General features: G+C 41.5%; 229 protein-coding genes, 5 pseudogenes, 2 riboswitches and 1 other annotated feature (1 of these 237 only partly in view). Of the genes and pseudogenes, 175 read left to right on the top strand and 59 right to left on the bottom strand.

What is annotated here, in order from left to right; all coding sequences use genetic code 11:
• A protein-coding gene (locus MKX49_RS20840; RefSeq protein WP_340877618.1) for a cupredoxin domain-containing protein crosses the window boundary here: on the top strand, positions 1-190 show its end. The gene continues 194 nt to the left of window position 1, outside the view; only the last 190 of its 384 coding nucleotides appear in the window; the start codon falls outside the window, past its left edge; it ends in the stop codon at positions 188-190.
• A gap of 158 nt (positions 191-348) precedes the next feature.
• A complete protein-coding gene (locus MKX49_RS20835; protein ID WP_340877617.1) occupies positions 349-906 on the top strand; it encodes a hypothetical protein in 558 nt (185 codons plus the stop codon).
• A gap of 47 nt (positions 907-953) precedes the next feature.
• Here the strand turns inward: MKX49_RS20835 and MKX49_RS20830 are convergent, their stop codons facing one another.
• Positions 954-2369: a PQQ-dependent sugar dehydrogenase gene (locus MKX49_RS20830; RefSeq protein ID WP_340877616.1), complete on the bottom strand. Its 1416-nt coding sequence runs from the start codon at positions 2367-2369 to the stop codon at positions 954-956.
• A gap of 369 nt (positions 2370-2738) precedes the next feature.
• Here MKX49_RS20830 and MKX49_RS20825 point away from each other — a divergent pair, with 369 nt between their 5' ends.
• The 4 genes from MKX49_RS20825 (at position 2739) to catA (ending at position 5301) form a co-directional block, all read left to right on the top strand.
• Positions 2739-3014 (top strand): ArsR/SmtB family transcription factor, encoded by a 276-nt coding sequence (locus MKX49_RS20825; RefSeq protein WP_340877615.1) that lies wholly within the window; start codon positions 2739-2741, stop codon positions 3012-3014.
• 107 nt (positions 3015-3121) lie between these two features.
• On the top strand, positions 3122-3505 hold the full coding sequence (locus MKX49_RS20820) for a VOC family protein (protein WP_340877614.1): 384 nt from the start codon (positions 3122-3124) through the stop codon (positions 3503-3505).
• Between the two features lie 585 nt (positions 3506-4090).
• A complete protein-coding gene (locus MKX49_RS20815; RefSeq protein ID WP_082162802.1) occupies positions 4091-4258 on the top strand; it encodes a glycosyltransferase in 168 nt (55 codons plus the stop codon).
• Positions 4259-4653: 395 nt separating this feature from the next.
• Entirely contained in the window at positions 4654-5301 is a 648-nt protein-coding gene (gene catA, locus MKX49_RS20810) for a type A chloramphenicol O-acetyltransferase (protein WP_340877612.1), read from the top strand.
• 825 nt (positions 5302-6126) lie between these two features.
• On the opposite strand, the gene MKX49_RS20805 is transcribed toward catA, so the two are convergent.
• Positions 6127-7584 carry a S8 family serine peptidase gene (locus MKX49_RS20805; protein WP_340877611.1) on the bottom strand — a complete coding sequence of 486 codons (1458 nt, stop codon included), beginning with the start codon at positions 7582-7584 and terminating at the stop codon, positions 6127-6129.
• Positions 7585-7855: 271 nt separating this feature from the next.
• Between MKX49_RS20805 and MKX49_RS20800 the strand changes: the two genes are divergently transcribed.
• Both MKX49_RS20800 and MKX49_RS20795 read left to right on the top strand, forming a co-directional pair.
• On the top strand, positions 7856-8089 hold the full coding sequence (locus MKX49_RS20800; RefSeq protein WP_034304346.1) for a hypothetical protein: 234 nt from the start codon (positions 7856-7858) through the stop codon (positions 8087-8089).
• A 198-nt stretch (positions 8090-8287) separates the two neighbouring features.
• On the top strand, positions 8288-8623 hold the full coding sequence (locus MKX49_RS20795) for an isochorismatase family protein (protein ID WP_323598354.1): 336 nt from the start codon (positions 8288-8290) through the stop codon (positions 8621-8623).
• 32 nt (positions 8624-8655) lie between these two features.
• Here the strand turns inward: MKX49_RS20795 and uraD are convergent, their stop codons facing one another.
• The 3 genes from uraD to MKX49_RS20780 form a co-directional block, all read right to left on the bottom strand.
• Entirely contained in the window at positions 8656-9015 is a 360-nt protein-coding gene (uraD, locus tag MKX49_RS20790) for a 2-oxo-4-hydroxy-4-carboxy-5-ureidoimidazoline decarboxylase (protein WP_340877609.1), read from the bottom strand.
• A 171-nt stretch (positions 9016-9186) separates the two neighbouring features.
• Positions 9187-10452: a nucleobase:cation symporter-2 family protein gene (locus MKX49_RS20785; protein ID WP_340878586.1), complete on the bottom strand. Its 1266-nt coding sequence runs from the start codon at positions 10450-10452 to the stop codon at positions 9187-9189.
• Between the two features lie 209 nt (positions 10453-10661).
• Positions 10662-11003 carry a Na-translocating system protein MpsC family protein gene (locus MKX49_RS20780; protein ID WP_249599193.1) on the bottom strand — a complete coding sequence of 114 codons (342 nt, stop codon included), beginning with the start codon at positions 11001-11003 and terminating at the stop codon, positions 10662-10664.
• A 310-nt stretch (positions 11004-11313) separates the two neighbouring features.
• Between MKX49_RS20780 and MKX49_RS20775 the strand changes: the two genes are divergently transcribed.
• Positions 11314-11595 carry a potassium transporter TrkG gene (locus MKX49_RS20775; protein WP_340877607.1) on the top strand — a complete coding sequence of 94 codons (282 nt, stop codon included), beginning with the start codon at positions 11314-11316 and terminating at the stop codon, positions 11593-11595.
• A gap of 169 nt (positions 11596-11764) precedes the next feature.
• Positions 11765-12505, top strand: a complete 741-nt coding sequence (gene map / locus MKX49_RS20770) for a type I methionyl aminopeptidase (RefSeq protein WP_048687639.1) — start codon at positions 11765-11767, stop codon at positions 12503-12505.
• Between the two features lie 345 nt (positions 12506-12850).
• Here map and MKX49_RS20765 read toward each other — a convergent pair whose 3' ends face one another.
• A complete protein-coding gene (locus MKX49_RS20765) occupies positions 12851-13480 on the bottom strand; it encodes a DUF2306 domain-containing protein (protein WP_340877606.1) in 630 nt (209 codons plus the stop codon).
• Between the two features lie 44 nt (positions 13481-13524).
• A complete protein-coding gene (locus MKX49_RS20760) occupies positions 13525-14100 on the bottom strand; it encodes a pyridoxamine 5'-phosphate oxidase family protein (RefSeq protein ID WP_323598352.1) in 576 nt (191 codons plus the stop codon).
• A 288-nt stretch (positions 14101-14388) separates the two neighbouring features.
• On the opposite strand from MKX49_RS20760, the gene MKX49_RS20755 reads away from it, so the two are divergent.
• The 7 genes from MKX49_RS20755 (at position 14389) to MKX49_RS20725 (ending at position 19200) form a co-directional block, all read left to right on the top strand.
• On the top strand, positions 14389-15591 hold the full coding sequence (locus tag MKX49_RS20755) for a macrolide family glycosyltransferase (protein WP_340877605.1): 1203 nt from the start codon (positions 14389-14391) through the stop codon (positions 15589-15591).
• A gap of 132 nt (positions 15592-15723) precedes the next feature.
• The gene (locus MKX49_RS20750) at positions 15724-16368 is read left to right on the top strand and encodes a Type 1 glutamine amidotransferase-like domain-containing protein (RefSeq protein WP_340877604.1); all 645 of its coding nucleotides are present in this window, start codon (positions 15724-15726) and stop codon (positions 16366-16368) included.
• Between the two features lie 96 nt (positions 16369-16464).
• Positions 16465-16776, top strand: a complete 312-nt coding sequence (locus MKX49_RS20745; protein ID WP_340877602.1) for a hypothetical protein — start codon at positions 16465-16467, stop codon at positions 16774-16776.
• A 26-nt stretch (positions 16777-16802) separates the two neighbouring features.
• A complete protein-coding gene (locus tag MKX49_RS20740; RefSeq protein ID WP_340877600.1) occupies positions 16803-17300 on the top strand; it encodes an SRPBCC family protein in 498 nt (165 codons plus the stop codon).
• Between the two features lie 6 nt (positions 17301-17306).
• Positions 17307-17516 carry a hypothetical protein gene (locus tag MKX49_RS20735; RefSeq protein ID WP_340877599.1) on the top strand — a complete coding sequence of 70 codons (210 nt, stop codon included), beginning with the start codon at positions 17307-17309 and terminating at the stop codon, positions 17514-17516.
• A gap of 338 nt (positions 17517-17854) precedes the next feature.
• Positions 17855-18754 carry a DMT family transporter gene (locus tag MKX49_RS20730; protein WP_340877598.1) on the top strand — a complete coding sequence of 300 codons (900 nt, stop codon included), beginning with the start codon at positions 17855-17857 and terminating at the stop codon, positions 18752-18754.
• A gap of 26 nt (positions 18755-18780) precedes the next feature.
• Positions 18781-19200: a VOC family protein gene (locus MKX49_RS20725; RefSeq protein WP_251544027.1), complete on the top strand. Its 420-nt coding sequence runs from the start codon at positions 18781-18783 to the stop codon at positions 19198-19200.
• A gap of 52 nt (positions 19201-19252) precedes the next feature.
• Here the strand turns inward: MKX49_RS20725 and MKX49_RS20720 are convergent.
• Positions 19253-19441 (bottom strand): annotated as a pseudogene (locus tag MKX49_RS20720) (SDR family oxidoreductase); the annotation flags it as partial.
• Positions 19442-19945: 504 nt separating this feature from the next.
• Here MKX49_RS20720 and MKX49_RS20715 point away from each other — a divergent pair.
• The 4 genes from MKX49_RS20715 (at position 19946) to MKX49_RS20700 (ending at position 22441) form a co-directional block, all read left to right on the top strand.
• On the top strand, positions 19946-20209 hold the full coding sequence (locus tag MKX49_RS20715; protein ID WP_340877596.1) for a hypothetical protein: 264 nt from the start codon (positions 19946-19948) through the stop codon (positions 20207-20209).
• Between the two features lie 63 nt (positions 20210-20272).
• Positions 20273-20470 carry a hypothetical protein gene (locus MKX49_RS20710; protein ID WP_340877595.1) on the top strand — a complete coding sequence of 66 codons (198 nt, stop codon included), beginning with the start codon at positions 20273-20275 and terminating at the stop codon, positions 20468-20470.
• A 421-nt stretch (positions 20471-20891) separates the two neighbouring features.
• Positions 20892-21896, top strand: coding sequence for a phosphotransferase enzyme family protein (locus MKX49_RS20705; RefSeq protein WP_340877594.1), 1005 nt, complete (start codon positions 20892-20894; stop codon positions 21894-21896).
• 11 nt (positions 21897-21907) lie between these two features.
• Positions 21908-22441, top strand: a complete 534-nt coding sequence (locus tag MKX49_RS20700) for a GNAT family N-acetyltransferase (protein ID WP_340877593.1) — start codon at positions 21908-21910, stop codon at positions 22439-22441.
• 93 nt (positions 22442-22534) lie between these two features.
• Here MKX49_RS20700 and MKX49_RS20695 read toward each other — a convergent pair whose 3' ends face one another.
• On the bottom strand, positions 22535-23332 hold the full coding sequence (locus MKX49_RS20695; protein WP_323598342.1) for a peptidoglycan-binding protein: 798 nt from the start codon (positions 23330-23332) through the stop codon (positions 22535-22537).
• Between the two features lie 290 nt (positions 23333-23622).
• Here MKX49_RS20695 and MKX49_RS20690 point away from each other — a divergent pair, with 290 nt between their 5' ends.
• From MKX49_RS20690 to MKX49_RS20655, 8 genes are all read left to right on the top strand, one after another.
• Positions 23623-24276 (top strand): HAD family hydrolase, encoded by a 654-nt coding sequence (locus MKX49_RS20690; RefSeq protein ID WP_340877590.1) that lies wholly within the window; start codon positions 23623-23625, stop codon positions 24274-24276.
• A 113-nt stretch (positions 24277-24389) separates the two neighbouring features.
• A complete protein-coding gene (locus MKX49_RS20685; RefSeq protein ID WP_340877589.1) occupies positions 24390-24884 on the top strand; it encodes a GNAT family N-acetyltransferase in 495 nt (164 codons plus the stop codon).
• A gap of 49 nt (positions 24885-24933) precedes the next feature.
• Positions 24934-25176 (top strand): hypothetical protein, encoded by a 243-nt coding sequence (locus tag MKX49_RS20680; protein WP_323598339.1) that lies wholly within the window; start codon positions 24934-24936, stop codon positions 25174-25176.
• A gap of 262 nt (positions 25177-25438) precedes the next feature.
• On the top strand, positions 25439-26371 hold the full coding sequence (locus tag MKX49_RS20675) for an ABC transporter ATP-binding protein (protein ID WP_340877588.1): 933 nt from the start codon (positions 25439-25441) through the stop codon (positions 26369-26371).
• Positions 26371-27324 (top strand): ABC transporter permease, encoded by a 954-nt coding sequence (locus tag MKX49_RS20670; protein ID WP_340877587.1) that lies wholly within the window; start codon positions 26371-26373, stop codon positions 27322-27324. The genes MKX49_RS20675 and MKX49_RS20670 overlap by 1 nt, the downstream gene beginning before the upstream one ends.
• Positions 27325-27476: 152 nt before the next feature.
• Positions 27477-27647, top strand: a complete 171-nt coding sequence (locus tag MKX49_RS20665; protein ID WP_340877586.1) for a hypothetical protein — start codon at positions 27477-27479, stop codon at positions 27645-27647.
• 64 nt (positions 27648-27711) lie between these two features.
• A complete protein-coding gene (locus MKX49_RS20660) occupies positions 27712-28254 on the top strand; it encodes a hypothetical protein (protein ID WP_240660817.1) in 543 nt (180 codons plus the stop codon).
• A 429-nt stretch (positions 28255-28683) separates the two neighbouring features.
• Positions 28684-28887: a zinc ribbon domain-containing protein gene (locus MKX49_RS20655; RefSeq protein ID WP_034304303.1), complete on the top strand. Its 204-nt coding sequence runs from the start codon at positions 28684-28686 to the stop codon at positions 28885-28887.
• Between the two features lie 65 nt (positions 28888-28952).
• Here MKX49_RS20655 and MKX49_RS20650 read toward each other — a convergent pair whose 3' ends face one another.
• Positions 28953-29819, bottom strand: a complete 867-nt coding sequence (locus MKX49_RS20650; RefSeq protein ID WP_340877585.1) for a LysR family transcriptional regulator — start codon at positions 29817-29819, stop codon at positions 28953-28955.
• 133 nt (positions 29820-29952) lie between these two features.
• On the opposite strand from MKX49_RS20650, the gene MKX49_RS20645 reads away from it, so the two are divergent.
• Complete coding sequence (locus MKX49_RS20645) at positions 29953-31086, top strand: NADH-dependent flavin oxidoreductase (RefSeq protein WP_340877583.1); 1134 nt, start codon at positions 29953-29955, stop codon at positions 31084-31086.
• A gap of 43 nt (positions 31087-31129) precedes the next feature.
• Positions 31130-32026 (top strand): DMT family transporter, encoded by an 897-nt coding sequence (locus tag MKX49_RS20640; RefSeq protein WP_340877582.1) that lies wholly within the window; start codon positions 31130-31132, stop codon positions 32024-32026.
• Between the two features lie 24 nt (positions 32027-32050).
• On the opposite strand, the gene MKX49_RS20635 is transcribed toward MKX49_RS20640, so the two are convergent.
• Positions 32051-33460 (bottom strand): LysM peptidoglycan-binding domain-containing protein, encoded by a 1410-nt coding sequence (locus MKX49_RS20635; protein WP_340877581.1) that lies wholly within the window; start codon positions 33458-33460, stop codon positions 32051-32053.
• A gap of 270 nt (positions 33461-33730) precedes the next feature.
• On the opposite strand from MKX49_RS20635, the gene MKX49_RS20630 reads away from it, so the two are divergent.
• The 4 genes from MKX49_RS20630 to argS all read left to right on the top strand — a co-directional run bounded on the left by MKX49_RS20630 (position 33731) and on the right by argS (position 38176).
• Entirely contained in the window at positions 33731-34240 is a 510-nt protein-coding gene (locus MKX49_RS20630; protein WP_323598329.1) for a DinB family protein, read from the top strand.
• A gap of 268 nt (positions 34241-34508) precedes the next feature.
• Complete coding sequence (locus MKX49_RS20625; protein ID WP_340877580.1) at positions 34509-35540, top strand: fatty acid desaturase; 1032 nt, start codon at positions 34509-34511, stop codon at positions 35538-35540.
• A 93-nt stretch (positions 35541-35633) separates the two neighbouring features.
• The gene (locus MKX49_RS20620) at positions 35634-36176 is read left to right on the top strand and encodes a response regulator transcription factor (RefSeq protein WP_340877579.1); all 543 of its coding nucleotides are present in this window, start codon (positions 35634-35636) and stop codon (positions 36174-36176) included.
• 67 nt (positions 36177-36243) lie between these two features.
• Positions 36244-36462: a binding site (T-box leader), on the top strand.
• Positions 36463-36502: 40 nt separating this feature from the next.
• On the top strand, positions 36503-38176 hold the full coding sequence (argS, locus tag MKX49_RS20615) for an arginine--tRNA ligase (protein ID WP_340877578.1): 1674 nt from the start codon (positions 36503-36505) through the stop codon (positions 38174-38176).
• A gap of 86 nt (positions 38177-38262) precedes the next feature.
• Here argS and MKX49_RS20610 read toward each other — a convergent pair whose 3' ends face one another.
• The gene (locus MKX49_RS20610) at positions 38263-38685 is read right to left on the bottom strand and encodes a hypothetical protein (RefSeq protein WP_340877577.1); all 423 of its coding nucleotides are present in this window, start codon (positions 38683-38685) and stop codon (positions 38263-38265) included.
• Between the two features lie 239 nt (positions 38686-38924).
• On the opposite strand from MKX49_RS20610, the gene MKX49_RS20605 reads away from it, so the two are divergent.
• From MKX49_RS20605 to hxlB, 6 genes are all read left to right on the top strand, one after another.
• Complete coding sequence (locus MKX49_RS20605) at positions 38925-39962, top strand: LacI family DNA-binding transcriptional regulator (RefSeq protein WP_340877575.1); 1038 nt, start codon at positions 38925-38927, stop codon at positions 39960-39962.
• A 72-nt stretch (positions 39963-40034) separates the two neighbouring features.
• A complete protein-coding gene (locus MKX49_RS20600; protein WP_340877574.1) occupies positions 40035-40805 on the top strand; it encodes a sugar phosphate isomerase/epimerase family protein in 771 nt (256 codons plus the stop codon).
• Complete coding sequence (locus tag MKX49_RS20595; protein ID WP_340877571.1) at positions 40792-41763, top strand: sugar kinase; 972 nt, start codon at positions 40792-40794, stop codon at positions 41761-41763. The genes MKX49_RS20600 and MKX49_RS20595 overlap by 14 nt, the downstream gene beginning before the upstream one ends.
• The gene (locus tag MKX49_RS20590; RefSeq protein ID WP_340877570.1) at positions 41745-43028 is read left to right on the top strand and encodes an MFS transporter; all 1284 of its coding nucleotides are present in this window, start codon (positions 41745-41747) and stop codon (positions 43026-43028) included. Before MKX49_RS20595 ends, MKX49_RS20590 begins: the two co-directional genes overlap by 19 nt.
• A complete protein-coding gene (gene hxlA, locus MKX49_RS20585; protein WP_340877569.1) occupies positions 43025-43657 on the top strand; it encodes a 3-hexulose-6-phosphate synthase in 633 nt (210 codons plus the stop codon). Before MKX49_RS20590 ends, hxlA begins: the two co-directional genes overlap by 4 nt.
• Positions 43654-44205 (top strand): 6-phospho-3-hexuloisomerase, encoded by a 552-nt coding sequence (gene hxlB, locus MKX49_RS20580; RefSeq protein WP_340877567.1) that lies wholly within the window; start codon positions 43654-43656, stop codon positions 44203-44205. The genes hxlA and hxlB overlap by 4 nt, the downstream gene beginning before the upstream one ends.
• A 112-nt stretch (positions 44206-44317) precedes the next feature.
• Here hxlB and MKX49_RS20575 read toward each other — a convergent pair whose 3' ends face one another.
• Together MKX49_RS20575 and MKX49_RS20570 are read right to left on the bottom strand one after the other, a co-directional pair.
• A complete protein-coding gene (locus MKX49_RS20575; protein WP_063594794.1) occupies positions 44318-45499 on the bottom strand; it encodes an NAD(P)/FAD-dependent oxidoreductase in 1182 nt (393 codons plus the stop codon).
• Between the two features lie 39 nt (positions 45500-45538).
• Entirely contained in the window at positions 45539-45970 is a 432-nt protein-coding gene (locus tag MKX49_RS20570; protein ID WP_268589899.1) for a DUF1641 domain-containing protein, read from the bottom strand.
• A gap of 321 nt (positions 45971-46291) precedes the next feature.
• Here MKX49_RS20570 and MKX49_RS20565 point away from each other — a divergent pair, with 321 nt between their 5' ends.
• The 3 genes from MKX49_RS20565 (at position 46292) to MKX49_RS20555 (ending at position 50937) form a co-directional block, all read left to right on the top strand.
• Positions 46292-46462, top strand: a complete 171-nt coding sequence (locus tag MKX49_RS20565; protein ID WP_153246157.1) for a hypothetical protein — start codon at positions 46292-46294, stop codon at positions 46460-46462.
• Between the two features lie 436 nt (positions 46463-46898).
• The gene (locus MKX49_RS20560; protein ID WP_340877566.1) at positions 46899-48938 is read left to right on the top strand and encodes a hydantoinase/oxoprolinase family protein; all 2040 of its coding nucleotides are present in this window, start codon (positions 46899-46901) and stop codon (positions 48936-48938) included.
• 16 nt (positions 48939-48954) lie between these two features.
• Positions 48955-50937, top strand: a complete 1983-nt coding sequence (locus MKX49_RS20555; protein ID WP_340877565.1) for a hydantoinase B/oxoprolinase family protein — start codon at positions 48955-48957, stop codon at positions 50935-50937.
• Between the two features lie 218 nt (positions 50938-51155).
• Here the strand turns inward: MKX49_RS20555 and MKX49_RS20550 are convergent, their stop codons facing one another.
• Positions 51156-51740 (bottom strand): DJ-1/PfpI family protein, encoded by a 585-nt coding sequence (locus tag MKX49_RS20550; protein ID WP_340877564.1) that lies wholly within the window; start codon positions 51738-51740, stop codon positions 51156-51158.
• Positions 51741-51890: 150 nt separating this feature from the next.
• Between MKX49_RS20550 and MKX49_RS20545 the strand changes: the two genes are divergently transcribed.
• Together MKX49_RS20545 and MKX49_RS20540 are read left to right on the top strand one after the other, a co-directional pair.
• Positions 51891-52322: an Lrp/AsnC family transcriptional regulator gene (locus MKX49_RS20545; protein WP_323598319.1), complete on the top strand. Its 432-nt coding sequence runs from the start codon at positions 51891-51893 to the stop codon at positions 52320-52322.
• Positions 52323-52440: 118 nt separating this feature from the next.
• Positions 52441-53271, top strand: coding sequence for an STAS domain-containing protein (locus tag MKX49_RS20540; protein ID WP_340877563.1), 831 nt, complete (start codon positions 52441-52443; stop codon positions 53269-53271).
• A gap of 204 nt (positions 53272-53475) precedes the next feature.
• Here MKX49_RS20540 and MKX49_RS20535 read toward each other — a convergent pair whose 3' ends face one another.
• On the bottom strand, positions 53476-54000 hold the full coding sequence (locus tag MKX49_RS20535) for a GNAT family N-acetyltransferase (RefSeq protein ID WP_340877562.1): 525 nt from the start codon (positions 53998-54000) through the stop codon (positions 53476-53478).
• Positions 54001-54158: 158 nt separating this feature from the next.
• Here MKX49_RS20535 and MKX49_RS20530 point away from each other — a divergent pair, with 158 nt between their 5' ends.
• Complete coding sequence (locus MKX49_RS20530) at positions 54159-54305, top strand: hypothetical protein (protein ID WP_100298038.1); 147 nt, start codon at positions 54159-54161, stop codon at positions 54303-54305.
• Between the two features lie 117 nt (positions 54306-54422).
• On the top strand, positions 54423-55388 hold the full coding sequence (locus MKX49_RS20525; protein WP_340878585.1) for a quinone oxidoreductase family protein: 966 nt from the start codon (positions 54423-54425) through the stop codon (positions 55386-55388).
• Positions 55389-55762: 374 nt separating this feature from the next.
• On the opposite strand, the gene MKX49_RS20520 is transcribed toward MKX49_RS20525, so the two are convergent.
• On the bottom strand, positions 55763-57151 hold the full coding sequence (locus tag MKX49_RS20520; RefSeq protein WP_340877561.1) for a hypothetical protein: 1389 nt from the start codon (positions 57149-57151) through the stop codon (positions 55763-55765).
• 233 nt (positions 57152-57384) lie between these two features.
• Here MKX49_RS20520 and MKX49_RS20515 point away from each other — a divergent pair, with 233 nt between their 5' ends.
• Complete coding sequence (locus MKX49_RS20515; RefSeq protein ID WP_340877559.1) at positions 57385-59145, top strand: hypothetical protein; 1761 nt, start codon at positions 57385-57387, stop codon at positions 59143-59145.
• Between the two features lie 97 nt (positions 59146-59242).
• Here the strand turns inward: MKX49_RS20515 and MKX49_RS20510 are convergent, their stop codons facing one another.
• The gene (locus MKX49_RS20510; protein ID WP_144528787.1) at positions 59243-59938 is read right to left on the bottom strand and encodes an FHA domain-containing protein; all 696 of its coding nucleotides are present in this window, start codon (positions 59936-59938) and stop codon (positions 59243-59245) included.
• 718 nt (positions 59939-60656) lie between these two features.
• Here MKX49_RS20510 and MKX49_RS20505 point away from each other — a divergent pair.
• Entirely contained in the window at positions 60657-61076 is a 420-nt protein-coding gene (locus MKX49_RS20505; RefSeq protein WP_340877557.1) for a hypothetical protein, read from the top strand.
• Positions 61077-61420: 344 nt separating this feature from the next.
• The gene (locus MKX49_RS20500) at positions 61421-62878 is read left to right on the top strand and encodes a protein adenylyltransferase SelO (RefSeq protein ID WP_340877556.1); all 1458 of its coding nucleotides are present in this window, start codon (positions 61421-61423) and stop codon (positions 62876-62878) included.
• Between the two features lie 91 nt (positions 62879-62969).
• Here MKX49_RS20500 and MKX49_RS20495 read toward each other — a convergent pair whose 3' ends face one another.
• Positions 62970-63398 (bottom strand): MarR family winged helix-turn-helix transcriptional regulator, encoded by a 429-nt coding sequence (locus MKX49_RS20495; protein WP_340877555.1) that lies wholly within the window; start codon positions 63396-63398, stop codon positions 62970-62972.
• Between the two features lie 120 nt (positions 63399-63518).
• Between MKX49_RS20495 and MKX49_RS20490 the strand changes: the two genes are divergently transcribed.
• Positions 63519-64106 (top strand): NAD(P)H-dependent oxidoreductase, encoded by a 588-nt coding sequence (locus MKX49_RS20490; RefSeq protein ID WP_340877554.1) that lies wholly within the window; start codon positions 63519-63521, stop codon positions 64104-64106.
• Positions 64107-64164: 58 nt separating this feature from the next.
• Here MKX49_RS20490 and MKX49_RS20485 read toward each other — a convergent pair whose 3' ends face one another.
• The 7 genes from MKX49_RS20485 to nikC all read right to left on the bottom strand — a co-directional run bounded on the left by MKX49_RS20485 (position 64165) and on the right by nikC (position 70900).
• Complete coding sequence (locus tag MKX49_RS20485) at positions 64165-65490, bottom strand: transporter (RefSeq protein ID WP_340877553.1); 1326 nt, start codon at positions 65488-65490, stop codon at positions 64165-64167.
• A gap of 3 nt (positions 65491-65493) precedes the next feature.
• On the bottom strand, positions 65494-66192 hold the full coding sequence (locus tag MKX49_RS20480) for a response regulator transcription factor (RefSeq protein ID WP_318292913.1): 699 nt from the start codon (positions 66190-66192) through the stop codon (positions 65494-65496).
• Complete coding sequence (locus MKX49_RS20475) at positions 66189-66953, bottom strand: sensor histidine kinase (protein WP_340877552.1); 765 nt, start codon at positions 66951-66953, stop codon at positions 66189-66191. The genes MKX49_RS20480 and MKX49_RS20475 overlap by 4 nt, the downstream gene beginning before the upstream one ends.
• A gap of 87 nt (positions 66954-67040) precedes the next feature.
• On the bottom strand, positions 67041-68030 hold the full coding sequence (locus tag MKX49_RS20470) for an ABC transporter ATP-binding protein (RefSeq protein WP_289350924.1): 990 nt from the start codon (positions 68028-68030) through the stop codon (positions 67041-67043).
• The gene (locus tag MKX49_RS20465; RefSeq protein WP_439126781.1) at positions 68030-69052 is read right to left on the bottom strand and encodes an ABC transporter ATP-binding protein; all 1023 of its coding nucleotides are present in this window, start codon (positions 69050-69052) and stop codon (positions 68030-68032) included. The genes MKX49_RS20470 and MKX49_RS20465 overlap by 1 nt, the downstream gene beginning before the upstream one ends.
• 12 nt (positions 69053-69064) lie before the next feature.
• Positions 69065-69985, bottom strand: coding sequence for a nickel ABC transporter permease (gene nikB, locus MKX49_RS20460; protein ID WP_241591365.1), 921 nt, complete (start codon positions 69983-69985; stop codon positions 69065-69067).
• 12 nt (positions 69986-69997) lie between these two features.
• Positions 69998-70900 (bottom strand): nickel transporter permease, encoded by a 903-nt coding sequence (gene nikC, locus MKX49_RS20455; protein ID WP_053536318.1) that lies wholly within the window; start codon positions 70898-70900, stop codon positions 69998-70000.
• 210 nt (positions 70901-71110) lie between these two features.
• On the opposite strand from nikC, the gene MKX49_RS20450 reads away from it, so the two are divergent.
• The 15 genes and pseudogenes from MKX49_RS20450 (at position 71111) to MKX49_RS20380 (ending at position 93109) form a co-directional block, all read left to right on the top strand.
• Positions 71111-72667, top strand: a complete 1557-nt coding sequence (locus MKX49_RS20450; RefSeq protein WP_323598306.1) for a glutathione ABC transporter substrate-binding protein — start codon at positions 71111-71113, stop codon at positions 72665-72667.
• A 66-nt stretch (positions 72668-72733) separates the two neighbouring features.
• Positions 72734-74242: an amidohydrolase family protein gene (locus MKX49_RS20445; protein WP_098936392.1), complete on the top strand. Its 1509-nt coding sequence runs from the start codon at positions 72734-72736 to the stop codon at positions 74240-74242.
• Between the two features lies 1 nt (position 74243).
• A complete protein-coding gene (locus MKX49_RS20440; RefSeq protein WP_340877551.1) occupies positions 74244-75743 on the top strand; it encodes a chlorohydrolase family protein in 1500 nt (499 codons plus the stop codon).
• A 100-nt stretch (positions 75744-75843) separates the two neighbouring features.
• Positions 75844-77409, top strand: a complete 1566-nt coding sequence (locus MKX49_RS20435; RefSeq protein ID WP_340877550.1) for a glutathione ABC transporter substrate-binding protein — start codon at positions 75844-75846, stop codon at positions 77407-77409.
• 541 nt (positions 77410-77950) lie between these two features.
• Positions 77951-79199 (top strand): annotated as a pseudogene (locus tag MKX49_RS20430) (amidohydrolase family protein).
• A 24-nt stretch (positions 79200-79223) separates the two neighbouring features.
• A complete protein-coding gene (locus MKX49_RS20425; protein ID WP_340877549.1) occupies positions 79224-80474 on the top strand; it encodes an amidohydrolase in 1251 nt (416 codons plus the stop codon).
• A 28-nt stretch (positions 80475-80502) separates the two neighbouring features.
• Positions 80503-81750, top strand: coding sequence for an amidohydrolase (locus MKX49_RS20420; protein WP_340877548.1), 1248 nt, complete (start codon positions 80503-80505; stop codon positions 81748-81750).
• 419 nt (positions 81751-82169) lie between these two features.
• Positions 82170-83465: a uracil/xanthine transporter gene (locus MKX49_RS20415; RefSeq protein WP_340877547.1), complete on the top strand. Its 1296-nt coding sequence runs from the start codon at positions 82170-82172 to the stop codon at positions 83463-83465.
• A gap of 277 nt (positions 83466-83742) precedes the next feature.
• Positions 83743-84006, top strand: a complete 264-nt coding sequence (locus MKX49_RS20410) for a heterocycloanthracin/sonorensin family bacteriocin (protein WP_082196509.1) — start codon at positions 83743-83745, stop codon at positions 84004-84006.
• A gap of 146 nt (positions 84007-84152) precedes the next feature.
• Positions 84153-86096 carry a putative thiazole-containing bacteriocin maturation protein gene (locus tag MKX49_RS20405; protein WP_340877546.1) on the top strand — a complete coding sequence of 648 codons (1944 nt, stop codon included), beginning with the start codon at positions 84153-84155 and terminating at the stop codon, positions 86094-86096.
• Positions 86093-88036 carry a TOMM precursor leader peptide-binding protein gene (locus tag MKX49_RS20400; RefSeq protein WP_340877545.1) on the top strand — a complete coding sequence of 648 codons (1944 nt, stop codon included), beginning with the start codon at positions 86093-86095 and terminating at the stop codon, positions 88034-88036. The genes MKX49_RS20405 and MKX49_RS20400 overlap by 4 nt, the downstream gene beginning before the upstream one ends.
• Before the next feature lie 23 nt (positions 88037-88059).
• Positions 88060-89628 (top strand): SagB family peptide dehydrogenase, encoded by a 1569-nt coding sequence (locus MKX49_RS20395; protein WP_340877544.1) that lies wholly within the window; start codon positions 88060-88062, stop codon positions 89626-89628.
• Between the two features lie 168 nt (positions 89629-89796).
• Positions 89797-91227 (top strand): MocR-like pyridoxine biosynthesis transcription factor PdxR, encoded by a 1431-nt coding sequence (gene pdxR / locus MKX49_RS20390; protein ID WP_340877543.1) that lies wholly within the window; start codon positions 89797-89799, stop codon positions 91225-91227.
• A gap of 985 nt (positions 91228-92212) precedes the next feature.
• The gene (locus tag MKX49_RS20385; protein WP_048687505.1) at positions 92213-92407 is read left to right on the top strand and encodes a hypothetical protein; all 195 of its coding nucleotides are present in this window, start codon (positions 92213-92215) and stop codon (positions 92405-92407) included.
• Positions 92408-92659: 252 nt separating this feature from the next.
• Entirely contained in the window at positions 92660-93109 is a 450-nt protein-coding gene (locus MKX49_RS20380) for a YfmQ family protein (RefSeq protein WP_340877542.1), read from the top strand.
• Positions 93110-93230: 121 nt separating this feature from the next.
• Here MKX49_RS20380 and MKX49_RS20375 read toward each other — a convergent pair whose 3' ends face one another.
• The 3 genes and pseudogenes from MKX49_RS20375 to MKX49_RS20365 all read right to left on the bottom strand — a co-directional run.
• Positions 93231-94073, bottom strand: a complete 843-nt coding sequence (locus tag MKX49_RS20375) for a MurR/RpiR family transcriptional regulator (protein WP_106026321.1) — start codon at positions 94071-94073, stop codon at positions 93231-93233.
• A gap of 149 nt (positions 94074-94222) precedes the next feature.
• Positions 94223-94915: an N-acetylmannosamine-6-phosphate 2-epimerase gene (locus MKX49_RS20370; protein ID WP_098186299.1), complete on the bottom strand. Its 693-nt coding sequence runs from the start codon at positions 94913-94915 to the stop codon at positions 94223-94225.
• A 62-nt stretch (positions 94916-94977) separates the two neighbouring features.
• Positions 94978-95916 (bottom strand): annotated as a pseudogene (locus MKX49_RS20365) (PTS transporter subunit EIIC); the annotation flags it as partial.
• A 360-nt stretch (positions 95917-96276) separates the two neighbouring features.
• Between MKX49_RS20365 and MKX49_RS20360 the strand changes: the two are divergent.
• From MKX49_RS20360 to MKX49_RS20320, 9 genes and pseudogenes are all read left to right on the top strand, one after another.
• Positions 96277-96627 (top strand): DUF2294 domain-containing protein, encoded by a 351-nt coding sequence (locus MKX49_RS20360; protein WP_105718871.1) that lies wholly within the window; start codon positions 96277-96279, stop codon positions 96625-96627.
• Positions 96628-96819: 192 nt separating this feature from the next.
• Positions 96820-97857, top strand: coding sequence for an ABC transporter substrate-binding protein (locus MKX49_RS20355; protein WP_340878583.1), 1038 nt, complete (start codon positions 96820-96822; stop codon positions 97855-97857).
• 21 nt (positions 97858-97878) lie between these two features.
• Positions 97879-98809, top strand: a pseudogene (locus tag MKX49_RS20350) (nucleoside hydrolase).
• A gap of 24 nt (positions 98810-98833) precedes the next feature.
• Positions 98834-99658: an ABC transporter permease gene (locus MKX49_RS20345; RefSeq protein ID WP_096340021.1), complete on the top strand. Its 825-nt coding sequence runs from the start codon at positions 98834-98836 to the stop codon at positions 99656-99658.
• A gap of 6 nt (positions 99659-99664) precedes the next feature.
• Positions 99665-100453 carry an ABC transporter permease gene (locus MKX49_RS20340; RefSeq protein WP_048687496.1) on the top strand — a complete coding sequence of 263 codons (789 nt, stop codon included), beginning with the start codon at positions 99665-99667 and terminating at the stop codon, positions 100451-100453.
• A 15-nt stretch (positions 100454-100468) separates the two neighbouring features.
• Positions 100469-101533: an ABC transporter ATP-binding protein gene (locus MKX49_RS20335; RefSeq protein ID WP_063575186.1), complete on the top strand. Its 1065-nt coding sequence runs from the start codon at positions 100469-100471 to the stop codon at positions 101531-101533.
• 16 nt (positions 101534-101549) lie between these two features.
• A complete protein-coding gene (locus MKX49_RS20330; RefSeq protein WP_340877541.1) occupies positions 101550-103268 on the top strand; it encodes an adenine deaminase in 1719 nt (572 codons plus the stop codon).
• Between the two features lie 993 nt (positions 103269-104261).
• Positions 104262-106166 (top strand): endonuclease MutS2, encoded by a 1905-nt coding sequence (locus MKX49_RS20325; protein ID WP_340877540.1) that lies wholly within the window; start codon positions 104262-104264, stop codon positions 106164-106166.
• Between the two features lie 635 nt (positions 106167-106801).
• Positions 106802-107101, top strand: a complete 300-nt coding sequence (locus tag MKX49_RS20320) for a hypothetical protein (protein WP_340877539.1) — start codon at positions 106802-106804, stop codon at positions 107099-107101.
• A 30-nt stretch (positions 107102-107131) separates the two neighbouring features.
• On the opposite strand, the gene MKX49_RS20315 is transcribed toward MKX49_RS20320, so the two are convergent.
• Positions 107132-107275, bottom strand: a complete 144-nt coding sequence (locus tag MKX49_RS20315) for a YrzO family protein (protein ID WP_264639427.1) — start codon at positions 107273-107275, stop codon at positions 107132-107134.
• A gap of 10 nt (positions 107276-107285) precedes the next feature.
• The gene (locus tag MKX49_RS20310) at positions 107286-108269 is read right to left on the bottom strand and encodes a DMT family transporter (RefSeq protein ID WP_340877538.1); all 984 of its coding nucleotides are present in this window, start codon (positions 108267-108269) and stop codon (positions 107286-107288) included.
• Between the two features lie 134 nt (positions 108270-108403).
• Between MKX49_RS20310 and MKX49_RS20305 the strand changes: the two genes are divergently transcribed.
• The 5 genes from MKX49_RS20305 to MKX49_RS20285 all read left to right on the top strand — a co-directional run bounded on the left by MKX49_RS20305 (position 108404) and on the right by MKX49_RS20285 (position 112483).
• The gene (locus tag MKX49_RS20305; protein WP_340877536.1) at positions 108404-109300 is read left to right on the top strand and encodes a LysR family transcriptional regulator; all 897 of its coding nucleotides are present in this window, start codon (positions 108404-108406) and stop codon (positions 109298-109300) included.
• Between the two features lie 372 nt (positions 109301-109672).
• The gene (locus tag MKX49_RS20300) at positions 109673-109849 is read left to right on the top strand and encodes a hypothetical protein (RefSeq protein ID WP_164855090.1); all 177 of its coding nucleotides are present in this window, start codon (positions 109673-109675) and stop codon (positions 109847-109849) included.
• Positions 109850-110167: 318 nt separating this feature from the next.
• Positions 110168-110869: a hypothetical protein gene (locus MKX49_RS20295; protein WP_340877535.1), complete on the top strand. Its 702-nt coding sequence runs from the start codon at positions 110168-110170 to the stop codon at positions 110867-110869.
• Positions 110870-111065: 196 nt separating this feature from the next.
• A complete protein-coding gene (locus MKX49_RS20290) occupies positions 111066-111935 on the top strand; it encodes an RNA polymerase sigma-70 factor (protein WP_340877533.1) in 870 nt (289 codons plus the stop codon).
• An 86-nt stretch (positions 111936-112021) separates the two neighbouring features.
• Positions 112022-112483: a carboxymuconolactone decarboxylase family protein gene (locus MKX49_RS20285; RefSeq protein ID WP_054399644.1), complete on the top strand. Its 462-nt coding sequence runs from the start codon at positions 112022-112024 to the stop codon at positions 112481-112483.
• 64 nt (positions 112484-112547) lie between these two features.
• Here the strand turns inward: MKX49_RS20285 and MKX49_RS20280 are convergent, their stop codons facing one another.
• The 3 genes from MKX49_RS20280 to MKX49_RS20270 all read right to left on the bottom strand — a co-directional run bounded on the left by MKX49_RS20280 (position 112548) and on the right by MKX49_RS20270 (position 114080).
• Entirely contained in the window at positions 112548-112775 is a 228-nt protein-coding gene (locus MKX49_RS20280) for a hypothetical protein (protein ID WP_048683493.1), read from the bottom strand.
• Positions 112775-113095: a YbjQ family protein gene (locus tag MKX49_RS20275; protein WP_034304199.1), complete on the bottom strand. Its 321-nt coding sequence runs from the start codon at positions 113093-113095 to the stop codon at positions 112775-112777. The genes MKX49_RS20280 and MKX49_RS20275 overlap by 1 nt, the downstream gene beginning before the upstream one ends.
• Positions 113096-113390: 295 nt before the next feature.
• Positions 113391-114080, bottom strand: a complete 690-nt coding sequence (locus tag MKX49_RS20270) for a response regulator transcription factor (protein WP_340877532.1) — start codon at positions 114078-114080, stop codon at positions 113391-113393.
• 662 nt (positions 114081-114742) lie between these two features.
• Between MKX49_RS20270 and MKX49_RS20265 the strand changes: the two genes are divergently transcribed.
• The 6 genes from MKX49_RS20265 to MKX49_RS20240 all read left to right on the top strand — a co-directional run bounded on the left by MKX49_RS20265 (position 114743) and on the right by MKX49_RS20240 (position 121289).
• Positions 114743-115834: a GerAB/ArcD/ProY family transporter gene (locus tag MKX49_RS20265; protein ID WP_340878582.1), complete on the top strand. Its 1092-nt coding sequence runs from the start codon at positions 114743-114745 to the stop codon at positions 115832-115834.
• A 271-nt stretch (positions 115835-116105) separates the two neighbouring features.
• On the top strand, positions 116106-117863 hold the full coding sequence (locus MKX49_RS20260; protein ID WP_340877531.1) for a sensor histidine kinase: 1758 nt from the start codon (positions 116106-116108) through the stop codon (positions 117861-117863).
• Positions 117860-118606 carry a LytR/AlgR family response regulator transcription factor gene (locus MKX49_RS20255; protein WP_340877530.1) on the top strand — a complete coding sequence of 249 codons (747 nt, stop codon included), beginning with the start codon at positions 117860-117862 and terminating at the stop codon, positions 118604-118606. The genes MKX49_RS20260 and MKX49_RS20255 overlap by 4 nt, the downstream gene beginning before the upstream one ends.
• Before the next feature lie 141 nt (positions 118607-118747).
• Positions 118748-120541 (top strand): carbon starvation protein CstA, encoded by a 1794-nt coding sequence (gene cstA, locus MKX49_RS20250; protein WP_048679266.1) that lies wholly within the window; start codon positions 118748-118750, stop codon positions 120539-120541.
• Between the two features lie 143 nt (positions 120542-120684).
• Positions 120685-120840, top strand: coding sequence for a DUF1540 domain-containing protein (locus MKX49_RS20245; RefSeq protein WP_065421101.1), 156 nt, complete (start codon positions 120685-120687; stop codon positions 120838-120840).
• A 257-nt stretch (positions 120841-121097) separates the two neighbouring features.
• Entirely contained in the window at positions 121098-121289 is a 192-nt protein-coding gene (locus MKX49_RS20240; protein ID WP_340877529.1) for a hypothetical protein, read from the top strand.
• A 257-nt stretch (positions 121290-121546) separates the two neighbouring features.
• On the opposite strand, the gene MKX49_RS20235 is transcribed toward MKX49_RS20240, so the two are convergent.
• Both MKX49_RS20235 and MKX49_RS20230 read right to left on the bottom strand, forming a co-directional pair.
• Positions 121547-122197 (bottom strand): O-methyltransferase, encoded by a 651-nt coding sequence (locus MKX49_RS20235; protein ID WP_340877528.1) that lies wholly within the window; start codon positions 122195-122197, stop codon positions 121547-121549.
• Positions 122184-122516 (bottom strand): hypothetical protein, encoded by a 333-nt coding sequence (locus MKX49_RS20230; RefSeq protein WP_048681517.1) that lies wholly within the window; start codon positions 122514-122516, stop codon positions 122184-122186. The genes MKX49_RS20235 and MKX49_RS20230 overlap by 14 nt, the downstream gene beginning before the upstream one ends.
• Before the next feature lie 231 nt (positions 122517-122747).
• Here MKX49_RS20230 and MKX49_RS20225 point away from each other — a divergent pair, with 231 nt between their 5' ends.
• Together MKX49_RS20225 and MKX49_RS20220 are read left to right on the top strand one after the other, a co-directional pair.
• The gene (locus MKX49_RS20225; RefSeq protein ID WP_340877527.1) at positions 122748-123308 is read left to right on the top strand and encodes a TetR/AcrR family transcriptional regulator; all 561 of its coding nucleotides are present in this window, start codon (positions 122748-122750) and stop codon (positions 123306-123308) included.
• A gap of 35 nt (positions 123309-123343) precedes the next feature.
• Positions 123344-124699: a DHA2 family efflux MFS transporter permease subunit gene (locus MKX49_RS20220; protein WP_340878581.1), complete on the top strand. Its 1356-nt coding sequence runs from the start codon at positions 123344-123346 to the stop codon at positions 124697-124699.
• Positions 124700-124746: 47 nt separating this feature from the next.
• Here MKX49_RS20220 and MKX49_RS20215 read toward each other — a convergent pair whose 3' ends face one another.
• Positions 124747-125175 (bottom strand): MarR family winged helix-turn-helix transcriptional regulator, encoded by a 429-nt coding sequence (locus MKX49_RS20215; protein WP_202312082.1) that lies wholly within the window; start codon positions 125173-125175, stop codon positions 124747-124749.
• Between the two features lie 133 nt (positions 125176-125308).
• Positions 125309-126400 carry a low temperature requirement protein A gene (locus tag MKX49_RS20210; RefSeq protein ID WP_340877526.1) on the bottom strand — a complete coding sequence of 364 codons (1092 nt, stop codon included), beginning with the start codon at positions 126398-126400 and terminating at the stop codon, positions 125309-125311.
• Between the two features lie 226 nt (positions 126401-126626).
• Here MKX49_RS20210 and MKX49_RS20205 point away from each other — a divergent pair, with 226 nt between their 5' ends.
• The 21 genes from MKX49_RS20205 (at position 126627) to MKX49_RS20105 (ending at position 149714) form a co-directional block, all read left to right on the top strand.
• Positions 126627-127187, top strand: a complete 561-nt coding sequence (locus MKX49_RS20205; protein ID WP_053536265.1) for an NADPH-dependent FMN reductase — start codon at positions 126627-126629, stop codon at positions 127185-127187.
• Between the two features lie 173 nt (positions 127188-127360).
• Positions 127361-128002 (top strand): isochorismate family cysteine hydrolase YcaC, encoded by a 642-nt coding sequence (gene ycaC / locus MKX49_RS20200; protein WP_048681500.1) that lies wholly within the window; start codon positions 127361-127363, stop codon positions 128000-128002.
• 698 nt (positions 128003-128700) lie between these two features.
• Positions 128701-130767, top strand: coding sequence for a BglG family transcription antiterminator (locus MKX49_RS20195; RefSeq protein ID WP_340877525.1), 2067 nt, complete (start codon positions 128701-128703; stop codon positions 130765-130767).
• The gene (locus tag MKX49_RS20190; protein ID WP_048883162.1) at positions 130764-131030 is read left to right on the top strand and encodes a PTS sugar transporter subunit IIB; all 267 of its coding nucleotides are present in this window, start codon (positions 130764-130766) and stop codon (positions 131028-131030) included. Before MKX49_RS20195 ends, MKX49_RS20190 begins: the two co-directional genes overlap by 4 nt.
• 17 nt (positions 131031-131047) lie before the next feature.
• A complete protein-coding gene (locus tag MKX49_RS20185; RefSeq protein ID WP_048883161.1) occupies positions 131048-131314 on the top strand; it encodes a PTS sugar transporter subunit IIB in 267 nt (88 codons plus the stop codon).
• 31 nt (positions 131315-131345) lie between these two features.
• A complete protein-coding gene (locus MKX49_RS20180; protein WP_048689424.1) occupies positions 131346-132614 on the top strand; it encodes a PTS ascorbate transporter subunit IIC in 1269 nt (422 codons plus the stop codon).
• Positions 132615-132733: 119 nt separating this feature from the next.
• Positions 132734-133579 carry an HAD family hydrolase gene (locus MKX49_RS20175; protein ID WP_340877524.1) on the top strand — a complete coding sequence of 282 codons (846 nt, stop codon included), beginning with the start codon at positions 132734-132736 and terminating at the stop codon, positions 133577-133579.
• Positions 133580-134373: 794 nt separating this feature from the next.
• Positions 134374-135399 (top strand): LacI family DNA-binding transcriptional regulator, encoded by a 1026-nt coding sequence (locus MKX49_RS20170; RefSeq protein WP_048689428.1) that lies wholly within the window; start codon positions 134374-134376, stop codon positions 135397-135399.
• A gap of 210 nt (positions 135400-135609) precedes the next feature.
• Positions 135610-136377, top strand: coding sequence for an SDR family NAD(P)-dependent oxidoreductase (locus tag MKX49_RS20165; protein WP_340877523.1), 768 nt, complete (start codon positions 135610-135612; stop codon positions 136375-136377).
• A gap of 35 nt (positions 136378-136412) precedes the next feature.
• A complete protein-coding gene (locus tag MKX49_RS20160; protein ID WP_340877522.1) occupies positions 136413-137600 on the top strand; it encodes an iron-containing alcohol dehydrogenase in 1188 nt (395 codons plus the stop codon).
• A 4-nt stretch (positions 137601-137604) separates the two neighbouring features.
• Positions 137605-139038: an aldehyde dehydrogenase family protein gene (locus tag MKX49_RS20155; protein ID WP_340878580.1), complete on the top strand. Its 1434-nt coding sequence runs from the start codon at positions 137605-137607 to the stop codon at positions 139036-139038.
• Between the two features lie 53 nt (positions 139039-139091).
• The gene (locus tag MKX49_RS20150) at positions 139092-139715 is read left to right on the top strand and encodes a hypothetical protein (protein ID WP_063594732.1); all 624 of its coding nucleotides are present in this window, start codon (positions 139092-139094) and stop codon (positions 139713-139715) included.
• A 2-nt stretch (positions 139716-139717) separates the two neighbouring features.
• Positions 139718-140416 carry an alpha/beta fold hydrolase gene (locus MKX49_RS20145; protein WP_340877521.1) on the top strand — a complete coding sequence of 233 codons (699 nt, stop codon included), beginning with the start codon at positions 139718-139720 and terminating at the stop codon, positions 140414-140416.
• Between the two features lie 69 nt (positions 140417-140485).
• Positions 140486-141262, top strand: coding sequence for an HpcH/HpaI aldolase family protein (locus MKX49_RS20140; protein WP_340877520.1), 777 nt, complete (start codon positions 140486-140488; stop codon positions 141260-141262).
• A gap of 57 nt (positions 141263-141319) precedes the next feature.
• Positions 141320-142558 (top strand): ester cyclase, encoded by a 1239-nt coding sequence (locus MKX49_RS20135; RefSeq protein WP_053536252.1) that lies wholly within the window; start codon positions 141320-141322, stop codon positions 142556-142558.
• Between the two features lie 63 nt (positions 142559-142621).
• The gene (gene hisD / locus MKX49_RS20130) at positions 142622-143890 is read left to right on the top strand and encodes a histidinol dehydrogenase (protein ID WP_340877519.1); all 1269 of its coding nucleotides are present in this window, start codon (positions 142622-142624) and stop codon (positions 143888-143890) included.
• A 215-nt stretch (positions 143891-144105) separates the two neighbouring features.
• Positions 144106-145332: an MFS transporter gene (locus tag MKX49_RS20125; protein WP_072273850.1), complete on the top strand. Its 1227-nt coding sequence runs from the start codon at positions 144106-144108 to the stop codon at positions 145330-145332.
• 509 nt (positions 145333-145841) lie between these two features.
• A complete protein-coding gene (locus MKX49_RS20120) occupies positions 145842-146810 on the top strand; it encodes an ABC transporter substrate-binding protein (RefSeq protein ID WP_340877517.1) in 969 nt (322 codons plus the stop codon).
• 85 nt (positions 146811-146895) lie between these two features.
• Entirely contained in the window at positions 146896-147900 is a 1005-nt protein-coding gene (locus MKX49_RS20115; RefSeq protein WP_340877516.1) for a FecCD family ABC transporter permease, read from the top strand.
• Complete coding sequence (locus MKX49_RS20110; protein ID WP_340877515.1) at positions 147897-148910, top strand: FecCD family ABC transporter permease; 1014 nt, start codon at positions 147897-147899, stop codon at positions 148908-148910. The genes MKX49_RS20115 and MKX49_RS20110 overlap by 4 nt, the downstream gene beginning before the upstream one ends.
• Before the next feature lie 15 nt (positions 148911-148925).
• Complete coding sequence (locus MKX49_RS20105) at positions 148926-149714, top strand: ABC transporter ATP-binding protein (RefSeq protein WP_095393428.1); 789 nt, start codon at positions 148926-148928, stop codon at positions 149712-149714.
• Between the two features lie 96 nt (positions 149715-149810).
• On the opposite strand, the gene MKX49_RS20100 is transcribed toward MKX49_RS20105, so the two are convergent.
• Positions 149811-150149 carry a YmaF family protein gene (locus tag MKX49_RS20100; protein WP_053537360.1) on the bottom strand — a complete coding sequence of 113 codons (339 nt, stop codon included), beginning with the start codon at positions 150147-150149 and terminating at the stop codon, positions 149811-149813.
• A gap of 185 nt (positions 150150-150334) precedes the next feature.
• Here MKX49_RS20100 and MKX49_RS20095 point away from each other — a divergent pair, with 185 nt between their 5' ends.
• The 11 genes from MKX49_RS20095 to MKX49_RS20045 all read left to right on the top strand — a co-directional run bounded on the left by MKX49_RS20095 (position 150335) and on the right by MKX49_RS20045 (position 160183).
• On the top strand, positions 150335-151312 hold the full coding sequence (locus MKX49_RS20095) for a zinc-dependent alcohol dehydrogenase family protein (RefSeq protein WP_340877514.1): 978 nt from the start codon (positions 150335-150337) through the stop codon (positions 151310-151312).
• Positions 151313-151492: 180 nt separating this feature from the next.
• Entirely contained in the window at positions 151493-152803 is a 1311-nt protein-coding gene (locus MKX49_RS20090) for an amidohydrolase family protein (protein ID WP_133350417.1), read from the top strand.
• Positions 152804-153188: 385 nt separating this feature from the next.
• Positions 153189-153557: a nuclear transport factor 2 family protein gene (locus MKX49_RS20085; RefSeq protein WP_340877513.1), complete on the top strand. Its 369-nt coding sequence runs from the start codon at positions 153189-153191 to the stop codon at positions 153555-153557.
• Between the two features lie 93 nt (positions 153558-153650).
• Positions 153651-154127 (top strand): GNAT family N-acetyltransferase, encoded by a 477-nt coding sequence (locus tag MKX49_RS20080; protein ID WP_340877512.1) that lies wholly within the window; start codon positions 153651-153653, stop codon positions 154125-154127.
• A 117-nt stretch (positions 154128-154244) separates the two neighbouring features.
• Positions 154245-154356: riboswitch (SAM riboswitch) on the top strand.
• Between the two features lie 239 nt (positions 154357-154595).
• The gene (locus MKX49_RS20075; protein WP_072273526.1) at positions 154596-155612 is read left to right on the top strand and encodes a methionine ABC transporter ATP-binding protein; all 1017 of its coding nucleotides are present in this window, start codon (positions 154596-154598) and stop codon (positions 155610-155612) included.
• Between the two features lie 21 nt (positions 155613-155633).
• Positions 155634-156284: a methionine ABC transporter permease gene (locus MKX49_RS20070; RefSeq protein WP_048687362.1), complete on the top strand. Its 651-nt coding sequence runs from the start codon at positions 155634-155636 to the stop codon at positions 156282-156284.
• A gap of 21 nt (positions 156285-156305) precedes the next feature.
• Positions 156306-157178 (top strand): MetQ/NlpA family ABC transporter substrate-binding protein, encoded by an 873-nt coding sequence (locus tag MKX49_RS20065; RefSeq protein ID WP_340877511.1) that lies wholly within the window; start codon positions 156306-156308, stop codon positions 157176-157178.
• Between the two features lie 33 nt (positions 157179-157211).
• Positions 157212-158423 carry a M20 family metallopeptidase gene (locus MKX49_RS20060; protein ID WP_340877510.1) on the top strand — a complete coding sequence of 404 codons (1212 nt, stop codon included), beginning with the start codon at positions 157212-157214 and terminating at the stop codon, positions 158421-158423.
• A 323-nt stretch (positions 158424-158746) separates the two neighbouring features.
• The gene (locus MKX49_RS20055) at positions 158747-159322 is read left to right on the top strand and encodes a TetR/AcrR family transcriptional regulator (RefSeq protein ID WP_340877509.1); all 576 of its coding nucleotides are present in this window, start codon (positions 158747-158749) and stop codon (positions 159320-159322) included.
• A gap of 434 nt (positions 159323-159756) precedes the next feature.
• A complete protein-coding gene (locus MKX49_RS20050) occupies positions 159757-159987 on the top strand; it encodes a Fur-regulated basic protein FbpA (protein WP_063594715.1) in 231 nt (76 codons plus the stop codon).
• 1 nt (position 159988) lies between these two features.
• Positions 159989-160183, top strand: a complete 195-nt coding sequence (locus MKX49_RS20045) for a hypothetical protein (protein WP_081088710.1) — start codon at positions 159989-159991, stop codon at positions 160181-160183.
• A 15-nt stretch (positions 160184-160198) separates the two neighbouring features.
• On the opposite strand, the gene MKX49_RS20040 is transcribed toward MKX49_RS20045, so the two are convergent.
• Together MKX49_RS20040 and MKX49_RS20035 are read right to left on the bottom strand one after the other, a co-directional pair.
• A complete protein-coding gene (locus MKX49_RS20040) occupies positions 160199-160792 on the bottom strand; it encodes a dienelactone hydrolase family protein (protein ID WP_340877507.1) in 594 nt (197 codons plus the stop codon).
• A gap of 114 nt (positions 160793-160906) precedes the next feature.
• A complete protein-coding gene (locus MKX49_RS20035; protein WP_340877506.1) occupies positions 160907-161302 on the bottom strand; it encodes an SRPBCC family protein in 396 nt (131 codons plus the stop codon).
• Positions 161303-161485: 183 nt separating this feature from the next.
• Between MKX49_RS20035 and MKX49_RS20030 the strand changes: the two genes are divergently transcribed.
• From MKX49_RS20030 to MKX49_RS20020, 3 genes are all read left to right on the top strand, one after another.
• Positions 161486-162100 (top strand): undecaprenyl-diphosphatase, encoded by a 615-nt coding sequence (locus tag MKX49_RS20030; RefSeq protein ID WP_340877505.1) that lies wholly within the window; start codon positions 161486-161488, stop codon positions 162098-162100.
• Between the two features lie 114 nt (positions 162101-162214).
• Entirely contained in the window at positions 162215-162640 is a 426-nt protein-coding gene (gene fabZ, locus MKX49_RS20025) for a 3-hydroxyacyl-ACP dehydratase FabZ (protein ID WP_063575217.1), read from the top strand.
• A gap of 1 nt (position 162641) precedes the next feature.
• Complete coding sequence (locus MKX49_RS20020) at positions 162642-163061, top strand: NUDIX hydrolase (RefSeq protein ID WP_340877504.1); 420 nt, start codon at positions 162642-162644, stop codon at positions 163059-163061.
• Positions 163062-163122: 61 nt separating this feature from the next.
• Here the strand turns inward: MKX49_RS20020 and MKX49_RS20015 are convergent, their stop codons facing one another.
• The gene (locus MKX49_RS20015; RefSeq protein ID WP_340877502.1) at positions 163123-163704 is read right to left on the bottom strand and encodes an LOG family protein; all 582 of its coding nucleotides are present in this window, start codon (positions 163702-163704) and stop codon (positions 163123-163125) included.
• Positions 163705-163801: 97 nt separating this feature from the next.
• Between MKX49_RS20015 and MKX49_RS20010 the strand changes: the two genes are divergently transcribed.
• The 5 genes from MKX49_RS20010 (at position 163802) to MKX49_RS19990 (ending at position 170373) form a co-directional block, all read left to right on the top strand.
• Entirely contained in the window at positions 163802-164122 is a 321-nt protein-coding gene (locus tag MKX49_RS20010) for a MazG-like family protein (protein WP_340878579.1), read from the top strand.
• A 277-nt stretch (positions 164123-164399) separates the two neighbouring features.
• Entirely contained in the window at positions 164400-164975 is a 576-nt protein-coding gene (locus MKX49_RS20005; protein ID WP_340877501.1) for a TetR/AcrR family transcriptional regulator, read from the top strand.
• A 69-nt stretch (positions 164976-165044) separates the two neighbouring features.
• Positions 165045-168215 carry a bifunctional cytochrome P450/NADPH--P450 reductase gene (locus MKX49_RS20000; protein ID WP_340877500.1) on the top strand — a complete coding sequence of 1057 codons (3171 nt, stop codon included), beginning with the start codon at positions 165045-165047 and terminating at the stop codon, positions 168213-168215.
• A 691-nt stretch (positions 168216-168906) separates the two neighbouring features.
• The gene (locus MKX49_RS19995) at positions 168907-169356 is read left to right on the top strand and encodes an NUDIX hydrolase (RefSeq protein WP_445670138.1); all 450 of its coding nucleotides are present in this window, start codon (positions 168907-168909) and stop codon (positions 169354-169356) included.
• Positions 169357-169686: 330 nt separating this feature from the next.
• Positions 169687-170373: an MBL fold metallo-hydrolase gene (locus tag MKX49_RS19990; RefSeq protein WP_340877498.1), complete on the top strand. Its 687-nt coding sequence runs from the start codon at positions 169687-169689 to the stop codon at positions 170371-170373.
• Positions 170374-170551: 178 nt separating this feature from the next.
• Here MKX49_RS19990 and MKX49_RS19985 read toward each other — a convergent pair whose 3' ends face one another.
• A complete protein-coding gene (locus tag MKX49_RS19985) occupies positions 170552-171022 on the bottom strand; it encodes a hypothetical protein (RefSeq protein ID WP_283906023.1) in 471 nt (156 codons plus the stop codon).
• A gap of 266 nt (positions 171023-171288) precedes the next feature.
• On the opposite strand from MKX49_RS19985, the gene MKX49_RS19980 reads away from it, so the two are divergent.
• Positions 171289-171399 carry a YjcZ family sporulation protein gene (locus MKX49_RS19980; RefSeq protein ID WP_084786067.1) on the top strand — a complete coding sequence of 37 codons (111 nt, stop codon included), beginning with the start codon at positions 171289-171291 and terminating at the stop codon, positions 171397-171399.
• Between the two features lie 263 nt (positions 171400-171662).
• On the opposite strand, the gene MKX49_RS19975 is transcribed toward MKX49_RS19980, so the two are convergent.
• Positions 171663-173051 (bottom strand): aminotransferase-like domain-containing protein, encoded by a 1389-nt coding sequence (locus MKX49_RS19975; protein WP_340877497.1) that lies wholly within the window; start codon positions 173049-173051, stop codon positions 171663-171665.
• 187 nt (positions 173052-173238) lie between these two features.
• Between MKX49_RS19975 and azlC the strand changes: the two genes are divergently transcribed.
• The 4 genes from azlC (at position 173239) to MKX49_RS19955 (ending at position 176158) form a co-directional block, all read left to right on the top strand.
• The gene (gene azlC / locus MKX49_RS19970; protein ID WP_249595633.1) at positions 173239-173994 is read left to right on the top strand and encodes an azaleucine resistance protein AzlC; all 756 of its coding nucleotides are present in this window, start codon (positions 173239-173241) and stop codon (positions 173992-173994) included.
• Entirely contained in the window at positions 173991-174323 is a 333-nt protein-coding gene (locus tag MKX49_RS19965; protein ID WP_034304141.1) for a branched-chain amino acid transporter permease, read from the top strand. Before azlC ends, MKX49_RS19965 begins: the two co-directional genes overlap by 4 nt.
• 327 nt (positions 174324-174650) lie before the next feature.
• Positions 174651-175352, top strand: coding sequence for a cytochrome P460 family protein (locus MKX49_RS19960; protein ID WP_340877496.1), 702 nt, complete (start codon positions 174651-174653; stop codon positions 175350-175352).
• Between the two features lie 62 nt (positions 175353-175414).
• Positions 175415-176158: a DUF4405 domain-containing protein gene (locus MKX49_RS19955; protein ID WP_340877494.1), complete on the top strand. Its 744-nt coding sequence runs from the start codon at positions 175415-175417 to the stop codon at positions 176156-176158.
• A 24-nt stretch (positions 176159-176182) separates the two neighbouring features.
• Here MKX49_RS19955 and MKX49_RS19950 read toward each other — a convergent pair whose 3' ends face one another.
• Positions 176183-177085, bottom strand: coding sequence for an AraC family transcriptional regulator (locus tag MKX49_RS19950; RefSeq protein WP_340877493.1), 903 nt, complete (start codon positions 177083-177085; stop codon positions 176183-176185).
• A 407-nt stretch (positions 177086-177492) separates the two neighbouring features.
• Here MKX49_RS19950 and MKX49_RS19945 point away from each other — a divergent pair, with 407 nt between their 5' ends.
• Together MKX49_RS19945 and MKX49_RS19940 are read left to right on the top strand one after the other, a co-directional pair.
• Positions 177493-178476, top strand: coding sequence for an aldo/keto reductase (locus tag MKX49_RS19945; protein WP_340877491.1), 984 nt, complete (start codon positions 177493-177495; stop codon positions 178474-178476).
• Between the two features lie 31 nt (positions 178477-178507).
• Positions 178508-179359, top strand: a complete 852-nt coding sequence (locus MKX49_RS19940) for an aldo/keto reductase (RefSeq protein WP_340877489.1) — start codon at positions 178508-178510, stop codon at positions 179357-179359.
• A gap of 152 nt (positions 179360-179511) precedes the next feature.
• Here the strand turns inward: MKX49_RS19940 and MKX49_RS19935 are convergent, their stop codons facing one another.
• A complete protein-coding gene (locus MKX49_RS19935) occupies positions 179512-179727 on the bottom strand; it encodes a hypothetical protein (protein ID WP_445670137.1) in 216 nt (71 codons plus the stop codon).
• A gap of 211 nt (positions 179728-179938) precedes the next feature.
• Between MKX49_RS19935 and MKX49_RS19930 the strand changes: the two genes are divergently transcribed.
• The 3 genes from MKX49_RS19930 (at position 179939) to MKX49_RS19920 (ending at position 181837) form a co-directional block, all read left to right on the top strand.
• Entirely contained in the window at positions 179939-180583 is a 645-nt protein-coding gene (locus tag MKX49_RS19930; RefSeq protein ID WP_340877488.1) for an MBL fold metallo-hydrolase, read from the top strand.
• 179 nt (positions 180584-180762) lie between these two features.
• Entirely contained in the window at positions 180763-181167 is a 405-nt protein-coding gene (locus MKX49_RS19925) for a YbaN family protein (protein ID WP_048687144.1), read from the top strand.
• A gap of 451 nt (positions 181168-181618) precedes the next feature.
• The gene (locus MKX49_RS19920; RefSeq protein ID WP_323598236.1) at positions 181619-181837 is read left to right on the top strand and encodes a hypothetical protein; all 219 of its coding nucleotides are present in this window, start codon (positions 181619-181621) and stop codon (positions 181835-181837) included.
• Between the two features lie 461 nt (positions 181838-182298).
• Here MKX49_RS19920 and MKX49_RS19915 read toward each other — a convergent pair whose 3' ends face one another.
• A complete protein-coding gene (locus MKX49_RS19915; RefSeq protein WP_340877487.1) occupies positions 182299-182916 on the bottom strand; it encodes a cell wall hydrolase in 618 nt (205 codons plus the stop codon).
• Positions 182917-183372: 456 nt separating this feature from the next.
• Between MKX49_RS19915 and MKX49_RS19910 the strand changes: the two genes are divergently transcribed.
• The 6 genes and pseudogenes from MKX49_RS19910 (at position 183373) to MKX49_RS19885 (ending at position 190142) form a co-directional block, all read left to right on the top strand.
• Entirely contained in the window at positions 183373-184080 is a 708-nt protein-coding gene (locus MKX49_RS19910) for a DNA alkylation repair protein (RefSeq protein ID WP_340877485.1), read from the top strand.
• A 552-nt stretch (positions 184081-184632) separates the two neighbouring features.
• Positions 184633-185333, top strand: a pseudogene (locus MKX49_RS19905) (response regulator transcription factor).
• Positions 185330-186673: a sensor histidine kinase gene (locus MKX49_RS19900; RefSeq protein ID WP_340877484.1), complete on the top strand. Its 1344-nt coding sequence runs from the start codon at positions 185330-185332 to the stop codon at positions 186671-186673. Before MKX49_RS19905 ends, MKX49_RS19900 begins: the two are co-directional and overlap by 4 nt.
• Positions 186674-186701: 28 nt before the next feature.
• A complete protein-coding gene (locus MKX49_RS19895; RefSeq protein ID WP_251542261.1) occupies positions 186702-187436 on the top strand; it encodes a PepSY domain-containing protein in 735 nt (244 codons plus the stop codon).
• Between the two features lie 338 nt (positions 187437-187774).
• Positions 187775-188368, top strand: coding sequence for a beta-class carbonic anhydrase (locus tag MKX49_RS19890; protein WP_340877483.1), 594 nt, complete (start codon positions 187775-187777; stop codon positions 188366-188368).
• A 16-nt stretch (positions 188369-188384) separates the two neighbouring features.
• Positions 188385-190142, top strand: a complete 1758-nt coding sequence (locus MKX49_RS19885; protein WP_323598224.1) for a SulP family inorganic anion transporter — start codon at positions 188385-188387, stop codon at positions 190140-190142.
• Positions 190143-190293: 151 nt separating this feature from the next.
• Here the strand turns inward: MKX49_RS19885 and blaOXA are convergent, their stop codons facing one another.
• On the bottom strand, positions 190294-191085 hold the full coding sequence (gene blaOXA, locus MKX49_RS19880; RefSeq protein ID WP_340877482.1) for a class D beta-lactamase: 792 nt from the start codon (positions 191083-191085) through the stop codon (positions 190294-190296).
• 199 nt (positions 191086-191284) lie between these two features.
• Between blaOXA and MKX49_RS19875 the strand changes: the two genes are divergently transcribed.
• The 3 genes from MKX49_RS19875 (at position 191285) to MKX49_RS19865 (ending at position 192998) form a co-directional block, all read left to right on the top strand.
• A complete protein-coding gene (locus MKX49_RS19875; RefSeq protein ID WP_340877481.1) occupies positions 191285-191935 on the top strand; it encodes an alpha/beta hydrolase in 651 nt (216 codons plus the stop codon).
• Between the two features lie 90 nt (positions 191936-192025).
• The gene (locus tag MKX49_RS19870; RefSeq protein ID WP_412762710.1) at positions 192026-192415 is read left to right on the top strand and encodes an iron chaperone; all 390 of its coding nucleotides are present in this window, start codon (positions 192026-192028) and stop codon (positions 192413-192415) included.
• Positions 192416-192506: 91 nt separating this feature from the next.
• Positions 192507-192998, top strand: a complete 492-nt coding sequence (locus MKX49_RS19865) for a PTS sugar transporter subunit IIA (RefSeq protein ID WP_323598221.1) — start codon at positions 192507-192509, stop codon at positions 192996-192998.
• A 182-nt stretch (positions 192999-193180) separates the two neighbouring features.
• On the opposite strand, the gene MKX49_RS19860 is transcribed toward MKX49_RS19865, so the two are convergent.
• Positions 193181-193732 (bottom strand): hypothetical protein, encoded by a 552-nt coding sequence (locus tag MKX49_RS19860; RefSeq protein WP_340877479.1) that lies wholly within the window; start codon positions 193730-193732, stop codon positions 193181-193183.
• A 536-nt stretch (positions 193733-194268) separates the two neighbouring features.
• On the opposite strand from MKX49_RS19860, the gene MKX49_RS19855 reads away from it, so the two are divergent.
• Entirely contained in the window at positions 194269-194685 is a 417-nt protein-coding gene (locus MKX49_RS19855) for a VOC family protein (protein ID WP_340877477.1), read from the top strand.
• 62 nt (positions 194686-194747) lie between these two features.
• Here MKX49_RS19855 and MKX49_RS19850 read toward each other — a convergent pair whose 3' ends face one another.
• Complete coding sequence (locus tag MKX49_RS19850; protein WP_340877475.1) at positions 194748-195263, bottom strand: GNAT family N-acetyltransferase; 516 nt, start codon at positions 195261-195263, stop codon at positions 194748-194750.
• Between the two features lie 146 nt (positions 195264-195409).
• On the opposite strand from MKX49_RS19850, the gene MKX49_RS19845 reads away from it, so the two are divergent.
• Positions 195410-195838, top strand: coding sequence for an ATP-dependent metallopeptidase FtsH/Yme1/Tma family protein (locus tag MKX49_RS19845; RefSeq protein ID WP_340877474.1), 429 nt, complete (start codon positions 195410-195412; stop codon positions 195836-195838).
• Positions 195839-196007: 169 nt separating this feature from the next.
• A riboswitch (ZMP/ZTP riboswitch) is annotated at positions 196008-196086 on the top strand.
• A 106-nt stretch (positions 196087-196192) separates the two neighbouring features.
• Positions 196193-197392: a phosphoglycerate dehydrogenase gene (locus tag MKX49_RS19840; RefSeq protein WP_048687182.1), complete on the top strand. Its 1200-nt coding sequence runs from the start codon at positions 196193-196195 to the stop codon at positions 197390-197392.
• A 211-nt stretch (positions 197393-197603) separates the two neighbouring features.
• Here the strand turns inward: MKX49_RS19840 and MKX49_RS19835 are convergent, their stop codons facing one another.
• The 3 genes from MKX49_RS19835 to MKX49_RS19825 all read right to left on the bottom strand — a co-directional run bounded on the left by MKX49_RS19835 (position 197604) and on the right by MKX49_RS19825 (position 198683).
• Positions 197604-197780 (bottom strand): hypothetical protein, encoded by a 177-nt coding sequence (locus MKX49_RS19835; RefSeq protein WP_153246150.1) that lies wholly within the window; start codon positions 197778-197780, stop codon positions 197604-197606.
• A 200-nt stretch (positions 197781-197980) separates the two neighbouring features.
• Positions 197981-198103, bottom strand: a complete 123-nt coding sequence (locus MKX49_RS19830) for a hypothetical protein (protein WP_340877473.1) — start codon at positions 198101-198103, stop codon at positions 197981-197983.
• Positions 198104-198215: 112 nt separating this feature from the next.
• A complete protein-coding gene (locus MKX49_RS19825) occupies positions 198216-198683 on the bottom strand; it encodes a hypothetical protein (RefSeq protein ID WP_340877472.1) in 468 nt (155 codons plus the stop codon).
• Positions 198684-198842: 159 nt separating this feature from the next.
• Here MKX49_RS19825 and MKX49_RS19820 point away from each other — a divergent pair, with 159 nt between their 5' ends.
• The 7 genes from MKX49_RS19820 (at position 198843) to MKX49_RS19790 (ending at position 204002) form a co-directional block, all read left to right on the top strand.
• Positions 198843-199016: a hypothetical protein gene (locus MKX49_RS19820; protein WP_323598216.1), complete on the top strand. Its 174-nt coding sequence runs from the start codon at positions 198843-198845 to the stop codon at positions 199014-199016.
• A 13-nt stretch (positions 199017-199029) separates the two neighbouring features.
• Complete coding sequence (locus MKX49_RS19815) at positions 199030-200091, top strand: M4 family metallopeptidase (protein ID WP_289350837.1); 1062 nt, start codon at positions 199030-199032, stop codon at positions 200089-200091.
• A gap of 32 nt (positions 200092-200123) precedes the next feature.
• Positions 200124-200435, top strand: a complete 312-nt coding sequence (locus tag MKX49_RS19810) for a protealysin inhibitor emfourin (RefSeq protein WP_340877470.1) — start codon at positions 200124-200126, stop codon at positions 200433-200435.
• 312 nt (positions 200436-200747) lie between these two features.
• A complete protein-coding gene (locus MKX49_RS19805; RefSeq protein WP_340877469.1) occupies positions 200748-201854 on the top strand; it encodes a DNA sulfur modification protein DndB in 1107 nt (368 codons plus the stop codon).
• Positions 201841-202872, top strand: a complete 1032-nt coding sequence (locus MKX49_RS19800) for a DNA sulfur modification protein DndB (protein ID WP_340877468.1) — start codon at positions 201841-201843, stop codon at positions 202870-202872. Before MKX49_RS19805 ends, MKX49_RS19800 begins: the two co-directional genes overlap by 14 nt.
• Positions 202873-203027: 155 nt before the next feature.
• Positions 203028-203585 (top strand): competence protein ComK, encoded by a 558-nt coding sequence (locus tag MKX49_RS19795; protein WP_249595665.1) that lies wholly within the window; start codon positions 203028-203030, stop codon positions 203583-203585.
• Between the two features lie 147 nt (positions 203586-203732).
• Positions 203733-204002, top strand: a complete 270-nt coding sequence (locus tag MKX49_RS19790; protein ID WP_340877466.1) for an excalibur calcium-binding domain-containing protein — start codon at positions 203733-203735, stop codon at positions 204000-204002.
• Positions 204003-204185: 183 nt separating this feature from the next.
• On the opposite strand, the gene MKX49_RS19785 is transcribed toward MKX49_RS19790, so the two are convergent.
• Positions 204186-204449, bottom strand: coding sequence for a hypothetical protein (locus MKX49_RS19785; RefSeq protein WP_048687195.1), 264 nt, complete (start codon positions 204447-204449; stop codon positions 204186-204188).
• A gap of 416 nt (positions 204450-204865) precedes the next feature.
• Between MKX49_RS19785 and MKX49_RS19780 the strand changes: the two genes are divergently transcribed.
• Positions 204866-206179: an Nramp family divalent metal transporter gene (locus MKX49_RS19780; protein ID WP_340877464.1), complete on the top strand. Its 1314-nt coding sequence runs from the start codon at positions 204866-204868 to the stop codon at positions 206177-206179.
• A gap of 97 nt (positions 206180-206276) precedes the next feature.
• Positions 206277-207254 (top strand): 2-hydroxyacid dehydrogenase, encoded by a 978-nt coding sequence (locus MKX49_RS19775; RefSeq protein WP_048687212.1) that lies wholly within the window; start codon positions 206277-206279, stop codon positions 207252-207254.
• 178 nt (positions 207255-207432) lie between these two features.
• Here MKX49_RS19775 and MKX49_RS19770 read toward each other — a convergent pair whose 3' ends face one another.
• Positions 207433-207612 (bottom strand): hypothetical protein, encoded by a 180-nt coding sequence (locus tag MKX49_RS19770; protein ID WP_340877463.1) that lies wholly within the window; start codon positions 207610-207612, stop codon positions 207433-207435.
• Between the two features lie 21 nt (positions 207613-207633).
• Entirely contained in the window at positions 207634-208905 is a 1272-nt protein-coding gene (locus MKX49_RS19765; RefSeq protein ID WP_202186910.1) for a cation:dicarboxylate symporter family transporter, read from the bottom strand.
• 206 nt (positions 208906-209111) lie between these two features.
• Here MKX49_RS19765 and MKX49_RS19760 point away from each other — a divergent pair, with 206 nt between their 5' ends.
• The 6 genes from MKX49_RS19760 to MKX49_RS19735 all read left to right on the top strand — a co-directional run bounded on the left by MKX49_RS19760 (position 209112) and on the right by MKX49_RS19735 (position 218027).
• A complete protein-coding gene (locus tag MKX49_RS19760) occupies positions 209112-210383 on the top strand; it encodes an ATP-binding protein (protein ID WP_340877462.1) in 1272 nt (423 codons plus the stop codon).
• Positions 210380-211300 carry a response regulator gene (locus MKX49_RS19755; protein ID WP_340877461.1) on the top strand — a complete coding sequence of 307 codons (921 nt, stop codon included), beginning with the start codon at positions 210380-210382 and terminating at the stop codon, positions 211298-211300. Before MKX49_RS19760 ends, MKX49_RS19755 begins: the two co-directional genes overlap by 4 nt.
• 448 nt (positions 211301-211748) lie before the next feature.
• Positions 211749-214088: an RNA polymerase recycling motor HelD gene (gene helD / locus MKX49_RS19750; protein ID WP_340877460.1), complete on the top strand. Its 2340-nt coding sequence runs from the start codon at positions 211749-211751 to the stop codon at positions 214086-214088.
• Positions 214089-214192: 104 nt separating this feature from the next.
• Entirely contained in the window at positions 214193-214408 is a 216-nt protein-coding gene (locus tag MKX49_RS19745) for a hypothetical protein (RefSeq protein WP_063575260.1), read from the top strand.
• Between the two features lie 35 nt (positions 214409-214443).
• Positions 214444-214575: a small, acid-soluble spore protein L gene (gene sspL, locus MKX49_RS19740; protein WP_034304091.1), complete on the top strand. Its 132-nt coding sequence runs from the start codon at positions 214444-214446 to the stop codon at positions 214573-214575.
• Between the two features lie 275 nt (positions 214576-214850).
• Positions 214851-218027: an ATP-binding cassette domain-containing protein gene (locus MKX49_RS19735; RefSeq protein WP_340877459.1), complete on the top strand. Its 3177-nt coding sequence runs from the start codon at positions 214851-214853 to the stop codon at positions 218025-218027.
• 269 nt (positions 218028-218296) lie between these two features.
• Here MKX49_RS19735 and MKX49_RS19730 read toward each other — a convergent pair whose 3' ends face one another.
• On the bottom strand, positions 218297-219565 hold the full coding sequence (locus tag MKX49_RS19730; RefSeq protein ID WP_340877457.1) for an ATP-binding protein: 1269 nt from the start codon (positions 219563-219565) through the stop codon (positions 218297-218299).
• 212 nt (positions 219566-219777) lie between these two features.
• Here MKX49_RS19730 and MKX49_RS19725 point away from each other — a divergent pair, with 212 nt between their 5' ends.
• The 3 genes from MKX49_RS19725 (at position 219778) to MKX49_RS19715 (ending at position 222140) form a co-directional block, all read left to right on the top strand.
• Entirely contained in the window at positions 219778-220239 is a 462-nt protein-coding gene (locus MKX49_RS19725) for an SRPBCC family protein (protein WP_340877455.1), read from the top strand.
• 301 nt (positions 220240-220540) lie between these two features.
• Entirely contained in the window at positions 220541-221218 is a 678-nt protein-coding gene (locus MKX49_RS19720; protein WP_340877454.1) for a cell surface protein, read from the top strand.
• The gene (locus MKX49_RS19715; RefSeq protein WP_340877453.1) at positions 221145-222140 is read left to right on the top strand and encodes a hypothetical protein; all 996 of its coding nucleotides are present in this window, start codon (positions 221145-221147) and stop codon (positions 222138-222140) included. Before MKX49_RS19720 ends, MKX49_RS19715 begins: the two co-directional genes overlap by 74 nt.
• A gap of 210 nt (positions 222141-222350) precedes the next feature.
• On the opposite strand, the gene MKX49_RS19710 is transcribed toward MKX49_RS19715, so the two are convergent.
• Positions 222351-223334, bottom strand: a complete 984-nt coding sequence (locus MKX49_RS19710) for an ornithine cyclodeaminase family protein (RefSeq protein ID WP_340877452.1) — start codon at positions 223332-223334, stop codon at positions 222351-222353.
• Positions 223335-223368: 34 nt separating this feature from the next.
• A complete protein-coding gene (locus MKX49_RS19705; protein ID WP_340877451.1) occupies positions 223369-224667 on the bottom strand; it encodes an MFS transporter in 1299 nt (432 codons plus the stop codon).
• A gap of 163 nt (positions 224668-224830) precedes the next feature.
• Between MKX49_RS19705 and MKX49_RS19700 the strand changes: the two genes are divergently transcribed.
• The 6 genes from MKX49_RS19700 (at position 224831) to MKX49_RS19675 (ending at position 230349) form a co-directional block, all read left to right on the top strand.
• Positions 224831-225343, top strand: coding sequence for a helix-turn-helix domain-containing protein (locus MKX49_RS19700; RefSeq protein WP_340877449.1), 513 nt, complete (start codon positions 224831-224833; stop codon positions 225341-225343).
• A 223-nt stretch (positions 225344-225566) separates the two neighbouring features.
• Positions 225567-226316 (top strand): methionine ABC transporter ATP-binding protein, encoded by a 750-nt coding sequence (locus tag MKX49_RS19695; RefSeq protein WP_340877448.1) that lies wholly within the window; start codon positions 225567-225569, stop codon positions 226314-226316.
• Positions 226309-226971, top strand: coding sequence for a methionine ABC transporter permease (locus MKX49_RS19690; RefSeq protein WP_340877447.1), 663 nt, complete (start codon positions 226309-226311; stop codon positions 226969-226971). Before MKX49_RS19695 ends, MKX49_RS19690 begins: the two co-directional genes overlap by 8 nt.
• A gap of 18 nt (positions 226972-226989) precedes the next feature.
• The gene (locus MKX49_RS19685; protein ID WP_063594653.1) at positions 226990-227817 is read left to right on the top strand and encodes a MetQ/NlpA family ABC transporter substrate-binding protein; all 828 of its coding nucleotides are present in this window, start codon (positions 226990-226992) and stop codon (positions 227815-227817) included.
• Between the two features lie 279 nt (positions 227818-228096).
• Complete coding sequence (locus MKX49_RS19680) at positions 228097-229893, top strand: T7SS effector LXG polymorphic toxin (protein ID WP_340877446.1); 1797 nt, start codon at positions 228097-228099, stop codon at positions 229891-229893.
• An 18-nt stretch (positions 229894-229911) separates the two neighbouring features.
• Positions 229912-230349, top strand: coding sequence for an SMI1/KNR4 family protein (locus MKX49_RS19675; RefSeq protein WP_048687740.1), 438 nt, complete (start codon positions 229912-229914; stop codon positions 230347-230349).
• The last annotated feature ends 337 nt before the right edge of the window (positions 230350-230686 follow it).

Raw genomic sequence — 230686 nt, 5'->3', positions numbered from 1 at the left:
AACATTGATTTTGAAAAATAAAGGTAAGAAAGAGCACACCTTCACAGTGGAAAAGCTCGGAATTGACGCAGAGGTCCAGGCAGGTAAAGAAAAAACCATTACCGTGCAACCGAAACAGCCGGGTACATATGAACTGATATGCCGGTACCATTTCCAGGAAGGAATGGTTGGGAAAGTGATCGTCGAATAAAAGGCAGGGCCAAATATGGCCTTGTTTTTTTTTAGGCAAAGGAGAATGATTTTTCATTTCAGGATATGGGTGTTGGATCATTAATAATGGTTCCACCTCTAATGAATGGCAAATATAATGTATGGTAACGTATAAACCATTTAGAATGAGGTGGAAAGGTGTATTTTTTAAAACCTATTTCTGAAGAGGTCCGTTTATCTCAAATCATTTTCAATAAACATAAAAAAACGATGAAGCTCATTTTAGTGTCCATTTTTGCTTGTGTTTCTGCCATTCTACAGGCTGCTCCAGGCTTTTTACCAGGTATCGGATATTTTATAAGTCCGCTAGCCACTGCACCTATTCTGTTAGGTTCCATGTTTTCCATTCCATTTGGAGTGATGACCTACCTTTTGACAATTATGTTGTTATTCATCCTACAGCCAACTGAACTCATTGTATTTCCTTTTACAACTGGATTATTGGGTCTTGGCATAGGGACCTCTTTTTCCTTTTTTAGGAAGAGATTAAGTGTTATTGCTGTTGGTGCCATTCTTTTAATGTCAGGCATTATGAGTCTACTATTTATTTTTCACTTTCCGGTTTTAGGTCCAGCCGTGTCTGTTTCCTTTTCAGTTCTTATAACTGGCTTTTTATTAGCTTTGATTTATAGCTGGTTTTGGGTTGAAATGGCTTTAATCATTTTTAAACGATTAAAAGTGATTAAAGTTCAGTGAGTCCCCATCACTAAATCTAATTATCAAGATTAAGTAGAATTTGAAAGTTAGGGTTCAACGATTTCAAAAATCGTACCTTGGTTAAAATCAGTCACTTTCATAGAGCCATAAACCCCTAAATATAGTCTGGTTTGATCCAGGTTCGTTCCCAAATTAACATAATAAGCTGATTGAGACCCAAAATCATAATCGGTTTGTATTACACTAAAATCATTTTGTTGACCATTTGGTCTTATGGTGGTATAAGCTAAAGCCCCTCTTACCTTAGGTTGAGTTTCTTTCCGGGCAAGATCGGTAAACACAACGCTTCCTGTCAAAGCAGGGATTCTTTCCCCCATATAGGCTTGCACTCCTGTAATTGCAGTTCCACTAAACTTATCGGGTCTGGTATCTTCATGAAAATAACTAGTCAAAGGCTGAAGACGGATACCTGAAAGCGCAGCTGCTTCATTGTAATATGCAGTTGTTTTCTCATTCAAATCCGGATTTTCCGTGCACTTTCTTATAATCGAAGCAGGAAAAGCACCTTCCCAACCTCGCCAGCCAAAGTTAATAAATCCTTCTTTGTCAGAATCGGAATTCATGGAATAAGCTTGAATAAGCTGAGTAACCGGTATTGGTTTATACTGAACGAATGAATAAATCGACTCGACCAAACGCTGTCCGACATTTCCCGCATACTTAATATACTGATTATAAAATCTTTGAAATGAAATGCCTGGTATATTGCGCACCCCTTTGGCCATTACCATGAGCGTTTCCTGAATGGGTGTGGGAAGTTCATTAAAACGTGTGACAATGGGGGGATTATTGATGTATAGATTCTTGCCTACATCCATTTCGATTATTTTACCGGCGATTTCGAGATCATCCTGGCTTAAGTTAAATGGATCATAGCCTGATCCGCCATCTCCGGTTGTTAAAACAAGTTTTCCTGTTTCAGGTGAAAAGTTTAAACTATTGAACCCATTATGATTTTTAAATGGCCGTCTTAAGTTAAGTAATGTCCGTCGTTTTTGAGGTTGACCATTCGATTGTAAAATCCATTCTTCAATTGTATCAATATGATCATATTTAGTTTCTCTATCCCTCCACCTTAGGTTTAACGTTTTGGGATCACACGGGTCAGGCTTAAAAGATTCAGAAAGAGCACCTGGACCTTGTGTTCCTGCCACTGAATAATGAAGGTAAAACAGGCCGTTATAATAAAATTCGGGATGAAACGCTAGCCCCAGCAATCCCCGTTCATCATATCCGCCGCCAGAAGCACCTAGTTTTAGGATTCGCGGGCGAATATCTAAAAAAGTCCTTATATCTCCGTTTCCTATGTAAAAGATCTCTCCTACCTGGGTTGCAATAAATAATCTTTCAATGGAGTCACCCGGAAGTATAGTCGTTTTCAAAACAGTAGGTAAATTTATCTTACTTACAATGGGCCGTAAACCAACCTTCACTTTTATCAACTGATTTTGCCCCCCTTCTAATTGTTTTCTTTAATAAGAATATGATTAGAACTGTCCATTAGTACCAAATTAGGCAGGGGGAATCTGATAAGGCAATGCACTAATTTCGCACGAGCGTAAGTTATCTAAAGGGGTGCTTTACTTAACGGGGCTGTTTAAGATGAAAAACTAAAACCAATACTAAAATTGTCTGCAATTATTGGAGATGAATGAGTGTTGGGGTTATTCATGATGGAGCCTGATGATGGAAATAATAGAACAACATATGTATTTTGGCTTTCCCGATCAGGAATAGGTGCGATTGACAAGCAACCATAAAGTTGCTTATACTTGTTGACATGCAACTATAGAGTTGCTTATAATTGATGTATGTGGGATAAAGACGCTATATTCAAAGCACTCGGCGATTCGACCCGGCGGCTGATATTGGACGAACTATCTGAACGCAACGAGCTGACGTTGTATGAACTTACGGTACGTCTCATTACGAAGCACGACCTTGCCATTTCGCGACAGGCAATCGCTAAACATCTAGCAGCATTGGAAGATGCAGGACTCGTAAAATCAAAACGAAAGGGAAAATATCGAGTACTAATGTTCAACAACGAACCACTTAGAAACTTGCTGAAAGGATGGATAGAGTAATTTTATAAAATCGGAACAGGCTTCTGAAGAATGTGTGGGTTTTTCGGCTTGGAGCCAAATTGTTTGCAGAGCACCAACGTGGTAAATATTAAAGGAGGCAAAGGATTATGAAAATCATTGTTACCAGTTTATTCGTACAAGACCAAGACAAGGCACTGGAATTTTATTCAGAAAAGCTGGGATTTGTAAAAAAGCATGACATTCCCATGGGGAAATTCAGGTGGATTACGCTTGTTTCTCCCGATGCTCTTGACGGTACCGAGCTTTTACTCGAACCGAATGAGCATCCTGCCGCAAAGGAATATCAAAAGAAGATAGTAGCCGAAGGCATCCCAGCAACAATGTTTGGCGTTGCAGATATTCATCAAGAGTACAAACGGCTATTGGAAAACGGCGTGAAGTTTACGATGGAGCCGACAAAAATGGGAGAAAGCACAATAGCTGTCTTCGATGATACATGCGGCAACCTTATTCAGATAGTGCAGCAGTAACTTTATGTGAAATAGAGGTAAATTTGCCATCTTATAACCCTGTCCTAATTTTAGGACAGGGTTTTATATATTTTTGGGGTGTAAAAATAAATGCCAATGTTGTCATTCTCCAATAGAAATGTAACATTTTAAAAAAGTTCATAAATCGAAAAAATAACCCCGAAAGATCGGGGTTATTTTTTATTTACTTGACGTCCACTTTTTTTTGAGCTCTGTGAACTTGTGTTTCCAATTTGAAATTCATTACCTAGTTCAACATCATTTCTTTTATCCTGTTTCTCGATTTGCTTTCTCGTTTGATCCTTGTTTTGCATCCCTTGTTTAGACAATACGTATTCAACTCGCTTTCAATGTTATTGTTTTTAATATGCGCAAGTATAAGGAAAATACGTATTATTATTTAAAAAATAAAACAAATTAGGGTCCTTCAGCAAAAGAATTATAACAAAAATGCGTTTGCAAAAAAAATCTTAAATTTCCTGCAAATGACGATTTTCCTTGTCATGTCTTGAATTTAATTAGATCACCCTAACTCCAGACATTATAGCAGGCAGAAACTAATATGCTGTTATGGGAGGTGGTTTAATGGGCGGGATTTCAATTAGTTTATGCATGATTGTAAAGGATGAAGAAGACTCCCTTCCTAACTGTCTTGCTTCTGTTAGGGAACTGGTCGATGAAATGATTATCATTGATACAGGATCAGAAGATAACACAAAACAAAATGCCTCAGCCTTCACTGATCATGTTTAAAAGTAACTCCATATCACCAGCCATATCCTTTAAAGAAAGGTATGGCCTTTTTTTAGGACATGAACTTTTTGAATGTACTGTATGTGGATTGAGTATAGGTGCACGAATTTTAGTATGTGGCATATCATATCCTCAACCTTGTCCATACCCCTTTTGATAAGAAGTCTGGCTGCATGCCGTTATGCGCAGTGCTTGGGTTATTTGAGAAGAATAAGAAATAGTGATGCTTAATGCCTTATGGAATTAACGGGGCAGGATCGTCCTGTAGGTTGATTTTAGTCTGGGAATATTTAATAATGTTGGGGTATGAATTCGTTTATAAAAGGATGACTGTCATGAAAAAAGCAGAGGAAATAGCCTCCTAAATCAATAAAACACATTAGGAGGCGCTGTATATGAAATTCAATATAATTGATCGTGAAAATTGGGTTCGAAAAGAGTACTTTGAACACTATTTACAACAACAAACAACATTCAGTATAACGAATGAAATGAATATTACTGTTCTTATGGAAAACTTAAAGAAGAAGAATTATAAGTTATATCCCGCGTTTATTTTTATGGTTACAAAAATAGTTAATTCCCATCGAGAATTTAGAACCAGCTTTAACCAAGAAGGGAATTTAGGTTATTGGTCAGAAGTTTTGCCTTCTTATACAATTTTCGATAAGAAGACATCCACATTTTCTAGCATCTGGTCACCAAATGGAAGTAGGTTTTCTGAATTCCATTCCCAGTATGAAAAAGATGTAGAAGAATACAATGGTACGGGTTGTTTATTTCCGAAGACCCCTATACCAGATAATCATATTCCGATATCCATGATCCCTTGGAGTTCTTTTACAGCATTTAATTTAAATATTAATAATGGTGGCGATTTTCTCTTACCCATTATAACTGGGGGGAAATATTCACAAATAAAAGATGAATGGTTCTTGCCTGTTTCTTTGCAAATTCATCATGCAGTTTGTGATGGTTATCATGCAAGTGTTTTTATGAATGACCTCCAAAGGTTTGCTGATGAAAGTGCAGACTGGCTCTAGTTGTACATTGGGAAATTCTAAAAGAGTTCCTCAGAATGTAGACAAACTCGATGAAAATCGAGTTTGTCTACATTTTTTGCTTGTACAAATTTGGACGTTGATTGGAACGTAAGGCACTCGCTTTCCGCGGGCGGTCCGCCCTCGGCGCACTTGCGCCTGTGGGGTCTCCCTTGGACTCGCTATTCCCGCAGGAGTCTCGCACACCCGCTCCAATCAACTATGTTTAAAAATTTGGATAGAACTCCTTTTGCCTAAAGTCTTAGGAACTGTGAAAAACAGTTCCTTTTTTTTATAGAATTAAAAACAAAGGTTTGTGTAAAGGGTGCGTTAGTTCAATAAGTAGATATTTCTGATGTGGTATTATATGGATATAAGAATGACTTACTAATTTAAAGGGAGATGATTTAATGTCATTTAATATTTTGATACCAATTATTATAATGGGTCTTATAATTCTTTGCGGCTTTGGAATTTTCAAGATTGCCAAAATCATAAAAAGGTGAGGCTAGCCGGCGGCCATTACTTATGAAACTAAAGGGGCAGGATCGTTCCATAATCCAAATTGGAAAATGTTTTTTTTACTTGGACTAGAATTTTTAATTAAGCGATAAAACAAAAAAATCCCTACAATTAAGTAGGGGATGAATTTTAACTGGTGAGTTGTGTTAATTAGAATATGGCTTCACGCATTTTATGTGTTTCCGTTTTTTATATTTCGGGCATATAGCCTTTTTTGTTATGGATATATTTTTCCCAATTACTGTTCGGGTTACAGGTTCTTATCAAGAACCTTTCCTTGTACTATTAATATTTCAGAAATATAAGCTACTTCTTTATATTTTCCAATGCTCTATAAGCATTTGCTTCTCCTGAACCAAATAAAGCATCTTGTCCTTTCTTTCCATAGTCAAGAGTTGTTTGCTTAATGCGTGCGGTTACTTGGGCCGGTGTATATTCCGGATGAGCTGCCTTAATAACCCCTGCAATTCCAGCTACTTGAGGAGTGGCCATGGAAGTACCAGCATTAAACTCATATGAAGTACCTAAATAGGTAGGCCAAGTACTAAGAATTAAGTTACTTGGATCAGCCGCCGCAGGGTCATTGGTTTCTGCATATTCAGGCCCGTAATCTCCTCCGGGAGCTGCCACGTCAATGGCACTGTTTCCATAATTAGAGTAGAAAGCAAGCTGTTGAGTTGACCATTTTGTGGAGGCAGACACATTAATGACTCCTGGCATCTGTGCTGGTACCACGGTTGCAGGCCCTTTCACGCTCATTCCATATGGTTCATACAATTTATTTAAAAATTCGTTAACTTCCTTCTTGTCATCTAAATTTAAACTTTCATTACCACTGCCGGCCACTACAGTTACTCCATTCTTTACTGCATATTGAATGGCTCTCTTCCAAAGTAACGTTTCAGCGATTGATTTATAACTTTCTCCTTCAAATGTCATTTTGTTATTATTATAGAAACGTAGAGACATATTAATAACATCTACCTTGTCATTTGTTGCTGCAATGATTCCATCTATAATCCAAGTTGGTAATCCAAGGGCTTGCTCTGAGTATAATGCGCGGTAGGACCTGATTCCTAAATCCGGCCCTACACCCTTTACTTTACCATTTGCGCCAATGATCCCGGCAACGTGAGTGCCATGCCCATTGCGATCTTTAATATCAGTGGGATCCCCTGTTTCAGATTCATCCATTCCAGCAGGAACAAGGTTACGTCCGCCTAAATTATTATTCTTTAAGTCAGGATGAGACTCATCAATTCCGGTATCAATCACTCCCACCACTGCTTTATGAGTCATGCTGCCATCTTTATTTTTATATCCGCCTGTTTCTAAATCATATGATTTCCCATTGTTGGTCACCCTTTGTATATCCCATTGGGAGTCCCAATAACTCTCAGAATTTTGCTGGCTGATGATACTGGATCCATAGTTATAAGGGCTGACTGCTGTTTTGTCTAAGGTTAGGGGAATTTCTCTGTTAGCAGCTTCTATTGAGGAATTAGCTTTTAGGTTTTTAAGAAAAGAAGGCTCGTCAGATTGAGCTTCTATTCCTCCAACCTCTGGAAGGACTTTGGTTACTTTACCACCGGCTTTCCGTATTACCTCTTGATAATTCTCTGGTAATCCACCTTTAAAAGCTATTGCGTAAGAGTCATTTATCTCTTGATTTTGACTCTTAGCTTGGGCAGGAACATCACCAACGGAAAGTATCCCTGCTCCTACAGCAATCGAAAGTACCGTATGTAGAATTCTCTTTTTCATATGTCTCCTCCTATATAATGGAATATATTAACCATATACTATCTTAATATACAACAACTTAAATTCCAAGTTTTTCTAATTAATCTATTATTGAAATTGGCAGCTCTTTTTATTTATGAAATGATCGGGGCAGTCAGTTGAAGAAGGGAAAGGTTTTTTTTGTCTAGAATATGTCTAGTGAGAACTGTGAAAGGTGTAAAAACCCTGTGTCGCCAAAAGGTTTATATATTAATGCAATTCCAGTATCAATCAATCTATGAGGAGGGTTCAAATGGATAAGAGAGTTCAATTTGACTTTGAAATCAAGTTTACTAATGGCGGTGGGCTTCAAGGGCAGGAATTCCGCCTTGATATTGATGGAGATGACATCACTGACCAAGAGTTAGCCAAGTATATTGTAGAGGATATGAGGTTACTAATGGTTGGAGAAGTTAAGATATTTAATAAAAAGATCATTAATGAAAAACATAAACGAAAACCTGTTGATGAGAACTCCGGAAAGTAACAGGCTCTTCAGCTATCAAGTGCGTTTGTGATGATCGGAGCTGTCTTTAAGGCAGCTTTTTCTTTTGGAGATAAAGGGGCAGGATCGTTCAAGAAGGTATTGGTAAATCATTGACGAAAATATAAAGAGCTTAGTAAGAATTGCTTCTGATGAAAAACAGGAAAAATCTAGCTGCCAATAACTTTAGGGGGGAAAATATTGAAACAAACATTACTGATAATCGATGCTCAACAGGAATTAATAGAAGGTAATAAGGAAGAACAAGGAGTCTTTGAAAAAGAAAAAATCGTTACTAACATTAATGCTGTCATTGAAAAAGCGATAAAGGAAGATATCCCTGTTGTTTTTATAAGAGATTTAGATGTTTCACATGGTGAAGGACCTGGATTCCAGATACACAGGGATATTAAGGTGCCATCAACTGCTATCATATTTGATAAAGCTGCCACAAATTCGTTTTATGGCACTCCATTACACGAACATTTAAGTGAAAACAATGTAGACCATATTGTACTTGGCTACTCGAGAAGATAAGGAAGGGCCGAACAGATTAAGGAGGACGGATACTAGGCGTTAGTTATTCTGCGAAGAAGCAAACAATTCCGTATGATGGAAATTATTTGAAGGGAGAAGTGGTGAATAACATGTTCCTTAGAATTTTTCAATCGGTCCTCCATCGCTTGAAGAATTTCATCTTTGTTTATTCCACGAACAGTTAAAATAAAGGGAAAATCAAATCGATGGACATACTCTTTATTCATATCCAGCAAAAGCTCATATTCTACTTCTGATAGCTGACTCAATCCAGCAGTTTTTAGTTCACTCTGGGAAAATGAACTCATCGTTTTTCGTGTTCCTAAATGGGGGTGGGCCTGAATTAAGTTCAACTTTTCTTCCTCACTCGCTGTTTGGACAACGCTGACCATCCTCTCATAAAGCTACTCACAGGAACTAAAAGGACGAAACTCTCCTGCCCTATGGGCTACCCAAGGAGAGTGTTCAAATATGTCCTTTAACTTTTCCACAAACTCAGACAATGGAATTTCATTTAATGCATTCAAAGTTGCATGTATCATAACCCCTTTATCTTTTTTTCATTAAACATGTGCTTCGTTAGCTTCCTCATGCTGGAGGGATGCTGGAGCTAGAACAGTACGGAAATTAAAAAATAGGTTCATAAAGATAGCAGTTAGGCTTCCGGTAATCACTCCATCGCTAACGATGATTCGAAGGGATGGAGGCAATTGACTAAATAACTCAGGTACGACGGTTGATCCTAGTCCTAACGAAATTGAGCAAGCAATAATAAGTGCATTATGTTGATTGGTGTAATCTACTGAACCTAGCATTTTAATTCCTGAAGACACGACCATACCAAACAACACAACCGTAGCACCGCCAAGTACGGGGGCAGGAATAATGGTAGCAAGGGCCGCAATTTTAGGAACTAAACCAAGAAATACTAGGATACTACCTGCTGCAACCACAACGTTTGATGATTTGTTTTGAGAAAGTTGAACTAACCCTACATTTTGCGCAAAGGTGTTGTAGGGAAAGGCATTAAAGATTCCTCCTAAGGTTATAGCCAAGCCTTCTGCTCGATATCCTCGAGTGAGATCATCTTGTGTAACAGGACGATCACAAATTTCCCCTAAGGCAAAAAACACACCTGTTGATTCAACTACAATGACTAATCCTACAATTAACATCGTCAGTGTCGGAGCGATCTCGAAGGATGGGGCACCGAAATAGAACGGTTGAGGAATACGGAACCATGAAGCTTCTAAAACCTCATGGAAATCTACTTTCCCCATCATCGCTGCTAGTGCTGTACCTGCGACAATCCCTAAGAGCACGGAAAGAGAGCGGACATACCCTTTAAAGAAACGATTGATAATAAGAATAATAGCGATGACACCCATGGACAACATCAAGTTATCTAAGCTTCCGAAGTCCGGATTCCCTGCTCCGCCAGCCATATTTCTAATTCCCGATGGAATTAACGATAGTCCAATGATCACGACGACAGTTCCCGTGACAACAATTGGAAAGAACTTTACGAGTTTTCCAAGATAGCGAGCAAATAAAAAAATGAAGAGTCCTGCTACTATAATGGATCCGTAAATGGCAGGAATACCATATTGTGATCCGATAGCGATCATCGGCGACAGGGCAACAAAAGAAGCACCCAATACAACGGGTAGACCAATTCCAAAATATTTGTTTTTCCACGCTTGCAGTAAGGTAGCGATACCGCAGGTTAATAAGTCAATGGCGACCAAGTAAGCCAATTGCTCCGGAGTAAGGTTTAATGCCCTCCCAACAAGCAATGGAACAAGAATCGCCCCAGCATACATCGCCATGACGTGCTGGAATCCTAACGAGAATACTTTTGAATTCACCTTTATTCCCCCTTAATTTGTTTTATAAAAAAAGCCGCAGAAATAGAAGGGGTCTCCTCCTATATCTACGGCTCCTAAACCACGTATAACGAAATTTAAGCTCCTGAATCCTTGAAACAAGTCCGTGAAGAAAAAATGATAAATCAAAATTTCTCCAATAATAAGGTTGGTTAGATACCAAGTGATTGTTCTAGGTAAATCACCGTACAAGCATGATCACTTGTAGAATCGTAATCCTTAAATATGGTGTTGACCTTCACTCCAAATCGCTTCTCAATGTTTTCTTTTAATCGAAGTTTATATTCCTTGGCTAAAGCCCCATCGACGGATAAGGTCAGCTCAGAATACCTTTCACTTAATACTGAGATTAAAGGGGAGCGCTTCGTCTGCGCAAAAATGACAATGCGATTATCCTGGATATCAATTGTTTGCTTACTAACTCCCGCACTATAAATTTCTTGGTTGATGTCATTATATAACTGCGACAGCTGTTTTTTAAAAGAAGAATTCACCCATACTCACCTGCTGCTTCTAGTTCTTGAATTAATCATATAAATATTATTGCCCTTTGTCACTACTGATGTAAGGAAATCTAACATATTATTTTACTTTTGCTTACCAGTCCGTAGTAGCTCCATCCGTCCAAGAATCAACACCTCCCGAAAAAAGAAGCCTTGGTCTTCGATAAGAATGGCATTAACATGACCATAATCTCATTCAACTCCTCCAATACTTAAACCTGGATTTACTAATTGCCTGTTGGGGGTTCATGCTTTAATCTAGCATTTTCGTGATAATCAGAGCTTATGGAAACAATGGAAGTTGCCAAGAACGAGAGTGAGAAAACTCAAAGGACTCGGTGTCCCATTTGGAAAAGCATATGAATGGGGAAAAATACCAGAAAGGGCTATTGGCGCCCCTGCTTTTGGCACTGTAGGCCTTTCGCTTGGCATTACACCGGATTTGAGTACTGCCGGGAAGGTCGTAATCATGACTTTAATGTTTATAGGGAAAATCGGGATGGTTACCTTTTTATTCAGTATGGAGGGCAAACCATTAAAACATGCGTATCACTATCCTAAAGAGCGCATCATTATAGGATAAAAAAAGGTACTGCTGCAAATGTTGTTGTCTTTTTCTTGATTGAAGAAAAATTCAAGCTGAGGGGCATCGTACCCAATTATGTACATTGCTTTTATTTTTCGCTAAAATAAAGGGTATAATGAATGCTTATATAGTTTATTGATGATAAAAGATAATGAGGTAGAAAAAAATGATTGCAAAAACAGAAGATGATTTTAATGGTTTGAAGGAAATTGGCAAAATTATTGCCTCCATTAGAGATGAATTGGTACAAAGAACAATTCCGGGCATAACGACCAAAGAACTTGATGATATAGCTGGGGAACGTTTAGAACAAGCGGGTGCAGTTTCAGCTCCAAAAGGTGTATATGATTTTCCTGGCTATACTTGCATCAGCCTAAATGATGAAGTGGCGCATGGCATTCCGGGTGATCGGGTTATTCGTGAAGGGGATATAGTAAATATAGATGTATCCGCTTCAAAGAACGGTTATTTCGCAGATACAGGAATCTCATTTGTAGTAGGCGAAGGAGAAGAAGTATTAGCGAAATTATGCGACGTCGCCAAAAAGGCATTTGAAGCGGGCCTTAAGAAAGCAAAACCCGGTTCCAAAAAAAGCAGAATCGGAAAAGCGGTGTTCGAAACAGCGAGACAGCATGGGTTCACGGTTATCAAAAACCTTACAGGACATGGTGTTGGACGTAGAATACACGAAGCACCTGACCATATTTGTAATTATTATGATCCATGGGATAATGAAATATTAAAGGAAGGGATGGTTATCGCATTCGAACCATTTATCTCAACCTTTGAAGAAGAAGTATTCCAAAAAGAAGACGGTTGGACCTATGCTACTGAAAAAAGCTTTGTAGCTCAAGTGGAACATACGATTATCCTTACTAAAAATGGACCGATCATTGTCACGCTTTAATTCAAGCATAGACAGAAAAGGCGATATAAGTAGTTCGCCTGATGTAACATATAAACTCGTAACAGTTTAAAAGAATGTTTCTCGTATCTAAAGGAGTTGCTTTTGCAGCTCCTTTTCTTATCGAACTATAGGGGCAGGTTAAGCAAAGTTTCTTCGGATTTTTTTCTAACAGATAATTTATTCACCTTGTAATCGTTACTCCATATAATGAAAGTAGATAGGACAACTCTCTCCTGTCCTATTTATTCCCATCCGGTTCATTTGAAGTAACTATTCTTAGCGGCGAATAGTTACTTTTTTTAGTTACAAAGAATCTTCACTAAACAAGCCAATTAGCTGATTTCCCTACCCGTTTTTTTTATTAAGGATCATCCACTCCACTATGACAAAGTTGAGAACGAGCCCAGCCCAAATGTTCACATTCAATACTTCCTCGATCATCTTATCTCTTCCTTCTGGAAGCATAAATCCATTAAAAGTGTAATAAGTAATGAGAAGTACGGGTACTAGTACACGTGCACTGACTGCTACTAGAGTTATACCAAAACTGCGCATCATCCATATTCGGTGTGCATGAAAATGTCCTTTAACAGCTGTACGGTAACCCTTCCAACATGTGAATAACCACAGAATGGCCAGAGTAAGAAAAGCTGTTGCTTTTGTGAAGTTTTCTATATAGAAGACAACGGCTAGAGCAAGAATTCCACTAATAAAAACACTGACAACATAAATCCTCCCTACATAGCGATGAACCTTTGGATTTTTCAAACGAATACGATCCATAAACTGAAGAAAACCTGTTATTAAGGCAATAAAGGCGCAACCAATATGTGTAACCAGTATAGAATATTGTGTTGTCGAAGTAATATCTACACGGCTGTTAGCAGGATTTAAAGTTAGATAGGGGATCATGAAAGGAATCATAATCCCAACCGAGACTATAACTAAAATCCACCAACCTTTTTTTTGCATCATACCTTTTTTAACTCCTTTTATGTTTGTACCTGACAAGCAGAATATTAGGTGGTTTCAGAGTCATTCGATAATTTTTTCCCCAATGGTGTCAGAATGCCATCAATGGTGGAGGAGTTCTTTTCACGCAAATAATTTTCCAGTTCAGCTTCACCCTTTTTCATGTTGGACCGATTCAATGTTTCACGTTCATTGGAGTAGGTCATGAAGGGGACACTATATCCGCAAGAGGTTTGGACTTTATGAATTTTGGCTAAAATGATTTGTCTTGCACCGGGCATCATTTCAAAATGACCTATCATCCGATCCCATTCTTCTGTTTCAGGCAGAATCACCTTGCCTGAACCATATAAGCGCAAGATCATCGGTGGACCTTCAAATGCACAAAACATAAAGGTGATCCGGGCATTTTCATTAATATGTCCGCTTGTTTCGTTACCACTCCCAGTTAGATCCAAATACGCAATTTCGGTAGATGATAGGATGCGAAGGGTATCATACCCTTTTGGAGAAAGGTTTACATGCCCCGCCGCATCCAAAGGTGCCGTTGCAATAAAAAACAAATGCTGTTTCTTTATGAAGTTTTGATGCTCAGCTAACATTTCCGGAAAATACTTTGCCATCATTATCCCTCCAAAGAAATCCATTTTAAAATATAAGTTCTCTATTAATGAGTGGATTACCTTTTTCAGCTATACTCCCCTGATGAAAAAAGCGATAGCTACATACAGCGCTCATTTTCCCTTTGAGAATCCGGCTGACCTTTATGAACGATATTAATTTTAGATTACAAGGGTGATTAAGAATTTGAGATTTTCCAGTATTGTACTATGATAAATTTATATTGTTTGAATTTGGAAGGGCATGGGATAATGACCAGACTCTTACAGAATCATCTAAGGAGTGGTAAAGTGGCACGTGTTTTATTTATTAATGCTGGATCAGAAGGACATATCAATCCAACTATTGGAGTTGTGCAAGAGCTTATTTCGCGTGGAGAAGAGGTAGTGTACTTTACGATAGAAGCTTTTCGAGAACGTATTGAGAAGACGGGAGCTACTGTACGAACAATTGACGGTGAAAAATTTATAGAAGCTTTTCTCTCAGGGGGAAGAAATTATTTACTCGAAAGAATCAACGGTCTTTTACATACGGTAGATATCGTCATACCTAGCGTGCTTGAACAGATCGAAGGAGAGCATTTCGATTACATCATCCATGATTCCATGTTTGGCTGTGGACGTATGCTTGCCCAAATCCTTAAGCTTCCCGCAATCAATTCTTGTACTTCTTTTGCACAGACAAAAGCAACATTCGATAAAATGCTGGAACAGCTTTCTAAAGAAATCCCTCCAGAAATAGGTAAAGCTATACACGATGAATTTCAAAGACTGACGGCAATGGTGAAGGAAAAATATGATGTGGAGATCCATTCTGCTTACGAAGTTTTTTGTAATCCTGCACCACTTTCAATCGTTTATACAACTAGGGAGTTTCAACCTTTTAAAGAAGCATTCGACCAAACTTACAAATTTGTAGGTCCGTCCATCTCTTCACGAATAAAGCAGGATAACTTTGACCTTGCTGATATCAAAGGAAAAAGTCCCCTTTATATTTCGCTTGGGACGGTTTTTAACCGGTCTCTTGATTTTTATAAGCTTTGTTTTGAAGCATTTGGAAATAGCGATCACACGGTGGTCATGTCGGTCGGTCAACAAACCCCACTAATTGAATTAGGAGACATCCCCAAAAACTTCATTGTGAAAAAATATGTTCCACAAACAGAAGTGCTAAAATACACTAAATTATTTATCACACATGGCGGAATGAATAGTACCAATGAGGGTCTCTACTATGGAGTTCCGCTAATTGTCATCCCGCAAAGCGCGGATCAGCCGATGATTGCAGGACAAGTTGCCAGTATCGGAGCCGGTATTACATTACAAATGCAAAGCTTGACTGCAAATCAACTGCGTAAGGCCGCAGATCATGTATTAAACGACCCAACTTTCCATAAAACTGTTTCAAGTTTAAAAGAATCGTTTCAAAAATCGGGTGGATATCACCAAGCTGTTGATGAGATTTTTGAATTTAAAAGACAATATGATATTTAAAAATGAATGATCGGCGGCATTTTCTAAGTCGGTATGGAAATCTTTTTTCTTATGCCACTCTTGGGGCATGAAGAGCGTTGGCCTAAAAAGGTATTGTCCTTTTTACATAGAAAAATAAAATGGGGGACATATATGGAAATTTGTTTAATTGGTGGCGGAAATCACACGAATAATGAATTACGTGAAGTGTTCCTGGAACTTTCAAAAATGATTAAACCTGAAGCTAAGATTTTAATAATCCCTTTTGCAACCGACAATTCCAGGTATGAAAGTTGGATGGCAAGTATTACACAAGCCTTTTCAATCATGGAGAATGTAAGTATTGAATTATTAATTGAAGACCTTTCAGACAAAGAAATGAAAAAGTCTATAAGAGAACATGATATTCTTTATTTTATAGGTGGAAAGCCAGAAAGGTTAATCCATGTAATTGAAGAAAAGGGACTTACCCCAATTATCAAAAACTTTCAAGGTTTAATCATTGGATATAGTGCGGGTTCATTAGCTTTCGGCAATGATTGCATAATCACAAAAGATGAAGACTATCCAGAAACGATAGTGATCAAGGGCTTAGGATTAGTGGGGTTTAGCGTTGAGGTCCATTACGAGGATAATGTAGATGGAGAATTATTTCCCCTATCAAATGAACGAAAGATATATGCAATACCAAATGGAAGTGCAGTTTTCTCCAAGAATGGGGAACTATATAAAGGTATAAATGATATCTATTCCTTTCAAAATATGAAAAAGGAAATAGTGAATTCCAAAGTCTTATAAAACTGGCAGGCGCTTTATCCCAATAAGCCGCAGCAGCATTTTTCATATGCAAGAGCAAGGTCGCAGGAAGCTAAGGATAGAGAAAAGGAGACTGCAATGAAAGTAAATTTAATGATCTTCATTACATCAATAAAAGAACAAGAAAAGAATAGGTTACTGATGAAAACATTTGAATCTGATATTCGTCCTGTTACAGGGGATATAATCGATGATCCCGGGTTCGATCCACGATTTCATAATGGATATGAGGTTGTAAAGGTTACCATAAATTATGCTTCGGATGAATGTTTGGTATCCCTGCACCCGCTTGCAATCGAAATCGAGGAAATCAGGATGGAAACTTATTTGGAGAATCTGGAAGCACACGGTTGGCGTGCTGTCTCAAAAGAAGAATTGAAAAGTATGTAAAAATGATATAAGGAGGGAGTATGTAAATGGAAAAATACTCGACAACCACTTTAAACATGATTAGAAATTTTGATGTAATGCCTGAAAGGGTATTTGTTGCATGGGTGGACCCCGGGATGATGAGAAAATGGCTTTTTACATTGGAGGGGACAAATAAAGTGGCACAAAATGATCCGCAAGTGGGAGGAACTTGGGAGATTATTGATCATCGCGATGGAAAAGATTATCGGGCGATAGGGGAGTACCTTGAAATGGACCGTCCCAATAAATTAGTGTTCACTTTTAAAATGCCGCAATTCAGTGAAGAGACAGATACAATTACAGTTGAGCTGAAAGAACTTCAAAAGGGCTGTGAAATGACATTTTCACAAAGCATCACCGTTCCTCATGAAGAAAATTGGACAGAATCCGATATCGAAAAAGCTCTTGGAGAGTATCACGATGGATCTGAACATGGCTGGAATTTAATGTTTATGGGACTGAAAGAATTGGTTGAAACTGGACAAGTCAGCTATAAAGGTTAATGGACGTTGGCCACAGTTTTTAGACAAAAGGGAATCGGAATCGCATCCCGAACCCTGCAGACTTGGAATGGATTGAAGAAATTTGCGACACTCCTGCCGAAAAACTGGCTAGCCGAGACCCCACAGGCGCTTGTGCCGAGGAGGCTTGGCAGACAGTCGGCGGAAAGGGAGCGGATTTCTGAAATCGACTGGAACGTCTTCTTGAAAAAACTGTAGGTTGATCTCACACCGAAATATGTATAAGACTAGGTCCTTAAAGTTTTTTCCTGTACTCATTATTGGATTTCTGAAATCGACTGGAATGTTTTCGAAACTCAATTACCGAGTTTGTGCTAATAGTCGTTTGCCAATGAAAAGCTCCCCAAATTAACTGGAGGGCTTTTCGAAATGTAGTTTTATATATTGACAATCCCCTTTTAATTGGTAATATTTACTTTATTATTACATATGTGATTTTTAATAGAAGGCGGTTTAATTATGGATGGGAAAATCAGTTACGACGAGTTTCATAAACTGATAGAAAGTGGGCAATATCGCAAATTGGTCATGTCATTATGACTAACTTTATGTACATATTTTGTTTATTAGTATGGGGACTTAATTTTATTGCCGTTAAGATTCAAGGTACACCTGTGAGCTTAGAATTATCTTTAACCTATCGATTAGGTTTGACGGCCATCCTATTTTTCATTCTATTGTGCATGCTTAAACCTAAAGGAAAACCCAAGAAAAAGGATGTTCCATTCATTATTGTGTTTGGAATTTGTAATTTTGCTTTAAGCTATTTATGCCTTTATTACGCCACTATCTTAAGTTCAGCAGCAATGGTTACGTTAATATTTTCATTGAAAGTCATTTTAACGCCCATTGCCCTTCGTGTTTTTTTGAAGGAGCCATTGCATTCACGTATCTTACTTGGCGGGATAATTGGTGTGCTGGCTGTTTGTATTGTTATTTATCCGAGTTTACATGATATTCATGGATTCGATGATATAAAGGGCATCATGATGGCTGTTCTTGGTACCATCCTCACTGCATTGGGCGATGCAAGCTCTGCTAGAAATGCCAGGGAGAAAGTGAACCCAATCTATGCCAATGTACTTGGTTTTGCAGCAGGAGGAATTCTTTTGGCGGCCATTGTGTTCATCCAAGGACAAGCAGTCACTATACCGACATCCATTACATATTTATCTGCTTTGTTCTATTTAACTATATTCGCTTCCTTTGGAGCTTGGCTATTTTACCTCAAGCTTGTAGAAAAGATAGGCGGGGCGAAAAGTGGATACATGGTTGCCCTTTTTCCGGCAATTGGAGGTATAGCTTCTGTGATGATTGGTGAATCAGATCCAACCATTTTCTTGGGAGCTGGCTGTCTTTTCAGTTGTTTAGGTGCGGCGATTGCATTAGGTTTTGGCATGAATATTGGTAAAAGTAATTTGAAAGAAGAAATGTAATTCGATTTACAGAGAGGGATGGGACAATGGAAAGTAAATGGCCAACTGAAATGAAAGTAGCGCAGATCCGGGTTGCACGTCCTACTGATCAACTAAAAAAGGTAGTAAGCTTCTATTGTGAAGGATTAGGATTGAAAAAAATCGGTTCTTTCGAAGGGCACGAGGGATATGACGGCATCATGATCGGGCTTCCGGATTCCAGCTATCATTTAGAGTTTACTCAACATAAAGATGGCAGTCCTTGTCCTGCCCCATCAAAAGATAATCTGCTTGTCTTTTATATTCCTGAACGTAAAACCATTGAGGAAATCACGAATAGGTTGAAAGGTATGGGCTATGAACCGGTTTTTCCGGAGAATCCATATTGGGAAAAATCAGGTGTTACCATTGAAGATCCGGATGGTTGGAGAATTGTATTGATGAATTCGCCTGGCATAGGAAATTAAATTTCACAAAGGAAACGACCGAAAAGCACCATGCTTTTCGGTCGTTTTGGGTTTATGAGGACATCGTGATCCCGCCATTGATATGAATGCACTGTCCTGTTATATAAGCACCTTCATCAGATGCTAGCAGCACATAGGCGCCTGCATGATCTGCCGGCTGCCCAGGACGGCCAAGCGGTGCCTCGGTGCCGAACTCGGCAACGGATTGTTCGTCGAACGTCGCCGGGATGAGCGGAGTCCAAGCATTCGGCTTTTTTTTGTGCCATTTTATGGAGTGAATGTAAGACAGAATAAATCAATATAAAATAAACTCACGAGTAAAAGCGTGAAACTCACGAGTAAATCGGCTAAACTCACGAGTAAATGGCTAAAATTCACGAGTAAAACGCTAAAACTCACGAGTAAACACCGATTCGACAAATAAAAGCGTGAAAAATTCACGAGTATATGCCCCAATTCACGCATAATAGCCCGAAACTTACTGGAAATGCTCCAAAACTGGTTTGTTTCAATACAATTGGCTGTATAAAGGTGTAAAGGAGATTGAAGAAGGCAATGATTTTCCTTTCGTAAGCAGTTATTGGTTTTGGCGGATTTTGTTTATCGTAATCAGATTATTCATCATTTTTACGACTGTAAATTCATTCTTTCGCTGAAAAACCCAAATTTTTGTAATGATTTATTTAGCCTTGGACATACTTAATGAAGATATCAATAAGTAACATTTAATTAAGGAGGAAACCCAATGGCTAATGAAAATATCCAAATGAAAATGGAACATATTTGGCAGGATACATGTGGATCATGGGAAAATTGTACGGAAGCCACAATTCAGTCATTTTTGGCAAAATCTGAAGAAAGCAATATTGACCCGCAATATTGCATGAGCAGGGTGGAACAACATAAAGCCCAAATACCTGAATGGGATGCTGTTTCAAAAGTATCGCTCGACTGGGTTAATCAACATACCTCAACGGGTTCACCCATTTCAATCAAGGATGATTATTGAAAAGATATATTCTTTCTGCTTATGAATGGTTCGAACTCCACTATGGTTAAGAGGTGAAGATAGTTGTCAAATAATGAGGAACAAAACGGTAAATCAAATCGTCGGGATCCAGATTACAAAGTTAATGCTTGGGATGAAATGAATGGTGATGAAGATAAATTTGTACAATCAGCCATCCAAGAGGAATTCAATAATCCAGTAATCGAAGAAACGATCTTGAAGTTCAATAAAATAGCGAATGAAGAAGAAAAGGATACTTGATTTTGGACGCGCCCTATAGGGCGTTTTTTTTTTTGAGAAGGCTCTTTTCGTAAAGGTTGTTATTTTTAAAACGAAACTATCTAAGGTTGATTGGAGCGGAAGTGCGAGACTCCTGCGGGAGCGGCGGGACAGGTGAGACCCCACAGGCGTTTACGCCGAGGGGGCTCACCGCCCGCCCCGCGGAAAGCGAGCATCTGGAGGGGAAATCAACCACACCTCACTACTTGGTAAATAGCAACAGAGTATGTGAAAACAGCCTTTGAGAAAGACGAAGGAGCCGTTAATAAATGATTATGCAAAAGAACATATCTTTACTTTTTAGATTTATAATATACAAATAAAGGGAAATGGCATCTTAGTATCGTATAAAGCATAGTATAAACCGTTTTTATTAATAATGTTGGCAATGGGAGTGAAGATCATGGAAGCAGCGGTAGAACGAATTTTTTCTAATGAATTGGTGAAATTGGCTGGGGATTTTTTTCAAGTGAATGCTGGGAATCCGGTTAAACTTGGAGACGCAGAGAACTACGTATTTGAGGTTTACAGGTATGGAACGCCATATATCTTAAGAATGACCCATCAATCACATCGTACAAAAGATCAAGTGCTTGCTGAGTTAAAGTGGATTGAGCATTTACAGAATAATGGGAGTGAAATTCCTAAAGTTCTCTTTTCGAAAGAAAAGAATTTAGTTGAAATTGTAAAGGGCTCGGATGGTACGGAATTTTATTGTTGCCTGTTTGAAAAAGCTCCTGGTGTTAGGATGAAAGTCACTGATGAAAATTTCGATGGACCTTTATTTTTTGAATGGGGAAGAACCATTGGCCAAATGCATAAACAAACAAAAAGCTATAAGCCTGAAGCGAAATATAAACGGCTGGATTGGTTTGAAGAGGAATTATTGAATGTCCAGCTTTATCAATCCGATGTACCGGAGCAAGTGATCCGCCAACAAGAAATAATCAACAAGCATTTAAATGCCCTTTCCGTTCATCAAGATAATTTTGGCTTGATTCATTCTGATATACATAATGGCAATTTTCATTATCATGAGGGGAGGATTCATGTTTTTGACTTTGATGACTGTTCTTATCACTGGTTTGCCAGCGATTTGGCGATCCCTCTGTACTATCTGATGTGGAGTTTGGAACGTGAAGGGATAAAAGGGCTCGATGAATATGCTGCCAAGTTCATGAGGGAATTCATAAAAGGGTATGAGACGGAAAATATCCTGGCACCTGTGGAATACGAAACGATTCCTCTATTTTTAAAGCTAAGGGATTTAACGTTATATAACTTTTTTCATAAAAAGTATGATTTGAAGAATGCGGATCGTTCATTATCCAACACCGTTCAAAAAATCGAACAAAGAATCATGGAAGGCCGGACTATTGTTCACTTCGATCCGAACATGGTTCATTAAGGGGGATTGGCATGCCAGGAATGAAAAATAATCGGCTTGCATATATGATCCGGACTGGTGTATTGGAAGATGCGGAAGCGGTTTTGGATGTACAGGATTCCGTTGTTTCCGAAGGTGAGTATTTTATTGCCGTATCGGAGGAATTCAATAAAACACCTGAACAGCAACGAGATTGGATACGAAGGTTATTGGAAAATGAACGGGAAACCATCATCGTGGCTGAAATGAATGAAGAAGTGGTTGGATGGATAGCCTTTCAATCGGAAAATAGGAAGAGAATGTTCCACAAGGGCTCATTTGGGGTGATGATCAGAAAAAATTTCAGAGGGATGGGAATTGGAAAAGAGCTTATTGAGGCGTTATTGGATTGGGCAGAAGCCAATCCGTTGATTGAAAAGGTGAGTTTGGGGGTTTTTTCCACAAATCATCGGGCAATATCATTGTATAAACGGCTGGGGTTTGTTGAAGAAGGCCGTAAAATCAAAGAATTCAAGATGAGCGAAAGTGAATACATCGATGATATTATCATGTACAAAATGGTTTGATCAGACCGAAAGAGCATGAATGGATTCATTACATGCTCTTTGCGGTTTGGTTATGTATCTATTTTTATAGTAAATCGATATTTATGTCATGCATTATCTAATTACTCTTACCTTCACTTGCTTTCTTCCCCACGTTAGAGCATCCGCTTCTTTTGCGATGAATACATCGATTCTGTTTCCTTTGATCGCACCGCCCGTGTCTGCAGCGATGGCTTGTCCGTAGCCTTCGACTTCCACGATGGAGCCTAGCGGAATCACGTTCGGATCGACTGCTATCAGTTTGGCATCATCATATTTTTCTAAATCGACACCCATTCTTGTAGTGCCTGAACATCCTTCGCAGCTTGCTGTATAAGCTGTACTTGTAACCGTCAGTTCTTTAACGGCTGAGCTTGCTGAACTGGCTCTTTCTTCTAATTTACTGAAGGTCCGTGCACCGGCTATACCGTCAGCGGATAATCCCTTTTGCTTTTGAAAGTTCATGACTGCTTGTTTTGTACCTGTTCCATAAATGCCATCGACCGTTGATGAGTAAACATCCCAGGCTTTCAATAGCCTTTGCAGTTCAGCTACAGGTCTTCCCATATCCCCGCTTTTCAGTGTCTGTATTTTCTGATTCGTTTGTGTTCCTGATATTCCATCGACTTTCAGCCCTGATTTTTCCTGAAACTTCTTTACGGATTCCTTTGTAATCGGTCCGTAGTAACCTGTTGCTTCATGATAGGGAAAAACCCCTTTTGTCAGTAATAATTCTTGTAAGTCTTTAACATCACTATTACTCATTCCAAATGAAAGTGTGCGATCCAAAGCTGCGGCTTCGCCTTTAGTTGGCATGCAAACTCCTAGAATGAATACAGAAGCCGTTAGGATCGTTAATAAAATTTTCTTCATGTTTATCCTCCTCGTTGTTTCCTGCAATTAAACTATTCGTTAAACTATCACTCTTTTAGGCGCAGTTAAGGAAAAACACCGCGAAGGCACTAAGTAATTGTTAAAACATGTAACAGAAAGAAAAGAAATGAGGCGGACATCGGGTTACCATATCCTTATTAATTGTCGAATTATGGAAAAAAATCAAGTTTCATATGAAACTAACGGAATCGTTTGGTTGAACAGGGGCATTCATTCATGTACGTTTAAGTTAATATAAATTCTATTGTAAGGTTAAAGGAGGGAATCATATGATTAAGGCAGTTATTTTCGACTTTGATGGCTTAATTTTAGACACGGAAACGGTTTGGTATGAGGCCTATAGAGAAACGATGGCTTTTTATAAATCTGATTTGCCTCTCGAACATTTTGTTACATGTATCGGAACCGATAACACTGAGCTAAATCAGTACTTCAAAGATCAGCTGGGGGGAAGGTGTAATATTGAAGAAATTGAATCCAGAGCAAAAAGCCTCCATGAAGTAAAGATGAAAACAGCACAGGCACGTGAAGGTGTGAAGGATTATCTAGAAGAAGCAAAGAGAAATGGATATAAAATCGCCCTCGCTTCAAGTTCGACAAAAGAGTGGGTCACTCATCATTTGGGGGAACTCGGACTGTTACACTATTTTGAAATTATCATCACAGGGGATGATGTCGAGAAAGTTAAACCAGCGCCTGATTTGTATGTAAAGGCAATTGAAGTCCTAGGCATTCAGCCTGCAGAAGCCGTAGCATTTGAAGATTCGTCAAATGGTCTTCAAGCGGCCCTGACTGCTGGGTTAAAGTGTGTAATCGTACCAAATCCCGTGACGGACGCTTTAGCTTTTGAAAACCATCATTTACGCCTCCGATCCATGGCGGATAAGAGCTTGTCTGACGTTATCAAGCATATTGAGCAATAACAGTTCAACGGTAATTATAGTAAGATGAAAGAATGAAACCGCGCCGAAGATGGCAGAGTCTTCGGTTTTTCCAGTTTTAATGAATGTTATATTTTGGTGTGGGGGATGAGTTTATGGGATTGCAAACGAATGACGAAGGAGTCCGGCTGCGGGAGGTCAAGGAGAGTGATCTTCCTATCTTTTTCGAGCAGCAATTAGATCCTGACGCAAACTATATGGCTGCTTTCACATCTAAGGATCCATCAGACAAGGCGGCTTTTTTGACACATTGGAAGAACATCTTATCGAACCGGGATATTCAAAAAATGACCATACTCTGCAACGGGTGTGTGGCAGGCAGCATTCTCAAGTTTGAACAGTTTGGTAACCCGGAAGTGAGTTATTGGATCGGGAAGCAATTTTGGGGTAAAGGGATCGCTACATGTGCATTGCTCCATTTTTTGCCGAAAATAAAAGCACGCCCTGTTTATGCCCGTGCAGCCAAGGATAACCTTGCATCCATCCGGGTGCTGGAAAAATGCGGGTTTGAAAGATTCGATGAGGACAAAGGATATTCCCATGCAAGAGGCAAAGAGGTTGAAGAATTCATTTTGAAACTTGAAAGTTAAGATAATAATAACAATATCGTTTAGCCTATGAGGAAACGGGTGACATTCAATGGGATATAAGATTTTTTCCATCATTTTTATTTTATGCGGTCTTTTTATAATGTGGTTCGCCATATTTGGCAAAAAGAAAGAAATCAAAGAGTTCGGCTCCGGAGTACCCACGAATTTCATCGATGTAATTGTAATGATGATATATAAGCTCTTACCTTCCATTATTAGAAAAATCCTTCTATTGGCATTGGGTCTGGCCATTTCTATCGGATTTTCCTATATATTGTATAAATTATGGTGAATTTTCCTTATCAAATAAAATAATCCTGAAACTTTCTCCTTACGTAATCGTATAAAATGGTAACGATATATAGGAGTTGTTGCTATTTCGAAGAAAAAAAGTGAAGGCAGTGTTTAGGATAATGGGGGCGGGAAGTTGACGCCGGCGGAGGCATTGGTTCAATATACCCAATTAGAAGAATATCAGTATAGTAATAATATGCATAATATGGTAATGTTGAATTTGTGTGATTTTGGAAATTCATAAAAAAGGAAGGTATTATATGTCTGAATCGGTTCTTAAGGTTCAATCCTTAACTAAAAAAATTGGAAAAGCAACCATCGTAGACAATGTGAGCTTTGAAATAAAAAGCAATGAAATATTTGGTTTACTTGGTCCGAATGGTGCTGGTAAGACCACGATCATCCGTATGATCACAGGTCTCATCAATCGTACGGGCGGTACGGTCATGATCAACGGCAGTGACCTCGATCATGATTTCGAAGGTGCGATGAATGAATTGGGGGCCATTGTTGAAAATCCGGAGTTCTATAAATATATGACAGGCAGAAAGAATATCCTGCATTATGCCCGGATGTCATCCAATGACATATCCAATGAGAGAATAGAAGAGGTCATTAAGCTCGTCAAACTGGATCATGCCATCGATAAGAAGGTTAAAACCTATTCATTGGGAATGCGCCAGCGCCTTGGCGTGGCACAGGCCATTTTACATAAACCATCATTATTGATTTTTGATGAACCGACGAATGGCTTGGATCCGCAAGGGATTCGCGAGTTTCGTGATTATTTGAAAGTACTGGCAAGTGAAGGCGTCGGGATATTGATTTCATCCCATTTACTATCGGAAATGCAATTGATGTGTGATAGTTTTGCCGTTATCGAAAAGGGAAAACTGATCCATACGAAAGAACATATTGTTGATGAAAAAACCGAAACGATCAATGAAGTGTCCTTCACCGTCAGTGATGGGAAGCTAGCTAAAAAAATCCTTCAAGAAAAGTTTGCGGATATCACGATCCTAAAAAATGGTGCGAAGAAAATCTCCGTATCGGCCACCCGAGAACAAACGGCCGATATAAACAGGAGTTTTAATGCAAATGATCTGGATGTCTTTGAAATTGGCATAACCAGAAAATCGCTGGAAGATAAATTCTTCGAAATCACTGAGCAGGAAATGAGGGAGTCTGTATGATGTCCTTAGTAAAAAATGAATGGATGAAAATCTTTTCAAAAGTATCAACTTATATATTCATCGCTTTTCTATTATTGGCAGCATTAGGGGCTGCGGTCATTGATTATAAACTAAGTCCTGACGAAACGGATAAAGATTGGAAGCAAGAGTTAAACGCCGATATCCAAGAACAGGAAAAGGCTTTGGAAGCTAAGGAAATCAGTGAAGAAGAAAAAGCCTCCATCATGGAAGAAATTAATTACAACAAGCAACTGTTGGCTGATAATATAAACCCTGACTTAAACACGAATTGGACCTATATGGCTGAATGGACTACATCATTAACATCATTTGTCACTTTATTCGTCGTTATTGTTTGCAGCTCGCTCGTTTCCTCGGAATTTTCCGATGGCACCATTAAACAACTGTTGATCAGGCCTTATAAACGTTGGAAGATCCTTCTTTCCAAATATATTACTTCCTTGTTGTTTGCAGCGTTACTACTTGCGAGCCTGCTTATATTCAGTTATCTAATCGGAATCATATTCTTTGGCAATGGTTCGTATTCAGACAAAATCATGGATCCTGCATCTTTCGAATTCAGTCCGGTGGTAGTCGGCGAATATTTCGTGGACATGATCGTTTACTGGATACCAGGGTTCCTGGTCATCACGACCATCGCTTTCATGTTAAGCACATTATTTAAAAACCAAGCACTAGCAGTAGGTATATCCATTTTCATCCTATTTGCCTCCTCGACATTAAATATGGTCATTCAATCATTCATCGGAAAATACGAGTGGTTAAAATTCGTCTTATTCCCCCATCTCGATTTAAGGGGCTATATTTCCGGAACCATAGACATGTTCGATGGAGCTACACTTGGATTCTCGATGGGTGTACTCGGAATCTATTATCTTATCTTTTTAGCGCTAACTTTCTTCTTCTTCCAGAAAAAAGATATCACTAATTAAATAGAGCGAAAAACCGAAATCAGTGGCTGATTTCGGTTTTTCTTATGCAACAGGAATGTTGCTGCTTTGAATCTGGCATAAAGTGAAACCTTTATCCAAAATTATCCGTATAAGATAATATGAGGATATTCAGTTGGGTTTAGGGGTGGAAAATGAATAAAAACAAGGTTCTATTAATTGGACTTATAGGATTTTCTTTATTTCCAATGGGCATGGTGATATCACAATGGACAGTTGCAGGCGTAGTGATCGGGATAGGCGGAGGGTTCGTAATGGGGATCAGTTCCTACTGTTTGCTAGTCAGTAGCTCCATATACATATGAACAATACACTAGTTAATTGCGGACTTCGCGGAAATAATCTGATAGAGATGGAGCAGATTTAAAGATGGGGAAAATGCATTATAAACGAAAGTTAGTCATTGTGTTTACAATTATTGGAATAGCGTTAGGGCTCTATGTGTACTCGGCATTCTCTCAAAAATTGACAAAATCAACAGATTTGTCTGATGAATCTATCGGGGGATTTAAAGTGTTTGATAACATATCGAGTCCAGAATTCATCAGGGAATATGGAGAACCCATCGATCAAGATAATAATAAGGCTTATGATTATTATTATTGGAAGGGCGGGTTGAAAACGGCCTCTATCAATACAGACGAGGATAAAGGGAAAATCATGCGGTTGATCATTTCAAGTACGGACGACGCCCAATTTGAAAACTCCCTTCAAACAAGCAAAGGCATTAAATTAGGAAGTAAGAAAGCGGACGTCCTTTCGAAGTACGGAGATCATTATTATAAAAGTTATGAACAGGGAGCCGATATTATCGGATACATTGACCATAAACGAAATATTACCTTGGAATTCTGGTGTGTACCAGGTGGAAGGGTCGCAGAAATACGATTGGATGATGCAGATGTCATTTAATGATTTCACCAGCGTCCCCGATTATCGGTTTTAGCTGTTTAAGTGAATAAGAAAGCGATGCGATAAAGAATATGTTCATAAAAAATTTCATCTATCATTACATCATTTATCCGATCATATTTGTTGGGGTATATGCATTATTTGCTATTTTTAAGCTTGATGATACCCCCGTTCCTATAAGTGATGCTATGCATATGATTTTAATCTATTATTTTGCAATTAGTGTGTATAATGCCTTGCCTACCATTAAATCTAACCGTAATAAAAAAGGCAGCCAATAAAAACAGTACTCATTGGAATTTACATATTTTTGCATCAATTCCGAAACCATTTATCCAGGTTATCCGTATATGTAATTATGAACGGTGCAGGGAAGCTCCGGTATTTATAAGCATTTATCATTTTAATAAATTTGGGAGATGAAGGATCATGAGCGAAAAGGGTTGTATGAAATGCGGTAGCAATGATGCTGCTAAGAAGGATGTAGCCATGACAGGAACTGGCTTGTCAAAAATGTTCGATGTCCAGAATAATCAATTTACGGTTGTGTATTGCAAGCAGTGCGGTTATTCGGAGTTTTATAATAGGCAATCATCTGCAGGCAGTAATCTGCTGGATCTATTCTTGGGATGATCATTGGCACGACAACAATCCCCTTTTACATGAAAAGGGGATTGTTGTTTTTTTCGTAATGCCCATTATCCGATGAAATGGCCTTGAACTACTTTTGTAAATTCCTTGGCGACGGGTGAAAGGTGTTTAGCTGATTTCATGACCAATCCGATCTCCCGGGAAAGTTCCGGGTTCAAGGGCAGGCTTTTGATGCGTTCGGGTTTTTCCGGTAAAGCCAGGTCTGGCATAATCGTGATGCCTAATTTTCCTGCTACCATTGAGAGCACCGTTTGATTGTCTTTAATGTCGTATGAAATGTTTGGTTTTATCTTGGCTTCCAGGAATCTATCTTCTATGAGTGTTTCACAGCCAGATCTCAGCATGATGAATGGTTGATCAACGAAGTCTTCCAGGGTCAATGAGGTTTTCCCTGAAAGCGGATGGCCTTCGTACACGACAGCTGATAGAGGATCTGTTAGCAGAGGGATGAATTCCACGTTCTTTACTGGTTTTGCTGCAAAGCCGATGTCCACTGTTCCTTCTTCGATCCATGTTAAGATTTCCTCATATCCACCTTCATGAATCAGCAAATCGATATTAGGGTATTTTTCTTTAAAGATAGAGAATAGCTTTGGTATGAATCTGGCAGTGAAGCTTGGAAAACTGCCAATCGTTATTTTACCGATTTCCATTCCATTCACAGCTGCAATCTTTTGTTCGATATGTGCAAGGTTGGCAGCAATGGCCCGCATATGTGGAATGACTTGTTCTCCCGCAGTCGTGAGTGTTATTCCTTTTCGGTCACGCTTCAATAAAGTCACACCAAGTTCCGTTTCAAGTGCTGTAATGTTATGGCTCACGCCTGATTGAGTCAGTCCGATCCGGTCTCCCGCTTTCGTAAAACTTCCGTGTTCAACAACATGTAAAAAGACTTCCAGTTGAAAAAAATTCAAATGCCCCACACCCTTCTTCTATGAATTATACATGAGAAACTCTAATCCAAGTAATGAAAAACATTCATTTTACTTATGATGTGGTCGAGAATACAATAACATTACAAATTAAAATAAGAATGGGTGATGGGAAATGATGAAACGGAAATACGGGCAAATTTTTTCACCGTACACGCTTTCTAATGGAACGGTTCTTAAAAACAGGATTGTAGTTGCGCCGATGACCACTTATTCAGGTCAAGAGGATGGCTTGGTTTCTGACGAGGAATTAGCCTACTATAAAAGAAGGGCAGATGGACCTGCCATGTTCATTACTGCCGCTGCCGCCATTTCCCCTGTTGCGACAAGCTTTCCCCGGCAAATGAAAGTATATGATGTACAAAGCATCGCTGGACTCACTGAGCTTTCAAAAACAATCAAATCCAAAGGTGCAAAAGCCATTCTCCAGCTTCATCATGGCGGAAGCGAGAGCCTTCCAAGCTGTACAGGCGGAGAAAAAATGGTTAGTCCGAGCGGAATCATTGCAAGCGTTTATAAAGGAATGGGCGAAGAGTACATTCCAAGGTCAATGAGCCACACTGAGATTCTATCCACTATTCAAGACTTTGGAAGAGCCACCCGCCATGCCATTCGTTCAGGATTCGACGGTGTGGAAATCCATGGAGCGAATGGCTATCTCCTGCAGCAGTTTTTCTCACCCCACTCCAACAGACGGAGAGATCATTGGGGAGGGAGTTTGAAGAATAGAATGCATTTTCCACTTGCCGTCATCGCGGAGGTGAAGCGGATCCGTGATCTATATGCAGACAAGGAATTCGTTATTGGGTATCGCTTCTCCCCCGAAGAACCGGAAGAAGGCGGATTGAAAATGGATGATACAGTTGCATGGGTAGATGAATTGGCAACTCAGGGGCTTTCCTATTTGCATCTTTCTGTTAAAAATGTCTGGTCCATGCCTAGAAGCGGATTGAACAGGGGATTGACAAGGACCGAAATTCTCCGCGATGTCATCGCTGGCAGGACCAGTTTCATATCACTTGGATCGATCCATACTCCAGAGGAAGCAAATGCTGTGCTTGAGAAAAATATACCGCTTTTCGCTTTAGGAAGGGAATTGCTGATGGAACCGGACTGGGCCGCCAAAATAATGGAAGGCAGGGAAGAAGAGATCAAGACGACCTTACCGCGCGATAGCAGGTGTACATTAAGTATTCCGGAACAAATGTGGGCGAATATCATTACTCGTGACGGCATGCCCGAGAAATGATAGTATGAATGTAAAAATTGGAAATTTCATGAGGGGAAATTAAATGAATAAAATAGCACTTTTTCAACTGTCTCTAGCCATGACAATCTTTGGTTCTGTCGGTTTCTTTTCGGAACTATCAGGACTTCCTGCATTGGAATTGGTTTTTGTTCGCTGCATTTGTGCTGCCGTATTCTTATGTGCAGCCTGGATGATTACCGGACATTTCAAGAACGAAATATGGAATGGCAGGGAGGTAATGCTGATCATTTTCTGCGCGGTGGCCAACTTGTTGAACTGGATATTCCTCTTTAAATCTTTTGAGCTGATATCGGTGACAATCGCCATTTCGCTTTATCATTTAGCGCCGATCCTTGTACTCATTATAGGGAGCCTCATTTTTAGGGAGAAAATGAATGTATTCTCCATCTTGGCCATTTCCCTTTGCTTCATTGGCACATTACTCATTATGGGAACAGATGGATTTCGATCATCTTCTCCTGAATGGGAGGGCATCGTGTATGGAATCATTGCTGCCTTTTTCTATGCGGCAACCATGCTTTTAGGAAAGAGCATTACAAAGACGAGTGTATATGCGACCACATTTCTGCAAATGTTCATTGGATTTCTATTACTGATTCCTTTTGTCGATTATTCCGTATATACAACGTTAAATTCTTCCGAATGGTTTTATACGGTGCTTACCGGCATCATCCATACAGGCGTCGTGTATTTGCTGTTTTTTAATAGTATTCGCCATTTGCCTACAAATGTAGTATCTTTCATGATTTTTGTCGATCCGGCAGTTGCCATCCTTTTGGATATTCTGCTTTCAGGATTTAAACCGGACGGGATTCAAATTCTGGGTATTTCCTTGATATTCATTGGGGTTGTCTATTCACTTAAAACGACTGGACCGACTGAAAATGATGTCATGCAGAAAAGGCCCCACACAATGTGAGGCCTTTTTCCTTTATGCATGTACCTATTGATTAAAATGATAGACATCCCAAATGTCAGGGGTTTCTGATCCAATGTACCAAGCAGCTGCACCGCCTAGCTGATTTTGTTTAACCAGGTCCATACGGAGCTTCATCGATTTTTTATCTTCTATCCAAATTTGATGCTTTTTCCCTTTGGAAGTATACACCACGTAATTTTGCTGCGTCTGTTTATCCCATACCTTTTTAAGTTTTTGAGTTGAAATGATTTTGTTGACCTCAGCCATGGTACGGTCATGACTTTTCACTTTTTTTGTCGACAAATCGGTTACCCATTCTCTCGTATAAAATGGTACAGCCAATATGATCTTATGAGCAGGTACTTCTTTCATTAAAAGCTTGGTTCCTTCTTTGATCCAAGGTAACGAGGAAACGGACCCGGCTACCGGGCTCCCTCCCCAATGCTCGTCATAACCCATTATGATTATATAGTCCGCTATTTTGCCAAGTGCTTTCCTATCTAGGCTTTTTGACCAATAAGGGTCTTCATTTTCTCGGGTGACATCCACAGACACTTTAATTCCATGCGGTTTTAGTGCCTTTTTTAGTTCGCCGATGAAAAGTACAAAGTCCTTCTTATTTTTGGGGTCGATGTTTTCGAAATCCACATTTATTCCATCACTTTTCGTTTTAACAAGTGAATCGCGTAAAGCTGAAACTAATTTTTGGCGTTTTTTTGTATTGCCTAGTACAGAACCAGTTAATACAGGGTCAAATCTATTCCCGATAAGCTGCCAAACTTGTTTTCCTTGTTTATGGGCAGCTTGGATGTATTTTGTATCTACAGAAACGGAAACGTAATTACCGGTATCCGTCAGCGTATAAGAACGGGGAGATACTACATTCAAATTGGGGTGTTTAAGTTGCTGGGTATAGCTTTCTTTCGATCCATTATGCTTCCAGCCCATGACGATACGGTTTTGCGCCTTTTTTTGAAGCTGGGATTTCTTTATCCAGCCCTTTTTTCCGCCAAGCAATTGAACCTGGCAGTAATAATCCGGAACCTTCAATTTTTGGCCCACTTTAAGGGTAACCGTGTGTAAGTTATTTAATTTCGTCAAATCACTTGTTGTTACCTTGTATTTATTAGAGATCTTCCACAATGTATCGCCTGATACAACCTTATGGATCTTATATTTCTGGGGGATCTTCAGGCTTTGGCCAACAGTTATTTCGGAAGTGGTTAATTTATTTACTTTTTGCAGCTCACTTACTGAAACACCATATTGATTTGCTATTTTCCATAGTGTGTTTCCAGACTTCACTTTATGAATGATGGGCCCCGCGGAATCCCCAACCGAAGTAGAAATGATGGGAAACTCTTCGCCCTTCTTTAAGGTCTTTAATAGAGTGGAACCTAATTTAGGAGAACTAAAAACTTTTGTATTGTCCAATTTAACAGAACCTATGGATTGGGTTTTACTTGATGAATGACCACTGGTTGGAAAGAGACACATACAAAGAAGGCTTAACATGATAAAACATCCAAAGAATTTTTTCACAATGATTTTATTCCCCTTTGTAAAATTTAACTTTACTAGTTTACTATGGAGAATAGCCATATAAATAGAGGTACATTGTGGAAAGGCATTACTAACCTTCGTGCGGGACGAATTATTCCGTATGAAGGGCAATTGATTTGTAAATAGAAGGGGAGAGTTTATATGTCAAATTTTTCATTACAGTTTTATGATTTTAACATTTGGGCAAATAATCAGATTTTCAACCGTTTAAAAGAGCTTCCAAAGGATGTTTACCATCAGGAAGTTCAAAGTGTGTTTTCATCGATATCGAGTGTGATGGCCCATGTGTATCTTTCCGATCTGGGGTGGGCGGAGGTTTTTTCCGGTAAAAGCATGAAACATGCATTGGAGCTGGCTGAACAACTGAAGGAACAAATGGAGTCAAAGGAATTAGAGGAAATGGAGGCCATGTTTATTGAGTTGTCCGAGCGGTACAAATCGCTGCTTGGCCAAAAAGAAAATTTAGATAAGCCTCTTATAATTGAGAATCCAGCTGGCGGACAAATGAAAACAAGTGCAGCCGAATTGGTACCGCATGTCGTGAATCATGGAACCTATCATCGCGGCAATATCACGGCCATGCTGCGCCAAATGGGTTATGCCTCAACTTCGACGGATTATGGGCTTTATTTATTTTTAAAAGGGGAGTAACGGGCCTTCATTTGCTTACTGATGGGACTGTAAGCATTTACAGTCCTGTTGTTAAAGTAAGGCCGCCTGTTATTTTGAAGATAACGAAATCCTATATATGTGAACAGGTTAACCGGTTCTTCCTGGTTGGCCTTTTTTACGTTTGTCACTGGAATTGACTTGTACATGACATTTGTCATCTTCTAGTCATGACACCTGGTACTAATAAAATCAGGTTGGTTTCTTTATACTATGGATAACGACAAATAAAAGGAAGTGCAATTGAAATATGACCTTGCAAAATACGAAATCCTTGAAAAAACAAATTGCTCCTTTTGAACAATCAACGACAAAGCAAAGTATATGGCAGATCATCAATACCCTGGGGCCGTTCATCATTCTATGGTACCTAGCATATATAAGTCTTTCCGTTTCTTATTGGTTAGCCTTAATCCCAGCTGTGTTTGCTGCAGGATTCTTGACGAGAATATTCATCATTTTTCATGATTGTACGCATCATTCATTTTTCAAAGACCGCCGTGCGAATAGAATAGTCGGTACGATCATGGGTGTTTTGACTTTATTCCCGTTTGATCAATGGGGACATGAGCATTCTGTGCATCACGCAACAAGCGGTAATTTGGATAAGCGGGGTACAGGTGATATTTGGACCCTTACGGTAGATGAGTATTTGGCTGCACCGTTTAAACTTCGTTTTGCTTATCGTTTTTATCGTAATCCATTGGTCATGTTTGGTTTGGGGCCGATTTATGTTTTCCTTCTTAAAAATAGATTTAACCGTAAAGGTGCTAGAAAGAAGGAAAAAAATAATACGTATTTGACGAATGTATTAATCGTCGTTTTTGCGGTATTGCTTTGCCTGGCAGTAGGCTGGCAGTCTTTCCTTCTGGTACAAGGATCCATTTTCATGATTTCTGGTTCAATCGGCATTTGGCTGTTTTACGTCCAGCACACATTTGAGGACTCTTATTTTGAAGAAAATGAAGAGTGGGAATATGTATTGGCAGCAGTGGAGGGAAGTTCTTTTTATAAGCTTCCAAAACTGATGCAGTTCCTTACTGGTAATATCGGTTACCATCATGTTCATCATTTAAGTCCAAGGGTGCCTAACTATAAATTGGAAATGGCGCATAATAATACGCAGCCTTTAGAGAACGTTCCGACGATCACTCTTGCAACAAGCTTGCGCTCACTCCGTTTCCGTTTATGGGATGAGGAATCCAAGAATTTCGTCAGTTTCAAGGACATAAAATATTTAACGAAAAAAAGTGTTCCCACTCAAGTGAAATCTGAACTGTAACGTTCATGTATCATTCCAGACTCCCTTAATAATCCTCGGATTTGGGGAGTCTTTGCTTCATATAAGGAACTCGATAAAGGAGAGAACTTAAAAATGATTCGAATTGTCATTGCAGAGAATCAGCAAATGCTATTAGAGGCAATAAGTTCTCTACTCAATCTTGAAGAAGATATAGAAATTGTCGGGCAAGCCAGTAACGGAGAAGAAGCGATGGCTCTTGTACACCAATTAGGGCCTGATGTGTGTATCATGGATATGGAGATGCCTGTAATGAACGGACTTGAGGCAGCAGAAGCATTAAGGTCATTTGAATGCAAGGTGGTCATTTTAACGACATTTCGAAGGACTGGTTATTTTCAACTCGCATTAAAGGCGGATGTAAGTGGTTATTTATTGAAGGATAACCCGGGTGATGAGTTAGCCTGCTCGATTCGCTGCATAATGGATGGCAAGCGAATATACTCCCCAGAGCTTATTGATGGGCCTTCCAGCCATAATGGCCGGGAAATGGGAGTGTTAGGGCTGTTAGCCGATGGTCCATCCAATATTGAGCCGTCCAATCAAAGCGGCACAATTGGGACAGTAAGAAAATATTTTTCGAACATCAAGGATAAAATGAAGTTACCGGCTGGTTAGGATTTGTTTCTTAAATTCTGTTGACACGTTTTTTTAAATTGTGTACGATGGATTAAATTATAATATTGAAAATTCTGTGATGAAGAGAGTAGTTCATTTTGAAATGGAAAGCGAGTTAGGGATGGTGGGAGCCTAATGCAGGTCGGATGAATGAAGCGCACTTTGGAGAAATTTCTTGAAACGTTCAGTAGGGAATATCGGGGAGTCACCTCGTTAACAATGGAAAGTGGCCGCAATTTGTGGCAACTAGAGTGGTACCACGGGAATTCATGCTCTCGTCTCTTATTTAGAGGCGGGGGCTTTTTTGTTTAGGAGGGAAAATGTCGATGAATAAACCAATTGCAGAATTGATTTCAACTGCTTTGAACAATGAAATGCCAGCAAGTGAAATAGAAAAATTAATGGAAAAGCCGAAAATGATGGAGTTAGGTGATGTCGCCTTTCCGTGCTTTACTCTTGCGAAAAAATTCAAAAAATCGCCTCAGGTGATTGCGTCGGAAATAGCCCAACAATTAAACAGTACGTTGATTCAAGAAGTGAACGTAGTGGGAGGTTATCTGAATATCTTCGTCAATCAACAGATGGTGACGGAAAATGTGCTGCAAACGATATTAAAGGAAAAGGATTTGTATGGTTCGATGCAGACTGGAAAGGGAAATGTCGTGATTGATTATTCCTCCCCGAATATTGCCAAGCCTTTTTCCATGGGGCACTTACGCTCTACGGTCATAGGGAATGCACTGGCCAACATTGCCGAAAAAAATGGCTACAATGCCGTGCGTATCAATCATTTAGGAGATTGGGGCACGCAATTCGGTAAGTTGATTGTCGCGTATAAGCTGTGGGGGGACAAAGAGGCAATCGAGGCTTCGCCGATTCAGGAATTATTGAAAATCTATGTGAAGTTCCATGAAAGAGCAGAAACCGATGAATCATTGAATGACCAAGCACGCGCAAGCTTCAAGTCGCTTGAAGACGGGGACGAGGAAGCACTGGCATTGTGGAAATGGTTCAGGGATGCGTCTTTAAAAGAATTCGAGACGATTTATGATTTATTGGGCATCCGTTTTGATTCCTATGCCGGCGAAGCATTTTACAATGATAAAATGGATGCGGTTGTCGGGGAACTAAAAGAAAAAGGCCTGCTTGCCCTTTCAGAAGGTGCCTATGTTGTGCAATTGGAAGATATGCCGCCGTGTTTGATTACGAAAACCGATGGTGCGACACTTTATGCCACACGTGATTTAGCTGCAGCCATGTATCGTAAAAAACAGTATGAGGCAAAGAAAACATTTTATGTGGTCGGAAATGAACAATCCCTGCACTTCAAACAACTCTTTAACGTCATTGAAAAAATGGGGTATGAGTGGTCAAAAGACTTACAGCACGTAGCATTTGGCATGATGCTAAAAGACGGTAAGAAAATGTCGACCCGTAAAGGGAAAGTCGTGCTGCTTGCGGATGTATTGGCAGAGGCGATCGAAACTGCGAAGCGCAATATTGAAGAAAAAAATCAAGCGCTTGAACAGAAAGAACTGGTTGCAAGACAAGTCGGTGTTGGAGCGGTAATCTTTAATGATTTAAAAAATAACCGCATGAACGATATTGATTTTTCATTAGAGCAAATGATGAATTTTGAGGGAGAAACGGGCCCATATGTACAGTACACATATGCGCGAATTTCCTCCTTGCTTGAAAAAGGTGATTTTAAAGAGCAGGACATCCAATATGACGCTTTAGGCGAATATGCGTGGCCAGTCATCCAGCTGCTGGAGCAATACCCGATCATTGTCCAAAAATCATTTGAACAAGCCGATCCATCACAAATCGCGAAATTCAGCTTGCATGTATCGCGTGCATTCAATAAGTATTATGCACATTCGAAAATCCTAGTGGAAGATGAATGGAAACAAATGAAGCTCTCATTCGCTTTTTCCGTTGCGATCGTATTGAAGGATGCGCTAAGTTTATTGGGAATTTCAGCGCCGAATAAAATGTAATGCATGTCTCTAAAAGGAGCCATTTTGATCTTTTCAAAATGGCTCCATAATTTATCAGATAAATCCTGGCATGAACGTAAGCTCTTTTATTTTAGAAGAAAGGTATCTGTCATGGGCTGTCCTTTTTTCTCCCATGTAATATGCAACTTGTACACATGCTCTTTTTTTGGAGGATCTCCCAAATAAAAATCCGTTGATAATGGATTTAATTTTGTAATAGAGCCATCTTCACTTTTTCCTTCTGTAAATCCCTTATGTTCCACTACTATTTTTCCATTATCAGTAAAGCTTACTTCTTTTATCTTGACCTTGCCACCAGACTTTTGTTGAACATGTCCAATCCATCCGCCAACTGTTTCATCAGAGTTTTTTTTATAATTTGCTTTCCACATACCATTATCAGATGTGCCTCCAATTGCAATACTGGAATAATACATATAACCTCCGATAGCAACACCCATACATATACCTACAACAAGTAACCATTTTGAATATTTATTTTTCATCAAAAAAAGCCTTCCCCTCTCTGTAACTGTTTATATTATACAATTTTGTAAATGTATTTTAATATGGGGAAATGAAGGAGGCCGGCTGTCAGCTTGGCATTTGAGGTTGGCGTCGATCCATGCGGCTATCCATTTTCAGCGGAAGAAAAAGAATTTGAATAAAATGGATTGACATTCATTGGTAATGTGTTAATATTTATAAAAATGGAACCGGTTCCAAAATTCGCGAATGGATGAATGTAATGGTTAAACAAGAAAACGCAAAGGTTACAATTTACGATGTTGCTAGAGAAGCAGGTGTTTCAAAGACCTCTGTTTCCCGGTATTTAGGGGGGAGATTTGATGAACTCTCTGACAAAACCCGTAAGAAAATCGAGCTGGCGATCAACAAAATGGAGTACCGCCCAAACACGATGGCAAGAGGGCTCAAAAGCAATAAGAGTTATTTGATTGGAATCATCGTGGCGGACATCAACAATCCATATACGACGGCGATCCTTCGGGGGGCTGAGGATATATGCAGCCAGAATGGATATAATCTGATGATTTGCAATTCGGATAATAACCCCGAGAAGGAAAGAGGCTATTTTGATATGCTTTTATCCCATCGCATCGACGGGCTTATCATTCATACGACTGGCGGTAATCACGATATGCTAAAACAGATGCAAGAGCAAAAGACCCCGGTCATCCTTTTGGATCGGAAGGTGCCGAATCTTGAAATCGATACGGTAGGATTGGATAATTTTCAGGCTACTTCACAAGCGGTCAATTATTTGGTCGGCCAAAATTATGAACGAATTGCATTTTTCAGTGAACCTGCCAGCAATGTCAGTACCAGGCATGAGCGGCGGCTATCCTTTCAGCAAACGTTGATGAGCCACAGTCATCCGAGTTCAGAAGATGTTTATGAGGTCAATGTCGATGATTTAAAAGATGTCGAGTCCAAGCTCCAGCATTTTTTAGATGACTCTAAAGGCGTATCAAGAGCTATATTGACGGCAAATAGTGTCGTGCTATTAAAATTAATTTTACTTTTACAAGAAAAGAAACTGTCGGTCCCGGAAGATTTAGCAATGATGGGATTTGATAATCCGGATTGGAGCACCATCGTTTATTCGGGGATTACAACGATTGAACAGCCCACATACCAAATCGGGGTCGCTGCTATGGAAATGATCCTGCGCCGCATTGATGGACAGGCTTCCCCAGCGCAGACAATGGCGTATCAAGCGAAATTGAATATAAGGGAAACGACTCCATTTATACAAAAATCATAAGTCTTCTAAACTTGAAGACTTTATTAACTCCCAAAATGGTACCGATACCATTTCGGGGTCAGGAGGATTAATATGAAAGTATTTGTATGCATGAATTCAATACCGGCCGAAAGGCTTCAAGCGCTCGGACATCTTGAAATCATAAAACTCGTAGCAGCCGCTGGAGCTGATGGAATCGAAATCAGAAAGGAATTGTTGACGCCGGATGATTCTCTGGAAGAATTGGGTGCCTTATGCAGGGAGCTTAACTTGGACATTTATTATTCCGCTCCTGATTTCCTGATCGGATCAAACCATCAAATGAATGAAATAGGTTTTAAATGCTTGGCAAGGGAAGCGGGTGAACTGGGAGCGGAATTGCTGAAGATGCCTCTAGGAAACTACGATTTCTTTGAAACGGATATGTTTCGAATAAAAGAGGTCTTGGTGGAAAATCTGCAAAATCGTGAATTGAAAATCACCATCGAGAACGATCAGACGCTTGGCGGTGGAAATGTAAACCGGATCGCTCATTTCCTGAGTTGCTCCGAAAAGTTGGACATCCCGATTAGATTGACATTTGATACGGGCAATTGGCTGTATACAGAAGAAGATCCAATGGAAGCTGCGAAAGGTTTAGCGGGATATGTGGACTATATTCATTTGAAGCAAGTGAAGCGCGAGAAAGAGGGTTGGGTGACTGAGCCGGTATCGATGCCGCTGCTGCCTGAGGTAATGGAGTTATTGGAAAAGTTTAATGGCGCTTGTCCGGTAGCGATTGAGTTCCCGGTAACATTGGAAAATGCAGCGACTTATATTTCTCTTATGAAAATGGAACAGGAGGTCAGCCATGAAGGAGCTTAAAGTACTGACGATGGGAGAGGCAATGGCGATGTTCATTGCTGAGGATTCGGGCAGCCTCGATGATTGCATGCGTTATAAGCGTTATGTGGCAGGGGCCGAAACCAATGTGGCAATCGGCCTGTCAAGGTTAGGGATTAAGACTGCATGGATGAGCAAGGTGGGCGATGATTCGTTCGGGCGCATGATTATGAAAACGCTCACAAATGAGGGGGTGGATGTCTCCAATGTTTTGATGGATCCACTCCATCCAACTGGGTTCCAGTTAAAATCCAAAGTCGAACAAGGAGATCCGGTCGTTGAATACTTTAGGAAGAATTCAAGCGCCAGCAAGATTTCTCTGGAGGACTTTCCCTTGGAGAAACTCCCTTCAACACAGCACCTGCATTTAACGGGGATACCTCCTGCCATTTCCGGCAGTTTCAGAGAGCTGTCATGGCAAGTCTTGAAGCATCTGAAACAAAAGGGTGTAACCGTTTCATTCGATCCAAATCTGCGTCCATCACTCTGGCCGAATGAAAGGGAGATGATAAGCATCGTCAATATGTTTGCGGAAGAGGCGGATTGGCTGCTTCCCGGAATACAGGAAGGTGAACTTCTTACAGGATACAGCAACAAGGAGGATATCGCCAGTTACTACCTCGAACTCGGTGTTAAGCTTGTGGTGATTAAACTCGGGGAAGAAGGGGCCTACTTTGCAACCCAAAATGAAAGGAAGGAGGTACCGGGTTTTACCGTAACGGAAGTCGTGGATACCGTAGGGGCAGGAGACGGGTTTGCTGTCGGGGTAATCAGCGCTTTACTGGAAGGGGCATCGAATGAAGAAGCAGTTTTACGCGGAAATGCGATAGGGGCCAAGGCCGTGATGTCTTCCGGAGATCACGATGGCCTTCCTAATATGGAAGAGCTAGAACACTTTATGAAAAAAGGAGTGCTTCAATCATGTCTCAATTACAAGTAGCTTCGAGAAAAAGGTGGATGAGATTGATCCCCTTAGTGTTCATCACATACAGTCTCGCCTATCTCGACCGTGCCAACTATGGGTTTGGCGTAGCGGGAGGAATGGGGGAAGACCTTAATATCACAGCGGGGGTATCCTCCTTTCTGGCCGCGCTGTTTTTCCTTGGTTATTTCTTCTTTCAAGTTCCAGGTGCACATTACGCAGAAAAGAAAAGTGCCAAAATCCTGATTTTTTGGAGCTTGATTCTCTGGGGAGGACTGGCGACATTGACGGGGATGGCGACAAGTGTGGCATGGCTCTATCCGATTCGCTTCTTGCTTGGTGTTGTTGAAAGCGCTGTTATGCCCGCGATGCTCGTTTTTCTAAGCCACTGGTTTCTAAAAGAAGAACGCTCCCGGGCCAACACCTTTTTGATTCTGGGGAATCCAGTTACTGTATTGTGGATGTCGATCCTTTCCGGTTACCTATTGAAGGCATTCGACTGGAGATGGCTGTTCATCATTGAAGGACTTCCGGCTGTCCTGTGGGCGTTTATCTGGTATAAGCTCGTCAATGACCGTCCCAAAGATGCCAAGTGGCTTACAGAACAGGAAAAGCAAGAAATGGAAGCGACCCTCCAGAAAGAACAGGCTGCATTAAAACCTGTGAAAAATTATAGGGAAGCTTTTAAGTCAAAGCAGGTCATCGTGCTCAGTATCCAGTACTTCATGTGGAGCATCGGGGTTTATGGGTTCGTCATGTGGCTGCCGTCCATTATTAAACAAGCGTCGAGCATGGATATCGTGGCAACGGGCTGGCTTTCATCCGGACCTTATTTGTTAGCGGTCATTTCGATGCTGGCACTATCCTATTTTTCGGATAAAACATTAAATCGAAAAACGTTCGTTTGGACATCGCTGCTTGTGGGGGCAATCGCATTCTTCGGTTCCTTCATGCTAGGCACATCGAATTTCTGGCTTTCATATGCCCTGTTGGTTATTGCAGGCGGTGCGATGTATGCACCGTATGGACCGTTCTTTGCCATCATTCCTGAAATCCTCCCAAGGAATGTGGCTGGCGGGGCAATGGCCCTGATTAATAGTATGGGGGCGCTTGGCTCATTTGTAGGTGCCTATTTCGTCGGATATTTAAACGGATTGACCGGCGGGCCCGGAGCATCCTATATTTTCATGGCGGGATCTTTATTGATTTCAGCGTTACTCACATTGATGGTTAAAAAGCCTGCGGTTACGTCAGTCAAGCAAATGGAGGCGGTTTCGTCATGAAAATTCAGCTGGCGTTGGATCGCATGAATATGGAGGAAGCCATTGAAATGGCACGAAGCGTGGAAGCCTCGATTGATTGGATTGAGGTGGGGACTTCCCTGATTAAAGAGTTCGGAGTGAATAGCATCAAAGAAATGAAAAATCACTTTCCGGATAAAAAAATCGTTGCCGACATGAAGACGATGGACAATGCGGCTTATGAAATGGATCTTTGCTTTCAAAGCGGGGCTGATGTAGCTACGGTAATGGGGGCTGCTTCAGATGTAACCATCCAAAAATGCCTGGAAAAAGCGAGTGAATACAAGGGGCAGATCATGATTGATTTATTGAATGTATCCGATACCCGGCTTGAGCAATTACGGATTTACAGGCAGGCGATATTCTGTGAGCATGTAAGCAAGGACAGCCAGGAAAATTCGGGTCATGCCATGATCAATATGAGAAATCATGCTGGGTCCTTGAGGGCTGCAGCAGGAGGGATCACTCTTTCGTCCTTGCCTGTAATGATCAGGAAGGGGCTGGATGTCATCATCGTTGGCTCGGCGATTACAAAAGCAAAGGATCCAGCAGAAGCTGCCCGTCTATTTAAGGAAACGGTGAATGGGAAGAAAGGTGTGAAGGAAGTTTGAATAAGGAAGTTGGGGTTATTTTAGAAGAAATGAACGGTGTATTTCACAAAATGGACGGAGGGGTAACGGTTACGCTCCTAAAAAATTTACGGACTGACACCAGGATCTTCATCGTGGGTGAAGGCAGATCGGGCTTCATGGCCAAAGCCTTTGCGATGAGATTGATGCACCTTGGCCTAAACGTCTATGCAGTCGGGGAAACGATTACTCCTTCTATTTCGAAAGGCGATCTGATCATAGCCATTAGCGGGAGCGGCTCGACCAAAAGTGTGATATCAGTTGCGGCAAAAGGCAGGGAAGTGGGATGCAAGGTGTTTTCGATCACGACGAATGACCAATCGGAATTAGCGAATGTCTCTCATGAGGTCTTGGTCATACCGGCAGCAACGAAAAATCGCTTGGAACATGAAACGAAAAGCGTCCAGCCGTTAAGTTCTTTGTTTGATCAATGTGTACATGTTTTATGTGATGCAGTATGCTTGGACTATTCATTAACCGAGTCCATTAGCCACGAGCTTACTTATTCCAAACATAGTAATGTAGAGTGAAATATGGCGGAACCCCTTCAGCGGGTGCCCGCCTTTTTTGATATGAAAAATGCCCTTACTCCCAAACGGGAATAAAGGGCATGCACCGTGAACATGTCACGGTGATAATGAATTAATAAGCCAGGCTGAATAGGGCTTTTATGTGTGATAGGTAGCGAACATTACTTGCTTCTTTCATCAATGTAGCAGGCAGACCTTTAAGGGACGTGTTATTGGCCCCAACGGTTGCCACCGCATCCTTACGGCCAAGGCTCGCAAGTGTACCTGAGTTTACAGGTGAGAATTCTTCAAGTTTCTTGCCTTCAAAGGCTGCATATAGGTTGTATCCAACAAGCTCACCCATTTGCCAAGCATTTTGTGCAGTAGGAGCATATGGACGGCCGCCTTCTGGAGGGAACGCAACGGCACTGTCGCCGACAACGAATACGTCATTATGGGATTTGGATTGCAAATACTCATTGACGGTTGCTTTGCCGCGATCCACTTCAAGGCCTGATTCGCCTACGATAGGAAGAGCCGCAACTCCGCCTGTCCAAACAAGCGTATTGGCCGTTATCGTTTGTCCGTCTTTCAATTCGATTTGATTTCCTTTAACACCCGTTACAGGCAGACCTGTCAAGAATTCAACGCCGCGTGCTTCCAAGCTTGTCATGGCACGTTCGATTAAGTGATCAGGCAGGACCGGAAGGATTTTTGGACCAGCTTCCACAAGCTTGATTTTCAAGTCCTTGAAGTCCACTCCGAACTTTTTGGCGATTTTAGGGAAATGATCCACGATTTCACCGATTAACTCAACGCCCGTCAATCCGCCGCCGCCGATCACGATGGTTGCGTCCGCTTCATTATTCGTTTGAGAATATTCGCGGATGCGATCTTCGATATGTTTGTAAATCTTGTTTGCATCATTTACGGATTTCAAGACCATGCTGTTTTCTTCAAGTCCCGGAATGCCGAAGAATCCTGTTTGGCTTCCCAAAGCAACAACCAGGGCATCATAAGATAATGTGGAACCATTGGCAAGTTTCACTTCTTTATTATCAACCGAGAATGACTCCACTTTGGAAATGACAAGGTCGATATCTTTTCCTTTGAAAAGCTTTTCCAAAGGAATGGAAACGGCTTGTTCAGAAATGGATCCGCCTGCAAGACGGTGCAATTCGGTGATGATTTGGTGCGTTGGAAATTGGTTCACCACTGTAACCTGCACTTCATCTTTATTGTAATATTCACGTACGGATAAGGCAGATAGTAATCCTGCGTAACCTGCACCTAAGATGACGATTTGTTTTGACATAGTTAATCCCCCGTCCTTACTGATTGAAAGTTTATCAAATTATTTTTGGTTTTTACGTTCTGAAGAGACTTCAAGAAAAGCTTGGGCGAAACGGAAAAGCTTTTGTGCTTCCGGATCTTTCATCATCCTTAACAGACCAAAAAGACCGATCACATCATTATTCGCTTCTGCACGATCCTTAGCTTCGATGGCATTTGCCGCAAGCCCTTTCACTGAATGGACCACAGGTGTCGCGATCTCCGAAATGGCGCTGACCGTATCATTTTTCAACACATCATCAGTCGCAACCGATTGAGCGAAATCATAAGACTTTGTTAAAATATTCACTAACTCAGTTAGTTTTGGTAACTGCTCGACTAAAGTGTTCAATGATTCCTGAACCTCAGGCTTTAATAATTGGTCCAGTACATCTAATTGTTTTTGGCGGGCATTAAGTTGTTCAGTTTGTGATTGGGTAATCGTTTCTGACATATCCAATTCTCCTTTGCAATAAGCATTTTGTTGATGTAATAAGAAAAACTTGTAAAATATTACACAATGTGAGACAAGAAAAAATACTAACAAAAATGTAATAAAAGCTAAACTATAGTATATCCCTTTAGTGGCTTGAAAACAGCTGATTTTTTAAAAAAGATTCATAAAATCATCTTTTCCTGCTTATTTGAAGTACAGATTTTAACGAAAATTACCTGTTTTTTCCTGAAGTGCACTTTAAGAGGGTGTCTGCCATCGACGCCTTTCATACATATTTCCATCTTGATTTGCCATCCTAAATGATGGAGGTGAATAAATGTGACTGATTCAGAATCTAAACTTACAGAAGAGAATAATGATAAGAAGCTTCATAAACTGGTTGGCAGTATGGAATATACTAAAGCGCAACTAATGGAAGGTATGAATGGAATTTCTGAAGTTTACCTCAAAAACAGCGAGGAAGGCACATCGGAAACACCTGATAAATAATATTGTTGTGTAAGCATAGCCAAACAGTTATGCTTACTTATTTTTGTAATAAATCGACTCTTCATTCTCAAAGTGTAGTTGTTTAAATATTCTAAAAATACTCTTGACTTTATCATGAATTGACGTAAGATAAGGTATATAGCCATGGTGTAAACAGGTAGTTTTCTACTCTGCCATCGCCTAAAATGGACTCGGTGACTTAAAAAGATGAATCTATAAATAACTGTCGAATCTAATAGACTTCGCTGTCAATTATTTCTTATTGATATGACTGGTTTTTTTTATTTCATCATTCACCTTGTCCCGTTTTTGGCCTGAGAAAATCCAGCGGCTGGCTGCTACTCATTCACACAGTTGTATTTAGCCATGCAAATGGCGCGAGAGAATGTCAAAAGGTAAAAAGTATCTTAAATCTTGTAGCAGGGGTGGGAATTATATGATAGGTACGAAGCAAACTAGGCTCGCAATTGATGTAGGCGGAACATTTACGGATGTTTTCGTTTTTGATGAAAGCACGAAGGAAATTTCGATCACGAAAACGTCGTCGACTCCTCTGAATCCAGAGGTCGGTATTTTGGATGGAATTGCGAAAGCGGAAATCGATTGTGAAAATATTAAAGTTTTTTCCCATGGGACAACAGTGGGCACCAATGCCTTGATTGAAAGGAAGTTGCCAAAGACAGCATTGATCACATCCGCTGGATTTCGGGATGTATCGGAAATCCGCCGAGGAACCAAGCTTGAGTTATGGGATACATATGATGATGTAGCCAAACCGTATATTCAAAGAAGAGACCGTTTTGAAGTGGAAGAGCGCATCGATTTTGCAGGGAATGTCTTGACGGAAATCAATGAAGAGGAAGTACGGTCACTGGCAAGGAAATTAAAACGACGCGGTACCGAATCCATTGCGGTTTGCTTCATGAACTCGTATGTAAATGGAAGCAATGAGGCGAAAGTGAAACGAATCATCCAGGAGGAATTCCCGGATGTCTATATATGCATTTCAAGTGAAGTCCTTCCTGAGATTTTTGAGCATGAGCGCATGAGTACGACGATCGTCAATGCCGTTTTAGGACCGACTGTCAGCAACTATATTAAAACCCTTGAAGGTGAAATGAATAAACGGGGATATGAAGATGACATATTAGTGCTTCACTCAGGCGGAGGGGTGATGACATCCCAAACCGTTCCTCGTTATGCGGCAAGGCTTGCAAGCTCCGGAATCGCTGCAGGTGCGATTGCCAGTAAACATATCGCCCAGCTTTGCGGCTTTAATAATGCCATTGGTCTGGATATGGGAGGAACGAGCACCGATATTTCCTTGATGCATGAAGGGGATTTAAGGATTACTAAAGATTGGTATATCGAGTATGGATATCCGATTGGGTTCCCAAGTATCGAGATCTTGACGATAGGAGCAGGAGGCGGCAGCTTAGCTTGGGTGGATGAAGGCGGTTCTTTACGCAATGGCCCTCAAAGTGCAGGCGCGGTTCCTGGACCTGCATGCTATAGCAGGGGCGGCGTAGAACCGACCAATTCCGATGCCAATATTGTTTTGGGACGACTTGGCACAAAGCTATTGGATGGACAAATGGAACTGGATAAACAAAAAGCGATTGAAGCCGTGGATAAGATCGCCAAGAAATTCAATTATACGATTGAAGAAGCGGCGAATGCTATCACACGTGTGGCCAATGCCAATATGTGTGATGCGTTAAGGCTGATTTCAGTCAGAAGGGGATACGACCCCCGCGACTTTGCACTTGTGGCTTTCGGTGGGGCTGGACCCTTGCATGGGGCATACTTGGCCAAGGAAATGGAAATCCCAACAGTCATCATCCCGCCGCATCCCGGTGTAGCCGCGGCAATGGGATGCCTGCTGGTAGATGTTCGTCATGATATATCCAAAACCTATGTAAAAAACGTCAAGGATGTATCGGTAAAGGATTTAGAGAAAGAATTCATCGGAATGGAAAAAGAGGCCGCTAAATTATTGCAGGAAGAAGGGGTCGCTAAAGAAGCTTCCACATTGATGCGCTATATTGACATGAGGTATATGGGACAGTGGCGTTCATTGGCGATAGAAGTGGATTGCCCGATTTCTTCATTGGAAGAGACCCTTGACCGTTTCCATCAAGAGCATGAGCGCGAATTTTCATTCTCCGATAAAGAACAGACCGTGGAAATCTACGGGCTGCTCGTTACCGCTATCGGAACTGTGCCAAAACCTGAATTTCCGACTTATGAACCTGGGGGGACACTTGCTGATGCCTTGAAGGAAACGCGTGATGTCTATTTTGAAGAGGAAGGGTATGTGAATACGAACGTCTATAACCGGGAACTCATTCCGGCCTTCTCTGAAATAACGGGACCTGCCATTGTAGATCAGCTTGATACAACGACTGTCATTCCACCAAATTTCACGGCTAAAGTTGATAAATACAGAAACTTGATTCTTTCCCAAAATAAATAAAAAGAGGTGGATTTCATTGTCGAATAAACAATTGATTGACCAATCTGGAGTTGGAACAGGTTTAGATCCGGTGACATTTGAAGTGATAAAAAATGGCTTCGTTAACCTTGTAGATCAGATGGCTGAACAAATCCTTCGGACATGCTATTCCTTCGTCATTTATAATCGGGATTTCAGCTGTGCGCTTTGTGATGCAGAAGGAAATACAGTCATGCAAGGAACGCAGGATATTTCGGTCCATGTAGGCACACTGCATCTAACGGCAAAGGCGGTGCTAGAGGACTTCGAGGGTGATATCCATCCTGGGGACGTATTCTTGGTCAATGATCCGTATCGGGGCGGTACTCATTTCAATGACACCCGGGTTCTCTTGCCTGTTTTTCATGAGAACAAGCTCATTGCGTTCATGCAGACGAATGGACACTGGGCCGACATGGGTGGCTCGACACCCGGCTCCTTTGATATCAATGCCAAGGAACATTTCGGCGAGGGAGTAAGGATTCCGCCGCTCAGGATATATAGTAAAGGAACATTTTTAAAAGATGTGGTCAATGTGCTCGTTTCGAACATGCGCGTTCCTGAAGAACGTGTCGGCGATCTGCGTGCTCAAGTGGAAGCGGCCAAAGTAGGCGAGCGCCAGTTGTTTGCCATCATCGAGAAGTATGGAATCGATACGACTTTGTCTGCCTTTGCGGAAGTGCAGAATTATGTGGAGCGTTTGGCAAGGGCCAAGGTTGCAGCTTTACCGAATGGAACTTGGGAGACCGTTGATTATATTGATATGGACCCGGAAGCAGGAGACGGTCTGATCCCGATTCGGGTTAAGATGACCATCACGGAAGACGAGATCCTTTATGATCTTTCTGGATCGCATTCTTATATCGGCTGCTTTTTGAATGCTGGTTTCGGAGCTTCTTTATCAGCGGCATACTCAGGAACCAAGACATTCTTTCCTGAAATACCCCTGAACTCCGGTTTTTACAGAGTGGTGAAGATCGAATTGCCGGAAAACTCCGTCGTCAATGCCCCGGCACCGATTGCCGTAACCGGTTTTTGTTCAGGGGCCTATGAAAAAATCATGAGTGCGTGCTTCGAACTCTGGTCCAACATCATGCCGGAAAGAGCGATAGCATGCTCATTTAACCTGGAGTATTTACTGATCGGCGGTTGGGACCAACGCCAGGAGCAGGATAAATACTTCATGTGGTACGACTGGATGGCAGGCGGACATGGAGGCCGCTATGATCGGGACGGTGTGAACGCCACTTCGCCAACATTCGGTTTGGGGCTCAGCGTACAGCCTTGCGAAGGGCAAGAAAGATTGTCGCCTGTCGTGACGATGAAGCATGAAATCATTACCGACTCTGCCGGGCCGGGTAAATACCGCGGCGGGTGCGGTGTAGAAAAGGGCGGTACACTCACAAATGTCAAAAACACCGTTATGTCCTATTGCTGTGACCGTTCCCGTTCAATAACATGGGGAATTTTTGGAGGGCTTCCTTCATCCCCGCATGGAGCATGGCTTAACCCGGGCAAGGAAGACGAACGATATTTAGGTGCGATTTTCTCAAATGTAAAAGTACAGCAAGGAGATTCCTTTGTACGCCCATCAGCTGGGGGAGGGGGACTGGGAGATCCGCTTGAAAGAAGTCCCGAAGCTGTTTTGGAAGATGTTATCGATGAATATGTTTCAATCGAGCGGGCTAAAAAAGATTATGGAGTCGTGATCAAGGAAATCGATAAAGATCTTGATTTATTCGAAATAGATTTGGAAGCAACGGAACAAGCTAGGTCTTATATCAGGAACAATCGCAAACAATGGCTTAAGGAAAACATCCAAAGCGTGGAAGATAAATTCGCCAATGGCAAGCTGGATAGTCTCGATGTCATTCGCCAGTATGGTGTCATCATCGATTATGCAACGAATAAAGCCCTGCCGGAATCAACAAAACAGTTCCGTGCATCCATGGAAACCCGTTCATTGGCTTATTGGAAATAACGTGAAACAGGTTCCGAATTCACTCGGAACCCCAGACTGCAGACCAAACTCGAAGAATAGTGAGTTTGGTCTGCATTTTTTAGTTGAAAAACGTTCCAGATGATTGGAATGGAAGGTTCTAGACTCCTGCGGCAAAGCGCGTCTAGAGGAAGGCCCCACGACCGCCTCTGGATAAGTGAGTGCCTGGAGCGGAAATCAATATCCCTATCGTGTCATTCTTAATGGAAGCCCATCAATTCCTTCACATGTTCACAATTAGCTTGTGAAGTGAGCATTTCCAAGAGCGTAAAGGCAACATCGAAAGCTGTGGATGGATTGTATGATGTAATGATATTGTCCGTGACGACAATCGGTTCGTTCACGACAATCGCCCCAAAATCTTTTAGCTGCCCCTGTCTCTTACTGGTTGGATGGTTGTATGTTGTGGCTTTTCTTCCATTCAATATCCCGCTTTTTCCTAGTGGGAGGGAACCTACACAAATGGTTGCGATGATTTTGTTCTTATTATGAAAATGCTTGATCACATCAAGAAACCTCTGATCATAGGCATCTTCATAGAAACCGGCTTCTTCAAAGCCTCCTGGAATGGCCAAAGCATCGTAGTCATCAAGGTTCACTTGATCGAGGGTCAGTTCGGGCTGCACGATGAAATTCCAGGTGCATTTCAATCGTTCGTGAAGTCCCGCCGTAACCAGGTCAGTGGTGCCATCCCCCTCTAATTTATTCCACCCCAATACATCTGTAAACACACTTGCTTCAACCGCTTCGAATCCATTGGATAGCAGCATCAATACTTTTTTCATAACAGCATCCCCCTTATTTATATTTGAATTAATTATATAAAAAGCAAATTCCCTAATACATACGATTAATTACGTATTCATCACATTTCTTTTTATTTTATAATGTATTTGAAAGGATTCTGTTAATAATAAAAAGTGGGGGCGATTGAGTTGGATCGAACGGATAAAAAAATACTTTCCTTGCTTGAGAATAATGGGCGCATGTCCATGAAAGAACTGGCACAAGAAGTGTCCTTAACGGCTCCAGCAACGAAAGAACGTGTGAATAAATTAGAGGAAAGCGGAGTGATAAAGGGATATAAAACGGAAATATCACTTGAAAAACTTGATAGGAGCATTACGGCATTCATATTATTCGAAACGGATAGATGCAAAGATTTTTATCAATTTAGCTTGAGCCATCCGGATGTTCTGGAATGCCACCGGTTAGCCGGTCAATACAGTTATCTTATTAAAATAAGTACATATTCGATGGAAACGCTGGAAGACTTCGTCGATGAAGCCATTAAATACGGGAAATCTTCCACCCATCTGATCTTTTCTTCCGCATCGAAAAATGTTTTTTCAGGAGAGGAGATTTAACCGGCTTCAACACCTTCTCTTTAATATATGAGCGATTAGCAGGAAATAACTCCACGCATATAGAAAGTAAATAGTAACAAAAATCACAGTTGGATGTTCAAAAAGGGAGTGGAGAAGAGTGAGTTTTGTTTATGATGAAGATAAAATAATGGAATTCCTTTTGCAGAATAAAAGTGAGTTTGAAGAATATCTTTTATCAGCAGCGGTCAATGTCAGGGATAAAATCGAAGAAATCCTTCTGATTGGAAATGTCGATCTTTTGAATAATGCACATAAGCTTGTCCGTTATATAGTGGAGCAGAATGAAACGGATTTGATTGCCTTTGCCGAACAAGAGGGAGTTACGTGGGCAACCCACTCCTTGACGCTTTCATTCAAGCTGGAATGGATTCAGGCCCTTCGCAGAACGCTTTGGACCTTTCTTTATAAGTTCGAACAAGAAAAGAAAGCGTTTATTGAGGATTCCAAGGTCTTTTTTGATTTAGAGAAAATAGTGAATGAAAAGGTTGATGAATTTCTTAAATCCTTTTTCGTCAGTTACTCCGATTACAAAGACAAATTGATTCTCGCTCAGCAAAACTTGGTGGAAAATCTATCCGTCCCGATCATTCCCGTCACTTCCACCACCTGTGTCCTTCCGTTAATTGGGACAATCGATTATTCACGAATACAGATAATCGAAGAAAAAGTATTGATGGAGATAGGTAAACTGCGGATACAGACCTTGATCTTGGATTTATCCGGTATCATCGAAATCGAAGTTGAAATGATCAATGATTTGATGAAAATCCTCGATGGAACGGCAATGATGGGGTGTAAAGCTGTGGTGACTGGATTACGCCCAGAGGTTGTTACGAAAATGATCCGTTCAGGGATTCAGCTCGATAATAAAGCAGAAACAAAGGGTACGCTGCAGCAGGCCTTGAAGGATTATCTTGCAATCACCTAAATCGTGAAGTGGGAGTCGCCATGTTTTGGTGACTTTTTTTTGTAGGTAATTTGGAATATAAAGGAAGATTATTCACGATTTTATCCTGTCAAAATAAGTAAATGGAATGGGGGAAGGATGCTCCGGACAGAACCGAATCTTGGTAAATTCGCACCCTTTCCCCCGACTGTCGCGAATTTCTTCAGGTGCAACCTTCCAAAGGTTTCACTTCAGCAAGGAATAGACATATGTATCATGAGGAATCCCGTTTTGGTAAATATAACTCCTTAATACTCCTTCCTGGAAGAAACCCAGCTTAAGCAAGAGCTCACTTGATGGCTGATTTTCCAGAAAAACGACCGCGCCGATACGGGTTAAATCAAGATGGGTGAAACCGTAGGCGATTGCTTCCTTAAGCGCTTCTGACGCAAATCCTTTGCGCCAATGTGCTGGATGGATTTCATAACCGATTTCCGCCCGCCTGTATTTGGGACTGTGGGCATGAAAACCGATGGTGCCAATCAATTCCTGTGTATCTTTTCTTTCAATTCCCCATCGAACGGCTCGTTTTTCATGATAGTTTTTCGCAAAGGCTGCTACAATATCCTTGGCCTGTTCGACATTCTCCAATGAATCCTGTCCATAAAAGCGGGTGACTTCATCTTTTGATAAGCATTGGAAAAGAGCTTCCGCATCACTTTCACGAATTTCCCGTAAGCGTAACCTTTCCGTGTTCAATTCAGGAAACATTTTTTTCCCTCCTCATAAATCAGTTTTCTATCTATTCGGTCCCCACAAAGGTTTTTCCTTTATTATGAAGTGCTTATTTTGCCGGTATTTTCGGTGGTAATCGGACAAGCTAACATTAGTTCAATTTAAAAAAACATATGATGAAGGGGAGATAGATCATGGGAAAAAAACATCGCAACCGCATCGCTTCACCAAAAAAGAATAACCATATACCGAAAGCGGATATCATTGCAGAACATGAAGCACACGGTAAGGAATATTCTGCAAATAAACGAAAGAACGGTCCTGGTTCCAATACAGATTGAGTAAACGTAGTGACCGCTCCTGCCTTTAATGGGCAGGGCGGTCTTTTGTGTTTCTTGCCATCAAAGGGTCCATCCTATATCTTAAAGAATGAAGAAGCATTGAAGGGAGTTAGGATGATGAAAGCACTTGTCTTTGATGATTTCGGCGGTCCGGAAGTTCTGTCTGTAAAGGAAATTGCAGAACCTGAACGTTCAAAATCAGCCGTGATCGTTCGAATGAAAGCAATTGGATTGAATTTTGCTGATGTATATAGAAGGAAAGGGAATTATCATTTGGTGGGTGATCCCCCCTTCATTTTAGGGTATGAAGGGGCAGGGGTCATCGAATATGCCGGAGAAGATGTCCATCATGTGAAAGCAGGAGATCGTGTCGGGTTCGCTGATGTTCCCCATGCCAATGCGGAGCTGGTTTCAGTTCCAGCTGATAAGCTGTTGCCGCTGCCTGAGGGCATTTCTTTTGAAACGGCCGCTTCCGTTTTACTTCAAGGATTGACTGCCCAATATTTAACGCATGACAGCCATCCGGTTAAAGAAGGGGAAACCACTCTGGTCCATGCCGCTGCAGGCGGAGTCGGTCAATTACTGACACAGATGATCAGGATGAAGGGCGGTCAGGTCATTGGCTTGACCTCATCGAATGATAAAGCGGCTGTTGCCAAACAAATGGGTGCGGATCATGTTTTCCTTTACCGATCGGACTGGGTGGAGTCCATTAAGGATGTCACTGGCGGTAAAGGCGTTGATGTCGTTTATGAATCAGTGGGCCAAACCTTGATGGATAGTTTCCGTGCGACCAAGACTGGAGGAACTGTCGTATTCTTTGGGATGGCAGGCGGTGATCCTGAGAAAATCGATCCCAGGATGTTAATGGATACATCCAAGGCATTAATAGGCGGAGACCTATGGAACGTCCTGACTACCCATGAAGAACGGACAAGAAGAACAGCAGAGCTGTTCCAATGGATTCTGTCAGGGGAAATCCACATCAAAGAACCGACTCTTTTTTCGTTGGAAAATGGGGCGGATGCACATCGACTTCTTGAAAGCCGGAAAAGTTCGGGGAAACTATTATTAATACCATAGCAAATCATGAGGGCTTTCCATTCTAAATGGGGGCCTGTTTCTTTTTGTCTGCCGAGATTCAACCCCTTATTCATACTGATGATTAAAACCTTTTTAAGTTCCTTTATATAAACCCATGCTTAGACCCTTGGAATAACTCCATAATAAATGCCCCTGCCCTTACAGATGTTATGGCCTGCCGTCAAAACAACTTGCTGCCCAAGTCACTTTATCCACAAGGGCCATATGCAACACACGAATTCAGAGGAGAAATCCACAGTGCGCCAATCACCAAACCACAATCGTCATTCTGCAATTCACAGTCGGCATTTGTTACAAGCAAAAAAAAGAGAACGGATCCGTTCTCTTGGAAAACATATTAAAACCGTGTGATTTTAAGAGGAAATGGAGAGAACATCGAGACGCTCCTTTTGGATCGCGAAATAGGATTGGAGGGTTTCCTTTTTCTTTGTGAGAGGGAAGTTCCTGACGTCCGGTGCCACTGCATGATTGCCGAATTGGAGAAGCAAGGTCAACAGCCTGTCCAACTGGCCATATGTATCGTTTCTTATTCGGGCCATATATTCGGCCGCGACCTGTTTATCTTTGGTACTTTTCCTTTTTCCTTCCGCCCGGAATTCATCGGTCACTGTCTTTACACGGGAAATGAGCCATGTTTCGCACCAGTCGTTCAGCACATGGCGGATGAAGTCCGCTTGATGGTATTTACGGAGAATGGGCTCGATATGTTCATCCATTTCCAAATCATTCACTTCCCGGCGGAGAGCTTTCTCGGAGATGTTTCTATGAAAATGGTCGCGTTCAAGCAGGCTTTTGATGGATTCTGCCTGGTGGGCATACTTGACCATTTGTTCCAATGCTTCATTGTACATGATTTTGCTTAAATAAGCAGAGGCTTGTTTTGGGGCATGAAGCAACTGCTTATTGGCGGGTAGAGCCTGGCCAAATTTCTTAAGGGAGTGAGAATAGATGAAACGGGCTAACTTCTGCAGCTCCTTTTGGATATCATGGGAGATGTTCGTCGCTTCTTGCAGAAATGAACGGAAAATATATTTGCCGACCCGTTCCAATTCCCTGCATACAGAATCATTGATATGCCCAAGGTAGCCAGAGTTAAAAATCGTTCTCCGCAACAATGTCCGTTCCGCCCTATTTTCCTTATACTCCTCCAAGACGCCTTCGGTAAAGGTGAATACCAGAACTTCTTTTTTTGAAAAAGCCCTGCTCGCAAAAGAAATCTTAACTATATGGCCTAAAGCGTCATGGATTGCAGCGACTGCATCCAATAAGCGCTGCCTTGTGAATGGTGAGCTGGAATCAGGAACGATTTCATGATAATCGAACAGTACTTCTTCAGACTTCAAAACGGACATTCGGAAGGCACCCATAAGCAGCAGCCGTTTTCCATGAATCGTTAAGGCTTTGAAAGCAGCGCTATAAAAGAAACGGTACTTTTTGCAATAACGGTCCGTGTTCCTGTTATAGCCAAGATTACTTGCAGGACCAAGGTTAAACTTGTACAAAACATCATCACCTTGATGAACAGGCACAAACACTTTTTTTAGTGATCCTTTTGGCGCGGTGAATTTATGGATGATCTGCCTTAAGTACTTTTCTGTCGTTCCGACTCCCCGGGCCATCATATGAGGCGGGCTCTGAATGACCCCGTCCCAATCACTGTGGAGCAAGGCGTACAAACACGTATCGAATTCAGTTGAGGATACATTTCTTAATAGGTATTGGTATGTTTCTTCATAAATCATAAGGATTCGCCCCCTTTGCCATCGATTCTTTTCTAGAGTCTATATAAACATTGAATCGGAAAAAGTAGCATCGTTGGAGCAAATAGTTTTTGACGTAATTTCGCTAGATTTAAAAAATAGTAAATTAGTTGCACAAAAGTGGTAAAATGGGTAAATAGGAACATACATGACAAGGAGAGATTTTTCAAACCATGATACTTTCACTACTCGGTTTCATCTTAAAAGGAATTTTAATGAAAATACCATTTGCCATATTGGGACTTTCCTTGATTCCGCAGAGATGGACAAACGCCATCTCCAAAAAAGATATACCTTTTTTCATAGAACAAGGACTGAGACTTTTAGTTTCTGCTTCCGTATTGTTTTTCGTTATCGATATTATGCTGCTGGATCTTACTGCCGCAGCATTCTTTTCGAGTTTTGCCATTATTCTCGGGCTCATTCTCATCATCGATTCAAGCATGTATATGTACAGTGCCAGTGAATCTTCAAGCACCCGACGGAATCGGAGGGGAAATGAAGCGGCAAAGCAGCCAAAAACACCTTGGAACGTACATTTCAACAGTTTGATGGGTGTCGTGTTGATTGCCGCATGGGTCATCATGCTGTTTTACCCGCTCACTTTTGCCGCAGAGCTGCATGGATTGGCGAAGGTCGATAAGAAAAAAGAGCTGGAAGAAGTTCAAGATATAAAAACCATGCCGCTCGTTACAGTGAAAATGGCTGATGCAAAAGGCGATGCGGCAATTAATAAAATAGAAAATGCATCATATTTCACTGAAGGCGAATACCGTCTGACCAATATCAATGATGAATTGGCTTATACATCACCCATTGAAATGGACGGTTTTTTAAAAGCCGGGAAAGCGGGATACACGCCAGGTTATAATCTGATTTCCGCCGTATCGACGGATAAAGGGGCAAGTACTGTCAAAGGGAAGATGCTGTATGCTCCATCACAGTACCTTGATCATGATTTGGAAAGGACCATCCGCAAGGCATATCCGAATAAAATCATCCATGATTCATATTTGGAACCGAACGAAGATGGAAAGCCCTTCTTCGTAGCTTCAGTCGGACATTATTTGAAATACCGCAGCGGTCCCGTGGTGGACGGGGTGGTATTGGTGAATCCGGAAACGGGTGACACGAAATACTATCCAAAAGGAAAAGAACCTAAATGGGTAGATCGGACATTCACATTGGAAACAGCCCTGGAATATTGGACTTACTGGGGAAAATATATTCACGGGTGGAAAAACCAGTCCCTGATTGGACCGAAGAAAGATGTCCTGATTCCTAATGAGGATAATATGCAGGTGACGTTTAACGAAAAAGGCGAATTGATTTATGTAGTGGACTTTACCCGAGCTAAATCAAAAGGCAACTCCAAAACCCTTGTAGGTTATGGTGTTTTCAATGCCAAAACCGGTGAAATGACGTACTACAAAGGCGTCACGTCCGTTCTGACTGGAAAGGAAGCAAAATCCAACGCGAATGCGAGTGAGTTTTTGTCCAAATATCCAGGCTGGAAAGCCACTAATGGAATTTTCTATACGATTTACGGTGCTCCCACATATGTGATTCCGGTTACAAAGGGCAGCAAGTTCCAAGGTGTGGCGATCGTTTATGCCAATAGCGATAATCCCCAAGTGGTCTTTGGGAAAACGAAAGACGAAGCTTTCCGCAATTATAAAAAACTGATTGCCTCTTTAGGAAAAGTAAGCGGTGTGACGCCTCAAAAGGGATTTGAGATGAAAGAAATAAAGGGGAAGGTAATGAGGATCAATGATGCCAATCTCTCGAATGGATACGTATTCCATTTAATCGTCGAAGGCAATGCCAAGAGGTTCTCGGTGGATCCAGGTGTCAATGCGCTATCTGATGTAGTGTTGACGAATGTAGGAGACCGGGTTGTGCTGAAGGTGATGGATATGGAAGAAGACATCGTTCCAGTCGATGAATTCACTAATCTGGATTTGCCAAAGAAATGATAATGGACCGTGGACATATACACTTTCCATCTCCAATATAAGCATGAAAAAAAAGCATTGTTATCCACAATGCTTTTTTCATGTTTTCGAATGATTGTCATGATAAGTCCGATAAATTGAATGAATGGATGGATTCCATATAATATCCCTTTTGAATGACGGCTTTTATGGCAAAGTGCCCATTTAACCGTTTCCGTACGCGGTACAGAAGTGAAGCGATTTCCTCAGCCGTCACAATTTGCTCGGGATCTCCGACTCGCTCTGGCCAGACTTGCTGGACAATTTCTTCCTTTGAAATAAGGTTGTCCAAATTTTCATATAGCAGTTTAAAGCAATTGAATTCCTTGGTCGGCATTTTAATGGGTGCTTCTTCATTGATGATCACGGTCTGAAGGTGCTCATTGATAGCGACGGTTTGCAGGAATTCGGGGTTCACCGGCGTGAAATCCATTGTTAAATCGTTGTCGATGGAGATTATGAATTCAATCAATCCATTGACCAAAGCAATCGAATCCCCCGGTTCAATGTGACATGGATTGCCCGGTACGAGCGGCATCTGGTTCACGGAGGTGCCGTGTTTGCTTGCCAAATCCTCAATGAGGAGCTGCCCTTCCTCCATATAAATCCGGCAATGTTCCCTGGAAACAAAGTCATTGTAAAGCCTGAAATCAGCTTTGGAGTGCTGGCTTGCCCGGCCGATCAGCAGGCTTTTCCCTTCATATACATAGGCGAATTCCTCGGTTTGGCCTTTGTGCATGGTCCTCAATACAACCTTGAAAGTTTTATAGATCATTCACTTCATACCCCTTAAAAAATCTGAAAATTTAAATTATTTTCATGAATTTATCATTTTGGCTACATGGCTGTTTAGTGGGTTCAATTTTATAATTATAAATTATCAGTCGCTTACTTACTAACGAAAAATGAAAAAAATCCAAATTAGACACACAGCCATTATAACAAAGAGGAACGAAGGATGAAGAAGAAACTCAATTTTTGCTGATGTTCGCTTTGACTGTGGGAGAAGTGGTTCCTCAAAGCCGGCCAGGCAGCACTTGAAGAAGTTTGCGATGAAAATGTACCTTACGCTTGTGGAAAAGGAGTTGACCAAAGGTGAGTATGTGGAGAGATAGGATAAATGCCTTCAGCATCCTGCTGATGATCATCAGTATGATCGTATATATTATTTTTCCCCAGCCCTTTACCCTCATTCTGTACTGTATATTTGGCATTGCCTTTATCAGCCTGACTTTACTGAATTAAGACTACCTTTGAATGGGTGGAGGATGGAACCAATAAGAAAAGAAGAAAAAAGCCTGCCGAATCAGTGGCAGGCTTTTTTGATGCGAAAAATTATAACTATTGGCATATGTAATTGTTATTTTTATTATAAAAAATAGTTTTTATAATAAAATATACCTATATCGGCCGTAATTGTAGTAATATTGATTGAGGCCACTAAAGTGAGTATTCATATCATGATTGGAAAAATGAGATAGGAGATTTTAATTATGAAAAAATTAATAGTGCTAATAGGATCCTTGCTGTTTGGACTAATCTTAATGAATGTTTATACGGATTCAGGAAAAATGAAACCTGATGGACTTGAAATTAATACATCCAATATTAAAAACTCGAAAGAATCAGTGGCTGATATGAGTGTCTCTGGCTATATTCATAAAAAGAAAACGCTAGAAATGAAAACTGCTTTAAAAGAAAAAAATACAATTTCCATAGATCAAACTGGCAGTGAATCAGAATATATAATAATAGATTCAACGGGGGAAAAGGTTTTCTCTGAAAAAATAAAAGGAGATACAATTCGTTCATTTGAATCAATATCCGGAGAAGGAATCATAAAAATAGAACTAAATAGCGGGAACCATGATGCAATGATTCGTATAAATGAAGATGAACTTAAAAATCAATAGAGCAGAACCTTAAATCTTGAACCAATTCCGTACGGGACCGTAAACCGTATCACCATCGCAAAAGCGGAACGATGATCGACAAAGGTATTCTTAGGAAAAGAAGCAGGAACCCATTAAGGGTACCTGCTTTCTTTCATTCTAAGGACCGCAATCGTTTTATGAAATCCTGGGGCGTCATGGATTTAACACGACTTTAAAAGAGCCATTTTTATGCAAAAAAGGTATAATTAATTGTTAGAAGCAGACATTAAAAAATGGACTGCAACTTAGTTTTATCGCGTGTTTTAACTGAATCTTGAGCGAAATATCTTTTATAAAAAGTCAAAATAAGAAAAGGAGAAACCATGACTAATGAAACAGGATGGAATTTAGACAATAGCTATGCACGTCTACCGGAAAAGTTTTTCACGAGCACGAAACCGACTCCTGTACGTTCACCGGAGTTGATCATTCTCAATGAGAGTTTGGCGGATTCTCTTGGTTTGGATGTGAAGTCGCTGAATAGCGAGGATGGTGTGGCGGTGTTTGCCGGAAACGAGATCCCGGAAGGTGCTTCGCCTCTTGCCCAAGCATATGCGGGGCATCAATTCGGTCATTTTAACATGTTAGGGGACGGCCGGGCGATATTGCTTGGCGAGCAGGTGTTGCCAGAAGGCGGGAGGGTCGATATCCAGCTGAAGGGTCCAGGAAGAACGCCATATTCCCGCGGGGGCGATGGCCGGGCTGCACTTGGACCGATGCTGCGCGAATACATCATCAGCGAGGCGATGCACGGGCTCGGCATTCCTACCACCCGAAGTCTGGCAGTGGTGACGACCGGTGAAACGGTAATCCGTGAAACCGGGCTGCCTGGTGCCATCATGACCCGTGTGGCTTCGAGTCATCTTCGTGTCGGAACTTTTCAATTCGCTGCAAAATGGGGCACGATCGAGGAGCTCCGGACACTTGCCGACTATGCCATTGAGCGTCATTTTCCAGACATTGAAGCAGATGAAAGCCGTTATCTTTCGCTGCTGCAGGAAGTGGTCAAGCGTCAGGCTGAGCTCATTGCCCAATGGCAGCTGGTCGGCTTCATTCATGGAGTGATGAACACCGACAACATGACGATCAGCGGGGAAACCATCGATTATGGCCCTTGCGCCTTCATGGATGCCTATGACCCTGCAACCGTATTCAGTTCAATTGATAGGCAAGGCCGCTATGCCTATGGTAACCAGCCGGTAATTGGGGGGTGGAATCTTGCGCGATTCGCTGAATCCCTATTGCCGCTGTTGCATGATGACGAGGATCAGGCCGTTACACTGGCCCAAGATAAGATTTCCGTTTTTAATGATCTGTATCACTCCAATTGGTTAACGGGAATGAGGGCGAAACTGGGGATATTCAACGAAGAGACTCAGGATGAAGCCCTTATTAATGGCATCCTCAGTATGATGAAGAAGCATGGTGCCGACTATACCAATACATTCCGGGCTCTGACCTTTGATAAAAAGGAGGATACGGTCCTTTTCGGGACACCGGAATTCGCCCAGTGGCAGGAGCTTTGGCAGGCTAGGCTAGGGAGGCAGAAGGAATCGAAGGAGTCTTCGAATCAGTTGATGCAGAACAGCAATCCTGCAGTGATTCCGCGGAACCACCGGGTGGAAGAGGCGTTGGAGGCGGCAGTGGAACAAGAGGACTACAGCGTGATGGAACGGCTGTTGGATGTTCTTGCAAATCCTTATGCACACTGCGAAAAACAAGCAGAATACGCCGCACTGCCTGAGTCAACAAAACCTTACCGGACTTTTTGCGGTACCTGATCATAAAACATGCATGGAGATAATGTAAGAGCTCCCGCGATTGAAGTCGATTCTTCGTCAACTTCAATTGCGGGAGCCCTTTTTGTGTTCATCAGTAAAAAAGTTTTGTTTGAAGAATGTCCAAGGCACGGTCAATCTCCGCTAAATCTTCCTTTGATGCATGTTGCAGCCGGCTTAGGAAACGGGATTCCACGATTGCAAAAGCCTCGTTCATCATCATTTCCCCTTCTTTGGAGAGGCGGATGTATTGTTTCCGTCTATCTTCCGAATCACTTATTTTTTCAATTAAATTCTTTTCGCTTAATTTTTTCAGTTCACGGCTCGTGTTAGGCATGGAGATATGATGACAGTCACTGATTTCACTTGGTGTGACAGGCTGACTGACGGTTATATATTCAAGAATTTTATATTGTACCGGCGTGATGGAATCGGATTTGGCGTTTTGGGTCAATTCATGTGTCACTTGATGTACGGAAGTTGTAAATGTGACCATTTTTTCAAAAAGAGCTTTTTTGTCCATAACTTTCACCTCTTACTGAGAAGATATCAAAAATATTATCAAAATACAATTATCATTTGACAATAAAAAAGATGGTGTTATATGATTGTTATCAAATGATAAGTAAATAGGGGGTACGTCATGAACATGCTGGTCATCTACACATATCCAAATCATAAAAGCCTAAGCCATGCTTTTTTAGAAAAAGTCGTCAAAGGAAGTAAGGAGAACCCGAACATAAAGGGGCTTCAGGTCTTGGATTTATATGAAGAGGGCTTCAATCCGCTCTTGGAGTTCAATGAGCATAAACGAAGGCGTGATATGCATCGTGATCCTCAGCTTGAAAAATATAGAAATCAAATTACTTGGGCCGACAAAATTGTCTTTGTCTATCCGATCTGGTGGGGGAGGCCACCGGCCATGCTGATGGGATACATCGATCAATTATTTTCTGCGAATTTTGCCTACAGGGACAAAAAGGGCTTGTTCCCGGAAGGCCTTCTGAAAGGAAAGTCGGTCGTATGTGTGTCCACGATGAAGGGACCTGCAAAGTATCCGCTTATGTGGTTGAATGATGCGCATAAAATATTGATGAAAAGAGCACTATTCAATTTTGTCGGGATCAAGAAAGTGAAGTTTTTCGAATTCGGGAATATGGAAAGCCCAAAGGGGAAACAAACCCAAAAGCTAGAAAAGGTTTATCGGTATTTCAGGAAGGTGGCTAGCTAAGTTTTTACGGGATTAAAGAAGAACCCCATTCATGCATAATGAATGGGGTTGGCCGTATTCATGGTTTTGTTTTCACGATCCTCCATTTGTTCTTGATGAGGGTAAGGATCGTACAAATCACCAGGATTGTCAATGAAGCCAATCCGCTGAACCATATGCTTTGGAATTCGCTTACATGAGGCTGGATGATGTATGAAGCCACAATCGCCAGGACCGCGCTTATCGGTATGTAATCAGCGACTTTTCCTTTACTGAATACGATAACCAGGATCGGAGCCAGCAATGCCGAGTATATATTGCCTGAATAAAATAAGAGCTCCAATAGGTTTGGAGAATAGAAGAGTGTAGCTACGAAAACCAATCCTCCAATACAGATCGAAAGCAGGCAGGCCATCCTTATTTTTTGCTGGTCGCTTTTTTTTGTTTGTAATGGTTCAAGGATATTGGCTACGATCAGGCTTACCAATGAATGCAGGCAGGCACCGAATGTTGAGGTGATTGCACTGAACGCGCAGAGCACAAAAAGGATGAAAAAGAATGGTGTCGTTATTTTATTTGCCAATCCAGCCAGAATCGAGTGTATATCAGTGAAGCCGCCCGTAAAGATTACCATGATGAACAGGGATGAAAAGGAGAGCGGGAATATGATCCATATAAGGCCTGATAAAGAGAATGTCAATCGAACCTTTTTCATCTCTATCATGAATAATCGCTGCCACGAAGTCAGGTCAAAGAAAAACTGGCCGAACCCGACAAGGAGTCCTGCAAAAAGAAAACTCCAAAGATCATACTTATTGATGACGAGCATGTATGGATGGTATAAACGAATCCCATCATAAACGGGCTGAATCCCTTCCTTGACGAAAAAGTATAAAGGAATCAAGATAACTGCGGCAAACATGGAAATGACCTGAAAAGCGGCGAATCCATGAATGAGCTTTAACCCGCCGAATCCAGCATAAAGGACACAGAAAGCGAAAAAAAAGAACAGCCCGACATAGAGCGGGGTATCGAAAAGAAACTGACATAGGGTGGACGCGGCCATTCCCTGAATGAATAGAATGTGTAGATTGGTTATGACCAGAATCACGATCAATATCCAATAGCCTAGCGGATTTAGTCTTGCTTTCAAATAGTCCCCCATGGTCAAGCCCACGGGGAAATCCTGCCGGACCCTCTTCCCGATGAAGCTGAACATGAACAGGGCGATCGCTCCCATCAGGGCGTATCCGATCCCTCCGAAAACTCCATACTTCACCATCGATTCGGGGGAGGATAATATTGTGGTTCCTGTCACCCAGCGTGCCAGGAGGGAGATGATCCCCAATCCCATCCCGATTTGAATGGGGCCTTGTACGTATTCTTGAAATGTACGTGATCGCAATGTTCATTTTCCTTTCTCGCGGAACTCCTTGGGCGTGATTCCCTCTATCTTCCGGAATAAAGTGCTGAAATAATGCTGGCTATTGAAACCCGATTTTTCAGCGACGTCTGATATGCTCCAGCTGGTGTTATTGGTTAAGGTCCTTTTTGCGGCCTTTATTCTATAGTGCATTAAATATTCCGAAAACGAAGTGCCGACTTCTTCATGGAATTTCCTGCTTAAATAAGTCGGATTGGTATGCACTTCACGGGCGATGTCAGAAAGGGAGAGTTTTTCGGCATAGTTTTCATGAATGAATGAAAGTGAATGGTGAATTAGGGTTGAATAGTTATGGGAAGATTCCCTTTTATCATACTTGGCCAGGACTTTATGCAAATCACTTTCTATTACAGGTTTCGTTAAATAATCAACGACGCCTATCCTGATGGATTGCTGGGCATAATCGAAACTTTGATGCGCGGTCACCATGATGATTTCGACATCTTTGTTCAGCGCCCTTAAGTCTTCACCAAATTCAAGACCCGATCGCCCCGGCAGGTTAATATCCAGGAAAGCGAGGTTGATTTTATGATTTTGATTGAGGGTCAGTGCCTGACAGGCATCAGCAGCTTTGTGAAATTTCCAAAAAGGGTATATGGACTGAATCATATATTCCATTTGTTCAAGGACCAATGGCTCGTCATCAACTAATAATACATTCATTTCTCCGCCTCCTCCATATTCCTATCAAAAACCAGTGGCCATGATACCTCTACCTTTGTTCCCGATTCATTGGAAGCTATATTCAATTGTGCACGGTCATTGAAATACAAATATAAACGTTTTTGGATATTATCAAGGCCATGGCCGCCTTCGTCCGTAACGGAAGATTCATTTCCCAACAATCCATTGTCCGCCACTTCCAGATACACCATCTGCGATTCCAGATAGAACCGGATATGCAGCAGGGCTTCACCGACTTTTTTTTCCAACCCGTGTTTAAATGAATTCTCCACCAGTGTCTGGAGAATGAAGGGGGGGACCAGTGCGGTTGATAACGGTTCCGGGCACTCCATATCAATCTTGAGCCGATCACCGAAGCGAAGGGTCTGGATGTCGAGATAATGCTGGGTATACTGGATTTCCTGGGAAAGGGGGATCAATGGTTCCGTTGCTTTATACTTGAATTTCAGGAATTGCGAAAAAGCCTCTAAGGCCCGGATCAATTCTGCCGTCCTGTTCAGGCGGGCCAAGCCCAGAATGACATTCAGTGTATTAAACAAAAAGTGCGGCTGGATCTGCTGGTTCAATTTATTATATTGTGCTTCTTGCAGTGCTTGCTCCAGGCGGATCTCCTTGTTTTTATTTTCAAGAAGATCGATCCTTTTCTCGAATATGAATAGAAATAAAAGAGCGATAGCTCCCATGATGGGAGCTAAAATGAAGAGCATGATAATTAACGTGAATCCCTCGTAACTTAGCATGGAGAACCTCTGCTGGTTATATTTTTAAATACTTGAATGATTCTGTTTATTAGTATCATACTAAAGACCCCATGGGAAATCTACAGCTTATGACACAATGTGACAAGCCACTTGATGGTTTTGTGCGGATCGTTTCAGTTCGGGCATCTGTGTTTTGCAGATATCCTGTACAAAAGGGCACCGTGTATGGAAGCGGCAGCCGTTTGGCGGGTCGATGGGCGAGGGGACATCACCCGTCAATAGGATCCGTTCTCGTTCATGTACAGGATTCGGTACTGGGATGGCCGATAGCAATGCCCTTGTATATGGATGCTGCGGCTGTTCGAAAATGGACTTTTTATCGGCTATTTCGACTATCTTTCCAAGATACATGACCATCACCCGATCCGAGATATGTCTGACCACACCTAAATCATGTGAAATGAAAAGAAAGGTAAGGTCGAACTGGCGCTGCAAGGATTTTAATAAATTCAGCACTTGCGCTTGAATGGAGACATCCAGTGCAGATACAGCTTCGTCACATATGATCAATTTGGGATCCACTGCCAGGGCCCGCGCAATCCCGATCCGCTGTCTCTGGCCGCCGCTGAATTCATGCGGGTATCTTTCCATGGATTCAGGTCTCAGCCCGACATGTCCCAATAATTCTTCAATCCTGCTCTTCCGGTTTTCTTTAGGGACTACGTTTTGGATCGCCAAAGCTTCCCCGAGAATTTTGCCGATCGTCTGTCTTGGGTTAAGGGAGGCAAAGGGGTCTTGAAAAATCACCTGCAGATCTTTCCTGGTACGCCGCATTTCTTTTTTGCCTAAACTCAGTAAATCCTTATCCTGAAAGTGAATGCTCCCGCTCGTCGGTTCATCCAATCGAAGGATGGCCCTTCCGGTAGTCGATTTCCCGCAGCCGGATTCGCCGACGATGCTTAAGGTTTCACCCTGTTTGATATCGAAGGTAATGTCATCAACGGCTTTTACATGATTGATGGTCCTTCCGAAAAATCCTCCCTTGATCGGAAAATATTGCTTCAATTGATCCACTTTAAGTAGAACCTTTTTCTCTGCAGCTGGTACACCCATCATTAAATCCCCACCTTTTCTTGAGCTTCATATGCCTTCTCCCATTGGGGGGTGAACATCCAGCAGCTGACCTCTGTGCTTGGGCCGATTGCCTGGAGATCCGGTACGGCTTGTTCACAAATGCTTTTCGCATGTGGACAGCGGGGAGCGAAGCTGCATCCCTTGGGCATGTTGTAAGGGCTTGGAACGGTCCCGGGAATTGTGGTCAGTTCTTCCTGGTCCATGTCCAGACGGGGAAGGGAGTTCAATAAACCAATGGTGTAAGGATGTTTAGGGTTCGTGAATATTTCCTTGGCCAAGGTGTATTCAACGATTTTCCCTGCGTACATGACAGCGACCCGATCACAGGTTTCGTATACGACACCCAAATCATGTGTAATCAAAATGACAGCCGTCCCGAAATCCTTTTGCAGCGTCTTGATCAGTTCGAGGATTTGGGCTTGGATCGTCACATCCAGTGCTGTTGTAGGTTCATCGGCTATTAAAACCTCAGGGTGGCAGGCAAGTGCCATGGCAATCATGACCCTTTGCCTCATTCCGCCGCTTAGCTCATGCGGCTCCTGTTTTGCCCTCTTTTCAGGTGAGGGGATCCCGACGAGCCGAAGCATGTCGACGGCTTTATCCCATGCTTCCTTTTTTCCCAGCTTTTGATGGAGCCGAATCGCTTCCGCAATTTGCTCGCCCGCTGAATATACGGGATTCAATGACGTCATCGGCTCCTGGAATATCATCGAAATTTCATTCCCGCGTATGGACCGCATCTGTTTTTCAGATTTCGTAAGCAGATCCTCCCCTTTAAAAAGGATGCTGCCGCCGGCAATCTTGCCGGGTGGCGATGGAATGAGCCTTAACAATGAGAGCGATGTTATGCTTTTCCCGCTTCCCGACTCCCCGACGATTCCAAGCGTTTCCCCTTTATTGAGGGAGAAACTGATCCCATTGACTGCTTTACTCGTTCCTTCATCAGTGAAAAAGTGGGTTTGCAGGTTTTTTACCTCCAGTATTTTATCAGCAACCTGTTTCATCATCCTACCTCCTTAGTTCAAGTCTATTCTTTTGTTAAAGTATCGATAGAGGACATCCACTGCCAAATTCATGAATACGAAGATGACGGAAGCGATGAGGACCCCGCCTTGGACCATCGGCAAATCCCTCGTTCTGATTGCATCGACTATCAATCTCCCAAGTCCATTGATGGCAAAAACGGACTCTGTCAATACCGTGCCGCCAAGGAGTGCACCGAACTGGAGGCCAACGACGGTGATGACGGGGATGAGCGCATTTTTCAGGCCATGTTTATAAATGATGATATATTCTTTCAATCCCTTGGCTCTCGCGGTCCGGATGTAGTCCTGGCGAACGACTTCAAGCATGCTCGACCTGGTCATCCTGGCAACGATGGCCGCACCGCCGGCCCCAAGGGTTATGGCTGGGAGAACCATATGGCTGAAAGTTCCCCAACCTGAAACCGGAAACAAATGAAGGTTGACGGAAAAGAAGTAGATAAGCATGAGGCCCAGCCAAAAACTAGGTAACGAGATTCCCAATAAAGCAACGATCATGATGGTAATGTCAGCTGCCGAGTATTGCTTGGTGGCCGAGATGATTCCTGCGATCATTCCAAGCACAACGGTTATGAATATGCTGGCAAGTGCCAGTTCAAGGGTGATGGGCAAGCGGACCATGATTTCGTCCAAAACAGGGCGGCTGCTGCGGAGTGATTCCCCAAAGTCACCTTGAACGGCATGAAGGACATAGTCAACGTACTGATAGAGGATTGGACGATCCAAGCCAAGCTCATGCCGCAGCGATTCAATCGTTTCTTTAGTCGCTCCTTCACCTGCAAGCAGTGTTGCCGGATCTCCCGGGACCATTTGCATGATGAGGAAAACAACAAGACTTACTCCCAGTAATACCGGTATCGTTTGAAGTACCCGTCGGATAATGAATACGAACATTTTCTCTCCTCCTTATTTTTTCATTCTTGGATCCAGGGCATCTCTAAGTCCGTCCCCGAAGATGTTGAAACCAAGTACCAGTGTTGATATCGCTATCCCCGGAAACAAAGCGATGTGGGGGGCGCTGAACAAATAATCCCGTCCGCTGCTCAGCATCGCTCCCCATTCTGGTGAGGGCGGCTGGGCTCCCAGTCCCAGGAATGACAATCCGGCTGCCGACAGAATGGCCGTTGCCAGACGTAATGTTGCTTGTACGATGACTGGTGATAGAATATTCGGAAAAATATGCTTGCATATGATCGTGAAGTCAGTCGCTCCCAATGCACGAATGGCATCGATATATTCCAGCTTCCTGACTGACAATGTGGAACCGCGTACAATCCGGGCAAACATCGGTATCGAAAAGACGCCGACCGCTACCATTACATTGATTAAACTCGGACCAAGGGCACTAATGATCGCAAGGGCAAGCAGTATTCCCGGGAAAGCCAGCAGAACATCGACAATCCTCATAATGACGGTATCGATCCATTTTCCGTAATAACCAGCTGTTAACCCGAGGAGTATGCCGATGAACGCCCCGAAGAAAACAGAGACAAACCCAACCGTTAATGAAAGCCGTGTTCCATATAATAATCTGCTTAAAATATCCCTTCCCTTATCATCCGTACCCATCCAATGTTCGGCTGATGGAGGCTGGAGTTTGTTGACTAAATCAATTTCATAGGGATCCTGCGGTGAGATCAAAGGGGCGAAGATAGCCAATAAAATATAAAAAAGTACGATGTACCCGCCTACCAATGCCAATTTATTTCGCTTGAATTTTTTATAAAAGGCTTTCCAGTGTCTTAGTTTCGGAGATTTTCTTTCTTTTACATTCAATTCGGTATTATTGATGACGACCTCTGGCTTCATTGGATTTCCTCCTTTTCTTTCATTCAATTTATGCAAAAAAAGGATTGAAGTAAATATGATGCGGAAAAGCAGTAAAGATAATTAAAAAAAGAGTAAAGATTCTGAAAATATAAAATTCGGTTTTTTTTTATAATTTACATTAAGCCCGATGTACTCATAGCTGTAAGTTACTTGGAGAAACAAAGGCAGGTTGAAAAGGGAGGAAATAGAATGAGAAAAGGTATGATTGGGTTGCTTTTTGCTTCTTTATTAGGCATCTCATCCGTTTTATCAGGGTGTGCAACAGAAGAAACCGGCAGTAAGGAAACAGCAGAAAAAGCGCAAGAAGGAGGTACGCTGATCGTCGCGCGATTATCTGACGCGACCACACTTGACCCCCATTTCATAACAGACATTCCATCTGCAAACGTCGTTTATGAAAAGGTTTATCAAACATTGGTCGTTCCTGACAAGAACATGGATCCTAAACCGCTGCTCGCAAAAGAGTGGAAACAACTGGATGATGTCACGTGGGAGTTTAAATTGCAGGAGGGAGTCAAATTCCATGATGGAGCTCCATTCAATGCCGAAGCGGTGAAAACCAATTTCGACAGGATACTGGATCCGGCAACAGCTTCTCCGCAGGCTGGTAAATTGGAAATGATCAAGGAAATTAAAGTGATTGACGAAACGACCGTACAATTCAAGCTGAAATATCCTTATGCTCCGCTGTTATCGATTTTAGTGAGTAATGAAGGAAGCATCATCAGCCCTAAAGCGATTAAGGAAAATAGTGACAAACTCGGGCAAAACCCCGTTGGGACAGGTCCATTCGTTTTTAAATCGTGGAAGCCTGGTGAAGAAATCGCCCTTTCGAAAAACAAGGACTATTGGGGGGATAAGCCTAAGATTGATGGGGTGGTATTCAAGGTGGTCCCTGAAGATGCCACAAGGATTGCGATGATTGAAACGGGTGAAGCGCATGTGACCGATCAAGTGCCCGTGACGGAGATTGAAAGGATCGAAGCGTCGGGCACGATGGATTTATATCGCACGGAGGGACTTGCCGTTGAATACTTAAGCTTCAATGTTAAGAAAAAGCCCTTTGATGATGTAAGGGTCCGTAAGGCGGTCGCTCATGCCATCGAGGTCGATTCCATCATCAAAGGGGTTTATAACGATGTCGGCACGAGGGCAAATTCAACAATGAGCCCAAAGGTGTTTGGTTATGATCCGGATATAAAAGGCTATGACTATGATATTAATGAATCGAAGAAGCTCTTGACTGAAGCGGGGGTCAAGGATGGATTGGAGTTTACCCTGACGACGAGTGACCGTAAGGAAAGGATCAATATGGCCGAGGTGATTCAATCCCAGTTAAAAGGAATTGGAATTAAGGTCAAGATTCAAGTCCTTGAGTATGGGGCTTACATTGACGCGACAGCCAAGGGCGAGCACCAGGTATCGATAGGCGGCTGGGGCAATGCTACCGGGGATGGAGATTATAATCAATTCAATCTTTTCAATAGTAAATCCCAAGGTGCTGCGGGAAATAGTTCATTCTATAGCAATCCGGAAGTGGATAAATTGATTGAAAATGCCCGTAAAGAATCGGATGGCGATAAACGTAAGGAACTATATTCGAAGGCACAGGCAATTGAAAGAGAAGAAGTTCCATATGTCCCTATCCGTAACTATGAACACTTGGCCGTATATGGCGGGACAGTTAAAGGGCTTTGGCTGAATCCGGCAAATTATTTAATGCTTGATGACGTAACCGTGAAGTAGGAATTCATCACAAAAGGAAGGCAGCATAAGGATGTTATGCTGTCTTCTCAATTAGGAGGGGAAAGTATGATAGATTTACTGCTAATCCATGGGACCGTCATTACCATGGATCAAAACAGGAGAATTCTGCAAGATGGCGCCGTCGCCATACATCAAGGAAGGATTTTAGCCGTAGATGCGACCGAAAAACTGAAATGGAAGTATGAGGCAGTAAAAGTCATCGATTGCAGCCATCAGTGCATATTGCCCGGATTGATAGATGTTCATGGGCATGGGGGACATTCCATGTTCAAAACGATTGCCATGGAGAATATTGATTTTTGGATGCCGATCATGACGAATACGTACAAGCATTTTGTTACAGATGAGTTTTGGTATTACGAAGGAAAGTTATCCGCCCTTGAGAGATTGAAGGCAGGCGTGACGACTGGGGTGAGCGTGTTAGGCTCCATGCCGCGGTCCGATGAACCGATTTTCGCCATCAATCATGCAAAAGCATACGCCGAAGTGGGAATCAGGGAAGTGGTATGCACGGGTCCTTGCAATCCTCCATGGCCCCATTCATTCAGCAGGTGGATCGATGGAAAGAGAGTGGTAAAGGAAGTTACCTATGAAGAGGTATTACAGGGGGCGGAAGCGGTAATCGAGGCGCTGAACCATGCAAATGAGGACCGCACGAGAGCCTTCATTACACCATTTGTCATCGTTACATCAGTGGATCCCTCCAATCCGACATCTCCTGACAGGCTTTATGGGCTGACTGACCATGACCTGTATCAAGCGAAGAAAATAAGGGAGATTGCCAGGAAGTATAATACACGCATTCACTCTGATGCCTTTGGCGGGATGATCCATTTAGCGATACAGGATAAGGAAAATGCCCTATTGGGTCCGGATGTCCATCTACAGCACTGTCGGGGCATTTCCTTCGATGAGGCAAGAATACTGGCAGAAACAGGTACCAACGTCAGTGCATCACCTGGATTTGGCCAGGTTCATGCCCGTACCCCGATAACTGAATTATTGGAGATGGGTGCAACTGTGGCGATCTCCACGGATGGGACGTCCCCTTCCACAAGTTTCGATATGTTTCAGGCAATGAGGAAAACACAGTTCGTTCACCAGGCCGCCCTTAGGGACTACTATTATTTACCGCCAGGCAAGCTGTTGGAAATGATCACGATAGATGCTGCGAAATGCATTGGCTGGGATGATGAAATAGGCTCCCTTGAGATCGGGAAAAAAGCGGATGTCATAACGGTCAATCTTCATCAGCCTCACCTGACCCCTGAATTCATGCATGTTCACCGGCTTGTATTTCAAGCTGTGGCGAATGATGTGGAGCATGTCATCGTGGATGGGAAATTGATCATGGAAGGCAGGAATGTACGGACGGTCCATGAAAGTACAGTGCTTGATGAAGCGAATGAGGAGGCCTTTTCAACGATAAAGCGTGCAGGGCTCGAAAAGTATATGCAGCCGACGAAATATTTCTGGGGCCATGCCAGGGCCTATGTAGATGAAAAGCGATATGACGAACGCGAAGACGCTGCCGCGATGGTGAAAGGGGAATAAGATGAAAACCAAACTTAAAGGAAGATATGTAATCGGGTATGACGGGTGCGATCATGTCATTTTGGAAAATGCGGAGATCGTTTATGAAAAAGACACGATTTTGTATGTCGGAAAAAATTATCCAGAAGAAGTGGACGAGGTAATGGATGCCGGTCATGCGATTATCAGTCCCGGGTTCATAGATTTAAATGCATTAGGGGACATTGACCATGATATTTTACATTTTGAAGCGGGTGCCGACAGACAGAAAAACCTTCTTTGGTCGGAGAGTTATATAAAAAGCGGACATCCTGAATTAATGACCGAGGAAGAAGAAGCGTTTAAATCACTATATGCTTATTCACAGCTCATACTTCATGGCGTGACGACGGCGATGCCCATTACTTCCGTCTTTTATAAAAGCTGGGCTGAAACCTATGATGAATTGGCAGCTGCCGCAGAACATGCCGCTGGCTTGGGATTAAGGATTTACCTTGGCCCAAGTTTCCAATCAGGAATGAGAGCCGTCCAGCCTGACGGGAAAATCAAACTTCATTGGGATGAAAAAGCCGGAGAAGCGGGGTTGCGGAAAGCCGTCGAGTTTGTGGAAAAATTCGATGGAGCCCATGAAGGCATGGTCAGGGGGATGCTTGCTCCAGAACGAATTGAGTCTCAAACGGCCGATCAATTAAAACAGATTAAATATTACAGCGAAAAATTGAATGTACCCATAAAGCTTCATGCTGCACAAGGAAGTTTTGAATTCAGCACCATCTGGGAAGCCCATCATGTTACACCGATCAGATATTTGTACGACCTTGGCTTTCTCGGTCCAAGAACAGGGATCCCGCACGCCCACTTTATTTCAGGATACAGCAAAGCGAAATATGGCCAGGGTGATGACTTGGCGCTGCTTGCGGAAACGAATACAACGGTGATCCATTGCCCGCTGATCATCGGGAGGCATGGGGAGGCGTTAGAATCTTTTGCCAAATATAAACGGGCTGGGATCAATATAGCCCTTGGAACGGACACATTCCCTCCGGATATGTTCCAGAACGTCAGGACAGGCAGTATGCTCTCACGGCTGGCGGCAGGAGAAACGGAAGGCTCTGTCTATGCCGATTTCTTCCGGTCAGCCACACTTGATGCGGCCGCTTTTCTTGGCAGGGACGATCTAGGACGCATCGCCGCGGGAGCCAAGGCGGATATCATCGCGATTGAATTGGACGGTTTCCATATGGGGGTAATCGATGATCCGATCAGAACCATGTTCGTAAGCGGATCCGGGAGGGACGTTAAATTATCGATCATCAATGGAAAGGTGGTCATGAAGGATCAAATAATCCCCGATCTTGATTTAACGGAAATCAAATATAAGGGGCAGCAATATTTTAATAAGATGAGAAGAGGCTATATGGAAAGGGATTATCAGGGGCTTCCCGAGAATGAATTGTTTAAGCCATCATTCAAGGTCGTGGAATCGATTAGCAATACAGAAGCCATTTGTGAAAACAAGTAAAGAAAATGAAAAACATAGTAAAGATATTCGAAAAAAATAGTCAGAATATTTCCTATAATTAGATAAATATTCGAAAAATGAAATTGGGAGGTAGAAGACCATGGGGGTAAAACGTGGGGCAGGAAAGCTTTTTCTAGTCATGATCATGGCTATCATCATTACAGGCTGTTCTTCTAACAATGACGTAAGCACAACAGAAAGTGATCCGAACAAAGCATCAAACGGAGGGGGTACATTGGTCATTGCCCGGTTATCCGATGCTGAGAACTTGGATCAGCAGTTCATGTCCACGATTAACGCCGCTAGCGTCACTCACCATAAAATCTATGAAGGTCTTGTGCAGCGGGATGAGAATAGTGAGATACAGCCAATGCTAGCAGAAAAATGGAAGCAAATAAATGACACGACCTGGGAATTCAAGCTTAGGGAAGATGTAAAGTTCCATGATGGCACACCATTTAATGCAGACGTAGTAAAGAAGACGTTTGATCGACTATTAGATCCGGTGGTCGCTTCTCCCAGAGCGGTAGTATTCGATATGGTGAAAGAGGTGAAACCGGTTGATGAATTTACCGTGCAATTCATCCTGAAGGAACCTTTTTCCCCTCTCCTTTCCATATTGGCGAATCACGAAGGCGGAATCATCAGTCCGAAAACGATTGAAAAGTACGGCAAAAAGATTATCCAGGAACCGAATGGAACCGGTCCTTTCGCTTTTGATTCATGGTCCCCAGGCCAGGAAATCACATTGACGAAAAACGACAGCTATTGGGGAGACGAGCCAAAAGTCGACAAGGTCATCTTCAAGGTCGTCCCGGAAGACTCCACGAGGATATCGATGATAGAAACCGGTGAAGCGCATATCGCCGAGCCGCTTCCTGTAGCTGTCATGGACCAGGTGGAATCATCACCGTCAATGGATGTTTACCGCAGTGAAGGGTATGGTACGGAATATTTAGGGTTCAATGTCAATAATGAACCGTTCAATGATGAAAGGGTCCGTAAAGCCATTGCCCATGCCATTGAGATGGACTCGATTATCAAGGGTGTCTTCAATAATGTGGGAGTAAAGGCGAACTCCTTGATGGGCTCTAAAGTATTCGGGTACAACGGAGATCTCGAAGTCTATGATTACAACTTAAAGGAAGCAAAGAAACTGATGGCAGAAGCAGGATATTCAAAAGGCCTGGATGCGACCATCCTGACAATGGACAGTAAAGAAAGAGTCAACTTGGCTGAGGTCCTGCAATCCCAACTGAAAGGGATCGGGATTAATTTGAAAGTGCAGGTCATGGAGTACGGTTCATTCGTGGAACAAGTGAATAAAGGACAATCGGAAATGTTCATCATCAGTTGGAGAAACGCGACCGGGGATGCTGATTATAATCAATATAATCTGTTTCATACGGAATCACAGGGAGCGGCAGGTAACACATTCTTTTACAGCAATCAAAAGGTTGATCGTTTAATAGATGCCGCCAGGAAGGAAAAAGAAGAAGGGAAACGCAAAGAACTATACGCAGAGGCACAGGAAATCGAAATGGCTGACACCCCGTACATTCCTGTAAGGGTCATAGAAAATGTTGCGGCAGTCGCCAAAGAAGTAAAAGGATTTTCAATCAGCCCTTCAGGCTACCTGGAGATAAATGACGTAACGATCAAGTGATACAGTTTGTAGAGGGAAGAGGTTCGGAGTCCGAATGGGGAGAATGGATTATTCCTGTAATCCTCATTGGAAGATTTGCGACACTCCTGGCGAATTACTGGCTAGCCGGGACCCCACAAGCGCTTGCTTTGATGCGGCTTGGCAGACAGTCGGCGGAAAGGGATTTTAAAGCAAAGTTGATTGGAATGGAAGGTACGAGACTCCTGCGGGAAAAGCGCGTCCAAGGGAGACCCCACAGGCGCAAAGACGCCGAGGGCGGACCGCCCGCGGAAAGCGAGTGCCTAGAGTGGAAATCAACGTCTACAAAAGAAAGACAGTCGATCTCTGAAATCAATTGAACGTTTCAAATACTGCAGGCAAACTGAGTTTTCATCGAGTTGTCTACAGTCTGAAAGGGTTCATCCATTAGGGTGAGCCTTTTTATTTGGCACAATAAGTAAAAATAACATAAAAACGAGTAAAAATACTGAAATTATTTGTTGATCTTTAAAACTATAATGAAAGTGATGCATAGTCAATCTGGAATGAAAGGGTGAGTGTAATGTCTCAATCGTATTGGTTAACGAATTGTCCGCTTGGAAAATGGTTTTACTTATAATGAAAATGAAACGATCACCGGCACTGAAACCGGCAATTACCACATCAAGATTGAAAGTGGGAAAATTTCTTCCATTTTATCGGCGAAGGAATCGATAACGGATCAGGATCCGCAGCATGATGTTCACGGTCTCCTGATGGTCCCCTCGTTTAAGGAAATGCATATCCACATTGATAAAACGTACTATGGCGGTCCGTGGAAGGCTTGCATGCCTGCCATTAATGGAGTGAAAACCCGGATAGAGGAAGAGCAGGTCTTGCTGCCCGAATTATTGCCTACCGCTAAAGTAAGAGCAGAGAAAATGCTCGATTTATTATTGAACTTCGGATCTACCCATATACGCACACATTGCAACATCGACCCCGTCATAGGACTGAAGAATTTGGAAGCCACCATTCAGGCACTGGAAGGCTATCAGGATAAATTGACGTATGAAATCGTCGCATTCCCACAGCATGGACTTTTACGCAGCGATTCCGTTCGGTTAATAAGGGAGGCCATGAAGAATGGGGCGAATCTGGTAGGAGGCGTGGATCCCGCCACCATTGATGAAAACATAGAGCGGTCACTTGAAACGATCATGGATATCGCGGTTGAATCCAATTCCGATATCGATGTCCATTTACATGATCCAGATCACCTTGGTCTCTTCACCATGCAGCGACTTGCTTCAATGACGGAAGACGCAGGCTGGCAAGGAAGGGTCACGGTTAGCCACGCCAGCGGTTTGGCAGATCTTTCAGTCCCGGAGGCTACGGGCATAGCCGAAAGGTTTTCGGAAACAGGAATATCGATTACATCCACAGTGCCCATCTTCAGAACGATCCCCATCCCCCTGCTTCATGAAAAAGGGGTGAAAGTGGAATTGGGTAATGACAGCATCACTGATCATTGGACACCCTTTGGCATCGGGGACAATCTGGAAAAGGCCGGTCGCCTTGCAGAGAGGTTTCGCATGATTGATGAACGTTCCTTAGCGAAAAGCCTGCAATTCATAACAGGAGGGAAGACTCCATTAAACCAAGACGGGGTCAAGGCATGGCCTAATGTCGGGGATGAGGCGAATATCGTTTTGCTTGAAGCCAGCTGTTCAGCGGAAGCGGTGGCTAGAAGGGCGAAACGTGCCGCTGTCATCTTCAGGGGCAATGTTGTTAGCGGATCCATTTCATCTTTTGAGACGACAGGTGTTTAATCTTCTATTAAAGAGAGTGATTGGATGAATGAAGCATACTGGCTTACAAACGTTACGCTTGATAGTGGATTTATTTTGGAGAATGAACGAATTGATCGGACGAAAACAGCTACATACAACATGTATATAAAAAATGGGATCATAGAGGATTTGCAATTGGCTTCAGCTATGCCTTTGAAAACGGATGGTCCTGTTCACGACGCGAGAAAGCTGCTTGCACTTCCTCCTTTTAAAGAGATGCATAACCATCTCGACAAGACTTATTTAGGACTGCCCTGGAAATCATGCACTCCGGTTCCGAACTTAATCGAACGCTTAAAATTAGAAGCAAAAGAGCTTGCAGAACTGGCTGAAACTGGACAGCTCCGGGCTGAACGGATGCTTCAACTATTGTTAAGCGGCGGGGCAACGCATGTAAGGACGCATGTAAATATCGATCCATACATCGGAATGAAGAACTTGGAAGAGATTCAAAGTGCCCTATATCGTTTCAAAGGGAAAATGACATACGAGATCGTGGCTTTCCCGCAGCATGGCCTGCTAAGAACGAATTCAAAAGGGTTGATGAGACAAGCGATGAAAGAAGGGGCGTCCTTGGTGGGCGGCCTTGATCCCGGCGGGGTGGATAATAATATAGAAGCTTCCCTGTATGAAATGGTAGATTTGGCTGTTGAATTTGATGCAGATATTGATATTCATATACATGATCCCGGTCATCTTGGTTTATATACGATCAAAAAACTGGCTTCTTTGATCGATGAAGCAGGGTGGAAGAACAGAGCGGCCATCAGTCATGCTTATGCACTTGGAGATGTTTCAATAGGAGAATCGAATGAACTGGCCAGTGAATTATCAAACCTGGGGATAGCGATCATGTCTACAGTTCCGATCAACCGGGTCATGCCCCCGATTGATTCACTGCATGAGAAAGGTGTCCATGTTGCTCTCGGGTGCGATGGCTTTTACGACTCCTGGTCCCCATTCGGTACTGGGGATATGCTGGAAAAGGCAGGCCGATTGGCTGAGAGGTACAACTGGAAGGACGAGTATGCATTGTCCCAATCGCTCCAATTCATTACAGGCGGAGTCAAGACATTGGACCATGAAGGAAATCGTTTATGGCCGAAAGTGGGAAATGACGCAACTATGGTTTTTGTGGATGCATCATGTGCTGCCGAAGCAATTGCCAGGAGATCGACGCGGGCTGCGGTCATGGTCGATGGAAACCTGGTTTACGGCGGACTTGATCGCGAATCTGCCTTGAAGTCGAATTGAAGATCTAGTTCAAGAAGGGATGAAGATCATGAATAGAATCTATTGGTTAAAGAATGTTCGTTTGGAATGTGGTTATCGGAAAGAGAATGAAAGAGTTACAGGAACGATCACCGGGCTATTTCATCTGTTGATGGAGGATGGCAGGATCACGAAGATTGTCAAAGATGGGGATGCCATACGTGATGATTTACCAGTGGAAGATGCAAAAGGATTGCTGGCGGTACCATCCTTCATTGAAAAGCATGTCCATCTTGATAAGACACTGATGGGGGATGTTTGGAGAGCGTGCACTCCTTCTTCAAGTGTCATTGAACGCTTTGAAAATGAGAAGAGGGTTCTGCCTTCCATTGCAACAAGCACATGTAAACGTGCAGAATCTTTACTGGAAATCCTTTTAGCTTCTGGCTCTGCACATATACGGACTCATGTTGATATCTATCCGGAAGCGGGCTTGCAAAACTTAGAGCAAGTTCAGCAGGCGCTTGCTGGCTATTCCAATCGACTCAGTTCAGAAATCGTCGCATTTGCGCAGCACGGTTTGTTGCGGTCCGGCTCTGTCAAGCTTGTCAGGGAGGCATTGCGAAACGGAGCAGGAATCGTCGGGGCGGTGGATCCAGCCACAGTCGATAACAATATTGAAGCATCGCTCGTACAATTGATGGATTTAGCAGTGGAAGCTAATGCTGATGTGGACTTGCATTTACATGATCCCGGCCATCTGGGCACGTTCACCATGAAACGGTTGGCAGCTCTGACCAAGCAAGCGGGCTGGGAAGGAAGGGTGGCATTAAGCCATGCGTTCGGCATCGGGGACGTATCCAGGGAAGAAGCCTATGAACTGGCTGACATTCTTAGGGAGGCGGGGATTTCCATCGTCACCAGTGTCCCGATCAACAGGCAGATACCCCCTGTTGATTTATTACATGAAAGAGGGGTTGAAGTATCAGTAGGAAATGATAATATCTTTGATGTATGGTCACCTCTCGGGAATGGTGACATCTTGGAGAGGGCAGGAAGGCTCGCAGAACGTTTCAAATGGATTGATGAAGTCTCGCTTTCCCGGACACTCGGATATATAACTGGCGGAAAAACCCCATTGGATGATAAGGGTAACCAGGTATGGCCGAAAGTTGGGGATGCCGGAAGTCTGGTGTTAATTGACGCAAGCTGTTCTGCAGAGGCAGTTGCCAGGCGTTCGGAGCGTAAAGCGGTCATTTACAAGGGGAACTTGGTTTCCGGTTCACTATATAAACAAAAGCAGTCCATTGAACGGTAGGACTGAACCAAAAAAGGATTTCTGGATATTTCCGGATTTCCTTTTTCGTTTTTGGCGGCTTCCGTGTACTTTTATTTACATATGTTATATGCTGTGGAAGTGATTTTTTGGGCTATATGGGTTGCCCTCGCATGTCTATATCATAAAATGTCCCGCTTTTGCTTGCCGGCCTTGCAACCTTAATCAAGCCAACAAATTAGCGGGGAGCCGCAGTCTTTGTTACTATTAATGGGAACGTTATCATTACTCATGCGCCTGCAAAGGTCCAGCGACATAAATTATGTGTCCAGCAATGCAGCAGCGGACCATCCGGGACCGCGTTTATTAACATGGTGATGTCCTATCGCCTTTTTCAAGGGAAGGACAAGTGAAATTCACCATGAGTTTAAAAAGTATCATGTTCAAAGGAGATGGAATCTATGAAAAGTTGGAGATCTTCTGTGACTCTATTTTCTTCTTTTCAATGGTTGTTTTTTATTTTTGCAAATACGGTAGTTGTGCCCATATCGATTGGCGCAGCTTTTGATCTTCCTTCCAATGTTACGGAAATGACCATGAGAAGCTCGCTCATTTTCACCGGGATCGCTTGCGTGTTTCAGGGGTGGAAGGGGCATAAATATCCGCTTATGGAAGGGCACTCCGGTCTATTGTGGGGAGTGATGCTGAATTTAGGGTTATCTGCACCATCCATAGGGCTCGGTTATGCTGAGATAGGAGGGGGAATTGCTACTGGACTCATTGCCGCGGGTGTCGTGACCCTCATTATTTCTGCCTTCAACCTGATTTCTCATGTCCAGAAGATTTTCACTCCCATGGTCATGACGGTTTATTTATTCCTTCTGACGTTCCAGCTCATTTTTGTCTTCTTTAAGGGGATGCTGGGGATTACGGAGAATGGGGAAATTAACATCCCGGTCAGTTTCCTATCAGTGGGGATTGTACTTCTAGTCAGTATATTAAAAATAAAAGGACCAAGGACGATAAGCAATTTCTCCATATTGATCGGGATTATAGTGGGATGGATTTTTTACGAGCTGCTATTTCCGGAGGCCGGGAGAGAAATGGGATCGACGGGTGCCGCTTTTTCATTTTTCCCATTAGGTGCTCCAAACCTTCAATTCGGGATAATAGCGATTTCCCTTTTTGCAGGGTTGCTGAATTTGTGCAACACGTTCGCATCCATTCAGGCTGCATCGGAATTAATCGGTGATAAAGCAGAACACAAGCAGTATCGAAATTCTTTATTCATGACTGGCGGATTTACCATTTTCGCTCCGTTGCTTGGCCTTGTTCCGTATACACCCTTTACTTCATCGATCGGATTTTTGCAGAGCACTCAAATCTATGAGCGGAAGCCCTTCTTGCTTGGAGGCATGTTATTGACCATAATCGGGCTCATTCCCCCTTTCATCTCTTTCCTGGCCACGATGCCGATAACAGTCGGGAATGCAGTATTGTTCGTTGCTTACCTTCAGCTGTTCGGTACGGCTTTCAACAGCGTCAAAGGTCAGCATTTCACTTCAGACACGATATTCAGGCTTGCCGTACCAGTATTGATTGGCGTAAGTTTGATGAATATCCTGCCTAATGCATTTTCGAACCTGCCTGCGCTATTACAGCCCTTTTTGACGAATGGGCTCATAATGGGAGTATTGATATCAATCGTACTGGAAAAAACGGTCAACTGGAATCGTTATGAACAACTGCAGAACTAATGTGACTTCGATTGAAAGAGCTATACATAAAGAAAACGAAAATGCTAATTTAAGAGGCGATCATGAAAACCGGAAGGGTGTTACCCTTCCGGTTTTCTGTTTTTCATTTGTTATTTAATGTGAAAATAGGCTTCTTAATCAGTGTCAATACCCACTCCCTTTACATATTTTGTTGGAGGGAATACTTGACGTGGTGTTAATTCCCTGACCATTTCGTTCTGGCTTCCCTTTCTAATCTAAGCTCTACCTTATAAATAATAAACGGAGGTTATATAAAATGTATGAATTTCAAAATCAATTGCAAAACCTGAATGTAGATGATTTCCAGGTAACTCAGCCAGTTCCTTGGGAACAAAACCAGTACAATTTGGATGATTCGTCCCGACAGTTCATTGGTGTGGGCGGTTGCTTTGGATGTTTTGGCTGTTTCTTGTGCTTCGGTTGCTTTGGTTGCGGCGGTCGCTGTGGACGCTGTGGACGCTGTGGTGGATGCGGACGTTGCGGAGGGTGCGGCGGTCGTTGCGGACGTTGCGGCGGTTAAGGTTTCAGGTCTTCTAAAGAAAAGTCCCTGCGGTGCAGTAGGGACTTTTCTTTATAGCATTAGACATAAGAGACAAATTGTCGTACATAGGATGATAGTGAAGTGATGAAGCAGAACTTAGAATGCTTCGGGTTAGGAGGAGCGGAATGGTGAATTTGACCCCTTCTATGCGTTTGAAAGTGAAAAGGGATACGTTTTTTCTTCCGGAACCAAACAGAGGAGTGTATTTCAGGAATAACATAAGTTCGTTCCGTATGGAAGGCAGCTCGATCGTCCAGTGGATTGAAAAGTTATTGCCGATGTTCAACGGGAACCATACATTAAGCGAGTTGACGGATGGATTGCCTGACCTATACCGGAACAGGGTGATGGAAATTGCCGAGGTTTTGTACGGGAATGGGTTTGTTCGGGATGTAAGTCAGGACAGTCCCCATCAATTAAGGAATCAAGTTCTTGAAAGGTATGCTTCGCAAATCGAGTTCCTGGAAAGCTGCGGCGATTCCGGGGCTTACCGTTTTGAAACTTATCGAAAGCAAAAGGCGTTGGCTATAGGCTCTGGCCCCTTTTTCCTTTCGTTGGTGTCCTCGCTGATTGAATCCGGATTGCCCACATTCCATATCTTCATTACGGACACGGTACCGACCAATAGAAAAAGGTTGAATGAGATTGTGGCACATGCGCGTAAGACGGACGACGAGGTTGCCATAGAGGAGGTCGTGCTTGAAAAGGGAGCAGGGATTGAATGGCAGGAGATCGTACGGCCTTTTGACTCGATATTATATGTGTCACAGGAGGGTGATATAGAGGAATTAAGAGAACTTCATTCGGTTTGCAGGCAAGGGGAAAAGATCCTGTTTCCTGCATTGATCATCAATCAAGTAGGCATGGCTGGTCCACTTGTCCATCCGGATTCAAAGGGATGCTGGGAGTCAGCGTGGCATCGTTTACATCAAGCTGAGCTGGAAAAGAATCAGGAACCATCTTCCTTTTCCGCCACAGCCGGAGCGATGTTAGCCAATATAATGGTATTCGAATGGTTTAAAGAGGCTGCAGGCGTTACGACAGCAGAACAAGCCAATCAATTTTATCTGTTGGATATGGATACATTGGAGGGAAAATGGCATCCGTTCATTCCCCACCTGGGGGTGACGGGAAAAGGGACTGCTGCATGGATTGAAGATTTTGAACGGCGGCTTGAACTGAAAGCGGACCCGGGTGATCCTGGGAAGGTGTTTATGTACTTCAGCCGTTTGACATCCTCGGAAACCGGAATCTTTCATAGATGGGATGAGGGGGATTTAAAACAGCTGCCGTTGGCTCAATGCCGCGTTCAGGTCGTGGATCCGCTGTCGGCCGGTCCGGCCGGACTCCTGCCCGAAATCATCCGTTCAGATCTGACGCATGAGGAAGCGAGGCGGGAAACCGGTCTTGCAGGAGTCGAAGCATATGCATCCCGAACACTCAGCCAGCTCGTTGCGACTCTTCCGAAACTTCAGGGAGCAGACGAAATAAAGGAATCGATCGGTGTCGGAGCAGGGGAAACATTTGCTGAATGTGTTTGCCGTGGATTGCAAAGCAGTTTGGATACAGAGTTTTTAAATAAGCGATTCAACCAGGAGAAACTTGTGACGGTGCAGTTGTCTCAAGTGGAAGATGAGCGCTGCAGGTATTATTTACAAGCGCTGACCCGGCTGCAAGGAGATCCGATCATCGCTTTGGGTGAGGAAGTGTCCGGTTTCCCGGTAGTTTGGGCAGGAACGAGCGATGGCTGGTCAGGGGCTGTCGGTTTGAATGTAACGATCGCATTACGGAACGCGTTGCAAAAGGCTGTCATGAAGGTCCAAAACCAGACCGTTTGCCTTACAGCTCCCGGTTTAGTGGCATCGCCTGTTCTTGAGGAAGAAAAGGTGAATCTTGTGATTCCTTCATGCGGGGTGAAAGGGAATTCCGAACTAGTACAGTCAGCCATTCAAGTCTTGAAGAAGAACAGTAAGCGAATCTGTGTTTTCGAATTAAATCTGGAACCTCTCTTGAAGGAAGGAATGGCAGGAGTGTTCGGGGTGTTTTTGCGAGAGGGGGAATCAGGGTGAAAACTGACGTATTGGTTGTCGGGGAAGGAGTGTTGGCCGACCATGTTCATGGGGACCTGTCCGGCCAATATCAGGTGAATCGCCAAACCGATTTCGAGGCAGGGATCCCGCAAACGACGGCGATGGTCCTTCTGCTGCAAGATGCTTGGAATCCCGCTGTCCATATAAAGGCAGAAGAGGTGATAAGGCAAGCGGGCATTCCATGGCTGCGGGGGTTCGTATCATTTGGAGAGGGAGTGGTAGGGCCGTTGGTGCGCCCTGGTGTTCCTGGCTGTTCACAGTGTGCGGACCAAAGGCATCTCATGGCCGGGCGTGATCGAAAAGAAATGTGGGGAATCCGCCAGCAGCTGGAGGAAAAGGGGGGGATGGAGCGTGATCCGGCGGCATCCCGAACTGGGCTTTTACAGATGGCCCACTTGATTGGTGCAGAGGTGAGGAAGGTGATGAAAGGAGAGCGCGCCCGTTCGGAGGGGCATGTATCTTTAATCAGCCTGAAAACGCTGAATGGTTCGTGGCACTCCTTTTTACCGGATCCATTGTGTCCGGTTTGCTCAACATTACCTGATGACTCGAAGGAGCGTGCTAGGATTTCGTTGCAGCCAAGTCCGAAAATCAGTCCCGACAGTTACCGGACACGTTCAATGGATGAGCTGAATGAAGTGCTGGCCAAGGATTACTTGGACCACCGCACAGGATTCCTGAATAATAAAATGATAGACCTTGTGCCGCCATTTGCCGATGTAAGTGTTAATTTGCCTTTGTTCATAGGTGATGAGGGGGCGGCTGGAAGGACTCTCTCATATGCGGTCAGTGAGATGACGGCCATATTGGAGGGATTGGAAAGGTATTGCGGAATGGAGCCCCGCGGTAAACGGACAGTCATACATGACAGCTACAACAACCTGAAAGATTCTGCGCTCGATCCCACCAGGATCGGGGTGCACTCGAAGGAAAATTATGCACAGCATGATTTCCCGTTTCAACCATTTAATCCTGACCGCTCGATAGATTGGGTATGGGGCCACTCATTCTTGCAAGAGAGGCCGATCTTGGTCCCGGAGTTGCTTTCCTATTACAGCTTGGGCTGCGGTCATGGATTTGTCTATGAAACTTCCAATGGCTGTGCTTTAGGGGGAAGTTTGGAGGAGGCCATTTTCTACGGCATCATGGAAGTGGTCGAACGGGATTCGTTCCTGCTGACCTGGTATGCGCAGCTGCCGCTCACACGCCTTGACCCTTATTCTGCAAATGACAAAGAACTTGAGCTGATGATTGACAGGGCGAGGGCGGCAGCGGGATATGATATCCATTTGTTTAATGCGACAATGGAACATGGTATACCGAGCGTATGGGCGCTGGCGAAAAACAGGAAACAAAAAGGATTGAATATCATTTGTGCGGCAGGGGCCCATCTCGACCCGGTCCGGGCTGTGAAAAGCGCAGTCTTCGAGTTGGCCGGCATGATGCTGACACTTGACGATAAATTGGAAGAGAACAGGGATGAGGTTGAGAAAATGCTGCAGGATTCCTCACTGGTACGGAAAATGGATGATCATGGCATGCTGTACGGTTTACCCCAAGCTGAAGAGCGACTGCAGTTTCTGCTGGATGATGACCGCCCGATCCGAACTTTCGCTGAAGAGTACGGGGAAAAGGCGAACCATCCGGACTTGACGGAAGATTTGCAGGAAATCCTTCAGGCGTTTCGCCGATTGCAACTCGAGGTGATTGTGGTGGATCAGACGACACCGGAAATTGCACGGAATGGATTACATTGCGTGAAAGTACTGATCCCGGGGATGCTGCCGATGACATTCGGCCATCATCTTACCCGCATAACGGGCCTTGAGAGAATACTGAGGGTTCCGATGGAACTTGGATATGCTGAACGGCCGCTTGATTTCGAACAGCTCAATCCGCATCCGCATCCTTTTCCATAAGCGGTGACGTAGGAGGTTGGAGGATGAGTCTAGAGGCATTTTTGCACAATTTACATTTTGATATTGAAAAGGCAAGTCCGCCAAATTGGGAAGTGGATTGGGATGATGCACCGTTAACGTATAAGCTTTACCGTGACTTGCCTGTTTATCCACTATCACTGGAGGTGCCGCTGACGCTCGAGGGGGAGAGCGGGCCTTCAAAGCAGGACTTCGAAGGAATCGGTCACTTCCTCTGGTATGCCTATGGCCTGACCCAAGTCAGTCAGGTACCGAGATCCTCGGAATCTGAGGACCTCATGCAGTCATTCCGGCGTTTTCCGCCATCAGGGGGAGCTTTGTATCCAAGCGAATTATACGTATATTTGAAGATCGAGGGATTACCTGCTGGCGTATACCATTATGATGCGGCACACCACCGGCTGGTTTTGCTGCGGGAAGGGAATTTCGATTCATATGTAACAAAGGCTCTTGGTGGAACCATTGATATGTCCTCTTGCTTTGGCACGGTTTTCGTATCGACGATGTTTTGGAAAAACTTCTATAAATATAATAACTTTTCATACCGTCTGCAAGGTCTTGATGCAGGCGTGCTTCTTGGACAGTTGCTCGAAGTGGCGAAACGCTTTGGAATCGCAGCCGGGGTGAGCTTCCAATTCCTTGATCGGGCCATCAATCATCTGCTCGGGCTTTCGGAGGAGGAAGAGAGCACGTATGCGGCGATCCCCTTATCGGCAGGGCCTTCTTGGAGATTCAGGGAAGAAAGGAGTGTGGACCGACCTGTCACTTCGACGGAATTATTGCTGGAATTGAAGGGAATTCAGCCTGAACACTATGTTCGGTCGCAAAGAATCAGGGAATTTCCGATGCTGACTAAAATGAATGAAGCATCCATGATCGAATCCACCCAATCATTCCGGCGGATCCATCCAAAGAATGGGGCGGAATCAGAAGGGAAAATTGTAGCCCTTCCTATCGTGAAGCGGTTGTCCTATGACTTGGCAACAGTTTGCCGGAAGCGATTTTCACCTGAAATGGACTTTGTACTCGGGAAAGTCAGTCAATCGCAACTGGCCGCTCTCCTGCAGGAGGCAACCGCTTCGTTCTCCTATCGAAATGACTTGGATGGAAAAAACGGGAACAACGGAAATCGCGTTTCCCTCTATGCTTGTTTATATAATGTGGAAGACATACAAGATGGTGCCTACCATTATGACAGCATGACACATTCATTACGGCAGATACAACCAGGAGATCATCGGCTCCTATTGCAATACGGAATGTCCCTCGATATCATGAATTTTCAGCAAGTGCCGATCTGCATACATGTAGTTGGTGAGCGGGACCATTCCAAAATGCAACTTGGATATAGAGGATACCGCATCCAGCAAATGGAGGCGGGAATGCTCGTTCAGAAATTACTGCTGGCGTCGTCAGCCCTTGGAATGAATGGGCACCCGCTGCTCGGCTTTGATGTGAATATGTGTGATGAACTTTATAAGATAGACGGTCCGCAAAGGAAAACGAGCCTGATCCAAATCCCGATCGGACCCTATCTGAATCGCCCTTGGCTGAAGGGGAGTCTGCATAGCTGAAGAAGTGAAACGAAAGTCTCCATTTGATTTAAGGAATGGAGGCTTTCGTTTTTATATTGTTGTATGGCAGAGTGCAATAATCTCCGCTGAAGATTATACTGAATGAATAAGTAGATAAAGTTATTAATGCAGTACGCTTTTAACTAAACATTTTAAAGGATGTAGCTTATGGAATGGAAAACGGACAGAAAATCCAAGAAGCCTTTATATAAACAAATAGCCGCTTACATCGAGAATGGCATTGCTGATGGAACATTCCTATTGGATAAGCCGTTACCGTCTGAACGCTTCCTGGCAAGTGAACTGGGAGTTAACAGAAGTACAGTTGTAGCGGCATATGATGAATTGGAAGCAAATGGGCTGGTTGAACGAAAAAAAGGAAGCGGAACGATGATCAGCAAGGATATCTGGGGAATTACCCGAAAACGTATCCCTAGCTGGAATAGATATATCGAAGCGGGTTCTTTTTTGCCCAATATGCCAGTAACCCAAAAAATACGTAAAGAGACGGAAGGGCATAACCTTATTAACTTAGCTAGCGGGGAGCTTTCAGAAGACTTATTTCCAGTCCAATCCTTACGAGAAATCATTTCCAATAGATCCTTTATTGGTAGCTTAGGTTATGATCACCCTCAAGGCAATGCGAATTTAAGGGAAACGATAGCCAATCATGTTAAACAGTATAGGAGAATTGACACGGATCCATCTTCTATACTCATTACTTCTGGTGCACAGCAAGCCCTGCATCTGGTGGTCCAATGCTTGTTAAAGCCAGGGGATGCCGTTGTATTGGAAGATCCATCATATAGTTACAACCTTCCCATCTTTCAATCCGCGGGACTAAGAACCTTTCCTTTGCCGGTTGATAAAGATGGCATCAACCCAGAGGATTTACTGGAACTCCATAAAAAACATCGGATCAGGATGATTTTTTTGAACCCTATATTTCAAAACCCTACAGGAACTGTCCTGCATATCAACCGCCGTAAAAGGATTCTTGAGCTTTCATCCGAATATGGAATACCGGTCATAGAAGACGATCCTTATAGTTTAACTTCCTTTGCCGGGGAAGAAATTTCCACTCTTAAATCGATGGACAACAACGGAAATGTTTTATACATAAGCTCTTTGTCAAAAATTGTTGCTTCCGGTTTAAGAATTGGGTGGATCATTGGACCGAAATCAGTCATAGATAGACTATCGGATGCTAAGCAGCAGGTTGACTTCGGTCATGGCTCATTCACTCAATGGATAGCGAATGATTTTTTGGATTCAGAGTATTTTCCTGCCCATCTTGCCGGCTTAAGGGGGCAACTGGAAAAAAGAAGGGATGCAATGGTTTCGAGTCTTCGACAATTCCTGCAAAAGGAAGTTGATTATTATTCGCCAAATGGCGGAATTCATTTGTGGTGTAAGCTGAAAGTGCCATTGAACGAAATAAAGTTACTGGAGGAATCCATCAAAAGAGGAGTCATATATGTTCCGGGTTCAACTCTAGGTACAAATAAGGAATACGTACGCTTTACATTTGGAAGGGAAAAGGAGGATTCCATTCACGAAGGCATCAAAAGGTTTGCAGAGGCGGTAAAAAGTTTATAATCATATGATTCCAGACTGTAGACCAACTTGATGAAAACTCAAGTTTGCCTGCAGCTTTTTTTATTAAAAAATTTCCGTTGATTTCAGAAATCCGCTCCCTTTCCGCCGACTGTCTGCCAAGCCTCCTCGACGCAAGAGTCTGTGGGGTCTCGGCAAGCCAGTAATTCGGCAGGAGTGTCGCAAATTTCTTCCATCCAATAGATGTTACAGGAAAAAAACATGAAGGGTAAACTAGTCTTAAAGAGGGTTTGGAATAAGACGAGCCAGCAGTTTCTTCTTTTAAAACACAAAGTTGATTGGAACGGAAGGTACGAGACTCCTGCGGGAAAAGCGTGGCATGGGAGACCCCGCAGGCGCGCCGAGGAGGCTCCCGCCCGCCCGCGGAAAGCGAGTGCCTGGAGTGGAAATCAACGTTCCCATTTTACAAACCCACAAAAAAGCTGTCGGCAAACAATTATTATCTAGTTTGTGAACAAAAGGGTTCTAAATAAAACAAAGTTGATTGGAACGTAAGGTAGGAAACTACTACGGGGAAAGCACATCGAAGGGAGACCCCTCAGGCAAGAGCCGAGGGCGGACCGCCCGCGGAAAGCGAGTGCCTGAAGTGGAAATCAACATCTAAAAATTGTAACCACCCGAGGGGTTGAAGGTCTTTTTCGAGGATGCAAGTTAGGCATGAGTTCCTGCAATCCGCAGTATCTTAGCGATTTCTTCAGTGGTGCTTTGTGCTTTTCTATGGATATTAACGAGAGAATTCAACAAGTGGATGGTGGAAATTTTACTTGATTGGATGGTCCTAAAAATGGTTGTTCTTTTATTATAGAGGGGAGGGGTTATACTAATAGATTTACTCAGTAAACACAAAGAGCGATCTACCTGTAATTTTGCGATCTCTTTATGTAGTTACACTGCGAAATGCGATGAGAATCGAAAGGATTTTAAATGGTTCAAGGAAATAGATAATAATATTGGGAGGCGTTGATTCATGACGGTAAGTGTAATAGCAGTAGTGGCCATTAGTATAGTTGCCCTGGTTGGCACCCTTTCGTTAACGGGGAAAAGTGATAGTGATTATTCTGCAGCAACGAGAGGGAATTTGTTGAACCTTAGTTATATTTATATCGGTCTCGCCCTAGTATTAACTGTGGGCATCATCTACTTCGTAATAAAATCAGCCTAAGATACCGTGAATGATTACTATAATAGTCTATCAAAATGAATGGAAATATAGCCTTGATTCATAAGACGTATTCTATTTGTATAAAAATGTGAATTCGTTCACAAATATGGCAAAAATATGAACAAAAAGAATCTGATCGATACCTTGAAACAATCACCTTTGTAAGCTGAGTGAACAATCCTTTCGACATAATTATGGATGAAAAATATATAGATGAATCATTAAATAATAGTATAGCGGAGATGATCAAATATGACATGGCCTGTATTGATTTTGACCATTATCTTAAGTTTGCTTAAATTATTAGTTACCTGTCTTCCAACCGATGCCGTGAATTGGATTATGAGTAAATTTAAAATACATTCTGAAATTAGTGACGCGGATGCAATCGTTACCTTTGATGGAAAGCGTTTGGAAGGTGAAGATAAAATTCAAGTGCTTCATTATTTTAACGAAGCTAAGTTTTTGAAAAAAAATCATATATTTCCTGGGAACGAGAAATTGTTTTTACATCCAGAGAACAGCGGGACTCCCATTATAATTGATGTAAAAAGAGGAAAAAACGATGTTAGGTTATATGTGTACATGTACAACGACCATGTGGACGTAGTCAAACAGTACAAGAATAAAGTAGTCGCGTATAGTCTTCTTTCCGAGAGCCTTCAAGAACGTTCCATGCCAGTAATAAGGAATTTAGTTTAAAAGGAATAAAAGTGAACTGCACCCCAATTGGAGATGCAGTTTTTTTTATGAAGAATAACGAAAAGGACTATCGAACAGGTTCAGCTAAACAAGCAAACTGATAACATTCAGATGCCGAAAGTCAGTCGTTCTCGGTTAATACCTTTAGAGTCTTTTCCCTGATGCTTATCCGGTTTTTATAATCTTTAGCTACCAACTCTGTATATAATAAATCAAAAAGCAATAGGAGCGGAAGCAATGGAGAAATGTTTTGTCCCATATGCATGCTGTTTTTGCTTGTGACCAATAGTGTTAGATCGCCAAGCTGGGAGAGCGCGGAATTCTTATCTCCAGTAAAGACCAAGATGCATGCGCCTTGCTTCTTTGCGATTTTAACTGCAGAAATCACTTCTTTTGTCGTTCCTGAAATGGAAATGCCGATGACAACACTATTCTCGTTACTTAAAGCTGCATCCATCATGGACTGATGGGGGTCTGTAATGGCTTCGACAGTTAAGCCGATACGAAAGAACTTGGACTTGAATTCCTGGGCCGCTATACCAGAACTCCCTATTCCATATACATGAATCTTATTTGCCTTTGTAAGGAAAGAGACAGCTTTTTGGATATTGTCATATGTCGTTATATGAAAGGTATTATCAATGATACCTAAGTGATCTTGATACAGTTTAGCGAAATAATCCACCTGCTTGATGTTCTTCATGTTTTTCGGCGTATTTCGGAGGTCGACGAACCTTTTTAACTCATGCCTGAACTCATTAAAACCAGAAAAGGCTAATTTCTGGCAGAAACGCGTAATGGTTGCAGGTGAAATATGGAGCTTTTTAGCTATTTGACTGATCGTTAACTGACTTACTTCTTCAGGGCGCTGCAGAATATAATGGGCCAATTCTTCCTCTGTTTTGGTGAACTTGTCCATGCTGCATTCTATGCCATATATGAGGTTTTCTGCTAGGTATTCCATTTGATCACCCGTTTCGGATTTCTTATCTGTATTTATAGTTTAATGTATCCAGTAGGGACGTCAATAACCGGTGGAACGGAAACAGGAATATGAAAAAGAAAAGACCCAAACCGTTGCCAGTCTGGGTCTTTTCATTACTATGCCATTTTCTATTCTTGGATGGCGTCCACGAATCTTTTGGTGATTTGCTGCGGCCTGGTAATGGCACCGCCCACCACTACTGCATGGACGTTCATATCCAATACAGAGCGGGCGATTTCTGGTGTGATGACATTTCCTTCAGCGATCACTTTCGCTTTTTTCACTGCTTTTACTATTTCTTTGAGTACAGCATAGTCATCCTGATATATTTTCTCGCCGAGAGTTTCGTTCGTATAGCCGTATAAAGTGGGCGCCACAATATCGAATCCTAAATCGTCAGCGTATTTGGCTTCCTCAATGGTGGATACATCCGCCATTAGCAGGACATCCGGATATTTTGCCCTTATTTCACCATAAAACTGCTTTAGCGTTTTACCGTCCGGTCTTACCCGGGCTGTAGCATCCGTCGCAATGATTTCCGCTTTGGTTTCCATCAATGCATCAATTTCGGCCATGGTGGGAGTGATATAGACATCGTTTTGTCCATACACCTGTTTAATGATCCCTATGACTGGAAGGTCCACATTTTTCTTGATTTCCATTATGTCAGCTACAGAGTTTGCGCGAATGCACTTCGCACCGCCTTCTTTGGCAGCAATGGCCATGCGTCCCATAATAAAAGAGCTGTGCAGCGGCTCATTCTCCAATGCTTGACATGATACAATTAAGCCCTTGTGAATTTTATCCAGCACCTGTTGCATGTTTAACACGTCCTTATCGTTGTCTATATTCTCAATGGCCCAAGAATTCTTCCACTTCATTTCAAACCGGCCACGACTTTCTTATTTTTAGGTTTAGCGCAATGGTATATGGCCAATGCCGCGCCAGGCAGACCGAACATCATCGTGATGAACCGCCCCGACATGAACCGGGAAACACCCTCATAATACTTGACGGTAGTCGGGTCGGCCAATTGTGCAAAGAAGATGTTCTGGGTCCCGCTGACAAGCTGCCCTTTAATCTCCATCGTTCCGCCTAAAGCTGTTTGCCAGAAGGGAAGGTAGAAAATATGGTGCAGCCCTAACGGCCCGAGCATCCGTAATATGAATCCGTAAAAGAAAGTCCCGATCGTACCTGTGCTCGTTACCAGCGCACCTAATTGGTTTATGAAAAGTTGGAAATAAGGCCATACGATAAAAAGCACGGCTCCAACCAAGATGGACGCGAAGGAAACGATGATGGGAATGAAACGGGAACCCCCGAAAAACCCTAACACTTGCGGAAGCTGAATTTTATTATATTTATTGTGCAAAAGTGCGGCAACGATCCCTACTACGATACCGCCGAACACACCGGTCTCCAGTGTCTGGATCCCGACCGCCATTCCTTGTCCGGCACCTGCCAAATTGTCTTTGGCAAGTTCCCCGGTTATTTGAAGCAGTGCATTTATTGAACTGTTCATGACGAAATAGCCAATCATGGCAGCCAGTGCAGCGGTACCTTTATCCGAACGTGCCAATCCTACTGCAACACCTACGGCAAAAATAACCGGCAAGTTGCCGAATACGATGCTTCCTGCAGAACTCATGATCGTGAAAATGGCCTGCAGCCAAGCAAAGTCTAAAAATGGGTAAGCCTCAACTGTATTTGGATTAGAAAGAGCACCGCCAATTCCCAGCAATAAACCGGCCGCTGGCAAAACGGCAATCGGGAGCATAAAGGATTTACCGAACTGCTGCGCTTTCTCGAAAGCTTTCTTCATAATGATTCCTCCCTCATTTAACGAGCCTTTGATACTCTTTATTTTTTATCGCTCTATACTAGCTATATTAAATCCCTTTGAGAGCGTTTTCAATGCGATGCAAGGTTATATCAACTGTTTTCAATCTTGTGCTTATTTCTCTGAAAAAGTTTTCATTAATAGAAGGTGCTGGATTGAATATAAAGTTATATGAATATATTGAAATCTTTATTGCTTATTTTTATAATTCGTGTATTGGTGAGTAAACGTACTATTTAATAAGAAAAAACATTTTTTTTATCCAAAATCCGAATATTATCTTGTGCAATCAAGAAAAAGTATATATAATTACCTCAAACGATAGTTTGGCAGGTGATAGTCATCTTACCGATAAACGCTAACGAAACGAAGAAATTGCTTTCTCATATGTATAATGAGGTATCGAAGGAATTGTTCGGCTTTGGTACTACGCTGCTGAAGGTTACTGTTGAGCAGAATGTGATTACATTTCAAGCCAAACATCGACGTGCCCCGCGTTCTGAAGCTTTAGAAGGGGAAGTTCCCAGCCTGAAGCAGGAGGTTGACTTCCATATGTCCCTGCTTTATAAAAAGAAACTGAAACAAAAGCTGGAAACGCAAACGAATTGGGATATCGAAGCTGTCCTGAGGGATTATGACTCAGCGACGCAGCTGGCATTCACCAATATAGTATTGAAGGAAAAAAATATATAATCATATAAATGGATTTCCCTTCGGATTTATCTGGAGGGGACGCCGCTAGAGAACCATATGATAAGTTTTATCTTTGTTTACAGAGAAAAGACAATCTTGGGTAGAATTTCAATTCTATTTAAGATTGTCTTTTTTTACATGTAAATCAGTAAAAAGGAAATTTTAAACAATATGAACTTGGAGGTTTGGATGATGAAAAAAATATTGATGATGTTATCACTGTTCACATTAGTTTTAGCTGCATGCTCTTCAAAGGACAATGGAAAGGAAAAACCAACTAAATTGGTCGTTTCCACTTGGGGATTCGCCGATGATTTCTTCCGTCCTGAAGTCTATGAGCCATTTGAAAAGAAGCATAATGTTGAGATTGTCGTTGACTCAGGAAATAATGCAGATCGATTGAACAAAGTGCGCCAAGCGAATAGCGATGTGGATGTTATCTATTTATCCGACTACTATGCACAGCAGGGAATTGATGAAGGGTTATTTGAGAAAGTTGACCATAGCAAAATTCCGAATATTGGTAATATATACGATAAAGCAAAAGCGCCGAATGGTGCTGAGTATGGACCAGCCTATACCATTGCACAATTTGGGATTGCCTATAATCCCGATGAATTGAGTAAACGAATCACCTCTTGGAAGGATCTTTGGAGCAAGGATATGGCAGGGAAGATCACGATCCCATCCATCACTTCGACAACTGGACCGATGTTTTTGGATGCCGCTTCAAAAGTTAGCGGAAGTGAAGAGTTCAATGAGGATAAAGCCTTCGATCAAATGAAAAAGATCATGCCGAATGCGGTGAAGGAATATGGGCAAACATCAGAGTTCGTCAACATGTTCTCGCAAGGGGAAATCGCTGCAGGCCCGATCATGGAAATGTATTTTGGCGATTTACAGGAAGCCGTTCCCAATGCTAAGTTCATTTCCCCTCAAGAAGGCGGCTACGCCGTGATGAATACAGTGAATATTGTTAAAGCCAGCGATCAAAAAGAATTGGCCGGCGAATTCATGAATTATATTTTAAGCAAGGAAGTTCAGGAAAAATCAGCGAAAGCGAAAGTGGATTCTCCTGTCAATACCGAAGTCAAGCTCTCTGAAACGGAAGCGAAAGGCTTAACCTATGGAGATGACGTCATTGACAGCCTACGTGTATTGGACATGAAGTTTGTTAATGAAAACTCGAAACAATGGATCGATCGTTGGAATCGTGAGCTTACACACTAAGAAAGAAACGAGGTGTGCTTGATGAAGAAAAAAATGATTCTTGATGTGGATACTGGAATAGATGATGCGATCGGGATCATTCTTGCTGTTAAAAGCCGTCAATTCGACATATTGGCGGTCACAACAGTGAACGGGAATGTATCACTTGATACGGCCACATTGAATACATGCAAAATATTGGATTTATTGGATGAACAGGACATTTCAGTCATAAAGGGGGCAGATAGCCCAATTATCAGGAGCCCCTTTTTTGAACACCGGATTCATGGCGAAGACGGGATTGGCGGAGCCTTGAAGGATGTGCCAGTCAAAAAGCGGCCTGATGATGGATTTGCTTCTGATTTCATCATCAATTCCATTTTGAATTTTCCTGGTGAAGTGACGCTGGTCATGACGGGACCTCTTACGAATTTGGCATTGGCGGTGAAAAAATGTCCGCAAATCACCAAGCTCGTTAAAGAAGTCATTTTCATGGGCGGAGTGATCAAAGGGGTTGGCAATGTCACGCCGACCTCTGAATATAACACGTATGTCGATCCTGAAGCAGCCAAAATCGTATTACAGGCGGGATTCGCATCCATCACGCAAGTTGGTCTTGATGTCACGAGAAAGGTTCTATTGGGTGAAGAGCATATCCAATTGATTCAAAACGATGAACTTGCTGACTATATAAGGCAAAGTACATCAGATTACCGGAAAAGGTATTTTGAACGTAACGGGCATATGGGCATGTGCGATGCATGATCCATTAGCTGTAGCCATCGCTTTGCAAGAAGATCTTGTCACCAGAGAAGAATATTATGTGGATGTTGAAACAAAAAGCGAGCTTTGTGACGGACAGATGGTTTGCGACTTTCAAAATAGGCTGATGAAGCAGCCGAATGCGCAAGTTTGTCTGGACGTCGATGCGGAAGCCTTTTTCGACCTGTTCATTCGCATAATCAATTCATAAATAATACGAACAGGGGGTTCCGAGGTGAAGAAACGCTATCTATACCTGTTGCTGTTACCAGGCGTACTATTTTTAACGATTTTCATGATCATTCCGATCCTAATGACGATTGGCACGACCTTTTTTCATGAAGGCGGCGGTTTTTCCGTACAAGGATATCTTGATTTTTTCCAAGACCGATACTTTATTGAAATTCTGCTGACGACACTTAGGGTGAGTCTGTTCACGACAATCATTTGCATTCTATTGGGATTTCCAGCAGCTTATTATATTTCAAAACTGAAACAACGAAAAAAAGCCATCATGCTTTTGCTGACGATCTTCCCGCTATTAACAAGCCCTGTTGTCCGCTCATTCAGCTGGATGGTGATCATCGGTAAAAACGGTGTCGTGAATAAATTGCTGATGGGCATGGGCTTGATTGAGAAGCCGCTTGATATATTGTACACGCCCACTGCCATCATCATCGGATTGGTCCATTTATTCCTGCCATTGATCATCGTGACGCTGGTTGGTGTGATGGAGAACATCGAGACGGACTTATTAAAAGCGGCGGAAAGCCTTGGAGCATCAAGATTGGCCGTATTCTCAAAAGTGATCATTCCGCTTTCGGTTCCAGGTTTGGTCATTGGCAGCATCCTTGTTTTCGTAGGGAGCTTCACGGCTTATACTACGCCTGCTTTATTAGGCGGGAAACAGCGGGTCATTTCGACCTTTCTTTATCAAAACGCGATTACATTGAACGAATGGCAAGTGGCATCGATAGTCGCTACGATAATGATTGCCGTGACTGTTCTGATCATATCGATCATGAATGGTTTGGCAAAAAAATTAAATCCAAAGGGGTAGAGGTGTATGCAGGAAAAAAATCGAGGATTGGCCCTGTTTACATTCCTGGTGTTCCTTTTTTTACTAGGGCCTTTGCTTATCATATCCGTTACGTCATTTGAAGGCGGAAATATTTTAAAGTTCCCGCCAGAAGAGTTTTCTTTCAGATGGTACGAAAATATTTTTAATGTGGACATGTTTTTGGTCGCTTTTAAAACGTCCATCCTTGTTTCACTGGGTGGCAACCTTTTGGCACTGTTACTGGGAGTGCCGGCTGCCTATGCATTAAGCCGGTTTGATTTCAAAGGGAAAAGCGTGATAAATGCCTTTTTCGTTTCGCCAATATTAATACCGGGAATTGTGCTGGGCTTTGCATTTTTACGTTACATTGTGGGGACTTATCAGCTTCCGATATATGCGGCCCTGTTTGTGGGACATACTGTTATCATGCTGCCTTTCATCATCCGTGTGATTTCTTCAAGCTTATCAAACTTTGACTTTTCCATTGAAGAAGCGGCCGAGAGTCTCGGAGCGAGTAAATTGGGCACATTCTTTACAGTCGTCCTCCCGAATATAAAATCAGGAATTCTGGCGGCAGTCATGATCGCCTTCTTGGAATCCTTCAATAATGTAGACATTTCAGTTTATATGACAGGCCCTGGGGTAAGTACGTTTCCGATTCAGATGCTGACGTATGTGGAGAACTACTTCGATCCCACCATTTCGGCCATTTCCGTATTGCTCATGTTCATAACCGCTTTCTTCATGTTTATAGTAGAACGGCTCATGGGATTGTCTTATTTCACAAAACGATAAAGGAGGTAATGATGGGTGGCTTTATTCACTTTACAAGATATATCTGTAGCATATAACAAACAGAATATATTAAAGGATTTCAATCTTGAGATTGAAAAAGGGAAACTGGTATCCCTTCTTGGCCCGAGCGGCTGTGGGAAAACGACGACCCTCCGTTTAATTGCCGGGTTTTTACAGGCGAATGAAGGGAAGTTTTTATTCAAGGAAAAGGACTATACGAAAGTGCCCGTCAACAAGCGGAACTTTGGCTTTGTGTTCCAAAACTATGCATTATTTCCGCATTTGTCGATATTCGATAATATTGCATTCGGTCTCCGTCTGAGAAAGAATGCTAAAAGTGAAATCGAAAAAAAAGTAATGAATGTGCTCGAGATCGTTAATTTGAAAGGTTTTGAAAAACGATATCCCCAAGAGCTTTCCGGAGGGCAAAAGCAGCGGGTAGCGATTGCCAGGGCGCTGGTGATTGAACCGGACATCCTCTTATTTGACGAGCCATTGAGTAATCTTGATGCCAACTTACGGGTGAATATGAGAGTCGAGATTCGCCGTATCCAACAAGAGCTGGGGATTACAACGGTATATGTTTCCCATGACCAGGAAGAATGCTTTTCGATATCCGACCAGGTGGCGATCATGAACAAAGGGATCATCGAACAGCTTAGTGACCCCGCTACCATTTACAAATATCCTGAAACCAAATTTGTCGCGGACTTCATCGGCTTCAAGAACTTCATTGACTTCGATAAGCGGACAGATCATGACGGTAAAATCGAACTGAACAAATCTGGATACTCATTTGTGCTGCACAAGGATCCGCAGATGAGCAATTCAACGGGAAAAATAGGCGCCATCAGGCCGGACGATCTGCTGATCAGGGAAAAAGATAACACGGGAGCTGTTCAGGAAAATAGTTTACCTGGCCGAGTCAAGGTAAGTACGTATCTTGGAAGAAGCTATCAATATGTCGTTGAAACTCCAATAGGGGATTTCACTGTGAACAAGGAAATGGCGGAATCCTATCGGACGGGTCAGGAAATCATCCTTGAAATTCCGAGAAACCAGATGGTGCTTGTTGACTAGCTTAGGAGGGTAAGTTATGCGAATGGATATGCTTGTAAGGGATATCAACGTGTTTAACAGCTATTTTAAAAGATTCATTAAAGGGAATGCAGCCATCAAGGATGGAAAGTTCTATTATATTGGAGAACGTGAATTGGATGCCTTCGAACCGGATACAATCGTCGATGGACAGGGGAAGTATATGGTTCCAGGTCTGATCGATATCCATCTCCACATTGAAAGTACGATGGTGACGCCTGCGACTTTTTCCTACGGGTTAATCAAAAATGGCGTGACGACGATCGTGCCGGAACCGCATGAAATGGCCAATGTTTTCGGCATTTCCGGTGTGAAGGAAATGATCAAAGCAAGTCAAGATTGCGTAGCGGATATGTTTTATGCCATCCCGAGTTCCGTTCCAGCCACATCGATGGAAACAACAGGCGGTTCGATCGAAATAGATGATATAGACGAATTGATGCAAACGGAGGACATTATATGTCTCGGCGAGATCATGAATTACTATGAGGTCATAACAGACCCGGATTGCAAAACGAATAAGATCTTGTCCCATATCCGTTCCCGGTATCCAGATCTGATCATAGAGGGGCACGTTCCAAAGCTGCTTGACTTGGACTTGCAAAAGATTATTAATGCCGGAGTGAATTCAGATCATACACACCAGACCGTGGAAGGGATGTATGCGAGGATCGCAGCCGGGATGTTCATTGAGATTCAAGAGAAATCAATGACTGAAGAAGTGATAGATTACTTGAAGGAAAATCAGGTGGATGAACATTTCTGCTTTGTCACCGATGATGTCATGACCGACTCTTTCCAAAACAGAGGACATCTGAACGTCCTTTTAAAGAAAGCCATCCAAATGGGGATGACTCCGGAAAAAGCCATTTATGCATGCACCTATACACCTGCACAGCGGATGCGGATGTATGACCGCGGCGCCATTGCACCTGGAAAAACAGCAGACTTCCTGCTGCTATCGGATTTGGAAACATTTGAAATTGAACAAGTATACAAAAAAGGTGAGCTAGTTTATGAATCTTCACGCCCATATGTCCAAGAAGTGAAGGAAGAACAATTTCCTGAGCATTTCTATCAAAGTGTGAAGCTTGCGGAACTTACCGAAAATGATTTTAACATCACGATCCCGGATAGTCTTGAAAGCAGCAAGTGCCGGATCATAAACGTGCAGAACGGTTCTACTTTCACATCTGAAACCCATGATCGTATCGAAGGGAAGGATGGTCAATTAAGCTGGGAAGAAAGCCCTTATGGTTTAATCGCCACATTCGAACGATACGGGAAAAACGGTAATCGGGCGCACGGGTTGATCACCGGCGATGTATTGAAGCGTGGAGCTGTCGCCACAACCTATTCGCATGATAACCATAATCTTCTGGTGATTGGTCATAATAAGCAGGATATGATGATTGCCGCTAACGAAGTGATAAGGAAGCAAGGCGGTGTCTGCTGCGTCCACGATGGCAAGGTCCTATCGATGATTCCCCTGCCGGTAGGAGGGATTCTTTCCGAAGAGCCGATGGACATCGTATCAAAGCAGGTTCAGCACCTGACAGATGCACTTAAATCGTTAGGCTACGAACATTATAATGTCATCATGTCATTAAGCACCTTATCGCTTCCTGTCAGCCCGGCTCTGAAAATAACCGACCATGGATTGATCAACGTGAACGAAGGGAAAACAGTCCCTCTCATGATGAGTGATGAAGCTTAAACCGAAAAGGGGATTATCCAATGGATAATCCCCTTTCTTAATGCATCAAATGTTAGCTGGACTTGTTTATTTTCATATAATTACCATTAAGGTAAAAATATGATAAAATAGAGGAACAACTGAGGATAGAGTGGTAGGTCACGCTTTGCTTTTCCATCTAATGTAGATTGGAAAGGAGGTGACCGCTTGATTCATTTCTTATTGAACTTGATAACAGATATGGGTAAAGAGATATTTGTTGCAGTAGCAACCAGTCTTATCCTGTCTATGTTCGCCAAGAAACGGAAAAAGAACCACTCATCCTCCCAAGATGGCAATGGTTCTTCTTCTGACGATTAATTAAGTTAGTTGTGACCAACCACTCTTGCTAGTTGTCGGCCTCATGTTAGCGCATGAGGCTGTTTTTAGTTTATGTCAATATAAGGATAACATACCCCGATTTTAAAGTAAATATTCAGACAATGAATTGGGGAGTACCATGGGCTTGGCTGCATTTTTTTCTTGAATCTTTTAATGAAACTTTGGTAAACGGCAAAAAATGAATTGACTCTTTCTTACTGATATGGTATGTTAATTCCAATCTAAGAAAAGGTGTGGTGTTTTATGTCGGGAGTAGGTATCAACTAATTTAGTTGAATAAGGTATTTAATCACTGTTATGTCAGTGGATTACGTATGCCTTTTTTCACAATGCAATTCTGCATTGTGAATACCTACCTTAAGACTGCTTCCTTTTCCATAAATCGTGTAACATGTAGGTGTTACGGCGAAAAGCATGGTGGGATTTGTCCTATCATGCTTTTTTGTGCACGCAGGTCTATTCGAGCTGCCCTATTTGTTATCGATTTTAGGCACTTATCCATGGATAAGGCCGATGCCCGCAGGAGCTTTCTACTCAAATGGCTTGTTCATTTGTAAAGGTAGGGGGGACCATTGCGGGCATTTTTTGGATTCGGGAATTTCATTCACTCACTCATTCAAGGAGGATCATTAGATGAATACAATGACTTATGAAAAATTACAATATATCCAACTCAAGGAAATGGTCAAAAACCATTGCGTAAGCGGTTTAGGAAAAGCGTTATTGGATCAGCTTAAGCCGAGCAGCACCTTGAAGGTCGTTAAAAATCGTTTGAACGAGACCACGGAGGCAAGGAACTTACTGAATGCGGAAAGCCATATTCCCTTGAAGGGCATTTCACATATTGGCCTCCATATCGACAAACTGGAAAAAGGAATGATTTTGGAGCCGTCAGAGTTAGTGGCGATAGCAGACTTCTTAAGAGGATGCAGGAATATTAAGAAATTCATGACCGATAAAGAGTTCTTTGCACCGACACTGCATTCCTACGCCCGCTCCATGACTGAATTCAGGAGCATTGAAGAAGAAATCCAATTCACCATAAAGGGAAATGCTGTCGTTTCCGAAGCAAGCAAGGACCTGAAACGGATCAGGAACCAAATCATCAAGACAGAAGGTAAAATAGAGGAACGGCTGAATAAGTTCTTGAAGAGCGGAGCCAATAAAGAGTTCATTCAGGAATTTTTCATCAGTAAAAAGGATGATCGCTACACCATCCCGATCAAAGCCTCCTATAAAAATCAAGTGGCCGGAACAATCGTGGAAGTATCGGCAAAAGGGGCTACCGTGTTCATTGAACCTGCCTCTGTTACGAAATTGAATGTAGAATTGGCAAGCTTAAAGGCGGAGGAATCGATGGAAGAGTATCAACTTTTGGCCACATTATCCGGAACGGTTTTCGAACAGCTGAAACCGATCAAGATAAACATCGAGTTGATCAGTCAATATGACATGATCTTCGCAAAAGCCAAGTTCAGTAAAAGCATGGATGCCATCGAACCGAAAATCAATGATCACGGTTATATTAAATTAACGGGCTGTAAGCATCCACTATTGCCGCAAGGCAGCGTACCTTTGGATTTTGAAATCGGTAAGGACTATCGCAGCTTGATTATCACAGGCCCTAATGCCGGGGGTAAAACTGTCGTCCTGAAAACGATCGGCATCCTTACATTGGCTGTCATGTCAGGACTGCATGTTGCCGGGAAAGAGGGGACGGAGCTTGCCGTCTTTGACCAGGTATTCGTCGATATCGGCGATAATCAAAGCATGGAAAATGCACTGAGCACGTTTTCATCGCATATGAAAAACATCTCGGAAATCATGGGGGCAATAACCAATAACTCCTTGCTGCTGTTCGATGAAATTGGGAGCGGAACGGAACCGAATGAAGGAGCCGCATTGGCGATTAGCATCCTTGAGGAATTTTATCAAAGAGGGTGCATAACCATTGCGACGACCCATTATGGTGAAATCAAGCGCTATTCGGAAATACACAGTGATTTCATGAATGCAGCCATGCAATTCAACAGTGAAACACTTGAGCCAAAATACAAGCTGTTGATCGGTCAATCCGGGGAAAGCAATGCCCTTTGGATAGCCAAAAAAATGAATGTCCGTGAAAAGGTTCTGCAAAAGGCAAAGCTCTATATCGAAAATAAAGACTACGACTTGGAGCGTGTCCAGGAAAGTAAAATCAAAAAAGCGAAGCCAGCGGCCGTTCCTAAAGAATCATCTTATGAATATGAAGTCGGCGACAAAGTGAAGGTAAGCGAACTGAATGGGCACGCGATCGTTTATAAGAAAAAGGACTCCTTCAATAATGTCGTCGTACTTTTCGAAGATACCTTCAAGGAAGTTCATGCCAATAAGCTCGAGCTTGAAATAAAGGCCGTCGATTTATACCCTGAAGGCTATGATCTCAATACATTATTTGTCGGCTACAAAGAAAGGAAATTGAACCATGACTTAGAACGGGGATCGAAAAAGGCGCTAAAGAACGTAGCAGCGGATATCCGGAAGAAGCTTGGTGAATAAACAGGGATGGATTATGAACGGGAAAAACCAAATCCTGATGACTTATGAAATTGTAATATAGCGGTTGTGATAACCGTGTTCACCAAAAAAAGTTAGACATCGGCAGGGTATGAGTTCTGTTTTAACAGGGCTCATACCCTTTAATATTGTCATAATTTCTAGTGTGAAGAAAGAAGGATTAGGCTCTAGACTCAGATATAAAAGGTATTAAACAATCAAAATCAATTAGAGATGAAAGATAAAATAAGAAAGGGATACATACATCATCTGAAAAAGGCTGTTAGTATCACCTAGATATTTAGCCTCTTACATCTTTTGAATGATCAAACATCTTTAAAATAAAAATTGAACTTAGAAAAAGTACTGGTATTCCTACAACAAAATAATAAATACCTTTGGGCATATACATATCAAAGAAATATAAAAATAATACTACCCAGAGAAATAGGACAATATATTTTTTTGATTTTTTCATTATTAATCAATCATCCTTTGAATTTAATAAAAATCTATCCGACCATAGCAAAGCCAATTGCTCCGTTCAGGTTAAACACCCAAATACCTAGAATGAAAATCACAGTTTACTAATCCTTGTTTCCAAAATAAACGATTTTATTAGTCGGTGGGTTCCAGATATGACCAGTACAATTTCAAAAATGATACGGCCCTCCTTGTTTAGCGGGATAGATGTCGTCGTACTTTTCGAAGATACCTTCAAGGAGGTTCATGCCGATAGGCTCGAGCTTGATATAAAGGCCGTCGATTTATATCCTGAAGGCTATGATCTCAATACTTTATCTGTCGGCTACAAGGAAAGGAAATTGAACCATGACTTAGAGCGGGGATCGAAAAAGGCGCTAAAGAACGTAGCAGCGGATATCCGGAAGAAGCTTGGTGAAAAGTACGATCATCAAAATGCAAAAAAGCCTCTCTAAATGAGAGGATTTTTTACATTGAAGTCTATTTTATTGAATTCTTTTCCTTCTTTCATTATACAGATTGATCAATTCTGCATTTTGCTCATTCATCTTTTTCACATTCTTATTAATCGTTGCCAATTCCCAAAGTATAGCCAATCCAAAGATTAGCATAAGCGTTAATAAATCCATTGTTGCCCTCCTATTGATGTTGTGTACCTTTAATTAAATGATTCTCTTCACTTGGATTCATTTCCTTAACCCGGGAAGGCAAGTTCTTTCTTTGAAAATAATTGTTTTGAATCAAAGCATATATCACTAAAAAAGTTCCGAGTAATTCGTAGGATGATAGTGATCCTCCTTGGATGAAAACGATGGCCAACGTGGTGATTGGAACTAAATTGATAAATAGGATTCCATTGATCGGCGTTAAAAGTTTAATGCCTAAATTCCAGCTTAAAAGGGCTATGGCACCAGGGAAAATAATCATGAAAATCATTTCGCCATAAATGGATTGCATAACCTCTGCCGTAGGGACGGACAGGCCCATTGCCGTTGCGAGGAAGGTTATGATGGCTGATACTGCTGTTCCTAAAATGCATGTTAAAGTCGAATAGCGAAGTGTTGACCATCCGTTAAATTGGTTGCCGCCCATCGTATAAATAACCCACCCTATAACCCCGATAAGAATGAAAAGGATAGGGATGATACTATCTTTCAATAAAAATACGAATGATAAGCTGCCATTGGTAATGACAAGAATGGCCCCTATCAAGGCAAGGAACATGCTGGCGATTGTATACTTCATGGGTCTGGCACTTTTGAAAACCCACAGAATTAAAATTGAAATCATGGGCATTAATGATTCCATGATGGAAGCAACAATCACCCCGTTATGCCCCAGTAAATCTTGACCTGCGAAAATGAGAAAATTGTATACAGTGAACGCCATCGTCCCAAAAAACAATAATTTCTTTCCTTGCCCTTCCAGGCTAAAAGACTTCTTACCCTCTTTCATTAAAAGTAATATCCCTAAAATGACGCTAACAGCTAAATATCGCAAAAAAGCGAAATAAAAAGGATCAATATACATTAAGGCCCTTTCTGCAACTGGAAACATCGCTCCCCAAGAAATGCTGGCAGTCAAACATAAAAGTGCACCGATTAAAACTTGATTTTTTTTCATAAAAGCTTCCCCTCAAAAATAATGATTGATTTAATTCCTATACACACCTTATGATAAAGTCATTATCATGTAAAATGACTTAAAATGAATATAATCATCATTATTAATGATAGTTGAGAAAGGGGGGCACTTTTATGGAAATGCGGGATTTGCAAATATTCCAGTGCGTCGCTAAATATGGCAGCGTAAGTAAGGCGGCTGTTGAGTTGAATTACGTCCAATCCAATGTAACGGCGAGGATTAAGCATTTAGAGCAGGAGTTACGGACGCCTTTATTCAATAGGCATAAACGTGGCATGTCACTAACTGCGGAGGCCAGAAAAATGCTGGAGTATGTAAACAAAATTTTGCTTGATGTGGAAGAACTCAAGCAAGTATTCCTGGATAGTGAAACACCTACAGGGATATTGAACATCGGTACAGTTGAAACGGTCAGCGATCTTCCCAAGATTCTAGCCTCCTATCATAAACAGTATCCAAATGTCGATTTATCCATAAAGGCGGGGTTAACGGAAGACTTAATCAAAGATGTCATTGAACACAGGCTGGATGGCGCTTTTGTTACAGGACCGATCAAACATCCGCTCATTCAGCCATACGATGTATGTACAGAAAAACTTGTATTAGTTACAAGAAATGAAACATTTAACCTTGAAGAAATCATAACGGAACCATTTTTAGTATTCAGTCAGGGGTGTGGCTATCGCTCCAAGCTGGAACAATGGCTGAGGGAAGAAGAAGTGATGCCTAAAAGGATCATGGAGTTCAATGTATTGGAAACGATCTTAACCAGCGTAACACTCGGCCTTGGCATTACCCTCGTACCACAATCGGCGGTGAATCACCTAACAGCCAATGAAAAAGTCCACGTGCATCCCATTCCGGAAGAATACCGCAATATCTCGACAGTCTTCATTCACCGTAAAGATGCTTATATGACAAACTCCATGAAAAGCTTTCTGCACACGATTGAAGCTCATCATGAAGACCGATTCAAGCAAAATCCAGAAGAAGCTCCTGAGCTGATATGAAGGGTGAGCAGCAACTCGCTTTGCATAGAATGATAGAGGATTGCTGAATAGGCTGCGAAACTATTCATAAAAAGTAAAACATAAAAAACATGGCGAAACTGGGACAGCGATATAGCATGGTATGGCATTTATTATTGTTTCGGTTCCTTATGCTTGTCGTTTATTAATCATGTTACTTCTAGAAAGTATTTTGGGAATTATTTAGACAAAAAGCCGACGATTTCGTTGGCTTTTTGTCTGTAGGATCCTTTCAATTATCATACATTCAAATAACCTTCTTAAACTAAACTGGTAGTTTAGTTTAAGAAAAATTGTATTACTTTTCATCAATTGGGAAAAAATATAAATAAGAACTAGAAGGAGGGAACAGAGATGGAAGTGAATATGAGTGTTGAAGAAGTCGTGAATCAAATTTCTGCATTGGTAGAAAAAGAAGGGAAGCCACCTCGAAAGAAAGAGGTAAAGAAGTCAGATCCGGAGTTAATGAAAAATGCATTGTATTATTTTCCTAGTTGGGATACTGCAGTAGAACATAGCATTGGATCTTAACCAAAACATTTATTTTTCAATTAGTACATATGAGGCAAGGGAAGTTATGAAGGCCGCCAATTGGCGGCCTTTTGAACGTGCGATTCTTTACATTATCATACATTCAAGCACTCCCTATTCAAACTATCTATCGAATAGTTTAGTTAAATAAAGATATAGACGCATCAAAGTGAATCAATCTCATATTTTCTTTTCGGAACGAGTGGAGTATCAATCTTTTTAGTCGATAAAGTCTGATATTTCAATGAAGCATAGTGTAACTTTTTTCCATATGGGACCGTATAATAATTTGTTAAAACACAAGAAAAGAGGGTTCCAATGAAAAAGATATTGTTGATTTTGGCAGCCGTTTTTTTGGTAACAGGACTTAGTGCTTGTAAAGAAGTCCAGGAGGGAAATGAGGAATCTCCGCCAATTTCAGAAAAGCCAAGTGATAATCCTAAGCAAACCGACGGGCAAGAAGATCCTCCAGGTGAATCGGTCGATGATCCGGCAAAAGATCTGCCAAATACGAAAACGGATACGATCATATTAGAAGGTATGGAAGAACCATTCCAATTCACGCTTCATCACAGTCAGGCATTGGGATTCTCAACCTACATCGTGGATGACATGGTCGTTGAAGAGGCTAGTTCTGGTGAAGGAGATGGAATGATTGTTTTTGCAAATTTTGCAGGAAAGAGAAATGAGAATGCCAAAGTTCAGATTTTTTCCAAAAGTGAGGGTACGAATGCGACAATAGAAGAACAGGCGGAGTTTGCGAGGGAAGTTGTGATAAGCAACGGCTTTGAGATAAAACAGCGATCTGATAATTCGCCTAACCGATTTGATTGGTCTGAGGTGGAATTTGACATTAGCCAGAAGGGCAGTAATTATTCCATATTGGGTACAGTGTCGGTTTTTCAACATGGCGACCGCGTTTACTATGCGATCGTTCAATACCCGGAAGAATATGAAGAAGGCTTCATACCGCGGGTTGTAAAAATGTTTGATGATATCGTATGGTATGAAGCACCTTGATAAATGAGTATCCGAAATTGGGTACACCATTTTAACAGAGGGAGCTAGTTTGTCTGCAGTCTGAGAGCAGCTCTTTTGCTGCTCTTTTTAAGTTGTTTGAATTATAGGATGGACTGCTGAAGGAGAAATGATTGGGTTAGAGAATAATTAGTGATAGGATTTCGAAAACGAATTTGATAGAAAATAGGTGAAGCAAGTGGAGTTGGATTCATTATATAAGACATATCGACCTTTTCTTTTTTCCATCGCATACCGGATGCTCGGATCGGTTACCGATGCAGAAGATATCGTTCATGATTTATTCCTGCAGCTTAAGCTTGATACCGACGAAATTAAGGACATAAAAGCATATCTTGCGAAAATGACGACAAACCGCTGTCTGAATTACTTGAAATCAGCCCGTAAGAGAAGAGAGGTTTACACAGGTCCTTGGCTGCCAGAACCTCGGGTAAACGAAACAGATCAGCCTCTAGATAAGGTCGTAACGGATGAAACGGTTGCATATGCCTTCCTCGTTTTGCTGGAACAGCTTTCACCTGTTGAAAGAGCGGTTTTCGTACTTAGGGAAGCATTCACTTACAGCTATGAAGATATCGCCGAGATGCTGGAAAAGAATGAAGTGAACTGCAGAAAGATCTACAGCCGGGCTAAGCGGAAATTACAGAATGATAGGCCCGTCCATCCGGAGGATACGAAACATGTCGATCTGTTGGCAAAAAAATTCATAAAAGCATCTGCGACAGGAAACTTTGAGGAGTTTTTGGATCTTCTTACAGAAGATGTTGTCCTTGTTACTGACGGCGGAGGTAAAGTGCTTTCTGCATTAAACCCAATTGTAACCAGACAGCGCGTAACCGCCTTTCTTAAAGGCGTTTCTGCTAAAGGGGGCTTCATAGGAGAACTTCTTCCGGTGATGGTCAATGGCCAGGAAGGAATTTTGCAAATGAAAGAAGGAAAGCCTACCAAAGTCATCTGCTTTGAATTAGATCCAAAACAAAAAAATATCCGCAAAATCTTCATTGTTACCAATCCCGATAAATTAAATCATATTCCTGTGATAGATTGAGGGGTCTTTTTTTGGGGATGTCACAAATCAAACCTCTATTTTGTCTTATAAGTGGAACCTAAAAAGATTTAATGGAGGAGATTGACATGGAACAACGGATTAACTACATGAAGACAAATCGTGAAGTGGTCAAATTAATGATGGGTTTGGAGGAGTACAAGAAAACAACGGAAATCGATAGCGCATTAATCGAATTGATTAAAATTCGCGCGTCTCAAATCAACGGCTGTGCGTACTGCTTGGATATGCATACAAAGGATGCCCGGGCAATGGGTGAAACGGAACAAAGAATTTACTGTTTGAGTGCTTGGCGTGAAACACCATTCTATTCTGATTCGGAAAGGGCAGCGCTGGAATTGACGGAAGCGGTCACGGCCATTTCTGCCAACGGTGTACCTGATGAACTGTATGAGAGGGTCCGCCTTCATTTTGATGAAAAACAATATATCGATCTCGTTACCATAATCATCACCATCAACGGCTGGAACCGATTGGCCATTTCAGCCCAAAACATACCTGGGCACTATAAGCCTGTAATGGAAAAATAATGTCGTTATCAAACCCCTTGTATGGTTACAAGGGGTTTTAATTGTAAAAATCGTGGCTTTTTAACTATTTTTCTTTTTTATAAAAGCGTTCACCCGTATCAGGATTATAATACACCCTTGTTTTTTCTCCTGTCACGGGGTCTATATTTATTTCATCTGTCGATTGAAATCCATCAGGAATTTTTACACCGTGATTGCGTTTAAACCGTTTATCATAGATAAAGTATCCAAGTAAAATGCATAAGATAACTATAATAATTTGTAATATATAGTACCCTATGATGAATTTCATTATATTTTCTCCACAATGACGGCGGTTCCATATGCAACAATTTCGCTCATATTCGTACCGATTTCACCAGAATCATATCTCATCATAATAATTGCGTTTGCACCCATTTCATTGGCATTTTTTATCATACGGTCCATAGCTTCTTTTCTTGAATCTTCAAGCATCGCTGTATATTGCTTGATTTCTCCGCCTACCAGGGATTTTAACCCTGCCATGATATCGCCGCCAATCCCTCTGCTTCTAACAATTAGACCGAAGGCAGGCCCTTTTACCTCTACAATTTTGTACCCTTCAATCTTTTCTGTGGTAACTACCAACACATTAATCGCCTCCGACTTATTTACTTTATTATTTAAAACTACTCATGAAATTTTCCTGAACTGAAAGCATAAACAAATGATCCAAGTTCGCATGAAGTTTAAACATCCCTTTAAATTTTAACATAATATAAGCTTTATCCCTCTTATACAATAGATAACATATTTCGGGTAAGCATAAAAAATCCCATTTCGCAGAAAAGAAATGGGATTAAATTCATCAGTGTTTTTACTGCTGTTTTTTGATTGTTATATGTGTAGATTTATGATGCTCATTGGCTTTTTATTTCTATAAGTACTATAAATTGCGGTTTTCCATCTTCACTTCATGAAGAATTTCATGCAATTTATTTTCATAATGCAAGCTGATTAATTGTGATCTGGAGGCCACGTCTAATTTTTCAAACAATTTATTTATATGGTTACGAACTGTAGAAACACTAATATTCAGATTATCAGCTATTTCTTTATCTTTGAGACCTTGCGTTATATTCTGGATGATCCGCAAATCAACTTTATGTTGCGGTTCCCTGGTGAATAAAGATGATCTATCTGTTTTTATTATTTCTTCAATTGATATTTTCTCACGGTACACATGTAATTCGTAGGAGATTTGATTAGCGAGCATTTCAGAAATCATTTTGAAATTTTCACTATCATCCGTTGTGAATATACCTACATAGCCTTGCAATTCCTTATTTTTATTTTCATGGAACGGGGAAGATATGACACTAAAATCCTTTCCGGAAATTTTATTTTTAGTTTTTACAGTAGTATTTTGCAATGAACTTAAAATAAATGCATTATTTTCAACAGATTCTTCTATAACCAGTTTACATAAATCTTGATTTTCATCATTACTTTTGGCGTATAAAACATTTAGCTCTTTATCAAAGATAAATATAGTAGTTTCAAAATTAAATTCGAAATTCTTAATACTATTCAATACTTTTTTACTGATATAAATGATTTGATTTCTCAATTCCATATTCATACCTCATACTCGTTCCTAAAATGAAATAACCTGTTTACTTTCCTCGTTTAACAATAAACTATTTTTGGGTGTGAAGGGTTCCAAAAATGACAATTGCTATTTCAGAAATGATACCATCATAAACCTTCCAATCAGGTAGAGCAGAAGTAAGCGGTACAGAAGCTTTAAGGAATTCATGACAAGTTATTTCATTTAAATGGATATATTTCCATCCAAGGTGAAAACATAACCGTAACGTTCTTATGTCTGCCCGGGTGTTGAAGCAATGAGTTGAATGAACTTGCCATTGTTACTGCCTTGGGAATGAAACAGAAGGTGGATATGCATTCGGAAGTGAATGTAACCGTTAAAGGATTCGCCATTTAGGACAGAATCCTTTCAAAAAGAAGTCGAGGAGTAAAGATCTATGTGGGCAATCATTGGAACCGTGTTTACTGGAGCAATTATTTCATATTTTGAAATACCTCAACTTTTTAAAAATAAATGCTGGAGGGAAATCTCCGTCTTTATTCTATTGCTTTTAGTTGGTATGACGTTGAGCATTTTATTAATTAAAGATGTTACCATTCCTAATCCCTTAGACTGGATAACAAACATTTATAATCCCTTCACATCTTTCATGGAACGGATTCTGTCTTAGGGGGGATTTATTGATTATGCTCGAGAAAGGCAAAATTAGCTCAGGAGAATTTCTTATATTGGTCATCATTTTTACAATAGGAGGTTCGATACTCAATGTACCTGCGCTGCTTGTCCATTTAGCAAAGCAGGATGCCTGGATTTCCTATATAATAACTACTCTCGTCAGTTTGTGTTTTGTTTTCTTATATAATAAATTAGCCTCGATTTATCCTTCTAAGACTTATGTCGAAGTTAATGAAAAAATATTGGGAAAATGGGTTGGGAAAGTTTCGGCACTGCTCTTTCTTTTTTATATTTTGTACCTTTTATCCGCTTTATTGTATGAAATTGGAAGTTTTTCAACGACGCAAATTTTGGTTGGAACACCTATTGAAATGATTATGATTCTTTTTTTATTGACATGCATAATCGGTGTACGATTAGGATTGGAAGTCATCAGTCGAACTGCAATAATCTTTTTTCCTTGGATTGTCTTTATGCTTTTCATGTTATTTTTACTTCTTATCCCTGAAATCAAAGTAGAACATATTCAACCTATTTTTGAAGAAGGCATGAAACCAATTATTAAGGGCTCCTATCACACTTTAGCGCTCCCGTATGTACAGCTCGTTTTCTTTTTAATGATCATGCCCTATGTAAATGAAAAGGCTAAAATGAAAAAGAACTTTTATCGAGGAACATTATTGGGAGGCTTCGTTCTATTATTAGTAATTATTTTCTCTATCCTCGTATTGGGTATTGATATAACCGCACTGCAAAACCATCCTTCTTATAGATTGGGAAAGAGGATGAGTATTGGTGATTTTTTGGAGCGTATTGAAGTCACTGTAGCCTTCATTTGGATTCTATCCGTGTATTTCAAGCTAACGATTTGTTATTATGGACTGTCTCTCGGGTTAGCTCAAGTTTTGGGATTGAAAAATCACAAACTTCTTCATTTCCCATTAGCATTTTTAATTTTTGCCTTCTCCATCATTACACATCCAAATACAGTACATAGTCAAAACTTTACTGTAAAAGCATGGACGCCCTTTTCCTTAACCATTTGTTTTCTTCTCCCGGTGTTATTGTTGGTGATCGGAATATTGAAAAAAAAAGCGTTCTGATTCAAAGGCGGCCAAAGGATGTTAATAAATAATTCAATTACTGCCTCTGGTCCCTGATGTCCGATTCCGCGATAAACGACTCGGAAAAAAATGATTTCTTTCTATTGAAAAAGCCTTGGTATCTATAGGCTTTTTTTTAGATAGAATCTAGCTTTTTCTCCGATATGGTCCCTCATTTTTTCCATGTTCTTGGAATCGTAAAAACAAAATTCGACAAGGATTTCATGGCTGGTGTAAGATAAATGAAAAAGCCAGAAATGGGGTGAATGCTTTGGTTGATTTATTACCGTCGCTGTTTGAAAAAGTGGGGATTATCGTGATTGCTGCCTTCCTGCTTTCTTATATGAAACCCTTTCGGCAAATGATAGGCCATGAACATGAAATGTCGAAGAAAATCATGTTTATCGCACTTTTTGGAACATTCGGCATCATAAGTAACTATACAGGAATCGAAATCGGAACTCATGCCATGCCGGATGGTGATTGGCATGCTGAGATTGCTCCCGATAACGCGATTGCCAACACAAGAATTATGGGCGTGGCTATCGGCGGTCTGCTGGGAGGACCCTTTGTTGGGTTGGGAGTAGGTTTGATTGCGGGGCTTCACCGTTATTTTCTCGGGGGCTTTACGGCGGGGGCTTGTGCGATCGCTGCGATTTTGGCTGGGGTTTTATCGGGTCTTTTGGGGAAAAGGCGGCGAAAGCATGGGACGATCACCCCTTGGTTTGCCCTTCCCATTTGCATGGCATTGGAAGCGATCCAAATGGGCATCATCCTGGTAACGGCCAACCCCTTTGAAAGGGCATGGGAGCTCGTACAAGTAATCGGGATTCCCATGATCATCATCAATGGATTCGGGACTTTACTTTTCATGCTCATCATTCAATCGATCACAAGGGACGAAGCACGGACTCGGGCCGTACAAACCAATCTTGCGTTCCTGATTGCGGATCAGACTTTGCCCTTTTTCCGGCAAGGTCTGAATCAAACTTCATGCAAGAGAATAGCCCAAATCATCTTGGGGCTGACTGAAGCCGATGCCGTGGCCATTACCAATGAACATAGCGTGCTTGCCCATGTTGGTGCTGCGTCAGATCACCATGTCCCTAAGGTGGGGATAGCGACAGGCTTAACGAAACAAGCCCTTGAACAAGGGAAAATCATCGTGGCCAAAACAAAAAAGGACATTTATTGCTTTCATGAACAATGTCCATTGCAAGCGGCCGTAGTCCTGCCGTTGCAGGTCCAACAGAAAACGGTCGGGACTTTGAAGATGTATTTCAAGCATCCGGATAAATTAAGCCAAGTGGAACAAGAGTTAGCTGAAGGATTGGCCAAGCTATTTTCCACTCAATTGGAACTGGCAAAAGCGGAAATGCAAACGAAATTATTGAAAGATGCTGAAATTAAAGCATTGCAGGCACAGGTCCATCCTCATTTTTTATTCAATGCAATCAATACGATATCCGTTCTATGCCGGACGGATGTCGAGAAGGCAAGAAGTTTATTGCAGGAGCTCAGTTCCTTCTTTCGCTCTAATTTACAAGGTGCCCGCCAAATACTGGTGCCGCTAGAAAAGGAATTAGAGCATGTTAACGCATATTTATCACTGGAGCAGGCGCGTTTTCCAGATAAATATCATATCGATTATCGAATTGAGCCAAGGCTTAAGGAAGTTCTCATCCCTCCATTCACATTGCAGCCACTTGTTGAGAATGCGGTACACCATGCCTTTCCACATGTGAAAAACAAAGGTCAAATCATCATCCGCGCATACTTTAAAGACGATGCGATGCACATTGTTGTGGAGGATGACGGAAAAGGGATTCCGGGCGGGAGAATAGATGAATTGGGCAAGCATGCTGTTGAATCGGCCAAGGGAACAGGAACGGCCCTTCATAATATCAGTGAACGGCTGGAAGGGATCTATAAAGGTCAGGCCAGCCTCTCGATCGAAAGTGAAGCGGGACACGGAACCAAAGTGAACATATCAATACCACTCAACGAGAAAGGAGTATGGCAACGATGATGAAAGCATTTATCGTAGAGGATGAACCACTGGCTAGAGATGAATTGAAATATCTATTGAAGAGAAGCAGGCAAGTTGAAGTCGTGGGTGAGGCCGAGGGGATAGAAGATGCCATGAGGGATATCTCTCGCCTTAAACCGGAGCTTTTCTTTTTGGATATTGAGCTTGCAGATGGCAATGGTTTGCAGTTGGCTAAGCAATTGGCGGAACTTGACCCCGCACCTTCGCTCATTTTTGCGACCGCTTATGATGAGTTTGCCCTCCAAGCCTTCGAGTTATATGCATTTGATTATTTATTAAAGCCCTTTAATGAAAAAAGGATACGTCAAACATTGGATAAGCTCATGAAGCAGCGTCAAATCGGGAAAGACGAATCCGGAACAGCAGCTCCCGCCAGCCGAATGGCGGTGGAACAGACAGGTAAGTTGGCTGTGGTGATAGATGATCGGATCGTTTTGATCGACCGGGATCATATTTTGTTCATAGGACTCGTGGAAGGGAAGACGGTCATTAAAACCGGGGAAAATGAATATAAAATCGGCGACCCTCTCATCGTGCTTGAAAAGAAGCTCGATAAGCGCTCATTTTTACGGGTGCATCGCAGTTTTATCGTGAATGTCATCCATATATCCGAAATACAGCCTTGGTTCAACTCGACTTATAATCTCATTATGAGTGACGGGTCAAACATCCCGGTAAGCCGGACGTATGTGAAGGAGCTAAAGCAGCTGATCGGTTTTTAAAAATTTTCATAATTCTGCATTTTAGCTTCATCATAATGCAGTCCATCCCTCGATATCTGCATTATAACTTGAAAACCCATTGAATTCGCTTTCATTGTGATATCATTTTTTTACGATGTAAGTAATAGAGGGGGTTCAAATATGAATGCGGTTACAATTGTCATAGGCTCCATTTGTATATTAATGATTGCCTACCGTTTATACGGGACATTCATAGCACTTAAAGTATTAAAACTTGATGATTCCAAGCCGACTCCGGCCCATAAATTAGAAGATGGAAAAGATTATGTTCCAACAAATAAATGGGTGGCATTCGGCCACCATTTTGCAGCCATTGCAGCGGCTGGTCCTTTGGTGGGACCCATCCTTGCTGCACAATTCGGGTATTTGCCAAGTTTATTATGGCTACTGATCGGGGCTGTAATCGGGGGAGCCGTCCATGATGCCGTCGTGCTTTTCGCGTCGATGCGTAAAGACGGCAAATCCCTTTCGGAAGTTGCGAAAGAAGAACTTGGACCTGTAGCAGGCTTCTGTACAGGACTCGCGATGCTTTTTATCATCACGATCACGATGGCAGGACTTTCAATGGTCGTTCTGCATGCTCTGGAAAACAATCCATGGGGGACGTTCGCTGTCGGGATCACCATTCCGATCGCCATGGGTGTAGGGCTTTACCATAAAAAAACCGGCAACCTGAAAGGGGCGACCATCGTCGGGTTCGGGCTCATCATGGCCGCAATTTTACTTGGGCCGAACATACAAGGAACGGCATTTGGCGACTTATTGACACTTGAGGCGAGCACACTTGCCATCATTTTGCCGATCTATGCTTTCTTCGCTGCCGCCTTGCCTGTTTGGCTGCTGCTGGCACCTCGTGATTACCTGAGTACATTTATGAAAATCGGTGTATTTGCCGCATTGATTATCGGCGTTTTCGTAGTGAATCCAGAAATCCAGTTTCCTGCGTTTACCGAATTCATTAATGGCGGGGGCCCGATTGTAGCCGGTCCGGTTTGGCCATTCATTTCAATCACCATCGCCTGTGGCGCGATTTCAGGATTCCATGCATTTGTCGGATCCGGCACAACTCCAAAAATGTTAAACCGTTGGAGTGATATCAAATCCGTTGGTTTCGGAGCGATGCTTGTGGAATGTGTCGTTGCCATCATGGCATTGATTGCTGCGGTTTCACTGCAGCCAGGAGATTATTTTGCGATTAACTCCACACCTGAAGTATTTCAAACATTAGGTATGGAAACCGTACACCTTGACGAACTCAGTGAAGAAATCGGCATTAATCTGGAGGGACGGACAGGCGGGGCAGTTACACTTGCTGTCGGCATGACCTATATTTTCACCGAAATACCCTTCTTTGACAAACTGGCATCATTTTTCTTCCAATTCGTCATCATGTTCGAGGCGGTGTTCATATTGACTGCCATCGATTCAGGGACACGTGTTGCCCGTTACTTAATCCAGGACTTCTTCGGGGAGTTCTATAAACCATTAAAACGAGTCGACTGGCTGCCGGGGAACATCTTCGCCAGCGCATTAGCCTGCTTTATCTGGGGATATTTGCTTTACTCTGGGGACATCGGTTCGATCTGGGCACTCTTTGGCGTATCCAACCAGCTCATGGCTTCGATTGGACTCATCATCGGTGCGACCGTCGTACTGAAAATCGCAGACAAACGCTGGTATATCTGGACATGCCTCGTACCCCTTGCCTACTTATATGTAACAGTCAATGTAGCAGGGTACTGGATGGTGAAAAACGTATACCTGAACCCGGACTCTGCAGGATTCAGCATCTTGAACGGAATATTATCGATCACCATGTTAATCCTAGGCTTGATCATCCTGGTTGCCGCCTTGAAAAAATGGCGGGAGCTTTGGAAAATCCCTCAAGCAGAACTATTGAAAAGATCCGCATAAGCATACAAAAATCCGGGCGGAAACTGCCCGGATTTTTGTACGTCATGACGCCCGCAATTAAAATTAAGACACCAAAACCTGAAAAAGGAAAGTATCAATAACCCCAACTTTGTTAATGATAGCAAATGAGGAGGTGTGATAAGATGGCAAAAGATGTTCTATGTGAAGTGAATAATTGTAAATATTGGGATTCTGGAAACAAATGCAGTGCAGATGCTATTTATGTTGTCAGCCATAAAGGGAAGCAAGCATCAAATAGCAAAGAAACGGATTGCAAAACATTTGATCCAGAAATTTAAAACATCGGGGGTAACCATCAACTGGTTACCCTTCTTTCATTTTATTATTGATAATAAAAATCATTTTCATTCAAGAATATAGAAATTCATTTTAATTTTCTTGGATGAAAAGGATATTTGGGTGACAATATCGTGAGTTTGAGCGATATATTCGTGATTTTGATGGATATAATCGAAAGTTTGATCGATAAAATCGAGAATTTTGTGCGATGTCCCCGTGAATTCGCAGTTTACTCGTGAATTTAAGCGGTTTACTCGTGAGTTTGGGCGGTTTACTCGTGAGTTTAGGCGGTTTACTCGTGAATTTAGGCCGTTTACTCGTGAATTTAGGCCGTTTACTCGTGAATTTAGGCCGTTTACTCGTGAGTTTGAGCCGTTTACTCGTAAGTTTGGGCAGTTTACTCGAGAGTTTGAGCAATTTACTCGTGAGTTTGGCGGTTTACTCGTGAATTCGCACATTACTCGAGAGATTGAGCGTTAAACTCCTGTTTGAGCGATATAAACTCAAGTTTGGTCGATAAAATCAAAAATTTGATCGATATCCACAAGAATTCGTGCGATAACCCCGTGAATTCGCCGTTTACTCGTGAGTTTGAGCAATTTACTCGTGTGTTTGAGCAATTTACTCGTGAGTTTGGGCAGTTTACTCGTGAGTTTGAGCCGTTTACTCGTGAGTTTGGTCAGTTTACTCGTGAGTTTGAGCAATTTACTCGTGAGTTTGATCGATTACTTTTGAAAGGGTCAGTCCATCACCGATTGGGATTAGCATGGATTCCAGTTGAGGATGTTTGGCCACCGTTTCATTGAATGACTTCATAAAGGCAGTGTGACGTTTAGGTTCAGCATCCGGATCTGCGACACTGCCCCTTGCAAGTACGTTATCCATGACGATTAAAGCACCCGGCTCTGCGAGTTTAATGCAATATTGCAGGTAATTTTCATAATTGTCCTTATCAGCATCTATAAAGAAGAAATCAAATTTCTTGTTATCACGAGCGAGTTTTTCAAGGCTTTGCAGGGCTTCTCCGGTCATATAGTATACTTGATCGCCAAAGCCAGCTTTGGTTAGATTGCGATAAGCTAATTTTGCGTATTCCTCCTTTAATTCAAGGGAGGTTAATTTTCCTTCGCTGCCGAATCCCCTGGCAAGGCAAATCCCGCTATAGCCTCCAAGAGCGCCTATTTCCAACACATTTTTAGCTCCTGAAATGGATATAAGCATGGTAAGAAGTTTTCCAGATGAGGGAGATACCGAAATGGACGGCATTCCGTTTTCTTGTATGGACGCAATGACTTCTTCCAAAAGATCATCTTTAGTATAAAATAATGAATCGATATAACTGTTAATTTGTTTCATTCATTTCCATTCCTTTCTCATTGGAGGTTTCCTTTTCTTCATTGCCCTTTTCGGCTGCTTCTTCATTTTCTTGTATTTCAAATAATTGAATGAATTCGTTGATTAACATATCAATCGCTTTTAATTCACCGACTAAGATTTGCTGAATGGATTGAAATTCTGGTTGATCTAACTGTTCCTTAATGGTTGAACGTTTAAGGTTCATCATGTCTAAAAAAGCGATGGCTCTTCCGCGGCGAAACGTTTTTGGGCCACGATGGTGTGCAGCATGGTCTTTTCCTCTGTGATGTCCATCTTTTTTGGATTTTTCATTTCTCATGTAAACAACCTCTTTCTGTGTATACATACGTATACATTTTTCTCTCTTATGTTAAATGTATACGTATGTATACAAAATGTCAAATGGCAATCAAATAGAAAAATTAAATTAAAAGTTTGTCTAAATTGTGAATTCGTTATTTTGAGGGGTAAAAAAGTACTTACATTCAAAGATTTTTTTTTGCTATAGTTACAAATAGACCGGTTGGTATGGCGGGGGTGTGCTACGGAAATGGATACAAAATCGTTGATAATCGACAATGCAACGATTCTTTTCCAACAAAAAGGATATAAAGGTGTTGGACTAAGCGAAATCTTAAAAGTATGCAATGTTACGAAAGGTTCGCTTTATCACCATTTTCCTAATGGAAAAGAGGAATTATTAATCGCTTGCCTTCATTCTTTGAATGAAGTTATTACGATGGATATCGTGGATATTTTTGAACGATATCCGACAACGTTAGAAGCGACAAATTCCATGATTGAAAAGCTGATCGTCAATTTAGAAAGGGAAGGGACGATTACGGGTTACACATTTAGTAGTATGGTAAGTGAAATGGCCACATTAAGTGATCCCGTACGAAAGGCTTGCGCCGATCTCTATGCGAAAATTCAAGGGATTTATTTTAAAAAGCTATTGGAAGACGGATACCCAAAAGAGTCAGCTTCCAATATGGCATTGATGATGACAGCCACTATCGAAGGGGCAATGATGCTTTGTTTGGCCGAAACATCGGCAAAGCCGCTAAAAGTAATTTCGCAATTGATACCTAATATATTGAAGGAGTTTTAACAGTGGATAATAAACATATTAAAACAGGACCGATAATGGCTGCTCTTTTAGTAGCAGGCTTTGTTGGGCTTTTTAGTGAAACCGCATTGAACATCGCCTTGGGTGAATTGAGCCACATTTTTGGCGTGGATGCGACGACAATACAGTGGCTTGCAACAGGCTACTTTTTAACGCTTGGTATTTTAGTGCCGGTAACAGGAATTTTAATGCAAAAATTCACAACACGCCAAATGTTCATGGCGTCTTTATTCTTTTCGATCATCGGAACGGTCATCGCCGCAGTAGCACCGGTTTTTAGCGTGTTATTGACGGCCCGTGTCATTCAGGCAGCTGGACTGGCGATCATTTTGCCATTGACGCAAAGTGTCATTTTCACGATTTTTCCACCGAATAAACGCGGCGGGGCAATGGGTGTGATGGGCTTAGTCATCTTGGCGGGTCCAACATTCGGTCCTACATTGGCAGGGATGATTTTAGATACGCTATCATGGCCTTGGATATTCTGGTTTACGATTCCATTCTTGTTATTCTCGCTTATCTTCGGCTATATCTATATTCCGAATGTCAATGAAACCAGGAAAGTATCAATCGATATCTTGTCAGTTGTGTTATCGACGATTGGCTTTGGTGGAGTTGTATACGGTGTAAGTGTAGGCGGGGATCATGGTTGGACGAGTATGACGGTAATTGGCATGATCATCGTTGGATTGATCGCCCTGATTCTCTTTGCAATCCGTCAAACGAAGATGGAAAACCCAATGTTGAATTTAAAACCATTCAAATACCCGTTATTTGTGCTAGGTCTTGCGATGAACATGATTACGTTCCTTAATATGTTATCGATGCTGGTTGTGTTACCCATGTATATGCAAATGGCGCTATTGGTATCTGCGTTCGCCACTGGGCTGATCATGCTGCCAGGCAGTCTATTAAACTGTGTTTTTGCCCCGATCATCGGCCGGCTATTCGATAAATATGGACCACGTGCCGTAATTACACCAGGGACGATTCTGGTCGTCATTGGCTATGGGCTATATGCAATGTATGGAACGGACACAGCACTATGGATCATGGTTGTTACGCATATCGTGATGATGCTTGGCATTGGCATGGTACTTGCTTCCGTACAAACGAATACATTGAATGCTTTGCCAAAACAATTCTATCCGGATGGCATTGCGATTACACAAACATCTCAACAAGTATCAGGGGCAATTGGCATAGCGGTCATGGTGTCTCTATTCTCTGCGAAGCAAAATGGCTACTTGACTGATGTGGCAAATGATTTACCGGCAGCTGCTGCCTCTGGTTCATCACTTGTATTTAAAATTAGTTTGATTTTCGCCATCGTGAATGTGGTGCTTTCATTGTTCATGAAAAAACCGAAGTAACAAAAATAAAAAAACAGATCACCTTTCAAACGGGTGATCTGTTTTTCTTATTTTTGAACTTTACTTAGTAAATCCAAAAGCTGCTGTTTTTCCGTCTCATTCAAGTTGGCAAACTGTGACGCCTGAAAATGCTCTTGTTTTGGAACGACTTCATGAAAGAACTCTTTACCTTGCTCAGTCAATGACAGGTATTTTGTCTTCCATTCCTGCTCCCGTTTAATCAATCCCAACTCTTCCATTTTCCTTAATAGTTGAGTGATATTCCCTTTCGTTACAAAAAGCTTGTTTGCCAGTTCTTGCTGAGACAATCGTTCATGGGAACCCACTTGAACCAAGATATCGAATTGGGCTGCCGATAGATTCCATTTCTTTAAATGTTGATTGGATTCCCGGATACTCTGGTTATATATCCGTGTGATCCGGAACCATAACATTAAACCTAGTCTTTCCTCATTATTAGATGTGGAGGGATGCATGAATGTCACCTCATACTTTCTTTGTTCCAATCAGTTTATGAATAAACCAATTGTGTGTCAAATGCAAAAAATTCCAACTTCCATATGAAGAAACCAGTATGATCGTATGACACTGGTTTCTTTGATTCCTTTATTATGTAGTCGTTAATTTAGCATAGATGATAAAGAACAGTGTTAATTCGGCTATTATCACAATATTCGGTACCCCGACAAACAAATTAAAAATAAAAAAGACAGCTAAAATCCCTAAAAATAACCCTAAATGATATATTTGCAACCGCTGGTGCTTATGACTATATTGGTGGAAAACAAACGTGGCTGACATGAAATAGAGCAATACGGAACCAAAAACAAAATAGAGGATAAATGAATAATGGACCTCATGTAAAAACAATAACCTGATGGCTGCTGCAATCATGCTTATAGACATTAAAATAAACAGATGACCGTAAATGATGATTTGGCCGGAAGATTGTACAGACTTGTCGACTTTCTTCTCCATGTTATCGAAATATTGCCACCACATGGCTATTATCAGGGCAAATGAAATGATGGAAAAGGCTATCGAATCCCAATTTCCTTGTTTAGGTTGAATGACCGCAAGCGTGCTGACAAGAGCCTCCCCAAAGAGAATGATGGTAAATAGGCCAAAGCGCTCCAACAGGTGGGCCGTATTTGTAGGAACCTTTTCTAAGCACTTTCTTCCAAGGATCGGGACAATGATATCGACCAGGATGCCCAAATACAACACAGCATACCGAAGCCAAGAATCAAAAAGTACGGAGAATAATGAAATGGCGATCCCAATCCAAAAATACCTTCCCAAAAAGAGTGCTGCCTTTTTTCGAAATCCCTCTTCTATCCGTTGTACAACGAGATATTGGATTGCAGTCACGGCTCTTAAACCAATATAACCAATTAAAAAAGAAAGGTAATAAGGATCAAAATCAGCAGATAAGCTTGATGTCATGATCAGGACAAAAAACATTTGCAATATCAAAAATAGCCGTTGATGAAATACATCCTTTCCAAACCGGTTAATAAATATGGTTTGCCCTACCCAAGCCCACCAGATAGGAATAAAAATCAGCACGAACTTTAATAAATACTCTGGATGGATATATCCATCTTCAACATGCAGTAAAACATGAGTTGCGCCCGCAACGGCCGCCACAAATAATAAATCATAAAAGAGCTCTAACCATGTAACTTTCTTTTCATCCATTTCTTCACTCCTCCCAACGCCTTATAGGTTATAGTATGTTGGAAATATTCAGAAAATGGAAGGGGTCCAATATAACTTTGGGGTAAGATATGAAGTTCTTTTAACCCAATATTAAGTTAAGCCAAATTTAGTACATACAAGCGTGTAATTAGGAATAACGTCACTTTTTTAGTTTTGGTATATTATGGTACTATAGGAGATGATTTCAAAACAGGGAGGGAAGTAGATGACCAGAACCATCGGCCTTATTTGCGGCAGTTTACGGGAAAATTCTTATAATCGAATTATCGCTCAATCATTGACAGATATGGTTGATTCGTATCAATTTCGCTGGATCGAAATTAATGATCTTCCGTTGTTTAACGAAGACCTAGAAATAAGTGGGGTTCCAGAAACAGTGACATCATTTAAATCCGCCATCCAGGACGTCGACGGTATCATTATCGTAAGTCCAGAGTACAATTCTGGAATGCCAGGCGTATTAAAAAATGCATTGGACTGGGCATCAAGACCTCGGGAGTCCGCCGTTCTTACCAAAAAACCAGTTGGCCTGATTGGAGCTACTCCAGGTGGAATGGGTACTGCATTTGCTCAAATGCAAATCAGGCAAGTACTGGAAGCCATGCAAGTACATGTCCTTCCATTTCAAAAAATGCTGATTTCGCAAGTACATAAAAAGATTGATTCTGATCGGAAAGTGCTTACCGACGATCAAACAAAACGTTATCTTGAGCGTTATTTACAACAATTCATTCATTGGATCGATCACACTCCAGCTATAGATTAATCAATAACCAATGATTCTTAATATATATATGATTGACAGGCTATAAGTTTATAGATAAACTTAGAACAACATTCAGTTAAGTTATAAACTGATTGGAACCAACGGAGGAGTTGGGGGATTTCCCTACATATGAACTTTCTTCGATAGCTTTTAATAAAAGGAGGACTTTAAAAATGTCTGATCTCTATTCCCGTCTTTCCAAGGATGATGCTGCCGTTCTTCTGGTGGATCATCAAACCGGTCTTATTTCCGGGTTAGTGCGTGATTATGGTGTTGATGAATTCAAGAACAATGTCATGGCCCTTGCCAACACAGCAAAGTTTTTTGATTTACCAGTCATTTTGACGACAAGCTTTGAAAACGGACCAAACGGACCGCTCATGCAAGAATTGGAAGAACTTTTTCCTCACGCACCAAAAATAGCTCGGCCTGGACAAATTAACGCATGGGATAATGAAGATTTTGTTAAAGCAATCGAAGAAACTGGAAAAAAACAACTAATCATCGCGGGCGTGGTTACAGATGTCTGCGTCGCTTTCCCGGCGCTATCCGCTTTGAACGCCGGTTATGAAGTATTTGCTGTCACTGATGCGTCTGGAACAGTCAGCAAACAAGTAGCTGATGCAGCATTAGCGCGTATGGCCCATGGCGGTGTGCAGCTTATGAACTGGTTTAGCGTAGCATGCGAATTACAACGTGATTGGCGCAACGACGTCGAAGGTTTTGGTGCTTTACTTTCCAGCCAGCTTCCTGGTTATCAAAATATCATCGGGAGCTATAGGGGAGCGCAGCGCGACTTCAGCAAGCAGATCTAGAGATGACGCACCGATTGAATAAAGAGGGGATATTTGTTCCCTCTCGGACTGTAGGCAAGCTCGATGAAAATCGGGTTTGCCTACAGTTTTTTAGTATGAGCACAATTTGTCCGTCCAGGCACTCGCTTTCCGCGGGGCGGGGTCTCCCCTAAATACACTCCTGTTCCAATCTTTTAAAACAAAATTTGGTTATCCTTCATGATTTTTTTATTGTTTTATATGGAATGAAACCATATTAGATTGAAGAAATTTGCGACACTCCTGCCGAATAACTGGCTAGCCGAGACCCCACAGACGCTTGCGTCGAGGAGGCTTGGCAGACAGTCGGCGGAAAGGGAGCGGATTTCTGAAATCAAGCTACTTCTTCTTGAGGTTTTGTAAAAATATGGACGTTGATTTCCCTTTCATTTTGATTAGATGAAAGCTAGGTTTAGCCCTTTAAAACGGCTCATTTCAATCCCTCAGCTTCATCTCCGATTCCCTTTTATACCTCGGCCTCATGACCTCACTCGCATCCAAACTGTATAAGTACACATCTTCCAAATATATCCTGTGCTGAAAACTGATTACATGCGGTATTGTGCACAAATGTTTAAAGAGTATATTATTGTGCAGTACCTATGACAACATTCGGACTGAGAAACGCTACATTTTTAATAAGAAGTGAGATATCGTAGAAGCAGGGAGAGGGATTGAGAATGTTTTTAGATGAAAGAAGCGCCAATTTACTAAAACTATTACAGCATTCGCCCATTTCAAAAATGAAAGAACTTGAAGCCCAAACAGGTCTGACGAGAAGGCAGATTCAATATGGATTGAGCAAAGCGAATGACTGGCTCCAATTTCATGGATATCAACCGATTCAATATAATCGTGAAATGGGCTACTCCTTTTCTGAAACAATCAGGGATGAAGAATTGAATGTAAAACTGACAAAACGCAATTATATATTTTCAGAGACAGATAGGGAAAAGGTTTTTTACCTCATGATCCTGTTAAGCCAAGAAGAATTGTCCGTCTATCATTTCCAGACGATCACCGGGGTTTCGCGAAATACGGTGCTGAAGGATTTAAAAAGACTTAAAGAGAAAAACAGGGACATATCGCTCAAGATCCAGTATTCCAAACAAAATGGCTACGTGGTGATTGGGGAAAGCCGAACAAAGAGATATATCATTGAACGTCTCGTGCATGATGTACTGAACAGTCCCAATAGTGATTGGATCATGGAGTGCATATGGGGAAATCATGAAAAGCAAATCACCTCGATCAGGTTACAGCTTGAAAGGGCCGAACGTAAATTGGGCATCACCTTTACGGATGAACGGCTTCATGAACTGAGCTATTTATTTCTATGTACAGATCAGCTCATAGGAAAAGGGGAAGAGTTACAGGCCGACCAGAGCTGGGAGCCGTTTGTTGCGACGGAGGAATACAAACTGGTTGAGGAGATGACCAGGACGAATGCGTTTCAATCAGTATGGAGCGAAACGGAAAACTTATACGCAGCCTTACATTTATTGAGCATGAATCGAACGAAGGATATTTCCCCTCTTAAGGATGATGAAGTCATTCAACACTTATTGCAGGAAATCGTGGAAGAGTTCGAGAGGCTTGCATTTGTTCACCTGAAAGACAAAGAGCAGCTATGCCAGCAATTATACGTTCATTTTAAACCGGCATATTATCGCCTGCGGTATGGTCTCCCGCAAATGAATCCGATGACGGGACGGGTGCAGAAGGTATATCCCGAACTGCATCATTTGACAAAAAAATCCCTGTGGGTGTTGGAGAAAGAGGTTGGCTGTCCAGTATCGGAAGAAGAAGTGGCCTATTTCACGATTTATTTTGGCGGATGGCTGCGCAGGCAAGGGACAACATTGGATGATCGAAAACGGGCGATTGTCGTATGCCCGAATGGTATCGGCATCAGCAATATCCTCATTTATACATTGAGGGAATTATTTCCTGATATTTTGTTCCTGGATGTTTTGTCCGTTAGAAATGCGGCTGAATACCCGCTGTCGTACGATCTTGTTTTCTCGACGGTGCATATGAGAACAAAAGCGGCATTATTCGTTGTACCGCCGATTTTGGAAATGCAGGACAAACATACATTGCGCCAGCAGGTCATGCAGGAATTGTATGGATATACGACGGAACGTGTGGATGTTGCAGCTTTATTAAAGATCATTTCCAAGTATGCAACCATCCATGAACAGGATCAGCTTGAAAAGGCTTTGAAATCGAATGTGTATACCCATACACCAAAAATAACCCAATTTTCTTTAAAGGAGGCAGAGAAGCCCGTGTTAGAAGAACTGCTCAATATGCAAACGATCCAATTACAGCAGCAAGTTTCCGATTGGAAAGAAGCCATTCAAGTCGCGGCCAAGCCTCTCGTGGACTTAGGTACCGTCGAAGAACGATATGTGGATGCCATGATCGAGGCCATAGAAACGAACGGACCATATGTAGTGATAACGCCTGGAGTGGCGATTCCCCATGCACGTCCGGAGCAGGGGGTCAGGTCTTTATCCATGAGTTTGCTGAAATTGGAGGAAGCCGTGGACTTTGCGCCGGATAAACCGGTCCGCCTGATTATCATTTTGGCGGCCGTAGATAACGATTCACATCTGCGGGCATTGATCCAGCTCACTCAATTATTGAATGAGCCGGCCAATATAGAAGAAATCTTAAGCACTTCAGATAAATCGGTCCTTATGGAGTACGTTCATAAATATTCGAAGGAGGAAGCGGAATGAAAATCATGGTAGTATGCGGAAACGGATTGGGAAGCAGCTTCATCATGGAGATGAATGTGAAGAAAGCATTGACGGAAATGGGGAAGACGGCCGAGGTGGATCATACGGATCTCGCATCCGCAAAAACGGTTCAAGCTGACATTTTCCTGGGGGCAGCGGATATTGTCGGCCAGCTGGATGATGGAACCCGGACGATCGTCACATTGGAGAACATGATGAGCATCCCTGAAATCAAATCTAAATTGGAAATGCATGTAGGATAAAAAAAGGAGAGATGGATATGAAGAAAATCATGGTAGTGTGCGGTAATGGATTGGGAAGCAGCTTCATCATGGAGATGAATGTGAAGAAAGCATTGACGGAAATGGGGAAGACAGCCGAGGTGGATCATACGGATTTGGCATCAGCAAAAACGGTTCAGGCCGATATTTTCCTGGGAGCGGCGGATATTGTCGGTCAGCTGGATGATGGAACCCGGACGATCGTCACACTGGAAAACATGATGAGCATTCCTGAAATCACATCGAAATTGGCTTCACATCTATAAGAAGAAAACATAAAGAAGAGGGGGAGAGGCAATGCTGGAACTTATCATGAATGACATCTTGGGCACACCTTCCATACTTGTGGGGCTGTTTGCCCTCATCGGACTGCTGTTACAGCGGAAATCCAGTGCGGATGTCGTATCTGGAACGCTAAAAACCGTCATGGGCTTCATTATCATCGGAGCGGGAGCGGCAGTGCTCATTGGCGCCCTTGATATATTCAGTAAAATGTTCGATCATGCATTCAACGTACAAGGCGTCATACCGAATAACGAAGCCATTGTCGCAGCCGCCCAAAGTGATTTTGGGACTTCGACTGCACTTATCATGGTATTTGGGATGGTTGTCAATGTTTTGCTTGCTCGTTTCACGCCATTTAAATATATATTTTTAACGGGACACCATACCTTATTCATGGCTTGTTTACTTGCAGTCACCCTATCCGTCGGCGGGCTCAGCGGATTTCCGCTTATCTTGGTCGGCTCCATTCTATTAGGAGTATGCATGGTGTTGTTCCCAGCCCTCCTTCAGCCATACGTTCGGAAGATTACCGGCAGCGATGATTTTGCCATCGGCCATTTCGGGACAATCGGATATTTCGTATCCGCGACTGTGGGAAAATGGTTTGGAAATAAGGAAAAAACGACAGAACAAATCAAGGTTCCAAAGTCTTTAGGATTCCTGAGGGACACATCGGTCGCTGTATCGCTTACGATGACGATGTTCTTCGTGATCGTCGCGTTGTTTGCCGGGCAGAACTATATTGAAACGGAATTATCCGGCGGTTCGAACTTCATCGTATTCTCTTTCATCCAGGCGATAACATTTGCTGCAGGAGTCTACATCATCCTTGCAGGAGTACGGATGTTAATTGCTGAAATCGTCCCTGCATTCAAAGGGATTGCCGATAAAGTGGCACCGAATACAAAACCTGCATTGGACTGTCCGACCATCTTTCCATTCGCTCCAAATGCAGTGATCATCGGGTTTCTATTCAGTTTCTTGGCTGGACTATTATCCATGTTCCTCCTTCCGGCACTTGGATTGAAAGTAATCGTGCCGGGGCTCGTACCGCATTTCTTCACCGGAGCTGCAGCAGGTGTTTTCGGAAATGCCACGGGAGGCAGACGCGGAGCGATGCTTGGATCGTTTGCCAACGGACTCATCATCAGTTTCCTGCCGGCAATACTCCTGGTCTTCTTGGGGGATGTAGGGTTTGAAGGCACCACATTTGGTGATTCGGACTTCGGTGTGGTAGGTCTCTTGATCCTGAGTGTCATGAAACTTTTAGGATTATCCTAAACTGTTATACTGATAAGGTACAGAAATAAAAATATATGAATGAAACCAACAGCCTAAGATCTTATAGATAATGGGCTGTTGGCATTTTCATCATCATTCTGATTTTTGAGGTGATTGGCATGGCCAACAAAGCAATTGTGCTCGATTTGGATGGCACGACATTGAACGAAAGAAATACTGTGAATGAGACGCTGGAACAATACATAGGCGAACTTAGGGAAAGCGGTAAGCTGATTTTCATTGCAACAGGAAGAACGCTGGAAGAAGTGAGGGACGTTTTGCCGGCCGGCATGGAGGCCGATGGAATGGTCACCGCCAATGGAATGTCCGTATTCATCGGAAAGGAACAGATTGTCGAACACGCCCTGTCGACGGAACTTGTCGAAGAATTGGTCGCCAAAGCAGGAGCGGAAGAGATTTTTTACGAAGTTCATCCGAACGAAGGAACACGGATGGCATTACTTAAAGATAAAGACTATATGGTTAAACAAGGTTTGATACCAAAACCTGAGACAGTCGATGAAAATGAATGGCTATCAAGACAGGATGCAGTCGAAGACAAAATAAGATGGTCAGAACAACTGGATATAAAGAGCGTCGCCAAGATCTACTTTTTCAGCAATGAAATGAATACGATTCGAAAATGGAAAGCGGAGTTGGGGAAAATCAAGCAGTACAATGCCTTTACCACAGCTTCCTCCACCCATCATAATGTAGAAGTGACCGTGGAAGGCATCACAAAAGCAACAGGCGTTCAACTGCTGCTGAAACATTTTCAGCTAGCACCCGAAGAGATCCTGGCAGTAGGCGATGGCGAAAATGACCTCCCGCTATTTAAACTCGCCGGACATTGCGTTGCCATGAAAAACGCCACTGACCTTGTCAAAGAACAAGCCGATGAAGTGACGGAGTATTCATATCGAGAAGATGGACTGTATCGCTTTTTGAAGGCTAAGTTTCACTGAAACCTGGAAGAGCGAGTGTCTTACGTTCCAAACAACGTAATTATGTCTACAAAAGGGGTCCGGAATGGTATCATTCCGGACCTTGATATTAAACAAGATTCCTTAATGGTTTTAAACTGTTTGGAACCCTCAAAGGATTGAAGAAATTTGCGACACTCCTGCCGAATAACTGGCTAGCCGAGACCCCACAGACGCTTGCTTTGATGCGGCTTGGCAGACAGTCGGCGGAAAGGGAGCGGATTTCTGAAATGACTCCGACCGTTATTTAAAATTACAGGCAACTCAATTAATACTAGTTTGTCGACATAAGGGGGCGGACACCCCGACCATGATATTAGGACAAGGCCTTAATGGGTTTTTGACTGTTTTATGGAACCCTCAAAGGATTGAAGAAATTTGCGACACTCCTGCCGAATAACTGGCTAGCCGAGACCCCACAGACGCTTGCTTTGATGCGGCTTGGCAGACAGTCGGCGGAAAGGGAGCGGATTTCTGAAATCAACGCCGAACGTGTTTTGAAATTGTATGCAATGTCTACGTCTGGAGCCCATCTATAAAGATTGGCTCTTTTTCCTATAGGATAAGATTAGCAACAAACGCTTACTTTAAATCCTCATATTTTACGAAAAGTACAACCTGACGCAATCCAAAACCCAAAACAGTTCCATAACTGGAAGTAAAATTTTAAATATTATGATATATTAAAGGGAAATCATAATGTTTATATTGATATAAATACGTTATTTTAGTTTCCTAGGATAACAATTACTAGACGTAGAAAGGATTTATGAAGCATGAAGAGAGTGACGACAGAAGATGTGGCCAAAATAGCGGGTGTTTCACAATCAACCGTTTCCAGGGTGCTGAATGATTACCCCTATATTAAGAAAAATACGCGTGACAAGGTTCTTGCTGTAATTAATGAACTTGGATTTACAAGGGATGAAATAGCCAGAAGCCTCGTTGAAAAAAGAACCAAATCAATAGGGTTGATATTGGGGAGCATTTCAAATCCATTCTTTGCCGAAACGGCGGAAGTCATCATAGAAAGGGCACAAGAATTAAAATATGATGTCATCGTTTACAACACGGGGCATAAAGATGAAAACTTGGAACAAGCCATTAATTTGCTGATTGGCAAAAGGGTAGAGGGAATCATCCTTACAAGCGTTAGTAAAAATTATACTGAAAAAATTAAGAAGTTACATGATAATGGATTTCCCGTATTATTATATAATAGTTTCCTCGATATCAAGGACGTTAACTTTATCGTAATGGACAATAATAAAGGTGCCAGGCTCGCTGTTCAGCATCTAATAAAATTAGGACATAAAAAAATAGCGAAAATATCCGGCCCATCCAAATACTTGGCAACATATGAGCGAACGGTGGGTTATAAAGAAGAGATGATGGAGAACGGGTATGAAATTGATGAAGGTTTGATTTTCAATAGCGAATTTTCCTATGACAAGATTTATTCATTTACAAAAAAACTGCTGAAAAAGAAGGACAGGCCGACGGCAATCATAGCCGCATCCGATCAGATGGCTCTCGCAGTCCTAGATGCAGCTTCAAGCCTGAATTTGAAAATCCCTGCTGATTTATCGGTTGTTGGGTTTGATAATATAAGATTGTCCGCTAATGAATTCATAGGGCTGACCACAATATCCCAACAAATGGATCAAATGTCTTTAACAGCTCTGGAAAAATTAATCTATCTCATCGAAAATAAAGAAACATCATCTTCATCCATACAAATTTTCCTTAAGCCTGAACTGATGGTCCGTAAAACAACAGGGCCAGCCCCCGTACAAGATTAAGGGGAATGGCCGGTTTTGGATCGGACCTTATGTGTATTCACTTTCATAAAAATCGGGAATTTTTAAAATTTTACTATTTACAAAAGTCAGAAAGTTGTTTATATTTTAATTTGTAATCGCTAACAAGTGTTTTGCATCATTTTGAATACGTATTCAAAATCAAAATGCAAAATGAAAAATCGCCTCGATGAGGTAAAGATAGGTGATAGATTGGATATAAATCATTTATTTAATTTAAGCGGTAAAGTGGCCGTCATAACAGGTGCAAGTAAAGGAATCGGTAAAGACTTAGCCCATTTGCTTGCGCAGGCCGGTGCCGATATAGCGATAGTTGCCCGCAATAAACAGCAACTTGAAGAAGCAGCACATGAAATCGGGCAAACCGGTGTAAATGTTTTACCCGTTTCATTTGACTTAACAAAGGTTGAAGAAACGGCACAAGTAATGGAAGGGATATACAAACACTTCGGTAAGATTGATATTTTAATAAATAATGCAGGAATAAACGTGGCAAAGCCAGCTGAAGTGTTGACATCGCAAGAGTGGGACACCGTCCTGGACATTAATTTAAAAAGTGTATTTTTTACGAGCCAAGCGGCAGGGAAGTATATGATCGACCAAAAAAAAGGCAAGATCATAAACATGTCTTCGCAAATGGCATTCGTCGGTTATTACAAACGGGCTGCATACTCCTCCAGTAAAGGAGGAATTACACAGCTGACGAAAGCACTTGCGATTGAATGGGCACCGCATCAAGTCAATGTCAATGCCATTGCTCCAACCTTCATTGAAACACCGATGACCAAGCAGATGTTTGAAGATGAAACGTTCAAAGCTGAAGTATTGAGCAGGATTCCGCTTGGCAGACTTGCTAAAACGGAGGATTTATTTGGCGGCGTGGTCTACCTGGCATCAGATTGTTCAGATATGATGACAGGACAAACATTGGTGGTCGATGGCGGTTGGACTGTCTGGTGAGTTTTTTGAATACGTATTCAAAAGGAGGGTGAATGATGTCTATTGCTCAAAATATAATCAAAGATTTTCGTATGCCGACAGTTTTCCGGGTTGGTGTTGGGGCATTTACGACGTTAGTAAAGGAAATCGAAGAGCTGGGAGCCAAGAAGGTTGCGATTGTAAGTGACAAGGGTCTGGAAAAAGTTGGCGTTGTTCAAAAAGTGTTGGATCATATTAAGCCTCTATCCGTACCAACCATTACATATACGGAGATCTCGGGAGAGCCGACGTTTCAGCTATTGAAGGAGGCTGTACTAACGCTAGATGCCGAAAAATGTGATGTAATCATCGGAATCGGCGGGGGAAGTGCGCTGGATGTAGCAAAAGCAACAGCAGCTTTATGCGGGAAAGACGATATAACAAGTTATCTAAACGGTGAAAAAGTGGTGAAATCGAGAACGGTTAAATGCATTCTTTTGCCGACAACTTCAGGAACAGGTTCGGAAGTGACGATGAATGCCATTTTCGGTGATGAAGAGCAGCAAGTAAAAAGAGGGATCGTAAGCCCGGTATTCCTTCCGGATGTAGCGATCATCGATCCGGAATTGACCATTTCCTGCCCGGCACGAGTTACTGCGGCATCAGGGGTGGACGCCTTTACACATGCCATTGAATCTTATATTGCCATCAAGGCTACACCGCTTACGAAAGTTTATTCAGAGAAAGCAATGAAACTATTTCCTTCGAACATTACGAGAGCTGTCCATAACGGAAATGATTTGGATGCACGGACAGGAATGAGCTGGGTTAGTTCGTTAGCGGGTGTGGCTCTAGCAAATGCAGGGGTTGGGGCGGTTCATGCACTGGCCTATCCGCTAGGCGGTAAATATCATATTGAGCATGGTGTCGCAAATGCCCTTTTAATGCCATTCGTTTTCGAAGTGATTGGGAAAACATGCACGGAAGAAATGATGGAGGTAGCGTCCTTTTTACAGCTGGGTGATTTCAAATCACAGCCAAGCGAAGCATTGAAGGCAGTTGTTGATTATATGTATCAGCTTCTGGAGGATCTTGACTTACCTACATCGTTATCAGAACTTGGGATTGAAGAGGACTCATTACCGATGCTGGCGGAACAGGCGGCCAAAATTGATCGCTTGCTATCGAACACTCCTTATAAGCTAAATGAACAAAAGATTCTCGGAATCTATCAAAGTGCCTTTAAAGGAAGGGTGGGAAACTGACTTGATCACGACAAATTCCGATAAAAAGAGATTATACATCGGCGGCGAGTGGCTGGAAGGTAATGATCATTACGATCTTCGGTCCCCTTACTCCGGCAAGGTGATCGCGCAAGTGCCTTTGGCAGAGAAGGAGACGGTACTAAAAGCAATAGAATGTGCGGAACAAGGTGCAAAAGAAATGAAAAAGCTAACAGCCCTTGAGCGCTCCAATATCTTGGAACGTGCAGCCGAAATTTTCAAGGAAAGACTTGAGGAATGTGCATTAATACTTGCTAAGGAAAATGCTAAGCCATTAAAGGCGGCAAGGGGCGAAATTTTACGCACGATTGAAACATACAAGTTTGCAGCAGAAGAGGCAAAGCGGATTCATGGTGAAACGATTCCGATGGATGCCGCTAAAAATGGCAAAGGCCGCTTTGCTTATACAAAGCGTGAACCGCTCGGCGCCATTGCTGCCATCACACCATTTAACTTTCCATTTAATTTAGCTGCACATAAGCTTGGTCCCGCGTTTGCTGCAGGCAACTCGGTCATTTTAAAACCGGCTTCCCAGACACCGCTTAGTGCATTGGCCGCAGCCGAAATTTTTGAAGAAGCAGGTTTACCTAAAGGCGCCCTGAATGTTGTCACAGGTAAAGGAAGCGTCGTCGGCGACGTATTGGTCACTGATCCGAGAATTAAAATGGTCACATTTACAGGAAGTGTCGAAGTCGGTTTGGGGATCAAAGAAAGAGCTGGCTTGAAAAAAGTGACATTGGAGCTTGGTTCCAATTCTGCTGTCATTATCGACAGTGCTGCTGACTTGGATGCCGTTGCACAGCGCTGTGTCGAAGGTTCCTTTGCCTATTCAGGTCAGGTTTGCATCTCTGTCCAACGAATTTATGTACAGGAAGATTTATATGAGTCATTTTTGCAAAAGTTTACCGAAAAGACGAAGCAGCTAAAATTTGGAGATCCGGAATCAGAAGATACAGATCTTTCCGCGTTAATCAGTATAAATGAAGCAAAACGAGTGGAAGGGTGGATCGAATCGGCTAGAAACGCTGGAACGGAAATCGCATATGGCGGTCAAAGAACAGGTGCAATCATTCACCCAACCATTATCAAAAATGCGGGGTCAACACAGGAAGTAAGCTGCCAAGAAGCATTTGCCCCCATCGTTTCAGTCAATTCCTATAAAACATGGGATGAAGCCATCGACCTTGTGAATGATTCTTTATACGGCCTCCAAGCAGGCGTCTATACGACTTCGATGCCAAAAGCTTTTGATGCTGTTGAACGGCTTGAGGTCGGAGGTGTCATCGTGAATGACATACCATCATTCAGGGTGGATCACATGCCATATGGCGGAGTGAAAAACAGCGGGACTGGCAGGGAAGGGATTAAGTATTCAGTCGAGGAAATGACTGAATTAAAACTAGCCGTCTTTACTCTCTAAATAGCGCGGTCATGAAAATAAAAAAATTAACGAACACGGAAGGGGAAATTAAAATGTCAGTACAAGAACCTAAAGTAAAAAAAGCGGTAACGAATGAGGAAATGGAAAACAATTGGATCGTCCGTTTTGATCAAATGAAATCAAAAGGAATACCGTTAATGTTCATTGATAGTATCATTCCAGGTCATCAACGTATCAACTATACATTAATTGGGGATACAGCAAGCGAAAATGATAATTTCACACCTGAAATTACCGAGCCGCATGGTTTTCAAATCGGAATGGTGAAGGCCCAGAAAGGAAACGGTCCTGCTTACCATACGCATGATTACATTGAATCCTTCCTTCCTCTCTCAGGAAAATGGCGTTTCTACTGGGGGAAGGGTCCTGATGAAATTGATGGCGAAACGATCATCGATCAATGGGACTTAATTTCATTACCGCCAGGCTTATGGAGAGGTTTCGAAAACATCAGTGAAGAAGATGCTTGGATCTTCGCCGTTCTTGAACAACATAAAGTATTTGATGGAAAAGACCCTTACTGGTCTCCAAAAGTGATCAAGGATGCAGCTGAATACGGATTCTTTGCCAATGATTTAGGCAAAATGATTAAACCGGATAACTTTGAAGAACTTGAAAAGGAAATTGCCGATAAATTGAAAATGGGTGAAAAATAAGGATGGATAAAGTACCGCTCATTTTGCTTCCGGGTACGCTTTGTGATGAGCGTCTATGGGAAATGGTGAACCTATCAGATCTAGCAGATGTGAAAGTCTGTAATGTATCGAAGGCTGATACTATAGAGGGAATCGCAAAGTCGGTATTGGAAGAGGCACCTGATAAGTTTGCACTTGCAGGCTTATCCCTGGGTGGCATCATTTCTCTGGAAATCATGCGAATAGCACCGGAACGGGTCATAAAGCTAGCGTTACTTGATACGAATCCAAACCCTCCCCAGCCTGAACAAATAACAGGCTGGGAGAGGTTCATAGAAATGGCGAATAATGGCCAATTTCTCGATATTACACGCAATCACCTTCTCCCGGTGTTAATCCATCCAGACCGGAGAAATGATGAAGCATTAGTTTCAAAGATCATCGATATGGCTGAAAAAGTCGGCAAAGAAGGGTATATCAATCAGTTAAAAGCCGTGATGACGCGCTCTGACCAACGGCCAATCCTTGCTGCTATTGAATGCCCGACCATGATTCTGGCAGGAAAGGAAGACAGGGTATGTCCTGTTCATATGTCTGAATTTCTAAAAGAGAACATCCCGGCGGCGAGTCTTGAAATCATAAGTCATTCGGGTCATTTAAGTACGTTAGAACAGCCTGAAAAAGTGAGCGCTGCAATGAGGAAATGGTTGTCAGGCAATTGAAGTGCCGGGAACTGGACGTGATTTTGCAGCATGGAACGAGATACAGTCTGCAGAAAGAGAGGGAAGAGGATGAAGAATAATGCCATAAAGGAAAAAATCATACGCGGGGAACAAGTTCTTGGTGCATTTTTAGGGATAAATTCCCCGCCAATAGTCGAAATGCTCGGTTATGCCGGCTTTGATTTCGTCGTAATAGATGACGAGCATGGTGCATTCAGTGCATCAGAGCTTGAAAACATTATCCGTACGGCAGATTCTGTTGGGGTTGTCCCGATCGTCCGGGTTTCATATGACCCTTCCAGTATTCAAAAGGCTTTAGATCGCGGAGCAAAAGGTGTACAGGTACCAATGGTCAATACAAAAGAAGAGGCACTTGAGGTAGTTAAGCGGGCTAAATTCCCTCCGTATGGAAATAGAGGAGTATCGTATTCCACCAGACCGGCGCGTTACGGAAAAGATGGCGGAAAACCCTATTTAGATGAGAGTAATGAAAATGTTATGATAATTGTGCATATTGAAACGCAAGCTGCAGCAAACAATTTTGAAGACATTGCAACAGTTCCTGGTATTGATTTGGCATTTATCGGTTCTACAGACCTCTCGGTGAACATGGGATACCAACTAGAAGGCGCAAAACATCCTGAAGTGCAAAAGGTCATCGATGAACTGTTCATAAAAGGGAAAGAGCGTGATATGCCAATTGGTACCGTAGCCAGTAACAGCGCTGCCGCTAATGCGGCTTTTGACAAAGGCGCCCAATATGTCGGGGTCATATTGAATAATGTGATTACGTCTGCGTTAAATGATGTTGTCTCAGCAAGCAAGGCCACTCAATCTGTTAAATGACTTTACAAGAAGTACAGCATTTTGACGCAATTACTTTATACGAAAAGGATGGTAATAATGGCAGAAAAAAAGACAGGTTCAGTGCAAGTAGCTCCAAAAGAAGAAAAAACAACAATGAATGCAAGCCAACCGGTCAAGAAAACACCGAACTTCATCTTCTATGCGGATGCTGAAGACGTTAATATGCTCGATACAAAAGATGATTATGATTACATTAATATAGAAGAAACGAATCAAAAGAAACAGAGAATGAACGGCTTTGACCCGGAATACAACAACATCGTTGATTATATTGTTAAAATCACACGGCAAATCTGGAAAGAGAAAGACATCGGACTTATTTACGATACGTATAGCACAAGCATATCCGTTCATAAAGGGTTGATCAATAGTCATGGGGTTAACGAAGTCATCTCAGGTACGCTGCAAACACTGCATGCTTTTCCGGATCGGAAAGGGCTGGGATGGAGTGTAATCTGGTCAGGGGATGATGAAGCAGGATTTTTCACTTCACACCGGGGCCGTTCTGTTGCAACGAACCTTGGAGATAGTTTATACGGTCCTGCCACTGGAAAGAAAGTGATGTTCAGAACAAGCGCTGATTGTATGATCTTAAATAATAAGATTTACGAAGAATGGCTTGTGATGGATACATATCATCTTGTCCTGCAACTTGGCTTGGATCCGGTCGAGTTTGCTAAAAAAATGGCTAAAAGTACGCAGAAGCTTGCTCCTGCTATACAGTTTGGTTTTAAAGAGACAGCAGAAACAGGGCTACCTCCAAAACTATTCACGCCATCCTCTGATGAGTTCGAGATAGGGGAGTTCATGCAGCTTGTATTCAATCGAATTTGGGCTCGGCGCTCATTTAACTTTGTTCGGGAATATTATGAGGAAAATGCAGTCGTTCATTATGTGTGCAACAAGGATGTAATCGGAGTAAGTGAAATTCAAGGAATGTTCATGAGCCTCTTTGCCTCCATACCGAATGGGAAGGTGATTCTTGAGAGGGTAACTTGTAATAGACGCGGCTCTGACAGTGATTGGGATGTAGCGGTTCGCTGGAGAATACAAGGCGTGCACGAAGGAACGGGATACTTCGGAGCCCCTAGCGGAAAAGCCATTGATATTGCCGGCATCAGCCACTATAAAATCCGTAATGAAAAAATCTCGGAGGAATGGCTATTGTTTGATGGAATGGAAGTCTTGCGTCAAATCTATTTGCCTGATGAAAACGAATCACAACAAGATGGGGAATCCACAATGGATGATGGGAATTTTACCGGCGTATCATGATTGCCAGTTGACGGCTGTGCTGCAGCCGTCTCTTCACTAAACAACGATTAGGGGGAAAATAGGATGGAATATATGAAAAAAGCGGACGTATTTGAACAGACCTCTTCACATGACGTGGAACAAACGGTGAAGTCGATTATTGAAAATGTAAAAGCAGGCGGGGATGATGCCGTACGGGAATATGAAAAAAAATTCGGTGATTCCGATCGTCCGGTCCGGGTTAGTGAAGAGGAGATCGAGCATTGTATCAGGACTCTTCCAGAAGAGGTAAAGGTGCTGATCGATCGAGTCGTGGAAAGAGTATCCGATTTTGCTAAAGCACAGTTGAGCTGCCTCACTCCATTCGAAAAGGATTTTGGCGAGGGCATTAAGATGGGACATAGAATCGTACCGATCGAAAAGGTGGGGGCTTATGTTCCAGGGGGGAGATTCCCGTTATTATCATCAGGACCCATGGTCGTTGCACCGGCAAAGGTAGCAGGAGCAAAAAGAATCGTTGCAGCAAGCCCGGCCAATTATGAAGGCGGTATCCATCCGGCCGTTTTATATGGCTTGATCCGCTCCGGTGCTACAGACATTTTTGCAATTGGCGGGGCGCAGGCCATCGCTGCCATGGCATATGGAACAGAATCCATCCCGGAAGTGGATATCATCGCTGGACCAGGAAACCGGTTTGTAGCAGAAGCAAAACGTCAAGTGTTCGGTAAAGTGGGCATAGACCTTATTGCCGGACCAAGTGAAGTGATGGTTTTTGCTGATGATTCGGCTTCACCTCAGAAAATAGCGGCCGATTTACTTGCCCAGGCAGAACACGATCCGTACGCACGGGCCATTCTTGTCACAATGTCCAGAACGGTTGCCGAAGAAACGGAAAAAGCAATCGAAGGCTTTTTGAAAACCTTCTCACCATCTTCCCCTGCACACGAATCATGGGAAAAAAGAGGGGAAATCATTTATGCAGATTCATTACAAGAAGGACTGGATATTTGCAATGATTATGCCATTGAACATCTGCATTTGCATATCCAAAATAGCCGTGAATTGATGGATAAACTAAATAATTATGGATCATTATTCCTTGATGAAGGCAGTTCCGTCGTCTTCTCTGACAAAGTCTCTGGAACGAACCATACATTGCCGACGCAAAAGGCAGCAAGATATACAGGGGGACTTTGGGCAGGAAGTTATGTGAAGGTCATGACCCATCAGGAAATCACAGGTCAAGGCATTCAATTCCTGGCATCCCATGCGGAAGATCAATCCGAAATCGAAGGCTTGGAAGGCCATAAATTATCGGCCACTGTCAGGTTGACAGAATGTGCTTCTAAATGATTATGATTGCTGAAAACGCATTCAATTAAGGAATGCCTCTGCTGCAGCCCTTGAAGAAATGGATACTCCCACTCTGCCTGAAATGCCAGGTGGATGGGCTGTATCTGCAGATTAGATTTTAACCCTGGAAAATATACAAGAATATGTGTAAATACTAATAGCATCGCCTTTCTGTCCAGTGGGACGAGAGGGAGGGGAATGAAAGGGTGGAATATATGGACAAAACTAATAAAATTAATAATCGGAAAGAAACCATCTTATTCTTTATCATTAGCTTGTTGTTCTTTGTCACCATTACCGCATTTGATCCATTTATCTCCTCTTATGCTAAAGATCTTGGGTTCGATTCAGTTATTATAGGCAGTATAATCGGAATTTCAGGGATTGTGGCCTTATTGACACGACTTCCGATAGGTGTATTTTCGGATATGCTGCATAAACGAAGATTGTTTATCCAAATGGGGTTGCTGATAACGATTGTAATGTGGACGCTAGCCTTTTTTATACCTAATGCTACTACATTGTACCTTGGGAAAATTTCGGATGGTTTAACTGGTTCCACCTGGGTTATTTACAATGTTATGTTCGCTTCTTATTTTGGTGTGAAGGAAGCTGCAAAAGCAGTGGCGATATTGGGTGTTGCATCGCCGGTTGGCTCCATACTAGGGACAACCATCGGTGCATTAGTGGCCAATAGTTATGGGTATCGGTATAGCTTTTTAGTAGCGGTGGCCGCCGCCATACTTGCGTTTGTTTTAACATTTTTCACAAAAGACCTCAGCATTAAAGGGGTAAAAGTAAAATACGATAAAAAAATACTTGTCGAGCAAATCACCGATAAAAAAATCTGGGTCATTTCCGTTTTGGCAACGATTGCTTTGATGGTCACCATTGGAACAAGGGATACGTTCACACCTTTAGTTGCAACCGACCTTGGAGCCAATCCGCTATTGATTGGCATGCTGGCAAACACACATCTGATCATATATGGCTTAGCCGCAGGATTATGCGGAGCCCTTTTTTATAAAAAAATCGGTTTAATGAATACGGCGATTTTGGGAGCGGTATTACAAGGGGTCATCATCATATTGATTCCTTATGCTGAAAATTTAACGATGCTTTTTCTATTGCAGGCATTCCAAGGTTTTGGTTACGGGCTGATCTTTACGGTCGTCACTTCCTGGGCTGTTGAAAATATCCCGGAGATTAAACAATCTACGAGAATGGGCCTGTTCCAAAGTTTATATTCGGCTGGAATGTTTTTGGGACCCGTCCTAATTGGCATCTTGATTGAAGTGTTTTCAAGATCCACAGGTTACCTGATCATGGGGGCATTATCAATTGCTTCAACCATTCTTATCAAAACCTCCATAAAACGCTCAAAAAAAGAAGCTTCCAATGAAGAATTTCCTCTTGAAGAGATGCTGATTAATAGAAAATGATTCTTTGAAACAGGAAAGAGCAGACCTTAACGGGTCTGCTCTTTTTTAGTTTGAGTCGGATCCTATATTTAATAAAACTACTATGTCATTTAAGGCTGAGCGTCAAATTAATATTAATTAATATTTGGTTTTGTACACAATGTTTTACCTGAAAATTAATAATTGGGGCGGGTGTGCGAGACTCCTGCGGGAAAAGCGCGTCAAGGGGAGACCCCGCAGGCGCATGCCGAGGAGGCTCGCGGACCGCCCGTGGAAAGCGAGTGCCCTACGTTCCAATCGACGCTGGTAAATCTTGATAATCTAAGACTATCATAGGGTCCAATTTACTTCACGTTATCAATAAAATGCATGCAGATTGTCTTAATGGCCATAATGATTTTTATTCACAAAATTTCATTAATATTGACCGTATCAATCTATGACTTTATCATAACAGCAGGATAATGATAATCATTTTCAATTATGATTAACTCGTTAAGAAGGTATAGATGACGGGAAGGGTGCAAAATATGAGGGAATCTAGAAAAGTAAGAACGTTTGGGGGAGGAGCATTCATCCTGTTACTTGCTATTATGGTGATGTTATCAGGATGTAATAATTCTCAAAAAACAACAGAAGCAGAGAAAACTTCTGCTGATACAAGTAATCAAGAAATAAGGACGATTAAGCATGAAATGGGAGAAACGGAAATGAAAGATACTCCGAAAAAAATAGTTACACTTGAGTTATCTTTCGTTGATTCTTTAAATGCCCTAGGGATAAAACCTATCGGGATATCGGATGACAACAAAAAAGAGATGATTACAAAACTTGTAGGTCAAGAGATGGATTATACTTCTGTAGGAACACGCGAGCAGCCTAATTTAGAGGTGATCAGTTCTTTACAGCCGGATTTAATCATTGCGGATGCTGAGCGGCATAAAGGGATTTATAAAGATTTACAGCAGATTGCTCCTACCATCGTTTTAAAAAGTCGGGAATCTACCTATCAAGAAAATCTGGATTCATTTAAAACGATTGCAAAGGCAGTAAACCAGGAAGATGCTGCAGCAAAAAGATTGAGCGAGCATGAAAAAACGATTAAGGAACTTAAATCAAAGCTTACTGTTGATTCAAATATGACGGTTTTACCAGCAGTTGTACGAGATACTTCATTCCAAGCCCATACTTCATCTTCTTATGATGGAGAATTGCTTGAGCGCATGGGATTGAAAAATGCCATTCAGCAGGAACTGCCACATGCTGAGATGAATCTGGAGCAGCTTGTCGAGATTGATCCGGATGTGCTGCTTTTAGCGAACAATGAGGGTAAGTTACTTACTGATGAGTGGAAAGACAATCCTCTTTGGAAAGACTTGAAGGCTGTAAAAAACGGACAAGTGTATAGTGTTGATCGAGATTTATGGACGAGATACCGCGGTGTTGTATCCGCAGAGGCCATTGCTAAAGACACTTTAAAAATGCTTGGAGAAGAATAGACGAACAAAAGCGAAGTAAGAGATCCCATTCTTACTTCGCTTTCCATTAGGATTAAATTTTGTCAGGAAGTGTGTTGTATGGTCAATGGAAACTGTAGGTAGAAGTAAACTGAAAGTATTATGTACGGCTATAGCTGGAATCGTTTTGTTAATTTTAGGCATCCTGGCGAGTATTTCTGTGGGAGCGGCCGATATTGATGCATCAATGGTTTTGAAGTCCTTTTTTGATGCCGACTCGTCCAAGGAACAGACTATTATCAGGACTCTTCGATTGCCACGAGCTTTAGTTGGGGCGTTGGTCGGTGCTAATTTAGCGGTAGCGGGTGCTCTCATGCAGGCTATTACCCGGAATTCATTAGCTTCTCCGCAAGTGTTTGGTGTTAATGCCGGTGCCTCATTTTTTATTGTGTCAGCTTTTGTTTTCTTTCCTAACCTTTCTTCCGTGTCTCTAGTATGCGTTGCATTCATTGGTGCAGCAATGGGAGGGATGGCAGTCTATTCTTTTGCTACGGGAGGAGGAATGACCCAAGTGAAGCTGGCATTGGCTGGAATGGCTGTTCACTTTTTTTTATCTTCTTTAACGCAAGGCATGATCATATTTAGTGAACAAGCGAAAGATGTGCTCTATTGGTTAGTCGGGTCTATTAGTGGAAAAACATGGGCGCACGTGAACATGATCCTTCCTTGGTCTCTTTTCGGTCTGCTTGTTGCTGCCATATTCTCTCGCTCTGTTTCCATCCTTGTCTTAGGAGAAAATATGGCGCAGGGACTTGGGCAGCGGGTGTACCGAATCCGTATTTTGGCAGGAATATTGGTGATCATTTTGGCAGGATCTTCGGTTGCCGTCGCAGGCCCAGTGGGATTTGTGGGATTGATCATTCCTCATATCGTCAGGAGACTGGTGGGCGGGGATTATCGAAGAATCATCCCTTTTTCTGCATTATTCGGCGCTTTACTCTTAGTTTACGCAGATATTCTCGCACGTTTCATCGCTTATCCTTTTGAGTCGCCGGTAGGCATCGTAACCGCTATAATCGGTGCGCCATTCTTTCTTTATTTAGCGAAGAGAGGGAGGAATATTAAGCAATGAAACTAAAACGGACATTTGGGTTGAAATCAACTTTGTCCCCTTATTCCATTATCCTGTTGCTGACTGTTACCGTGCTGATTTTAGCAATCGTGAGCCTGGGCTTAGGGGCCATTTATATTTCACCTTTAGAAATTCTCCAAAATTTCCTTGGAAATGGCATGCAAAGCCAGACATTCATTCTGCACAACTATCGCATACCGCGCATTCTAATTGCCGTGATAGTGGGGGCCGGATTGGCAACGGCCGGGGCCATTCTGCAAGGAGTCCTTCGAAATCCGCTGGCTTCTCCAGATGTGATTGGGGTAACAAAAGGGGCCGGATTGGCAGCAGTTATCGTCATTGTTTTATTTCCGCAATCGCCCATTTTCATACTGCCTCTTTCAGCCTTTATCGGAGCGGCGGTCATGGCGGCCATTTTGATGATATTTGTTTATAAAAAAGGAGCACAACCAAATACGCTAGCTTTGGTCGGAATCGCTTTAGGGGCCATATGTCAAGCTGGCATAGAGTATTTCATGGTCAAGTTCCCGGATGATGTAAACACGACACTGCTGTGGTTGACTGGCAGTCTATGGGGAAGAGGATGGGATCAAGTATTCATTTTGCTTCCATGTCTTGTGCTTGTACCGGTATTGATTGCATTAACTTCTAAAATGGATGTACTGAGCCTTGGAGACGATATAGCTACAGGTCTCGGTGAAAGGTCAAAATTACTGCGTTATATATTGTTAAGTGTTTCTGTCATATTGATCGGAGTCTGTGTAGCTGCGGTTGGTTCGATCGGGTTCATTGGTTTGATCGCCCCCCATATTGCAAGGAGAGTGGTAGGGTCAAAATTCAAGGTTTTACTTCCCGCTTCAGCTCTTTTTGGTTCGATCTTTCTACTTGTTGCCGATAGCCTGGGAAGAGGATTATTCCCTCCAATAGAAATCCCCGCCGGAATTATCACTGCGGTGATTGGTGTACCATATTTTTTATATCTATTGCGCCGTGAAAGAAAAATAACATAAGGAAGGCTGAATATCATGACAACATTATCAGCAGAGCATCTTTCGCTCTCTTATGGGGCAACTCAAATCATTGATAATATTGATTTGGAAATTCCTGAAGGTAAGATCAGTATAATCATTGGTTCCAATGGTTGTGGCAAATCTACGATTCTGCGGTCTCTAGCTAGATTATTGATGCCGCAGCAAGGCACGATCTATTTAGATGGAAAGGCCATTCATCAGCAATCTTCCAAAGAAGTGGCCAAGAAATTGGCCATCTTACCCCAAGCTCCGGAAGCTCCGGAAGATATAACCGTTAAAGAATTATGCTATTATGGCAGGCATCCGCACAAAGGCTTATTTTCCAGACAAACCCCAGAAGATCATAGGATTGTCGACCGTGCCTTATCAGCAACAAAAATGACGGAGTTCGCTGATCGGACATTGGATGCATTATCTGGAGGACAAAGGCAAAGAGCATGGATTTCGATGGCCTTGGTACAAGAAACCGACCTTTTACTGTTAGATGAACCGACAACCTATCTAGATTTAGCGCACCAAATTGAAATATTGGAATTACTGCGCGATTTAAACGAAACGTATGGACGCACGATTGTCATGGTTCTGCATGATTTGAATCAAGCGGCACAGTATGCCGATCATCTGATTAGCATCAAGCAGGGAAAAATCTATAAAGAGGGACCGCCTGAAACGGTATTCACAAAAGAGATGATCAAGGACGTTTTCAGACTGGAATGCTGTATTATTGAAAACCCTGTTGATCAAACGCCTCTATGCATTCCCATTGGTTTATCTCAGGATTGAAAAACTAATTCTGATAAAGTTAGAGATGCATGTAGAGTCTATCGAAGTCAAAAAAACATCAGGGGGATTTCCCATCCCCCTGATGTTTTTTTGTTCTTATTTATTTCCTGGGGCAGGTTGATCGACCCCTGTAATTCTATGTCTATGCCCATCATCTTCCGTTGTATAAAAATCATAGTAATGAACATGCATTCCATTTCCAACCGGAATGGGCGGTCCCGAATATGCCTTATAATAATGGGAATGTCCATCCTCAAATAACACATATCCTTCAGTATAATGAATATGTCCTCCCTCTTGTGATGAAATTGGCGGGGATGTTACATCTAAACATTGATGGACATGGCCGTCCGCTATGGAAGTATAATCAACAGATCCATGATTGTGATGTGGTACAAACCCAGATACAAAATCATTTTTTCCTACCTTATTCAATCTCTTCACCCCTTGTACATAATAAAAAACGTTTTATAAAACATATGCTTGGAACAACAAGATGATTCTTAACGACAAATTTATGGAAGGAGGGGTTAAAACGTGGAAAACCAGAATCATAATATAATAATTCCACAGTTAAATGTTAAAATGGAAAGACTTATATATTAAAGGAGACTACTATTTTGGAAGCCAAATGTATTACATTCTATGAATTTGGGGATCCGCAAACGGTTTTAAAAGTTGAAAATAAATGTATTCAAAAACCTTTCGAGGGGGAAGTCCTCGTTCGGATGATCACACGTCCCATTAATCCGTCTGACTTGCTGCCCATTCGCGGTGCCTATTCCCACCGAATCCCTTTGCCTTCCATACCTGGTTATGAAGGGGTCGGCATTGTAGAAGAGGTGGGTCCAGCGGTTTCGAAAGAGCTGATAGGCAAGCGAGTTCTGCCTTTGCGCGGTGAAGGGACCTGGCAGGATTATGTTAAAACATCAGCGGAGCTGGCAATCGTCATTCCGGATTCGATTGAAGACCATATAGCAGCGCAATTATATATAAACCCGATAACTGCATGGCTTATCTGTACTGAAGTATTAACTTTGAAACCGGATGATGTATTACTCGTAAATGCTTGCGGATCTTCCATTGGCCGTATACTCGCCCAGTTATCCAAGATTCTTGGATTTAAGCTGATTGCTGTAACGAGAAACGATAAGTATACGGAAGAACTGCTTGAACTTGGTGCGTCATATGTGATTGATACATCCCGATCATCATTGCATGATACAGTGATGGAAATGACGAATGGTCGCGGTGCGAAAGCGGCCATAGATTCAGTGGGCGGCATCGATGGTTCAGAACTAGCTTTTTGTGTACGGCCTAAGGGCATCTTATTAACGATTGGCCTTTTATCAGGACAGTCTGTGAATTGGGCGGAAATTTCACAAAGGACAAAAGTGGATGTTAGAATGTTTCATCTTCGGCATTGGAATCAGCAGGCTTCCGTTCGAACTTGGCATGAAACATTTAACCTTTTGATGGGGTTCATTGCAGATGAAAAGTTGAAGTTCATGATGCCGGATTCCCACTACAGCCTTCAAGATGTTCAAGAAGCGATTATTGTCACGAGCAATAAAGGGAAGATATTTTTAAGCAGCTGATTTCGCAAAGGATAACTACTTAATTGAAGGAAGCATTCATCTTGGTGCTCTTCCAATAGGTTCCTAAGGTAAAGGGAAATGGCCCCTGATAATATGGAATTACTTGATTACCTGTAAGGTGCTAGTTTAGAATGCGGAATAGGACATGTTGATACTGATACAACTTTGGAGGAAATACTTATGAAAACAATATATGTGAATGCTACATTTTTTACGATGGACAAGGAAAACCAAATCATTGAAAACGGCATGATGATTGTACAAGATCATACCATATCCTACATCGGCCAGCATGATGAACAACAATTGGCAGATGCAGATCAAGTGGTCAACCTTGGCGGAAAATGGATCATGCCAGGCCTTGTGAATGCCCATTCGCATATTGTAATGACCCTTTTACGCGGTATCGGGGACGATATGCTGCTGAAGCCATGGCTTGAAACGAAAATATGGCCGATCGAAAGCCAGTTTACAACGGAAATCGCCTCTGTAAGTTCACAGCTAGGCATTATGGAAATGATGAAATCAGGAACCACGACATTTTCGGATATGTTCAATCCTAATGGAATAGATGCAGGTGCTGTCATGGAGACGATAGGCGAAACAGGAATGCGCGGAGCCTTTTCCTATACGATCTTCAGCTTGGGTACAGAAAAAGACCAGAAAGCGAACCTCATGGGGGCTGAGCAGTTTTCAAAAAACTATAAAGCATTTGCCGATGGCCGCCTGACTACCATGGTCGCACCGCATAGCCCATATGCCTGCACACCTGAAGCGATCATGGAAAGTGCACGAATTGCAAAAGAGAATGATTTGATGGTGCACATCCACGTATCGGAAACGGACTTTGAAATCCTCGACATCGAAAAACGGTACGGATCCCGTCCTGTCGAGCACCTTCGCCGTCTAGGCCTGTTCGATCAGCCTACCGTCATGGCACATGGAGTGGTCCTTAATGATGAAGAGCGGGCGATCCTAAAACAGCATGATGTTCGCGTTGCCCATAATCCAATCAGTAACCTGAAGCTCGGATCTGGGATAGCAGATGTCGTCAGCCTTCTTGATGCAGGCATTAAAGTGGGAGTGGCAACAGATGGCGTCGCCTCCAATAACAACTTCGATATGTTCGAAGAAATGAGGACAGCCGCATTACTGCAAAAAGGCATGTATAAGGATGCCACAAAATTCCCTGCCCAAACAGCACTCGCCATGGCCACAAGAATGGGCGCCGAAGCGATAGGCATGGGTCACACAGGATCACTGGAAGCTGGTAAAAAAGCGGATTTCATCACCATTTACCCATATAACAAAGAACACCTGCAGCCACTGAGTGAAGCCTATTCGCACCTGCTTTATGCAGCACGCGGAAATGACGTATGTGATGTTTACATCGATGGCAAAATGGTCGTGAAAGATGGCCGCTGCTTAACGATCGATGAAGAAAAAGTAATCGCCGAAACCAATCGTCTGCAAGGAACCCTATCACGATAACACTGATGGGAGAACAACCGGATGCCCAAAGAAAGGAGCTGCCATTTGCAGCTCCTTTTTTTTATGGGTTGGGGAGTAAATATTTAGAGGTAAAAAAGGAATGGCCGCTAGTATTGTGGAATAAATGGTTTACTTAGAAATCTGTTGTGAGTCCAGTTACGAAGTAAGCCAGCTAAAAATAGTAATATAATGGGGACGGCAAAAACGTTAAAAACGAGAAAATGCCGCTGACCGCAAGATGAGCCAACTGCTAATCAGCAAGCAGCTGGATAAAAAAACTTAAATCGCATGGTTCATGAATTACTGAAAATCTACGTATTAATTATTCACGATTTTCCTATTTCGTTTCTTCGAGGGAAATGGTTGAAAAAGGAGGACAAGATGAATGGACAGGGAATCTTCATTATTAAAAGAGCATTTGTATCAGCTGGAGGAGAAATTGTTAAAATCTGAAGTTCGTACATCTCCAGAAGTGCTTTCATCCTTATTGAAAGATGATTTCTTTGAGTTCGGCAGTTCGGGTAACATATGGTCAAAAAGCGATTTTATGGGGCAAGAGGGAGCCGGAGCGGTGAACATGACATTAAGTCAATTTGAGATGCATCGATTGTCTGATGATACCGTGCTAACTACATACCGGATTTTTGATGAAGATAAGCTGGAACATACCTTAAGAAGTTCAATCTGGAAATGTGCGAATGGAAGATGGCAAATGTTTTTTCATCAAGGTACAAAAACAAAAGGGCTCCTTTAAGCTTTTTTTTTATGAAAAAGAAAGTTTTTAAATTTTGAAAGGTACATGAGTTTTCCTAGCATGAAAACTATTTCACTAAAATGATAGGGGTGGATGAAGTTGATTTTTCGTACCATTGATACGGACAAGGATAAAGATACTATCATTAATTTCCGGAAAGATTCCTTTGTTGTAAGTTTTGGAACTGATGCTGGTTTTGGAGATGAACATGCCTATTTGCAACGAATGGAAGAAAGGGTCCGCAAATTTCCGGATGGACAGGTGATCATTGAAAAGGACCAAGAACCGATTGGACAAATGGAACTTCAAATTCGGGAGTATGAAGGAACTGAAATTGGCTATGTGAATCTATTTTATCTTATTCCCGAATACCGCAGTAAAGGCCTTGGCAAGGAATTGGTTCGCTACGCAGAAAACTTTTTCAGGCAATTTAATGTATCCGAATATCACTTAAGGGTTTCTCCGGATAATCAAAGGGCGATTTCTTTATATACGAATTCAGGCATGGTGAAGATAAGGGAAGAAAATGAAAAATACCCTGTATGGAGAATGAGTAAATCATTATATTAATATAATTAAAAAGTATCAATTCACTATACTATGAAACTATTTAGAGCGATGAAAAATATGGTTGACTTTAGCGAAATTAGAATATATAGTGAAGGACATAATTAAATATAACGTTAATTCTTATCAAGAGATGTGGAGGGACTTGGCCCTATGATACCTCGGCAGCGGGTTTTTACTTTTGTAAAAATACTGTGCTAATTCCAACGGACGAAAGTTTGAAAGATAAGAAGGAGCTTTTCTTAGATAATTAATTTAAGAGTTTACTCTTTTTTATGTCTAAAAGAGGCCTCTTCTGTCTGATGACGGAAGAGGCCTCTTTTGTTTATTCAAAATGTATATGGTTATTTGGAGAATTGGTGCAATTACTCGTGAGTTTGACAGAATTTAACCCTATCATTATGAAGCGTTGCAAAGCTCTTCTCTCTGGATAAGGAATTCGTACAAATAAACAGCATGGGGGGAGATTGGATGATTGAGTTTCAAGGTGTTAAAAAGGTTTATCAAACAAAGAAACAGACTGTCGAGGCTTTGAAGGGCATTGATTTGACAGTGGAAAAGGGGGATATATTCGGGGTAGTCGGTTATAGCGGGGCCGGAAAGAGTACGTTGATCAGGTTGGTGAATTTGCTTGAACATCCTTCAGATGGTTCGGTGGTTGTTGGGGGCAAGGATTTAACCAAATTAAGCCCGAAGGAATTACGGGCAGAAAAGAAAAAAATCGGGATGATCTTTCAGCATTTCAACTTACTAAACTCAAAAACTGTTTTTGATAATATTGCCATGCCGCTGGTTTTATCGGGAACTCCAGCTAAGGAAATCAAAGAACGTGTAGGCGAGCTATTGGAGTTCGTTGGCTTATCGAGCAAAGCAAAGAGTTATCCGGAACAACTATCCGGCGGGCAAAAGCAGCGGATCGGCATTGCGAGGGCGTTGGCTACGAATCCATCGATCTTATTGTGTGATGAAGCTACGTCGGCATTGGATCCACAAACAACGAGTGCAGTTCTGCAGCTCTTAAAAAAAATTAATAAAGAATACAATATCACCATTTTGCTAATCACTCATGAGATGTCTGTCATTCGGGAAATTTGCAATAAGGTAGCGGTCATGGAGGGCGGCTGCGTCGTTGAACAAGGTTCGGTTTTCGAAGTTTTTGCCAAGCCGCAAACGGATATTGCAAAAAACTTCGTGAGAACGGTCATACATGACGAAATTCCACAAAGTTTCTTAAAAAGCATAGGGTCCCATATCCCGATTATTTGGAAAATTAATTTTATTGGAACTACTTCGGGTACTCCTTTACTTTCAACCATCTCGAAGAAATATGATGTTCATTTAAGTGTCTTATCAGCCAATATTTCTGAAATCCAGGAAACTCCTTTCGGGAATTTGATCATCGAAGTGACGGGGAGCAAAAATGAGGTCGACAAGGCTTATCAATATATTAAAGATGAGGGGATTCTCGTCCAGGAGGTGCAAGTATAAATGGGTAATACGCTTTGGGGAATGGAAATAACGGCAGACCAGCTGTCGACAGCTTTCGGTGACACACTTTATATGGTAGCCATCTCATTGATATTTTCCGGATTGATCGGGCTTCCGCTCGGTATCCTGCTTGTCATTACAAGAAAGGGTCACATCCTGGAGAATAAATGGATTTTTAATGTATTGAACCCGATCATCAATATCCTGCGGTCCGTTCCTTTCATCATCTTGCTTGTAGCACTCATTCCGTTTACAAGAATGATTGTCGGCAGTGCGATCGGAACGAATGCGGCCATTGTTCCGCTAATCTTTTACGCGGCTCCTTATATTGCCCGGCTTGTGGAAAACTCGCTGTTGGAAGTGGACAAAGGGATCATCGAGGCAGCTCAGGCGATGGGGGCGACAACATGGCAAATCATTTACCGCTTTTTGATTCCCGAGGGACTTAGTTCGTTAATCCTGACATTTACAACAGCGACTATCGGGCTTGTTGGATCTACCGCGATGGCAGGTGCCGTCGGTGCAGGCGGGGTCGGGGATTTAGCCTTGGCTTACGGTTACCAAAGGTTCGATACGATGACGATGATCGTCACAGTGGCGGCGCTCGTGATCATCGTTCAATTATTGCAATCCACCGGGAATTTTGTTTCAAGAAAAATCAGAAGAAGATAAAACTAACAGGAGGCAGGAAAAATGAAAAAAATCTTATTAACGATCATGGTATTGGCATTGGCCATCGTGGCTTCAGCATGCGGGAATGAAGAGGGTGCATCAGGGAGTTCGGGTGATGTGAAAACAGTGAAAGTCGGTGTCAGCAGCGGGGATACGAGAACATGGGAATACATTGTCGACTTGGCGAAAGAGGACGGACTTAATATCGAACTGGTCACTTTCAATGATTATATCCAACCGAACCTTGCGTTAAGCGAAGGTGAAATTGATGCCAATTCATTCCAGACCGTCGCCTATTTCGATGAATTCGTTCAAGATCAAAATCTGAAATTGGAGGCCATCGGGTCGACTGTCATTGCACCTATGGGCCTTTATTCGAAAAAACATAAAAGTCTCAAAGATCTTCCGGATGGTGCTACGGTAGCCGTTCCGAATGAAGCAACAAACTTTGGCCGTGCACTGCTCCTGCTTCAGGAAGCTGGATTGATTACATTGAAAGAAGAATTCAATGGATCGGGATCATTGGAAATCATTAAGGAAAATCCGAAAAACTTGAAAATCCAGCCTGTTGCTGCCGGCAATACACCGCGTCTATTGGATGATGCCGATGCTTCAGCCATCAATAATAACTTTGCCGTCGAAGCAGGCCTTACATTAAAAGATTCTTTATTCCATGAAAGTAAAACGGCGAAACCATATATTAATATCATTGCAGTTAAAAAGGGTAATGCCGATCGTCCTGAGCTGCAAAAATTAGTGGAGCTTTATCAATCGAAAGAAGTGGAAGCGTTCATTGAAAAAACGTTTAAAGGAAACACCATTCCTGCCTATGTTTCAGTAGATGAATTAGTGAATTACCAGGATGCATGGACAAAACCAGCTAATGAAAAGTAATGGATGTATTCAAGAAAAAGGGGAGATTAAGACATGGCGAGAGAATCAGTGCTGAAGCAGCATAAGCAAATCATTGAAGATCATATCGACCTTCATTCCGAATTATATATCGAAACGAGCCAAGCCATTCATGCCAAACCTGAAATTGGAAATCAAGAGTTCTTCGCTTCGGATACATTAACCGGAATACTTCAAAATGAAGGATTTGAAGTGACCCGCAATATTGCCGGGCATGAAACAGGGTTCATCGCCAAAAAAACCTCTTCAAAGAAAGGACCTACAATTGCCTTTTTAGCCGAGTATGATGCATTGCCCGGTTTAGGCCATGCTTGCGGCCATAATATCATCGGCACAACGAGTGTGGCGGCAGGCATTTCCCTGGCTCAAGTGCTGGAGGAAACGGGCGGAGAGGTGATCGTTTTCGGAACACCGGCTGAAGAGGGCGGGCCGAATGGAAGTGCAAAAGGAAGCTTTGTGAAGCACGGTCTATTTGATGGGGTGGATGCGGCCATCCTTATCCATCCTGCAGGAAAAACGGGTGTAACAAGTCCGTTTTTGGCTGTCGACCCCCTTGATTTTCATTTTTACGGGAAGTCAGCACATGCAGCAGCTGCACCTGAAGAAGGCGTGAATGCGCTTGACGGGGTGATTCAGCTGTTCAATGGCATTAATGCTTTGCGCCAGCAGCTCCCGGCCGAGGTCAAAATTCACGGAATCATCACCAATGGCGGGGAAGCGCCTAACATCATTCCTGAATATGCTTCCGCCAGATTTTACATTAGAGCAACAACGTGGAAACTTTGCCAAGAAGTATCCAATAAAATACGTGCTGTTGCTGAAGGGGCGGCACTTGCCACAGGAAGCACGGTTAAAGTGGAACGTTTCCAAAATGAAGTACTCGATTTTGTCATCAATCCAGTTCTGGATGGACTGCTAAAAGAAGAACTGACTCAATTAGGGGAAGCGGTGGCTCCTCGAAAAGAGAGTGGCTTTGGCTCGACGGATGCAGGTAATGTAAGCCATGTAGTGCCGACAGCACATCCTTATATAAAAATTGGACATGATGAGTTGATTGCCCATACGAATGAATTCCGCGACTGTGCCAAATCTCCTGCTGGAGACAAAGCCATCCTGACCGGAGCAAAAGCTCTAGCACTTACGGGGTATAAATTGCTTTCGGATAAAGACCTGTTAGATCAAGTGAAAGCGGCATTTCATGAAGCGAAGCAAACGGAAAAATTTTGAGTAGCAGCCATTATTTTTTCGATTCTTGTATAATCGCCTAATAACCTTATTATCTCGTTAATCCCTGTGATTCTTGCGTTATACATTATTGTCACGAACAGTTATAAGTAAAGGAATGAATTTTATTTGTTTCTTTCTTATTCTGTTCTTTTTATTTCCCGTCTTTTTCTGCATAAAATCCTTTAAATTCTTACTTAATTGAGTAACTTCTTTCCTGACATTTCAGATTCCCCCTACAATTTTTCACTCTATAACAATTGGTATAGCAGGTTTAGCCTTTACTTGTTGACATTTTAGTACGGTCGTACTAAAATGTGGGTATGGTGAAAACAAAAGATAAAATCATTCGAAAATCAGTAGAACTTATCTCTCTATATGGTTATGTTAATTTTTCTATCGGAAATGTTGCTAAGGAGGTACAGGTAAGTAAAGGTGTTGTAAATTACCATTTCCCTCAGAAAGAATTATTATTGGAAGCAATAATTACTCAATATTATGAAAAAGCGGCCATTTATATGGGAGAGCACATAATCTTGGAGGAAGATGCAAAAAGGATGTTAGAATCATACATCGAGTCTAACTTAAGATTCGTGTCGGAAAATAAAGCAGAAACATTGGCAATAACGGAAATAGTGCTTAACGGAAGAAATGAAAACGGAGAATTGATCTTTGTGGATGAAAATAACACCATATTAAATCCACTAATCGAGATTTTTCAATACGGGCAGGATGTTGACAGGAGTTTTAGAAAATTTCCTCCTGAAATAATGGCTAGAGCAGTTAGAAACGTAATTGATAGCTTTAGTTCAACAATCGCAAAAGAAGAAATAACTGATATTGATTCTGCAATAATGGAAATAAAAACCATATTTGATAAAGCCACCGAAAGAAGTGATTAATAATGTCTAAAATTACGAATGAAGTACTAAGATTTATAGGGATTGTCCTATTTATATTTGCAGTTCAGGGATTGATAAGACCGTTGTTCAACATGTTTTTTGGTCATTCGTTAACTTTTAACTTATTCTCTCTTCCAAGTACAGCTTCACTCGTCCTCTATGTGATCATTTTAGTATTAGGAATATGGTTAGTTAAAAAGACAAAACCATTTGACAGTGAAAAAAAATAATGGCTTTATAAAACATTGCCTTTTCCCCAGGAAAAAAATAGTTGACTACGGAGCATGTAGTTAGTATTATAATAATACCGAGTAGTTAAATAGGAATTATAGGTTAATTGACCGGAAAACCGGAGACTTTTCTTTCATGTAAAGAGGTGTCTCCGGTTTTTTTGTGAATGGGCAAGTCAATACGTATTAAAAGGAGGATTTATCATGGGGACATTATTGCGTAAAGCCATTGAGAAAAAAAGGAACTTCCTGATCAACAAGTTGATTAACAAGGGAGTTTACAAAAAGAATGACATCCATCTATTTGAATTGACCTTAACCGATTTAGAGAATGAATATATTAAAATAAGTAAAATTGAGGAGAAGGAATCCGACGATCATTCCCCCTGTCTAAGGAAACATTTCATATTCTATGAGAATAGAAGGAGAGGGTGAAATGGGGAAGGGCTTGGAAGAAAGGCGGAAGGAATTAATCTATAAACTTATGATCCATACTGTAAATAAAACGGTGGAACAGCTTATGAAGTTAACCTTGAAAGAATTGGAAAAAGAATATAAAAAGGTTCAAAATGACTGTCACCCCCATAGTGATGCGGGTTCTATACATTGGGTCCATACAAAACGGCAGTAGGGTGAATGTGGAACATTAATTCACCATAAAAAATTTCATCATTTTGCTAACGGCTGCTTGTGCTGATTCTGCATGATATTTTGAATGGTAAGGGTCGCTGAATCCGTGTTCCCCCATGAATTTATGAACTTCGACATCCTTACTTACTAAAGCTGAAATTAACTCATCGACATTAAATGATGGCTCTTCTAGTGGGAAAAATAGCAGTGCAGGGCATCGTGGCGCCAATTCTGCATAATTCCTAATACGCGAACCGTAGTAACCAACAATTCCATCGACACACTCTTCCTCACTGCACAGCCAAGCTACAGTTGCCCCTGCACTGAATCCAAGAATGAAAATCTTTTGGTATTCATTTTTTATATCCGATAATATATCCTTTATCTTATATAAAGCATCCATGAAACCTACGTTCTCCATAAAATGTCGATAAGCAGCATCCTCTTGGGAATAATCAAATGGCATCCCACGTCCTAACAAATCCGGACAGATCACATCAAAACCTTGATTTGATAATAACTCACAATAACCCTGCATATGTTGATTCAGTCCATATATTTCGTGAATGACAATGATGACAGTATCGGACTTTTTCTGTATGTGCAGCATTTTTTACCTCCTTATGCGAATTTCTTCTATTATAAATACAGCCGTCTCCCTTCAGACTAGCAGTTATTTTTTAATAAACATGGAAATGAACTAGGTTCTCTTTCAAATGAATGATTAGGTATAGGGAAGTTCTTTTCCTTCTAAACATGCCTTTAAGTTAGCCAAACTAAGTTCATATCCGTCCATGTTAATGGATACTCTAGTGCCTTGGGATTCTGGGAATATTTCAAAAGTGAAAACGAGTTTATCCGAATCCGAAGAATAAGAAAACCTTTCGTAAGGGATTATCTCTTGGATTGTAAAGCTCATTGGGATGCTTTCATTCTCTTTAAGATTGTTATGTGCACTAGGCATTAATACGAAGATTGCCTTCTCTCCAACCTGGAGTTTAGGGATATTCCATTTTGAACCCGGGGCATGCCATTTAGAAATGATTTCATCTTTCGTGATCGCATTCCAAACGGTTTCCTGGTTTTCATGAATTAGAACAGAGTTCCTATCATTATTCATTTGACTAACCTCCGTATTTTTCTTGGATTATATAGAAAGTTCAGGAAATATACAAGACCCCGCTAAGCTTCTTTAACCGCGTGACAAAATTGTAAGACGGCAGCTTAAACTGTTAGGAAGAACGATGGCGATATATTTCCTTTCTCTTTAATATGTAAGAAAAAGAGGAAGGTTGGGTATGAAATGGACTTTTTTGAGTTGAATACCAATGTATTCAGAATGATCAATGACTTAGGGAAACAGTACGATTATTTAAACCCTTCTGCCATTTTCATTGCTGAGTACATGGTATTTTTATTAGCTTTGGCAGTCATCTTAATATGGTTCGCTCGAAATGAACAGAGTAGGATGATGGTTGTTTGTGGGATGATTACGTTTGTAATGGCTGAAATGATGGGGAAAATGGCAGGGAGATTGCATTCGAATAATCAGCCATTTGCCGAATTGGCCAATGTTAATCAGTTAATTGAAAAAGCAGTGGATAATTCATTTCCAAGCGACCATACCATCTTGTTTTTCTCGTTTTGTGTATCTTTTTGGCTTTTCAAAAGAGGATGGTGGTTGTTATGGATCATGCTGGCTTTCCTTGTTGGCATTTCCCGTATTTGGGTAGGTGTCCACTTTCCGGCGGATGTGCTGGCAGGAGCAATACTGAGCACCATTTCAGGATTGGCGGTTTACCTTGTTGTTCCTAAAATAAGCTTGATTCATAAATTATTAGGGGGATATGAGAGGTATGAAGAAATGGTTCTATCCCCGTTAACTAAATCGAAGGAAAAAAAATCAAAGGATTTGTAAGCGAAAACAGGGTTGCTCAAGGCAGCCTTTTTTTTATAATACAAAAATATCCATATGGTGATTCTGATGGTAAAATTAAGTGATAGCAATCCATCGCAATGGGGGGACTTAATATTGATTGATATCCAAGAAATCAAAGACATTATCAGGCATCGCTATCCATTTCTTTTAGTTGATAGAGTTTTGGAACTGGAAGAAGGAAAGAGGGCGGTGGCCATTAAAAACGTCACGGCAAATGAAGAGTTTTTTTCTGGTCACTTTCCCGATTACCCAGTGATGCCAGGTGTGTTGATCGTGGAGGCATTAGCACAGGTAAGTGCTGTTGTCATGCTTACAAAAGAAGAAAATAAAGGACGGATCGGACTTTTGGCCGGGATCGATGGATGCCGTTTTAAAAGGCAAGTAAAACCAGGGGACCAATTACGTTTAGAAGTGGAGATTACTCGCTTGAAAGGTCCTATCGGTAAAGGAACAGGAAGGGCTACTGTCGAGGGGGAAACTGTATGCGAGACAGAGCTCATTTTTGCTTTTGGTGATTGAGGTGATACCGATAAAAAAAGCTTACGGGTATGTGACAAGAATCAATAATGGAGAAACACAGGTATTGGTTTTTCAACATCCCATTAAGGAAGCCGGTATACAGATACCCAAGGGAACGGTGAAGCCTCAAGAAGATGCTTACCAAGCAGTGATTAGGGAAATGAAAGAAGAAACAGGTCTGGAAAATTTTCATGTAGAGAAATTAATAATAGAAGATTTTTGGGAGAACGTCGATGGTGCCATACATAATAGATATTTTTATCAAATAAGTGTGTCGAATGTTCCTGATGAATGGGACCATCAGCCGACGGGTGGAGGAGATGAAGCGGGGCTGACATTTCATTTCTTCTGGATTTCATCCGAACATGAAGTGCAACTTATCAAAGGGCATGGAGATTATTTAAACCGGATATTTACCTAACCTGCAGTTTATCACAGCCGGCCAAGATCATTATTGATCTTGGCCGGCTGTTTTTTAATGATCAGGTTTGTTTCTCGGTAATGAAAGTTTTTACGGTTGGCGGTTCATATGTAATGAATTGATCAAGAAGTCCATTTGGTTCAACATCCACCAGCGCCATGGAACGGAATTTTTCATGAAGGAACTGTTCGTCGGACATATGGTTGAATAAAGCAACCAAAGGATCATAATAGTGATTGATATTTAAGAGTCCGCAAGGTTTTTGATGAAGACCAAGCTGAGCCCAAGTGAAAATCTCAAAGAATTCTTCCAATGTTCCTGGCCCGCCTGGCAAAGCTATGAACCCATCTGCAAGCTCAGCCATCTTTGCTTTTCTTTCATGCATGGATTCCACGACGATCAGCTCGGTTAAGTTCTTATGTGCTATTTCCTTTTTTTCCAGGAAATCTGGCATTACGCCAATTACATTTCCGCCTGCTTCCAAGACGGAATCTGCAACTGCACCCATGATTCCTACACTTGAGCCTCCATAAACAAGGGTAATCTTACGTTTTGCCAGTTCCGCACCCAGTTTTTTAGCCTCTTCTACATAGACAGCAGATGCACCTTTGCTTGATCCACAAAATACAGCTAGACTTTTCAAAATATCACATCTCCCATTTAGTAATCTTCCTTTCTTATCATACAAAATTAAAGGGGATTTGTTAAACTTGAATGATAAAAAAGAAGGGTGGATGGATATGGACGTCACTGAATTTCAACAATGGGTAAAAAATTATTATGAAGCACGGGGATGGTCAGAATTGGACATCTTCATTCGCATTGGCTTTTTGGCAGAAGAAACTGGCGAGGTTGCACGAGCCATTCGCTCCCTTGAGATCGGCAGGGATAGACCTGATGAAGTTATTGGTTCGTTTGAAGAGAACATACAGGAGCTAACCGAAGAGTTGGGAGATGTGTTAGGAAACTTGATTGTGATTGCGAACAAATACAATATCCCCTTGGAGGAAGTGTTCAATGCCCATAAAAAGAAACTATCTGAACGTTATAATCAAGCATAAGTTTCTTCTCGTTTAATAGGTGAACAAGAAGTTAATTTCAGTAAACCTGTGAAAGAGCTGTGACTATCAGCTCTTTTTCTTATGGGGCAAACGATAGTTTATCATTCCATTTTATTCCTTAAAAAGGAATACTTTCAGTCTTTTATCCCCCTCCATTAATAAAGAATTCACAAAATATGGGTAGTATGCGCGATTGAGATTGGATTTTATTGGGTATACACTTGGATTAAAGGAATGAACGTTCATTCCGCATCTTTTGAAAAAAGGGGGGATCATTATGATCACGGCAGCAAATAAACGAGACAGTATAATAAAAAGCGCTTTAGTGCTTTTCGCAGAACGGGGATATGATGCGACGACGATTCCGATGATTGCTGCATCGGCAGGAGTTGGAGCGGGCACCATTTATCGTTATTTCGAGAATAAGGAAGTGCTGGGCAACAAGATCTTTCAAGAGTACTTGGATATTTTCACTGAAACGGTCAAGAATGGATTTCCTCATGATGATTCAATTCGCACGCAGTTTCACCATATTTTTAAAACGATGGTTCACTTTACAACCGAGCAGGACCAAGCTCTTTATTTTATTAAAATCCATAGTGGGGCCCATTTTTTAAATGAAGATAGTCATGCCAGCTTTCAAGGGCTATTGAATATATTCAAAAACTTCTTTGATTCAGGAAAAGAGAAAAAAGAAATTAAGGAGCTTCCTTCTTCAGCTTTGATTGCCATCATTTACGGAGCTTTTCTTGAGCTTGAGCGACTTGTTCGCATCGGGGAGTTAGAACCTGACCCAAAACTTTTGGCAGATGTGGAAGAAAGCTTTTGGGATGCAGTGCGATTGCACGTTTAAGACACTTTCAAAATAAACGGAATGAACGTTCATTCCGCAATTTAACTATCGTAAAGAGGTGCTAATAAAATGGAAAATACAACTCAGTTTCCACAGCCAAAGACATATGGCCCCCTAGGCAGCCTGCCTATCATTGATAAGGATAAGCCCCTTCAGTCTTTCATGAAGCTGGCACGAGAACTTGGGCCGATTTTTCAGTTTCAATTTCCGGCTCGAATCACTACATTCGTCTCCAGTGCTGCCCTCGCTAAAGAAATATGTGATGAAACAAGATTTGATAAGAAAGTCGGTCCAGCCCTGCAGAAAGTGAGGGCGTTTGGCGGTGATGGTCTCTTCACAAGTGAAACGAAGGAACCGAATTGGAAAAAGGCCCATAACATCCTGCTTCCCAGCTTTAGCCAGCAGGCAATGAAGGGCTATCATGCTAAAATGGTGGATCTTGCTACCCAACTGATTCAAAAATGGGCTCGCCTGAATCCGGCTGATGAGATAGATGTTCCTGAGGATATGACACGATTGACCTTGGATACGATCGGACTATGCGGGTTCAATTACCGCTTTAACAGTTTTTATCGGGAGACCACCCATCCATTCGTCAACAGTATGGTGCGTGCGTTGGATGAAGCGATGAGCCAAACGCAGCGGCTTGGCATCCAAGATAAACTGATGATCAAATCTAAAAAACAATTCAGGGAAGACATTCAATATATGTTCTCTCTAGTGGATGAATTGATTGCCGAACGAAAACAAAATGGCGATCACGGAGAAGATGACCTTCTTTCCCATATGTTAAAAGGAGTCGATCCTGAAACGGGTGCATCACTGGATGATGAAAATATTCGTTTTCAAATCATTACCTTTTTAATAGCTGGGCATGAAACGACGAGCGGTCTCCTATCGTTCGCCATCTATTTCCTCATGAATAACAGAGACAAGTTAAAAAAAGCGCAGCAGGAAGTCGATGAAGTGCTGGGTGATGATGTTCCTGATTATAAACAAGTGAAAAAGCTGAAATATGTCCGGATGGTACTGAATGAAACGCTTCGTCTGTGGCCGACAGCTCCGTCGTTTTCCGTTTATGCAAAAGAAGATACCATGCTGGATGGAAAATACAATGTGAAGAAAGATGATGTTTTCTCACTGCTCATTCCCGAGCTTCACCGTGATCCATCCGTTTGGGGTGATGACGTTGAATCGTTCATTCCTGAGCGGTTCGAGGATTTGGATTCCATCCCTTATCATGCGTATAAACCGTTTGGAAACGGGCAGCGCGCCTGTATCGGACAGCAGTTTGCGCTTCATGAAGCGACACTGGTGCTTGGCATGGTTTTACAGCACTTTGACCTGATCGATCATGAAGATTATCAATTGGAAGTTAAAGAAACATTGACTCTTAAACCGGACGGATTGACCATGCGCGTTTCACCGAGGAAGCCGGCGATGTCGTTTACCGTTGCTTCTTCAGAACCAAACTCTCCGGAAAAAGGTGCCGCGGTATCTCCAACCGAATCAGTACATGGAACACCATTACTCGTCCTGTTTGGATCAAACATGGGAACAGCGGAAGGGATTGCTCTTGACCTTGCCGAAATAGGGAAGCGGCAAGGCTTCCATGCCGAAGTTGCCCCTTTAAATGATTACACCGATCGGCTTCCAAAAGAAGGAGCTGTTCTCATAGTCTCGGCATCCTATAATGGAAATCCCCCTGATAATGCAGGTGACTTCGTTTCATGGCTGAAGGAAAACCATGGTGGCACATTGGATGGTGTTCACTATGCGGTCTTCGGCTGCGGGGACCGCAATTGGGCCAATACGTACCAACGCATTCCAATCTTCATTGATGAGCGGCTGGAACAAAAAGGAGCAGTGCGGCTGTCAGAAACAGGCTATGGGGATGCAAGCGATGACTTTGAAGGGGATTACGAGAAATGGTCAGAAGCCCTTTGGCCGAATCTTGCCGAAACCCTGAACATTGAAGTGAATAAGAATGATCGGGTAGTCAGCTCGATTACGATGAACTTCGTAAGTGATGTGAGCGGCACACCGCTTGCCCGCACCCATCATGCGTTTACATCCATTGTAAAAAGGAATACTGAATTACAACATGAAGATAGCGGAAGAAGTACACGTCATATAGAATTAACGCTGCCAGAGGGAATACATTATCAGGAAGGCGATCATTTCGGGGTGCTTCCGCAAAATCCAGCGGAACTTGTCGAGCGAGTGCTCAGTCGATTTAACCTAAACGGCCAAGATTACGTGAATCTGACTGGGGATTCCGGAAAAGCTGCGCATCTTCCTACAGGAAAACCGGTAAAACTGGAAGAGTTACTATCAAACCATGTGGAGTTCCAAGAACCCGCCACCCGGTCTCAAATACGGGCGCTTGCCACTCATACGGTATGCCCTCCACATGTAAAAGAACTTGAAGCTCTTCTATTGGATAATACCTATAAAAAAGAAATCCTGAACAAGCGCATAACCATGCTTGACCTAATCGAAAAGTATCTTGCATGTGAAATCCCGTTTGAACGTTTCCTGGCTTTACTGCCACCTTTAAAAGCAAGATACTACTCCATCTCAAGCTCACCACTCCACAACGAAGGAGAAGCAAGCATCACCGTAAGCGTCGTCCGTGGAGAAGCTTTGAGCGGCAACGGGGAATACAAAGGAATTGCATCGAATTATTTGGCAGAACGCTCCCAAGGAGACAAAATAGCCTGCTTTATCAATACGCCGCAATCCAACTTCCAGCTGCCAAAGCAAACAGGAAAACCAATCATCATGATCGGCCCTGGAACGGGCATTGCACCATTCAGGGGATTCATACAATCACGTCGCGCCTTGAAAGAAAAAGGTGAAACGCTAGGGACGGCCCACCTATACTTTGGATGCCGTAATCCGGAACACGATTTCCTCTATCAAGAAGAACTCGTCCATGCCGAACAAGAGGGCCTTGTAACACTGCACACCGCTTACTCCAGATGTCCCGGTCAAGAAAAAACATATGTCCAGAACCGATTGGCGGAAAACGCCCAAGACATCCTTCCTTTATTAAAAGAAGAAGGAGGACACCTATACATCTGCGGAGACGGAAGCAAAATGGCGCCAGATGTTGAACGAACCCTAATTGACAGCTATATGCATATCTATCAAACACAGAGAGAAGAAGCCACAGAATGGCTGCAATCATTAGAGGAGAATGGCAGATATGCGAAAGATGTTTGGGCAGGATCATAAATAAGAAAAGCAGCGATCCTTAAAGGAATCGCTGCTTTCTTATGAAAATACGAAATCACGAGTATATAGTGAAATTCACCAGTAAAGTGCAAATTCACGAGTAAAATAGCAAAACTCACGAGTAAATTGCTCAAACTCACGAGTAAAATAGCGAAACTCACGAGTAAATTGCGAATACACGAGTAAAACAGCGAAAATCTCGAGTATATCGCTCAAACTCACGAGTAAAGTGCGAATACACGAGTAAAACAGCGAAAATCTCGAGTATATCGCTCAAACTTTCGAATATATCGCTCAAATTCACCAGTAAAGTGCAAATTCACGAGTAAAACAGCAAAACTCACGAGTAAATAGCGGAAATTCACGAGTAAATTGCTCAAACTAACGAGTAAAATAGCGAAACTCACGAGTAAATTGCAAATACACGTGGAAAACAGCGAAAATCTCGAGTATATCGCTCAAACTTTCGAATATATCACTCAAACCCTCGAGTGATGACGGAGAGCGTTTACGGATTCCATTTTCATTGTTAGAATTTGAGAATGTGTTAATACATTGGAGGCAGTGGAAGTGAGGGATGTTTGGTCATGATCCTTCTTATTTATATGTGTTAAGTATCTTTTGATTCACTCCCATTAACCAGCTTAGCCATGATGGGGCACGAACTAACGATAAAGGGGTTCTTTTTAAAATGTTTAAGTATACTGTTTGTTTTGTTAAGAAGAATAATGAACTTCTCATGCTTAACCGGGAGAAAGCTCCAATTATGGGTGTCTGGAATGGGGTGGGGGGCAAAATCGAGAAAGGTGAAACACCTGATATAGGTGCGCAGCGTGAGGTATTTGAGGAAACGGGGATAGAGGTAAACTCCTTTTTTTCTAAAGGAACCGTAACCTGGGAGACTCCAGAAGGTGAATTGGATGGAATATATGTATATTTGTATATGGCGGATGAGGATTTAATTTATGAAACACCGAAAAAAACGCGGGAAGGCATTCTTGATTGGAAATCCATTGATTGGATACTTCATCCGCTTAATCTCGGAATTGCTGAGATGGTTTCACAGTACTTGCCGGTTTTATTGAAAAAAGAAGGAAACTATACATTCACTTACAAAAATGGTCAAATGCATAGATTTTGAACGAATCTCGTACCCTTTTGAAACTTGAATCCTTAAAGGCGAACTTCATCAGAATAATAGTTGCTTTATATGCCTATCAGCTAATTACCGGAAGTGTTCGATTTTGTTAATAACAGGATTAGCGGAACCTCAAAAAGATAGAAAATGAGGTTTTTTGAAGTTTGCTGTTGTCTCATTATTTCTTTTCGTTGTTTCCATACTGGGTATCTTAATGGACTAACAACGTAGTTCAATAACTAGGTTGTTTACGGCACCCTTGCAATTAAAGGGGAAGGTTAAAATAAAAAGTTGAAGAATATATAGAATGAACGGGAGGTGTATGGGAGGAAAATGAAGATAATGGAACTGCCAATTGAATTTGAATTTAATGGACAAAAAAATTACATTAATCCTAGCTTGATTATTTCAAAGAATGAACTAACCTTGGTCGATACAGGATATCCAAATTTTTTACCTTTCCTTGAAAATGAAATTTTAAAAAATGGTTATGACATGAAGAATTTAAAGAATATAATCATTACTCATTATGATATTGATCATATAGGCTCCTTATATGATTTCAAGGAAAGGTATCCTCACATTAACTTGATCGCCAGTGAAGTGGAGGCAAAATATATTAGTGGTGAAATGAAGTCAGAGAGATTGGTTCAAGCCGAAGAAATGCTAGAAAATATGCCAATTCAAGAAATCGAATTCGGGAAATGGTTTATCCAACAATTAAGGAATTTAAAGCATGTTTCAATTGATGAAAAGGTACATGATGGTGATTGGATTTTGGATAACGAATGTAGAGTAGTAGCAACACCGGGACATACTTCAGGTCATATTTCATTATATTTTCCACGTTTAAAAACTGTAATAACAGGTGATGCAGCTGTTATAGAGAATCATGAATTGCTCATTGCCAATCCGCACTTTTGTTTAAATGTCGAGAAAGCAGAACAGTCTTTAAGAAAGATTAAGGATCTAAAAGCTGAAAACTACTACTGTTATCATGGTGGGACATTCACTTTATAATGGAGTTTTGCTTATGATTGGAGCTGTCTTTATAGGCAGCTTTTTCTATTGTGTTTGAAGTATTTATTGCGGGTGGTGTCAGCTTCGCTTATACAGAAAAAACCGAACTTCTTACAGTTCGGTCAAGCGAAGGTGTGGGATATAACCCTTGAATGAATTTTTGTAGAATCATAATATATTAATAATTCTGCTGTTCACTTCCAACAGGAAATGAAACCCCCATAGATCGTAAAGCTTCTTTTGCTTGATTTAAATAGGATTCTGCTTGTTCTTGCCATTTGATAATCACTTTAATGAAGGCTATATAATTAGGGCTTGCATTTTCCTCCATTATCTTTAATCCTTCACGTACTTTTTTATCTTGGGTTTCAGCATTCACTATACAAGCTGTCATTGTTTCTACAATGGTTTGCTGTTGCTCACCATTTTTTAGCCTTTGGGCTGACCCCACTGCGGTTACACGGTGATAGGATGCTGGGATTAGATGGTTATGCATCTCGCGACTTCCTTTTAAATCTTTGGTTTCAGGTATATGGAAAAGCTCACTGCTCATAGCACATACCATTTCTTCAGCATATAAACTTTGGTGCAACATATATAAAATAGGTTCCCAGTTGTTTACTCGATAATAATAATCATTCGGATACAAAAAAACATCTCCTCTTTCAGTACAGTTTATAGTTATCATTTAGGATCGAAATGAATGAAATTGTATTTTCTATCTTATGTTTATGAATGTTGTCCAGTTCAAATAATATTGCAGAGGTTAAACTTGGATAACTGATTCGTGAATGTCAAATTAAAAATGTAACTTTACCACCTTGGAGATGGGAACTGTTGCTGTCATTTTCCTGATTGGAGCATAAGATGATATAGCCCATTTATTCCTCATTAAAAATAAGGAGATGTTTATATATGTCAGGTTGTGAACAGGGTTTTGACCGAGGGTTTGGTTTTGGTGGAGGTTTCGCCTTAATAGTCGTTTTGTTTATACTCTTAATCATTGTTGGATGTATTTGTTTTTAAGGCGGGAATGAGCGGCTTCTCCGAAAAAAGCATAAAATAGCCCGACCTTTATTGGTCGGGCTCCAACTGTAGATAATTGGGTCTGTCTGCAATTATTAAAAAACGTTCGGAGTTAATTCCAGAAATCCGCTCCCTTTCCGCCGAATGTCTGCCAAGCCTCCTCACCGCAAGCGGCTGTGGGGTCTCCCTAATTCTCGATTTTCTCGCAGGAGTCTCGAACCTTCCGATCCAATCAACTAGAATGTTTTTTTACTAGACTTAAATCAACCTAAATACTGCTTTAATATTTCTAATCCTATTTTTAACTCATCGAATGAGTTTGTGGAAGAAAGGGCAATGCGCAAATACATATCAGGGGTGGTTTGCCCGCTTTGAAAACGATTGGAATGAAAAACCCGAATGCCGCGCCTTTTCAAATCGGTTTCCAGCTGTAACGCATCGTTATGCCCTTTAATTGGAAGCCAGCGATATAGACTGAGCGGATGTCCGACATCCTTTCTTAAGGGGAAATATTCCGAATAAATATCATTTGCAGTCTGTGCAAGCCGTTTCTTATGAGAAACAATTTCATGAGCCTTTCCTGATAGGATTAGCTCTGTGATAACCTCTGCATCAAAAGAAGAGGTCTTTACATTTATGTTGAAAATGGCCTGGGAAATTTTCTCGCGTAATGTTTCTCCATAAACCATATAGGCAACTCTTAATCCCGAGCATATGGACTTAGAGGTGCCGCAAATATAAACGCTCTGTTCCGGAAGCAAATGGAACATCGGCTGCCGGTAGTCGGAGATAATGCCTGCCGTCAGAAATGCATGAATATCATCCTCAATCAAAATTAAACGATGCTTTCGGATGACCGCTGCCAATTCTTGCTTTCGAATATCCGACATCATGATTGTGGTCGGATTGTTGCAGGAGGGCATCAGAAATATCCCGTCAATATTTGTTTGACAACATTGCTTTTCAAGTTCATCTGGCAGCATTCCAAACTGGTCCCCGGGAATGGGAACCAACTTAATATGAAACATCTTTGCGAGCTCGATAAAGTTTGAATAGGTGTATAAGTCGGTTGCAATTCTATTACCAGGCTCAAACAAAGCAGCGAGGGCAACAGCCAATGCATTTTGGGCACCGGAAACGATCGCTATATGCTCTTGATCCGCGTGAATGCCGAAAGATTCCATCCAGTTTAGAGCTGCTGTTTTTTGATGTGGAATACCAGTCGGGTCGTTGTAATTCAGCAGCTGCTCCAAATAACTTTTGTTGACGGTTTTTTGTAAAGTTTCTGAAACGATATCATTGGTTTGCTCAAAAGATGCCACAAAACCAAGATCGATGCTGTTTGCCGTTTTATCCGCGGAAATGGTTATCGAACGAGTGGCATTGGGAGCCACAAAGGTTCCGCTTCCCGTAACGGCATATATCAATCCCTTTACCTCGCATAATTTGTAGGATCGGGTAATCGTGGTGAAGTTTAAGTCAAGAAAATCTGCCAATTCTCGTTGAGGGGGCAACTTGGTTCCAGGTGCTAAAAAACCATTTATTATATCTTGTTCTAGTAATGATGCGAGAGATTTATAAAAAGGACGCTTTAATGCATTCTTATCAGGTTTCCAGGACATTGGATAATTGTCAAATGAATTTACTGGCATACTTCACCTCTCCTAGTCTTATTCCATACAATCATATCATTTTTTGTATGGAATTCTATTATGGAAACGATTGGCTGTAAAAGAATATAAGGTGATAAGCTTATCAGTACCCCCATTTTGATAAAATGGGGGAATTTTATTTTAATTGTAATCCATACAATTAACTTGTTTTTTGTACGGATTTTGTATGTTAAGTTTAAATAAATTTAGCCATCAGGATGTGATTTATATGAAAAAACGAACTCAACTGATACCAGCATTTCGTGCGGCTTTTCCGTACACAGTGCCGATTTTGGCAGGCTTTTTATTTTTAGGCATCGCTTATGGGATCTTTATGAATTCATTAGGGTTCAGCGCGATTTACCCGATATTGATGAGTCTAACGATATTTGCAGGATCGATGGAGTTTATTGCAGCCAATTTATTGCTTGTCGCGTTCAATCCGATTAACGCCCTTTTTCTAACCTTAATGGTGAATGCACGGCATTTGTTTTATGGCATATCCATGCTTGATAAATATAGGGGGACCGGTAAGAAAAAGCTGTATCTGATTTTTGGGCTTTGCGATGAGTCTTTTTCCATCAATTGTACCGTTGATGTACCGAAGGATGTGGATAAGGGCTGGTTCATGTTTTTCGTGACACTGCTCAACCATTGCTATTGGGTGATAGGAGCAGCGATTGGCGGCATTTTTGGCTCTTTTGTCAAATTCAATACAGAAGGACTCGATTTTGTTATGACGGCTCTCTTTGTCGTGATTTTCATTGAACAATGGATGAAAGAGAAAAACCATCATAGTGCTCTTGCTGGGCTTGGCCTGTCAGCTGTCTGCCTTATTATTTTTGGCGGAAGCAATTTCATTATCCCTGCCATGTTTGCCATTTTGGGGCTACTTACCTTACTTAGAAAGCCGTTAGAGAAAGTTGAGGTGAGAACCATATGACAATGACTTTAACGCAGCAAATCATTACAATTGCGATGGTAGTTTTAGGCACAATGCTTACAAGATTTCTTCCCTTCATCGTTTTCCCATCAGGTAAACCCACACCGAAGTATGTACAGTATCTCGGTAAAATGCTGCCATCCGCAGTAATTGGGCTTTTAATCATTTATTGTTTAAAGGACGTGAGCCTGCAATCCGGAAGTCATGGCATCCCTGAATTCATTGGGGTGGCGGTAGTTGCCCTGCTTCACGTTTGGAAGAAAATGATGCTCCTCTCGATAGCGGGGGGAACGATTGTCTACATGATGCTGATTCAATTGGTTTTTTAAATTGATAATAATTCCGTAAGGTCGATAAGTGGTAGTGGTTCAATGAATTTGATGAACAAGATTAATCAGTATAATAGTTTACGAGCAGAGCTGTCTTTAAGACAGCTTTTTCTTATGGCATTTTAGGGTAGGGTAGTTTACATGCATTTCTATAGTTATTGAACATCAATCTATCTCCCTTCCAGTACTGATAGCTTTAGATAGAAACGTAAGAGGATTAGGCATTGATTTAAGAGAAATAGGACAGCGGCCGCTCTTTAATCTGTAGCATAATGAGGATGATTGTATTAGATGGAAATGATTCGGAAAGAAAATAGGAGGAAAATGATGAAAAAACGATTATTTATGTCCCTGGCTTTGGTCATGTCCTACACTCTTTCAGCATGCAGCAGCAATAATGACAGTAATGGGATATCCGAACAGGAAAAACAACCAGAATCCAATCGTGAATTGGTTGAATTCCCCGAAAACTACGATAAGGGCGTAAACTATACGACTGTTAATCGTGGAAATGTCAGGGAGGAACTCTACACGAGCAGGGAAGCGATCGAAGCGGTGCAGGACGGGCAGCCAATCCCTGACGGCACAATCATCACACTCGAAATCTATAGGGATGAAGATCTTGATGAAATATTCGTAATGGAAAAGCGCGCTGGCTGGGCTGATGGGAACCCATCTGAGATGCGTAATGGTGATTGGCTATACCAGGAATTCAATGGAGACAAGTCGGTGGATTACAAGGAAGAAATCGGTCGATGCTTTACTTGTCACGCGAACCAGGAACGGGATGACTTCGTGAACACGATGGATGAAATGAAAAGTTTTGACCTAGGGGAGTATACAGGATCGAAGGATGGCAATACAGAATCCCAGATCGCAGGTATCCCCACCGAACACTGGGAGGTAAATGCGGCAGATGATCTGGAGGGTTCTCAGGATATATTGCATGGAAACCGATTGATGGAAAAAGAAAAATCAGGAATTATCGAGAAGGTTCTTTTGATGGTTCATTTTAATAAAGAGACATAGGGAGTTAGCTTCGACGGAAAACCGACCTAGGAATAAATAAAAATCAGAAAGAGGAGAACTTTTTGAATCGAAATATGTTAATCCGGCTGGTGATTGATCTTTCTATGACAGTTCTGATGTTAGTAGCAATGGCTTACCAGATTACTGGAAATGCATTGCATGAACTGGCAGGAGTAATATTGTGTTTATTGTTCATTACCCACAATATTTTAAATCGACGATGGTATAGGACGATCTTTAAGGGAAAGCATAATGTACGACGTATTCTGAGCATAGTGGTCAATCTGCTTTTTCTAATATCCATGGCTGTTGTGATAATAAGTTCTGTACCCATATCTCGTGATATGATTCCTTTTATTCCTTTAACCAATGACACGGTTCTATTGCAGATACATGTAATGACTTCATATTGGGGATTTATCTTCATGGCAGTGCATATAGGAATGTCCTGGGCAACCATTATCAATTCAGTACGAAAGATGACGGGAATTACTGGCACCAACCGGATCCGAACCATTGCATTTCGTGTCATGGCGGTGTTGATTGTTGTTTATGGGGTTCAGGCTTCTTTCGAGAGAGGGATGCTTAACAAGTTAACCATCTATAATCCGTTTGGTTGGGAATCTTATGATTCCTCGATGAAGTTTTTACTAGATCATCTAGCTATCATGGGAATATATATCAGTGGGACTCATTATATTCTGAAATTTGTTCAGAAGCAGGATAAAACTAGGCTTGATACAACAGGTTTTAAAGAGAGGAATATTGAAAAAAATGAAAATCTCCAAAATAAAGAAGTGCATTAATCCATAATCGATTAATGCACTTCTTTATTCATATGTTGCCTTCAGGCGGTTAATATCTTCTTTTGGCGGTAAACCAAACAAGCGGGAATATTCACGGCTGAATTGGGAGGGGCTTTCGTACCCTACGCGGAATGCTGCTTCAGTGGCATCTGTTGACTCGGATAATAATAGGCGCCGGGCTTCCTGAAGCCTCAGTTGTTTTTGGAACTGAATAGGACTCATTGCTGTTACCTCTTTAAAGTGCCTATGAAGCGATGAAACGCTCATATTTGCAATTTCCGCAAGGTCATCAATCCGAAAAGACTGGTCATAGTTATTCATTATATGGTCGACAACGTCACCGATTTGAAAGGCGGAACTTCCTTCTATCGCAATTTGGCCCAGAGTAGCTCCATGCTCCCCTTGTAAAACCCTATAGATGATTTCCTTCGTGATAAGAGGTGCGAGTACCGGTATATCATCAGGATTGTCCAGCAAACGAGCCAATCTGGTTACCGCATCCAACAGAGATAACTCTATTTGGCATACATACATGCCTCTTTTAGCATGTTCCTTCTGGTTAACAGCAAGTTGAGTATCCTGTAATACCTCCAAGATCTGGTTTGGTGTAAATTCGAGTTTGAGTGCCAAATAGGGGTTTTCGGAAGTGGCTTCTGTGACTATTCCGGTAATTGGCAAGTTAACAGAGGCAATAAGGTAATCGGCTGGACCGTATACATAGCGATCCTGTGCAAGTAATACCTCCTTCATGCCTTGAACGATAATGCATAAGGAAGGCTTGGAAACTCCGTAATTTGGACCGGTAACAGTAGAGAATCGAGAGTAAAATAAAGAAGGAATAGCAGTCGGATGAGACCCGTCCTTACCTGTGTGACTTTCAATGAGTTGGGTGAGCTCAGCCCGCTGTTTATAGATTTGTTCAGACATAAAAACCTCCTGATTTCCTTATTCTTTCTAGTTCCATTCTAATACATATCGCTCTGGAGTTTAAGTGTTGTGAGAGGATTAGGCAATGATCTGGCAGGAATGGTATAAGAGTTTCTTATTTATTTATTGCATAATAAGGGAGTAGATGAAGGAGTTGAAGCGCACCATGACTAACTCTTATCAGTTTTTTAATTCGACTTTGTTAGTTCAGGCAAAGCAGCTGCTTCTGTGGGCGTAACGAGTTCTGCAGTCTTTGTTCTCCAAACCAGCGCATGATTAATCTTTTCTTCCATTATGATAACACAATCAGATTTTCTTAATGACACCAATGTGAACTTAACACCACATCGGCTGCGGATCAAATATAAAAGCAAAGTGACAATCAAAAAGAGGGGGGAATATAAGTAATGCAAAAACGCAAATTAGGAAGAAGTGACTTAGAAGTTTCTTCTATCGGACTTGGATGCATGGGCATGAGCCATGGTTACGGTCCTGCTTCGGATAGGAAGTTGATGATTTCGCTGATTCATGAGGCAATTGACCGAGGTGTAACTTTTTTCGATACTGCCGAAGTATATGGTCCATATGTTAATGAGGAGTTGTTAGGAGAAGCGCTTGCTCCATTCAAGGGAAAAGTGGTTATCGCGACTAAATTTGGTATCCAAATGGAAAATGGCAAGCAGGTGCTCGACAGTAAGCCGGAACGTATTAGGCAATCCATAGAAGGCTCACTTAAACGGCTTAAGGTTGACACCATTGACCTTTACTATCAGCATCGGGTGGACCCAAGTGTTCCAATTGAGGAGGTTGCCGGAGTAATACAAGACCTAATCAAGGAAGGTAAGATTAAGCATTGGGGACTTTCTGAAGCAGGGGTGGAAACGATTCGTCGTGCACACTCGGTTTATCCACTCACTGCCATACAAAGTGAATACTCAATGATGTGGAGAAACCCTGAAGAAGAACTGCTGCCTGCTCTTGAAGAGCTTGGAATTGGATTTGTTCCTTTCAGTCCGTTGGGGAAGGGATTCCTTACTGGGAAGATCAATAAGGATGCAACGTTCGCCAGTTCCGATTTCCGCCATGTTGTTCCTCGCTTCAAACCTGAGAATATCGAAGCAAATCAGGTATTAGTCGAACTGATAAAGAAGATTGCTGCAGGAAAAGATGCAACGCCCGCTCAAATCGCACTAGCATGGGTACTTGCTCAGAAGCAATGGATTGTTCCGATTCCCGGTACACGGAAATTGGAACGCCTCGAAGAAAATCTTGGTGCAGCAGATATTGAAATGACCCATGAGGAATTGAATGATTTGAATGAAGCGCTCTCGAAAATCGAGATTTCGGGAGATCGCTATCCGGCAGAGTATGCAAATAGAGTAGGGAAATAACAGATATTATTTGAGAACAGGAGGATTTCATATGCAAAAAGTAATGTTGAACAATGGTGTTGAGATGCCGATACTAGGTTTTGGGGTTTTTCAAATACAAGATGAAAATGAATGTGAACAAAGCGTTTATGACGCTATTATGGCAGGATATCGCCTTATAGATACCGCTGCCTCTTATCTAAATGAAGAAGCAGTCGGCAGAGCAATCAAGCGGAGTGGTGTGCCACGAGAGGAATTGTTTATTACTACAAAACTCTGGGTCCAGGATGCTGGTTATGAGAGCACCAAGAACGCATTCGCAAATTCGCTGAAAAGACTACAATTGGATTATTTGGATTTGTATCTAATCCATCAGCCATATGGGGACGTATATGGTTCTTGGCGTGCAATGGAGGAATTGTACCGTGAGGGGAAAATTAGGGCAATTGGAGTTAGTAACTTTCAGATGGACCGTCTAGTGGATTTGATTATCCACAATGAAGTAAATCCTGCGGTAAACCAGGTTGAAACTCATGTTTTTAACCAACAAATAGAAAGTGCGAAACTTATGCAAGAGAACAATGTTCAGATAGAATCGTGGGGTCCATTTGCTGAAGGAAAAAATAACATGTTCCAAAATGAAATATTAGTGTCCATCGCCGAAAAGTATAATAAATCTGTGGCACAGGTGATTTTACGATGGTTGACACAAAGAGGAGTCGTTGCGATTCCAAAGTCTGTTCGTAAGGAAAGAATCATCGAAAACTTCAAAATCTTTGACTTCGAATTGGAGCAAGAAGATATGGAGAAGATTGCTGCGTTAGATACGAAAGAGAGCTTGTTCTTTTCTCATAGCGATCCTGAAATCGTGAAATGGCTCAGTACCCGTAAACTTGATATTTAACACTCTCTTCCAAAATGAAGCGAAGAAATAGCCGATTTCCTTTTTAGGAATATCGGCATTTCTTCGTTATAAACAACATGATGGGGATTGTAGAAAATTGGAATCTGAATCGCTGAAAAGACTAGGCTGTGGGCATGCCTAGCCTTTCATACTCAAGAAAGTTGTAGTGCAGGAGTAAACTTGTAGTTTCTTAGGAAAATCATGACCGAACTTACTATCAATGATAGTAAACCTACGAATACCACGTATTGTGTCCCCAGCTCTGATATGAATAATCCACCTGCCGCAGCACCAATTGTCGTTCCCAAGTTAACCGCTGTTAAAAATAGTCCATTAGCGAAATCAGGAGATTCGGGGGCTAAAGACATGATCCAGTATTCTTCATTGGACTTACTAACGGGGGCGTTAGCTGAAGCAAAGGGGTGTCTTTAAGGCATCTCTTTTCTATGGGAAGGGTGTAGAAGGACTATTACAGGAATAATGGAATTATAATAAATGGAATATATTTTTAACTGTAGTCCAAGGTTCCTTAAAAGTTGCTTGATTTTAAATCAATTGCATAGTAAGGAGAATTTTAATATGAAAATAAAATGGTTTGGACATTCTGCCTTTTTACTAACATCCGAAAGAGGAACCAGGATTCTTATTGATCCATATTATCGCTTCATCCGTTACCGTATGCCAAGCGTTGAACCAGATATAGTGGCCGTTACCCATAATCATTTCGATCACAATAAAATTAAAGCTGCAACAGGTGATTACTTGCTTGTGAATGAGCCGAAGGAATACATCCGCGAAGATGTAAGAATTAGCGGATTTAAGACATTTCACGACAAGGTAAATGGCGAGAAGAGAGGCCCCAATATCATATATCGTTTCCAAATGGACGATCTGACCATCTGTCACTGCGGAGATTTAGGGCATCTATTATCAGAAGAACAAGTAAATGAAATTGGAAAAGTGGATGTTCTCATCATTCCTGTAGGAGGTACAGTCACGATTAATGCCTTAGAAGCCACTCAAGTAATGCGTCAATTGAAATCTACTATTACGATTCCCATGCATTACAGAACAAAGTCATTGTCGGTTGTTGGCTTGATGTTTTCAAAGGTAGATAAGTTTCTTCAGATTTCCGGACAGCGAACAACCGAAGTTAAGACATTGGATATTTCCAAAGAAAATTTGTCGGAATATGCTGGTGTCGTTACCATGCGCTATGAATGAATATAAGGCTGCGATGTGGATCACAATGATTGAGATGTCTAATAAATGGATAAGAAATCCTATTAATAACGAAAGGGCAGGTTCGTTCAAGAACTAAAAGGGAAGATACTAATCAATGAATTAAATCAATTAAGCTTCCTCTTTACGTTAGAAGGGGATAGAATATAAATAAAAAGGTGATGACAATAAAAAAAGTAAAAAGTATCCTATTCTTTCTTCTTGGGGCCATATCTCTTTTGATTGGTATCGCAGGGACTGTTTTACCAGTTCTGCCAGGCGGTCCGTTTTACTTATTTGCTGCCTTTTGCTTTGCCAAAAGTTCCAAGTCGATTGAAAACTGGTTCAAGAGCACCTCATTATATGAAAAATACGTTGAAGCATTCCTGCAAAAAAAAGGGATGACCCGAAGAGAGAAAATAAGAATCAATTTAATTGCCGATTTCTTCATCGTGATTTCTGTATTTTATGTGGACATCCTATTGGTGAAAATCTTATTGGTCGTACTCGCCCTCTACAAACATTATTATTTCATTAAAAAAATTAAGACAATTGATCGAAACGGTACGGAAAAAAGAGCGTTTTGAACCATCAAATAACGGAGTTGCTTCGGCAGCTCTTTTTCTAATGGTTCTAAAGAAGTAGGATATTTCAATAATAAAAAAATACATATATATAAATTTGGTAAAGAAGGGTGGGGAAGCATGAAAAAATATTTAGGGGTTATATCGTTTGCTTTAATGAGACTGGTATTCCAAGGTAATGGATTTTAAAAAGTTTATTCAACAAACAGGTACATAAGTTGAGAACCAGAGCGCCGAATGGTGGTTTTTTTGCTAATCATGGGTGCGTTAGCTGAAGGTTAGAGCGTCTTTAAGGCAGCTTTTTCTTATGGAACTATCGGGACAGGTTAGTTAAACAAGCTATGATGAACCAACTGAATACTTAATGGAAAAAGGAATTTTTGACGGTTGTGTGAACAGGTAGGATTAGCAACTAGACATAAAGAATACCTATTTATAAAAGGGGGCTTCTTTAATGGAAAAAGAAAAATTACTAGCTGTGAAATGTTCGTGCTGCAAAAAAGAATTAGACGCAATAGACTTGGTCATCATAAATGAATCACTTCAGCTGACGCATATTCAATGCCCTTATAAAGGAGAAAAAGCAATTATTGATGTAGGATATTTTAATGATGTATTCCGAAAATACCTGACCTGTACTCATGAAAAAGCCCCTATAAGTGGGGGGATGTAAAGTCCATGGCTTTGCATTTTTAGCAAAAACCTTGTTAATTCGGTTCTATAAAGAGCTATGTCGATCAGTTCTTATGGAACAAAAGGGGCAGGATAGTTCAACAAACGTAGTGGCTGGAACAGTGAAACGATGAAGATGACGTAACCAAAAGATGTTTGAAGGTTAGAGGAGGAATTAACATAAAAAACTTCTTCCAGAATAGGGCGCGTTTCTGGAAGAAGTTTCGCTTTTCTTATATAGTACTATCATTAATATAGGTTCTTTGCGATTCATGGATGGCTAACGGGTGCGTTAGCGGAAGATCGGAGCTGTCTTTAAGGCAGAATTTTTCTTCTGGGGTACCGCCAAAAAGGTCGGGCAAATACTGCCCGACCTTTCAACTATACTCCACGACATAGATAATGGGATATTAATAATTCGAAACTATAAATATCATTCCTCAATATGTATGTAGATTAGTTTTACTTTGCAAATAAGTGGTTGCCTATTCTAATGACTGTTTCCCTTGTGAAAATCCATTCATCTGTTGCCGACAACGGATTATAATAATAAACAGAACCATGAGTAGGATCCCAACCTTGTAATGCATCAATAACAGCTCGATAAGAATGGCTATTTGGGGTCAAATAATATTGCCCATCATGTACAGCTGTAAAAGCATTTGTCTGGAAAATAACATCGTGAGTATTTTTAGGAAAACCTGACGCTGACATTCGGTTCAAAATTACTGCAGCGACAGCTACTTTTCCTTCATAAGTTTCTCCTCGAGCTTCTCCATGAACAACCCTGGCCATCATTTCAATACTATTTAATTTTTGTTGTGTTTGGTATCCAAAAACTCCATCTGGCAATATTCCAGAATCTAGTTGAAGTTGTTTCACTGCATGATCAGTAATTGAACCATAATACCCTGTTGGTTGCCTGTTAAAGTAACCCATTTCCTTTAAATTTTCTTGTAAGTCATAAACTGCTTGTCCTTGACTTCCATTGTGTAAAACTTCTTGAGCAAAGATTGAATTGGGTATAAAAAACATGAAACAAATAAAAATAACAAACGACATTTTTTTTACATTTACCATCAAGTAATACCACCCTTCGATTCATTTTCCTACTATTCTACCTTATCATACAAGAAAAATAGATTTATCTTACATTATTCCTATTTTAAACCAAAGATTTGGGGAATTTTCAGACAAATTCATCTGTTTATTGGGTACCGCCTATCGCCATCAAGCTTAGTAAAAGGATTATACCCAAAACGAAAAATTAAGCTATATGCTGCTGAAGATAGCTTTTTTCGTTTTGGGGTGTAAAGAAATTTTAACTTGATGGGGTGCGACAAGACCCCTTATGGAACTATCGAGGCAGGATAGTTCAACAAAACATCGAGAGTCATAAAGTTTACAAGTGGATTCCTGCGTAACACTCATGTGCTTAGACGGTGCTGACAAATGGCAGTCTGTTATAGGATAATGGTATATATTTGGTGGGCAAAATAATAGGAGGAAACTCCCTATAGAAGGATGTGCTTAACGATGAATGTAGAAATGGTCATGCAGGAGCTTGAAGCCCTTGGCAAGGAACGAACTAAAAAAATGTACATATCCAATGGTGCGCATGAGCCGCTTTTTGGCGTGGCGACAGGCGCCATGAAACCAATTGTAAGGAAAATAAAAATAAATCAGGATTTAGCTGAAGAGCTTTATTCGACAGGCAACTATGATGCAATGTACTTCGCAGGCATCATTGCAGACCCAAAAGCCATGACTGAGTCTGATTATGATCGCTGGATGGATGCTGCGTATTTTTATATGCTGTCCGATTATGTAGTGGCTGTAACTTTATCGGAGTCAGATATTGCACAAGAAGTATCCGATAAATGGATTGCAAGCGGTGAAGAACTGAGAATGTCAGCGGGCTGGAGTTGCTACTGTTGGCTTTTAGGGAATCGAAAAGACGTTGAATTTTCAGAAAGCAAAATTTCCGATATGCTGGACCTTGTGAAACATACGATTCACGATTCGCCAGATCGAACGAAATCCGCTATGAATAATTTTCTATACACCGTGGGGATTTCCTATTTGCCGCTCCATGAAAAGGCAGTCGAGACCGCAAAGGCAATAGGAATCGTAGAAGTCAAACGGGACAAGAAAAAAACCAGTTTTCTAAATGCATACGAAAGTATTCAAAAAGAAGTCGGTAAAGGAAAGCTTGGTTTTAAACGCAAGCATGTAAGATGTTAAAATTGGTTTTGCAAAATTGAAGGGTAATCCAGGAAAATCAATGTGTAAAGCTTCATTATTTTTCATGTTCACCAAGTTGAATACTATTTTGTTTGCAACCTGGTAAAGGGAAAAAATAATAAAGTGCCTACCAATCCAGATAGTCACCAAGTAGGGGTAGAATGGATACATATTAATGATTTACTTCAGTATAGAATATATCCTAAAGAACTAAGGAAATATATCATACAGCATGTTAATCATCAAAAGTCTCCAGTTTATTTAGGGGATATTAATTGAAGCCTTGTTCAACGAACGGGCGCGATGAATCAGCTAAAAGAGTGAATAAATTAAGCCATATTCTTTCGAAAAGGATATGGCTATTTAAATTGATTCGGTAGTTTTGAAAGATTGTTTTGCAGGATTTCCTTTAGCGGGACACTTCGCCGGAAGCAAATCATACACCTATTAATCTCGTCATAATACACTATTTTCATCTTATTCCATCTGTAGTATCGTTGTTTCACAGAATACATAAATGGGGAGAGTCCCACACAAAAGGAGGTCTTCCAAATGAATAAAGAATCAGTACTGATCGTGGAAGACGAAGAAAAGATCTTAAGACTGCTTGAATTGGAGCTTGAAATCGAAGGGTATCAAGTCGGAAAGGCAATGGACGGCAAGGAAGCCCTTGAAGCATACCAATCAAGAAAGTGGGATTTGATCTTATTGGATGTGATGCTTCCGGGCATAAGCGGGATCGAGCTGCTTCGGAAAATTCGAACGAAGAATACTATCACTCCTGTCATCCTGTTAACGGCAAAAGGCTCGGTTGAAGATAAAGTTTCCGGTCTTGATCTCGGCGCGAATGACTATATCACCAAACCTTTCCAAATTGAGGAATTGCTTGCCCGAATTCGTGCGGTTTTAAGAATGCGGCCTGCAGCACCTTCAATGGAAGCTGAAATCGGTGGATGGCTAAATACTGCCGATTTAAAAATGAATGTCAAAACACGCGAGGTCATTAGAGGTGATAGTCATATTGAACTAACGCCAAAGGAGTATGATTTACTTCTTTATTTACTGAAGAATAAGCGTCAGGTGCTAAGCCGTGATCAAATTCTGGGAGCGGTTTGGGGGTATGATTTCCAGGGAGAAACAAACGTGGTGGATGTGTAATCCGATATGTTCGCAAAAAGCTCGAACATGGCTTTGAAACGCCGCTCATTCATACGGTAAGAGGCGTTGGCTACGTCATGAAGGAAGCAAAATGAGACTTCGCAAGAAAATAAACTTATATACAGCGGTGTTATTCATTTTCCTGCTGCTTTTGATGAATGTTTCCATTTATTTTGTTTTCAGTAATCTGATGATGGTGAATGAAATGAATCGTGCGAAAGCGGAGACAGGGAAAATTGCCTTTGATGTTAGTGAAAATGTTAATAATATATCTCCAAATGATTTACTTCGAGCCTATCTGCCTATAGATGGCATGATTGGTATCGTAATCGAAGGTCAACGAAAAGGAACAGCTGTTACATCCAATTCCGAAAAACAATTAAGCAATCGAAATAGCAGCTTTTACCCCGGTGAGAAGAGCGAAATCATCACTTATCAGCAGAAAAAGTATGTATTCGTTTCAAACCCGATCGTTTGGGGGGATGGAAGTGTAGTTAATCTTCAAATCACCAAAAGCATGTCAGCAACCGAAGAAATGCTCGCTGTTCTGCGCATCGTATTAATCGCTGTAACCATCATTGCCATGATACCTGTTCTGATATCAAGCACTATTCTTAGTAACTTCATCGCCCGTCCGATTCGATCGATGATCGATACGATGAAGGAAATTCAAACTAGCGGCCAATTTAAGCGACTTAGCCTAGAAGAAAAATCAAAGGATGAGCTTGTGGAAATGGGAAAAACATTTAATCACATGATCGATTTACTGCAGGCCAACTTCGAAAAACAGGAGCAATTCGTATCGAATGCTTCACATGAATTAAAAACACCGCTAACTGTCATCGAAAGCTATGCAAGCCTTTTGAAGAGAAAAGGGTTGGAGCGTCCTGATTTGTTTGATGAATCCATAGAAGCCATTCATTCTGAAGCCATTAGAATGAGAGAGATGACAGAGCAAATGCTCCTGCTTGCAAAGCATCAGGAAAAATGGAATATAGAGAAGGAAAACGTCAATCTGACTGATATCATGACAGAGTTAGCGAAAGTATATAAAAATGCGTACAATCGGACAGTGGAGATTTATAGTGGCGATGTAATTGAAGCAGTAACGGATGTTCAAAAGTTAAAACAGCTTTTGTTTATTTTTTTAGACAATGCCAGAAAGTATAGTGACGAGCTAATCTCCGTCTACATAGGACAAACAAGTAATGAAGCATATATCCGCATCGAAGACAGAGGGGATGGAATTCCAAAGGCTGAATTGCCAAAAGTGTTCGATCGTTTTTATCGTGTAGACAAAGCTAGAAACAGAAAGCAAGGCGGATCAGGATTGGGGCTTTCCGTGGCAAAGGAAATTGCTGATGCAATAGATGTGCGGATTGAAATGGACAGTCTCGAAGGCAGGGGAACGATCGTTACTCTTTTATTTAATTAAGCCAGAATGATGTTGGATGGGGGATACGATGAAGATTAGAAAAGTGCTGATAACAGCCGGATCGACTCTCGTTTTTGGTCTGCTATCATTCGTCGGATTTCAATGGTGGGCTCCATCATTATCCGCGGAAAGTTTGACGAAAGAAGAAGTGAACCAGACAGCAAAGGATAAATTTCCTGGAACCATTATAAAGACAACGAAAAGTGAAGGTGAAGAATATAAGATTGAAATGCAGCTTGAAACCGGGGTCTATCAAATTAGGATGGATGCGAAAAGCGGGGAAGTCCATTCTATAAAAAAAGAAACCATAGGTCATACAGCTGAAGCGACTACGGAAAAAATTCCTCAAAAGCAACTGACCCAAAACGAAATAAAGGCGCGAATTTCCTCACAAGGTGACCTGGAACAAATTGATTTTGTACAGGAGAAAGACAACTCCTTTTATAAAGCAGTGGTAAATAAGAATAACGAAAAAATCACCTTAATACTCGATCCACATACAGGAGCTATAATTGACTCGACAATGGTGGCAGATAGTATCATTACAGAAAGCGAAGCAATTGCGATTGCCGAAAAACATGTAAAAGGAACAGGTGACGATACAGAATTTTATCAACCTCTAGATCAGACACCTTATTATTTGGTCGAAGTTGAATTGGAGAACGATCGAGACGCAGTCGTTCAAGTGGACGGCTACACGAAGGAGGTAAAAACAATCACATGGGAAGATGACGAAGAGAACGATAATGATGGCCCTGAATAAAATATTGGCTCATAAGGGTTTACTAATCTAGACGTAAATTGAATAAAGCATAAAAAGGGTGATGCTATTAGCTGTCTAATATGCATCACCCTTTTTGGCTTTAGTGAGTAAGAGAAATGCAAAAAAAAAGAGAAGGAACTGTAATAATTCTCACCAATTTCTAATCCTTCTATCATTTAACTCTAATTAACTATCTCTAACATGGAATAAAGCACCAAATGATAAAACAGAGCCAAAGAAGTTAAGTGGATGAAAGGCATCTGGATTATTGTACATAAAACATTCCATCATATTTCAACACCTTAACAAAGTTTTGCAAAGAGAAAGGAGAATCAGTAATGTCAGTTATTTCTAGCATTCTGGATTACAACAAGACGTTTGTCGATCAAAACAAATATGAAAGGTTTCAAACGACAAAGTATCCAGATAAAAAGATCGTCATCATAACGTGCATGGATACCCGTCTGTTGGAATTGCTTCCAAAGGCGATGGGGTTAAGAAATGGAGATGCGAAAATCATTAAAAACGCCGGAGCTATTGTTTCTCATCCATTTGGCAGCATTATGCGCAGTATCCTTGTCGCCATTTATGAGCTGAAAGTGGAGGAAGTGTGTGTAATCGGACATCACGGATGCGGTATGGTGGGGCTTCAATCCTCTTCGCTGCTTGATGCCGCAAAGGAGAAGAAAATCAGCCAGGAGCAAATTAATATCCTTACAAACTCTGGTATTGATTTATCAAAGTGGCTGACAGGCTTTCATTGCGTCGAGGAGAGTGTAAGGAATAGTGTCCAATTGATCAAAAACCATCCATTATTACCGGATTCCATTGCCGTCCACGGTATGGTCATCCATCCCGAAACGGGTAAACTGGATCGAATCATAGATGGATATAGCAACATGGTAAGCAAGGACGAAATGCATATTCAATAAAAGAAGGAGCGATAAAATGAAGGGTTCTAGCAGGTTTGAAGGATATAACTTAGGCCATTTTCAGAAAGACCTGGTTGCCGGGGTGGTAGTTGGGATAGTAGCGATTCCTTTAGCGATGGCTTTTGCCATTGCATCTGGAGTAAGGCCGGAATACGGACTGTACACATCGATTATTGCAGGAATCATGGTCTCCCTTTGCGGCGGATCAAAATATCAAATTGCAGGCCCGACTGGAGCCTTTGTCCCGGTCTTGTTAGGGGTGGTCATGCAGTACGGATATGAAAAACTCTTAATCGCCGGTTTCCTGGCAGGTATCATGATTTTTCTTTTAGGCGTCTTCAAACTGGGAAGATTCATCAAGTTTATTCCGCGTCCAGTTACCATCGGCTTTACAGCAGGAATTGCCGTGATCATCTTCTCGGGGCAGATTGCCAATTTCTTTGGACTCAGTAACTTAAAAAAAGAAGAAGTCTTTCTTTTAAATATGAAAGAAATCTTAGTGAACTTCAATACAGTGAATATCTATAGTGTCCTGGTAGCTAGCATAAGTCTGACTCTCGTCATATTAACTCCCAAATATTTACCGAAAATCCCTGGAGCATTGCTGGGATTGATTGTATCAACCCTAGTCGCCAGCTTATTCTTTCCAGGTCAGGTAGCGACCATAGGATCGGCATATGGCGCCATTCCTAATGCATTGCCCCATTTTCAGTTTCCCCATATCACTGGCGGTCTCGTGATTGAACTCCTACCGGCCGCTTTGGTCATTGCCATGCTTGGAGGAATTGAATCACTCTTATCCGCTGTAGTGGCAGACGGCATGACCAACAGTAAACATAACAGCAATAAAGAGCTGATGGGACAAGGATTGACCAATATGATTACGCCTTTATTTGGAGGCATTCCGGCTACAGGTGCCATAGCCCGTACCGCGACGAATATTAAAAACGGTGCAGTCTCCCCCATATCAGGCGTGATTCATGGGTTGGTGGTATTGCTGGTGTTAGTCAGCTTGGCTCCTTATGCTTCGGCCATTCCTTTGGCCAGCATGGCCCCGATTCTTATGTTTGTCGCATGGAACATGAGCGAGCGCAAAGAATTTTCGCATATCTTAAAAGCCAAAACCATGGACTCGGTCGTATTGCTCGTTACCTTCGTGTTAACCGTAGTGATTGACCTGACAACAGGCGTCGGGATCGGATTACTATTAGCCATTCTATCGTTCGTTAAACTGATGAGCGGTACATTGAAATTATCAAAGGTATTACCAGATCCAGCTGATAAACTAGTTAAACCAGAAATGGTGCAACAAGGTTCAAGCTGCCCGCAGATTAACATTTATACGATAGAAGGACCTTTATTCTTTGGCACAATCGAAAGGCTGCAAGAAGAAATCGAGGAAATAATGCGATCAAAACCAAAAGTCCTCCTATTAAGAATGAGCAATGTGTCATTTATCGATACATCGGGGGAAGCACTGCTAACCGACATCGTGAAGCAATTCAAGTTTCATAACCTACAAGTGCTGATTTCAGGAATTCAACAGGAACCTAAAGAAATGCTGAGAAAAACCGGATTTATTGAACTGGTTGGTGAGGAACAGTTCTTTTCCAGTACGGGAGATGCCATCAATAAAGCTTTATCCAAACTGGATGAGAACCGTTGTAAAGGGTGTAAACAGTTTTCATTTGCTGAATGTACCGCACTCTCACAGCAAGTTCAAAAGCCTGCGTTATTAAAACAGAGCAGAAAACGGGAGATAGGGTTAACTTGACTCCTGTCAAGAAGAAAAGGCATCTGCTTTTGGCGGATGCCTTTCTCTTCAACTTCTTTTATTTTCGCTGCAAGATGGCGGATTATTGAAATCATTAACACATCGAGCTTGTTCGCTCAGGGATTTATCCTGACTATGCATGCGTGAACGTTTATTCCTCTATGATATCCAACTCTTTCAGGGCTTCAAGCGTAATCGTTTTGGCTTTGCTTCCGCTTCCGTCCATGTTCGTTGCGAAGGCCCATTTCCCTTTGTCCGTTTCGATGTACCCCACATACCAGCCCAATCCCATATCAGAAAGGCGTGTACCGGTTTTTCCATGGAGGACATATGAGTCAGCTTCTTCATTGATCATGATTCTCTTTACGGTTCTCATATGCTGCTTGTCGATAGGCAGCTTTTCCTCTACAAGCTTTTCGATGAATTGGACTTGTTCCAGGGCAGAAATCTTTATGCTGCTGTCCAGCCAGAACTGATCGATCCCGCCGGAGATATCACGATTGCCGTAATCGAGCAGGTTTACATACTGCTGCATGTTTTCCGCCCCGATATCGCGGGCCATTGCTTGATAATACCAAATCACGGAATGCCGCATGGCTGAAGCAAGCGTATGATCTCTGTTCCAATCTTCAAATTCCCTGATTACGCCATCCCAGCGCTTCACTTCATATTCATCACTTACCGCTTTTGTCTGTAAACCAATTAATGCATTCGCCACTTTGAATGTCGATTCTGGAGTGTAGCGTACTTTACTTCTCTGTTTATTATAGATGAATACCTTATCATTTTTTAAGTTTTGGAGTACCATCGTGCCTTCCGCACCATCGAAGGAATCCCCGATATCCAGTTCTTTCACCTTTTGATCGTTAGCACTTGCATGAATCGTGCCCATGGAACCAGTGACTAGCAGGACAAGAATGAAACATAACGTTTTGATTTTCATTACACACTCTCCTTTAAGGCATGGATTGATCGATCATCAAATAATTTCCATAAAATAGGTTGATAGCTAAAGTATACCTATTCCTGATAAAAAACGAAACCTTATTCTTGGATTCTATCTAGATAGCATTAATCAAGGAGGAATGCAGCGGGTAGCTAATGAATATATAGAGCAAACGATAGAATGGGAGGAATCTATCATGGAGGTTAACCAAAGAAAAATAAATAGTAATGAAAAAGAAATTACATACACACATATTGAAACCGGAAGTCCGGCCGTTTGTTTTATGTTTTCAGGTGCGGGGTACACGTATGAGAAACCGCTATTCTATTATTCGACAATGATCATGCTTCAAAATCAGTATGATGTCGTGCATATTCATTACGCCTACGACCAGGATATATTCAAGCATCCATTGGTAGATATCACAAAAGTGATCGTTAATGATATCAATCCCGTCATTGCGGAAGTGCTTCAAAATCATGAATATCAAGGAACTGTGTTTCTAGGCAAATCACTTGGCACCATCCCCATCATCAACGGAATCATGAAAAGTGAGCAGTTTACGAATGCCAAAATGATTTTGCTGACGCCTCTATTGAAGTTCGATTCTATTTTTGATGGGTTATTGAGCAGCAATCATTCAGCACATCTAGTTATTGGTGAAAAAGATCATCATTATATTCCAGATAAAATTCAAGCGATTGAAAATAAACCGAACATAAGCATGAATAAAATCCCGCATGCCAATCATTCCTTGGATATTGAACCTTTCGATACTTCAAGGACGATCATCATGCTGGAAGGTGTAATGAATAGAATGGAAGAGTTTTTAAAAAATATAGGTTAGTGAAATGCAAAAGGCATTCAATCCAGGGGGTAGCAGGTGAAGAATGTTATAATAAGAGTATTGTAGTTTGGAGTTCTGAAAGGAGAAATGATGGTGGGAACCAATACATTTCATTCAATTGATGAATATATCATACAATTTCCCGAGGAAGTTCAGGAGATATTAAAAACGTTAAGAAAAGTCATAAAGGATGCAGCACCGGATGCAGAAGAGAAGATAAGCTATCAAATGCCTACCTTTGTTTTATATGGAAATCTGGTACATTTCGCTGCCTATAAAAAACATATAGGATTCTATCCAACTCCAAGCGCGATCTCTGCGTTTGAATCTGCCTTATCTGAATATAAATGTTCAAAAGGGGCCGTTCAGTTTCCACTAAACAAGCCAATTCCTTATGAATTAATAACTGAGATGGTTATATTTAGAGTGGAAGCGAACAAAAAGAAAAAAGCAGAAGGCAAATCTCAAAAGAAAAAATAACATCGATTATTATCAGAATTAACAAAATGCTTAATATATGAGAGTATGAGCTGCAAGGATTTAAGGACCGAAAGAGAAAGGTGGAAATAATATGTTCAAAAAATTATTCAGTAAAAAAGAAAGTGTGGAACAACTGCTTGCTCCTATAAACGGACAAGTAATAAAAATAGAAGATGTTCCGGATCCGGTGTTTTCCGGGAAAATGATGGGGGACGGAATAGCGATTCTTCCTGAGGAAGGGTTGGTCGTATCTCCAATCGATGCAGAAGTGATCCAGGTTTTTCATACTAAACATGCTCTAGGCCTCCGTACGAAGAATGGCATAGAATTGTTGATTCATATTGGCTTAGAAACAGTTAACCTTAAAGGCGAAGGATTTGAAGTCCATGTCGCAGAAGGGCAAAGGGTAAAAGCAGGAGACAAGCTTGTGACATTTGATATCGATTTTCTAAAATCCAAAGCTCCAAGCATCGTAACTCCGATCGTTGTCACGAACGGCGAGCTGGTTGAAAAACTGGAAAAAACAAATAATACCCAAGCAACTATTAACGATACGGAGATTATGAGTGTTTATTTGAAGTAAAGAAAATAATTGCTTAATTACGTTGAGTCCCTTCTAGTAAATTATAAACTTCTAAACATGAAAAACAGTCTTGCTGGCGAATGCTGGCAAGACTGTTTTTACTAAAAATGGATCCCATATACAGAGTAAGACTTAGCTTCAATCAGCTTAGTGAACTATTCAATTACACATGCCTTAAATCACTACTTAAAAGATCTAAGATTGTTAATTAACTGGTTAATATTTTGGCTTGGACCGCTGTCATATAGAGAATCTCTGAATTTTAAATACGTAGTTCCCTTTTCTATTATATTATTTAATAGCAAATTTTCAGGGAATCTTAGTGTGGTTTTAATAGGAATATCATTCCATTCTTTGCTAGCAAAACCATGGTACCATGTAAATAATATAGCTGGATTTTTTTCTATTAGCTTTTTCAATTGCCAATCCATAGAACGTTCGGAAAAGCCACTGTTGCCAATACCGGTATTTAAACAATCATACATTGCCTGTAAAATTGAAAGCCATATATCATCAACATCATCCCAATCATAAAAGCTAGAGAGAAATTGATGTTGATAAGATATAATGACTGTGCCGTAAAAGGTAGTTCCTTTTGAATTAATTAGCTGTTGATTTGCCAGTTGCTTAGCGTTTAAGTGATGGATTGGGATAAAATCTTCGTTATCTAATAATTTTTTATTATCAATAGCATCATAATTATTTTTTGAGATATATGTTTGAATGGTAACCATCTATGAACCACCTATCACATAGGGGAGTTTTCGTTTCCCATCTATTTTTTGAACTTGTGCTGCATTTGCAAAACGAGGATTGCTCTACTTGAATAATAGGTGGTGCTTCGGGAGTTTGGATAGCGATCGGAGGACGAAATGATTGGGATGAATCCTGGTAAAACAACTGAAATCGAAACCAAAACCAGTAAAGAAAATTTTCCGGATACTTCATGTTTTAATACTAATTTTCATATACATACCTCCTTAAAAGTAATTAATTTTAGTAAAGCATGGAATTATATAGTTTTTATTTCAATAAAGACACAGTGTGTTTTATTTTTGAAACCATTTGGTATACGAATTTCAATTTTTATGCGCCATCCAATGTTGAAGCAGTCTGTTTAATATTTGAAATACTTTAAGTATGTGAATGATGAATGTTCCCCGTGACTAAGGTTGTATGTGTTCAATGTGAATACAATGAAGCAGGAAAATCGAAAATTGCAGCGAATAGTAGGTGAGTGAACAAATAAAATCAAGCGAGGGTGAATTGGATGGGAGTTCAAGCAGAAAAGATTTTTGTAAACTTGCCTGTTAAAGATTTGGATGCCTCAGTAGAATTTTTCACAAAGGTCGGTTTTGAGTTTAACGAGCAAATGACCAATGAAAATGCGACATGCATGGTTATCAGCGAGTCCATATATGTCATGTTGTTGGTGGAAGACTACTTTAAAACGTTTACCAAAAAGGAAATTCCTGATTCTGCATCGAATACGGAAACCATCGTCGCCCTGTCCGTTAAAAGCAAGGAAGAAGTCGATGAGATCGTGAATAGGGCACTGGATGTTGGCGGAAAGCCTTTCAATGAAGCCATTGATCATGGTTTCATGTACGGTTGGAGTTTTCTGGATATCGATGGGCATTCTTGGGAAGTATTTTACATGGACGAAAGCGGATTTAATCAAGAATAAAAAGCAAGGCACATCCTTCACGAAGGACTGTGCCTTTTTTATCGATCTTAGCTGAATTTCATTCATAACAATACGGGGCTAATGTCTTTCCACTCATAAACCAATAGATTCAATTCAGAACCAGCTATTTTGATTTTTTCGGTTTCAAGCAATTCAGCACCAAATGCCTCATAGAAGTATCGAGATTTATTATCTTCAAGCACTTCTACGAAAATTGTCTCGAATCCCAGTTCTTCGAATTTAAAGAATAATTCTTTGATGAGTTTCTTACCTATCCCCATTCTTTGTGAATTTTCGAGGATATATATCGCAGTTAAATCGCCCGAATCCTCAACTTGATTCGTCTCCCTTTTCCCTCCACATATAAACCCTACTATTTTTCCTTCGTTATTTTCTGCGACATAAACATAATTTCCATTACTAGTTATATTCTTTATCCATATGTCTTTCCTTTTTTCATAAGAAAGTTTATCTAAAAAATCACTCGGCATTATATCTTTATAAGTGGTTCGCCAGCAATCCACATGGACTTTCGCTATCCCTTCCGCATCAGCCAACGTCGCCTCTCTTATTAGCATAGTGGTTCCTCCTTTTTTAAGTTTGCTATACTTCTCATTTTTACTAATGTTATCCAATTAGCAACTAATCGGCCCGGTATATTCCAATAATTAACTTTGTGTGTTACTATTTCCTATAGTTTGTTTAATGTGGGAGAAGGAATGGGATGAAACAGATTTTCCGTAGTAAAATATTTTATTTAATAATCTTCTTGGTTATCTTGGGGGTTGTGCTGGTTTTTAATAATGACGAAGAACCGACTGAGAAATTAACTGCCAATGATTTTTTTACAAATTTAGCGGATGGAAAAGTGACATTTATAGAGGTGGAGCAGCGAAAAAGTGTGATTGAAATAAGCGGTCGGCTGGCAGGGTATGAAAAGGATCAATACTTTGTCGCGTCTGTCCCAAATAGTGAAACTTCGCTAGATAGAATGAATAATGCTGCAGAGGAACATGATATAGAAAAAATGGAGTTTACACCATACAAAGAGACAAGCGGATGGGTCACCCTGCTTACAACGACCATCCCGTTCATAATCCTTTCCATCCTGATTTTAGTCTTATTACTATTTAGAGTTATAATAAAAAGATAGTTTTCGACGATATATTCCCATTTTCGGAGATAAAACATTAGTTTTCGACGATATAGTTCTATTTTCGCAGATAAAACTGTAAGTTTCGTCGATATTTCTAGTGAGTTATGGTTTCTGCAAAAAAATATTGAAGATTGCTGAATAGTTTGATAGAATAAAATAAATGAAAAAGACTATGTGCAACTGGCGAAACACGGATAACCGTGAGGGAACACATAGTGTCGTAGCCGTTCGCCTGGGCAGAGGTAAGGGATTTTATCCCTTGCCTCTTTCTGTATATTAACAGATAGTGAAGCTTTAAAGTCAATATTTTGAAATTTCAAAACTATTATATTCAAAAGAGGAGCAAACAAAATGAGCACAATACTTTTAGAAAAAGTCAAAACGATCAAAGCGTTAAATAATATTGCCGAAAGCGGGCTGAATGTATTCAATAAAGGCGATTTTAAAGTCGACAATGACAGTGAAAACCCTGATGCGATCGTTCTTCGCAGCTTTAACATGCATACTATGGAATTCGGCGATCAGTTAAAAGCAATCGCAAGGGCAGGGGCTGGAGTCAATAATATTCCGGTCGACAAATGCACTGAGCAAGGAATTGTCGTTTTCAATACACCTGGGGCTAACGCAAACGCTGTAAAAGAAATGGTGCTGACGACATTGATGGCTTCATCTCGTAATCTTTTTGCCGGTGTGGCTTGGACAAAGACGCTTGAAGGCGAAGGAGAACAAATTCCGAAGCTTGTCGAAGCAGGAAAGAAACAATTCGTTGGTAAAGAAATCAAGGGAAAAACTCTTGGCGTAATCGGTTTAGGAGCAATCGGTGCACTTGTAGCGAATGACGCGCTTGATTTGGACATGGATGTCATTGGCTTTGACCCGTTCATCTCTGTTGATACAGCTTGGAACTTATCCCGCAATGTACAGCGCGCCATGACAATTGAAGAATTGTTTGCAGAATCTGATTATATTACAGTACACGTTCCATTAACTGACGACACAAAAGGAATGTTTAACCAAGAAACATTCAGCATCATGAAGCCGGGCGTACATATCTTGAATTTCTCACGCGGCGAGCTAGTGAATGAAAATGATATGCAAGCTGCACTTGAAAGCGGAAAAGTAGGCAAGTTCATTACTGACTTCCCGAATGAAAACGTGTTGAAAATGAAAAATGTCGTTCCAATTCCGCATCTTGGTGCCTCTACGCTAGAATCAGAGGAAAACTGTGCCATCATGGCAGCTCGTCAGTTGAAGAACTTTTTAGAAACAGGGAACATCAAGAACTCTGTGAATTTCCCGAACACTTCGCTTCCTTTTACAGGAAACCGTCGTGTGGCAACTTTCCACGAAAACGTTCCGAATATGGTTGGGCAAATCACGCTGGCTGTATCAAGCTTTAATTTGAACATCGCTGACATGGTTAACAGAAGCCGTGGGGGATATGCATATACGATCATCGACATTGATGGAGAAGTAAACGGCGATATCATTCCTGCCTTGGAAGAACAAATCAAACAAATCGAAGGCATCGTTACAACTCGTATTATCTAATTGGAACAAAAAGAAAGCTGATAAATAGTGAAAGCCTCAATTCCTTTAAGGAGTTGAGGCTTTTTTAGGCTTTATTAATGATTTTGGAATAAATATTGGGGTGGTCATAATAAACTGGCTCACGTGTTAACAACCTAGGGATTACAACGACTCAGCCTGCGGACAGCTCGATACATTCAGTTTAAGTCAAAACTTCTTAGTATCGAAATTCTCAAAATCTATCATGGTTTCCTTCTGTGTTATCTTCATAATGTACAAAAAACATCAAGTAGATTGCGAATAGGAGATGCAAATAAAGTGGAACATCTTCATCACTTTGAATGACAACAAATATGTAAATTCCATATAGCAAAATGGGAATGCTTAAAAGGATTCTGTGCTTAGTCACATGTCATCCCCCCATACATCCTCAAATATTAATACATAAGCTGCTTGAAAATCCTTTTCTGCTAGAACATCTGCTAATTTCATAGCTTCATCCTCCTAATTAACCAAATATTCTGTCACTTCTATTAATACAATAGTATGAAGTACAGAGAAAATGCTGTCAATCTATATTCCATCTGTACTCATTTTAAGTTAACGGATTCATAAGTCATCTACCAAAATAACCATCTCATATATAGGCAAAACGGTACCAAAACGGGGAAGCAATGCGATCAACTGAACGCCAGGGAGCAACGTGCTGCGAACCTGAATCAATGGAGTCACTTGTATGCCTCCTTGCTTCCGTTCACTTCAGTGCATCTAAGTAAAAGAATCGCCCCTAATCCAGAGACGATTCCCTATCTACAAAAAAAGGATGACCCTATATTGTTCTTCCTCAAAAATTCTGGTGCTGATGAAGGATATTCGATGTTAAAAAAGCTCCAACAGGAGGCAATTGCCCGGTATACGCATTACCGCTAACAGGAAATTGATTCAGGGCTAAATCTGTAGTGGCAATCCACGATCCAGACTCACCTGCTTGCAGAGAGGGAGGCTTCATAAGAAAACGTCCTTGAAGAATGAAATGCCGGATTCTGCTCTGTTGATCATCAATTATGGTTAAGTTGCCAGAGAACGTGGCATAAGGTGAATCAAATGCGATTTGTTTGGTGTTTTCATTCCAAAATCCATTAATCGGAATGGGTCTGCCACGAAAATTAACCGTACCAACCACCCTATTATCTATAATGGAATGAATGGAAAGTGTGCCCCAAATAATCGTTCTGCCAGCTATTGAAGAGTGGATACCCCATACAGATGGGAATGGAAAGCTAACCGAAGCAGTTCCCTGTGAAGTTACCAATGCTATGCCCTCCCTTAATGGTCGTTTATGTTCCGAGGAAGATTCCTTGTTTAAAGCAGTATATGCAGCACGAGCAGAATAATTTAATAAGAAAGGTGAACTCTTACATCCCCTGCCTGAAATTGCATGATGAGTTACCAGTACTGCTGGAAAATAGGATTGAACGGATCAGAGGAAGGAATGGAGGGAAATGAGGTAGAAGCGGCGAAAGTAGTCTATAGAAATGTGCTGAAGATAGGAAGAGCAGCAAATGTGAACGGATCAGATAAACAGCTAAGGAGCATGAAGAACGGTTTGAAAAACGAAATGATAATAGATCGTAAAAAAACATGAAGGAGTGACGCATATGCATAAAAAAGGTTGTTCCAAATTGAAGTGTCAGTGTTTCATCGTACCTAACTATATTCTTGAGAACCTGGCACAAAATGAAGTGGAAGAAGCACGGATCAGTTTAGCGAAAAGCCGTCAAATGCGCAGGCGCAGAATATTGAAAGAATACGATATTGACGGTGTTGTCGCACTGACGGATGCAGGATCTGGACGTCAAGGTGAATCTGCCCGTCATGTTTACGATTGCAAGGGAGGGACGAAACTCCGGGAGAATGAGGCTAGGAAAGAAGGAGACCGATCAAGTGCAGATCCCATTGTTAACGCTGCATATGATTATAGCGGAGTTGTGCGTGATTATTTCAAGGATGTTTTGCACCGTAATTCAATTGATAACCAAGGTCTTGATCTCATTCTGAACGTTCATTATGGCAATAAATTCACGAATGCTTATTGGGACGGAGATGAAATGGTATTTGGTGACGGCGATGGGGTCATCTTTAGCAATTTTGCCAATTCACTCGATGTAATTGGACATGAATTGACACATGGGGTTACGCAGTTCACAAGTGGATTGGAGTATGAAGGTCAGTCCGGGGCATTGAACGAACATCTTTCAGATGTGTTTGGAGTTGCCATAAAACAATTTCACTTAAAGCAAACAGCAGGAGATGCCGATTGGCTGATCGGTGCTGATATTATGGGACCGACATTGAAAGGGCAGGCCCTCCGTTCGATGAAGGCACCAGGTACGGCATTCGACAATAAGTTAATGGGTAAAGATATTCAGCCTGATCATATGAAGAACTTCTATAAGGGAGAACGCGATAATCATGGTGTCCATATCAATAGCGGCATACCAAACAAAGCCTTTTATCTAGTATCCATGGAAATTGGAACGGACAAAGCGGCCTTGATCTGGTTCAATGCGATGCAGAATTTATTTGCGACGGCAAATTTCAATCAATTCGTGCAAATTGTCATAAAAGCAGCGCAAAAACTTGTTGATAGCGGCGATGTTACGAAAACAGCCATCAAGACGATTGAAAATGCTTTTAAAGCGGTTGGACTGCCTGAGTAGTCATATTCCATGAATAGGAGGCTTCATCTACCATGCATATCAAATTTAGCTGCATAGGGGGATTTGCCAACCTCGACTTGAATTTCGAAATAGATACGGATGAATTGCCGAAAGAGAAGTATGAGGAATTGAAGAACTTAATGAATCAAGCTGACCTTCCTAATGCAGCCCAAAGTAAAATGGTAAAAACGCAAGGGTTCGACTCGTTTTCATACCAGCTGGATATAGCCGATGAAAAGAAGAAGCAGTCTTTCTCATTTAATGACATTTCAGCTCCAGAGGAAGTCCGGCCCTTATTGGATTATTTACGGAACATAGCAATTGAAATAAAGATGGCAGAATAACCACGTCAAAAAAGTCTATCATCTTGATAGACTTTTTTGTTTGTCTTAAAACTTCACAAAAATGTCATTTCGTTTCACTTTTATCTGGATTTTGGCTGTTTGTTCTCTAAATGGACACAAAATAGCGATCTGCAGTAGCAAATTTGAAACGGAAATTAGAGAGTATAGCCCTTTGATGAGATTTTGTAAAGAGTTAGCCAATCAAACAGGTAAAGCAGTCACAAAAGGGAACTAATTTTGAAAGAGGCAATACAAGAGCGGTTTTACAAAAAAAGCATAAAATAGGATAATGGTCGCAGAGAGGTGAAGTGAATGACATATCAAGAAATGAAAGTGACGATAGCCGGAAACAGCCTTACCCAATTCGGGAAAAGAATATTAATCTCGCAGATTCAATTCTCGACATTGGAGGCGATATTCGAAGTCGATGAGGCGGTTCAAAGAAAGCTTGATCTCAATCGAAGGACTGAAATCAGGGAGTTCATCATCGATTCTGTATCGGAAGGGGACTTTTACTTTTCCCCATTCATCTTCTCGAGCAGGGGAGCGATCCAAGAAGTGCCCGTGGGCGGGGAACTGCCACCAGGAAGTAAAATATACATACTTGACGGTCAGCATAGGACCTACGCCCTCATTTCAGCCATCAGTCACCTAAGGGCACGGAAGGAAACGGAAGAAGAAATCGGAAACTTTCCCGAAGCGGCAAAGCTCCAAAACCAAATTGATAAGTTGAAAACCTATCCGGTCACGATTCAAATCTATTTAAATCTGGAAACGCATGAAGAAAGACAGCTATTCAATGATATTAATACGAAGCGAAAAGAGCCGCATAACGGCTTGGTGATGAAGTATGACCAGCGCGATGAATATGCAGAACTAACACGGAACATTGCCAGGATATTAGAAAGTAAGATGGAGATAGAGACCACCCTTTCGAGGATCACCGTGAGCTGTACGGCGCTGACTACGCTGACGATCATGAGGCGCTGCCTTATTGCTTTATTTGAAGGAAACGTCACCGCGAAAACGGGTAAAGCCAATTATGGTGATATAACCAAAGCCGAAATCATCAACACCGCGACCGCGTTTTTCGAGTCATGGCTGGAAATCTTCCCGAAGAAGATGACAGACCGGACCACATTCACATCAGGGTATTCCGGCATCCAAATAGCCCTTGCCCAAACGATCCACCAACTCCACAAACATCATGAAATCCCCTATGAAGAAGCAATAAATCATATGCTGCATTTGAAGAAAGCCTGCACTTGGAAGCATGATGATGTCCTTTATTCACACATTTACGATCCCTTGAAAAAAAGAGTCAAAAACCATTCGACTACAAACGCCATCCAGAAAACGGCTCTCGCGTTCAAACGAAAAATAGAACAAGAAGGAGGATGGCTGCATGATTCTAAGTGAATTGGACCGGAAAAGAAGGACGATGGTTTCCTGCTCCATCATCGAGCTGGTCCATATGTATCGCAACGGTCAGATCGCCACGAGGGAAATCAACCAACTGCGGGTCCGATCGATCAAAAACTATCTTTTGGACAATGCGTTAACGAAAAATATCTACCTGCCGCCGCTTGTTGCCAGCAGCAGGGAAGGAACCGCCCCTAATGGAGATCCCATCTTACTTTCGATCATCGACGGAACACAACGAATAGCGGCCTTCGCGCAATTGGAGGACAGTATCCTTAAAGCGTTAAAGAAGGATGAAGAAAAGGTGAAACAAGCATACGAACTGGATTCATTCATGAAGGACAGCTCGATTGCGATCCAAGTATTTGAAGGGCTAACAAGAGCGGAAGAATCCCAGCTCTACCTGGATCTCAATCTAAAAGGCAAGAAAGTGGCCCTTTCCAAACGGATATCATTCGACTCGCGAAACAACCTTAACGTCATTACCAATCAGGTGCTCCATACCCATCAATCGCTAAAAACAGCCGGTGTCGAACTTGAAAAGCGGTCCATCAATCGTCCAGCCAATAAAAACCTCTTATCGCTATCGCAATTGAGGCAGGTCATAGGCATCTTCATGACTGGGAAGGCACACGTAAATATCGAAGAAAAAGTATCACAAAGTCCGCTTTCGAACAGTGAATACATCACACTCATTCATCTCTATCTTAATGAACTATTCGACATATACCCGGCAGGACAGATGGGTGATTACACAAAGTGCATGCTTGCCAGTTACCCGCTTTTCATTGCCGTTGCCCTTTATGTCAATGACAAAGTGGAAAACCAGCCTATCGAACAAAGACAACAGCTGATTGCCACGAGAATGTCAAAATTGAAAGAGGTGGACTGGAGTCCTGATAATCCGATTTGGAAAGAGTTTAAAGGAACATACAAAGGGCGGCCGCCATTATTTCACCTAAGCAAAGATAAAAACAATATCGAAGAGCTAGTACGCTGGCTGTATAGCTGTTGAGGAGGTGAGGGGAAATGTGATAATGAAAAAGTGAAAAACCCCTAGGTGAGGACGTCCGGTCAGACAATCACCTAAGAGCTTGTGAGCAGGAGTATACCTGCCTCTATGTCCAGTATACTCCATAAAAAGGAATAGTGAAATGGGGAGTGAATGGAATGATGATACGAAAAAACTATTTATTGAATATGGAAACGGTAGGAATGATGGAGCGATACGACGCCAATGGTGTCGAGATGACTACGGTAGTGGAGGGAGAAAACACATTCCATGTTAGGCAACCGCGCCAGGAAATCCTGAATAACACGTTAAACCACTTTGGATTGGATCTGGATGGCGGACTAGCAGCAGCCAAATCCGTACTGGGCGGTAAATACAGACTGCCCGTCTGCATAAACGCCCAGCTGGGGATGGTCTGGTTCTCCTCCCGCTCATTCCGGAAAAGAGGAGGAGTCTGGTTTTCCTACATCCACATTCGTGACTTAGAGGAAATGAACGAAAAGGAAACACTCGTCCACACAAACTACGGTCATTGCCTACCAGTAAACTTAAGCAAAAATCAACTCGCCTTCAAAAGGGACCAAGCATCCTATCTGCATACGACCTTCCATGAACGCTCATTGGGTAAAAAGACCTTTTATTACGAACCGGGAAGCGGAATCACCTTTTGCAAAGAACCCGGGGAGGTCCATTACAGGGTGAAAGGAAAGGAATAATATAATCGATGAGACCGCTGAATGGGCGGTCTTTTCTTTGGAATGGATTAAGTGAGAGCAGGTTTTATTTAAAATCCAGAAATATAGTTATTGTGAAAAATGGAATGATAAGTAAAAAGTTAATTATTAGGAAAGGGAGTACATATTTTGAAACGAATATTTGCTATTTTACTATCTTTTGGACTAGTTTTAGGTCTCTCGTTTGGCGCAAATAATGTTGCCAGTGCCAAAACAGAAGTGAAGACTTATAAAAACTGTACAGCATTGAATAAAGACTACAAAGGAGGCGTAGCCCGTACATCTTCCGTTAAAAATAAAGGAGGAAAAACGAAATACAAGCCTCACGTTTCAAAGGCGCTTTATGATGCCAATAAAAAAAGCGATCGCGACAAAGACTTTATCGCTTGTGAAAAATAAGGATTAATCAAAGAGACCTCTTATAGGAAGGTCTCTTTAGTTTGTAGATAAAAGGTCTTCCATCTGAATTATTAAAGAGACTCCTGCGGAAAGCGAGTGCCTGGAGAGGGCAGTTCATTTTTGTACAAAACTAAAAAGGCGGAAGCTAAAGCCTATACAGGTCTTTAGCTTTTTTCTCGTGGGTTATCTTTCAAACCGTCCAAAATGTGTATTTTCCCGATTTATAAGTGCATCCCCAAGATTGATTCTGCTCATAAGTCTTTCATGGTCCGAAGGAAAACGTTCTTTAACATTTGCAACACCCTCTGTTGTTGGGATATTACCATTAGGCATAGGACGTTCTTCTCTTTGAAAACCGGGGTTCAAACTATCATTATTAGTAGGATCTCTACGTGCATCAAGGTTCCCGGCATTGTTATTTGGATCATTGTTATTATCTTGTGGCATAGATTTCACTCCTTCGTTTATATTATCCGCTGATGACAGTAATCTATTCGCACGCTGTACTTATCCTTTATATTTGCACAACGCCAATTCTCTTGAATGGTCAACAAGTACGAAGGGTCTTTTTTTGCCTTTTAAAAAAACTTCAAAATATTATGATTGACTTACATTTTAATTTGTCTTACAATTTCAATGTAAATAGTCGAAAGATTCAATCAAATGGAAGGAGAACTTTCTTAAGAGCTAATTCACTTCAACATGAAGCATGACAACATACTGCGCGTTAACTTTATGTCAATTCCGGAAATGACGTAAAGTTCTGTCATAATTTCAATATCTGAATGTCTAGAGTTATCTAAGTATTATTGCTTTAGAAAAAATGAAAGCGAATACATACTCTTTGGAATGGAGTGAATAACTTGAAAAATCAATCAAATCTTGCTGAATCCACTGTGATTGCTCCGGAGGTCGTAAGTAAGAAAACAAATTTCTTCACGAAATTTAAAACATCCTATGGTCCGGGAATCCTTGCCGTGTTAACGTGGCTTGGAGCCGGTGATCTGGTGACGTCTTCTGTTGCCGGGGCGGATTATGGATATAGTTTAATGTGGATTTTAGCTCTGTCATTAATCCTTCGTTTTCTTATCGTTAATGTTATCGCCCGGTTCCAGCTTTGTAACACAGAAGGTTTAACCATACTTGAAGGCTATGGACGTATCCACCCATTTTTCGGTTACTTCATGTTTGGTTATGCATTAATCATGGGCCATCTGTTTAATGCCTATATGATTAAGGGAGCGGGAGAGGTATTATCGACCCTATTCCAAGTCAATCAGCCATTCTTAGCTTCATTGGTAGTTGTGGGATTAGTTTTTATGCTTATTGGCAGGAATATTTATAATAGAATTGAAAGTGTAATGAAAGTGCTTTTGGCATTATTGACCATTGCCTTCTTGTTCCTGGCCATTCAAGCTACACCGGATGTGGGGCAAATCATTAAAGGAACAATTGGTTTTAGCATTCCAAGTGATACTGGCGTTCATGGAGCATTATTAGTAGCGGTTTCGATTATCGGTGCAGTGGCAGGCTCGATTTCGAACTTTGTTCATCCATATTTCATGAAGGAAAAGGGCTGGACGAAACCGAGTCATCTAAAGGTTCAAAGAAATGATTTGCTTTTTGCCATCGGAGTTTGCATCGTGATAAATTTGGCCATTTGGGTGGTTGGGGCAGAAATTTTAAAACCGAATGGAATTCATGTCGAAACGATTGATGACTTGGCAATGGCATTACAAATGTCGTTAGGGAAATTTGGCTGGTACATTTTCTATCTTGGTGTTTTTGGCGTATTATTCGCGAGTGTAGTAGGCAAGTCAACTGGTTTTCCAAGATTGATTGTAGATGCCTTTTACGTAATAAATAAGGATCGTCGCGAAAAGTACAATGGTAAATATGAAAAAGATCCAATGTATAAATGGGTTATGCTTTTTGTGTTGGTCACGCCAATCATTTGGTCCATTCCCGGCATGCCTGGTTTCATTGCCTTAACAATTGGCGTAAATGCAATAAATATAATCGGCTTTCCGGTAATCGCAATTGGCATGCTCGTGCTTTCAAATAAAAAAAGCTTGATGGGAAAATATAAAAACAATTGGTTCGAAAATATTATTCTAACGTTAGCTTCCGTTTTAGCAATTTGGTCCGCCGTTCAATTAGCTACTACCTTTTTTTAAAATAATGGTAGATTATAGATAGAGGCGTAAAACAAAAAGGTTATGTCAGCATTTGAACCCGATGGGGTCCTACTTTATTGGAAGTGAGGTATCAATGATGAAACCGAAAGTAATCGTTTATAAGAAAGTGGATCAAAAGGTGTTGGATTATATTCAAGAGACTTGTGATGTCGTTTATTTTGAGGGTCTTCATTCACAAAACTATCCTGAATTTCTTCAGGAGCTGAAGAACGCACAAGGTATATTAGGTTCAGGATTAAAGGTGGATAAAACTTTACTGGATCAAGCACCTCAATTAAAAATCGTCTGTAATTCATCGGTTGGTTACGACAATTTGGATGTAACCGAGTTGTCCAATCGAGGAATCATGGCTACAAACACTCCCGAGGTATTGAATGAGACAGTTGCCGATACGATCATGGGTTTGATTCTCTCCACAGCGAGAAGAATGCCTGAGTTGGATCAAATGGTAAAGTCAGGGCAATGGACATCGAATATCGGAGAAAAATCGTTTGGGTTGGACGTCCATCATAAAGTATTAGGTATTATCGGAATGGGCGGAATCGGATCTGCCGTTTCAAAAAGGGCCCGTTTTGGGTTCGATATGAACATCTTATATCACAACAGATCCAGAAACGAAGACGCGGAACAAAAGTATGGAGCTACATACTGTTCTCTGGAAGATCTGTTAAAGCAATCTGATTTTGTCTGCTTGATGACACCGCTGACTCCTCAAACCGAAAAGATGATGGGGGAAAAAGAATTCAAGCTCATGAAAGAGTCCGCCATCTTCATCAATTGTTCAAGAGGGAAAACAGTGGATGAAGAAGCGTTGATCGATGCGCTAAAAACCGGAGAAATTCACGCGGCAGGACTGGATGTCTTTGTACAGGAGCCCGTCCAGGAAGACAACCCGCTGCTTTCCATGAAGAATGTCGTCACCTTGCCTCATATCGGTTCCGCAACATATGAAACCCGCCTGAAAATGGCGATGCTGGCCGCAACCAACCTTGTCGCCGGATTACAGGGGGAAACTCCGCCTACGTTGATTAAAGCTGGCGTAAAGGTGAAGTGATCTTTTATAAATTAATCTGGATAGCCTTATTTGGGGCTATCCATTTTTTTGTTCAGGATTATTATTTTTACTCATCCTGGAAAACAAATAAGCCCTCCCATAAAGAAGGGCTTTTATATCAATTCCCCAGACTTTTGTTATTCATCAACCACATCTGCCATTTCATCAAAATCGGAAATTACGATCTATCAAACAGTTCAGCAGAAGAAATACCTGGGTTTGTCATCTCGAAAGGATAACTTGTAATCGGAGGCTGCACGCAATGTTTGGATATATAGTATGCATGCACTGGTACTTGTTTTGATCCCAAGAAGTCTTTCTCAATACGTTCGTCATGATTTATTTGGATTGTTGACACCGTGTTTCCTCCTTTATAAGTTTATGCTACGTCTGATTGTTTAATTGAATCAACGTAATGGTTTGCTTTATCCTGGTCAAATTCCCCTTCCCATTTTGACATGACAATCGCCGCCAATGAGTTCCCTATGACATTAACCGCCGATCTTCCCATATCCAAAATTCGGTCGATACCGGCAATGAACGCAACACCTTCCACTGGCAGTCCCATAGAACCAAGTGTTGTTAAAACAACAACAAATGAGGCACCCGGAACGCCAGCCATTCCTTTTGACGTTAACATCAAGACTAGTAACAAAGTGATCTGTTGTGTAATGGATAAATCTATACCATACATTTGTGCCACGAAAAGTGAAGCAAGTGCTTGATAAATCGATGAGCCGTCTAGATTAAACGTATAGCCTGTTGGAATAACAAAGGAAGTAATGGATTTCGAGCAGCCAAACTTCTCCATTTTGTCCATAAGCCTAGGTAATACCGACTCTGAACTTGCTGTTGTAAATGCCAAAATCAATTCATCCTTTAACACTTTCAGGATAACAAAAATGCTTGTCCCTGACATTTTCGCTATAATTCCAAGAATGGCGAATACAAAGAATACCATCGTCACATAAACAGCAATTACTAGGTTCCCTAAAGGAATTAATGTTGCGATACCAAATTTTGCAACGGTTACACCAATCAGCGCAAACACACCAAAGGGGGCAAATTTCATGACTAGATTCGTCACCCAAAACATTACTTCCAACACACCTTCAAAGAATCCAAGAATAGGCTTTCCTTTTTCGCCTATCGCAGCGACACCTAAGCCGAATAAAACAGAAAAGAAGATAATAGGTAATAAATCCGCTTGAGCCATTGATTCAAATACATTTGAAGGGACAATATGAGAAATTGTTTCTCCAAAGCCACTGCTACCAGCAGTATTTGTTGTTTCTTCATATTTTGAAATATCACTTTTTTCAAGATTGCTTGTATCTAAGCCAGACCCTGGGTGGAACAAGTTTGCCGCCAGTAATCCAATAACAATGGCAATTGTGGTGACAATCTCAAAATAAAGAAGAGTCTTCCCGCCTAATTTTCCTAGTTTCTTTATATCGCCGACTCCCGCTATGGAAACGATTAATGCAGCCATGACGATCGGGATGACGATCATTTTAATTAAATGAATGAAAATATCCCCGATAGGCACCAAAATGGCCATGACTGTTTCATTACCATGGAATAAAGCACCGACAACGATACCTAGTACAAGTGCAATAAAAATTTGAGTAGCTAAGCCAAACCTTTTCATTTGAATTCCTCCTTTGATAGTTGTCCTTTTGTTAACGCTTTCATTTTTTAGATTATTTCAAGTTTATGCTCATCCTACTGGAACCTACTGAATCCTACTGATACTTACAAGGGACAGAAAAAATAATAATTTCAGTCAAAACCCTTCTCACTTTTTTACCTTTTCATATGTTATGTTTTTAATATAGTGACTGGGGAGGGACCGTATTGAAAAAGAGTATAAGGATATTACTATTGATTATGATTGCGGTGCCTCTTGCGGGCGAATTCAAGTTTTACCCCTTCGATGATACATTCAGAGTCAGTTTGGGAACCCCCGTCTTCTTCTTGTTTTTACTATGGGGGAGGAGCATCCACCCGATTATTGCAGGCATAGTGACGGGAATGAGTGTGTTTTTTTTACGTTTTTCACTGGCTGTCGGGATACGGGACATATCCGTTGAGGATGCGATGTATCTTCATGTTCCCGCCTTTTTCTACTACTTCATTTACGCGTTGGCCTTTCATAAAACGAAATTGAACGAACGGCATGATCAGCCGTTTATGATCGGGCTTTTAGGGGTATTGATCGAGCTTTTTGCAAGTGTATCGGAGATGACGATCCGATCCATCCTGGCGAATCAGGACACACCCTTGCTAGCCATTGACCAACTTGTTTTAATCGCCTTTATTCGAAGCTTTTTCGTTCTCGGCTTTTTTAATATAGTAAAGCTGAGAGAAGCGAAATCCGCAGAAGCGGAGCAGCGCATGCAAAAGGAACAAATGCTGCTTTTCATTTCAAGTTTGTATGAGGAATCGGTTCAACTGAAGAAAACGATGCAAAATGCGGAAGAAATCACCCGCACTTGTTATGACTTTTACCGTCGGATAAAAACAAGGGGGACTAATGGAAGCGATGCGCAAACTGCGTTGCAGATTGCCGGTCTCGTGCATGAAATCAAAAAAGATAACCAGCGGATTTATGCGGGGCTATCGAAACTTATGTCATCCGAAAACCTGCAGGAATATATGAAGATCGAAGACCTTGGTAACATCATGATCGTGTCCAATAGACGATATGCAGAGTCCCTTCGCAAAGTTATTACATTTACCTTGCATATAGATGATGACCATCCCCGCTATCATGTATATATGGTATTATCATTAATAAATAATTTATTGGCCAATGCAGTGGAAGCCATTGAAGAAGAAGGATACGTATCACTGCATGTGAAAAGGAAAGGTCAGTTCGTGGAGTTTTGCATCTGTGATAATGGGTCCGGCATTGCGCCAAAGCAGAAGGAAATCATTTTTACAGCAGGATATACAAAGAAATTCGATGAGGCGGGAAACCCTTCGACGGGAATTGGCTTATCGTATGTGAAACAAACAGTTGAAAAATTTGGAGGACATATCAGGCTAATGGATACCTATAAAGAAACCGTATTCATCGTAGGAATTCCGATTGATGCTATTATGGAGAAAGGGCTAACGAGATGAATTATTTCATTATAGATGACGATCCTGCCATTCGAGGAATGTTGACAGAGATAATTGAAGACGAAGATTTAGGCAAAGTGGTGGGAGAAGCAGAAGACGGAGCTTTAGTGAATAATGGCTTGTTGCTTTTAAAAAAAGCAGACGTTGTCTTAATTGATTTGCTCATGCCATTAAGGGATGGAATTGAAACAATCAGGTCTCTTGCTGATGGATTTCAAGGAAGATTTGTGATGATTTCGCAAGTGGAAACGAAAGAAATGATTGGTGAGGCGTATAGATTAGGAGCGGAATACTACATTACAAAACCGCTGAACCAAGTTGAAATTTCATGCATATTAAACAAAGTGAACGAGCGAATACTGGTGGATCAATCGATCCAGGGCATTCAAAAGTCGTTGAACGTGTTTACGGGCCGCCCGAAGTCTTCGAAAGTGCCCTCCATTCATACAAAAAGTATCATGGAAGCCGGACGGTCCTTAATTTCCGATTTAGGTATGATTGGCGAAGGGGGAAGCGAGGATTTATTAAACATTTTAGGATTCCTCCAAAATGAAAAGCAAAGACTCGGTCCTGCCTACACATTTCCATATTTAAAGGAGATATTTGCTGGGATTGCTGCTGAAAAGCTGGGAGGTCAAGCGAAAGAGGCCGAAATCCAGAAAGAAATGAAAGCTTCTGAGCAGCGTGTCCGTCGCGCACTTAACCAGGCACTCATCCATATCGCTTCATTAGGATTGACGGATTATATGAATCCAAAATTCGAAGCCTATTCATCCACATTTTTTGATTTCTCGGAAGTCCGCAAAAAAATGCTGGAGCTAGAAGACAAAAGCAAAAAAGTAAGCAGTCAGAGCCGCAATAATATGAAAAAGTTTATCCAAGTGCTGTTTATGGAAGCAAGGCAGATGATGAAATAATAAACCAGTAACACAAGTGGAATAGATTGAAAATTCACAAAAACATTTTATATTTTTCGATGGAAGAAACATAAAGACAAATCCGTTTAGATGGGATTTGTCTTTATCGCAATTTCCTCCGTATTTTTTTATAAACAGTATGACTTTGTTTCAAATCTACAGAAAAAAGAACTAGCAATGAGGCTTTCTAATATGTAGGCATAAAAATAACCAGCCAAGCTATTGCTCAACTGGTTACTGGCTTTACATGCTAAATTAAAGTTTAAAATGAAGATTCATTATGGCAACTGTTGTGCAAAATACATTGATATCATTCAGAATTTATGATAAATTAGTATAGAAACACATTTAACTATATACAAAAACAGTTTACCCCTTACTATAAGTATAAGGTAAAACTCACCTCTAGTCAACCCCTAATTTCTCATTTTTTAAAGGAGTGTCCGTTATGAACAATGAAATTCGGCAGGAGCAAGAACGTTTGAATGAGGTGATAGATACAATCACGAAACAAATCAGCAAAATAGAAGGAGAAACTTCAAAGCGTAAAAAAGAAGTTGTTAATATCCGTAAACACTTTTGGGATGACCTCAAGGTTAATATTGATACCTTCGATGATTACCTCGAGACGATCATTGGCTTAAGGCAGCAGGCTCAAGACTTGTCACAAAGCGAAGGCGCACATAGATATGCCTTCAAGAGGCTATCAACACTGCGCCGTATGCAGGAAGTGCCTTATTTCGGCCGGATTGATATCACTGAAGAAGGGTCTCCCCTTACGGAACAAATTTATATTGGGACTTCCACTCTTACTGATGCAACAGGAGAAAACTTCATTATCTACGATTGGAGGGCCCCGATTTCGAGTGTTTATTATGACTATCCTCCCGGTCCTGTAGAATACTCCACTCCCGGAGGCGTAATTCAAGGGATGCTGGAGAACAAGTGGCAATACACCATCAAAGGAGGCGTTATCGAATCGATGTTCGATACGAGTCTCACCATTGGGGATGAGATCCTGCAGCAAGTACTGGGCAAGGGAACGGATAAGCATATGCACAGTATCGTGTCCACCATTCAACGTGAGCAAAATAGGATCATCCGGAACGATCGCGGACGTCTGCTCATTGTTCAAGGTGCCGCTGGCAGCGGGAAGACATCAGCTGCCCTGCAACGGATCGCTTACTTGCTCTACAAGAATCGAGAAAGGCTGAAAGCCGATCAAATCATTCTATTCTCTCCTAACTCCATGTTTAATAACTACGTATCCAATGTGTTACCCGAACTTGGCGAAGAGAATATGCAGCAGGTAACATTCCAGGAATACCTGGATCATCGTCTGACTGACTCTTTTCATGTTGAGGATCCTTATGAGCAATTGGAATATTTGCTGACTGCAGCGGAGGATCCTTCCTATAGCACCAGGACAGCGAGTATCCAATTTAAGGCATCCATTCGCTTCTTTGAAATCATCAAGACCTACAGACAATCACTGGAGCTATCCGGAATGCTCTTTAGAGGGGTAAAGTTCCGAGGGGAAACGCTCGTCTCCGCTAAAAAAATCTCGGAAAGATTTTATAACACAGACACCACATTAAAATTTCACAATCGGATTGAAAAGCTGAAAGAGTGGTTATGTGAGTTACTTGATGAAAGGGAAAAGTTTGAGCTGAAACAACCTTGGGTCGAGGAGGAAATCGAGTATCTTAGCAAAGAAGATTACCAAAAGGTATACACCTATTTAGAGAAAAAACGCGGTGATAATGAAGATTCCTTTGACGATTATGAAATAGAGAATAAAATGCTTGCGCGTATGATTGTTCGAAAGAAATTGAAGTCGTTACGCAAACGGATAAAAGCACTTCATTTTATCAATATTAAGGGAATATACAAGCAACTTTTTGACGAACGAATACGGATCGAACTGTGGAATGAGGGGGAAACACCTGCCGAAAGGGAAATTTGCTTATCAACCCAAAAAATGCTGGACGAAGGTAAACTGTATTACGAAGACGCGACTCCATTTTTGCTGCTGAAGGAGTTAATTCAAGGATTCCAGTCGAATACTTCTATAAAATATGTGCTTGTTGACGAAGCACAGGATTATTCTCCATTTCAATTCGAGTTTTTGAAACGATTGTTTCCTTCTGCCAGGATGACCGTGCTCGGTGACTTTAACCAGGCAATATTCGCTCATGCCAGCGAACGGGTGGACTTCCAGACTCTTACCAGTTTATACGGAATAAGTGAAACCGAGAGCATAACCTTGGATCAAAGCTACAGATCGACAAAGCAGATTATAGAATTCACACGTGAACTAATTCCAGAAGGCCATCGAATTAAGGCGTTCAATCGTGAAGGCGAGAAGCCTGTACTCACTCAAGTGTCCAGCCGTGATGAATTGCACCGCAAAATCATGTCTAAAGTCAAAGACTTTCAAAGCCGTGAGTACAATACAATCGCAATAATCTGTAAATCTGCTGCCGAAAGTGCCGCCGCATACGATGCCCTTAGTGTTCACGGTGAAATTAAACTCGTACAGAAAGGCACAAATGAATATGAACAGGGTGTAGTCGTTATACCGGCTTATTTGGCCAAAGGCATCGAATTCGATGCAGTCATCATTTATGATGCATCCATGCAAACATACGGTGATGAGAGCCTGCGTAGATTGTTCTACACCGCATGTACCAGGGCTATGCATGACTTACAAATTTATACGGTTGGCGAACCCAGTCCCTTCTTGAAAAACGGTGCAACGGAGAGTTTACTTCTGACCTCCAAATAACAAAGGATGGACTCATTATTAGTGCTTCCTTTTTTCTCCTTTCATTTTATTGCTCTTTTATCGAAATACTATAAAAGAAAATCTTTAGAAAAGGAGGAGATGGATTGACTAACGAGAAAGAACAGGTGGAAACGGGAGGAAGCCAGGTGACTGGTGAATCAACGATTCAAACAGTTAATGATGGCCATTATCATTATCCAGGGCCCGTGGAAGAAGGCTATAGCGGAAATACAGGAAGAGCAGTACAGCCTGCCGGGAAAAAAGATCCTGATGTTCCTCAAAACAAAGACACATTTAATTACACCCGTAATGTAAAGTAGATCCGTCCAACATCATATACTTGGAGGTGAAGGAAATGAGTAAAAAGACAGGAAGAGGTCGCATTGCACCAAGTGTTAACCCGCAGGGACATGGAAAAGATGTGGAATTCTCCACAGAGCCTAAAAGCGATCTTGAAAACAAGGCAAAAAAGTCTAATACTAAATAAGCGTATTGGATAAAAATGTGGTCATACTTTATAAAGAATGCCCTTCTCTTAATGGAGAGGGGCTTTTATAATCTAAAAGAAGGCTCAATCTGCAGATGGTTGAATATCCAACCCTATTTCGTGTCACTCCTCGTTTTTGTCGATGAATCATACGTTTTTGAAGCAGCGGAATGTGAAAGAATAGAAGGATGGGGTTACCGTTAAAAAAAATACTAAATACATATACTACTGTGCTAATATGAAAGACTGAGCTTAAAAAATGAGAGGAGTTACAAATGAAAATAAATCGATTAATAGCGAACAATATAAGCCATTTAGATTCATCACTTCCAGACGACCAATCATTAGGAATTGCTGGTTTATCAGGTTCCGGGAAAACGACTTTTTGTCAAACCATTGGCGAAGAATCCAAGAAGCGTCTCGTTTCCTTATTGCCGAAGTCTGAATATCAGTATTTATTCCCTAATATTATGGAAACCAACTTCAGTGCCATCAAGATGGAGGAAATGCCGCTGGTCCTTTTTCTAGGCAAATCATCCATTTCAGCTAATCCCCGTTCGACCATTGGCACACATACTGGTGTGTTTAAAGAGATTCGTGTTTGTCTTGCAGAAAAATTCAATCTTTCTCCGGAAGTTTTTTCATTTAATAATGCCTTAGGCTGGTGCCCCACTTGTAAAGGACGCGGTACGACGAAAAACGTCGAATGTCCAAAGTGTGAGGGGAAGCGCTACAATCAAGAAGTCGAGCAATATACCATTGAATTATTAGATCACCCGCATACTATATCCGATATCAACAAATTAAGCATCGAAACGATCCTTTCACTCGCAGATACCTTACATATTAGTGAAGCTAAACAGCATATTCTCCAAAATATAATCAATATGAATATTGGTTATTTAGGCTTGAACCGGATTATGGGGACAGTGTCAGGAGGGGAATTAACCCGGCTTTATTTGGCCGAATTCATGGCAACAAGTGAAAATACCGTGATCATCATCGATGAAATCTCCGTCGGTCTTGATCATCAAACCCTTTTGGAAATTTTGGAACAGATTAAGCAATTAGGTTATAAAAATCAAATTTGGCTCATTGATCACTCCGACACGGTTTTGGATAGCACGGATGACCAATTGTTCTTTGGACCCGGCAGCGGAAAATATGGCGGGAAAATCGTTGAGGAATCACCGCGGCCCAAACCAATCAGCTGGAAGCGAAATGAAGCAGCACCAACGGAATACTATCAATATCAATTTCAGGATCTTTACTGCCGTAATATTCAAATGGAAGAAATCCGCATTCCCAAGAATAGACTCGTTACCTTTACGGGTGAGTCAGGCTGCGGTAAATCTACACTAGTCAATGAATGCATCTCCAAAGATTTTCAGAAGCGGTATCCAAAGGATAAGCTGGTCATGGTCGGGCAGGACCGAAATAAATCGATCACCAGCCGATCAACCGTTGCGACATTTCTTGATATTAAAAAGAAGCTAACCAAATACAGTGATGAAATAGATGATATTTTTCAGCGTTCGATCGAAGATATCATCGAAGAATTGCCATCTGAAGACATCGCGCATAAACGTTTGAGCTTATTGATCAAACTTGGGCTTGGTTATTTGACGTTAGAAAGAAAAACACAAACACTATCGACTGGTGAATTTCAATGTGTCCACTTAGTTTCCGAGCTGTTTGCGAAGACAAGAAACCCGCACACGCTGTTCATTTTTGACGAGCCTTCAAAAGGGTTATCGCAAAATATTTTAAACCAATTCATTGACAGTGTCAGGGTCATTCTGGATGATGAATCCGTCTCCATCATCATGATTGAACATAATGCCTATATGCTGGAAAGCTCGGATTATATCGTGGATTTTGGTAAAAGACAGCTAACGCCTGTCCAGCATCTTGACGTTGTCAGTCATGATGATTATTACAGTCACAAAGACAGTGACGATCGAGTGGAGCCATTGCATATCTCTTCGACGCTCCGGTCAAAAACTGGTATCGATTATTTACAGGAAAATCATCTGGACTATTTCAAAAACGCAGAGAACGTCTATAAGGGCGGCATTTTAAAAAGCTTATCACCAATCGCTCGCGTGATTTATGGGGAGTATGAGTCTGACACGATTGCACCTGTGATCGCCATTGATCTTGAACGGCACTTGTACAGCCAATATACGTTTCTTTATGAATTGGGCGGAATGATCAACCATATAGTGGCTGCACATCCGACCAATAAGGATACAAGAAGCTTCGATTTCTATTCTGCAGAAAATCATTGTCCAAGCTGTTCGGGACGCCGGGTCATTGAAAAATTCGATTTCGATGTAGTCATACAAGACAAAAACGTGCCATTCTGGGATGGTTTATTACATCCGGACGTGATGGAAGTATTAAAATATTATCAGCATTCCAAACTGCAATTCCTGTTTGATGAGATCAAGAATGAACTAGGTCACGACATTAGTAAAAGCTATAATGAGATGACAGATGCCGAAAAACATACCTTCTTATATGGGTATTGGGAAAAGTCCTTTTACGATAAAGCAGGCAAGGCATCGCGAATTTGGGAAGGGTTCAATTTCATCATTGGGCGTTATATCTTCGTATCGAAATCAATCATTAAAGAGCAGATGAAAGAAACAAAAGAGATGATTGACTGTCCAGTCTGTCAAGGAACGGTTCTCAAACATCATAAAAAGCTGATGTTTGGTGATACGGACATTCGCGAGATCATCCAACAGCCAATTGATCAAGTCATCAAAATTGTAGGAAAGCTGCCGGAACTGGAAAAACTAAAAGCGATTGTGGGCGGCGATATCGCACTCACTGATGATGTCTCATTCCTTCCACGTGAAACAAAAGCAGCGTTGAAAATGCTCGAACTCGAACTAGCAAGCTTCGTCGGCTATGAAGTGGTTTTACAAAATACCCAACCATTCTGGGACAGCATTAAAGGCAATATCGAAGCAATCAGCAGCAAAAATCAGATCACCATCTGTGACTTTGCAAATATTAACGAAACAAGAGAAACCATTATTGATAAATATTTCACCAATGGCAAATACAAAAAACTAACCTATGTCTATGAAGCATTCGGCTACAAAAAAATCGTTACCCAAATCAATAAAATTAAAGCAAGTCATAAATGCCCATTCTGTAATGGCAAGAAAGTCATTTCAGAAGACAACATCCATGACGGTGTGTATAAATTAACGATCCCTTGTGTGAGCTGTCATGCCAGTGGCATCGATGATGAAGGGCGTAAAGAAATCGTCGAAAGCATCGACGTCCAGACCTGGCTGACAGGGAAAGTGAAGGATGTCGTGGCCGAAAGTGAACGTACCGAGGCCGTTGCCGATATCCCCATTTTCGCCCGGATACGTGAATTGAACAAACGAGACATGATGGCGGTTTATCAATGCCTAGACAAGAAAAAATAAATGTAACAGCACTCTATTGAAAATCAAGTTTGTCTACAGTTTTATAAAGGTTTGTATAATTTGACCGTTGATTTCCACTCCAGGCACTCGCTTTCCGCGGGCGGTCCGGGAGCCTCCTCGGCGCCTTTGCGCCTGTGGGGTCTCCCATGGACTCGCTTTTCCCGCAGGAGTCTCGCACCTTACGTTCCAATCAACTTTGGTTTTAAATTTAAATAAAACCATATTTTTCTACAAACTAAAAGTCCGCCATTTACGGCGGACTTTGTTTATTATTTTCCAGAATGACCTTCTTGATAAACGGGAAGTGTTATTGAAATCGTTGTTCCCTTATTCAAAGCGCTAGTTAAATGAAGTGTACCATTCATCGTTTGGATGGTCTTGACAGCCACCATTGATCCCAGCCCAGTCCCTTTTTCTTTGGAACTGTAATAAGGCTCGCCAAAACGATTTATTTGTTCCTTGTTCATTCCCACTCCATTGTCACTGATTTCGATTATGATATCGAAATTATTTACATAAGAAACAATACTAAGTTCCCCGCCATTTGGCATTGCCTCTATACCATTCTTGATGAGGTTTAGGAAGCATTGCTTGAAATGTTGAATATTCCCCCGGGTAATGGCTGGAGCCAACTGTTCAGATATCGTAACTAAATTCATGCTAGCCAATGGTTTGATCATTTCTATTACATACCCTATTTCACGGTTAACTGAAATATTATCCACTTTCTCAAGTGCAGGTTTTGCAAATGCTAAGTATTCACTAATTATGGATTCTGCACTATTAAGCTCCCTGACAACATGCTCTATATATTGTTCTTTTACATCCTGAGTCAGATCAGGAGTCTTTAGCAGTTGAACAAATCCTTTCACAACCGTTAAAGGATTTCTAACTTCATGTGAAATGCTGGCTGCAAGCTGACTGACTACCTCCATTTTTTCAAGCCTTATCATTTGTGTCCGGATTAAAATGGCATCCTTTAAAATTTCCATGATATAAACAGCTAAACCAATAATGAAAGGAGGGAGGATGATAAAGTAAAATACATACGCCTCCGTTATTCGAAAATAATCAGACATAGCGAGTGAAATGAAGCTCGTTAGAATTCCAAGAAACAAAATTAATAGTATCGAGCTATTAAGCTTATTTTTCCGATTGAAATTTTTGAATTTGGAAGAAAATAGAGCCGTTATAATAAAGATTACGATATATACAATTAACGTAAGTAAATTAAAGCCATAAAAAGCAAACCTAAAAGATAATATGATGACTAACAGGGCAGCCCCTACAGGCCAACCACCATAAAGGGTTCCTATTATAAAAGGGATTTGCCTGAGATCGTGGACACAATATTCATCGATATAAATAGGAAACTTCATACTTAATATAATAGGAATGCTCATGCATGCAGTAATAAGGGTCTTGCCATACTGACTTAACCTTTTACCATGATCTATTAAAATGTAATAAATCAAAATACTTACTAAGATATAAAAAAGATTATCTAATATGTTTTGATTGATATAAATAAAATTCATAGGATTCTCCTGAAAAAGTAACCGTTTGGTTTATTATACAAGAATAACACCAAAAAAGAGAATCTTAATAAGTAATTTATTTACAGAACGACATTTAAATTCAAAAAGAGTTGGTTAATGTATCTAATAACTTGAATTATTTGCCGATTTATCAATTGAAAATTTGGTTTTACATAATAAAGGAAATATAATAGAGGTAGAGGTGATTTTCATTGAAAAAATGGAAAAGGGAAATAGAAATAAACGCCCCAATTGAACAGGTATGGAAGTTTCTCGATGGTTCTGTAGAAAATATGCAAAAAATCATGCCTCAAGTAATTGAACAAAAGCCGGTTAAAATAACGGAAGAAGTGGTTGGAAGCGTATATCGCCAAACATATAGAGAAGGAAAACGAACAGAAGAGTATGATATAGAAACATTGGAATATTTGAATGAGACAAATGAGAAAAAGCTGAAAGTAGGCTTCATACTTGCAAAAATGTTTGATATTACCGCTTTATATGAACTAAATAAAATCAATGACAATAGAACTTCCTTTACATATACAGTCACCAGTCGCCCATTAAAGTGGTTTTTGAAATTACTTTTAGTATTTGCCACCGATAAAGTGGTCGTTGAATTTTTAGATCGTGTCAAAAAGGTATCTGAAGCAGAAACAAGTGGATCAGTATGAATTAAGTCAATCTTAAGGAAAGAACAACACAAAAAAAAGAATCCATCCTTTTTCATGATGGATTCTTTTTTATTTGTCGGGAATTAATCTTTCAACCCTTGGTACTGTCAGGTTATTTTATTTGTGGCAAGAAAGGTATAACGTGGGTCACAGAAACGAAGGAGAAACGATTCCATATGTGAAAATCGTGAATTCAATTTTGGGACCTATCAATCTGAATTTATGGTTATTATAACATTATGATAGAGCATCTATACGGCTGCTCATAAGAAATACTAACAGGAAGAGGAGGGATGAAAAAATGGTAAAGAAAAAAGTTCGGTTACTTGCTTCACTATTATTTATAGTTAGTCTTTCTTTGATAGTTTCAGCTTGTTCTAATTCCAAGAAGGATGTAAATTCGGAGGATAAAAAAAATCTAAAGGTAATTCAAATGGATGGTACTTTTGCTGTAGATGTGGATGATCCAAATGAAACTGTAGGTGATGCAGATTACGTTTTTTTAGGCCGAGTCGATGAAGATGTTGATACTCTATACAAAGATCCTGTAACAATTGAAACTAGTGACGGTGCTAAAGAGGTTTCAACACCGTATACAAATTACCAAGTTACTGTCCTGCAAAATATAAAGGGTGATCTAGTAACAGATACTTCCATACCTATTCAAAAGGCTGGAGGGATAAATGAAGATGGCTCTTCTGTTGTTTTGTATGAAGATGATACATTACCGGAGGAAGGAAAATCATATGTGTTTTTAGCGTATGCACAAGATGATGGTTCATTATTAGTATCAGGTCCAAATTCGAATGAATACGTTGAGGGTATTAAGCGAGATGTGACTAGTGAAAAAATGGAAAAAGGTAAAGCTTCTTTGAACGAGGAAGCCACAGAGGTAGTTTCTGCGTATGAAAATGCATATGAAAATGAAATACCTACAGATAGAGACCGTTCAGAATCTGAATTTGATGATGAGCAATAAAAATTTAAAAGCAGGTGCATTATGGGTAGCAGGTAAGGTAGCTAATGATAACACAAAAAATGAGAGGTATGTGCATTATGAAGCAATGAGAACTTCAAACTCTAAGGCATTATGGGTTGCATTATGGGTTGGTCCAGGTAGGTCTAAATCGAAAGCAATTTCAAGATTAAAAAGTGGATTAGATACTTGGAGTATTGGCTCATTAAATGCACTCAGTATAGCAAAAGGTGCTCACCAACTGGACGATATAGGTTTGATTCAGCACATACTGATGGTAAAGGAAACCGTACATTTGCACATTATCATCCTCATGAATATGATACTCACTCATTCTACGGAGGAAGTAAGCTCTGGGAATTTATCAAATTTGATTATAAAGGAAGTATTCTATGGGAAAAAAAACTTCGCAAAGTTATTCCCTCCTAAAAGAATTGAGGAAGTAGCTTACATATTAGAGCATGATTTAGAGGGAATAGAGATTCCTAAAGAAGATGAACGTATAAAATATATACTGGCAGATCCTTATGCTCCAGAAATGAAGCTAATTAAAAGAGTATATTTAATCTATAATAAAACGATACTAGAATTACTCAAAGGAAAAATTCATTCTATTAAAAGCTATGAATTTAAATACCCTAAGAAAAAGAATAGAAAGATTTCAAATACAGACATAGAATATGCACTGGACATGGCAACAATTGTAGTACTTGCAAGCACAAATAATAAAATACTCACGACCTATTTTATAAGTGGTTCTGCTGAAAAACTAAACAGTATATTAAACGTATGTATTGGCTACTCCAAAGATTTAGAATACGATGAATATAAAGCTAGTTTACAAAATTTTAAAAATGATATTGAAACAGTTAGTCAGATGGGATTATTAGAGAAAATACTTGGAAATGATTCTGGCGTAAGTTAAGTAATTAAAGATTTCTGTATATTTAATAGAGCCGCCTAGACTTGGTGAACATCACCAAGTCTAGGCGGCTATTTTAATGATTAACGATCCATCGTTTTTATTTTTTCAATGCCAAATAACCGACGAAGCTAATTAATGAAGTAGTTGGAAAAGAATACGATATCATGAGTTTCTTCTGGATTTAACTCAAATAATAGACCGCAGCTTCTGCTATACCTCGATCTCCATCCCGATGTTCCGTTCTTTCGATTGGCGGTAAACGCCTTTTGCCACAGCGAGGTCAAAGTAAGCGGCACCGACGGATTTAAAGAAGGTAATTTCCTCTTCATTTTCCCTGCCTGTTTTGGTCCGCATGACAAGTTCATAAAGCTCCCCGTGTATATCATTAAACGACCAATTTCCCTGATCGGCTGCATAAATGAGTTCTCCTGCTTCAGCCTTCACGCCCGCCAAATCGTCGACGATAATTTTAGCAGCGCGAGATACCGTGGTATGATCCACTTCTTTCATATCCGGCAAGTAAGACCCGACCCCGTTAATGTGTGTGCCCGGCTTTACATTCTGCCCATTAAATACAGGCTCGTTCGAGCGGGTTGCACAGCAAATTATATCTGCTTGGCGAACAGCTGCTGAAACATCTTCGCAAACTTCAAATGGAACGGTTACTCCGAATGCCCGCAGCTTTTCACCGAAATTCTGCGCTTTCTCTGGTGTACGATTTACTAATAAAATACGCTCAATGTCCCTTACGGCTAACACACCAATTGCTTGTTCAAATCCCATGGCCCCTGTTCCGATGATCGTGAGGACCCGGGCGTCTTTACGAGCAAGAAAGTCTGTGGCAATGCCGCTCAATGCCCCCGTTCTGAGACGTGTTAAATAGGAGGCATTCAACAATGCTAAGTGTTCGCCATTTTCTGCATCTGACAGCAAGATGACTCCTTGTGTGGTTGCCATCCCCCTTGAAGGATTCTTTGGAAAAATCGTAACAACTTTGACTGCCGAAACTTCTTCAGATAAATCAGCGCTTGGCATGTAAAGGGCCGATGCCTCGTGTTGAGGAAAATCAAGAACTGTGCGATGAGGGTTGTCTATTCGTTGAGCACCGTGAGCACGTAATACGGCCTTTATATCCGCTATTGCGTCTTTCATTCCATATGATTGTTGAATTTCCTTCTCGCTTATTACCAACATTCAATTGTCCTCCTTGAAGTGAAAAATCCATAGATTACATGGCACTAGTATTATGCGTTTCGTCTAATTTCTGATTGCTGCGATCCTTAACTGCCCATATCGCCGCTAGGGAAAGGACAGATGCAAAAATAATATAAAGGGCGACAGGAACATAGGAGTTATTAAATCTATTAAGTAAAGCCGTTGCAACTAGCGGCGCTGTTCCTCCTGCCAGAGCTGCTCCGATTTGATAGCCAAGCGTGATGCCGGTATAACGGATCTTTGCATCGAAAATTTCCGAGAACATCGTTCCAAGAACAGCTGTGATGGGGGCCCAAATAACCCCTAAACCTATCACTGTTGCAACAATTAATAGCAGTACCGATTTTTGCTCCAGCAGCCAGAAGTATGGGAATGCAAACAGTGCCATCCCAATCGTTCCGCCTATAAACAGCTTTTTGCGGCCAATCTTATCAGATAAATTCCCCATGATAGGTATTAAAATCGTCGTTATAATTGTCGCAATCATGACTGCAGTTAATGTAGCTGTCCGGGAGAAACCGAGATTTGCAGTAGCATATGATACGACAAACGTGCTGAAAATATAAAATGGAGCTGTTTCTACCACTTTGGCTCCGACGGCGATAAGCACTTCACGCCAATAATTCTTAAGAGTTTCCACAATCGGCAGCTTTGGAACTTCTCCCGATTCCTTCACTTTCTTGAAAGACGGTGTTTCATCAATTCCTTTACGAATCCATAGGCCGAAAAATACTAGCAGAGCACTAAAAATGAATGGGATACGCCATCCCCAAGTCATGAATGCGTTTTCAGGAAGCAGTGTCATAATAGATAAGGCAACGGTTCCAAGCAGCATTCCTATCGTAACACCCATCTGAGGAATGGCCCCGAACAAGCCCCGTTTCTCAGCGGGAGCATATTCAACGGCCAATAAAAGCGCGCCTCCCCATTCACCGCCAATTCCCAGACCTTGTACTAAGCGCAGCGTGATTAATAAAATCGGCGCCCAAATCCCAACAGCTTGATACGTAGGAAGAAGACCCATCCCAAATGTTGCGACACCCATTAAACTAAGTGTTAAAACAAGGGTTTTCTTTCTCCCGATACGATCGCCAATATGGCTGAAGATCACTCCGCCAAAGGGACGGATGAAGAATGCTAACGCAAAGGATGCATAGGAAAGCAACAGCCCTATTGTCGGATCCTCATTCACGAAGAATAGCTGATTAAACACGAGAGCTGAAACGGTCCCATATAAAAAATAGTCAAACCACTCAATCGAACTTCCGACTAAACTCGCGACTAATATTCGCCGCATTTGTTTCTTCTCCATCATGAGTCACCCCGTTAAAATTGAAGTGTCACTTCAATTTATTATTTCCTTTATTGTAAATAATTTATAATTTTCTGTCAATTAATTTATTAATGACAGAACATTCATCAAAATTTGTACTGTATAATGAAGCTAGATACTATGTAAAAAAGGGGGCATCTCTATGCCTTTTGATTCAATCGGGGAAAAAATGAAATCATTGAGGAAAGAGCGAAAACTAACATTAAAGAGCCTTGCTGAACAAACAGGCGTTTCGATCAGCTTTTTATCACAAGTAGAACGGGGTAAATCAAGCGTCACATTAGAGTCATTAAAAAAAATCGCTGATACATTGGATGTCAGCCCAAGTTTCTTTTTTTCAGAGGACCGCTCCCAAGAAAATTCAGATTATAATCATGAACAATTTCACTATCAGAATTTATCCAGCGGCATTCGTGATGCTGTTTTTTCGCCTATTCTCGTCACCTTAAAGCCAGGTGAAAATAAAGGAAGCGCCTTTTCTCATAGCGGACATGAATTCTTATTCGTTATCGAAGGGAAGTTAACCGTGGAAATAGAAGGAGAAAGAATGGAACTCCATGAACAGCAGTCGTTCATGTTCGATGCTAGAAAAGCCCATTACTGGTTTAACTTCTCGGATCAAAATGTCCGGTTTTTGGTGGTGTCGTCGAAATAACGTCACGGTGCTGTGGAATAAAAGTATATCCAGTTAACGAAACATGTCGTACAAAAGGATAGATGTAAACAGGGATTCCTCACTGTTCATCTATCCTTTCTAACTGTTAATTTGTGTCTTTGCATTAGGTCCTCATTAGTTGATAGAATGAGTTGTGTTTCTTTGATGAAACGATAATGAGGAGCGGTATGCTTACCTTTCAACAAATAGAAAGTGGGATTTTATGATTAACCTGGATCAAGTGAGTAAAAATTTTTCACAATTTCAGGCTATTAAGTCTGTTACTTTAACAATACCTAAAGGTGAAATTCATGGAATAATCGGAGCAAGCGGAGCAGGGAAATCAACGTTGCTGCGGTTAATGAATTTGTTGGAGACCCCAAATGCGGGTGAAGTGGAGGTAAACGGCCAAAGGTTGACAACATTGAGCAATAAAGCACTTCGAGGGGCACGGAAGTCGATTGGCATGATCTTTCAGCATTTTAATCTTGTGGCAAATAAAACGGTATATGACAATGTGGCAGCCTCTTTAGAGCTGGCAAATTATCCAAAGAAGGAACGTCGGAGCCGTGTTGTAGAGTGTCTCCAATTTGTCGGATTGGAGGGTAAGATGGAGAGATATCCTGCACAATTAAGCGGGGGACAAAAGCAGCGTGTTGCCATTGCAAGGGCATTGGCAAATAACCCGCAAGTGTTATTATGTGATGAACCGACCTCTTCCCTTGATCCAAATACAACCGCTGAAATATTAGATGTGCTAGAAAACATAAACAAACGCTTCGGTGTGACGATAGTCATTGTTAGTCATGAGCTGGATGTCATTAAAAGTATATGCAATCGTGTATCGATCATGGCAGAGGGAGAGATTTATGACACGGTCATAATCGAACCAACCGGGATTCAAAAAAAGGATAATCGTCCAGAATACTTTATCGAACAATTAGCAGAGAATGGTGGGCTGGGCCATGCCTGAGATTTTAGTTCAATATGAGGCAGAAATTTGGCAGTCAATTGGAGAAACCATTACGATGGTTGGTGTGTCCATTTTAGCTGCGATTTTGATTGGATTGCCTGTCGGGACCTTGCTATTTCTTTTTAGGAAGGGTCATTTGCTTGAAAATCCGTGGGCTTTCTCAATTTTAAATTTACTTGTGAATATTATTCGTTCATTCCCATTTTTATTATTGGTTGTTTTTTTAATCCCGTTTACAAGGCTCATAATCGGCACAGCCATTGGTACAGCAGCTGCTTGCGTTCCATTAGCGATCATCGCCATTGCCCATTATTCGCGATTGGTCGAGCAATCTTTAATGGACGTGCCAAAGGGTGTGATCGAGGCAGCCATTTCCATGGGGGCTTCCGTTAAGGGTGTCATATTTAAATTTCTTTACGTGGAGGCTCGTTCAGGGCTAGTCCTCGGACTCACAACATCGATTATCAGCTTTATTTCCTATTCAACGATCATGGGAGTGGTCGGAGGCGGCGGTATCGGCGACTTTGCCATCAGGTATGGCTACCAGCAGTTTAAAACAGAGCTAATGATTTATATGATTATCATTATGATTATTCTAGTACAGCTTATCCAATTCATTGGAACAGCAATAGCCGGAATGATTGATAAAAGATAAATAATGGAGGGAAACATCATGAAAAAAATACTCTTTCTCATGGCAGCAATTATGTTGTTTTTAGTAGGATGTGGAAAGACGAATGAAGTAAAAGAGAAAGAAAATGCGCAGAATCAGGAGAAGGAAGAGGTTACATTGAAAGTGGCCTCACTCATTCCCCCAATGACGGAAATCCTTGAGCTTGTTAAACCAAAGCTGGCAGAGGAGGGCATTAACCTGGAAATGGTTGTATTAAGTGATAATGTGCAGCCTAACACCGCACTAGCGGCAAAAGAAGTGGATGTGAACTTCTTCCAACACGTTCCATATATGGAGGAATTCAATCGAAACAAAAATGCCGAGCTAGTACCGGTGAAACCCATTTATTTTGCCAATTATGGGGTGTACTCCAAAGAATACGATTCAATGGATAAATTGCCAGAGGGTGCCGTTATTGCCATTGCAAATGATGTGTCGAATATCGATCGTTCATTGGCCTTGCTGGCACAGCATAAAGTTATCACTTTAAAGGAAAAAAAGGGTCCATACTATACAATGTCTGATATCACGGAGAACCCTAAAAACTATAAGTTCAAAGAAGTGGATTTATTAATGCTAGCGAGAACGTATGACGAAGCAGATGCGATCGTGATAACACCTGCTTACGCTGCACCGCTTGGTTTGACACCAAAAAATGACGCCCTTCTCACAGAAGGTGTTGAAAATGACTTTGCGATTACATTAGTGGCACGCAAGGATAACGTGGATTCTGAGCCAGTCCAAAAGTTGGCCAAGGCCATGACAAGCCCGGAGGTACGCAAATTTTTAGAAGAGAAATATAGTGAAACGGCCATTCCGGCATTTTAATTTTGATACAAAGAAAGGGCTATTCCTTCAACAGGAATAGCCCTTATTTACGTTTCAGTTTAACTTTGCAAATTTTGTGGCTCCTGGAAAATTACAAAGCATAAAGAAATATTCTAATATCCTACCTTCTTTATACTATAAATCCGTTTAATAAAAAGTCCCTTCATTTCTTGAATAAATATAGAAACTCTTCTAAAATATATTTAGTCCATAATTTTACAGTGAATAAAAATATTACATAGAAATGAATAAGAAAAGAAGTTGAAAGGACTTTCCATTATGTCGATGATCTACGAATCTCAAACACTAGTTTCTGCCATACAAACGCGTGTCGGACAATATAAGGACCTGAAAGAACAGCTCACAGAATTAAAAAAAGGATTTGAGAGTATTGTTCATTTGGATGATGAGCTGCAGGGGCAAGGAGCAGAGGCCATCAAAGGGTTTTACAAAGCACAGATCGATGTCGTGGATTCTTGGCTGCGTCTGATCAATCGGCATGTTGCCTTTTTAAGTGGAATTCAAGGAGATACAATCGAAGCGAACCTTAGTGAAACCGTAGTTACGGTCCCTTTTTTAGAGGAAGAGCTGACAAATGCGACTCGAAATTCCAAGGAAATGGTCACAGCCCAGAAAAACGATCTGAAAAAAATATTAGCTGGAATTGATGATATCATTCAGTTAGAGCCTTTTTCCGATGATGCGTTCTTTGAAAATATCGAGAAGGCTGAAACAAAACGGACCGAAACGATAGACAAAGTAAACGAAATCGATCATAAGTGGACGACTGAATACGCTAAATCCGAAGCGGACCAAGCGGCAGTGACGGCACTCATGGAGCAATTGAAAGTATCCAGTACAAGGGGAGGAGTAGTATCCCCTCTCTATTTTAATGCAGCGGCTTATAAAAGTAGTGAAGCCTATAAAAACCTGGAAGTAAGGAAAAAAGAAACCGCGCAATATCTCAAGGTTAAGAAAGAGGAAGCAGAGAATCGCCGGATCAAAGACTTGAAGGCACAACTCGATCATGTAACAGATCCAGATGAGTTCCTCAAAATCGCCAAGCAGATCGGGTACGAAAACTTAGCGCCCACCCAGCAGCAATATGTCATGCAGCTAGAAGCATCCAAGCAAACCGCAGACATCGCAAAAGGAATCGGCGTAGGCCTGTATGATGTAGGTAAAGACTTTGTGACAGGAGTTTGGGACTTCGTCACAGATCCCGGGGAAACGGTTGAAGGTGTGGCAAACTCGATCATGCACCCGATTCAAACCTATAAATATATATCCAAATCCATCTCCGACTCATATGAACGGGATATGGTAAATGGAGATGCCTATTCGCGGTCTCATTGGGTAACTTATGCCCTCGGAACAGTCGTCACATCAGTAGTAGGAACAAAAGGCGCAGGTGCGGTAGCGAAGACTGGGGTAGCCACTACAAAAGCCGCTGCAGTAAAAGGCGTTACGAAAGCAAAAGAAATGGTCTCTATCCCTAACCTATTGCCATACAATCCAAAAAACCAACTGTCGTTGGCAGGGGGAGTACCTTATAATGTGGTTAATGGTACTGGATTAAAAGAACAGTTAATTTCAATGGCGAAAGTGGAGTCGGAAATTAGTGGTAAGGGTAGGTTAAATGTAGAAGATGTCACTAAAGAGATTTTGAGGACTAAACCAATGAACTCTCCTATACCTGAAAAGTGGTATAAAAAGGGCGGGAAAATCTCTATCGATGATAACGGCACTTGGACTTATATTAACAAGTCTGGAATATCAGTAAGTTATCCAAATGGTTATCCTGATTTTACACCCTATGTACATCCAAATGTTGAGCCGGTTAAAATCGAGGTACATTCGCCTAAGAATAATCCAAAAGACTTTGAAAATGCAAATATAGCGGCTAAACTTAGTAAAGATACTGATCCTCCAATAATTGATATTAGGAAACCACCAGAAGGGTATACATGGCATCATCATCAAGATGGAAAAACGATGATGCTAGTAGATGAAGATATTCATAGAGAGTTTAGACACATTGGTGGTCAATCTAAAGTTAATGGAAAAAATAAGTAAGATTAGAGGAGTGCGAATATGACAAAAATGAGTAGCAAAAATCCAAAGATTTCCCTACAAGATATAAAACAATTTGAACAAGAGTACGATGTTACGCTACCTAATCAATATGTTGATTTTCTACTAGAATACAATGGGGGATATCCTGAAGAATCTAACTTCAAAATATCTGATGATGAAGGAGAAAGTTTAGTTAATAAGTTTTATGGAATTGGAGATATGAAGAGTAATTTATCTAAAGTTTTTGAGGTTTTAGAAGGAGAAATACCGGAAGATTTTATTTCAATTGCTAATGACCCAGGAGGGAATGAAATTTTATTAGGAGTTAGTGGAGAATACCAAGGAAAGATCTATTTTTGGATTCATGATATAGAACCAGAGGAAGAAATGGGCAATATGTTTATCCTTGCAGATAGTTTTGATGAGTTCTTTAATAACCTATATTTATCTAAATAATGATACTAATGGGAAGCTACATTTATCCGTTTTGAGCAAACCTAGAGTTTTTAACAATATAAGTTATGACAATTGCGAAAGATAGCTAGGCGAGATGACATTTTAAGTTTACGAATTATCGTTACAAGGAACAAACTTTAAACCTACGATTTAAGCAAGCTCGTTGGTTTAAAGATAAGATTTGTAATGAATTACTTTATATAGCTAACGATAAAGCATTTGATTGTCTTTGAGGCAACAGGTGCTTTTTGTTTTATTTTTTGAATTTTAATTAAAGGAAAACATAATATTAAATCTTTAGATAATTTTAAAAATCAATTGAAAGCAGTCTTTACGG

It is taken from the genome of Peribacillus sp. FSL M8-0224 (assembly GCF_038003055.1).
Classification (GTDB): domain Bacteria; phylum Bacillota; class Bacilli; order Bacillales; family DSM-1321; genus Peribacillus; species Peribacillus frigoritolerans.
Note: the sequence above shows the minus strand (reverse complement) of the source record. Positions and strands in the feature narration are given on the sequence as shown.

Bases quoted from the DNA above. Each gene is read 5' to 3' on its own strand.
- MKX49_RS20825 (WP_340877615.1), top strand. From the start codon at position 2,739: ATGTGGGATAAAGACGCTATATTCAAAGCACTCGGCGATTCGACCCGG.
- MKX49_RS20820 (WP_340877614.1), top strand. From the start codon at position 3,122: ATGAAAATCATTGTTACCAGTTTATTCGTACAAGACCAAGACAAGGCA.
- MKX49_RS20815 (WP_082162802.1), top strand. From the start codon at position 4,091: ATGGGCGGGATTTCAATTAGTTTATGCATGATTGTAAAGGATGAAGAA.
- catA (WP_340877612.1), top strand. From the start codon at position 4,654: ATGAAATTCAATATAATTGATCGTGAAAATTGGGTTCGAAAAGAGTAC.
- MKX49_RS20805 (WP_340877611.1), bottom strand. From the start codon at position 7,584: ATGAAAAAGAGAATTCTACATACGGTACTTTCGATTGCTGTAGGAGCA.
- MKX49_RS20800 (WP_034304346.1), top strand. From the start codon at position 7,856: ATGGATAAGAGAGTTCAATTTGACTTTGAAATCAAGTTTACTAATGGC.
- uraD (WP_340877609.1), bottom strand. From the start codon at position 9,015: ATGGTCAGCGTTGTCCAAACAGCGAGTGAGGAAGAAAAGTTGAACTTA.
- MKX49_RS20785 (WP_340878586.1), bottom strand. From the start codon at position 10,452: ATGGCGATGTATGCTGGGGCGATTCTTGTTCCATTGCTTGTTGGGAGG.
- map (WP_048687639.1), top strand. From the start codon at position 11,765: ATGATTGCAAAAACAGAAGATGATTTTAATGGTTTGAAGGAAATTGGC.
- MKX49_RS20765 (WP_340877606.1), bottom strand. From the start codon at position 13,480: ATGATGCAAAAAAAAGGTTGGTGGATTTTAGTTATAGTCTCGGTTGGG.
- MKX49_RS20760 (WP_323598352.1), bottom strand. From the start codon at position 14,100: ATGGCAAAGTATTTTCCGGAAATGTTAGCTGAGCATCAAAACTTCATA.
- MKX49_RS20750 (WP_340877604.1), top strand. From the start codon at position 15,724: ATGGAAATTTGTTTAATTGGTGGCGGAAATCACACGAATAATGAATTA.
- MKX49_RS20745 (WP_340877602.1), top strand. From the start codon at position 16,465: ATGAAAGTAAATTTAATGATCTTCATTACATCAATAAAAGAACAAGAA.
- MKX49_RS20740 (WP_340877600.1), top strand. From the start codon at position 16,803: ATGGAAAAATACTCGACAACCACTTTAAACATGATTAGAAATTTTGAT.
- MKX49_RS20730 (WP_340877598.1), top strand. From the start codon at position 17,855: ATGACTAACTTTATGTACATATTTTGTTTATTAGTATGGGGACTTAAT.
- MKX49_RS20725 (WP_251544027.1), top strand. From the start codon at position 18,781: ATGGAAAGTAAATGGCCAACTGAAATGAAAGTAGCGCAGATCCGGGTT.
- MKX49_RS20715 (WP_340877596.1), top strand. From the start codon at position 19,946: ATGGCTAATGAAAATATCCAAATGAAAATGGAACATATTTGGCAGGAT.
- MKX49_RS20705 (WP_340877594.1), top strand. From the start codon at position 20,892: ATGGAAGCAGCGGTAGAACGAATTTTTTCTAATGAATTGGTGAAATTG.
- MKX49_RS20700 (WP_340877593.1), top strand. From the start codon at position 21,908: ATGCCAGGAATGAAAAATAATCGGCTTGCATATATGATCCGGACTGGT.
- MKX49_RS20695 (WP_323598342.1), bottom strand. From the start codon at position 23,332: ATGAAGAAAATTTTATTAACGATCCTAACGGCTTCTGTATTCATTCTA.
- MKX49_RS20690 (WP_340877590.1), top strand. From the start codon at position 23,623: ATGATTAAGGCAGTTATTTTCGACTTTGATGGCTTAATTTTAGACACG.
- MKX49_RS20685 (WP_340877589.1), top strand. From the start codon at position 24,390: ATGGGATTGCAAACGAATGACGAAGGAGTCCGGCTGCGGGAGGTCAAG.
- MKX49_RS20680 (WP_323598339.1), top strand. From the start codon at position 24,934: ATGGGATATAAGATTTTTTCCATCATTTTTATTTTATGCGGTCTTTTT.
- MKX49_RS20675 (WP_340877588.1), top strand. From the start codon at position 25,439: ATGTCTGAATCGGTTCTTAAGGTTCAATCCTTAACTAAAAAAATTGGA.
- MKX49_RS20670 (WP_340877587.1), top strand. From the start codon at position 26,371: ATGTCCTTAGTAAAAAATGAATGGATGAAAATCTTTTCAAAAGTATCA.
- MKX49_RS20665 (WP_340877586.1), top strand. From the start codon at position 27,477: ATGAATAAAAACAAGGTTCTATTAATTGGACTTATAGGATTTTCTTTA.
- MKX49_RS20660 (WP_240660817.1), top strand. From the start codon at position 27,712: ATGGGGAAAATGCATTATAAACGAAAGTTAGTCATTGTGTTTACAATT.
- MKX49_RS20655 (WP_034304303.1), top strand. From the start codon at position 28,684: ATGAGCGAAAAGGGTTGTATGAAATGCGGTAGCAATGATGCTGCTAAG.
- MKX49_RS20645 (WP_340877583.1), top strand. From the start codon at position 29,953: ATGATGAAACGGAAATACGGGCAAATTTTTTCACCGTACACGCTTTCT.
- MKX49_RS20640 (WP_340877582.1), top strand. From the start codon at position 31,130: ATGAATAAAATAGCACTTTTTCAACTGTCTCTAGCCATGACAATCTTT.
- MKX49_RS20630 (WP_323598329.1), top strand. From the start codon at position 33,731: ATGTCAAATTTTTCATTACAGTTTTATGATTTTAACATTTGGGCAAAT.
- MKX49_RS20625 (WP_340877580.1), top strand. From the start codon at position 34,509: ATGACCTTGCAAAATACGAAATCCTTGAAAAAACAAATTGCTCCTTTT.
- MKX49_RS20620 (WP_340877579.1), top strand. From the start codon at position 35,634: ATGATTCGAATTGTCATTGCAGAGAATCAGCAAATGCTATTAGAGGCA.
- argS (WP_340877578.1), top strand. From the start codon at position 36,503: ATGAATAAACCAATTGCAGAATTGATTTCAACTGCTTTGAACAATGAA.
- MKX49_RS20605 (WP_340877575.1), top strand. From the start codon at position 38,925: ATGGTTAAACAAGAAAACGCAAAGGTTACAATTTACGATGTTGCTAGA.
- MKX49_RS20600 (WP_340877574.1), top strand. From the start codon at position 40,035: ATGAAAGTATTTGTATGCATGAATTCAATACCGGCCGAAAGGCTTCAA.
- MKX49_RS20595 (WP_340877571.1), top strand. From the start codon at position 40,792: ATGAAGGAGCTTAAAGTACTGACGATGGGAGAGGCAATGGCGATGTTC.
- MKX49_RS20590 (WP_340877570.1), top strand. From the start codon at position 41,745: ATGTCTCAATTACAAGTAGCTTCGAGAAAAAGGTGGATGAGATTGATC.
- hxlA (WP_340877569.1), top strand. From the start codon at position 43,025: ATGAAAATTCAGCTGGCGTTGGATCGCATGAATATGGAGGAAGCCATT.
- MKX49_RS20575 (WP_063594794.1), bottom strand. From the start codon at position 45,499: ATGTCAAAACAAATCGTCATCTTAGGTGCAGGTTACGCAGGATTACTA.
- MKX49_RS20570 (WP_268589899.1), bottom strand. From the start codon at position 45,970: ATGTCAGAAACGATTACCCAATCACAAACTGAACAACTTAATGCCCGC.
- MKX49_RS20560 (WP_340877566.1), top strand. From the start codon at position 46,899: ATGATAGGTACGAAGCAAACTAGGCTCGCAATTGATGTAGGCGGAACA.
- MKX49_RS20550 (WP_340877564.1), bottom strand. From the start codon at position 51,740: ATGAAAAAAGTATTGATGCTGCTATCCAATGGATTCGAAGCGGTTGAA.
- MKX49_RS20535 (WP_340877562.1), bottom strand. From the start codon at position 54,000: ATGTTTCCTGAATTGAACACGGAAAGGTTACGCTTACGGGAAATTCGT.
- MKX49_RS20530 (WP_100298038.1), top strand. From the start codon at position 54,159: ATGGGAAAAAAACATCGCAACCGCATCGCTTCACCAAAAAAGAATAAC.
- MKX49_RS20525 (WP_340878585.1), top strand. From the start codon at position 54,423: ATGAAAGCACTTGTCTTTGATGATTTCGGCGGTCCGGAAGTTCTGTCT.
- MKX49_RS20520 (WP_340877561.1), bottom strand. From the start codon at position 57,151: ATGATTTATGAAGAAACATACCAATACCTATTAAGAAATGTATCCTCA.
- MKX49_RS20515 (WP_340877559.1), top strand. From the start codon at position 57,385: ATGAAAATACCATTTGCCATATTGGGACTTTCCTTGATTCCGCAGAGA.
- MKX49_RS20510 (WP_144528787.1), bottom strand. From the start codon at position 59,938: ATGATCTATAAAACTTTCAAGGTTGTATTGAGGACCATGCACAAAGGC.
- MKX49_RS20505 (WP_340877557.1), top strand. From the start codon at position 60,657: ATGAAAAAATTAATAGTGCTAATAGGATCCTTGCTGTTTGGACTAATC.
- MKX49_RS20500 (WP_340877556.1), top strand. From the start codon at position 61,421: ATGACTAATGAAACAGGATGGAATTTAGACAATAGCTATGCACGTCTA.
- MKX49_RS20495 (WP_340877555.1), bottom strand. From the start codon at position 63,398: ATGGACAAAAAAGCTCTTTTTGAAAAAATGGTCACATTTACAACTTCC.
- MKX49_RS20490 (WP_340877554.1), top strand. From the start codon at position 63,519: ATGAACATGCTGGTCATCTACACATATCCAAATCATAAAAGCCTAAGC.
- MKX49_RS20480 (WP_318292913.1), bottom strand. From the start codon at position 66,192: ATGAATGTATTATTAGTTGATGACGAGCCATTGGTCCTTGAACAAATG.
- MKX49_RS20475 (WP_340877552.1), bottom strand. From the start codon at position 66,953: ATGCTAAGTTACGAGGGATTCACGTTAATTATCATGCTCTTCATTTTA.
- MKX49_RS20470 (WP_289350924.1), bottom strand. From the start codon at position 68,030: ATGATGGGTGTACCAGCTGCAGAGAAAAAGGTTCTACTTAAAGTGGAT.
- MKX49_RS20465 (WP_439126781.1), bottom strand. From the start codon at position 69,052: ATGAAACAGGTTGCTGATAAAATACTGGAGGTAAAAAACCTGCAAACC.
- nikB (WP_241591365.1), bottom strand. From the start codon at position 69,985: ATGTTCGTATTCATTATCCGACGGGTACTTCAAACGATACCGGTATTA.
- nikC (WP_053536318.1), bottom strand. From the start codon at position 70,900: ATGAAGCCAGAGGTCGTCATCAATAATACCGAATTGAATGTAAAAGAA.
- MKX49_RS20450 (WP_323598306.1), top strand. From the start codon at position 71,111: ATGAGAAAAGGTATGATTGGGTTGCTTTTTGCTTCTTTATTAGGCATC.
- MKX49_RS20445 (WP_098936392.1), top strand. From the start codon at position 72,734: ATGATAGATTTACTGCTAATCCATGGGACCGTCATTACCATGGATCAA.
- MKX49_RS20440 (WP_340877551.1), top strand. From the start codon at position 74,244: ATGAAAACCAAACTTAAAGGAAGATATGTAATCGGGTATGACGGGTGC.
- MKX49_RS20435 (WP_340877550.1), top strand. From the start codon at position 75,844: ATGGGGGTAAAACGTGGGGCAGGAAAGCTTTTTCTAGTCATGATCATG.
- MKX49_RS20425 (WP_340877549.1), top strand. From the start codon at position 79,224: ATGAATGAAGCATACTGGCTTACAAACGTTACGCTTGATAGTGGATTT.
- MKX49_RS20420 (WP_340877548.1), top strand. From the start codon at position 80,503: ATGAATAGAATCTATTGGTTAAAGAATGTTCGTTTGGAATGTGGTTAT.
- MKX49_RS20415 (WP_340877547.1), top strand. From the start codon at position 82,170: ATGAAAAGTTGGAGATCTTCTGTGACTCTATTTTCTTCTTTTCAATGG.
- MKX49_RS20410 (WP_082196509.1), top strand. From the start codon at position 83,743: ATGTATGAATTTCAAAATCAATTGCAAAACCTGAATGTAGATGATTTC.
- MKX49_RS20405 (WP_340877546.1), top strand. From the start codon at position 84,153: ATGGTGAATTTGACCCCTTCTATGCGTTTGAAAGTGAAAAGGGATACG.
- MKX49_RS20395 (WP_340877544.1), top strand. From the start codon at position 88,060: ATGAGTCTAGAGGCATTTTTGCACAATTTACATTTTGATATTGAAAAG.
- pdxR (WP_340877543.1), top strand. From the start codon at position 89,797: ATGGAATGGAAAACGGACAGAAAATCCAAGAAGCCTTTATATAAACAA.
- MKX49_RS20385 (WP_048687505.1), top strand. From the start codon at position 92,213: ATGACGGTAAGTGTAATAGCAGTAGTGGCCATTAGTATAGTTGCCCTG.
- MKX49_RS20380 (WP_340877542.1), top strand. From the start codon at position 92,660: ATGACATGGCCTGTATTGATTTTGACCATTATCTTAAGTTTGCTTAAA.
- MKX49_RS20375 (WP_106026321.1), bottom strand. From the start codon at position 94,073: ATGGAATACCTAGCAGAAAACCTCATATATGGCATAGAATGCAGCATG.
- MKX49_RS20370 (WP_098186299.1), bottom strand. From the start codon at position 94,915: ATGCAACAGGTGCTGGATAAAATTCACAAGGGCTTAATTGTATCATGT.
- MKX49_RS20355 (WP_340878583.1), top strand. From the start codon at position 96,820: ATGAAAAAAATATTGATGATGTTATCACTGTTCACATTAGTTTTAGCT.
- MKX49_RS20340 (WP_048687496.1), top strand. From the start codon at position 99,665: ATGCAGGAAAAAAATCGAGGATTGGCCCTGTTTACATTCCTGGTGTTC.
- MKX49_RS20330 (WP_340877541.1), top strand. From the start codon at position 101,550: ATGCGAATGGATATGCTTGTAAGGGATATCAACGTGTTTAACAGCTAT.
- MKX49_RS20325 (WP_340877540.1), top strand. From the start codon at position 104,262: ATGAATACAATGACTTATGAAAAATTACAATATATCCAACTCAAGGAA.
- MKX49_RS20320 (WP_340877539.1), top strand. From the start codon at position 106,802: ATGACCAGTACAATTTCAAAAATGATACGGCCCTCCTTGTTTAGCGGG.
- MKX49_RS20315 (WP_264639427.1), bottom strand. From the start codon at position 107,275: ATGGATTTATTAACGCTTATGCTAATCTTTGGATTGGCTATACTTTGG.
- MKX49_RS20310 (WP_340877538.1), bottom strand. From the start codon at position 108,269: ATGAAAAAAAATCAAGTTTTAATCGGTGCACTTTTATGTTTGACTGCC.
- MKX49_RS20305 (WP_340877536.1), top strand. From the start codon at position 108,404: ATGGAAATGCGGGATTTGCAAATATTCCAGTGCGTCGCTAAATATGGC.
- MKX49_RS20300 (WP_164855090.1), top strand. From the start codon at position 109,673: ATGGAAGTGAATATGAGTGTTGAAGAAGTCGTGAATCAAATTTCTGCA.
- MKX49_RS20295 (WP_340877535.1), top strand. From the start codon at position 110,168: ATGAAAAAGATATTGTTGATTTTGGCAGCCGTTTTTTTGGTAACAGGA.
- MKX49_RS20285 (WP_054399644.1), top strand. From the start codon at position 112,022: ATGGAACAACGGATTAACTACATGAAGACAAATCGTGAAGTGGTCAAA.
- MKX49_RS20280 (WP_048683493.1), bottom strand. From the start codon at position 112,775: ATGAAATTCATCATAGGGTACTATATATTACAAATTATTATAGTTATC.
- MKX49_RS20270 (WP_340877532.1), bottom strand. From the start codon at position 114,080: ATGGAATTGAGAAATCAAATCATTTATATCAGTAAAAAAGTATTGAAT.
- MKX49_RS20265 (WP_340878582.1), top strand. From the start codon at position 114,743: ATGCTCGAGAAAGGCAAAATTAGCTCAGGAGAATTTCTTATATTGGTC.
- MKX49_RS20255 (WP_340877530.1), top strand. From the start codon at position 117,860: ATGATGAAAGCATTTATCGTAGAGGATGAACCACTGGCTAGAGATGAA.
- cstA (WP_048679266.1), top strand. From the start codon at position 118,748: ATGAATGCGGTTACAATTGTCATAGGCTCCATTTGTATATTAATGATT.
- MKX49_RS20245 (WP_065421101.1), top strand. From the start codon at position 120,685: ATGGCAAAAGATGTTCTATGTGAAGTGAATAATTGTAAATATTGGGAT.
- MKX49_RS20235 (WP_340877528.1), bottom strand. From the start codon at position 122,197: ATGAAACAAATTAACAGTTATATCGATTCATTATTTTATACTAAAGAT.
- MKX49_RS20230 (WP_048681517.1), bottom strand. From the start codon at position 122,516: ATGAGAAATGAAAAATCCAAAAAAGATGGACATCACAGAGGAAAAGAC.
- MKX49_RS20225 (WP_340877527.1), top strand. From the start codon at position 122,748: ATGGATACAAAATCGTTGATAATCGACAATGCAACGATTCTTTTCCAA.
- MKX49_RS20220 (WP_340878581.1), top strand. From the start codon at position 123,344: ATGGCTGCTCTTTTAGTAGCAGGCTTTGTTGGGCTTTTTAGTGAAACC.
- MKX49_RS20215 (WP_202312082.1), bottom strand. From the start codon at position 125,175: ATGCATCCCTCCACATCTAATAATGAGGAAAGACTAGGTTTAATGTTA.
- MKX49_RS20210 (WP_340877526.1), bottom strand. From the start codon at position 126,400: ATGGATGAAAAGAAAGTTACATGGTTAGAGCTCTTTTATGATTTATTA.
- MKX49_RS20205 (WP_053536265.1), top strand. From the start codon at position 126,627: ATGACCAGAACCATCGGCCTTATTTGCGGCAGTTTACGGGAAAATTCT.
- ycaC (WP_048681500.1), top strand. From the start codon at position 127,361: ATGTCTGATCTCTATTCCCGTCTTTCCAAGGATGATGCTGCCGTTCTT.
- MKX49_RS20195 (WP_340877525.1), top strand. From the start codon at position 128,701: ATGTTTTTAGATGAAAGAAGCGCCAATTTACTAAAACTATTACAGCAT.
- MKX49_RS20190 (WP_048883162.1), top strand. From the start codon at position 130,764: ATGAAAATCATGGTAGTATGCGGAAACGGATTGGGAAGCAGCTTCATC.
- MKX49_RS20185 (WP_048883161.1), top strand. From the start codon at position 131,048: ATGAAGAAAATCATGGTAGTGTGCGGTAATGGATTGGGAAGCAGCTTC.
- MKX49_RS20180 (WP_048689424.1), top strand. From the start codon at position 131,346: ATGCTGGAACTTATCATGAATGACATCTTGGGCACACCTTCCATACTT.
- MKX49_RS20175 (WP_340877524.1), top strand. From the start codon at position 132,734: ATGGCCAACAAAGCAATTGTGCTCGATTTGGATGGCACGACATTGAAC.
- MKX49_RS20170 (WP_048689428.1), top strand. From the start codon at position 134,374: ATGAAGAGAGTGACGACAGAAGATGTGGCCAAAATAGCGGGTGTTTCA.
- MKX49_RS20160 (WP_340877522.1), top strand. From the start codon at position 136,413: ATGTCTATTGCTCAAAATATAATCAAAGATTTTCGTATGCCGACAGTT.
- MKX49_RS20150 (WP_063594732.1), top strand. From the start codon at position 139,092: ATGTCAGTACAAGAACCTAAAGTAAAAAAAGCGGTAACGAATGAGGAA.
- MKX49_RS20145 (WP_340877521.1), top strand. From the start codon at position 139,718: ATGGATAAAGTACCGCTCATTTTGCTTCCGGGTACGCTTTGTGATGAG.
- MKX49_RS20140 (WP_340877520.1), top strand. From the start codon at position 140,486: ATGAAGAATAATGCCATAAAGGAAAAAATCATACGCGGGGAACAAGTT.
- MKX49_RS20135 (WP_053536252.1), top strand. From the start codon at position 141,320: ATGGCAGAAAAAAAGACAGGTTCAGTGCAAGTAGCTCCAAAAGAAGAA.
- hisD (WP_340877519.1), top strand. From the start codon at position 142,622: ATGGAATATATGAAAAAAGCGGACGTATTTGAACAGACCTCTTCACAT.
- MKX49_RS20125 (WP_072273850.1), top strand. From the start codon at position 144,106: ATGGACAAAACTAATAAAATTAATAATCGGAAAGAAACCATCTTATTC.
- MKX49_RS20120 (WP_340877517.1), top strand. From the start codon at position 145,842: ATGAGGGAATCTAGAAAAGTAAGAACGTTTGGGGGAGGAGCATTCATC.
- MKX49_RS20115 (WP_340877516.1), top strand. From the start codon at position 146,896: ATGGAAACTGTAGGTAGAAGTAAACTGAAAGTATTATGTACGGCTATA.
- MKX49_RS20110 (WP_340877515.1), top strand. From the start codon at position 147,897: ATGAAACTAAAACGGACATTTGGGTTGAAATCAACTTTGTCCCCTTAT.
- MKX49_RS20105 (WP_095393428.1), top strand. From the start codon at position 148,926: ATGACAACATTATCAGCAGAGCATCTTTCGCTCTCTTATGGGGCAACT.
- MKX49_RS20090 (WP_133350417.1), top strand. From the start codon at position 151,493: ATGAAAACAATATATGTGAATGCTACATTTTTTACGATGGACAAGGAA.
- MKX49_RS20085 (WP_340877513.1), top strand. From the start codon at position 153,189: ATGGACAGGGAATCTTCATTATTAAAAGAGCATTTGTATCAGCTGGAG.
- MKX49_RS20080 (WP_340877512.1), top strand. From the start codon at position 153,651: ATGAAGTTGATTTTTCGTACCATTGATACGGACAAGGATAAAGATACT.
- MKX49_RS20075 (WP_072273526.1), top strand. From the start codon at position 154,596: ATGATTGAGTTTCAAGGTGTTAAAAAGGTTTATCAAACAAAGAAACAG.
- MKX49_RS20070 (WP_048687362.1), top strand. From the start codon at position 155,634: ATGGAAATAACGGCAGACCAGCTGTCGACAGCTTTCGGTGACACACTT.
- MKX49_RS20065 (WP_340877511.1), top strand. From the start codon at position 156,306: ATGAAAAAAATCTTATTAACGATCATGGTATTGGCATTGGCCATCGTG.
- MKX49_RS20060 (WP_340877510.1), top strand. From the start codon at position 157,212: ATGGCGAGAGAATCAGTGCTGAAGCAGCATAAGCAAATCATTGAAGAT.
- MKX49_RS20050 (WP_063594715.1), top strand. From the start codon at position 159,757: ATGGGGACATTATTGCGTAAAGCCATTGAGAAAAAAAGGAACTTCCTG.
- MKX49_RS20045 (WP_081088710.1), top strand. From the start codon at position 159,989: ATGGGGAAGGGCTTGGAAGAAAGGCGGAAGGAATTAATCTATAAACTT.
- MKX49_RS20040 (WP_340877507.1), bottom strand. From the start codon at position 160,792: ATGCTGCACATACAGAAAAAGTCCGATACTGTCATCATTGTCATTCAC.
- MKX49_RS20035 (WP_340877506.1), bottom strand. From the start codon at position 161,302: ATGAATAATGATAGGAACTCTGTTCTAATTCATGAAAACCAGGAAACC.
- MKX49_RS20030 (WP_340877505.1), top strand. From the start codon at position 161,486: ATGGACTTTTTTGAGTTGAATACCAATGTATTCAGAATGATCAATGAC.
- MKX49_RS20010 (WP_340878579.1), top strand. From the start codon at position 163,802: ATGGACGTCACTGAATTTCAACAATGGGTAAAAAATTATTATGAAGCA.
- MKX49_RS20005 (WP_340877501.1), top strand. From the start codon at position 164,400: ATGATCACGGCAGCAAATAAACGAGACAGTATAATAAAAAGCGCTTTA.
- MKX49_RS20000 (WP_340877500.1), top strand. From the start codon at position 165,045: ATGGAAAATACAACTCAGTTTCCACAGCCAAAGACATATGGCCCCCTA.
- MKX49_RS19995 (WP_445670138.1), top strand. From the start codon at position 168,907: ATGTTTAAGTATACTGTTTGTTTTGTTAAGAAGAATAATGAACTTCTC.
- MKX49_RS19990 (WP_340877498.1), top strand. From the start codon at position 169,687: ATGAAGATAATGGAACTGCCAATTGAATTTGAATTTAATGGACAAAAA.
- MKX49_RS19980 (WP_084786067.1), top strand. From the start codon at position 171,289: ATGTCAGGTTGTGAACAGGGTTTTGACCGAGGGTTTGGTTTTGGTGGA.
- MKX49_RS19975 (WP_340877497.1), bottom strand. From the start codon at position 173,051: ATGCCAGTAAATTCATTTGACAATTATCCAATGTCCTGGAAACCTGAT.
- azlC (WP_249595633.1), top strand. From the start codon at position 173,239: ATGTTAAGTTTAAATAAATTTAGCCATCAGGATGTGATTTATATGAAA.
- MKX49_RS19965 (WP_034304141.1), top strand. From the start codon at position 173,991: ATGACAATGACTTTAACGCAGCAAATCATTACAATTGCGATGGTAGTT.
- MKX49_RS19960 (WP_340877496.1), top strand. From the start codon at position 174,651: ATGAAAAAACGATTATTTATGTCCCTGGCTTTGGTCATGTCCTACACT.
- MKX49_RS19950 (WP_340877493.1), bottom strand. From the start codon at position 177,085: ATGTCTGAACAAATCTATAAACAGCGGGCTGAGCTCACCCAACTCATT.
- MKX49_RS19945 (WP_340877491.1), top strand. From the start codon at position 177,493: ATGCAAAAACGCAAATTAGGAAGAAGTGACTTAGAAGTTTCTTCTATC.
- MKX49_RS19940 (WP_340877489.1), top strand. From the start codon at position 178,508: ATGCAAAAAGTAATGTTGAACAATGGTGTTGAGATGCCGATACTAGGT.
- MKX49_RS19935 (WP_445670137.1), bottom strand. From the start codon at position 179,727: ATGTCTTTAGCCCCCGAATCTCCTGATTTCGCTAATGGACTATTTTTA.
- MKX49_RS19930 (WP_340877488.1), top strand. From the start codon at position 179,939: ATGAAAATAAAATGGTTTGGACATTCTGCCTTTTTACTAACATCCGAA.
- MKX49_RS19925 (WP_048687144.1), top strand. From the start codon at position 180,763: ATGACAATAAAAAAAGTAAAAAGTATCCTATTCTTTCTTCTTGGGGCC.
- MKX49_RS19920 (WP_323598236.1), top strand. From the start codon at position 181,619: ATGGAAAAAGAAAAATTACTAGCTGTGAAATGTTCGTGCTGCAAAAAA.
- MKX49_RS19915 (WP_340877487.1), bottom strand. From the start codon at position 182,916: ATGGTAAATGTAAAAAAAATGTCGTTTGTTATTTTTATTTGTTTCATG.
- MKX49_RS19910 (WP_340877485.1), top strand. From the start codon at position 183,373: ATGAATGTAGAAATGGTCATGCAGGAGCTTGAAGCCCTTGGCAAGGAA.
- MKX49_RS19900 (WP_340877484.1), top strand. From the start codon at position 185,330: ATGAGACTTCGCAAGAAAATAAACTTATATACAGCGGTGTTATTCATT.
- MKX49_RS19895 (WP_251542261.1), top strand. From the start codon at position 186,702: ATGAAGATTAGAAAAGTGCTGATAACAGCCGGATCGACTCTCGTTTTT.
- MKX49_RS19890 (WP_340877483.1), top strand. From the start codon at position 187,775: ATGTCAGTTATTTCTAGCATTCTGGATTACAACAAGACGTTTGTCGAT.
- MKX49_RS19885 (WP_323598224.1), top strand. From the start codon at position 188,385: ATGAAGGGTTCTAGCAGGTTTGAAGGATATAACTTAGGCCATTTTCAG.
- blaOXA (WP_340877482.1), bottom strand. From the start codon at position 191,085: ATGAAAATCAAAACGTTATGTTTCATTCTTGTCCTGCTAGTCACTGGT.
- MKX49_RS19875 (WP_340877481.1), top strand. From the start codon at position 191,285: ATGGAGGTTAACCAAAGAAAAATAAATAGTAATGAAAAAGAAATTACA.
- MKX49_RS19870 (WP_412762710.1), top strand. From the start codon at position 192,026: ATGGTGGGAACCAATACATTTCATTCAATTGATGAATATATCATACAA.
- MKX49_RS19865 (WP_323598221.1), top strand. From the start codon at position 192,507: ATGTTCAAAAAATTATTCAGTAAAAAAGAAAGTGTGGAACAACTGCTT.
- MKX49_RS19860 (WP_340877479.1), bottom strand. From the start codon at position 193,732: ATGGTTACCATTCAAACATATATCTCAAAAAATAATTATGATGCTATT.
- MKX49_RS19855 (WP_340877477.1), top strand. From the start codon at position 194,269: ATGGGAGTTCAAGCAGAAAAGATTTTTGTAAACTTGCCTGTTAAAGAT.
- MKX49_RS19850 (WP_340877475.1), bottom strand. From the start codon at position 195,263: ATGCTAATAAGAGAGGCGACGTTGGCTGATGCGGAAGGGATAGCGAAA.
- MKX49_RS19845 (WP_340877474.1), top strand. From the start codon at position 195,410: ATGAAACAGATTTTCCGTAGTAAAATATTTTATTTAATAATCTTCTTG.
- MKX49_RS19840 (WP_048687182.1), top strand. From the start codon at position 196,193: ATGAGCACAATACTTTTAGAAAAAGTCAAAACGATCAAAGCGTTAAAT.
- MKX49_RS19815 (WP_289350837.1), top strand. From the start codon at position 199,030: ATGCATAAAAAAGGTTGTTCCAAATTGAAGTGTCAGTGTTTCATCGTA.
- MKX49_RS19810 (WP_340877470.1), top strand. From the start codon at position 200,124: ATGCATATCAAATTTAGCTGCATAGGGGGATTTGCCAACCTCGACTTG.
- MKX49_RS19805 (WP_340877469.1), top strand. From the start codon at position 200,748: ATGACATATCAAGAAATGAAAGTGACGATAGCCGGAAACAGCCTTACC.
- MKX49_RS19800 (WP_340877468.1), top strand. From the start codon at position 201,841: ATGATTCTAAGTGAATTGGACCGGAAAAGAAGGACGATGGTTTCCTGC.
- MKX49_RS19795 (WP_249595665.1), top strand. From the start codon at position 203,028: ATGATGATACGAAAAAACTATTTATTGAATATGGAAACGGTAGGAATG.
- MKX49_RS19785 (WP_048687195.1), bottom strand. From the start codon at position 204,449: ATGCCACAAGATAATAACAATGATCCAAATAACAATGCCGGGAACCTT.
- MKX49_RS19775 (WP_048687212.1), top strand. From the start codon at position 206,277: ATGAAACCGAAAGTAATCGTTTATAAGAAAGTGGATCAAAAGGTGTTG.
- MKX49_RS19765 (WP_202186910.1), bottom strand. From the start codon at position 208,905: ATGAAAAGGTTTGGCTTAGCTACTCAAATTTTTATTGCACTTGTACTA.
- MKX49_RS19755 (WP_340877461.1), top strand. From the start codon at position 210,380: ATGAATTATTTCATTATAGATGACGATCCTGCCATTCGAGGAATGTTG.
- helD (WP_340877460.1), top strand. From the start codon at position 211,749: ATGAACAATGAAATTCGGCAGGAGCAAGAACGTTTGAATGAGGTGATA.
- sspL (WP_034304091.1), top strand. From the start codon at position 214,444: ATGAGTAAAAAGACAGGAAGAGGTCGCATTGCACCAAGTGTTAACCCG.
- MKX49_RS19735 (WP_340877459.1), top strand. From the start codon at position 214,851: ATGAAAATAAATCGATTAATAGCGAACAATATAAGCCATTTAGATTCA.
- MKX49_RS19730 (WP_340877457.1), bottom strand. From the start codon at position 219,565: ATGAATTTTATTTATATCAATCAAAACATATTAGATAATCTTTTTTAT.
- MKX49_RS19720 (WP_340877454.1), top strand. From the start codon at position 220,541: ATGGTAAAGAAAAAAGTTCGGTTACTTGCTTCACTATTATTTATAGTT.
- MKX49_RS19715 (WP_340877453.1), top strand. From the start codon at position 221,145: ATGAAAATGCATATGAAAATGAAATACCTACAGATAGAGACCGTTCAG.
- MKX49_RS19710 (WP_340877452.1), bottom strand. From the start codon at position 223,334: ATGTTGGTAATAAGCGAGAAGGAAATTCAACAATCATATGGAATGAAA.
- MKX49_RS19705 (WP_340877451.1), bottom strand. From the start codon at position 224,667: ATGGAGAAGAAACAAATGCGGCGAATATTAGTCGCGAGTTTAGTCGGA.
- MKX49_RS19700 (WP_340877449.1), top strand. From the start codon at position 224,831: ATGCCTTTTGATTCAATCGGGGAAAAAATGAAATCATTGAGGAAAGAG.
- MKX49_RS19695 (WP_340877448.1), top strand. From the start codon at position 225,567: ATGATTAACCTGGATCAAGTGAGTAAAAATTTTTCACAATTTCAGGCT.
- MKX49_RS19690 (WP_340877447.1), top strand. From the start codon at position 226,309: ATGCCTGAGATTTTAGTTCAATATGAGGCAGAAATTTGGCAGTCAATT.
- MKX49_RS19685 (WP_063594653.1), top strand. From the start codon at position 226,990: ATGAAAAAAATACTCTTTCTCATGGCAGCAATTATGTTGTTTTTAGTA.
- MKX49_RS19680 (WP_340877446.1), top strand. From the start codon at position 228,097: ATGTCGATGATCTACGAATCTCAAACACTAGTTTCTGCCATACAAACG.
- MKX49_RS19675 (WP_048687740.1), top strand. From the start codon at position 229,912: ATGACAAAAATGAGTAGCAAAAATCCAAAGATTTCCCTACAAGATATA.